Origin of the sequence: Rhizobium bangladeshense (assembly GCF_001662075.1) — a bacterium.
Classification (GTDB): Bacteria; Pseudomonadota; Alphaproteobacteria; order Rhizobiales; family Rhizobiaceae; genus Rhizobium; species Rhizobium bangladeshense_B.
Window position 1 is genome coordinate 169,166 of the sequence record NZ_LYPL01000001.1, and the last position, 223,147, is coordinate 392,312.

211 protein-coding genes, 6 tRNA genes, 6 pseudogenes and 1 riboswitch (2 of these 224 cut by a window edge) are annotated in these 223,147 nt (G+C 61.9%); of the genes and pseudogenes, 103 read left to right on the top strand and 120 right to left on the bottom strand.

All coding sequences use genetic code 11. The annotated features are described in order from the left end of the window. The 4 genes from A7X77_RS00815 to A7X77_RS00830 form a co-directional block, all read right to left on the bottom strand. Positions 1–800 carry the start of a chemotaxis protein CheA gene (locus A7X77_RS00815; protein ID WP_064681151.1) on the bottom strand. Its footprint begins 1,486 nt before the window's first position, so only the first 800 of its 2,286 coding nucleotides appear in the window; the start codon lies at positions 798–800; its stop codon lies off the left edge, out of view. Between the two features lie 17 nt (positions 801–817). Further along, positions 818–1,183: a chemotaxis response regulator CheY1 gene (gene cheY1, locus A7X77_RS00820; protein ID WP_003570362.1), complete on the bottom strand. Its 366-nt coding sequence runs from the start codon at positions 1,181–1,183 to the stop codon at positions 818–820. Then, positions 1,180–1,476, bottom strand: a complete 297-nt coding sequence (locus A7X77_RS00825) for an STAS domain-containing protein (protein ID WP_064681152.1) — start codon at positions 1,474–1,476, stop codon at positions 1,180–1,182. Before A7X77_RS00825 ends, cheY1 begins: the two co-directional genes overlap by 4 nt. Before the next feature lie 63 nt (positions 1,477–1,539). Then, entirely contained in the window at positions 1,540–3,174 is a 1,635-nt protein-coding gene (locus tag A7X77_RS00830) for a globin-coupled sensor protein (RefSeq protein ID WP_064681153.1), read from the bottom strand. Positions 3,175–3,797: 623 nt separating this feature from the next. On the opposite strand from A7X77_RS00830, the gene A7X77_RS00835 reads away from it, so the two are divergent. Continuing rightward, positions 3,798–5,219, top strand: coding sequence for an ArnT family glycosyltransferase (locus tag A7X77_RS00835; protein WP_064681154.1), 1,422 nt, complete (start codon positions 3,798–3,800; stop codon positions 5,217–5,219). A 7-nt stretch (positions 5,220–5,226) separates the two neighbouring features. On the opposite strand, the gene A7X77_RS00840 is transcribed toward A7X77_RS00835, so the two are convergent. Next, positions 5,227–5,487: a helix-turn-helix transcriptional regulator gene (locus tag A7X77_RS00840; protein WP_064681155.1), complete on the bottom strand. Its 261-nt coding sequence runs from the start codon at positions 5,485–5,487 to the stop codon at positions 5,227–5,229. A gap of 79 nt (positions 5,488–5,566) precedes the next feature. Between A7X77_RS00840 and ybaL the strand changes: the two genes are divergently transcribed. The 4 genes from ybaL (at position 5,567) to A7X77_RS00860 (ending at position 11,329) form a co-directional block, all read left to right on the top strand. Next, a complete protein-coding gene (gene ybaL / locus A7X77_RS00845; protein WP_064681156.1) occupies positions 5,567–7,375 on the top strand; it encodes a YbaL family putative K(+) efflux transporter in 1,809 nt (602 codons plus the stop codon). Between the two features lie 54 nt (positions 7,376–7,429). Next, positions 7,430–7,810 carry a hypothetical protein gene (locus A7X77_RS00850; RefSeq protein ID WP_064681157.1) on the top strand — a complete coding sequence of 127 codons (381 nt, stop codon included), beginning with the start codon at positions 7,430–7,432 and terminating at the stop codon, positions 7,808–7,810. Positions 7,811–7,894: 84 nt separating this feature from the next. After that, positions 7,895–10,441 (top strand): protein translocase subunit SecD, encoded by a 2,547-nt coding sequence (gene secD, locus A7X77_RS00855; protein WP_064681158.1) that lies wholly within the window; start codon positions 7,895–7,897, stop codon positions 10,439–10,441. A 171-nt stretch (positions 10,442–10,612) separates the two neighbouring features. Continuing rightward, positions 10,613–11,329 (top strand): sensor histidine kinase, encoded by a 717-nt coding sequence (locus A7X77_RS00860; protein WP_064681159.1) that lies wholly within the window; start codon positions 10,613–10,615, stop codon positions 11,327–11,329. 35 nt (positions 11,330–11,364) lie between these two features. On the opposite strand, the gene A7X77_RS00865 is transcribed toward A7X77_RS00860, so the two are convergent. The 3 genes from A7X77_RS00865 to A7X77_RS00875 form a co-directional block, all read right to left on the bottom strand. Further along, positions 11,365–11,802, bottom strand: a complete 438-nt coding sequence (locus A7X77_RS00865; RefSeq protein WP_064681160.1) for a response regulator — start codon at positions 11,800–11,802, stop codon at positions 11,365–11,367. A gap of 29 nt (positions 11,803–11,831) precedes the next feature. Then, positions 11,832–12,536 carry a helix-turn-helix transcriptional regulator gene (locus tag A7X77_RS00870; RefSeq protein ID WP_064681161.1) on the bottom strand — a complete coding sequence of 235 codons (705 nt, stop codon included), beginning with the start codon at positions 12,534–12,536 and terminating at the stop codon, positions 11,832–11,834. Positions 12,537–13,006: 470 nt separating this feature from the next. Beyond that, positions 13,007–13,384 carry a response regulator gene (locus tag A7X77_RS00875; RefSeq protein ID WP_064681162.1) on the bottom strand — a complete coding sequence of 126 codons (378 nt, stop codon included), beginning with the start codon at positions 13,382–13,384 and terminating at the stop codon, positions 13,007–13,009. Positions 13,385–13,574: 190 nt separating this feature from the next. On the opposite strand from A7X77_RS00875, the gene A7X77_RS00880 reads away from it, so the two are divergent. Genes A7X77_RS00880 through A7X77_RS00895 form a run of 4 tightly spaced genes read left to right on the top strand, consistent with a single transcriptional unit; the run spans position 13,575 to position 19,432 of the window. Beyond that, positions 13,575–15,716, top strand: coding sequence for a sensor histidine kinase (locus tag A7X77_RS00880; protein WP_064681163.1), 2,142 nt, complete (start codon positions 13,575–13,577; stop codon positions 15,714–15,716). Next, on the top strand, positions 15,703–16,128 hold the full coding sequence (locus A7X77_RS00885) for a response regulator (protein ID WP_064681164.1): 426 nt from the start codon (positions 15,703–15,705) through the stop codon (positions 16,126–16,128). Before A7X77_RS00880 ends, A7X77_RS00885 begins: the two co-directional genes overlap by 14 nt. Before the next feature lie 4 nt (positions 16,129–16,132). After that, positions 16,133–17,728 (top strand): response regulator, encoded by a 1,596-nt coding sequence (locus A7X77_RS00890; RefSeq protein ID WP_064681165.1) that lies wholly within the window; start codon positions 16,133–16,135, stop codon positions 17,726–17,728. Positions 17,729–17,749: 21 nt separating this feature from the next. Then, entirely contained in the window at positions 17,750–19,432 is a 1,683-nt protein-coding gene (locus A7X77_RS00895) for a VOC family protein (protein ID WP_245293694.1), read from the top strand. On the opposite strand, the gene A7X77_RS00900 is transcribed toward A7X77_RS00895, so the two are convergent. The 3 genes from A7X77_RS00900 to A7X77_RS00910 form a co-directional block, all read right to left on the bottom strand. Further along, the gene (locus A7X77_RS00900) at positions 19,398–20,303 is read right to left on the bottom strand and encodes a DMT family transporter (protein WP_064681664.1); all 906 of its coding nucleotides are present in this window, start codon (positions 20,301–20,303) and stop codon (positions 19,398–19,400) included. The two genes, A7X77_RS00895 and A7X77_RS00900, sit on opposite strands and share 35 nt — an antisense overlap. Before the next feature lie 231 nt (positions 20,304–20,534). Further along, positions 20,535–22,043 carry an FAD/NAD(P)-binding protein gene (locus A7X77_RS00905; protein WP_064681166.1) on the bottom strand — a complete coding sequence of 503 codons (1,509 nt, stop codon included), beginning with the start codon at positions 22,041–22,043 and terminating at the stop codon, positions 20,535–20,537. A 42-nt stretch (positions 22,044–22,085) separates the two neighbouring features. Continuing rightward, complete coding sequence (locus A7X77_RS00910; protein WP_064681666.1) at positions 22,086–22,514, bottom strand: OsmC family protein; 429 nt, start codon at positions 22,512–22,514, stop codon at positions 22,086–22,088. Between the two features lie 145 nt (positions 22,515–22,659). Between A7X77_RS00910 and A7X77_RS00915 the strand changes: the two genes are divergently transcribed. From A7X77_RS00915 to ligD, 4 genes are all read left to right on the top strand, one after another. Further along, positions 22,660–22,920, top strand: a complete 261-nt coding sequence (locus A7X77_RS00915; protein WP_064681167.1) for a hypothetical protein — start codon at positions 22,660–22,662, stop codon at positions 22,918–22,920. 74 nt (positions 22,921–22,994) lie between these two features. Then, positions 22,995–23,225, top strand: a complete 231-nt coding sequence (locus A7X77_RS00920; protein ID WP_010025636.1) for a DUF2188 domain-containing protein — start codon at positions 22,995–22,997, stop codon at positions 23,223–23,225. Positions 23,226–23,243: 18 nt separating this feature from the next. Beyond that, positions 23,244–24,098, top strand: coding sequence for a Ku protein (locus tag A7X77_RS00925; protein ID WP_064681168.1), 855 nt, complete (start codon positions 23,244–23,246; stop codon positions 24,096–24,098). Position 24,099: 1 nt separating this feature from the next. Beyond that, entirely contained in the window at positions 24,100–26,610 is a 2,511-nt protein-coding gene (gene ligD, locus A7X77_RS00930; protein WP_064681169.1) for a DNA ligase D, read from the top strand. Between the two features lie 3 nt (positions 26,611–26,613). On the opposite strand, the gene A7X77_RS00935 is transcribed toward ligD, so the two are convergent. Both A7X77_RS00935 and A7X77_RS00940 read right to left on the bottom strand, forming a co-directional pair. After that, positions 26,614–27,414 carry a Ku protein gene (locus A7X77_RS00935; RefSeq protein WP_064681170.1) on the bottom strand — a complete coding sequence of 267 codons (801 nt, stop codon included), beginning with the start codon at positions 27,412–27,414 and terminating at the stop codon, positions 26,614–26,616. A 96-nt stretch (positions 27,415–27,510) separates the two neighbouring features. Next, positions 27,511–28,656, bottom strand: coding sequence for a right-handed parallel beta-helix repeat-containing protein (locus A7X77_RS00940; protein ID WP_064681171.1), 1,146 nt, complete (start codon positions 28,654–28,656; stop codon positions 27,511–27,513). Positions 28,657–29,170: 514 nt separating this feature from the next. Here A7X77_RS00940 and A7X77_RS00945 point away from each other — a divergent pair. From A7X77_RS00945 to A7X77_RS00980, 8 genes are all read left to right on the top strand, one after another. Then, entirely contained in the window at positions 29,171–29,902 is a 732-nt protein-coding gene (locus A7X77_RS00945; RefSeq protein ID WP_064681172.1) for a FadR/GntR family transcriptional regulator, read from the top strand. After that, positions 29,899–31,485, top strand: a complete 1,587-nt coding sequence (locus tag A7X77_RS00950) for an ABC transporter substrate-binding protein (protein WP_064681173.1) — start codon at positions 29,899–29,901, stop codon at positions 31,483–31,485. Before A7X77_RS00945 ends, A7X77_RS00950 begins: the two co-directional genes overlap by 4 nt. Positions 31,486–31,559: 74 nt before the next feature. After that, the gene (locus tag A7X77_RS00955; RefSeq protein ID WP_064681174.1) at positions 31,560–32,519 is read left to right on the top strand and encodes an ABC transporter permease; all 960 of its coding nucleotides are present in this window, start codon (positions 31,560–31,562) and stop codon (positions 32,517–32,519) included. Between the two features lie 3 nt (positions 32,520–32,522). Next, positions 32,523–33,398 carry an ABC transporter permease gene (locus A7X77_RS00960; RefSeq protein ID WP_064681175.1) on the top strand — a complete coding sequence of 292 codons (876 nt, stop codon included), beginning with the start codon at positions 32,523–32,525 and terminating at the stop codon, positions 33,396–33,398. Positions 33,399–33,417: 19 nt separating this feature from the next. Next, on the top strand, positions 33,418–34,335 hold the full coding sequence (locus A7X77_RS00965) for a dihydrodipicolinate synthase family protein (protein WP_064681176.1): 918 nt from the start codon (positions 33,418–33,420) through the stop codon (positions 34,333–34,335). After that, entirely contained in the window at positions 34,335–35,363 is a 1,029-nt protein-coding gene (locus tag A7X77_RS00970; RefSeq protein WP_432431331.1) for an ABC transporter ATP-binding protein, read from the top strand. The genes A7X77_RS00965 and A7X77_RS00970 overlap by 1 nt, the downstream gene beginning before the upstream one ends. Next, the gene (locus A7X77_RS00975; RefSeq protein ID WP_064681177.1) at positions 35,360–36,313 is read left to right on the top strand and encodes an ABC transporter ATP-binding protein; all 954 of its coding nucleotides are present in this window, start codon (positions 35,360–35,362) and stop codon (positions 36,311–36,313) included. The genes A7X77_RS00970 and A7X77_RS00975 overlap by 4 nt, the downstream gene beginning before the upstream one ends. A 10-nt stretch (positions 36,314–36,323) precedes the next feature. Further along, on the top strand, positions 36,324–37,262 hold the full coding sequence (locus tag A7X77_RS00980; protein ID WP_064681178.1) for a dihydrodipicolinate synthase family protein: 939 nt from the start codon (positions 36,324–36,326) through the stop codon (positions 37,260–37,262). A gap of 69 nt (positions 37,263–37,331) precedes the next feature. Here the strand turns inward: A7X77_RS00980 and A7X77_RS00985 are convergent, their stop codons facing one another. Then, positions 37,332–37,724: a RidA family protein gene (locus tag A7X77_RS00985; RefSeq protein WP_064681179.1), complete on the bottom strand. Its 393-nt coding sequence runs from the start codon at positions 37,722–37,724 to the stop codon at positions 37,332–37,334. A 161-nt stretch (positions 37,725–37,885) separates the two neighbouring features. Between A7X77_RS00985 and A7X77_RS00990 the strand changes: the two genes are divergently transcribed. Beyond that, on the top strand, positions 37,886–38,479 hold the full coding sequence (locus A7X77_RS00990) for a TetR/AcrR family transcriptional regulator (RefSeq protein WP_064681180.1): 594 nt from the start codon (positions 37,886–37,888) through the stop codon (positions 38,477–38,479). A 146-nt stretch (positions 38,480–38,625) separates the two neighbouring features. Here the strand turns inward: A7X77_RS00990 and A7X77_RS33755 are convergent, their stop codons facing one another. The 3 genes from A7X77_RS33755 to A7X77_RS01010 all read right to left on the bottom strand — a co-directional run bounded on the left by A7X77_RS33755 (position 38,626) and on the right by A7X77_RS01010 (position 41,385). Then, positions 38,626–38,853 carry a hypothetical protein gene (locus A7X77_RS33755; RefSeq protein WP_064681181.1) on the bottom strand — a complete coding sequence of 76 codons (228 nt, stop codon included), beginning with the start codon at positions 38,851–38,853 and terminating at the stop codon, positions 38,626–38,628. A gap of 559 nt (positions 38,854–39,412) precedes the next feature. Further along, complete coding sequence (locus A7X77_RS01005; RefSeq protein ID WP_064681183.1) at positions 39,413–39,787, bottom strand: hypothetical protein; 375 nt, start codon at positions 39,785–39,787, stop codon at positions 39,413–39,415. Positions 39,788–39,930: 143 nt separating this feature from the next. Then, positions 39,931–41,385 carry a S41 family peptidase gene (locus A7X77_RS01010; protein ID WP_197486770.1) on the bottom strand — a complete coding sequence of 485 codons (1,455 nt, stop codon included), beginning with the start codon at positions 41,383–41,385 and terminating at the stop codon, positions 39,931–39,933. 667 nt (positions 41,386–42,052) lie between these two features. On the opposite strand from A7X77_RS01010, the gene A7X77_RS01015 reads away from it, so the two are divergent. Further along, positions 42,053–43,078 (top strand): efflux RND transporter periplasmic adaptor subunit, encoded by a 1,026-nt coding sequence (locus A7X77_RS01015; protein ID WP_064681669.1) that lies wholly within the window; start codon positions 42,053–42,055, stop codon positions 43,076–43,078. After that, positions 43,075–46,206 carry an efflux RND transporter permease subunit gene (locus A7X77_RS01020; RefSeq protein WP_064681184.1) on the top strand — a complete coding sequence of 1,044 codons (3,132 nt, stop codon included), beginning with the start codon at positions 43,075–43,077 and terminating at the stop codon, positions 46,204–46,206. Before A7X77_RS01015 ends, A7X77_RS01020 begins: the two co-directional genes overlap by 4 nt. A 205-nt stretch (positions 46,207–46,411) precedes the next feature. Here A7X77_RS01020 and A7X77_RS01025 read toward each other — a convergent pair whose 3' ends face one another. The 4 genes from A7X77_RS01025 to A7X77_RS01040 form a co-directional block, all read right to left on the bottom strand. Continuing rightward, a complete protein-coding gene (locus A7X77_RS01025; protein WP_064681185.1) occupies positions 46,412–47,293 on the bottom strand; it encodes a DUF3313 domain-containing protein in 882 nt (293 codons plus the stop codon). A 39-nt stretch (positions 47,294–47,332) separates the two neighbouring features. Further along, the gene (locus A7X77_RS01030) at positions 47,333–48,490 is read right to left on the bottom strand and encodes a patatin-like phospholipase family protein (RefSeq protein ID WP_064681186.1); all 1,158 of its coding nucleotides are present in this window, start codon (positions 48,488–48,490) and stop codon (positions 47,333–47,335) included. A 311-nt stretch (positions 48,491–48,801) separates the two neighbouring features. Then, positions 48,802–49,548 (bottom strand): response regulator, encoded by a 747-nt coding sequence (locus A7X77_RS01035; RefSeq protein ID WP_064681670.1) that lies wholly within the window; start codon positions 49,546–49,548, stop codon positions 48,802–48,804. A 200-nt stretch (positions 49,549–49,748) separates the two neighbouring features. Further along, positions 49,749–50,585 (bottom strand): MipA/OmpV family protein, encoded by an 837-nt coding sequence (locus tag A7X77_RS01040; RefSeq protein WP_245293700.1) that lies wholly within the window; start codon positions 50,583–50,585, stop codon positions 49,749–49,751. Between the two features lie 322 nt (positions 50,586–50,907). Between A7X77_RS01040 and A7X77_RS01045 the strand changes: the two genes are divergently transcribed. The 3 genes from A7X77_RS01045 to A7X77_RS01055 all read left to right on the top strand — a co-directional run bounded on the left by A7X77_RS01045 (position 50,908) and on the right by A7X77_RS01055 (position 54,166). Beyond that, on the top strand, positions 50,908–51,243 hold the full coding sequence (locus A7X77_RS01045) for a hypothetical protein (protein ID WP_156668064.1): 336 nt from the start codon (positions 50,908–50,910) through the stop codon (positions 51,241–51,243). 169 nt (positions 51,244–51,412) lie between these two features. Then, the gene (locus A7X77_RS01050) at positions 51,413–52,747 is read left to right on the top strand and encodes an ATP-binding protein (protein WP_064681188.1); all 1,335 of its coding nucleotides are present in this window, start codon (positions 51,413–51,415) and stop codon (positions 52,745–52,747) included. Positions 52,748–52,909: 162 nt separating this feature from the next. Further along, entirely contained in the window at positions 52,910–54,166 is a 1,257-nt protein-coding gene (locus tag A7X77_RS01055; RefSeq protein WP_064681189.1) for an arsenic transporter, read from the top strand. 34 nt (positions 54,167–54,200) lie between these two features. On the opposite strand, the gene A7X77_RS01060 is transcribed toward A7X77_RS01055, so the two are convergent. From A7X77_RS01060 to A7X77_RS31850, 5 genes and pseudogenes are all read right to left on the bottom strand, one after another. After that, positions 54,201–54,692, bottom strand: coding sequence for a DoxX family protein (locus A7X77_RS01060; protein ID WP_156668065.1), 492 nt, complete (start codon positions 54,690–54,692; stop codon positions 54,201–54,203). Further along, on the bottom strand, positions 54,689–55,465 hold the full coding sequence (locus tag A7X77_RS01065; protein ID WP_064681190.1) for an HvfC/BufC N-terminal domain-containing protein: 777 nt from the start codon (positions 55,463–55,465) through the stop codon (positions 54,689–54,691). The genes A7X77_RS01060 and A7X77_RS01065 overlap by 4 nt, the downstream gene beginning before the upstream one ends. A gap of 2 nt (positions 55,466–55,467) precedes the next feature. Further along, complete coding sequence (gene bufB, locus A7X77_RS01070; RefSeq protein ID WP_064681191.1) at positions 55,468–56,355, bottom strand: MNIO family bufferin maturase; 888 nt, start codon at positions 56,353–56,355, stop codon at positions 55,468–55,470. Between the two features lie 61 nt (positions 56,356–56,416). Further along, a complete protein-coding gene (locus A7X77_RS01075; RefSeq protein ID WP_064681192.1) occupies positions 56,417–56,704 on the bottom strand; it encodes a BufA1 family periplasmic bufferin-type metallophore in 288 nt (95 codons plus the stop codon). A gap of 251 nt (positions 56,705–56,955) precedes the next feature. After that, a pseudogene (locus A7X77_RS31850) lies at positions 56,956–57,135 on the bottom strand (SAM-dependent methyltransferase); the annotation flags it as partial. Between the two features lie 768 nt (positions 57,136–57,903). Between A7X77_RS31850 and A7X77_RS01085 the strand changes: the two are divergent. Beyond that, positions 57,904–58,725, top strand: a complete 822-nt coding sequence (locus tag A7X77_RS01085; RefSeq protein WP_064681194.1) for a hypothetical protein — start codon at positions 57,904–57,906, stop codon at positions 58,723–58,725. Positions 58,726–58,927: 202 nt separating this feature from the next. On the opposite strand, the gene A7X77_RS01090 is transcribed toward A7X77_RS01085, so the two are convergent. The 10 genes from A7X77_RS01090 to A7X77_RS01135 all read right to left on the bottom strand — a co-directional run bounded on the left by A7X77_RS01090 (position 58,928) and on the right by A7X77_RS01135 (position 64,862). Further along, positions 58,928–59,003 (bottom strand) — tRNA-Phe (locus A7X77_RS01090). Between the two features lie 179 nt (positions 59,004–59,182). After that, the gene (gene yacG, locus A7X77_RS01095; protein ID WP_064681195.1) at positions 59,183–59,395 is read right to left on the bottom strand and encodes a DNA gyrase inhibitor YacG; all 213 of its coding nucleotides are present in this window, start codon (positions 59,393–59,395) and stop codon (positions 59,183–59,185) included. A gap of 32 nt (positions 59,396–59,427) precedes the next feature. Then, entirely contained in the window at positions 59,428–60,048 is a 621-nt protein-coding gene (locus A7X77_RS01100; protein ID WP_012482617.1) for a Maf-like protein, read from the bottom strand. A gap of 54 nt (positions 60,049–60,102) precedes the next feature. After that, positions 60,103–60,321, bottom strand: a complete 219-nt coding sequence (infA, locus tag A7X77_RS01105; RefSeq protein WP_003545338.1) for a translation initiation factor IF-1 — start codon at positions 60,319–60,321, stop codon at positions 60,103–60,105. A gap of 123 nt (positions 60,322–60,444) precedes the next feature. Then, a complete protein-coding gene (locus tag A7X77_RS01110; protein ID WP_170964841.1) occupies positions 60,445–60,930 on the bottom strand; it encodes a low molecular weight phosphatase family protein in 486 nt (161 codons plus the stop codon). Beyond that, positions 60,927–61,400 carry a UPF0262 family protein gene (locus tag A7X77_RS01115; protein ID WP_064681197.1) on the bottom strand — a complete coding sequence of 158 codons (474 nt, stop codon included), beginning with the start codon at positions 61,398–61,400 and terminating at the stop codon, positions 60,927–60,929. Before A7X77_RS01115 ends, A7X77_RS01110 begins: the two co-directional genes overlap by 4 nt. A gap of 4 nt (positions 61,401–61,404) precedes the next feature. After that, a complete protein-coding gene (gene hisD / locus A7X77_RS01120) occupies positions 61,405–62,703 on the bottom strand; it encodes a histidinol dehydrogenase (protein WP_064681198.1) in 1,299 nt (432 codons plus the stop codon). 52 nt (positions 62,704–62,755) lie between these two features. Further along, entirely contained in the window at positions 62,756–63,187 is a 432-nt protein-coding gene (locus A7X77_RS01125) for a DUF2948 family protein (protein WP_064681199.1), read from the bottom strand. Positions 63,188–63,282: 95 nt separating this feature from the next. Continuing rightward, on the bottom strand, positions 63,283–64,575 hold the full coding sequence (gene murA, locus A7X77_RS01130) for a UDP-N-acetylglucosamine 1-carboxyvinyltransferase (RefSeq protein WP_064681200.1): 1,293 nt from the start codon (positions 64,573–64,575) through the stop codon (positions 63,283–63,285). A gap of 92 nt (positions 64,576–64,667) precedes the next feature. Beyond that, positions 64,668–64,862 carry a hypothetical protein gene (locus A7X77_RS01135; RefSeq protein WP_009996058.1) on the bottom strand — a complete coding sequence of 65 codons (195 nt, stop codon included), beginning with the start codon at positions 64,860–64,862 and terminating at the stop codon, positions 64,668–64,670. 155 nt (positions 64,863–65,017) lie between these two features. Between A7X77_RS01135 and A7X77_RS01140 the strand changes: the two genes are divergently transcribed. Continuing rightward, positions 65,018–65,092 (top strand) — tRNA-Thr (locus A7X77_RS01140). A gap of 258 nt (positions 65,093–65,350) precedes the next feature. On the opposite strand, the gene A7X77_RS01145 is transcribed toward A7X77_RS01140, so the two are convergent. Further along, the gene (locus A7X77_RS01145; protein WP_064681201.1) at positions 65,351–66,127 is read right to left on the bottom strand and encodes a hypothetical protein; all 777 of its coding nucleotides are present in this window, start codon (positions 66,125–66,127) and stop codon (positions 65,351–65,353) included. 426 nt (positions 66,128–66,553) lie between these two features. On the opposite strand from A7X77_RS01145, the gene A7X77_RS01150 reads away from it, so the two are divergent. Beyond that, the gene (locus A7X77_RS01150; protein WP_064681202.1) at positions 66,554–66,796 is read left to right on the top strand and encodes a DUF982 domain-containing protein; all 243 of its coding nucleotides are present in this window, start codon (positions 66,554–66,556) and stop codon (positions 66,794–66,796) included. A gap of 225 nt (positions 66,797–67,021) precedes the next feature. Here A7X77_RS01150 and A7X77_RS01155 read toward each other — a convergent pair whose 3' ends face one another. Next, the gene (locus A7X77_RS01155) at positions 67,022–67,285 is read right to left on the bottom strand and encodes a hypothetical protein (RefSeq protein ID WP_064681673.1); all 264 of its coding nucleotides are present in this window, start codon (positions 67,283–67,285) and stop codon (positions 67,022–67,024) included. A 57-nt stretch (positions 67,286–67,342) separates the two neighbouring features. Beyond that, positions 67,343–67,603, bottom strand: a complete 261-nt coding sequence (locus A7X77_RS01160) for a BON domain-containing protein (RefSeq protein WP_064681203.1) — start codon at positions 67,601–67,603, stop codon at positions 67,343–67,345. A 177-nt stretch (positions 67,604–67,780) separates the two neighbouring features. Here A7X77_RS01160 and A7X77_RS01165 point away from each other — a divergent pair, with 177 nt between their 5' ends. Both A7X77_RS01165 and A7X77_RS01170 read left to right on the top strand, forming a co-directional pair. Beyond that, the gene (locus A7X77_RS01165) at positions 67,781–68,047 is read left to right on the top strand and encodes a hypothetical protein (RefSeq protein ID WP_064681674.1); all 267 of its coding nucleotides are present in this window, start codon (positions 67,781–67,783) and stop codon (positions 68,045–68,047) included. A gap of 103 nt (positions 68,048–68,150) precedes the next feature. Beyond that, positions 68,151–70,211, top strand: a complete 2,061-nt coding sequence (locus A7X77_RS01170; RefSeq protein WP_064681204.1) for an ATP-dependent helicase — start codon at positions 68,151–68,153, stop codon at positions 70,209–70,211. A 47-nt stretch (positions 70,212–70,258) separates the two neighbouring features. Here the strand turns inward: A7X77_RS01170 and A7X77_RS01175 are convergent, their stop codons facing one another. From A7X77_RS01175 to mscL, 5 genes are all read right to left on the bottom strand, one after another. Next, the gene (locus A7X77_RS01175; protein ID WP_064681205.1) at positions 70,259–71,215 is read right to left on the bottom strand and encodes an MBL fold metallo-hydrolase; all 957 of its coding nucleotides are present in this window, start codon (positions 71,213–71,215) and stop codon (positions 70,259–70,261) included. 242 nt (positions 71,216–71,457) lie between these two features. After that, entirely contained in the window at positions 71,458–72,510 is a 1,053-nt protein-coding gene (locus A7X77_RS01180) for an enoyl-CoA hydratase/isomerase family protein (RefSeq protein WP_064681206.1), read from the bottom strand. Between the two features lie 145 nt (positions 72,511–72,655). Beyond that, the gene (galE, locus tag A7X77_RS01185) at positions 72,656–73,690 is read right to left on the bottom strand and encodes a UDP-glucose 4-epimerase GalE (protein ID WP_064681207.1); all 1,035 of its coding nucleotides are present in this window, start codon (positions 73,688–73,690) and stop codon (positions 72,656–72,658) included. 207 nt (positions 73,691–73,897) lie between these two features. Further along, positions 73,898–75,064 (bottom strand): pyridoxal phosphate-dependent aminotransferase, encoded by a 1,167-nt coding sequence (locus tag A7X77_RS01190; protein ID WP_064681208.1) that lies wholly within the window; start codon positions 75,062–75,064, stop codon positions 73,898–73,900. Positions 75,065–75,364: 300 nt separating this feature from the next. After that, complete coding sequence (gene mscL / locus A7X77_RS01195) at positions 75,365–75,802, bottom strand: large conductance mechanosensitive channel protein MscL (protein ID WP_064681209.1); 438 nt, start codon at positions 75,800–75,802, stop codon at positions 75,365–75,367. A 225-nt stretch (positions 75,803–76,027) separates the two neighbouring features. Here mscL and A7X77_RS01200 point away from each other — a divergent pair, with 225 nt between their 5' ends. Continuing rightward, complete coding sequence (locus tag A7X77_RS01200; RefSeq protein ID WP_064681210.1) at positions 76,028–79,531, top strand: PAS domain-containing hybrid sensor histidine kinase/response regulator; 3,504 nt, start codon at positions 76,028–76,030, stop codon at positions 79,529–79,531. A gap of 2 nt (positions 79,532–79,533) precedes the next feature. Here A7X77_RS01200 and A7X77_RS01205 read toward each other — a convergent pair whose 3' ends face one another. Next, entirely contained in the window at positions 79,534–80,091 is a 558-nt protein-coding gene (locus tag A7X77_RS01205) for a TetR/AcrR family transcriptional regulator (RefSeq protein ID WP_064681211.1), read from the bottom strand. A gap of 132 nt (positions 80,092–80,223) precedes the next feature. On the opposite strand from A7X77_RS01205, the gene A7X77_RS01210 reads away from it, so the two are divergent. Next, positions 80,224–81,423, top strand: coding sequence for an MFS transporter (locus A7X77_RS01210; RefSeq protein ID WP_064681212.1), 1,200 nt, complete (start codon positions 80,224–80,226; stop codon positions 81,421–81,423). A gap of 14 nt (positions 81,424–81,437) precedes the next feature. On the opposite strand, the gene A7X77_RS01215 is transcribed toward A7X77_RS01210, so the two are convergent. Both A7X77_RS01215 and A7X77_RS01220 read right to left on the bottom strand, forming a co-directional pair. After that, a complete protein-coding gene (locus A7X77_RS01215; protein WP_064681213.1) occupies positions 81,438–81,881 on the bottom strand; it encodes a YybH family protein in 444 nt (147 codons plus the stop codon). A 104-nt stretch (positions 81,882–81,985) separates the two neighbouring features. Further along, positions 81,986–82,389, bottom strand: a pseudogene (locus A7X77_RS01220) (GFA family protein). Positions 82,390–82,447: 58 nt separating this feature from the next. Between A7X77_RS01220 and A7X77_RS01225 the strand changes: the two are divergent. Continuing rightward, positions 82,448–82,942, top strand: a complete 495-nt coding sequence (locus tag A7X77_RS01225; RefSeq protein ID WP_197486771.1) for a MarR family winged helix-turn-helix transcriptional regulator — start codon at positions 82,448–82,450, stop codon at positions 82,940–82,942. 240 nt (positions 82,943–83,182) lie between these two features. Here the strand turns inward: A7X77_RS01225 and A7X77_RS01230 are convergent, their stop codons facing one another. From A7X77_RS01230 to A7X77_RS01245, 4 genes are all read right to left on the bottom strand, one after another. Further along, positions 83,183–83,392 carry a cold-shock protein gene (locus A7X77_RS01230; protein ID WP_011423929.1) on the bottom strand — a complete coding sequence of 70 codons (210 nt, stop codon included), beginning with the start codon at positions 83,390–83,392 and terminating at the stop codon, positions 83,183–83,185. Between the two features lie 249 nt (positions 83,393–83,641). Then, entirely contained in the window at positions 83,642–85,858 is a 2,217-nt protein-coding gene (locus tag A7X77_RS01235) for a 3-hydroxyacyl-CoA dehydrogenase NAD-binding domain-containing protein (protein ID WP_064681215.1), read from the bottom strand. Positions 85,859–85,927: 69 nt separating this feature from the next. Then, the gene (locus A7X77_RS01240) at positions 85,928–87,136 is read right to left on the bottom strand and encodes an acetyl-CoA C-acetyltransferase (RefSeq protein WP_064681216.1); all 1,209 of its coding nucleotides are present in this window, start codon (positions 87,134–87,136) and stop codon (positions 85,928–85,930) included. 171 nt (positions 87,137–87,307) lie between these two features. Continuing rightward, positions 87,308–89,104: an acyl-CoA dehydrogenase C-terminal domain-containing protein gene (locus A7X77_RS01245; protein WP_064681217.1), complete on the bottom strand. Its 1,797-nt coding sequence runs from the start codon at positions 89,102–89,104 to the stop codon at positions 87,308–87,310. 271 nt (positions 89,105–89,375) lie between these two features. On the opposite strand from A7X77_RS01245, the gene A7X77_RS01250 reads away from it, so the two are divergent. The 6 genes from A7X77_RS01250 (at position 89,376) to A7X77_RS01275 (ending at position 97,982) form a co-directional block, all read left to right on the top strand. Next, positions 89,376–90,065 (top strand): DNA-3-methyladenine glycosylase I, encoded by a 690-nt coding sequence (locus A7X77_RS01250; protein WP_064681218.1) that lies wholly within the window; start codon positions 89,376–89,378, stop codon positions 90,063–90,065. A gap of 472 nt (positions 90,066–90,537) precedes the next feature. After that, a complete protein-coding gene (locus tag A7X77_RS01255; protein ID WP_064681219.1) occupies positions 90,538–94,314 on the top strand; it encodes a peptidoglycan-binding protein in 3,777 nt (1,258 codons plus the stop codon). A gap of 329 nt (positions 94,315–94,643) precedes the next feature. Next, complete coding sequence (locus tag A7X77_RS01260) at positions 94,644–95,564, top strand: sulfite exporter TauE/SafE family protein (RefSeq protein ID WP_064681220.1); 921 nt, start codon at positions 94,644–94,646, stop codon at positions 95,562–95,564. Next, entirely contained in the window at positions 95,564–96,364 is an 801-nt protein-coding gene (locus tag A7X77_RS01265; protein WP_010030825.1) for a TIGR02186 family protein, read from the top strand. The genes A7X77_RS01260 and A7X77_RS01265 overlap by 1 nt, the downstream gene beginning before the upstream one ends. Positions 96,365–96,552: 188 nt before the next feature. Beyond that, positions 96,553–97,110 (top strand): dihydrofolate reductase family protein, encoded by a 558-nt coding sequence (locus tag A7X77_RS01270; protein WP_064681221.1) that lies wholly within the window; start codon positions 96,553–96,555, stop codon positions 97,108–97,110. A gap of 290 nt (positions 97,111–97,400) precedes the next feature. Then, positions 97,401–97,982, top strand: coding sequence for a transglycosylase SLT domain-containing protein (locus A7X77_RS01275; protein WP_064681222.1), 582 nt, complete (start codon positions 97,401–97,403; stop codon positions 97,980–97,982). Positions 97,983–98,028: 46 nt separating this feature from the next. On the opposite strand, the gene pdeM is transcribed toward A7X77_RS01275, so the two are convergent. The 3 genes from pdeM to A7X77_RS01290 are packed head-to-tail and all read right to left on the bottom strand — an operon-like array spanning position 98,029 to position 101,971. After that, complete coding sequence (gene pdeM / locus A7X77_RS01280; protein WP_064681223.1) at positions 98,029–98,754, bottom strand: ligase-associated DNA damage response endonuclease PdeM; 726 nt, start codon at positions 98,752–98,754, stop codon at positions 98,029–98,031. A gap of 25 nt (positions 98,755–98,779) precedes the next feature. Beyond that, entirely contained in the window at positions 98,780–101,290 is a 2,511-nt protein-coding gene (locus A7X77_RS01285) for a ligase-associated DNA damage response DEXH box helicase (RefSeq protein WP_064681224.1), read from the bottom strand. A gap of 48 nt (positions 101,291–101,338) precedes the next feature. Next, entirely contained in the window at positions 101,339–101,971 is a 633-nt protein-coding gene (locus A7X77_RS01290; protein ID WP_064681225.1) for a YitT family protein, read from the bottom strand. 130 nt (positions 101,972–102,101) lie between these two features. On the opposite strand from A7X77_RS01290, the gene A7X77_RS01295 reads away from it, so the two are divergent. Together A7X77_RS01295 and A7X77_RS01300 are read left to right on the top strand one after the other, a co-directional pair. Next, positions 102,102–102,602 carry an RrF2 family transcriptional regulator gene (locus A7X77_RS01295; protein WP_064681226.1) on the top strand — a complete coding sequence of 167 codons (501 nt, stop codon included), beginning with the start codon at positions 102,102–102,104 and terminating at the stop codon, positions 102,600–102,602. A 21-nt stretch (positions 102,603–102,623) separates the two neighbouring features. Continuing rightward, positions 102,624–103,085: a carboxymuconolactone decarboxylase family protein gene (locus tag A7X77_RS01300; protein WP_010029709.1), complete on the top strand. Its 462-nt coding sequence runs from the start codon at positions 102,624–102,626 to the stop codon at positions 103,083–103,085. Positions 103,086–103,413: 328 nt separating this feature from the next. Here A7X77_RS01300 and A7X77_RS34175 read toward each other — a convergent pair whose 3' ends face one another. The 3 genes from A7X77_RS34175 to A7X77_RS01310 form a co-directional block, all read right to left on the bottom strand. Beyond that, complete coding sequence (locus tag A7X77_RS34175) at positions 103,414–103,548, bottom strand: hypothetical protein (RefSeq protein WP_280950309.1); 135 nt, start codon at positions 103,546–103,548, stop codon at positions 103,414–103,416. A gap of 130 nt (positions 103,549–103,678) precedes the next feature. After that, positions 103,679–104,314 carry a YitT family protein gene (locus A7X77_RS01305; RefSeq protein ID WP_064681227.1) on the bottom strand — a complete coding sequence of 212 codons (636 nt, stop codon included), beginning with the start codon at positions 104,312–104,314 and terminating at the stop codon, positions 103,679–103,681. Positions 104,315–104,523: 209 nt separating this feature from the next. After that, positions 104,524–105,456, bottom strand: coding sequence for a class I SAM-dependent DNA methyltransferase (locus A7X77_RS01310; protein WP_064681228.1), 933 nt, complete (start codon positions 105,454–105,456; stop codon positions 104,524–104,526). Positions 105,457–105,649: 193 nt separating this feature from the next. Between A7X77_RS01310 and A7X77_RS01315 the strand changes: the two genes are divergently transcribed. Genes A7X77_RS01315 through A7X77_RS01325 form a run of 3 tightly spaced genes read left to right on the top strand, consistent with a single transcriptional unit; the run spans position 105,650 to position 107,790 of the window. Next, on the top strand, positions 105,650–105,916 hold the full coding sequence (locus A7X77_RS01315; RefSeq protein WP_004675818.1) for a DUF6460 domain-containing protein: 267 nt from the start codon (positions 105,650–105,652) through the stop codon (positions 105,914–105,916). Position 105,917: 1 nt separating this feature from the next. Then, complete coding sequence (locus tag A7X77_RS01320; protein WP_064681229.1) at positions 105,918–106,415, top strand: CAP domain-containing protein; 498 nt, start codon at positions 105,918–105,920, stop codon at positions 106,413–106,415. 28 nt (positions 106,416–106,443) lie between these two features. Then, entirely contained in the window at positions 106,444–107,790 is a 1,347-nt protein-coding gene (locus A7X77_RS01325; protein WP_064681230.1) for an MATE family efflux transporter, read from the top strand. On the opposite strand, the gene A7X77_RS01330 is transcribed toward A7X77_RS01325, so the two are convergent. Next, complete coding sequence (locus tag A7X77_RS01330; RefSeq protein WP_064681231.1) at positions 107,766–108,854, bottom strand: quinone-dependent dihydroorotate dehydrogenase; 1,089 nt, start codon at positions 108,852–108,854, stop codon at positions 107,766–107,768. The genes A7X77_RS01325 and A7X77_RS01330 overlap by 25 nt on opposite strands. After that, a complete protein-coding gene (locus A7X77_RS01335) occupies positions 108,851–109,204 on the bottom strand; it encodes a DUF952 domain-containing protein (protein WP_039623006.1) in 354 nt (117 codons plus the stop codon). Before A7X77_RS01335 ends, A7X77_RS01330 begins: the two co-directional genes overlap by 4 nt. A gap of 116 nt (positions 109,205–109,320) precedes the next feature. Between A7X77_RS01335 and A7X77_RS01340 the strand changes: the two genes are divergently transcribed. The 5 genes from A7X77_RS01340 (at position 109,321) to A7X77_RS01360 (ending at position 112,478) form a co-directional block, all read left to right on the top strand. Continuing rightward, positions 109,321–109,719 carry a hypothetical protein gene (locus A7X77_RS01340; protein ID WP_064681232.1) on the top strand — a complete coding sequence of 133 codons (399 nt, stop codon included), beginning with the start codon at positions 109,321–109,323 and terminating at the stop codon, positions 109,717–109,719. An 89-nt stretch (positions 109,720–109,808) separates the two neighbouring features. Then, positions 109,809–110,456, top strand: a complete 648-nt coding sequence (locus A7X77_RS01345) for a response regulator (RefSeq protein WP_064681233.1) — start codon at positions 109,809–109,811, stop codon at positions 110,454–110,456. A gap of 124 nt (positions 110,457–110,580) precedes the next feature. Then, positions 110,581–111,252, top strand: a complete 672-nt coding sequence (locus A7X77_RS01350; RefSeq protein WP_064681234.1) for a S24 family peptidase — start codon at positions 110,581–110,583, stop codon at positions 111,250–111,252. 11 nt (positions 111,253–111,263) lie between these two features. Then, positions 111,264–111,977 (top strand): thermonuclease family protein, encoded by a 714-nt coding sequence (locus A7X77_RS01355; protein ID WP_064681235.1) that lies wholly within the window; start codon positions 111,264–111,266, stop codon positions 111,975–111,977. A gap of 87 nt (positions 111,978–112,064) precedes the next feature. Continuing rightward, entirely contained in the window at positions 112,065–112,478 is a 414-nt protein-coding gene (locus A7X77_RS01360; protein ID WP_064681236.1) for a tellurite resistance TerB family protein, read from the top strand. Between the two features lie 29 nt (positions 112,479–112,507). Here A7X77_RS01360 and A7X77_RS01365 read toward each other — a convergent pair whose 3' ends face one another. Beyond that, positions 112,508–113,383, bottom strand: coding sequence for a transporter substrate-binding domain-containing protein (locus A7X77_RS01365; protein WP_064681237.1), 876 nt, complete (start codon positions 113,381–113,383; stop codon positions 112,508–112,510). Between the two features lie 320 nt (positions 113,384–113,703). Here A7X77_RS01365 and A7X77_RS01370 point away from each other — a divergent pair, with 320 nt between their 5' ends. Together A7X77_RS01370 and A7X77_RS01375 are read left to right on the top strand one after the other, a co-directional pair. Continuing rightward, positions 113,704–115,710 carry a methyl-accepting chemotaxis protein gene (locus A7X77_RS01370; RefSeq protein WP_064681238.1) on the top strand — a complete coding sequence of 669 codons (2,007 nt, stop codon included), beginning with the start codon at positions 113,704–113,706 and terminating at the stop codon, positions 115,708–115,710. A gap of 333 nt (positions 115,711–116,043) precedes the next feature. Beyond that, positions 116,044–116,325, top strand: a complete 282-nt coding sequence (locus A7X77_RS01375) for a hypothetical protein (RefSeq protein ID WP_064681675.1) — start codon at positions 116,044–116,046, stop codon at positions 116,323–116,325. A gap of 139 nt (positions 116,326–116,464) precedes the next feature. On the opposite strand, the gene A7X77_RS01380 is transcribed toward A7X77_RS01375, so the two are convergent. From A7X77_RS01380 to A7X77_RS01395, 4 genes are all read right to left on the bottom strand, one after another. Continuing rightward, positions 116,465–117,286 carry an oxidoreductase gene (locus tag A7X77_RS01380; RefSeq protein ID WP_064681239.1) on the bottom strand — a complete coding sequence of 274 codons (822 nt, stop codon included), beginning with the start codon at positions 117,284–117,286 and terminating at the stop codon, positions 116,465–116,467. A gap of 297 nt (positions 117,287–117,583) precedes the next feature. After that, positions 117,584–118,228 carry a TetR/AcrR family transcriptional regulator gene (locus A7X77_RS01385; RefSeq protein WP_064681240.1) on the bottom strand — a complete coding sequence of 215 codons (645 nt, stop codon included), beginning with the start codon at positions 118,226–118,228 and terminating at the stop codon, positions 117,584–117,586. Positions 118,229–118,244: 16 nt separating this feature from the next. Further along, positions 118,245–121,355 carry an efflux RND transporter permease subunit gene (locus A7X77_RS01390; protein ID WP_064681241.1) on the bottom strand — a complete coding sequence of 1,037 codons (3,111 nt, stop codon included), beginning with the start codon at positions 121,353–121,355 and terminating at the stop codon, positions 118,245–118,247. Then, positions 121,352–122,470 carry an efflux RND transporter periplasmic adaptor subunit gene (locus A7X77_RS01395; RefSeq protein WP_064681242.1) on the bottom strand — a complete coding sequence of 373 codons (1,119 nt, stop codon included), beginning with the start codon at positions 122,468–122,470 and terminating at the stop codon, positions 121,352–121,354. Before A7X77_RS01395 ends, A7X77_RS01390 begins: the two co-directional genes overlap by 4 nt. A 98-nt stretch (positions 122,471–122,568) precedes the next feature. Between A7X77_RS01395 and A7X77_RS01400 the strand changes: the two genes are divergently transcribed. Further along, positions 122,569–123,156, top strand: coding sequence for a TetR/AcrR family transcriptional regulator (locus A7X77_RS01400; RefSeq protein ID WP_064681243.1), 588 nt, complete (start codon positions 122,569–122,571; stop codon positions 123,154–123,156). Positions 123,157–123,178: 22 nt separating this feature from the next. Here A7X77_RS01400 and A7X77_RS01405 read toward each other — a convergent pair. Beyond that, positions 123,179–123,252 (bottom strand) — tRNA-Gly (locus A7X77_RS01405). A gap of 58 nt (positions 123,253–123,310) precedes the next feature. Further along, complete coding sequence (locus tag A7X77_RS01410) at positions 123,311–124,405, bottom strand: 2'-deoxycytidine 5'-triphosphate deaminase (protein WP_064681244.1); 1,095 nt, start codon at positions 124,403–124,405, stop codon at positions 123,311–123,313. Positions 124,406–124,477: 72 nt separating this feature from the next. Beyond that, positions 124,478–124,556: riboswitch (SAM riboswitch) on the top strand. A 44-nt stretch (positions 124,557–124,600) separates the two neighbouring features. Between A7X77_RS01410 and A7X77_RS01415 the strand changes: the two genes are divergently transcribed. Beyond that, positions 124,601–125,785 carry an O-succinylhomoserine sulfhydrylase gene (locus A7X77_RS01415; RefSeq protein ID WP_064681245.1) on the top strand — a complete coding sequence of 395 codons (1,185 nt, stop codon included), beginning with the start codon at positions 124,601–124,603 and terminating at the stop codon, positions 125,783–125,785. Positions 125,786–125,990: 205 nt separating this feature from the next. After that, the gene (gene apaG, locus A7X77_RS01420) at positions 125,991–126,383 is read left to right on the top strand and encodes a Co2+/Mg2+ efflux protein ApaG (protein ID WP_064681246.1); all 393 of its coding nucleotides are present in this window, start codon (positions 125,991–125,993) and stop codon (positions 126,381–126,383) included. Between the two features lie 367 nt (positions 126,384–126,750). On the opposite strand, the gene A7X77_RS01425 is transcribed toward apaG, so the two are convergent. The 4 genes from A7X77_RS01425 to A7X77_RS01440 all read right to left on the bottom strand — a co-directional run bounded on the left by A7X77_RS01425 (position 126,751) and on the right by A7X77_RS01440 (position 130,692). Further along, complete coding sequence (locus tag A7X77_RS01425) at positions 126,751–127,338, bottom strand: hypothetical protein (RefSeq protein ID WP_064681247.1); 588 nt, start codon at positions 127,336–127,338, stop codon at positions 126,751–126,753. 120 nt (positions 127,339–127,458) lie between these two features. Continuing rightward, complete coding sequence (locus A7X77_RS01430) at positions 127,459–128,451, bottom strand: Hsp33 family molecular chaperone (RefSeq protein WP_064681248.1); 993 nt, start codon at positions 128,449–128,451, stop codon at positions 127,459–127,461. An 89-nt stretch (positions 128,452–128,540) separates the two neighbouring features. Continuing rightward, positions 128,541–129,455, bottom strand: coding sequence for an ornithine carbamoyltransferase (argF, locus tag A7X77_RS01435; protein ID WP_064681249.1), 915 nt, complete (start codon positions 129,453–129,455; stop codon positions 128,541–128,543). Between the two features lie 37 nt (positions 129,456–129,492). Next, positions 129,493–130,692: an aspartate aminotransferase family protein gene (locus A7X77_RS01440; RefSeq protein WP_064681250.1), complete on the bottom strand. Its 1,200-nt coding sequence runs from the start codon at positions 130,690–130,692 to the stop codon at positions 129,493–129,495. 423 nt (positions 130,693–131,115) lie between these two features. Here A7X77_RS01440 and A7X77_RS01445 point away from each other — a divergent pair, with 423 nt between their 5' ends. Beyond that, positions 131,116–131,649, top strand: coding sequence for a GcrA family cell cycle regulator (locus A7X77_RS01445; protein WP_064681251.1), 534 nt, complete (start codon positions 131,116–131,118; stop codon positions 131,647–131,649). A 394-nt stretch (positions 131,650–132,043) separates the two neighbouring features. On the opposite strand, the gene phoB is transcribed toward A7X77_RS01445, so the two are convergent. The 8 genes and pseudogenes from phoB to phoR all read right to left on the bottom strand — a co-directional run bounded on the left by phoB (position 132,044) and on the right by phoR (position 140,756). Next, positions 132,044–132,727 (bottom strand): phosphate regulon transcriptional regulator PhoB, encoded by a 684-nt coding sequence (gene phoB, locus A7X77_RS01450; protein ID WP_004672768.1) that lies wholly within the window; start codon positions 132,725–132,727, stop codon positions 132,044–132,046. A 135-nt stretch (positions 132,728–132,862) separates the two neighbouring features. After that, positions 132,863–133,576, bottom strand: a complete 714-nt coding sequence (gene phoU / locus A7X77_RS01455) for a phosphate signaling complex protein PhoU (RefSeq protein WP_004672769.1) — start codon at positions 133,574–133,576, stop codon at positions 132,863–132,865. Between the two features lie 43 nt (positions 133,577–133,619). Then, a complete protein-coding gene (gene pstB, locus A7X77_RS01460) occupies positions 133,620–134,435 on the bottom strand; it encodes a phosphate ABC transporter ATP-binding protein PstB (protein WP_064681252.1) in 816 nt (271 codons plus the stop codon). A 15-nt stretch (positions 134,436–134,450) separates the two neighbouring features. Further along, entirely contained in the window at positions 134,451–135,770 is a 1,320-nt protein-coding gene (pstA, locus tag A7X77_RS01465) for a phosphate ABC transporter permease PstA (RefSeq protein ID WP_064681253.1), read from the bottom strand. Beyond that, positions 135,767–137,248 (bottom strand): phosphate ABC transporter permease subunit PstC, encoded by a 1,482-nt coding sequence (gene pstC, locus A7X77_RS01470; protein WP_064681254.1) that lies wholly within the window; start codon positions 137,246–137,248, stop codon positions 135,767–135,769. The genes pstA and pstC overlap by 4 nt, the downstream gene beginning before the upstream one ends. 165 nt (positions 137,249–137,413) lie before the next feature. Beyond that, positions 137,414–138,448, bottom strand: a complete 1,035-nt coding sequence (locus A7X77_RS01475; protein ID WP_064681255.1) for a substrate-binding domain-containing protein — start codon at positions 138,446–138,448, stop codon at positions 137,414–137,416. 481 nt (positions 138,449–138,929) lie between these two features. Next, a pseudogene (locus tag A7X77_RS01480) lies at positions 138,930–139,331 on the bottom strand (endonuclease domain-containing protein). A 204-nt stretch (positions 139,332–139,535) separates the two neighbouring features. Further along, a complete protein-coding gene (phoR, locus tag A7X77_RS01485; protein WP_064681256.1) occupies positions 139,536–140,756 on the bottom strand; it encodes a phosphate regulon sensor histidine kinase PhoR in 1,221 nt (406 codons plus the stop codon). Positions 140,757–141,001: 245 nt separating this feature from the next. Between phoR and ppk2 the strand changes: the two genes are divergently transcribed. After that, positions 141,002–141,883, top strand: a complete 882-nt coding sequence (ppk2, locus tag A7X77_RS01490) for a polyphosphate kinase 2 (protein WP_064681257.1) — start codon at positions 141,002–141,004, stop codon at positions 141,881–141,883. A gap of 75 nt (positions 141,884–141,958) precedes the next feature. On the opposite strand, the gene A7X77_RS01495 is transcribed toward ppk2, so the two are convergent. After that, the gene (locus A7X77_RS01495; RefSeq protein ID WP_064681258.1) at positions 141,959–143,158 is read right to left on the bottom strand and encodes a hypothetical protein; all 1,200 of its coding nucleotides are present in this window, start codon (positions 143,156–143,158) and stop codon (positions 141,959–141,961) included. Between the two features lie 286 nt (positions 143,159–143,444). Here A7X77_RS01495 and A7X77_RS01500 point away from each other — a divergent pair, with 286 nt between their 5' ends. The 3 genes from A7X77_RS01500 (at position 143,445) to A7X77_RS01510 (ending at position 145,687) form a co-directional block, all read left to right on the top strand. Beyond that, positions 143,445–144,404, top strand: a complete 960-nt coding sequence (locus A7X77_RS01500) for an NAD(P)H-dependent flavin oxidoreductase (RefSeq protein WP_064681259.1) — start codon at positions 143,445–143,447, stop codon at positions 144,402–144,404. 117 nt (positions 144,405–144,521) lie between these two features. Continuing rightward, positions 144,522–144,597, top strand: a tRNA-Thr gene (locus A7X77_RS01505). A gap of 100 nt (positions 144,598–144,697) precedes the next feature. Beyond that, positions 144,698–145,687 (top strand): site-specific integrase, encoded by a 990-nt coding sequence (locus A7X77_RS01510; protein ID WP_064681260.1) that lies wholly within the window; start codon positions 144,698–144,700, stop codon positions 145,685–145,687. A 1-nt stretch (position 145,688) separates the two neighbouring features. Here the strand turns inward: A7X77_RS01510 and A7X77_RS01515 are convergent, their stop codons facing one another. Then, a complete protein-coding gene (locus tag A7X77_RS01515) occupies positions 145,689–146,513 on the bottom strand; it encodes a competence protein CoiA (protein ID WP_082928756.1) in 825 nt (274 codons plus the stop codon). Positions 146,514–147,157: 644 nt separating this feature from the next. Here A7X77_RS01515 and A7X77_RS01520 point away from each other — a divergent pair. Beyond that, entirely contained in the window at positions 147,158–147,745 is a 588-nt protein-coding gene (locus A7X77_RS01520) for a recombinase family protein (protein WP_064681262.1), read from the top strand. A 71-nt stretch (positions 147,746–147,816) separates the two neighbouring features. Beyond that, positions 147,817–148,623 (top strand): hypothetical protein, encoded by an 807-nt coding sequence (locus A7X77_RS01525; RefSeq protein WP_064681263.1) that lies wholly within the window; start codon positions 147,817–147,819, stop codon positions 148,621–148,623. Here A7X77_RS01525 and A7X77_RS01530 read toward each other — a convergent pair. The 7 genes from A7X77_RS01530 to A7X77_RS01560 all read right to left on the bottom strand — a co-directional run bounded on the left by A7X77_RS01530 (position 148,613) and on the right by A7X77_RS01560 (position 151,939). Further along, on the bottom strand, positions 148,613–149,065 hold the full coding sequence (locus A7X77_RS01530; protein WP_064681264.1) for a hypothetical protein: 453 nt from the start codon (positions 149,063–149,065) through the stop codon (positions 148,613–148,615). The genes A7X77_RS01525 and A7X77_RS01530 overlap by 11 nt on opposite strands. A gap of 163 nt (positions 149,066–149,228) precedes the next feature. Further along, the gene (locus tag A7X77_RS01535) at positions 149,229–150,536 is read right to left on the bottom strand and encodes a virulence-associated E family protein (RefSeq protein ID WP_064681265.1); all 1,308 of its coding nucleotides are present in this window, start codon (positions 150,534–150,536) and stop codon (positions 149,229–149,231) included. Beyond that, positions 150,521–150,730: a hypothetical protein gene (locus A7X77_RS01540; protein WP_064681266.1), complete on the bottom strand. Its 210-nt coding sequence runs from the start codon at positions 150,728–150,730 to the stop codon at positions 150,521–150,523. Before A7X77_RS01540 ends, A7X77_RS01535 begins: the two co-directional genes overlap by 16 nt. Further along, entirely contained in the window at positions 150,723–151,070 is a 348-nt protein-coding gene (locus tag A7X77_RS01545) for a hypothetical protein (protein ID WP_156668067.1), read from the bottom strand. The genes A7X77_RS01540 and A7X77_RS01545 overlap by 8 nt, the downstream gene beginning before the upstream one ends. Positions 151,071–151,102: 32 nt before the next feature. Then, positions 151,103–151,435, bottom strand: a complete 333-nt coding sequence (locus A7X77_RS01550; RefSeq protein ID WP_064681268.1) for a hypothetical protein — start codon at positions 151,433–151,435, stop codon at positions 151,103–151,105. Continuing rightward, complete coding sequence (locus tag A7X77_RS01555) at positions 151,428–151,631, bottom strand: hypothetical protein (protein WP_064681269.1); 204 nt, start codon at positions 151,629–151,631, stop codon at positions 151,428–151,430. Before A7X77_RS01555 ends, A7X77_RS01550 begins: the two co-directional genes overlap by 8 nt. A 44-nt stretch (positions 151,632–151,675) precedes the next feature. Continuing rightward, the gene (locus A7X77_RS01560) at positions 151,676–151,939 is read right to left on the bottom strand and encodes a hypothetical protein (protein ID WP_064681270.1); all 264 of its coding nucleotides are present in this window, start codon (positions 151,937–151,939) and stop codon (positions 151,676–151,678) included. A gap of 441 nt (positions 151,940–152,380) precedes the next feature. Between A7X77_RS01560 and A7X77_RS01565 the strand changes: the two genes are divergently transcribed. The 5 genes and pseudogenes from A7X77_RS01565 to A7X77_RS01580 all read left to right on the top strand — a co-directional run bounded on the left by A7X77_RS01565 (position 152,381) and on the right by A7X77_RS01580 (position 155,200). After that, positions 152,381–152,456 (top strand) — tRNA-Thr (locus A7X77_RS01565). Between the two features lie 263 nt (positions 152,457–152,719). Further along, positions 152,720–153,445: a DUF3800 domain-containing protein gene (locus A7X77_RS01570; protein ID WP_064681271.1), complete on the top strand. Its 726-nt coding sequence runs from the start codon at positions 152,720–152,722 to the stop codon at positions 153,443–153,445. 153 nt (positions 153,446–153,598) lie between these two features. Next, positions 153,599–153,911 (top strand): annotated as a pseudogene (locus A7X77_RS01575) (CopG family transcriptional regulator). Positions 153,912–154,004: 93 nt separating this feature from the next. Beyond that, a complete protein-coding gene (locus A7X77_RS34350) occupies positions 154,005–154,316 on the top strand; it encodes a PadR family transcriptional regulator (RefSeq protein WP_082928742.1) in 312 nt (103 codons plus the stop codon). Beyond that, positions 154,301–155,200 carry a sugar transferase gene (locus A7X77_RS01580; protein ID WP_064681272.1) on the top strand — a complete coding sequence of 300 codons (900 nt, stop codon included), beginning with the start codon at positions 154,301–154,303 and terminating at the stop codon, positions 155,198–155,200. The genes A7X77_RS34350 and A7X77_RS01580 overlap by 16 nt, the downstream gene beginning before the upstream one ends. Positions 155,201–155,303: 103 nt before the next feature. On the opposite strand, the gene A7X77_RS01585 is transcribed toward A7X77_RS01580, so the two are convergent. After that, a complete protein-coding gene (locus tag A7X77_RS01585; protein WP_082928743.1) occupies positions 155,304–156,440 on the bottom strand; it encodes an acyltransferase family protein in 1,137 nt (378 codons plus the stop codon). 227 nt (positions 156,441–156,667) lie between these two features. Between A7X77_RS01585 and A7X77_RS01590 the strand changes: the two genes are divergently transcribed. Further along, a complete protein-coding gene (locus A7X77_RS01590) occupies positions 156,668–157,024 on the top strand; it encodes a hypothetical protein (RefSeq protein WP_064681273.1) in 357 nt (118 codons plus the stop codon). A 234-nt stretch (positions 157,025–157,258) separates the two neighbouring features. Continuing rightward, entirely contained in the window at positions 157,259–158,749 is a 1,491-nt protein-coding gene (locus A7X77_RS01595; protein WP_064681274.1) for an MDR family MFS transporter, read from the top strand. Between the two features lie 218 nt (positions 158,750–158,967). Here the strand turns inward: A7X77_RS01595 and A7X77_RS01600 are convergent, their stop codons facing one another. The 3 genes from A7X77_RS01600 to A7X77_RS01610 form a co-directional block, all read right to left on the bottom strand. Beyond that, positions 158,968–160,914 (bottom strand): ABC transporter ATP-binding protein/permease, encoded by a 1,947-nt coding sequence (locus A7X77_RS01600; RefSeq protein ID WP_064681275.1) that lies wholly within the window; start codon positions 160,912–160,914, stop codon positions 158,968–158,970. 102 nt (positions 160,915–161,016) lie between these two features. Next, positions 161,017–162,144: an MFS transporter gene (locus A7X77_RS01605; protein ID WP_064681677.1), complete on the bottom strand. Its 1,128-nt coding sequence runs from the start codon at positions 162,142–162,144 to the stop codon at positions 161,017–161,019. 211 nt (positions 162,145–162,355) lie between these two features. After that, positions 162,356–163,255, bottom strand: a complete 900-nt coding sequence (locus A7X77_RS01610; RefSeq protein ID WP_064681678.1) for a GntR family transcriptional regulator — start codon at positions 163,253–163,255, stop codon at positions 162,356–162,358. Positions 163,256–163,520: 265 nt separating this feature from the next. Here A7X77_RS01610 and A7X77_RS01615 point away from each other — a divergent pair, with 265 nt between their 5' ends. From A7X77_RS01615 to A7X77_RS01645, 7 genes are all read left to right on the top strand, one after another. After that, positions 163,521–165,023 carry a UxaA family hydrolase gene (locus A7X77_RS01615; protein ID WP_064681276.1) on the top strand — a complete coding sequence of 501 codons (1,503 nt, stop codon included), beginning with the start codon at positions 163,521–163,523 and terminating at the stop codon, positions 165,021–165,023. 40 nt (positions 165,024–165,063) lie between these two features. After that, the gene (locus A7X77_RS01620; RefSeq protein ID WP_064681277.1) at positions 165,064–166,083 is read left to right on the top strand and encodes an aldo/keto reductase; all 1,020 of its coding nucleotides are present in this window, start codon (positions 165,064–165,066) and stop codon (positions 166,081–166,083) included. A 10-nt stretch (positions 166,084–166,093) separates the two neighbouring features. Beyond that, on the top strand, positions 166,094–166,543 hold the full coding sequence (locus A7X77_RS01625; protein ID WP_064681278.1) for an RbsD/FucU family protein: 450 nt from the start codon (positions 166,094–166,096) through the stop codon (positions 166,541–166,543). 205 nt (positions 166,544–166,748) lie between these two features. After that, complete coding sequence (locus tag A7X77_RS01630) at positions 166,749–167,738, top strand: ABC transporter substrate-binding protein (protein WP_064681279.1); 990 nt, start codon at positions 166,749–166,751, stop codon at positions 167,736–167,738. A 107-nt stretch (positions 167,739–167,845) separates the two neighbouring features. After that, positions 167,846–169,399 (top strand): sugar ABC transporter ATP-binding protein, encoded by a 1,554-nt coding sequence (locus A7X77_RS01635; protein WP_064681280.1) that lies wholly within the window; start codon positions 167,846–167,848, stop codon positions 169,397–169,399. A 27-nt stretch (positions 169,400–169,426) separates the two neighbouring features. After that, a complete protein-coding gene (locus A7X77_RS01640; RefSeq protein ID WP_064681281.1) occupies positions 169,427–170,401 on the top strand; it encodes an ABC transporter permease in 975 nt (324 codons plus the stop codon). A gap of 63 nt (positions 170,402–170,464) precedes the next feature. Next, positions 170,465–171,484, top strand: coding sequence for a zinc-binding alcohol dehydrogenase family protein (locus tag A7X77_RS01645; protein ID WP_064681282.1), 1,020 nt, complete (start codon positions 170,465–170,467; stop codon positions 171,482–171,484). A gap of 320 nt (positions 171,485–171,804) precedes the next feature. Here A7X77_RS01645 and A7X77_RS01650 read toward each other — a convergent pair whose 3' ends face one another. Together A7X77_RS01650 and A7X77_RS01655 are read right to left on the bottom strand one after the other, a co-directional pair. Beyond that, positions 171,805–172,530 carry a copper homeostasis protein CutC gene (locus A7X77_RS01650; protein ID WP_064681283.1) on the bottom strand — a complete coding sequence of 242 codons (726 nt, stop codon included), beginning with the start codon at positions 172,528–172,530 and terminating at the stop codon, positions 171,805–171,807. After that, entirely contained in the window at positions 172,527–173,756 is a 1,230-nt protein-coding gene (locus A7X77_RS01655) for a LysR family transcriptional regulator (protein ID WP_064681284.1), read from the bottom strand. The genes A7X77_RS01650 and A7X77_RS01655 overlap by 4 nt, the downstream gene beginning before the upstream one ends. Here A7X77_RS01655 and A7X77_RS31865 point away from each other — a divergent pair. The 6 genes from A7X77_RS31865 to A7X77_RS01680 all read left to right on the top strand — a co-directional run bounded on the left by A7X77_RS31865 (position 173,724) and on the right by A7X77_RS01680 (position 178,437). Continuing rightward, positions 173,724–173,990, top strand: a complete 267-nt coding sequence (locus A7X77_RS31865; RefSeq protein ID WP_245293695.1) for an acetyltransferase — start codon at positions 173,724–173,726, stop codon at positions 173,988–173,990. The two genes, A7X77_RS01655 and A7X77_RS31865, sit on opposite strands and share 33 nt — an antisense overlap. A 186-nt stretch (positions 173,991–174,176) precedes the next feature. Beyond that, on the top strand, positions 174,177–175,085 hold the full coding sequence (gene osmF / locus A7X77_RS01660) for a glycine betaine ABC transporter substrate-binding protein OsmF (RefSeq protein ID WP_064681285.1): 909 nt from the start codon (positions 174,177–174,179) through the stop codon (positions 175,083–175,085). Positions 175,086–175,143: 58 nt separating this feature from the next. Further along, positions 175,144–176,310 (top strand): ABC transporter permease, encoded by a 1,167-nt coding sequence (locus tag A7X77_RS01665; RefSeq protein ID WP_064681286.1) that lies wholly within the window; start codon positions 175,144–175,146, stop codon positions 176,308–176,310. Next, on the top strand, positions 176,307–177,251 hold the full coding sequence (locus A7X77_RS01670; protein ID WP_064681287.1) for an ABC transporter ATP-binding protein: 945 nt from the start codon (positions 176,307–176,309) through the stop codon (positions 177,249–177,251). The genes A7X77_RS01665 and A7X77_RS01670 overlap by 4 nt, the downstream gene beginning before the upstream one ends. Continuing rightward, positions 177,248–177,997: an ABC transporter permease gene (locus tag A7X77_RS01675; protein WP_064681288.1), complete on the top strand. Its 750-nt coding sequence runs from the start codon at positions 177,248–177,250 to the stop codon at positions 177,995–177,997. Before A7X77_RS01670 ends, A7X77_RS01675 begins: the two co-directional genes overlap by 4 nt. Before the next feature lie 44 nt (positions 177,998–178,041). Then, positions 178,042–178,437 carry a VOC family protein gene (locus tag A7X77_RS01680; RefSeq protein WP_064681289.1) on the top strand — a complete coding sequence of 132 codons (396 nt, stop codon included), beginning with the start codon at positions 178,042–178,044 and terminating at the stop codon, positions 178,435–178,437. A 78-nt stretch (positions 178,438–178,515) separates the two neighbouring features. On the opposite strand, the gene A7X77_RS01685 is transcribed toward A7X77_RS01680, so the two are convergent. Further along, a complete protein-coding gene (locus tag A7X77_RS01685) occupies positions 178,516–178,908 on the bottom strand; it encodes a PRC-barrel domain-containing protein (RefSeq protein ID WP_064681290.1) in 393 nt (130 codons plus the stop codon). A 96-nt stretch (positions 178,909–179,004) separates the two neighbouring features. Further along, the gene (locus A7X77_RS32910) at positions 179,005–179,166 is read right to left on the bottom strand and encodes a hypothetical protein (RefSeq protein WP_156668068.1); all 162 of its coding nucleotides are present in this window, start codon (positions 179,164–179,166) and stop codon (positions 179,005–179,007) included. Between A7X77_RS32910 and A7X77_RS01690 the strand changes: the two genes are divergently transcribed. From A7X77_RS01690 to otsA, 3 genes are all read left to right on the top strand, one after another. Beyond that, positions 179,156–180,856, top strand: coding sequence for a long-chain fatty acid--CoA ligase (locus tag A7X77_RS01690; RefSeq protein WP_064681679.1), 1,701 nt, complete (start codon positions 179,156–179,158; stop codon positions 180,854–180,856). The genes A7X77_RS32910 and A7X77_RS01690 overlap by 11 nt on opposite strands. Positions 180,857–181,240: 384 nt before the next feature. Next, on the top strand, positions 181,241–182,866 hold the full coding sequence (gene pgi, locus A7X77_RS01695; RefSeq protein ID WP_064681291.1) for a glucose-6-phosphate isomerase: 1,626 nt from the start codon (positions 181,241–181,243) through the stop codon (positions 182,864–182,866). Between the two features lie 424 nt (positions 182,867–183,290). Continuing rightward, complete coding sequence (gene otsA, locus A7X77_RS01700) at positions 183,291–184,697, top strand: alpha,alpha-trehalose-phosphate synthase (UDP-forming) (RefSeq protein WP_064681292.1); 1,407 nt, start codon at positions 183,291–183,293, stop codon at positions 184,695–184,697. Positions 184,698–184,833: 136 nt separating this feature from the next. Here otsA and A7X77_RS01705 read toward each other — a convergent pair whose 3' ends face one another. The 3 genes from A7X77_RS01705 to A7X77_RS01715 form a co-directional block, all read right to left on the bottom strand. Beyond that, the gene (locus A7X77_RS01705; RefSeq protein ID WP_064681293.1) at positions 184,834–185,760 is read right to left on the bottom strand and encodes a carbohydrate kinase family protein; all 927 of its coding nucleotides are present in this window, start codon (positions 185,758–185,760) and stop codon (positions 184,834–184,836) included. A gap of 62 nt (positions 185,761–185,822) precedes the next feature. Continuing rightward, the gene (locus A7X77_RS01710) at positions 185,823–186,512 is read right to left on the bottom strand and encodes an orotate phosphoribosyltransferase (RefSeq protein ID WP_064681294.1); all 690 of its coding nucleotides are present in this window, start codon (positions 186,510–186,512) and stop codon (positions 185,823–185,825) included. Between the two features lie 71 nt (positions 186,513–186,583). Beyond that, on the bottom strand, positions 186,584–187,240 hold the full coding sequence (locus A7X77_RS01715) for a TetR/AcrR family transcriptional regulator (RefSeq protein WP_064681295.1): 657 nt from the start codon (positions 187,238–187,240) through the stop codon (positions 186,584–186,586). Between the two features lie 101 nt (positions 187,241–187,341). Between A7X77_RS01715 and A7X77_RS01720 the strand changes: the two genes are divergently transcribed. From A7X77_RS01720 to A7X77_RS01735, 3 genes are all read left to right on the top strand, one after another. Beyond that, positions 187,342–188,166 (top strand): NmrA family NAD(P)-binding protein, encoded by an 825-nt coding sequence (locus tag A7X77_RS01720; RefSeq protein WP_064681296.1) that lies wholly within the window; start codon positions 187,342–187,344, stop codon positions 188,164–188,166. A gap of 2 nt (positions 188,167–188,168) precedes the next feature. Further along, positions 188,169–188,651, top strand: coding sequence for a DUF1772 domain-containing protein (locus A7X77_RS01725; RefSeq protein ID WP_064681680.1), 483 nt, complete (start codon positions 188,169–188,171; stop codon positions 188,649–188,651). Between the two features lie 601 nt (positions 188,652–189,252). After that, the gene (locus A7X77_RS01735) at positions 189,253–189,813 is read left to right on the top strand and encodes a hypothetical protein (protein WP_064681681.1); all 561 of its coding nucleotides are present in this window, start codon (positions 189,253–189,255) and stop codon (positions 189,811–189,813) included. A 48-nt stretch (positions 189,814–189,861) separates the two neighbouring features. Here A7X77_RS01735 and A7X77_RS01740 read toward each other — a convergent pair whose 3' ends face one another. The 6 genes from A7X77_RS01740 to A7X77_RS01765 all read right to left on the bottom strand — a co-directional run bounded on the left by A7X77_RS01740 (position 189,862) and on the right by A7X77_RS01765 (position 195,987). Next, positions 189,862–191,040 carry a GGDEF domain-containing protein gene (locus A7X77_RS01740; RefSeq protein WP_064681298.1) on the bottom strand — a complete coding sequence of 393 codons (1,179 nt, stop codon included), beginning with the start codon at positions 191,038–191,040 and terminating at the stop codon, positions 189,862–189,864. Between the two features lie 183 nt (positions 191,041–191,223). After that, on the bottom strand, positions 191,224–192,264 hold the full coding sequence (gene pyrC / locus A7X77_RS01745) for a dihydroorotase (protein ID WP_064681299.1): 1,041 nt from the start codon (positions 192,262–192,264) through the stop codon (positions 191,224–191,226). A 72-nt stretch (positions 192,265–192,336) separates the two neighbouring features. Continuing rightward, a complete protein-coding gene (locus tag A7X77_RS01750) occupies positions 192,337–192,969 on the bottom strand; it encodes a nucleoside triphosphate hydrolase (protein ID WP_064681300.1) in 633 nt (210 codons plus the stop codon). Continuing rightward, the gene (locus A7X77_RS01755) at positions 192,966–193,748 is read right to left on the bottom strand and encodes an ATP-binding cassette domain-containing protein (RefSeq protein ID WP_010030521.1); all 783 of its coding nucleotides are present in this window, start codon (positions 193,746–193,748) and stop codon (positions 192,966–192,968) included. Before A7X77_RS01755 ends, A7X77_RS01750 begins: the two co-directional genes overlap by 4 nt. Positions 193,749–193,750: 2 nt before the next feature. Then, positions 193,751–194,815 (bottom strand): ABC transporter permease, encoded by a 1,065-nt coding sequence (locus tag A7X77_RS01760; protein ID WP_064681301.1) that lies wholly within the window; start codon positions 194,813–194,815, stop codon positions 193,751–193,753. 152 nt (positions 194,816–194,967) lie between these two features. Further along, positions 194,968–195,987, bottom strand: a complete 1,020-nt coding sequence (locus A7X77_RS01765) for a sugar ABC transporter substrate-binding protein (protein ID WP_064681302.1) — start codon at positions 195,985–195,987, stop codon at positions 194,968–194,970. 324 nt (positions 195,988–196,311) lie between these two features. Between A7X77_RS01765 and A7X77_RS01770 the strand changes: the two genes are divergently transcribed. The 3 genes from A7X77_RS01770 to A7X77_RS01780 all read left to right on the top strand — a co-directional run bounded on the left by A7X77_RS01770 (position 196,312) and on the right by A7X77_RS01780 (position 200,019). Further along, entirely contained in the window at positions 196,312–197,559 is a 1,248-nt protein-coding gene (locus tag A7X77_RS01770; RefSeq protein ID WP_064681303.1) for an ROK family transcriptional regulator, read from the top strand. Beyond that, the gene (locus A7X77_RS01775) at positions 197,543–198,016 is read left to right on the top strand and encodes an RbsD/FucU family protein (protein ID WP_064681304.1); all 474 of its coding nucleotides are present in this window, start codon (positions 197,543–197,545) and stop codon (positions 198,014–198,016) included. The genes A7X77_RS01770 and A7X77_RS01775 overlap by 17 nt, the downstream gene beginning before the upstream one ends. Positions 198,017–198,471: 455 nt before the next feature. Further along, positions 198,472–200,019, top strand: a complete 1,548-nt coding sequence (locus A7X77_RS01780; protein WP_064681305.1) for a putative bifunctional diguanylate cyclase/phosphodiesterase — start codon at positions 198,472–198,474, stop codon at positions 200,017–200,019. Between the two features lie 64 nt (positions 200,020–200,083). On the opposite strand, the gene A7X77_RS01785 is transcribed toward A7X77_RS01780, so the two are convergent. Together A7X77_RS01785 and A7X77_RS01790 are read right to left on the bottom strand one after the other, a co-directional pair. Beyond that, the gene (locus tag A7X77_RS01785) at positions 200,084–200,566 is read right to left on the bottom strand and encodes a RidA family protein (protein ID WP_064681306.1); all 483 of its coding nucleotides are present in this window, start codon (positions 200,564–200,566) and stop codon (positions 200,084–200,086) included. Positions 200,567–200,642: 76 nt separating this feature from the next. Then, complete coding sequence (locus A7X77_RS01790; RefSeq protein WP_064681307.1) at positions 200,643–201,077, bottom strand: cupin domain-containing protein; 435 nt, start codon at positions 201,075–201,077, stop codon at positions 200,643–200,645. 118 nt (positions 201,078–201,195) lie between these two features. On the opposite strand from A7X77_RS01790, the gene A7X77_RS01795 reads away from it, so the two are divergent. Next, entirely contained in the window at positions 201,196–202,728 is a 1,533-nt protein-coding gene (locus A7X77_RS01795; RefSeq protein ID WP_064681682.1) for a winged helix-turn-helix domain-containing tetratricopeptide repeat protein, read from the top strand. 95 nt (positions 202,729–202,823) lie between these two features. Beyond that, complete coding sequence (locus tag A7X77_RS01800; RefSeq protein ID WP_064681683.1) at positions 202,824–203,198, top strand: nuclear transport factor 2 family protein; 375 nt, start codon at positions 202,824–202,826, stop codon at positions 203,196–203,198. A gap of 34 nt (positions 203,199–203,232) precedes the next feature. Here the strand turns inward: A7X77_RS01800 and A7X77_RS01805 are convergent, their stop codons facing one another. The 10 genes and pseudogenes from A7X77_RS01805 to A7X77_RS34180 form a co-directional block, all read right to left on the bottom strand. Beyond that, the gene (locus tag A7X77_RS01805) at positions 203,233–204,270 is read right to left on the bottom strand and encodes a 4-hydroxyproline epimerase (protein WP_064681308.1); all 1,038 of its coding nucleotides are present in this window, start codon (positions 204,268–204,270) and stop codon (positions 203,233–203,235) included. A gap of 35 nt (positions 204,271–204,305) precedes the next feature. Further along, complete coding sequence (locus A7X77_RS01810) at positions 204,306–205,556, bottom strand: NAD(P)/FAD-dependent oxidoreductase (protein WP_064681309.1); 1,251 nt, start codon at positions 205,554–205,556, stop codon at positions 204,306–204,308. Between the two features lie 84 nt (positions 205,557–205,640). Then, positions 205,641–206,915 (bottom strand): alpha/beta hydrolase, encoded by a 1,275-nt coding sequence (locus A7X77_RS01815; protein ID WP_064681310.1) that lies wholly within the window; start codon positions 206,913–206,915, stop codon positions 205,641–205,643. Between the two features lie 592 nt (positions 206,916–207,507). Further along, positions 207,508–208,389 (bottom strand): aldo/keto reductase, encoded by an 882-nt coding sequence (locus A7X77_RS01820; protein ID WP_064681311.1) that lies wholly within the window; start codon positions 208,387–208,389, stop codon positions 207,508–207,510. 257 nt (positions 208,390–208,646) lie between these two features. Then, the gene (locus A7X77_RS01825; protein ID WP_064681312.1) at positions 208,647–209,315 is read right to left on the bottom strand and encodes a class I SAM-dependent methyltransferase; all 669 of its coding nucleotides are present in this window, start codon (positions 209,313–209,315) and stop codon (positions 208,647–208,649) included. A gap of 263 nt (positions 209,316–209,578) precedes the next feature. Further along, the gene (locus A7X77_RS01830) at positions 209,579–209,878 is read right to left on the bottom strand and encodes a hypothetical protein (RefSeq protein ID WP_064681313.1); all 300 of its coding nucleotides are present in this window, start codon (positions 209,876–209,878) and stop codon (positions 209,579–209,581) included. A 154-nt stretch (positions 209,879–210,032) separates the two neighbouring features. After that, positions 210,033–210,405, bottom strand: a pseudogene (locus A7X77_RS01835) (cell surface protein). A gap of 191 nt (positions 210,406–210,596) precedes the next feature. Beyond that, entirely contained in the window at positions 210,597–210,917 is a 321-nt protein-coding gene (locus tag A7X77_RS01840) for a hypothetical protein (protein WP_064681314.1), read from the bottom strand. A gap of 222 nt (positions 210,918–211,139) precedes the next feature. Beyond that, on the bottom strand, positions 211,140–211,727 hold the full coding sequence (locus A7X77_RS01845; RefSeq protein WP_064681315.1) for a hypothetical protein: 588 nt from the start codon (positions 211,725–211,727) through the stop codon (positions 211,140–211,142). Then, a complete protein-coding gene (locus A7X77_RS34180; RefSeq protein ID WP_280950303.1) occupies positions 211,727–211,855 on the bottom strand; it encodes a hypothetical protein in 129 nt (42 codons plus the stop codon). The genes A7X77_RS01845 and A7X77_RS34180 overlap by 1 nt, the downstream gene beginning before the upstream one ends. A gap of 136 nt (positions 211,856–211,991) precedes the next feature. Between A7X77_RS34180 and A7X77_RS01850 the strand changes: the two genes are divergently transcribed. Next, the gene (locus A7X77_RS01850; RefSeq protein WP_064681316.1) at positions 211,992–212,417 is read left to right on the top strand and encodes a hypothetical protein; all 426 of its coding nucleotides are present in this window, start codon (positions 211,992–211,994) and stop codon (positions 212,415–212,417) included. A gap of 53 nt (positions 212,418–212,470) precedes the next feature. Here the strand turns inward: A7X77_RS01850 and A7X77_RS01855 are convergent, their stop codons facing one another. From A7X77_RS01855 to A7X77_RS01870, 4 genes are all read right to left on the bottom strand, one after another. Further along, a complete protein-coding gene (locus A7X77_RS01855) occupies positions 212,471–213,022 on the bottom strand; it encodes a DNA methyltransferase (RefSeq protein ID WP_245293696.1) in 552 nt (183 codons plus the stop codon). 258 nt (positions 213,023–213,280) lie between these two features. Beyond that, positions 213,281–213,357: transfer RNA gene (locus A7X77_RS01860), tRNA-Arg, on the bottom strand. 123 nt (positions 213,358–213,480) lie between these two features. Then, complete coding sequence (locus A7X77_RS01865) at positions 213,481–215,001, bottom strand: ATP-binding protein (RefSeq protein ID WP_064681317.1); 1,521 nt, start codon at positions 214,999–215,001, stop codon at positions 213,481–213,483. A gap of 369 nt (positions 215,002–215,370) precedes the next feature. Beyond that, on the bottom strand, positions 215,371–217,368 hold the full coding sequence (locus A7X77_RS01870) for a methyl-accepting chemotaxis protein (RefSeq protein WP_064681318.1): 1,998 nt from the start codon (positions 217,366–217,368) through the stop codon (positions 215,371–215,373). Positions 217,369–217,789: 421 nt separating this feature from the next. On the opposite strand from A7X77_RS01870, the gene rpmH reads away from it, so the two are divergent. The 8 genes and pseudogenes from rpmH to A7X77_RS01910 form a co-directional block, all read left to right on the top strand. Then, positions 217,790–217,924, top strand: a complete 135-nt coding sequence (gene rpmH, locus A7X77_RS01875; protein WP_008524438.1) for a 50S ribosomal protein L34 — start codon at positions 217,790–217,792, stop codon at positions 217,922–217,924. Positions 217,925–217,945: 21 nt separating this feature from the next. Further along, positions 217,946–218,347, top strand: a complete 402-nt coding sequence (gene rnpA / locus A7X77_RS01880; protein ID WP_064681319.1) for a ribonuclease P protein component — start codon at positions 217,946–217,948, stop codon at positions 218,345–218,347. Then, a complete protein-coding gene (gene yidC / locus A7X77_RS01885) occupies positions 218,347–220,137 on the top strand; it encodes a membrane protein insertase YidC (RefSeq protein ID WP_064681320.1) in 1,791 nt (596 codons plus the stop codon). Before rnpA ends, yidC begins: the two co-directional genes overlap by 1 nt. Before the next feature lie 140 nt (positions 220,138–220,277). Continuing rightward, complete coding sequence (gene yihA / locus A7X77_RS01890; RefSeq protein ID WP_064681321.1) at positions 220,278–220,931, top strand: ribosome biogenesis GTP-binding protein YihA/YsxC; 654 nt, start codon at positions 220,278–220,280, stop codon at positions 220,929–220,931. A gap of 242 nt (positions 220,932–221,173) precedes the next feature. Beyond that, positions 221,174–221,383 carry a cold-shock protein gene (locus tag A7X77_RS01895; RefSeq protein ID WP_064681322.1) on the top strand — a complete coding sequence of 70 codons (210 nt, stop codon included), beginning with the start codon at positions 221,174–221,176 and terminating at the stop codon, positions 221,381–221,383. Between the two features lie 130 nt (positions 221,384–221,513). Next, positions 221,514–221,737: pseudogene (locus tag A7X77_RS01900) on the top strand (hypothetical protein). 212 nt (positions 221,738–221,949) lie between these two features. Beyond that, a complete protein-coding gene (locus A7X77_RS01905; RefSeq protein WP_064681323.1) occupies positions 221,950–222,225 on the top strand; it encodes a hypothetical protein in 276 nt (91 codons plus the stop codon). A 221-nt stretch (positions 222,226–222,446) separates the two neighbouring features. Beyond that, positions 222,447–223,147 carry the 5' portion of a sensor histidine kinase gene (locus tag A7X77_RS01910; protein WP_064681324.1) on the top strand. Its footprint extends 376 nt past the window's final position, so the window shows 701 of its 1,077 coding nt (coding positions 1–701); it begins with the start codon at positions 222,447–222,449; its stop codon lies beyond the right edge, outside the window.

A 223,147-nucleotide genomic window follows, 5' to 3' on the forward strand; every position in this document is an offset into this window, starting at 1 on the left:
GTCAGGTCGCAATCCCATTCGGCGAATTCGAAGACTGTGCGGATGGCGTCTTCGCCCTTGTCCGTCTTGATCGTGACGTTCCAGAAGAAATAGGCGCCTTCCGGATCGAGCTCTTCGAGACCCGGCAGCTCATCCATATTGCAATAGATGGTCATCTCGCCGAGACGCGAGAGATCGCGCAGCAGCAGGGTGGCGTCATTGCCCTTGGAATAGAGCTCGTAACGCGGCTTGAAGGTGACTTCATAGGCCGGCAGGTCGGAGCCCGCCTCGTCGCCGCCGAAATCGTCGAAGGAAAAGGGGATCGGCTGGAAGCCGCTGTCATCGGTCGGTTTGGGGGTCGGCGCCGGAGCAGCCGGGGCAGCCTTTGCCGCGGCCTTGGGCGCAGGCGCCTCAGCGGCGACCGAGGGAGACGGCAATTCACCGTTGGCCAGTGCTTCCAACTCCTTGACGAGGCCGCGGCTGCGGCTCTCATCGACGCTGCCGCCGTCGCGCGCGGCATTGGTCAGGTCGGCGAGCACGTCTGCCGACTTCAGCATCACCTTCAGGACGTCCTGAGTCGGCTCGAGCTTGTTGGAACGAACGCAATCGAGAGTGGTCTCGAACACATGGGCGAAGGCAACCAGATCATCAAGGCCGAAGGCGCCGGCGCCCCCCTTGATCGAATGCACGGCACGGAACACCGCATTGACGGTTTCCGGATCGCGATCGCCATCGTTCATTTTCAGAAGACCGGATTCCAGCTCGGCGAGCTGTTCCTCGCACTCCTGGAAAAAGATCTCTTTGATTTCGTTCATATCCATAGGAGCAAATCCTGGGTTTAAGCGGTTACACGCTCAATTGCATCGATCAGCTTGGCCGGGTCGAAAGGCTTGACGATCCAGCCCGTGGCGCCGGCCTGGCGGGCGCGGTTCTTCTTTTCCGCGTCGCTCTCGGTCGTCAGGACCAGGATCGGGATCGCCCGATATTTCTCGTTGCGGCGGACACCTTCGATGAAGCCGAAACCGTCGAGGCGCGGCATGTTGATGTCGGTGACGATGACGTCAGGATTGGACTCTTCGAGAACCTCGAGACCCTCGACGCCGTCTTCCGCCTGGATGGTCTCGAAGCCGGCATTGTTCAGCGTCACGAGCAGCATGTTTCGGATGGTGCGGGAATCATCCACGGTCAGTACTTTTTTCTTCATTGCCGAATCTCCTTGGCAAGCAGGTGGTCAATATTGACGCCAACCAGCTGCATGGTTTTTTGAAATGCGTCGGACACCTGGGAGAAGGTGAACGGCTGCTGGTCCTGCGCCCAGGTCTTCTCCGCGGACATCAGGACCTGTGCGCAAAGAGCACCGATCCGCTCAACGCCGGATGCATCGATCGAAAGACCGCTGCCCCTGAACGAGAGGAGTTTTTCACGCAAGGCGGAAGCCTCGTTGAGGTCGAGCACCGCTGTCAAATTCAGCGTCTTGCCACTCTTCTTTGCTACCATCAGCTTGTCCTTGTCCCCTTGTCCCCGGCCCGAAAAGATGAGCTGAGGCGATAATCCGATAGGTTAGTAAACATTCCGCCCACCTCCGACGCCTGCGAGCGACTGGGGAAGGCCAAAATCGTCATTTTCATATTCGTCCTCGACCGCGGCGGCGCGGGCGACGGCGTCGATGACACGCGACGGCGCCACGCGGACCGGCGCCGGCCGGCCGGCATGGGCGTTTTCGCGGGCGATGCGGAATTCGCGCACCGTGCGGCCGAGCTCGAGAATGACGGTGTGGAGATGGTCGGCGCCTTGCGTCGAACGCTCGGCAAGGTCGGCGCTATCGGCCACCTCGACGCCCAGGCCCTTGACGTCCGCGACCACGCCGTCGAGGCTTGCGGCATGTTCGCCGGTCCTTGTGGCGATGCCTGAGATGGCGGCATTGATGTCGGTGACCTGGCGCACGATGCTGCCGATCGAATCCTGCGTACGGCCGACCATTTGCACGCCGGCGTCGACCTGCGCCTTGGTGGTCGTCACCAGCGTCTTGATCTCGCGGGCGGCTTCGGCCGAGCGCTGAGCCAGTGCCCGGACTTCCTGGGCGACGACGGCAAAACCGCGGCCGGAATCACCGGCCCGCGCCGCCTCGATGCCGGCATTCAGCGCCAGAAGATTGGTTTGGAAGGCGATCTCGTCGATCGCGCCGATGATCTGGCCAATTTTTTCGGCCGACTGCTCGATGTCGGCCATGGCGCTGATGGCGCGGCCGACGACCTCGCCGCTTTCCTCGACGGCGGCGCGCGTCGATGCGGCCGCCTGTTCGGCGGCGCGGCTGTCGGCGGCGCCGTCACGCACGCTGCCGGCAATGCCGGCAAGGGCGGTGGCGGAAAGCTGCAGCCGGTCGGCCTGGCCGGACGCCGTGCCGGCGAACTGCCGCGACAGGTCGGCAAGCGACGCCGTTGCCGCTTCAGCCTTGACGGTGCGTCCGGTGATGTCGGCGAATTCGGCCTGGAGACCGTCCAAGGCGCCGTTCAGCGTGGCGGCGATCCCGGCATAGGCGCCGTCGGCATCGACGGGAGCACGCCGCGTCAGATCGCGGGCGGCCAGGCCTTCAATGACATCGCCGAAGATCCTGACGATCTCGGCCTCATTATCGGCGCGCTGATCGGCAAGCGCGCGGTGCTGGGCGGCGCGCAGCGCATTGAAGCGGAGCGACACGGCGATTTCCACATCGACCATGACGATGCGGATGATCGCCGTCATCAGTTCGGAGATTTCGCGGGTGCGGCGCTTGGCCGACGGCAGCAGCGGCCGGCCGGCGATTTCCTCGGCGAGGCCGGAAAGGACGTGCTCAAGCATGACGCCGTGACCGGCGACGTGCCAGCGCGGGTCGAGACCCATCTTGTTTTCGGTATCGGAGAGAACCTTGACGCGCTCGGCATATAGGCTGTCGAAGCGGGCATCCGTCAGCACGTCCCAATGCGAGGACTGCAAATCATGCAGGCGTTCGACCTGGCGCTCGCTCTCGAAGTTGCGCGAGGCGTCGGGGAATGACTGGAACCGGTGGAAGAGGTCACGCAGCCCGGCCTTCAGATAGGCCTCGAGGGCCGGCCGGTTGCGACGCACCAGCTCGCACTGATCGGCATCGAGACGGGCAAAACGCAGGCGGTCGCGCAAGCTACCTGCCTGCGCTCCACGAGCCTGATCTGATGGCATGTCCTGCCTCAACGCCTGTCCCAACCCACTTTCCAGGCGGATGCCCGGCTAAAACTTTCGCTGCATCCGATGAACGCAAAGCGTGGAGACGGTCCCTGGCCTCCGGTACAACCGGCGGCTCAAAACCCCCTGATCAGCCATGTTTCGGAGCTGTCTGAAGAGATGGATACCGGATCGACCCGGTACGGCGGTACGGCGTCATGCCTGGTGGGAACGAGTGCATCTTCCCATTCCGACGTGTAACCCAATGTTTATGGTTAATTCCTTGCCTGAAGGTTAATAAGCCTGTCCAGGCGCCGGCTTTTGAAGCAATTCAAGGCAGTTCGCGAGAAATACTGCCAGAGAGTTGCACGCCTGCTACAAGGCACACGCAAGCTCCGTGTTATATGCCGGTCGACAACCAAGACATGACGTCGACAAGGACAGAGCAATGATTGTTCTCGGATTGGGTTCCTGCTTGATCGCAATGGGTGTACTTGCAGCCATCGCCCGGCTCGACTCCCTCGCCGCAAACCGCGACATCCGCATGCTTCGTGTGTTCTGACTTCCCTTCCCCGTTGGCAGTCCGGCGCCTTTGGTGTAATCGCACTCGCGCCTTTCATGTCAGCGGAACACTTAAGTTCATGTCCCTCAGATCTGGTCTTCTCATCGTTTTCGGCTTCACGCTCTGGCGCGTCGTCACGCTCAATTTCGATGCGACGGACCTTTTCGTCGATGAGGCGCAATACTGGTTCTGGGCGCAGAATCTCGATCTCGGCTATTACTCCAAACCGCCGATGATCGCCTGGGTGATCCGGGCGATGACCGAGCTTTCCGGCTCCAACGCCATCTACTTCATCAGGCTGCTCGGGCCATTGATCCACATGGCGGCGGCCCTGGTGCTGATGAAGGTGGCAAAGCGTTTCGTCGGACCGGAGATCGAAGGCTGGACGGGAGCCACCTATATCACGCTGCCTGGCGTGGCGCTTTCCTCGGTGTTCTTCTCGACCGACGTCATCCTGCTGTTCTTCATCGCCATCGCCCTCCTTGCCTATTTCGGCCTGACGCAGCGGCGCTCGGTCGGGCTGGCGCTCGTCATGGGCCTCGGCGTCGGCCTCGCCTTCCTGACGAAATATGCCGTGCTGTTCGTCGTTCCGGGCGGCGCACTCGCCCTGCTCCTCATTCCGGCGGCACGCATCGCCATCCGGGATTTCATTATCGCAGTCGCGGTCGCGGCGGTCGTTGCCTTGCCGAACCTCTGGTGGAACCTGCAGCACGACAATACGACGGTGCGCCATACGCAGGATATCGCCCATTGGAGCGACCTCAGCATCAATTTCCGCCGCGGGCTTGAATTCTTCGCCGCGCAGTTCGGCGTCGTCGGGCCGATCGTCTTCTTCGCTATCCTCTGGGCCGTCTACCGTATGATCAAGGGCCGGAGCGACGACCGCGAGAAGATGCTGGTCTGGCTGTCGATGCCGGTGGTGGCGCTCATCACCCTGCAGGCGACGGTCGCCAAGGCCTATGCCAACTGGGCCGTGACCGCCTATGTCGCGGGGACGATCCTCGCCGTCTGGCTGCTTTATCGGTTGTGGCCGAAGGGGCTCAGGCTGTCGCTCACCATCAACGGCGTCGCAAGCCTGCTCTTTCCGCTGGCGACGATCTTTCCGCAGCAGGTGCTGCTGCCGAACGGCGACGAATTGATGAAGCGTTATCTCGGCCGCGCCGAGGTCAGCCGCGAGGCTGCAGCGCTCGCCGATCAGGCCGGCATCGACATCATCGTCACCAACAACCGCGACATGGTCGCCGATCTTTTCTATACGCTGCGCGACGCATCCTACAGGATCTATGCGCGGGCGCCGGCAGGCCTTCCGGAGAGCTATTACGAGCAGGAATTCGCCCTGCCCGCCGGGACCGCCAGTCAGGTGCTTTTCCTGACGGACGGTCCCTTCGCCTGCGCGGCCGAAACGCCCGAGGTGCTGAAGAGCTGGCAGCCGGCTGCAGGCTACTACAAGGGCAAGACGCTCTACATCTACAAAGTCTCGGCCACCTGCCTGGCGCCGTGAGTCCGGTTTAACTAGGCCGATCGGGAAGGCAGAGGCCGGTGCCCGCGCCTTCGATTTCGACGAACCTGACGCCGCCCTCTTCGAAGGCGAGGCGCAGCTGCGCCTCCGTCGCACGGTGGATGTCGTGGTGGCGTCCCTCGTAGTCGCGGATGGTGCTGCGCGAGACGGCTGCCCTTTCGGCCAGGTCGGTCTGGGTCCAGTCGAGCAGGCCACGCGCCGCGCGGCAGAGAGCGGGCGTGAGAATTGTCGCCTTTGCGCCTTGACCCATGATTTCAAGTCACCCATATTGGTTGATATAGACCATATATGTCATATTTAGCGCGGGATTTCCAGATCGGGAGACAGTGATGCCACACGATACGCCCCTGATTTCGACGATCGTCGGCGGCCTCGTGCTGGCTTTCATCTTCGGCGCACTTGCGCATCGGCTGCGCATGCCGCCGCTCGTCGGCTATCTCATCGCCGGCGTGCTGGTCGGGCCGCATACGCCGGGTTATGTGGCCGACCAGAACCTTGCGCCGGAGCTTGCCGAAATCGGCGTCATCCTGCTGATGTTCGGCGTCGGACTGCATTTCTCGCTGAAAGACCTGATGTCGGTGCGCGGCATCGCGCTGCCCGGCGCGATCGCACAGATCGCCTTTGCTACATTGCTCGGCTGGGGGCTCGGCGCCCTCATGGGGTGGCCGACCGGCGGCAGCCTGGTATTCGGCCTGGCGCTTTCGGTTGCCTCCACCGTCGTGCTGTTGAAGGCGCTGCAGGAGCGGCGGCTGGTGGAGACCGAGCGCGGCCGGATCGCCGTCGGTTGGCTAATCGTCGAAGACCTCGCCATGGTACTGGCCCTGGTGCTGATCCCGGCGGCCGCCGGCATCGGCGGTGAAGGTCACGCTCCCGCCGAGCCGCTCTCGGCCGGACTGAACCTCGTGTTCGGCCTCGACCTCGGCATCGGCGGCATGATCGCCATGACGCTGGTGAAGGTGGCGCTGTTCGTGGCGCTGATGCTGGTCTTCGGCCGCAAGCTCATTCCCTGGATGATGCATCGCATCGCCCATACCGGCTCGCGCGAGCTCTTCCGGCTCGGCGTGCTGGCGATTGCGCTCGGCGTCGCCTTCGGCGCGGCCAAGCTCTTCGGCGTGTCGCTGGCGCTCGGCGCCTTCTTCGCCGGCATGGTGCTCGCCGAAAGCGAGCTCAGTCATCGCGCCGCCCAGGAAAGCCTGCCGCTGCGCGATGCCTTCGCCGTGCTGTTCTTCGTCTCGGTCGGCATGCTGTTTGACCCGAACATCCTGATCGACAGGCCGCTGCCGATCCTCGCCACCATCTTCATCATCGTCATCGGCAAATCCGTCGCCGCCTTGCTGATCGTGCTCGCCTTCAAGAAGCCGCTCGGCACAGCGCTGACGATTTCGGCGAGCCTCGGCCAGATCGGCGAATTCTCTTTCATTCTCGCCGCCCTCGGCGTCGACCTCGGGCTGTTGCCGGAGGAAGGCCGCGACCTGATCCTGGCCGGCGCCATCATCTCGATCATCCTCAATCCGCTGCTGTTCTTCCTCTGCGACCGCATGCGCCCGCTGCTCGAGGGCGCAAGACGCGAGGAGAGCCAGGCCGAGCCCGCGGTTGCGCCGGCCGAGGAGACAGCCCCGGCTGAAGATGACGAGGTGCATCCGAGCGGCCTCCACGGTCATGCCGTTGTCGTCGGTTACGGGCGGGTCGGCAGAATCGTCGGGCAGAACCTGAAATCGGCGGGCACGCCCTTCCTCGTCATCGAGGATTCCGACAAGCGCGTCGGCGAGCTGAAAGCGCAGGGCATCGAAGCTTTCATGGGCAATGCCGCGGCCACGGAGACGCTCGATCTCGCCAATCTGCCGGCGGCGCGCAGCATTGCCATCGCCATACCGAACGCCTTCGAAGCCTGCCGCATCGCCGAGCAGGCGCGCAGCGCCAATCCATCCATTCTCATCGTCGCCCGCGCCCATTCCGACGCCGAGGTCGATGAGCTGAAGCACTATGGCGCTGACACCGTCATCATGGGCGAACGTGAAATCGCACTGGGCATGGTTGACCGGCTCGCTCAAGTGCATCATGAGAGTGTGGCCTATGAAGACAGTGATGGGCCTGATACAATTGTCGCGACGGATGACCCTCCGCCGGAAAGAGAATGAAAGATTGGCGCGCTTTTGAGCCGATACGGGAGTGACATCGCCGGGACGGAGGAGATGGAGCTGGACCAGCGCCGTCTGACGAGCCGTATCGCTGCTTCCCTGCTCTTCGCCGCCCTTGCCTATCTCGGCCTGCTTTTCGGCGGCAATCTCATCATTGCGCCGGCCACCGCCGTCAATACGCTTTCCTCGTCCGGCCGCGATCCGCAGCCGCCGCAACTGAGCGCGCGCGATGCCATGCGCGGGGTGCTTGCCGCCGAGCGCAAGCTTGCGCCGAAACAGGCCGCCTACGACGCCGGGTCGCCAGCCCTTGCCGCTGCCCCGGCTCTCGATTTCGCCGGCTGGAACAGCGCCGTCCCTCTCCCGGCATTCGAAGCTCCGCTTCATGCTTCAAATTTCAGGACCCATCAGCCGCGCGCACCGCCGACCGCCGCCTGACATTGCGCCGAGCGGCGCTTCCGAGCATTGATGACATGCCGCCAGCGCCCGAGCGCCGGCCCTCGATTATCTAAGGAATACAACATGCGCAATTCACCCTGGCTGGTGTTCACCTATTCGGTGATCATCGTGATCGGCCTATTGATCGCCCTGCCGAACGCCCTGCCGCAGTCCGTCCTCCAGCGCATCCCCGCATGGCTGCCGCATGAGCAGGTGTCGCTCGGCCTCGACCTTCGCGGCGGTTCGCACCTCGTTCTGGAAGTCGACGAGGCGGACCTGACCAAGGAGCGGCTGCAATCGCTGCTTCAGGATGCCCGCCGCGTCCTGCGCGAAAAGGGAATCCAGCCGAAAGCCGTCGTGCGCAGCCAGAATCAGATCGTCGTGACGCTCGCCGATGCCTCGCAGAGCGATGCGGCCGTCACCGAACTCAAGACGCTCGCCAATCCGATCAGCACCGGCCTCAGCGCCGGCCAGGCGGATCTTGATGTCACGGCGAACGGCGCCACCATCATCGTCGGGTTCTCGCGGGCCGGCATCTCCGCCAACGTCGACAATGCCGTCCAGCAGAGCCTTGAAGTCATCCGCCAGCGCGTCGACCAGGTCGGCGTCTCCGAGCCGACCATCCAGCGCATCGGCGCCAATCGCGTGCTCGTGCAGTTGCCCGGCGCGCAGGACCCGACGCGGCTGCGCCAACTTCTGGGCTCCACGGCGAAGATGTCGTTCCACATGCTGTCGCCGAACAACCAGCCCGGCCCCGGCGTGACGATGATGCAGGACGACGAAGGCCGGACCCATGCTGTTCTCGACCGTGTCGAAATCTCCGGCGACCGCCTTTCGGATGCCCGCGTCAGCTTCGACCCCAACACGCGCGAACCGATCGTCAGCTTCCGCTTCGATAGCGCCGGCTCCACCCGCTTTGCCGAAATCACGCGGCAGAACGTCGGCAACCCCTTCGCCATCGTCCTCGACAACAAGGTGCTGAGCGCGCCCGTCATCCGCGAGCCGATCACCGGCGGTTCCGGCCAGATATCCGGCAACTTCTCGGCCGACAGCGCCACGACGCTTGCCGCCATGCTGCGCGCCGGCGCCCTGCCCGCCAAGCTGACTGTTATCGAGGAGCGCACCGTCGGCGCCGATCTCGGGGCCGACGCCATCAAAATGGGCCTCTACTCCGGCATTGTCGGCTTCGTCCTTGTCGCAGTCTTCATCTTCGTGCTCTACGGCACCTGGGGCATCCTGGCGAATGTGGCGCTGCTGATCCACACGATCCTGACCCTCTCGGCCCTGACGCTGGTCGGCGCAACACTGACGCTGCCGGGTATTGCCGGTGTCGTTCTCGGCATCGGCCTCGCGGTCGACGCGAACGTTCTCATCAATGAGCGTATCCGTGAAGAGACCCGCAAGGGCAGAGGCGCCTTTGCCGCCATCGATACGGGCTTCAACCGTGCCTATTCGACGATTATCGATGGCAATATGACGGCCCTGATCGCGGCGAGCATCCTGTTCTTTTTCGGTTCCGGGCCGGTTCGCGGCTTTGCGGTGACCATGGCACTCGGCCTCATCATCTCGATGTTCACCTCGGTCGCCTTCGTTCGCGTCGCCATGATCGAGATTACCCGCCGCCGCAAGTTCAAGGTGCTGAACATCCGGCCGTTGATTCCCTTCAGCCCTTACGACAAGCATATCCAGTTCATGAAGGCGCGCTTCTTCGGCGTTACCGTTTCGGCGCTGCTTTCGATCGCCTCCGTCGCACTCTTCATCTATCCCGGCCTCAACTACGGCGTCGACTTCCGCGGCGGCATCCAGATGTCCGTCAAGACCCAGGGAACGGCCGATCTCGCGAAGTTCCGCGAAGGTCTGGACAGTCTCGGCCTCGGCGAAATCACGCTGCAGTCCTTCGGCGGCAACAATAGCATTCTCGTTCGTGCGCAGCGGCAGGAGGGCGGCGAAGAGGCGCAGACAGCGGCGGTCACCAAGCTCAAGGCCGAAGTCGCCAAGATCGATCCGACCGCCACCGTCGAAGGCACCGACGTCATCGGTCCGAAGGTCAGCGGCGAGCTTGCCTGGGCCGGCATTCTGTCGGTGGTGATCGCCAGCTTGGCGATGCTGATCTATATCTGGGTCCGGTTCGAATGGCCGTTTGCCGTCGGCGCCATCGTGACGCTGGTGCTCGACGTCACCAAGGCGATCGGCTTCTTCGCGATCACCGGCCTCGACTTCAACCTGACGGCCATCGCCGCCATCCTGACGCTGGTCGGCTACTCGGTGAACGACAAGGTCGTCGTCTATGACCGCATGCGCGAAAATATGCGGCTCTACAAGTCGATGCCGCTGCGCGAGATCATCGACAAGTCGATCAACGAGACCCTGGCGCGAAGCCTTTACACCAATGCGACGGCCTTCCTCGCGCTGGTGCCGATGGCAATCTGGGGCGGCAGCGCCGTATCGAGCTTCGCGATCCCCATGGTGTTCGGCATTCTGGTGGCCGGCGCCTCGTCGATCTTCATCGCCGCACCCATCCTGCTCTTCCTCGGCGACTGGCGCCGCCGCCACGCCAAGGCACCGGCAACCGATGCGGGCGTCGACATCATCCCGCCGGAAGAAGGTCGCTCGCGCACATCGGCAGGCTGAAACGGCTTGTTAACGTATCCTTGAACAGGGCGCCGGTTGCAGAACCGGCGCCCTGTTTTTATTGTTGCCTATTGCCAGGATAAAATTATGCAGCAGTTCGAGCTATTACAGCGTCGGTCGCGCACTTGAAAAAGACGCGCGGCGCCGCAGCAGAGATCGGGAAACCGTCAGATGTCATCCAACCCGACGAGACCGCTTGAAACCACTAGTGCCGGCGACAACGAAGAGCGCATCAAGCGTTTTCTCGCCACTGCCTCGCACGACCTGCAATCGCCGCTTCGTCATATCGCCATGTATGCCGAGCTGCTGCTCGACGACCTCGGCGAGACGCTCGACGACGAACAGCTTCAGAGCCTCAGGATGATCATGGAAAAGGCGCAGGCCGCACAGCGCCTTACCAAGGCATTGATGAGCCTTGCCGGTGGCGCGCCTCAGGTGACGCCCGAAGAGGTCGACCTGCAGGCGCTGGCTGAAAAGGTCTGGGGCGAGCTCATCGATGAGACGGGGGCTCGCGACGCAACGCTTGCCTGTCGGGGCCTGCCCTCCGTCCGCACCGACCCTGCTTTGTTCGGTCTGGTGCTGCGGCAGCTCATTTCCAACGCCCTTTCCTATCGCCGTTCATCGCCGCCGCATGTGGCCATTACGGCGGAGCAAGGGGGGGAGAACTGGTTGATCCGGGTTTCCGACAACGGAACCGGCATTGATCCCGCCTATCGAGAGCGGATCTTCGAGCCGTTCTGGAAATTGCCGAAGGCGGGAGCGGTCGCCGGCGCCGGCCTCGGATTGACGACGGCGCAGGAGCTTCTGAAGGCGCTTGGCGGGGATCTCAGCCTCGAATATTCGGACGAAAGCGGCAGCCGCTTCACCATCCGCCTGCCGGTTTCTTGAGGCGGCAAACCGCCGACAGTCCTGCGCGACATGCGTTAAATGCTGTAATCGTCCTTCCAGAAATCCGGGACGTCATAGTGCACATATTCGCGGATGATGTGCTGCAGCGTCTGGGCGTCGATTTCGTCCTTGCCGATGCGGAAGTCGACGCCGTAATCGGGAAACTCCTGGAAATAGCCGCCCGATATATCGGTCGAGACGACGCCGATCGGGCCGGTATAGCCGATGCCGCGCAGCTCGGGCACCGTTTCGCGGAAATCGGCATTGGGCAGAAGGCGGTTGTCGAGCAGGATGAGATCGAAGCGCGCCGCGCGGATCTTTTCCAGCGCGTCGCCGATCGACGGCGAATATTCGACTTCGACCAGCGGCTCGGAGAGATCGGCGATCTTCTTCTTGAGCGCGCGGAATTCAATGAACTCGTCGTCGACAAAGAGAACCTTTACCGCATTCTTTCGGACCGTTTCGCTGGTCATCTCATTTTCCCCAGTCCCGAAGTCCATGTTCACGACACCAAACCGTTTCTCAGGGCGATCGCCACCATGTGGACGCGGTTTACCGCGTCGAGTTTGCGCGCGGCCGCGGTGATATGCGAATTGACCGTGTGCTCGGAAAGACCAAGAATGATGGCGATTTCCGCCGAGGTCTTGCCTTCGCTCGTCCATTTGACGATTTCCGATTCGCGCTGGGTCAGCCGTCCAGACATTTCCTGCGTCAGGATTTCCTCATAGAGCTTATCGAAAATCCGCATGGCGTCGAGAAGCAGGTCGGCGATCTCGCCCTGATCCGGCTCTTTACGCTCGCCGCTCAGCACCAGGCAATATCGCCGCCCTTCCGGCGTGAACAGCGGAATGAAAAGGAAGACGCCGTTGCGGAACTCGTTGAACAGGCGATCGGAGGGGTAGGTATCCGGCTCGGCACTTCTGCCATGGACCGGCGTTGCCAGGAACTGGGCGCTCTTTGCCCGGACAGTCCCGAGCGCCTCTTTCAACGTCGCGATGAACAGGCCGACGCGGCGCTCGTGGACATTGGTGATGACGACATCGCGTTCACCGAAGGGAGCAGAAGCTTCGGAAATGCGGGCAAGCGCGAAATTGTCGAAGTGATAATGCTGTGCCGCCGCTTTCAGCAGGCGGAAAAAATCGGTGCGGTTGATCGCCCGGCTCAGCTCCGGCCCGGCATGAAAAGGAGTCGCCGCGGCATTGCTCATTCCCAATCTTCCTCTCCTCCCCCGATCCCCAAATCTTGGGATATACGTCCTAAACGCGAAGAGCTACAAAAATTGCGAGACGGTTGATGAGAGATATCGAAACGGGGACTTTCGGTACGCAAGGCGGAAATCATCAGTTATCTCAACTACAGGTGATGCACGGGAAGGTTATACTGAGGGGCAGTAGTTCTTACCTGGGTATCGTAAATCTTCACGTGTTCAACATCCATGAATGCGTGAAGGCAGTGCCAGACGTAAGCGCGAGAGAGCCGATAGGCCCATTTAGCTAAGGGGTTGGCTGAAGTTCGTGGCGGCGAACGCGGGTCCATTCGGTTCTCTCAGCGCTTATTTTTAATTCCGTCCGCTTCGTTTCGGTTGCATCTTGGGATGCACACTCGGCCTTGTCAATTGCGGTTTCTCATATCGCCCGGACGAACGCCAGGAAACGCACCATCGGTTTTTGCCGTTTGCTACACTTCAAGATTGAGAACGATCGCGGCGAGGTCAAGCGGCTTCTCGAGGTAAAAATCGGCGCCGGCTTCGAGCGCGCGGGCGCGATCCTCATCGGCATCCGATCCGCTGCAGATCGCAAGCCGCATCGCGCTGAACCGATCGTCGCCGCGCAGCCTGCTCACCAGACCGATGCCGCTGTCGAGCGGCATGTAGAGATCGGCGATCAGCAGCTCCGGCGGTGCCCAGCCTTCGGCCACGCGCTGCTTCAGCGCCTCGAGCGCCGTCTCGGCCGTCGAAAAACAGAACAGATCGACGTCTATCTGCTGCTTCTTGCGGATATAGTCGAGATAGAAGAGATCATCCCTGCTGTCGTCGACATACACGATGGTAGGCATCCAGCACCATGATTTGGATATTGTTCGATGAACCTCGCCGTCCTTCGACCTCACGATATCGCGATTTCACGAAAATTCGATCTATCTTATCGAAAAATCATTTCGCATAAAGCGCGGCGGCTTCGCCTGGCTATTGAGTATTCCTCGATTTCGGAAAAAATGGCCGCGCGAACCGAAGGAGGATACACGGGTGCAGGATAGGGGCAACGTGGACCTGCAGGATCAGCGAAGGCGGCGCTACCGCGCCTTCGCGATTGCTGTCGGCTGCCTGATGTTGCTTCTCGGCGCCAGCGCGCTGGCCGGCTGGTTGTTGCAGATGAAAATTGTCATCTCGCTGATCCCCGGCTTCCCGTCGATGGCTTTCAATACCGCCCTTTGTTTCGTGCTTTCCGGCGTCGGGCTTGCCGTCTCGACGCTGGCCGGCCGCAGCTTTCGCATGGCGGCAACGGTCATGGCGGGGTTTGCAGCGGCAATCGCGGCGGCCCGGCTCGTGGAAATCGCCATGCTCGGACGGCGTTTCCACAATGTCGACATGCTGATCTCGCAGCTCTTGGTTCCGCCCGACTTCATCGCCGAGATCGGCGGCGGCATGGGCCCCAACACGGCATTGATCTTCCTGATCGCCAATTTTTCGCTGCTGCTCTCCCTCTACCTCGAGACGTCGAAAAGCCAGGTGGTCCAGGAGCTGACCAGCTACGTCGTCATCACGCTCGGCATGATCGCGCTCGCCGGCTATGTCACCTATGCCGAACAGGGCTACCGCTGGGGCCCCTATGCGGCGATGGCGCTGCATACGGCGATCGGCCTGGTGTTCTTCGGCTCGGGCCTTCTTGCCCGCTCCTGGTGGCTGCAGCCGGCAAACCGGGCGCAGATCCCGCTCTGGATCCCGGCAGCGGTCTGCTTCACCGGCCTTCTTGTCGATCTCTATACGCCGCTTGGCCTTGCCAACGGCATTCTCTACGTGCCGCTGGTGCTGACGGCCCTCTGGTTCGGCAACAGGAATGCGCCGCTCTTCTTTGCCTTTGCCTGCACCGTGCTGCTGATACTCGGCTTCCTCGCCGTCCGGCACGACGAAGCGGGCTTCTGGCAGGAGATCGCCAACCGCACGATCACCGCCGCCACGCTGTGGCTGATCGCGATCCTCGTCTTCTATTTCCTGCGCAACCACCACAATCTCGAGGCCGAGCGCATCCGCTTCGGCGCATTGGTGCGCAGCACGCCCGATGCCGTCATCGTCATCGACGAACGCGGAACGATCAAGAGTTTCAACCCGGCGGCCGAAAGCATGTTCGGCTATTCCCCGCAGGAGACGATCGGCCGGAACATCAAGATGCTGATGCCCGAGCCCTATCATTCCGAGCACGACGGCTATCTCGCCCATTACCGGCAGACCGGCGAGGAGCGCATCATCGGCACGACGCGCATGGTCTCCGGACGACGCAAGAACGGCATCGTCTTTCCGATCGACGTCTCCATCAGCGTCGTCGTCAGCGGCCAGACCAAGACCTTCGTCGGCATCGTGCGCGACATCAGCGAGCGCGCCCGGCAGGAAGAGCGGATGAAAACGACGCTTGCCCAGCTCGAGGCCTATACGGCCGAACTCGAGCGCAGCAACCACGACCTCGATGAATTCGCCTACATCGCCTCGCATGATCTGAAGGAGCCGCTGCGCGGCCTGCACAACCATTCCCGCTTTCTCCTCGAGGACTATGAGGACAAGCTCGACGATGACGGCGTGCGCCGGCTGAACCGTCTGGTGCGTCTCAGCCAACGCATGGAGAAGCTCGTCAACGACCTGCTTTACTTCTCTCGGCTCGGGCGACAGCAGCTAGCGGTCAAACGCGCCGATATCGGTCTGATCGTCAAGGATGTGGTCGCGACGATGGAGCTCCTGCTGGAGGAGCGGCATGCCAAGGTCGTCATCGACGGCCGGCTGCCGGACGTAGTCTGCGACGCGCCGCGGCTGACCGAAGTGTTCCGCAATCTCATCACCAACGCGATCAAATACAACGACAAGCCGGCGCCGCTGGTCTCGATCGGCTATCTCGAACGCTATGTCGGCGAGGACGGCACGGTTGCCCGCCACGTGTTTTTCGTTAGGGATAACGGCAAAGGCATACCCCAGGAATTCCATGAGGATATTTTCCGCATTTTCAAACGTCTCGAAAAGTCGCAGGATTCCGACGACGGGACCGGAGCAGGCCTCACCTTCGTCCGCAAGATCATCGCGCGGCACAACGGCGATATCTGGCTGGAATCCGAAGTTGGCGCAGGCACCACATTCTATTTCACCCTGGGAAAAAAGCGCGAGGGGCAGAATGCAGCAGCGTGACACGCAACCGATCCTCATCGTCGAAGACAGCGAAGACGATTTCGAAGCGACGATGCGCGCCTTCAAGCGCACCAACCTGCGCAACTCGATCCGCTGGGCAGCCTCCGGGCAGGAAGCGCTCGACATGCTCGCGACGATGGTGCCGAAACCAGGTCTGATCCTGCTCGATCTCAACATGCCTGGCCTTGACGGCCGCAAGACGCTGGAGGCGATCAAGTCGAATGACGGCTGGCGCAAGATTCCAGTGGTGATCCTGACGACCTCCGACGACGAGCGCGATATCGAAGGCTGCTATGCGCTCGGCGCCAATACCTATGTGCAGAAGCCCGTCGATCTCGACGGCCTCTTCGCCGCGATCCAGCGGCTGAAGGAATACTGGTTCGAAATCGCGATCCTGCCGCTCGAGGACTGACGGTTTGGCGGAAGACTGCTGCATTCTCATCATCGACGACAGTATCGACGACCGCGAGGTTTATCGTCGCATATTGGGCCGCGTCTCCAGCACCGCCTACACCGTCGTCGAGGCGGAGACAGGCCAAGAGGGCCTTGCGCTGAACGGGCGCAAGCGGCCGGACTGCATCCTGCTCGACTATTCGCTGCCGGGGCGCGACGGGCTCGGCGTGCTGGCCGATCTATTGGAGGACGATCCTGCCGCCAATGTCATCATGCTGACCGGGCAGGGCAGCGAGACCGTCGCCGTCGAAGTGATGAAAGCCGGCGCGCGCGACTATCTCACCAAAGATTCGCTTTCGCCGGAATCGCTGCATCGCTGCATCCAGAACGCCATCATGCACGGCATGCTGGAAGCGCAGCTGGAGCAGAAACGGCAATCGCTCGAAATCTTCACGCGCGCCATGGCCCATGATCTGAAGGAGCCGCTCCGGACGATCAAATCCTTCAGCCGCATCCTGCACGGTTCTGCGGCGCTGCCGGCCGAAGACCGGGAACTGCTCGATTACGTGCTGAGCGCCGCTGACCATATGGAAGACCTGATCGTCAAGGTCTCGGGCTTCACCAAGCTCGAGGCCTATGGCGGGCCGGAGCTGACGCCGGTCGCGCTGTCCGATGTGCTCAACCAGGTGGAGGACAATCTGCGCCAGCAGATGGAGAGCCGCGGCGCCGTCATCATCCGCGGGGCACTGCCGGAGGTCATGGGCGATGCGACGCTGCTGGCCCAGCTTCTGCAGAACCTGGTGTCGAATGCCATCCGCTATTGCGATCAAAAAGCTCCGGAGGTGACGATCTCGGGCGAAGCGCAGGGGGATACCTGCCGCCTGACGGTGCGTGACAACGGACCGGGCATCGATCCCCAGCACCGCGAGCTGATCTTCCAGCCGTTCAAGCGGCTGGTCGGCCGTGGCATCGAGGGCACCGGGCTCGGCCTTGCCATCTGCCGCCGCATCGCGCAGTTGCATGGCGGCGCGATCTGGTGCGAACCGGAGAAGGGGCCCGGCGCCACCTTCATCGTCGAAATACCGCTCGCCGCGGCGCGGCCCGCGCCGCCCGCCGCGGCGGCCGTTCCGCCCAGCGCAAAGCCTGCGGAGCAGCCGGGCGAAGGTTCCGGCAGGCTTGCCGAAGTGCTGCTCGTCGAAGACAGCCCGGCCGACATCCAGATTCTGAAGATCAAGCTGATGCGGCGGGAGAAGGTGACCTTCAACCTGCATGTCGCCACCAACGGACGCGAGGCGATGCGGCTGCTCGAAGAGCGCGCCGGCATCGCCGACGTGCCGCAGATCGACCTGATGCTGCTCGACATCAACATGCCGATCATGGACGGCTTCGAGGTGCTCAACGCACTGTCGGCCGACGCCCGTCTGAAACGGATTCCCGTCTGCATTCTCAGCACTTCGAGCGACGAGACCGACATGCAGCGGGCCAGAAATCTCGGTGCGCGCGCCTATATGGTCAAGCCGCCGACCCTGCAGCAACTGGAAGAGGCCCTCGAAGATGTCGATCATTTGGAACTGCTGCAGCGCGGCGATTTGCTTGCGCTTTGTGCGGAACAAAACTAAGCGGTGGTCATTGGCAACGGTATGATCTTCGCAACTTTCATACTCGCGCTCCTGACGACGCCGCTTCAATCAGGACTGCTCTCGATGGTATCAGGCATACATCACGTTACGGCCATCACCCGAAAAGTGCAGGCGAACGTGGACTTTTACGCCGGCTTTCTCGGCATGCGGCTCGTCAAGCAGACGGCCGGCTACGAGGATGCGACGCAGCTCCATCTCTTCTACGGCGATGCGGCGGGGACGCCGGGTTCGCTCGTCAGCTTCCTCGTCTGGGAAGACGGCGCCCCCGGCCGGGCAGGCTACGGCCAGGTCAGCGAGATTTCGCTGGCGATCGATCCGGCGAGCATCGGCTACTGGCTGACGCGCGCCATGAGCTTCGGTCTGCGCTCCGAGGGGCCGGCCGACGAATTCGGCGAGCCTGTCCTCAGGCTAAAAGACCCCGACAATATCATCCTCAAGCTCGCAGGCGCCAAGAACCTCACATCGCCGGCGGCCTGGGACGGCGCCTCGATCCCGATCGAACATGCCGTCCAGCGCGTGCGCGGCGCGACCATGCTGACGGAAAAGCCCGCCGAAAGCCGCGGCTTTCTCGAGCAGCATTTCGGTTACCGCTTCCAGGCCAGCCGCGGCACGATCGACAGGCTGGTTTCGCAATCCGGCGACGTCATCGACGTACGCGATGCGCGCGGATTCTGGTCGGGCGCGCCGGGCACCGGCACCGTTGATCATGTCGCCTTCCGCGCTGCCGACGAGGAGACGCTGCGTTCGGTATCCAAGGCGCTGGAGAAGACCGATGCATCGCCGACCAACATGCATGACCGCAAATATTTCCGCTCGCTCTATGCCCGCGAGCCCGGCGGCACGCTGGTGGAGCTGGCAACCGACAAGCCCGGCATGATTGTTGACGAAGAGCATGCGGCCCTCGGCAGCAAGCTGTTCGCGCCGCCGGAAGCGATCACCAATCTCGACGACCTGAAGGTGATTCTGCCGCAATTTTCGATGCCCGACCAACCGCGCATCAATTACCGCGAGCTGCCCTTCGTCCATCGCTTCTACACGCCGCCGAATCCCGACGGCAGTGTCTTCGTGCTGCTGCACGGCTCGGGCGGCAACGAGACGACCTTGATGCCGCTGCTGAACAAGGCGGCGCCGCGCGCAACCCTCATGGGCGTGCGGGGCCGGGCGACGGAAGAAGGTTTTCCGCGCTGGTACAAGCGCATCACACCCTTCTCCTTCGACCAGAACGACATCAAGACCGAGGCGGAGGCCTTCGCGGCCTTCATCGAAGGCGCCGTCAAATCTTATGGGCTCGATCCGAAGAAGGTCGTCTATGTCGGCTATTCGAATGGCGCGAACCTTCTGAACTCGCTGCTCTATCTGCATCCGAAGCTCATTCACAAGGCGGTGCTGCTGCGCTCCATGCCTGTACTCAGCGACTATCCGCATGCCGATCTCAAGGGCACGGACCTGCTCGTCATCAGCGGCAAGACGGATGCCTACGGCAAATATGCGAGCGAACTGGAAGAGAGGCTGAAGAGTTCGGGCGCCACTGTCGATTCCGACGTCATCCCCGGCGGTCACGACCTCGGTGATGCCGATGTGCCGATCATCCAGAAGTGGCTGCTGCAGAGAATGGGCGATGATTCCCCGCCGCTGGAGCAGCAAGCGGTCAAGCCGACGAGCGAGACGCTCGGGCGACCATGATGCCGGCCAGCACCACCGCGGCGCCCAGCGCCTGCATCGTCCCGATCGCCTCATTGAGCAGCGCCCAGGCGAGGATCGAGGCGACGACCGGCTGAAGCAGCAGCGTCAGCGATGAAAAGGCGGGCGGCAGATAGGCCAGCGCATAGGTGATCGCCACCTGGCCGCCGGCATGGCTGATAAAGGCGAGGCCGAAGAGGATCGACCAGCCGTAGAAGGTCGCCGGCAGCATCTGGCCTTCGAAGAAGAGAGCTATCGGAAAGATGCAGACGGCAGCCGAGGCCGTGCTCCACAGCATGATGCGGATCGTATCGAACCGGCTGCGCAGCCTGCCGATCGCCAGGATATAGCAGGCATAGAAGAAGGCGGCGATCATCGCGGCGCCGTCGCCGCTCAAATCGCCATTGCCGAGCCCTGCCGGACCGCTTTTCAGAATAACGACACCGGCAAGCGCCAGAAGCAGCCCCAGCAGGAAGACGCCGCTGGTTCTCGCCCTGAAAAACAGGACGGCGATCAGCGTGACGAAAACGGGCGCGAGATTGGCAAGCAGCGTCGCGTTGGCGACCGAGGTCATGGTGAGCGACAGGTGCCAGGCGGCAAGGTCGAGCGCCAGCATGACCCCCGGAAGAACCAGCATGCCGAAGTCGGCAAGGCGTTGCGGCCTGGGTCCAGCATTCTTCTTCAGCAGCGAGACGATGAAGATCGGGATCAGCGCCAACGCTACGCGCCAGAAGGCGGTGGCCATCGGCCCGACCTCGGAAAGCCGCACGAAGATCGGCGAGCCGCCGATCGCCGCCCCGCCGAGAACGAGCGCGGCAAGAGCGAGACGATTGGAAGGCGAGGCTTCGGAAAGGGTGGAAGCGGTCTGCGACATGATCTCGATATTTCTGGTCACCGGCCGAACCGGCAGCGGGGCTACTGATTGCCGAGTGCGTAGCAGAAGTCGATTGCCTGAGACAGTCGGGGAACGACATCCAAAAGGAAAATCAGGCGGGATGGAGTTAAAGCATGATGTCGTCCGAAAACCGCTCACACTTTCCGGCATCATGGTCTAAACCGCGTCGCATCAAATTTGATTCACGCAACGCGCTTTAGCTCTTTGTTTTTAGGCATGTCGTTGTCCCGGAACCGCTGCACACTGCCGGGCGACATGCATTAGCCGCAGCTTTGCGGCGATTTCGGTCGCGACGAAGAAGGCGTGCTCGGTCACCTGCGGCAGCCCCATCAGTTCGCCGAAGGTGCCGCGCGCCAGCGGACCGGAGATCAATAGCGAAGGATCCGCGGTCCCCGACGGGCCGATCGCCTCCGAGCGCTCGGTGCAGGCAAGGCCGAGGCCGGTGGGATCGAGCGACAGGTGGCCGCTTGCCGCGAGCGCCGAGAGCCAGGGCTGGGTTTCGAGAATGCCGCCATGGGCCGGACCGGTGGTGACGACGACGGCGTCATAGAGCCGCTCCAACGGCTGGCCGCGATGGCGCGGCTGCAGGGTGCACGCAATGCGTTCGCCTTCGATGCGCGCATCGGCGACGGAGCCGGCGAGGATTTCGAGACGACCGGCAGCGATTGCCGCGTCGAGGACGGCCTCCACCTGCGGCGCGATGCGGAAACGATGCACATCCCAATAGGGACGCAGATGGCGGACGACACGGCGCCGTTCGGCCATCGGCAGCGCCTGCCAGAGATCAAATCCCTGCGCCCGCACCTGATCGATCACCCCATGCCAGCTTATGCCCTGCGCCTTCGCCGCATCTATGGCGGCGCGGATTCCCGCCAGCAGCGAAACGGCGGAATGCGCCGCATCGGCAACGAAATCGCCATAGAGCGGCTGCGGCGCCGGCGCATGCCCGCGCGAGCGCAGGCCACGGCGCGAGATCGCCGTCACCGGAGCATCATGTCCGCGTTCGGCAAGCGAGGCGATGACATCGGCGGCGGTCAGGCCGTTGCCGATGACCAGCACCCGGTCGTGGGGACGGATGACGTCGAGCGCGCCCGGCTTCGTGGTGTCGGCGACGAAACGGGGATGGGCGGCCAGAAGGGTTGTAAGCCGGCCGGGAGCGACCGGCGGCGGATGGCTGGTGGCGATCGCGACGATATCGGCCTCCGTCACGCCGCCTTTGTCGTCGCGGATCGACCAGCGGCCGGCCCGGCGCTCGACATGGGTCACGGCCGCGCGGCAATGGCGCACGCTGCCATCGTCCAGGAACGGTTTCAGCAGGGAGGCGACATAGTCGCCGAAGAGCCGACGCCGGGGAAAGATCTGGTCGTCGGAGCGTCTTGCCTCGGGGTCGCAGGCGACGGCGTCGCGGGCGTCGATCCAGGCCTGGAATTCGCCCTGGTCGTCAGGCTGCAGGCTCATCTTGGCGGCCGGAACATTGATGCGGTGGGCCGGGTCGTCCGTGTCATAGGCTAGGCCGCGACCGAGCTCGGCGCGCGGCTCGAAGACGACGATGACGGCATGCGCGTCGCCCATCGCCCGGGCGAGATGATAGGCGACGCCCGCGCCGGAGACGCCACCGCCGATGATGGCGACGACGGGTTTTCCGCACGTCGGCAGAGGCTTGGGCTGCATGATGGCCGAGACCGTTGCTTCGATAGCTTGAGCATAGAAGCCGGGCATTGCCCGCGCAATCCTCCGCTTGCGATTGTCTATGTGTGCATATCAGCCCGATATCGTCGTCGAGAATTCGGGATTGCCGCGGATGGTGTTGCTGACCGTACAGATTTCGTCTTCGGCGGCATGAACGATCTTGCTGCGTGTTGCCTCGTCGATATCGCCCTTGATCGAGAAGACGATGTTGAACTTCGCAACGCGTGAAAGCCCTTCCGTCGCCTTTTCGCCGGTGACGTCAGCAGCGATCTCGCTGATCCTGTCGAGAACGCCCATCTGGCTGGCGGCGATACGGGCGCTGAGCACGAGGCAGGCAGAAAGCGAGGCATAGAGCAGATCGAGCGGGCTGAAGCCCGGCTGCGACGGCGCGGTGACGATATCGATCTCACCTCTCGTGGTGGACGTGACATGCGGAAAACCGGTGCGTCCGAGAGTGGCGGTGGCGCCGGTCGGACGGGGGCGAGCCTTGAGATCAGCCATGAAGGAATCCTCTGACAACAGCTTCGCAGAGATAGGACAATCCGCACCGGCCGGCAACGGCGCCGGCGGTCGCCGATAGCGGAACCTTTCCATCCGCCATCAGTTGATTACACCTGAGCGAAATCAGTGACAAAGGTGGATTGCGATGCCGCATGTCCGCAAGATGGATCGTCAGGACCGGCGGATGGATGCCCGCGACCGGCTGATCGTTGCGCTCTATGCGCAGCTGAAGGCCGAGCGGGAAACACGCGAGACGCTGGAATGGGCGATCCGCAACGGCGCTATCTCGCAGGAGGTGCTGGAGGCGATTGCGGCCGATCCAGTTCCCGTCGTCACCAGCGAGGATATCGCTTCGCTCGAGAAGATCATCGCCCTCGATGCAAGGCGCAAACCAAATCGGAACTAGGCAATTCCAACCAACCTGCGCAACGGTCATGAGGCCCGAATGCGCAAAAAAGGTCGAAGAAGAGGAGATCCGAAATGGCCGACATCACCTATCAGGTCGTCCCGCATGACAATGGCTGGGCCTACAAGCTCGGCGACACGCTGTCAGAGACCTATGCGACGGCCGACGAAGCGATCGTCCGCGCCAAGGACGCCGCGTCGCGCCAGAAAATCGGCGATGGCGACGCGCTGCTCGCCTACCCCTCACCCGACGGCGGCTGGGCATTCCAGGAACTCGAAACCGACAAGAGCAGCAGTCGGCTGTGATTTGTCACGGAGGATGGAATGGCCGCGCGGGCAAGCTGGAAAGGTCATCTGAAGGTAGGCGACCTTGCTTGCGCCGTCGGGCTCTATACCGCCATTTCCTCCTCCGATCGTGTCTCCTTCAACATCATCAACCGCAGAACCGGCCATCGCGTCGAACGGCAATTCGTCGACAGCGAGACCGGCAAGCCGGTGGAGCGCGACGACCAGGTCAAGGGCTATCAGATGGAGAATGGCGATTACATCGTCATCGAAGGCGACGAGATTGCCGGGATCATGCCGGAGAACGCCAAGGTGCTCGATGTCAAGGCTTTCATCGCCTATGACGATATCGACAAGCTCTATTTCGACCGTCCCTATTATCTCGCACCCGTCGACGAACATGATGAAGAAGCGCTGTCGCTGATCATCCGGGGCATGCGGGACGCCAAGGTGGCGGCGCTGGCCGAAGCTGTCCTTTTCCGGCGCAACCGAACGCTGCTGATCCGGCCGCATGACACTCACATCGTCGCGACCATGCTGAACTTCGACTACGAGGTGCGCTCGGCCGACACCGTCTTCAAGGACATTCCCGACATCAAGTTCGACAAGGAGATGCTCGACCTCGCCGGCCACATCATCGAAACCAAGCAGGGCAGCTTCGACCCGAGCGCCTACGAGGATCGCTACGAAGCCGCTCTCGTCGAGCTGGTGAAGGCGAAGATCGAGGGCCGGGCGCCGCCGAAGAAGAAACCGGCGCCGGAACGCAAGGTCGTCGATCTGATGGAGGCGCTGCGCCAGAGTGCGAAGATGAGCGGCAAGGGTGCGGCGAAGAAGACACCGGCAAGGAAGAAGGCGCCGGCGCGCAGCGACAGCCAGAGGAAGAAGGCAGGCTGAGATGGCTCTCGAGACCTATCAGGCGAAGCGCAATTTCAAACTCACGCCGGAGCCGCGCGGGCGCAAGGGCCGCAGCAGCGGCAACAGTTTCGTCATCCAGAAGCACGACGCCACCAGGCTGCATTATGATTTCCGGCTGGAAATGGATGGGGTGCTGAAGAGCTGGGCGGTGACGAAGGGGCCGAGCCTTAACCCGGAGGACAAGCGGCTGGCCGTGCATGTTGAAGACCACCCGCTGTCCTATGGCGATTTCGAAGGCATCATCCCGAAAGGTCAATATGGCGGCGGCACCGTCATCGTCTGGGATCGCGGCACCTGGACACCGCTCGGGGATGCGCACAAGGCCTACCGCAAGGGCCATATGGAATTCGAACTTGACGGCGAGAAGCTGAAAGGCCGCTGGCACCTCGTGCGCATGCGCGGCCGGCCGGGCGAAAAACGCGAGAACTGGCTGCTGATCAAGGGGGATGACGCCGAGGCGCGCCATGACGGCGATATTCTCGAGGAACGGCCGGAATCAGCCAAAACAGGCCGCCAGCTCGAAGAGGTGGCGGAAAATCCCGATGCGACCTGGAACTCCAAATCCGGAAACGGCAAGGCGGTTGCCGCCAAAAAGCCGGCGCAAGAGGCGAAGCCGTCAGTATCCCGAGAAGGCAAATGGCCCAAGGGTGCGCGTAAAAGCCCCATGCCCGATTTCATCGAACCGGCGCTTGCCAAGCTGAAACCGAAGCCACCGGCGGGCGATCGCTGGATCCACGAGATCAAGTTCGACGGCTACCGGCTGCAGGTCAGGATCGAGGACGGCAAGGTCCTTATGTTGACACGCAGCGGTCTGGACTGGACGGCAAAGTTCGGCAAGGATGTGCTCGACGCCTTTGCCGCCCTGCCGGTGCAGTCGGCAGTGATCGATGGCGAAATCGTCGTCGAGGGCGATAGCGGCGCCTCGGATTTCTCAGCGCTCCAGCGCGATCTGAGCGAGGGCCGCAACGATCGCTTCGTCTTCTATGCTTTCGATCTCCTTCATCTCGATGGCCACAAGCTGATCGATGCCACGCTCATCGATCGCAAGCATCTGCTCGAAAGCCTGCTGCCTGCCGATAGTGACAAGCTGCGTTACAGCCCACATTTCAACGAACGCGGCGGACTGGTGCTCGATCATGCCTGCCGGCTCAGCCTCGAAGGCGTGATCTCCAAGCTGCGCGACAGCAAATACAGCTCGGGACGCAAGGGCGATTGGATCAAATCGAAGTGCTCGCACCGGCAGGAATTCGTCATCGGCGGCTATGTGCCGTCGACCTCGATGGAGAATGCGATCGGCTCACTGGCGATGGGCTATTACCGCGATGGCGAGCTCAAGCATGTCGGTCGCGTCGGCACCGGCTATACGGTGGCAACCGCGCAGATGCTCTATGAGAAGCTGTCGCGGATGATGCAGAACGAGAACTCCTTCGACGACAAGCTCACCGCCGAGGAGCGGCGTGGGCTGATCTATGTCAAGCCGCAGCTGGTCGGCGAAGTCGAGTTCCGCTCCTGGTCGGCCGACGGCAATCTGCGCCATGCAGCCTTCCGCGGACTGCGCGATGACAAGCTTGCCAAAGAGGTGACGCGTGAGACGGAACAGACCGCAGCCCGCCCCCTGCCGAAAGCCGCTGTAACGCTCACCCACCCCGACCGCATCTACTGGCCGGACGAGGGTGTTACCAAGGTGGGACTGGCGGATTATTATGCCCAAGTCTGGCGCTTCATGGCGCCCTATATCGTCAACCGCCCCTTGGCGCTCTTGCGCCTGCCGGGCGGGATCAATGGTCGGCAGCGGTTTTTCCAGAAACACGCCTGGAAGGGCATGAACGCGCATATCGAGCAGATCATCGATCCGAATGACAAGCAGGGAGACAAGCTGCTGCGGATAACCGATTTCGACGGTGTCGTAGCGCTGGTGCAATCGGCCGTGCTTGAAATCCACCCCTGGGGCACGACGGCCGACAACTGGGAAAGGCCCGACATGATCACCATGGACCTCGATCCGGGCGAGGAGGTGGCGTGGCAGGATGTGATAGCCGCGGCTTACGAATTGAAGGCGCGGCTGGAAGCAGAAGGTCTCGCCGCCTTCGTCAAGACCTCAGGCGGCAAGGGGCTGCATGTGGTGACGCCGCTCACGCCGAAAGCCGGCTGGATGGAGGTGAAGGCCTTTGCCAAATGGCTGGCCGACAGTATGTCGGCCGATGATCCCGCCCGTTATCTGGCGACGGCGACGAAGGCCAAGCGGAAGGGGAGGATCTTCATCGATTATCTGCGCAACGGCCGCGGCAACACGGCGGTTGCGGCCTATTCGACGCGGGCAAGACCGGGTGCTGCCGTTTCGATGCCGCTGGAATGGAGCGAGCTGACAGTCGACATCGGGCCGGCCTATTTTACCGTCGACAATGCGCCGACGCGGCTCGACGCCTTGCCCAGGGATCCCTGGGATGGATTTTTCGCTGCGGCGAAACCGCTGGAAAAGAGGAAACGATAGGAATTACCGCGGCTTCCCGCCGCCTTCCGCCAGGCTCTTCTTCAGCGCGTCCATGATGTTGATGACGTTGCCGGTCGATTCCACCGGCGGTGGTTTTTTGGCCGGGGCGACCTGCTTCAAGCTCTTCTGCTTGCCGCGGATCATCGACTTCAGGCGTTTCTGGATCGGGTCCTGCACCATGGTCGGGCTCCAATCCTTGGTCTCTTCCTTGACCAGCTGCTTCATCAGCGTCAAAAGCTTGCTGTCGATCTTTGCCTTGTAGTCGATCTCGGCCAGAGGTTCGCGCACCTCGTCGCCATAACGCAGGGTCCAGAGAATGATGCCTTTGCCTTGCGGCTCCAGCAGCACGGCGCGCTCGCGGCGATAGAGCACCAGACGGGCAATGCCGACGACATCGTTCGCCTTCATCGCCTCGCGGATGACGCAGAAGGCTTCGACGCCGACCTTGTCCTCGGGCGCCAGGAAATGCGGCTTGTCGTACCAGATCCAGTCGATCGAGCCGCGCGGCACGAAACTGTCGATATCGATGGTGCGGGTGCTTTCCTGCCCGACCTCCTCGATCTCCTCGTCTTCGAGAAGAACATAGTCGTCCTCGCCGCGCGGATAGGCCTTTACCTGGTCTCTGTCATCCACCGGCTTGTGGGTGACGCTGTCGACATAGCGGCTTTCGACACGATTCTTAGTCTGGCGATTAAGGACGTGGAAACGCACCTTGTTGCTTTCGGTCGTCGCCGGCGTCAGCGAGACGGAAGCGGTGACGAGCGAGAGCTTGAGATAACCTTTCCAGAATGTCTGGCGTGCCATGACTGTCCTTCCCTCCCGGACACGGTTGACATGGCAATCAACGGCAAAACCAGCCCTGTGGTTCCGGGCCGGGCATGATCGGCGGCGGTGCTCCGCTCAGATCGTGAGATACCGCTTCTGCCACGGGAGCATTTTCTCCTGCCATGCGCGTGGCGTGAATTCGTCATAGGCGGCCTCGGCGATCGCCAGCATCCAGTTGCGGCCCTTGCGGGCGAGCAGCACGCAGGACAATTCCACGCCGGGCTCGACGGCAATGGAAGGCCGGTTGGCGCCTGGGATGTCTACTCCCTTGTCACGCCACTGGATCACGATTTCATCGGGTTCGGATGTCCATTCCCCTGAGGCGACGGATGCCTTGCCGTCGGAGTTGAAACGAAGCGGCGGCGGCCTAACGTTCAGGAAGCTGCCGTCATTGTGATAATTGCCATCGATCTGACCGGCGGTGGCTTCGCCCGTTCCTTTCAAAAGGACGTCCTGCCGGCACCGCATGAATATGTTGCGCCGGAGGCTGCCCGACCACGGACGATTGGCGAAGAAGGCGACGTCGCATGCGCTGATGACGTTGTCGTGGATATCGATATCCTTGCGGAATGCCCGCTCCTGGTCGGAAAAGCCACTCAGGCTGATGCCGCGATTGTTGTTCTCGATCCAGTTGTCGTAGAGGTGATGGCCGGCATGATCGACCTTGTCGCCGATGCCGTAGCCGAAGGAATAGTCGTTCATCCTGCCGTCGCGCATGATGTTGCTGCGCACCACGGCATCGTCGCCGATCGACGAAAAGGAGAAATTCTTGCCGCCGATAAAGTTGTATTCGACGCGGTATCTCCTGGTTTTGTCGCAGACCAGCGCACCCTTGTTCGACGCGCTTGTCGGCGACTGCAGGAAGAGGTTGCCGCGGATCACGATATCGGAGCTGATATTGTCGTCGCTGTTTTGATAGGCGAACTGGCAGCAATCGGCGCCCTCGCCCGGCGCGGCGCCCATGCGGTTGTTTTCCAGAAGCACGTTCGACGTCTTCGTCAGATAGATGCCGTCGCCCCTGACATTTTCCGTTTCGCAGCGCCTGACGACGAGGTTCTTACCGTTGTGAAACTTGAAGCCGCGCGGCGAGTTCTTGACGACGACGTCCTCGACCATCGTATCGGAAAACACCTGATAGGAGACGCCGATATCCTCGGCACCGTCGATGACTTGCGCCCGCGTGGAGACGCCATGAGATTTCTTTCGCAGGATTGCGGGCATCGGATCTCCATCGGCGCGATTACCTGGGCACCCACGCATCTTCCCGGAGGCGCAAGGGATGCAGTAACGCATTGAGCTGCTGCATGGCTTACCCTTAAATCAATTCCGATTTAAGAAATACGCAGTCGCGCCGAATTAATGCAGGGCATGTGGCAGGAGTTTGACGGCCTGCTTCACTTCGCAGGCCGTCTTGCGATCTTTAGAGCGCGTCGCATCAAATTTAATTCATGCGCGCGCGCTTTACCTCTTTGATTTTATGCATGTCGTTGTCCCGGAACCGCTGCACACTTCCGGGCGACATGCATCAAATCCTCGCAGTGCCAGTCTTCGCATAGATAAACCGGACCGAGACGCGCCTTTCGTGCTCATTGACACGGATGCCACCGGCCGCGAACGGAACGCCAGCAAAGTAATCCAAGGCAATCACGGCGATGAATCAAACGAATCCATTTGACGGATATCCTACAAGTGGATATGTCTAGCCAAGCCCATCGCAGACCGAAATGAGAACGGCATGTCGCTGAAATCCATGAAGCCCCTCACCCGTGCGCCTCTGCTCCACGTTTCCGTGCAGGACAGCCTGCGGGCCTATATCAGCGACAATGGATTGAAGCCCGGCACGCTGCTTCCGGCCGAATCCGAGCTGGCGAACCAGCTCGGCGTCAGCCGCAATTCTCTGCGCGAAGGCATCAAGGCGCTGGAATCGCTCGGCGTACTGGAATCGCGTCGCGGCATCGGCATCTTCGTCAAAGCCTTCTCGTTCGAACCGCTGCTCGACAATCTCGCCTATGGCCTCGGCGGCGCGCTGCGCCAGATCGAGGAAGTGATCGAGATCCGCCGGACGCTGGAAGTCGGCCTGATCGGCAAGACAGTCGAGATGATCGGCGACGACGATATCGCCGAGCTGCGCGCCACGGTGGACCGCATGCGGATCCATGCCGAGCGCGGTCAATCCTTCGCCGACGAAGACCAGCTTTTTCATACCCTGCTGTTCCGCTGCCAGAACAACGAGACCCTTGCCCGGCTGATCGATGTTTTCTGGCTCGCCTTCTACAAGGCCTCCGATTTCGTAAATCTCGACAATGTCGATCCCGTCGCGACCTGGAGGGATCACGCGGCGATCGTCGATGCCATCGAGGCGAAGGACGTCGCGCAAGCGCAGAAACGCCTGGACCGTCACTACGACGGCATTTCCCGGGTGATCGCCGCCAACAAGAAAAGTGTCAATGTGGGAGGAACACAATGAGACGACTATTCAGACTATCATCGACCATCGCGCTTGCTGGGATGATGGCGACGACCGCCATTCCGGCCTTCACCGCCCCGGCACAGGCAGCCACGCTCTCGGGCGGCTTCGATGTCGGACCCGGCGGCTTCCAGGGCAATTTCAACCCGCTCGCCGCGACGGGCGGCTTCACCTGGCTCAGCGTCTATTTCGAGCCGTTGGTGACCTATGACGAGAAGCTCGAGAAAGTCGTCGGCCAGCTCGCCTCGTCCTATGAGGTCAGTCCCGATCAGATGACCTACACGTTCAAGCTCGCCGACGCGAAATGGCATGACGGCAAGCCCTTCACCGCAAAGGATGCCAAGTTCACCATCGAGCTTGCCAAAAACGCCAAGACCGGCTCGGTTCTCGCGGCTCGCCTGAACGCCGTTTCCTCGGCCGAGGCCAAGGACGACAAGACGCTGGTCATCAAACTGTCGGCTCCGTCGGCAAGCCTGATGGACACGCTGACGAAGGTGATGATGCTGCCGGAGCACGCGCTGTCGCAGATCCCGGCGGACCAACTCGCCAAGAACACATGGTGGTCCACCGCGCCGATCGGCACCGGGCCGTTCAAGTTCACCAAATACGTCACCGATCAATATGTCGAACTTGCCGCCAACACCGACTACCGGGGCGGCAAGCCGGCGCTGGAAAAGATCATCAACCGCTATTTCGCCAATCCGGCTGCGGCGATCGCCGCACTGCGCGCCGGTGAGATCCAGTTCACCTATGTCGATTCGAACGATCTGACCGCCTTCAACAACAACAAGGATTTCCGCGTCATCGAAGGCAACTCCTTCGTCGTCAACTATCTCGGCTTCAATCACGACTCGCCGATCTGGAAGGATGTCCGGATCCGTCAGGCGGTGATGTATGCGATCAATCGCGATGCAATCATCCAGAGCCTTTACGGCGGCGCCGCCAAACCGGCAAACTGCGCCTATATCGCCGACCAGGTGGTGCCGAAGGGCATCGAAACCTATGCCTACGATCCGGAAAAGGCCAAGCAGTTGCTGAAGGAAGCCGGCTGGGAGCAAATCAACGGCGACAAGCCGATAACGCTTCTGACCTATTACACGACGCCGCTTGCCGCCAATGTCATGGCTGCGGTCCAGGCAATGCTCGCCCAGGTCGGCATCAACGTCACGCCGCGCGCCGTCGACACCCCGACCTATAACAGCATCGTGCTCAACCCGACGCCCGACGTCGCGCAATTCCAGATGGTTTATGCCGGCCTGCAGAACGGCCCTGACCCGGGCAGCATCAATGTCGGCCTCAACGAGAAGCAGATCCCGCCGGCCGGCCCGAACGTCGCCCGCGTGCGCATGCCGGTGCTGACCGCCGCTCTCGATGCGGCGCTCGGCGAGACGGATGCCGCAAAGCGCGAGGCCCGCTACCAGGAGGTCTGCAAGGTGATGAACAAGGAACTGCCCTGGGGTCCGCTCTGGGTGGCGAAACGTTATGGCGTCGCCTCCTCCAAACTGAAGGACTTCGTCTGGACGCCGGCCCCCGGCGGCGGCCCTTACCAGGCGCATCCGGAAAAATGGGCGATCGCCGAATAGGGCGTAGCACATCCTGAGACGCAAAGGGCGGCCAGGTCGGCGAACCTGTCCGCCCGCACAGGAACGGGTTTTTCATGCTGAGATACAGTCTCCGGCGCCTGCTGATCGGCGTGGGCATGCTGCTTGCCCTGAGCGTGCTGATCTTCGTCATGCTGCGCCTTACCCCTGGCGATCCGATTGACGCCTATATCGACCCCAATGTGCCGATGTCATCGTCGGATCTTGCCGAACTGCGCGTCACACTCGGCCTCGATCAGCCGCTGCCGCTGCAGTATGTCGCCTGGCTGGGGCAAGCGCTGACGGGAAATCTCGGTTATTCGATCAAACGGCCCGACCAGCCGGTGCTCGGTCTCGTGCTCTCGCGCGTCGGGCCGACGGTCCTCTTGATGGGATCGGCGATCGCGATCGCAATCATCGCCGGTATTGCGACCGGCATCGTCAGCGCTGTTCGCCGCAACTCGATCGCCGACCTGTCCTTGTCGGTCTTTGCCGTCACCGGCATTTCCAGTCCGCCCTTTCTGAGCGCCCTGGTCGGCCTTTATCTGTTTTCGGTCTATTTCCGCTGGATGCCCTCCGGCGGCATGCTGACGCCCGGCCGGGAATTTTCCGTCGCCGACCTCCTCCATCACCTCATCCTGCCCGCGACATTGCTGGCCGTGGCGCAGACAGCACTGATCATGCGTTACATGCGCGCTTCCATGCTCGAGGTCCTGAACCAGGACTATGTGCGCACGGCGCGCGCCAAGGGCGTCTTCGAATTCTGGGTCATTACCAAGCATGCGCTGCGCAATGCGCTGCTTCCCGTCATCACCCTGATCGGCTCGACCATCGGCCTTGCCATCGGCGGCGCGATCTTCATCGAAAGCGTCTTCAACTGGCCCGGCATGGGCCTGCTGATGGTCGATGCGGTGGAAGGCCGCGACTATCCTGTTATCATGGGTTCGACGCTCGTGATCGGCGCCTGCGTCATCGCCGTCAACCTTCTGACCGATCTCGCCTATGCGCTGGTCGATCCGCGGATCAAGATGGGCTGAGCGATGCCGGCACGAAACCCTGCCCGCAGTCCGGGCCCGATCGCACGCTCCCTGCATCGCTTCCTGCTCAATCGGGCCGCCTTCGCCGGCGTGTGCATGATCGCGCTGGTGGTCGTGGCGATCCTTTCCTATCCGCTGTGGTGGAGCTTCAAACCCAACGACATCGATCTGCTGGCGATGAATGCGCAGCCGGGACCGAGACACTGGTTCGGCACCGATGGCGTCGGCCGCGACATCTTTGCCCGGGTCATGGACGGCGGCCGGATCTCGCTTTTGGTGGCCCTCACCTCGACCGTCATTTCCGCCGTCATCGGTTTCATGGTCGGCGCGGTCTCGGCGCTTGCCGGCCGCTTTGCGGATGCCGTCACCATGCGTTTCGTCGATCTCGTCATGACGCTGCCGCCGGTCATCTTCCTGCTGGTGCTCGCCTCGATCGCCGGCACCGGCATCTGGCCGACGGTCTTCGTCATCTCGCTGCTCTCCTGGCCGCTGCTGGCGCGCATGGTGCGCGCGCGGCTGCTGGAACTTCGCGAGCGTGACTTCGTGACGGCGGCAAGGGGCATGGGAGCGGGTCTGCCGCACCTGCTTTTCCGTCACGGCCTGCCGAACTCGATCGACATCCTGGTCGTCTTCGCGACGCTGCAGATCGCCAACGCCATTCTGCTCGAGGCCGGCCTTTCCTTCCTCGGGCTCGGCATTGCGCCGCCGGCGGCAAGCTGGGGCAACATGCTGAATGCCGCCCGCTCCACCGCCGTGCTCGAGCAGTATCCCTGGCAGTGGCTGTTTCCCGGCGGCTTTCTGGTGCTTGCCGTCCTTGCAATCAACTTCATTGGCGATGGTCTTCGCGATGCCTTCGACCCTCGCGCCGAATTAAACTGACGATCGAAAGAAAGCGAAAATGAGCAAATTCAAGGGTGTCGTACCTCCAGTCATAACCCCGCTTAACAAGGATTACACCGTCGATTACCGGTCCTACACGCGGGTGCTGGAAAACCTGATCGAGGCGGGATGCCATGGCCTGTTCGTGCTCGGCTCGACCAGCGAGGTGATCTTCCACGACGAACAAACCCGGCAGGAGATTATCGAGCATTCGGCCAAGGTCATCAACGGCCGCGTACCGCTGATCGTCGGCGTCATCGATCCGACGACCGACCGGGTCATCAACCATGCCAGGATCGCCAGATCGGCCGGCGCCGACGCGGTGGTCGTCACGGCGCCGTTCTATACGGTGACCAGCCAGGCCGAAACCATCGATCACTTCCGCTACATCCGCGATGCCGTCGACGTGCCGCTGATCGCCTATGACATTCCCGTCTGCGTGCATGTGAAACTGCAGCGCCAGACCAGCGTGACGCTGGCAAAGGAGGGAACCATCATCGGCATCAAGGACTCAAGCGGCGATGACGGCAATTTCCGCTACGTGCTGCTCGATCTCGTCGACAACAAGGACGTCTTCCTGATGACCGGCTCCGAAATCGTCGTCGACACGGCGCTGCAGATGGGCGCCCATGGCGTGGTGCCCGGCATCGCCAATGTCGATCCGCACGGTTACGTCAGGCTCTGGAATGCCGCTCAGCGCGGCGACTGGGTCGCGGCCCGCAAGGAACAGGAGCGGCTCTGCCGGCTCTTCGAAATCGTCTGGGTCGGAGCGGGCCGGGTCAGCGGCGGCGCTGCCGGTATCGGCGCCTTCAAGGCGGCGATGAAAAGCCTCGGCATCATCGATACAGCGCTGATGCCGCGACCGCGTGCGGCTCTCGACGAGGCCGAAACTGCAAGGATCGACCAAATCCTGCGCGCCACCGGCCTGCTTGCCTGATGGATGCCATGCCACAGAGCGCCGACACCATTCTCGACATCAAGGGGCTGCGGACCGTCTTCCGCATCCGCTCGGGCGAGGTGACGGCGATCAACGGCGTCGATCTGAGCGTGGCTGCCAGCGAGACGCTGGCGCTCGTCGGCGAGTCCGGCTCGGGCAAATCGGTGACCAGCCTTTCGGTCATGCGGCTGCTGACCCGCAATATCGGTGCCCTCGCCGCCGGCAGCATCGATCTGAAGCGCAAGGATGGTACCGTCAGCAATCTTGTCTCGCTTCCCGAGCAGGAAATGCGCGCCATTCGCGGCAATGATATCGGCATGGTCTTCCAGGAGCCGATGTCGAGTCTCAACCCGGTCTACACCATCGGCGACCAGATCTCGGAGCCGATCCGCATTCATCGCGGGGCGAACCGGAAAGCCGCCATGGATGCGGCCGTCTCGCTTCTCGACAGCGTCGGCATTCCCGATGCCAGGCGCCGTGCCGGTCAATATCCGCACGAATTATCCGGCGGCATGCGCCAGCGCGCCACGATCGCCATGGCTCTCGCCTGCGACCCGACGCTGCTGATCGCCGACGAGCCGACGACGGCGCTCGACGTCACCATCCAGGCGCAGGTTCTGGCCCTGCTGCAGAGACTGCAGCGTGAACGCGGCATGGCCATGCTCTTCGTCACCCATAATCTCGGCGTCGTCGCCGAAATCGCGCATCGGGTGGCGGTCATGTATGCCGGCCGGATCGTCGAGACGGGGCCGGTGGCCGAGGTTTTCCGCAATCCGCGACATCCCTATACGATCGGCCTGCTGGCATCGATGCCGAAACCCGGTGATGCAAGCCGGATGAAGCAGGCGGGCGAAAGGCTGGCGGCCATTCCGGGCGTCGTGCCGAGTCTGATGCACATCCCGGCCGGCTGCGCTTTCCAGCCGCGCTGCCAATTTGCCGTCGACGCCTGTCGCGCGGCGGTGCCGCCGTTGGCCGATGTCAATCCGCGCCACAAGAGCCGCTGCATTCGCTGGCAGGAGATCAGATGAGCGAGCCCCTTCTCTCGGTCCGCGACCTCGGAAAAGACTATACGTCCCGCGGCGCCAGGCTGACCATCCTGCAGGCCATTTCCTTCGATATCGGCAAAGGCGAGGTGGTCGGGCTGGTCGGCGAATCCGGCAGCGGCAAGACCACGATCGGGCGATCGGTGCTGCGCCTTATCGAACCCTCCGCCGGCAGCGTCCGCTTCGACGGCACCGAACTCACCAGCCTGTCTTCATCGGCAATGCGGCGCCTGCGACCGCGGATGCAATATATTTTTCAGGACCCGTTCGCGAGCCTTTCGCCGCGCATGACGATCGGCGAAATCCTCACCGAGGGACTGGAGATCCAAGGCCTTGGCACGGCAAAAGAGAGATTGGAACGCGCCCGCGCCGCGCTCGAACAGGTCGATCTGCCGCCGGACGCCGTCAATCGTTACGCCCACGAGTTCTCGGGCGGCCAGCGGCAGCGGATCGGCATCGCCCGGGCGCTGACGCTCGCGCCGGAATTCATCGTCGCCGACGAGCCGGTCTCCGCACTCGATGTCTCGATCCAGGCGCAGGTGATCAATCTTCTGCGTGACCTGCAGCAGCGACTTGGCCTGACCATGCTGTTCATCAGTCACGATCTCGCAGTGGTCGAATATATCTGCGACCGGGTGATCGTCCTCTATCTCGGCCGGATCATGGAAATCGCGCCAAGTGCTGCGCTTTATGCCAGGCCGCTGCATCCCTACACGCGAGCGCTGCTCTCGGCGATCCCCTCGCCCGATCTCGATGCGCCGCGCGACCGCCAGATCTTGAAGGGCGATATTCCGAGCCCGGCCGATCCGCCGAGCGGTTGCGTCTTTCGCACGCGCTGTCCGAAGGCGCTATCGGCCTGCGGCGAGGCCGTGCCGGCGCTGCGCGAAATGACGCCGGGGCATTTCAAGGCCTGCATCCGCGATGACCTCGACTGAAGGAAGTGAGATGAGCATAAAAACCCGCCGCCATCCTATCGCGGGCAACTGGGCAAGCCTGCTCCTGCCGATCGCGGAGGACGACAGCATCGATTTCGAAAAGCTCGGCGAGGAAATCGACATACTGATCGCCGCCAAGGTCGACGGCATCTATTCGAATGGCACTGCGGGTGAATTTCACAATCAGACGGAAGCGGAGTACGAGCGAATCCAGGAGGTGCTGGCGTCGCGTTGCCGGGCCGCCGCAATGCCCTTCGTCATCGGCGCCTGCCAGCCCAATCCGATCATCACGCTCGATCGCCTGCGCCGCGCCGCTGCACATAAGCCATTGGCAATCCAGGTGATCCTGCCCGACTGGTGGCCGCTCACCAATCTCGAAGCCGTCGACTTCCTGCACCGGGCGTCAGAGGCCGCCGACGGGACCCCGCTCGTCCTTTACAATCCGCCGCATGCGAAACGTGTCCTGTCGCCAGCCGAGCTCAGCGAGGTTTGCGGCCCCTGCCCGTCAGTGGTCGGGATGAAGATCGCCGATGGCGACGATGCCTGGTATGCACAGGCGCGCGCATATCTCAGCGAATTTTCCCTATTCATTCCCGGCCATCACCTCGCCACCGGAATCAAACACGGCGTCGCTGCCGGCGCGTTTTCCAACGTCGCCTGTCTCAGTCCCCATGGTGCCCAAGCCTGGACAGAGCTGATGCAGGCCGACATCGACGCGGCGCTGGAGATCGAAGGCCGGATCTGCGCCTTTATGGACAGCCACGTCGTCCCGTTTCGACGTGACCACGGCTATTCCAATGCAGCGCTCGACAAACTGCTCGCGGCGATCGGCAACTGGGGTCCTGTCAGCACCAGGCTGCGTTGGCCTTACCGCTTTATCGGCGAGCAGGAAGCGAAAGATCTGCGCGATCGGGCCCGCGCGATGATCCCGGAACTTTTCGCCCAGTAGAGAGAGCGACCTTGCCCGATCAAGGTGAGTGCTTCCGGAAGACCGAGCTTTGCGTCGACCTGTCAGGCATCATGAAGGGATGCGGGCGATCACCTTGATCTCGAAATCGAAGCCTGCCAGCCAATTCACGCCGATCGCGGTCCAGTTCGGATAGGGCGGCTTGCTGAAAATCTTCTGCTTGGCGGCCATGATCGTTTCGAACTGGTTTTCGGGCTCGGTGTGGAACGTCGTCACATCAACCAGATCCTCAAACGTGCAACCCGCGGCGTCCAGCGTCGCCTTCAGGTTTTCGAACGCCAGGTCGACCTGGCGTTCGAAGTCGGGCTCCGGCGTTCCATCGGGACGGCTGCCGACCTGGCCGGACACGAACAGAAGATCACCGGATCGGATGGCGGCCGAATAGCCGTGTTCCTCGTACAGAGCATGCCTGCTGGCGGGAAAGATTGCTTCGCGACGGGTCATTGATGTTCCTCATCATTGATTGGGACACTGAAAGCCGCTGGTCATTACGAGCCTTCACAGAATGCCGCACCATCTGGTATACGGTGCGTATGTGAAATAGCTCGAATACGAGCCGTATGTCAAGTTAATATACGTCGCGTATATGAAATTTTGGAGAAGAGATGGCAAAACGACGCGTCGAGACAATGGAGGAAAATCGGCTCAAGCTGATCGCGGCCGCGCGCAAGGCCTTTGCCGAGAAGGGATATGCGGCCGCGTCGATGGACGAACTGACCGCCCAGGCCGGCCTGACGCGCGGCGCGCTCTACCACAACTTCGGTGACAAGCGCGGGCTACTTGCGGCAGTTGTCGATCAGATCGACACCGAAATGGCTTCGCGCGCCCAGGAGATCGGCGCGCAGGCGGGCGACGATTGGCAAGGTCTTCTGGCCGAGGGCGCGGCCTATATCGAAATGGCGCTTGATCCGGAGGTCCAGCGCATCGTGCTGCTCGATGGACCTGCCGTGTTGGGTGATCCGACGCAATGGCCGAGCCAGAGCAGTTGCCTTCAGGTAACCCGACAGACGGTGGAGCGCCTGACCGCACTGGGGGTGCTCAAGCCGGTCGACGCCGAGGCAGCCGCCCGCCTGCTCAATGGCGCGGCGCTCAATGCCGCACTCTGGATTGCAGCCAGTGACGACCCGCAGGATGTGCTGCCGAAGGCGGTCGAGGCCTTCGGCGCTTTGGCTGGAGGCCTTCTCAAGAGGTCCGCGTGAACTTCTTATCATGGGCAGCAGCAACCGAGCCGCTCACCTTCCGGGCTCGTGCTTCCCGACGAGAAACGACGGCAGCCTGCGTGCGGCATGATACCAATTCCCGATCGGAGAGGGGGCCGCGAGCGGAGCTACAAGGATCGCCTCTGTCACCAGAAGCTCCCAAAGGCCATGAGAAACGCGCCGACGGCGATGATAACAAGCGCCGGCCAATTCCGCGATAATCCAAGGAACCTCAGGCCCTGTTGCCGCGGTTCCAGCGTAGCCCCGCCTTGCGGCATCCGGTGTGGATCACTCGGCTTTCGACGAAGCGTCGGCCGCAAGAGAAAAAGAAGGCCGCCAATGATAAGAGCGGCACCGATCAGAACTGCCCACATCGTCGCCTCCGCCGGCGGACACGGATCAAGTTAAACCAGTCGCGTTTTGGATTGTTCCCTTGTGTGCATGATATCTCTTAACATTACTTGATCCACCTTTACGACGACCTGTGTCTAAGTCGCTTCCGCTCAACAGGAAACCTGATGATGACCCCGAGATTACCTCGCGGCATTCCGGCTACAGGGATGATCAATTTCGGCCTTTGCGCCCTTGTGTTGGTTCTCATCGGCGGGACCTCGACACAGTACGCCGTTCTTTCCGCACTCTCTCTGCCGGCGTGTCTTGCCTCCATAGCAGCGCACCGGCGAAGGGCCCGCCGGAGGCACAGCACCACCGCCGGCTATCTGCTGTCGTACACAGCCGACGCACTTACAATGCTGCAGTGGTGCTATATCGCCATCGTCACCTTAGGCAGCTTTTCCAGCTCGCAGCCGGTCATCCTGCGAAGCATCGGATAGCGGCAATCAAGCGGTCCCGGGGCGACACGAGCCCATGCCCGGGCGAGTGACCGCTGCTCGACACGCCCGGCGTCGCGCCCGCATGAACGTGACGCCAGCATCATCGCTTCAGCACCCAAATGGTCCTGCCGTTCTGCGAAGCGGCAATACCGTCCTTCGTCCGCACCAGATCAAGGCACCTCTCGGCATCACCAGGTTTGGGCGTAATACAAATCCCATCAGCGACAGCTCTCCATGTGGGATGGATGCTCGCCAGGCTATCGCTGATCGTGCCGCCGCCGTCCGGCCGGAATACGAGTATATTGGAAGCACGCCGTTTCACGACGATCATTTCCCATGGCTTGCCGTCAGCGATGACGTTGGCCAGAGGTTCGTCGGCTGCGGCAGGTTCGACAGAAAGAGCGGCCAGGATGGCGACCGATGGGATAAGAGCGGCTCCAATAAAACGGGTTCGTAGCAAGCGGGCGGCGGACATGGAGATTCCCTTTCCCTTGATGGCTTTGTTCGAGGCATGCGGATGGGTTGTTTTCCTGACGATTCTCCCGGCCCCCGATGCGCCGTCAGTTCGTCGTACTGGCGACTATTCGGCCGAGTCTATCAGCTGAGAAGCCCGGCATTTCAGCGACGCCGCTGTTCCAGGTGTCGAGCCTGATCGGGATCGGCCGGGTAGGCCTGGTGATGGACCTGCCCCAATACAAGCTTTACCGCGTATTGAAGCTGTTCATCATCAGCACGATCGGCAGGGACATAGATTGAGGAGGTGAAAGTCGCCTCACCCTGCTCACCACGCAGATGCCGTGCAAGGCCAGCTTCACCGGCAATAGTGGCGACGCCGGCGAAGGCCTGGGGAACTCTCTGCACTATCTCGATACCGGGCACGATCCCCAATGCCTGGATGGACCGGTTGGATGGCCTGTAGACGTGTGCCGTGGTGAGGCTCATTCCGGCGTGCCCGCCGAGCGCGACGATCGTCTGAACGACCCCCTTGCCGAATGTCCGGGTGCCTACGAGAGTTGCTCGACGGTGATCCTGAAGGGCGCCGGCAACGATCTCTGCGGCAGAGGCCGTGCCGCCATTGACGAGGACGATCACCGGTACCGCAGCAATGAGCGCGTCTACCCCGTCGGGATGGGCCGGATAGCGGCTGATCCGCTGATCTCGTCCGCGGGAATAAAAGATCGCTCCTCGCGCCAGAAATGCGTCGGCAACCCGCCAAGCCTGATCGAGGGGACCGCCGCCATTGTTGCGCAAGTCGAGGATGATGCCGGCGGGCGGCCGCCGGGTATCGGAAACGGCGGCGCGGATCACTCGCTCCATCCCGTCATAGGTTTGTTCGGAAAAAGACGCCAGCCGGATGACCGGAACGGACTGCTCGTAAGTCAAGCGTGGCGTCCCCAAAGTTATGATTGCGCGCGTGAGCTTCAGCCTGATCAGGCCGGCGATCCCTTCGCGAAGGATCGCCAGCTCGGCGATGCTGCCCACCTCGCCGACAAATAACGCCGCCATCTGTTCCAGCCTCATTCCTGATGTGGGCTGGCCGTCAACCTCAACGATCCGGTCGTTCGCCCTGATGCCGGCTCGCTCGGCCGGCGTGTCTTCCAGCAGAGCCGTCACCTTGACCATGCCATCTTCCACGGTCGCTTCAATCCCCAATCCGCCAAACCTGCCGGCATCCTGCCGGCGCATCTCGTCGAAACGTTCCGGTGGGAGATAAGATGAATGCGCGTCAAGCCCCGTGAACATGCCCTCGATGGCGGCACCGATGAGCTTCCGATCTTCGGGCGCGCCAACATGACGGTTGCGGACCTGCTCGAAAACCTCTCCGAAGAGCGCGAGCTGGCGGTAGGTCGCGCCCTCTCCGGCCGATCCTGCGCGGTGCCGTTCGTCTGGCGCGTCGCTCTCGAGAGGGAGCAATGCGAGAGCGGCAACCGCAGAACTTGCGAGAACGGCGATGGCAACTGCTGATCGCGCGCAGGCAGTGTGACACCGTCTCGACAATTGGCTGCGTTGAGCCCATTTGTCCCGCAGCGAATTTGCCGCAGCGATCTGGCCGGCGGCAAGGTTGGTTTTCATCGATCCAAGCGGTCGTCGGGCAAGCCAAGCAACCATGTGCATATCCTTCAATCGACGCGGCCGGCGCGCCGGCGGCTAATGTTGCATGCTGGGAGGAGTGCTTGGCGCAAGCAACGGCGTGCCATTTCCCGTGAGCGGCAGCCCACGAGCCAATAACATCGAAGATGCATCTGATCGCTAACTGGCCTCTTTGTTACAAAGCGGACTGTCCTGAACGGCTGTCACGAAGCCGATGCCCGTCTGTGTCGAATATTGCACTGCGATTGCCATCTGACGTCATTCACCTCGAACCGGAACTGGATCGCAAAGCAAGGCGATGTGGCTGGATCATCTTCAATAGAGCCGCCCTTGTCATCACCAGTTATGTTTTGATTTGTTAAGCCGGGCGACAACGGGAAAGCTTCGCTGTACGGCATGTCGGAGCCGGCGTGGGCGGCCAGCTTAACCTAACTTAATCGAACTTTGCCGATCTTTGACCGCACCGAGCGAGCGATCCGCTACATCCGGACGGACAAAGACGGCCCCACGGCCGCACCGGGCGACGACAACTCGTCGCGCCTGCCTCGGCCATGCGGGCGCAGTCCGTGTATCCGCTACAAGCGTATCATGAAAGGACTCCGCTTTGACGCAACGTCTCCCTTTAGCCATCGGCCTTGTTCTCTTTGCATTGCTTGCCGGCCGGGGAGCGACGTTCGCGCAAGCGGGCGGGGCGGCATTGACCGTTACCGCCGAGGCGCCCGTGGAACGAGAATGGCCGGAGACGGTTCTCGCCGGCGGTTGGCTGAAGCCTTGGCACGAAGCCATCAGTGCAGCTGAGATCAGCGGCCTGCGCATCACCGATGTATTCGTCGATATTGGGTCTGTCGTAACGAAGGGTCAGGTGCTCGCTCGGCTCACCGACGATATCGTGCGCGCCGATCTGCGAAAGGAGGAAGCCCTCTTGGCGACTGCCAAAGTCGATCTTGCCAAGGCCAGGGGCAATGCCGAGCGCGCACGGAAGATGAAGGGCAGCGGCGTTCTCTCCGATGAGAAGATCATCGAATATCTGAGCACCGAGCAAACAGCGATGGCGGGTATCGAATCCGCCGAGGCTTTGGTTGAGAGTCAGAAGATCAGGCTTTCCCAAACGACCATCGTGGCAGTGGACGATGGCCTCATCACCTCTCGTTCCGCCCAACTCGGCGCCGTCGTCACATCGGGCACGGAGCTATTCCGCCTCGTACGCCAACAGCGTATCGAGTGGCAGGCCGAGGTGTCGACACGATACAGCCCCCTTATCAAAGAAGGCATGCCAGCAACCATCGATGGGCCCCGCGGCCAGCGGCTGACCGGAACGGTTCGCCTCGTAGCGCCGACCGTCAGCACTGATACAGGCAGAACGCTAGTCTACGTCTCGCTGGCGGCGGGCTCTCGGCCGCCGATCGGCTTCTATGCGACCGGGCAAATAAAGCTCAGGGTCGCACCCGCCCTCACCGTGCCGGAAACAGCGCTGGTTTCGCGCGATGGCATCGATTATCTGTTTACGATCGATGCCGAAGAGCGCGTCAGGCGCATCCGCGTGGAAACCGGGCGCCGCAACGAGGGCGAAGTAGAGATAATCTCCGGCCTCACGCGTTCTGCGATGGTCGTGAAGATGGGAGGCGCCTTCCTTTCGGACGGCGCCATCGTGCGCGTGGAAGGAAAAGCACGATGAATTTCTCCGCATGGTCCATCCGCAACCCTGTTCCCTCCATCCTGCTTTTCATGCTGCTGACCGCCACTGGGCTTATCGCTTTCGAGCGGCTCTCGGTTCAGAGCTTTCCGGACATGGATCTTCCGACGGTTCAGATCCACGCCACGCTCGAGGGCGCTGCACCGGCCCAACTGGAAACCGAAGTCGCCCGCAAGATCGAGGACAAACTCGCCTCCCTCAGCCTCCTGGAGCACATCACGACAAAGATCACCGGGGGCACCGTCGTCATCAGCGTGTCCTTCCAGATCGGCAAGGACGGCGAGGAAGCACTGAATGAGGTGCGTAATGCCGTCGACAGCACCGGCGGCGACCTGCCGTCCGCGATGCAGCCACCGAGCGTCACGAGAACTGTCATCCAAGGCTCGGCGCTGATCGCCTTTGCCGTGCGCTCCACCCGGCTCGACCCGACCGAGCTTTCCTGGTTCGTCGACAACGACATGACGAAAGCCTTGCTTGCCGTTGCAGGCGTCGGCAAGGTCAACCGCATCGGCGGCGTCGATCGCGAGATCCATATCGATCTCGAGCCGCAACTGTTGAGCTCGCTTAATGTCAGCGCGACGACCATATCCTCAAGTTTGCGGTCGGTGCAAACCGACACATCGGGTGGACGAGGCGAGATCGGAGGGACCAAGCAGACGATCCGAACGAACGGGGCGGTTTCCTCGATTGCGGAGCTTAAGGCGCTTGCAATTCCGCTCCCGAGTGGAAAAATGGTACGGCTTGACGAGATCGGGACGGTAACGGACAGCTTTGCTGACCGCTCGTCTATCGCCTATCTCGACGGAAAGCCGGCGATCGCCGTCGAGATCAAACGCTCGAACGGCTTTTCCGACACGGCTGTCGCTGCAGCGATCGAAGCCGCGGCAAAGGATTTGGCCAAGGCCAATCCCGATGTCGAGATCGTCAAAGCCTATAGCACAGTTGGCCCGACCATCGAGAATTATGACGGGTCGATGCAGATGCTTTATGAAGGGGCTATTCTGGCGATCGTCGTGGTCTGGCTCTTCCTCCGGGACTGGCGCGCAACATTCCTGTCAGCAATTGCGCTTCCGCTGTCCGTCATTCCGACGTTCGCCGTCATGTATGTCGCCGATTTCAGCCTCAACACAGTGACGCTGCTGGCGCTTTCGCTGGTGGTTGGCATCCTCGTCGATGACGCGATCGTCGAAATCGAAAACATTGCGCGCCACATGCAGACGGGAAAATCGGCAAGGAGCTCGGCCCTCGAGGCTGCGGACGAAATCGGCCTTGCGGTTGTCGCCACGACTTTGACGCTCGTCGCCGTCTTCCTGCCGACCGCATTCATGAGCGGCATTCCGGGGCTCATCTTCCGGCAGTTTGGGGTGACGGCGTCGGTTGCTGTTCTTGCCTCCCTCCTGGTTGCGCGGCTTTTGACGCCGATGATGGCCGCATACGTCATGAAGATACCTGCTGTGGAGGCGAAGGATGGGCGGATCATGCGGGGCTACATTGCGCTCGTGAAAACCTGCCTGACGCATCGCCTGCTGACGACGATCTGCGTGCTTGTATTCCTCGGTCTCTCGCTGGCGACGATCCCCCTCCTTAACTCGGGTTTCCTGCCGGCTTCGGACGATGCGCAGACGCAGGTTACAATTACACTACAACCCGGAACACCGATCGAAGAAACGGATGCGGTGGCCCGCAGGGCCGCCCAACTCATCTCCCATCTGCCCGAGGTCACACATGTGTTCTCGACCGTCGGGACGGTTTCATCGGGCGATCTCCTAGATTCCACGACGACAGCCGATACCGCAAGCGCATCTCTCATAGTGGACCTGAAAAAAGTCAGCCAACGAAAACGTTCCCAGCTCGACATAGAGAGCGACATCCGGCGGGCGCTTGCCGTTCTTCCCGGGGCCCGCATTCAGGTGGGATTGGGCGGCAATGGCACCAGACTGGACATTACCATGGCGAGCGACGACGCCGGCGCACTCGACGAGGCGGCCGGTGCGCTGGAAGAACAGCTTCGAACGCTGCGAGGCATTGGGGCGGTGACATCAAGCGCTTCGCTTCAGGCCCCCGAAATTCAGATCGTCCCGGATCCCGATCGGGCCGCCGCCCTCGGCGTAACGACGGACGCGATATCCGAAGCTGTCCGCGTCTCAACCGGCGGCGATTACTCCTCCGCCCTCGCTCAGCTCAACCTGCCACAGCGCCAGCTCGACATCCGCGTGCGTTTTGACCCGAGCAACCGCAAGACGCTCGAAGACTTTGCCAATCTGCGCGTTGCCGGCAGCAGAGGCAGCGTCGACTTGGGTTCGGTTGCCGACATCACTGTCGGAAGCAGCCCGTCAGAGATCAGTCGGATCGACCGGTCGCGCAACATCATGATTTCGGTCGAGCTCAACGGCCGCGTCCTCGGCGAGGTCTACCGCGAGGCCCAAGCCCTTCCTGCACTCCGTGGCCTTCCCCCCGGGGTAATGCTTATCGAACAGGGCGAACTCGAGCGCCGATCCGATCTCTTCGACAGCTTCGGCATCGCCATGGCGGTCGGCATCTTCTGCATCTACGCCGTGTTGGTCTTGCTCTTTCACGACTTCCTCCAGCCGGTAACGATTCTCATGGCGCTTCCCCTGTCGCTGGGCGGCGCCCTTCTGCCCCTCGTGCTGACGGGAACGAGCTTCTCCATGCCCGTCGTGATTGGTTTGCTGATGCTGATGGGCGTGGTGACGAAGAACTCCATTCTGCTGGTCGAATATGCGATCATGTCCCGACGTACAGGCGCCTCTCGCTTGGATGCCCTGGTGGAAGCCTGCAAGAAGCGGTCGCGCCCTATCGTCATGACGACGATGGCCATGGGAGGCGGCATGCTGCCTGTGGCCCTCAGTCTCAGCGGTGGCGATGCGAACTTCCGGCAGCCGATGGCAATCGTCGTCATTGGCGGCCTGATGACCTCAACTGTTCTTAGCCTCCTTGTTATTCCGGTCATTTTCACCTTTGTCGACGATTTCCTCCTCTTCCTCAGGCGAATTGCCGCGGCGACGCATCCCGAGGCTCCGACTACGGACGATCAAGAGAGTATTTCGAACGACCGGAGGCACGGCGGAAGAATCAGCCTCGCAAGGTGAAGCTCTCGGACTCTTCAGCGACAGGCCGCCAAGAGAACGCCGTGCAAAAGACCGACGGCGTTTTGAGCCGGGCCGAGCGGCCATGACAAAACCGCCGACACTTCGGGTGCCGGCGGTGATGGATTGAAAGAGATTCAGATCGCCCCTGCCTTATATGTCGAGCAGCGCAAGACACCCGCTTACCGGGTTTGATCGTCGATCCCGGTCATGGTGACCATTGGCCGACGACCGCCGGCTGCTTGTCCGTCCAGGACGGCGGCAGGCCGATTTGAGAGGCGGCGAAATCCTTGACGCCAGGCGACCGGCCGAAGCGCTCGCAGGCGGGGTATTTCGGCCTTCCCCCGAGGCTCGACCTGATCTTCTGAGCAGACGGGAACTTGAGCAGTCCCTTATAAGGTGTCTTGCCGCTGACAAGCATCTTGGAGAAATCGCTGCCGAAGCTCGAGGCGAGTGAATAGGCATCCCCGACCTGCGACATGCGTGCGCTGGTGGTGATGGAATTGGCGCCTTTGGCCCAGACCATCGCGCCCACTTGCTTGCCGCCTCTGGTCGTCGCTTCGGCCTCGACGGCCAGGCCTCCGAGGCCAACCGGCAGCCGCGGCAAGGGAACCGGAACAACCAGGGACGCGCCGAGTGACGTCGCGGTCGATACGCCAGCCAGGGCAGCATTTGTCGGCACAATGCGGGTGACGGTGGCGTGAATGATGACGTCCGCGTTTTCCCTGCGGTCTACGACCTGAAAACGGTCGCTGACGCCCACACAAATAGCACGGCTGATGACGTTGGCTACGAGAGCCGCCTCCGAAGGCTTCCTGATGGAAGCCCCGGCGTTTGGGGAAACCGTGGCCGGCTCTATGTAGATTGTCTTGGCCGCGGCGAGATCGTCCGGTTCGATCTTGAGTTTCGCCTTGGTGATCTTGCCATTGTTCGACGACAGGCCTTCATAGGAAACCAACGTGTTCGCCTCTTCCAGCGGTACTGCGGCGCAGCCTGCGGCAACCGACAGCGCCAGCCAGGACACAAGGATCGAGGCGGCCGGACGGGAATGGCGGCGAATGACGGCCCGGCCTGCACGGGAATGTAACATTTCGTTCTCCTATCGTTGGAAGCTATGAGAATTGGCCCGCTATCGCGAGGATTGAGCGGATTCCGCGGCGGCGAGATCGGCAAAGACCGGTCGGTCTTTCCATAGCCTGCCGCTTGCCATCTCGGCGTAGCCGAGGTGGTAGACGGCGCGCATATAGTTGGTGTTGAAAGGATCGGTCATTCTGTAGGGGATTTGTCTATCGATCGCGGCGACCCGAAAGCGGATGCCGTTCTTCTGGGCATAGACGTAGGTTGCGACCAATGCGCTGCGCGTCTGTGACTTGATCAGAGCGGCACTCGCTCTGGCCATGACAGCTAGCGTGTTGTTTGTCGTCGTCGAAAACTCCGGCATGAGGGCGTTGTTGACGATGACATACATGTTCAGCTTGAGGCCCTTCGGCCACGCCGCCTGGCGCGGGCTCACCATCCAACCCTCGGGGATTGTCAGGATCTGGGATGATGAACCGCCATCCGAGTGCATCTCCTCAAATTCCTCGCCGCCTGCCTTGACCTTGATAAGCACGGCCGGAAAAATTCCGGGGATGCTCGCCGAGGCGATGATGACGTCCTGAAAGAGCTTCAGCGCACCGGGCCGGGCGCTGTCGGCGATGGCGCCCATGTTCCAGACAACCGGTCTCTGCGAATCGAGATTGGAGGTCAGAACGAGGAGGCGCCTGCCCTTACGGTGCTCGGCGGCGATTTTGTCCAGGATCTCCTGCGTAAGATGGCGTTCGACCATCCGACGCAGCGGCTCCTGCCTCAGCAGACTCGGACCAAGCAGCGCCTTTGGCAGAAAATCTGCGTCCACCAACTCCTTTGCGACCCCGCTTGTATAGAGATCGACAAGCGTGTCGTCATAGGCCTCGCCGAGGAACGCCAGAGGTGCGATCAGGGCGCCGGTGCTGACGCCGCTGACCATGTCGAATTTTGGGCGCTCTTTGCTGTCCGACCAAGCTTTGAGCACTCCGACGCTGAAGGCGCCTCCGGCTCCGCCGCCGGACAGGACCAGATAATTGACATCCTTGTGCCTCGGAATGGCAAACCAGGCGCGCGCATCAGGCGCCTGCCGGCCAGTGTCCGCATAGCTACGGATGTCGCCAAATCCTTCGATGCTGGCGTTGGCCGCCGCCTTCGGGCTGTAGCTGACCCGGTCAGGCGCCATGCAGCCTGCCAGAGGGGCGAGGATCAGGATGGCCATCAGTCGAATCAAGTTGTCGCCCTGTCTTCGGCCACGGTTCAAAGGAGCAGACCACCGCCAGCCGTAAGCGTCGCTCCGCGACCCCTTTCGGATCGCGTTTCTGATCGCATTAACAGGGATTCGCGATTGCCTTGGATTTTGACTTGTTAAGAGTTGTTATCGCCGCAGCTACGGTCGGCAGGCTCGCGCGGGACGCCAGCCAACGTGAAAACATTCTTTATCGGTTGCCATGGTTTCAAAGATGGTTGCGACATCGCCCGGCTGGATGCGTTGGGGCCTCCCAGCAACGTCGCCCGCAAGCTGGGGTTCTGCTAGCCCCGCGCCAGCGAAACTTCAGGCGTGAAGATATAACCGCCCAGACGTACCGTCTTGATAAAAGTCGGCTCCTTGTAGTCGGGCTCGATCTTTTGCCGGACACGGCTGACATGAACGTCGATACTGCGTTCGACCGGGCCGGCTGAACCTGCATGCGTGCGGGCAAGGATTTCCTGACGGTTCATGACCTGCCGCGGATTTTGGCAGAACACCAGCAAGACATCGAATTCTGCCGTCGTCAGCGACACATGAACGCCATCGCTGTCGGTCAGTTCGCGCGTGACGGGGTCGATGCGCCAACCGGCGAAGGTCATGGCTTCCTGAACGGGCTTGACTTGCATTGAATAGGAAGAGCGTCGCAAGAGCGCCCTGATCCTTGCCAAGAGTTCCCTCGAGTTGAAGGGTTTCGTGACGTAGTCGTCTGCACCGAGTTCAAGCCCGATCACCCGGTCGACTTCCTTCGTCAGTGCCGTCAGCATGAGGATCGGAACCGTGTTGGTCGATCTGATGCGCCGGCAAACGCTGAAGCCGTCCTCGCCCGGAAGCATGCCGTCGAGGACAATGAGCTGAAACTCCTTCTTCTTCAGAAGGCGGTCCATTTCCATCGCGGAGCCAACCGCTTCGGCGGCATAGCCCGCTTCCTTCATGAGGTCGATCAACATGCCGGCAATATCGCGGTCATCCTCGACGATCAGGATGCGGACCGAAGCCTGCATGGGTGAATTGACTGCGATATGACTCATATCCGGCGCCTGACTCTGGGAAAGCATCCGCTTCAGTTCCTATCTAACAGAAAAATGTTTTGCGCATCGTTTTATTGCATAGCTCGACCAGCGATTATAACTCCGTCGAGGAAGCGCCTGCCGCCACGCCCCGCAAGCAGCAGCCGGCCGGGAACTGACGTGACATATCGGCCCCCGCCGGCGCTTGGGCGCGCCTGAGGTCAGAATTTGTAGCCGACAAACATCATCACTGAAGGCTGAGTGTCCTTCTGAACCACCGGGCTATTTCGCGCGTCGCCGGTGAGGATTCCCAGTTCGGCCTGGCCGCGGATGAACCAGTGCTCGGATGCCAGATAGGTGACTGATGCGGTAAGGTCGATGCGCTTGAAGCCTGCGCCTGCATCGTAAACTTCAAGACCGGACCTTGCCGACTGGAAGGGGGTGACGCCGAAATAGGACTTCATGTAGCTCTTGTCCGCCCAGGTGGCCGATGCGCCGGCGGAGAGGATGAACTTGCCTACCATGTGGGAATATTCCGCACCGAATGTCCCCGTGACGCCATCGCTGCCGCCGATGATCTTGTCGATCCCGGCACTGAGCTCGATCGGTCCGAGTTCGTAGGATATCACACCACCGATTTTTGCACCGGAATCGATATCGCCCAGTCCCTTTAGATGATCGCTATCGTCTTCGTCCCGACCGAACTCCATGCCGCCCGTGGCGCTGATTTTGAAATTCTCGACCTTGTAGATATCGATCTCCAGGCCGGTAGGATCGACATGGACGTAATCGTTGAAAAAGCTTGCGGAAATGAAGGGGACAGGCATGGCCTCGAAATCTTTCGAGCCCTCGAATTTCGGGCCGTACACAGCTCCGGCTCCAATAACGACATTCCAGTCGTGAAGCTTGCCGCGAATACCACCGGGACGTTCGCTGGTTGGTGCAACCGGTTCGCCAGCGCCAAGTTCGCCCCGATCCGCCGCCCACGCCTCATTGCCTGCTGCTGAAAGGGGCATGAGCAGCGTCGGTAAAATCATCAAACCTATTTTCTTTTTCATAAAAGACAAAGTTCGCTCCTGGGTGTTTTTCCGAGGATTGCTGTCCTCGACGGGCAGCACCCTGCAGGCAAACCGTTTTGGGATGGATTTTGTCTTGTTAAGAGATGTTTCCGAGGCCGATAGCAGAACCGTAAGCTGGCGCTCCCAGAAGGGCGCACATCGCATGAGCTAGACCGAATTCGGCCCGATCAGTCTGGCGACGTGAAAAGAGGTGCCGGGATGACGCATCGGCCCCGGAAGAAACAACTCTTAATATAATGAAACGCACTTTCAGAATGAGATTCCTACTGTGCATGCGCGGCCTACGAAGAGGAATTAACTGATGACCGGGAAAAACCCCGCCCCTCACGTGCTTGTCTACATCCCGGACCAGCGCGGATCACATCTTGCCGGCGAAGTGCTGCGGAGCAGGGGCTTCGGCGTGAGGAGCGCAGGCACGCTACCGGAACTCAAGCACGCGCTGGAAGGTTTCCTTTGCAAAGTGATTGTCACCATTACTTCGAAGATCGGCGAGGTGCGGATCCTCTCCAATCTCCCTGTGGTCAACATTCAAGCCTTTGTGCTGCCCAACATCGACGCGGCGTCATCCGAACGGCCTGCGCTATTCGACAGGGCCGCTTTTCTCGAGCGGGTTCAGACGCTGGCGGAGTCGCATTAGGGGTCCGCGCGCATAACGTTAACAAAAAAACATCATTCCGGCTGACATTTGCTACCATCGCGACAGGGATCGCACCGCTTCGGGCTGTCTGCTGGTTGGCGAAGCGAGGCGAGCGGCGAATGAGGCCGGCAGCTATCGGCTGTTGCCGCGCCGATCAGAAAGGCTGACGATGCTGGCGCGTTTTTTTGCAGGTTCCATCCACCGGCAGATTGCCCTGCTTGCCGTTGCGCCCGTTGTTGTTTTCGCCATCCTCGGCATCATCAGCGAAAACCTGACGATCAAGGAGCCTGAAAGCGTCTCACAGGCGCGCGCCGTTGCCATGCGCATCGAGTTCGTCACCGACATGATCCGCTCCGCCGAAACCGCCGATCAAGAGGCCGCCGTTCTGGACGCTGCGAAAAGGACCGGACTTCAGGTCGAAGAGGTCTCCACAGCGGACCTGCAAGGCCCCGAACTCGAGGCGGAGGAAGGCGACTTTCGCTCCGAAATCCAAAAAAATCTTGCGCCGGGCATCGAAGCCCGGCTGCGTGCCCGGGGCGGCGACCGACAGCCGGTGCTGGTTGTTGGAATCGATCAGCGTCGCGCTCTGGCCTTCCTGCCACCGCCCGCCGTGCCCGACTCCCGCATAACCGATCGCGAGATCAGCGATTTGCTCGCAACCATGGCTATGTTCGTGCCGGTCGTTCTGTTGTCCCTCTACGGCAGCCGCATGATCGCCTCGCCGCTTCAACGATTTTCCGAGGCGGCGCGTGATCTCGATCCTGACAGAGGCCCGGAACGCCCCTTCGATGAAATCGGGCCGCCGGAAGTTCGCACACTCGCGAAGTCGTTAAATGACATGCGTAGCCGCGTTCGCGGGATGATCGAAGCGCGCACGCGCATGTTGCGCGCCATCAGCCATGATCTGAGAACACCGCTGACGCGTCTGCGCCTCCGGGCTGAACGTTCGACGGAACCGCCCCTGCGCGCCGCATTGCTGGCTGACATCGACGCCTTGGCGCTGATGGTCGATGAGACCTTAGTCTACCTCAGGAAGGACGCTTCGAAGGAAAACCAGCTGAGAGCCGACCTGCCGAGCCTTATAAACACCGTCTGCAACGATTTTGCCGATATGGGCTATTCAGTTTCCTACCAGGGACCTGATCGCTTCGCCTATCCATGCAGACCTCACGCGCTGAAACGCGCTATTGCCAATCTCATAGACAACGGCACCAAATTTGCTCGGCACGTGAATGTCGAACTGCATGTCAAACCAGATCGGGCCGTCAGCATCAGCGTCACAGACGACGGACCCGGCATCCCTGCGCCCTTCCAAACCGAGGTCCTGGAGCCGTTCTACAAACTGGATTCTGCGCGTAACGATCGTGGCGGATTCGGTTTGGGGCTCTCCATCGTGAAGGATATCGTCGAAAGCCATCTTGGAACACTGAAGTTGGAAAACGCCGCGCCGCGCGGATTGATCGCCGAAATCAACCTGCCCTCATCGGATTCGATATCAGGCTGACGGCGCGACGCTGTATGCATCCGGGGCGATCTTCGCATCAGGACTGAAGCGACATGCAACGGATTTGTCACTGGCGGGACAAACATGTATTCGAATTCCAATAGATCCTGTCATCACCCGCGCGCCGGCTGATCTGCCGCGCACCAACCGAACAAGATGTAAATGACCGAACATGCCATGACCTGGGGAATCGCCGGCCTCACTGCGATGGGGGTCGTTGTCCGCCCCTTTCGATGGCCGGAAGCGATCTGGGCCGTTTTCGGCGCCCTTCTCCTGCTCGCGTTCCGCCTCGTCGGCCCCCATGACGCACTCGCCGGCGTCGCCAAGGGTGGCGATGTCTACCTCTTTCTGATCGGCATGATGCTGCTGTCCGAACTGGCCCGGCGCGAGGGCCTGTTCGACTGGGTCGCAGCCATCGCGACAGCCTACGCCGAAGGATCGCCCCGGCGGCTTTTCGTGCTGGTCTATTTGGTCGGCGTGGTGGTTACGGTCTTTCTTTCCAATGATGCGACGGCCGTGGTGCTGACGCCGGCCGTCTATGCCGCCTGCCGGACGGCGCGGGTGAAGGACCCGATGCCCTATCTTCTGATCTGCGCCTTCATTGCCAACGCCGCAAGCTTCGTTCTGCCGATCTCCAATCCCGCCAATCTGGTGATTTTTGCCGGCGGCGACATGCCGCCCTTATCGCGCTGGCTGTCGACATTCATGCTGCCGTCGATCGTTTCGATCGCCGCCACTTTCGTCTGCCTCTATTGGACGCAGCGGCGCGCTCTGGCGGAAGACACGCTTGCGGCAAGCCCACAGCGCCCGCCACTCTCCCGCAGCGCCTGCCTGGCTGGATTGGGCATCCTTTTGACGGCGATCGTTCTTGTCGCAGCGTCGGCCATGCATGTCGACCTCGGCGTACCGACCTTTGTTGCCGGCATCATCACCACCGCAATCGTGCTCCTGCTGACGCGCGAAAGCCCGGCGGAGACCTTCAAGGGCATCAGCTGGAGCGTTCTGCCGCTGGTGGCGGGCCTCTTCGTCATCGTCGAGTCCCTCGGTCGCACCGGCCTGACGGGCCTTCTCTCCGCCGAGCTCGCTTCGCTTGCCGCAGCCTCGCAGTCTCAGGCGATCGGCATTACGGGCCTGCTCGTCGGCGTGATCTGCAACCTCGTCAACAATCTTCCGGCAGGCCTGCTGGCCGGAAGCGTGGTGCAGGCGGCCGGCGTCTCCGACAAAATCGCCGGCGCGGTGCTCATCGGGGTCGATCTTGGCCCCAACCTGTCGGTGACGGGGTCGCTGGCGACGATCTTGTGGTTGTCTGCACTCCGCCGCGAGGGCCTGCACATCGGCGCCTGGACGTTTCTGAAGATCGGAACCGTCGTCATGTTCCCCGCGCTCATTCTGTCTCTGGCGTCGCTCTTTCTGTTTTGAGGCGGTTGCAGGCGCTCGTTATTGCCAATGTGGGTCATTTGCGACGCGACATGACAAACGGATCGACCGCGATCTTGCCTCCACCGAACACGACCAGTGCCAGCGCCATTGCTGCCCAGGGCAAGTGAAAGTTGGCCCAGCCGTCCGGGATGGTGAGCTGGATAATCGCCGTCATCAACAGCAGACCGAGAGCTGCGAAGCGTGTGGTAAGGCCGAGGATCAACAGAATTGGCAGAATCAGTTCTGCGATTCCGGCTGCAGTCGCCATCGTCAGAGGAAAGGGGTAGGGAATTTCCCTGCCGAAGACATGGAGCTTGAACTCCTGCTCGAAGAGATATTTTGCACCCGATGAAAGCGTCAGGAAGCCGTCCCATTTTGTCAGCCCTGACTTAAAGAAGGGAATAGCAAGCGCAAACCGCAGTCCCAGTAGCGGCAGCGATTGGGGAACGGATGCGAGCAGGCCGTCGGCGCGAGTGATAAGGGAGGCAGCAGCAAAGCCGTCGGAAGGGGCCAATTCGTTTTTCATATGTCGTTTCCTTTATCCTGTTGAATGGCGCTAAACGCGCCGAGACCGGCAAGACCGACGAGCGCCGTTCCGAAATCGAAACCGGGGGCAGCAGCAAATGCCGCCTCTGCCGCCTCGCCAAGGGTGGCGGCGTTGAACAAGGAGGCTGCAAAGACGGCATCCTGCGGCGGTAGGACATGAACGTTGACGGACAGATCTGGCCGGGCGACCAAGACCGATTGCCCGCGCCAATCGGAAACCGGCGAAACCACCTCCTGCTGATGCGCGCTCCAGATCGAACCAACCGGAAATCTCGATTGGATCAGGTGCGCTGAAGGGTGTCGGACGAGCCGCAAGTCCGAAAGTATCTCGGGCGCGACGGCTCTGAGTGCCGCAATATCGAGAGGCACGCATTCGGCGGCATGGTAAGCGGCCGTCCAGGCAGCTTCGAGCCGGGCCACATCGGGCAGATAAGCAAGCGCCCTTGCGGGCTCGAAAAATGCAACGAAGTCCGGAAAGTCGTCGCCATATTCCATGATCAGCGGCGAGGCCGGCTTGTGATCCTGGGCGTAGGCCCGCGCCATGGCCACGAAGAATCCCGGGCCAACGAGACTCTCCGTTACGGGAAAGCGTTGCGCCAGCGCCTTTGTCAGCCCGACGAACACATTGTTGCGGTATACGGCAAATCGCGCCGCGTCGGGCTTGCCGCGGGTGCCGATGATGCCGTCCGGCACTGGCCGGTCGGCCCGCAGCAACGCATCGGCGAAGGCGGTTTGGCTGGTGGCGAAATCCATCGTCACGCCGCCCGAGGCCGGCGCCCGCTACGACGAAACGTTTCGGCGGCGAGCACAGCATCCGCGCGTTTCGCCTCTGAATACAGCGTGGCGAAATCCGGAACATTGTTGTCCCATTCAATCAGCGTCGGGAGTGCCCCGGTGCGGGCGAGAGTATGCTTGTAGAGCGTCATCACGTCGCTCTTCACCTCCGTCGCGTGCGCATCAATCAGCAGCCGCTCGCCGGCGGCGTCGACTGTTTCGTCGTAACCGGCAAGGTGAATCTCGCCTACTAGCTCGGCCGGAAAGCGATCAATGTAGGTGGCAGCATCGAGCCGGTGGTTCACAGCCGATACCATCACATTGTTGACGTCGAGCAAAAGGCCGCAGCCCGTTCGCTGCGCGATCGTCGCCAGAAAATCCACTTCGTCGATCGTACTGTCGGCGAACAGTACATAGGTGGCAGGGTTTTCTAGCAGCATTTGTCGCCCTAACGCCTGTTGTGTTTCATCGACATGGTCAACGACGCACAGCAGCGTTTCTTCCGTGTAGGGTAACGGCAACAAATCGTTGAGAAATCCCGTTTCATGCGTCGACCAGGCCAGATGTTCGGAAAAACTCTGCGGCCGGTAGCGGTCAATCAAGCTACGAAGCCGCTTCAGATGCGCCTTGTCGAGCCCACGCGCCGCGCCGATCGATAGGCCGACGCCATGCAGCGAAAGCGGGTAGTGTTCGGTAATGGCTTCAAGATAGCGATGCGGCGGCCCGCCTGCGCCCATGTAATTCTCGGCGTGCACCTCAAAGAAACCGACATCGGGCAGATCCGCCAGAATAACGTCGTAATGCTCGGGTTTGAGGCCGAGGCCGGCTCTCGCAGGCAAGAGGACGGATCCGGTTGTTGAAGCGGTCATTGCAGTTCTCCCGGTTTTAGCAGAAAGAGCGGAGGCCCGGGCGTCGGGCCTCCGCTCATGATCAGCCTTTGGTCGGCTCGAGCTTACCCATGTGCCCCTCGACATTCATGCTGGTGCAAGTGCCGGCTGGGACGGCCTTCCACGCGTTACCCTGATAATCCATCGTGGATGTACCTGCGCAGGTCGTCCCGGCACCGGCGGCGCAATCATTCTGCCCCTTGAGGGCGATGCCATAGCATTTCTCTTGGCCTACCATTTTCTCCGCCGACAGCGGCGCTGCGAAGGCAGCGGATGAAATCGCAGTGGCGAGCGAGCCTGCCAGGGCGAGGGTGAGAGTGGAACGGTTCATAGACGGTCTCCTCTTGCAAACGTCCGCGGACCGGTCATCGGCCGCGTAATGCTTCTTTCGATCTGACAACCCCGGTTGTTACAGGCTTTGCGAACACGAATTAGTGATCAGCGTTCTGGGCACCTGCGGTACCGCTGCACTCACGCCATTTGCCTGCAAGGTCGGAAGATGATTGCTGAGGTCTTCATCTGGGCAGCTCGATTTCGCCTGGAAATGACGACGAGACCCTGTCGTGTAATGGATGGCGTGCGAGCGGCCCAGTCGACGGCGACGATCTCCGCCGACGGAAGGGCCTTCGCAGTTTCGATTCCGAACAGGCCCGGACCTGCGGCAATGTCCAAAACCTTTTAGAAAGACTTCCCCCAGCAGGAGATTTCTCCAGCCAGCATTTTGGCGCTGAGTCCCGTAAAAGAGCCCATGCCGCGCGCAAACATTCAACCACTTCGGGCGCAATCGTCCGGACTAGATTCCGCGCCGACTGCCGCGGCTTTAGCCTTTTCAGGCGAGTGATCTATCACAAGAGGCAAGCTGACACCTCGGTCAATGCGGTGCATCTTGGTCGATGTTGCAACTTTACCAGGGAGAAACGTGGTGACATCTAGCAAACTAGCTCTCGCTCTCGGCATCGCGATGGCACTTGCCGTTGGAGGCGCCGCTTATGCGGGTGATTATTGCCCACCAGAAGAGACCGCCAAGGGCAATAATGGCTATGGCCAGGAGAAACGGGGTCTCAGCGACGGCACCAACGCCGGAAGCGATAACGGTGCTACAGCCGCGGAGAAATCAGCAAGCATAGTGCGATAATCGCCGGTCAAATCCAATCTATGCGGCGGCACTCGCACTGCCGCCGTTTTGCTGTTCGGAACGGGTACACGCAAAGCCTCTAATCAGATCGCAATCCCGCCAGTCATCACAACATCAATGACAACGGCGGCTTCTACCGCGCTTTCTTTTACACCGTGTTCACCTGGAAAAATCGGGCCATGCAGCGTGGCTGAAGCGACCAATTAAAGGCTTGTCGAATTGTCCGCTGATTTTGGATAAAAGCGGCCAGTCACTGGCTCTTGCCGTGACTTTTGTCTATTCGCTGGTTTTATTATCCTCAGTCAGCGTCGCCTACACTTCGGTTTTAAATGTCGACCTCTTTGCGTTCAGAGTCATTGCAGAATAGATGCCGTAGCTACAGTGTGGAAGATCTCATGGCGGACGTCTCCTTTGCCGCAGCTCTCCGCGAATCCGCCTTTGAATTACTGGCAATCCATCGCAGAGCGCCGAGAATAGTGCGTTATGTGGCCGATCTGCAGAAGTGGCTGCTCAGCCAAGCGGCGTTGGCATTGCATTTTGAGCGGAAACTCGACCTGTCCAGCCCGCCATTGACCGCGTCCAACCTTGCAAAGTTTCTGGTTGAGAACCGCATCGCCAGCCATAACACCGCAGTCTCACATCTGAAAGAGATGGCGTATTACAAATTGTTCGAGCCAGTGGAGACGGCAGATCGGCGCGCCAACCCGTTGCAGGCAACCGCCTATGCCGAAACCTTAATTCGGCAATGGTTCGAAGGGCATCTTCGCTCCCTGGACGGCATGGACGCGGGAGATCGCTATCGGCGGTCCGAGGCGGATGAGACAATTCTGTATCGCGCTCAGCCCCGTATCGCACGCCGGCTGTTTCACCATCCTGATTGGTATCGTCCTCCCGAAAGCATTGCGCTGTTCGTGAGATCCGAATCTGGAAGCAATGTGTTGCATGACCTTATGGCGCGTGTGCCACTGGCACCGTTCTTGGAACAGCGCACCTGGGTGGGCGACGTTTCCGCACGACTGACCGCGGCCGAATTTGTAATTTCCCGCAGCCACGCCGGCAGATTGCTTGCGGCCGCGCAAAAGCAAGGATTGCTAGGGTGGGAGACCTCCCAAAAAAGCGGAGATTGTTGGATTTCGGCCAAATTCGTGCTCGACTACAGACGGTGGCAGGCCGCGAAATTCTCCGTCATCTCCGAGGTTATGGCGAACATTGAGTAGAGGCTCGGGTGGCGCTTCCGCGGGAAATACGGAATCGATGCAGAGAGCGCGGCCGCGCCTGTTTCCGCTCTTTCGTTGGACAGGCCGCTTAGAGCGGTCGGCCTCGAGGTGATTTGAGCCGACGGACACGCCCATAAGTGAAGCCCTCGAAACAATGGATCTTTTCGAGATGGTGCATTTGAGGCTGGTTTAGGAGGCAGTGTGGTGCCCAGGACCGGAATCGAACCAGTGACACGCGGATTTTCAATCCGCTGCTCTACCAACTGAGCTACCTGGGCTAACCTGCTTCCGATGGTGCTTTTTTGAAAAAGAACCGTGGAGCCTTGGTTCGCCCCGGAAGCGAGCGGGGTTATAGCATCTTGTTCGCTCATGGCAAGCGTCAAATGACTCTTTTTTGACGGTCTTGCCGGATTTGCCGATTCATGAGGAAAAATAAGAGCTTCGCCGATGGATTTCCCTAGTTTTCCTCGTCGGGATAATCAGCCTTCGTCTCGTCATCGGCCACCGGAATGGCATAGGAGCCGGTCAGCCACCGGGAGAGATCGACCTCGCGGCAGCGGTTGGAGCAGAAGGGATAATGTTCGCGATTCGACGGCTTGCCGCATTCTGGGCAAGGGCGAGTCTTGCGCAGCGGTTCGATCTTGGCGGCGGCTTTGCTGTCTTCGGGCATGATCGGTTCGTCCTATGGCGTCGGCCGCGAGCTCAGGCCTCGGGCCACCGGCTGTGCACATCGAAGCCTTCGCCGGTCAGAAGCACAATGGTTTCATAAAGCGGCAGGCCGACGACATTGGTGTAGGAGCCCACCATCTTCTGCACGAAGGTGCCGGCGAGGCCCTGGATGCCGTAGGCGCCCGCCTTGCCGCGCCACTGGCCCGACGCCAGGTAGTTTTCGATCTCGAAACCGGAGAGGCGCTTGAAGCGGACCTTGGTCTCGACGATCTTCTGGCGGATCTTGCGATCCGGCGTCACCAGGCAAACGCCGGTATAAACGAGATGGTTGCGCCCCGACAAAAGATGCAGCGAACTCAACGCCTCGTCGGCAAACTCGGCCTTGCCGAGAATGCGCCGGCCAACGGCGACCACCGTGTCGGCGGAGAGGATATAGCTGCCCTTCCAGGTGATATCGCCCTTGATGGCGGCAAGGGCGGCTTCCGCCTTCTCGGCCGAAAGCCTGCGGGCGAGCGAGCGCGGGTGCTCCGACTTCTTCGGCGTCTCGTCGATATCCATCGGCATCAGGCGCGAAGGCTCGATGCCTGCCTGGTTGAGCAAGTCAACGCGACGTGGCGAGCCCGAAGCGAGAATGAGCTTATATTTCAGCGCCATGGAACCTCGACCATCGGCAGACGGGAGAAAACCCTTGCAGAACCTTGGGCAAGCTTACTTGAAACGGTAGGTGATGCGGCCCTTGGTCAGATCGTAGGGCGTCATTTCCACAAGCACCTTGTCGCCGGCGAGAACGCGGATGCGGTTCTTGCGCATGCGGCCGGCGGTATGGGCGATGATCTCGTGTTCGTTTTCAAGCTTCACGCGAAACGTCGCATTCGGCAGAAGTTCGGTGACGATTCCCGGGAATTCGAGGACTTCTTCTTTCGGCATATAGTGGTTTTCTTCCTGTGGGTTGAAGAGGCAGCGCAGCGCGCGCCTTGAAAATTTGCGCGGAAACTACACAATCAAGGCGGGTTTGTGAACCTTGTTGATCGGGCTTTCCGTCATTTGTTTTCACGCCGATTGCGCGGCAATGCCTTTTCTTTTCAGCAGCCGGCTTTCGATGAGGCCGGCCAGGTGATTGCGGACCTCGCGATAGCTCTCGAGAATCTGCTCGCGCGTTCCGCTGACAACCGTCGGATCCATGGTCGGCCAGTAGACGACGTCGATTGCATTCGAGCGCGTCAGCTCCAGCGCGGCGTGATGGGCCTGCGGCGACAGCGTGATGATCAGATCGAAATAATCGTCCTCGAGCTCTTCCAGCGTCTGCGGCTGGCGGCGCCCAAGGGAAAGCCCGATCTCCTCGAGCACGACATCGACGAAAGGATCGCGCTCGCCGGCGCGAACGCCGGCCGACCTTATATAGGTATTGGACGGCAGAATGCTACGGGCAATGATTTCCGCCATCGGCGAGCGGATGGCGTTCAGCCCGCACATGAAGAGGATGGCGCCCGGCCTCTTTCCCTCCTCGACGTCGGCGGCGAGCTCCATTGCCGTCATCCCCGCCAGTAGAGCACGCAGACCAGCGTGAACAGCCGCCGGGCGGTGTCGAAATCGATCTCGATCTTGCCCGTCAGCCTGTCCTTCAGCGTCTGCGACCCCTCGTTGTGGATGCCGCGCCGGCCCATATCGATTGCCTCGATGCGACTTGGTGTGGCCGAACGGATCGCTTCATAATAGCTCTCGCAGATCATGAAATAATCCTTGACGATCCGCCGGAAGGGCGTGAGCGACAGGATATGGGTGGCGACATTGCCGCCATCTTCCGTGGTGATGGCGAAGACCAGCTTCGAATCGACCAGCGAGATGTTCAGCCGGTAAGGCCCGCCGGCATGGCCGATCGGCGCAAATCTGTTCTCCTCGATCAGGTCGAAGATGGCGACGGCGCGTTCATGCTCGACATCAGGCGTCGAACGGCCGATCGTATCGTCCAGGACGACGTCGCAAAGCCGGAAATCGCCCGCCGCCATGCCCTCACCTTTCGAGGTTGAGGCGGATCGCAACCGATCGCGCATGGGCGTCGAGACCTTCGCAGACCGCCAGCGCGATCGCCGCCGGGCCGAGGGTGCGCAGTTCACCCGGCCCGAGGCGCAGGATCGAGGTGCGCTTGACGAAATCGAGCACCGAAAGACCGGAGGAGAAGCGCGCCGAACGCGCCGTCGGCAGCACATGGTTCGAACCGCCGACATAATCGCCGATCACTTCGGGCGTATGGGCACCGATGAAGATCGCGCCGGCATTGCGGATGCCGTCGAGCAGGCGGTCCGGATCGGCGACGGCAAGCTCGAGATGCTCGGCGGCGATGCGGTTTGCGAGCGGAATGGCCTGCTTCAGATCGGCAACCAGGATGACGGCGCCGAAATCGCGCCAGCTGGCCGCCGCCGTCTCCGCACGGTTCAGCGTCTTCAGCTGCCGTTCGACCGCCTTCTCCACCGCCTTGCCGAATTCGACATCATCGGTGATCAGGATCGCCTGGGCGCTGGCATCGTGCTCTGCCTGGGCCAAAAGATCGGCGGCGATCCAATCGGGATTGTTGTCCTTGTCGGCAATGACCAGCACCTCGGAAGGGCCGGCGATCATATCGATGCCGACTGTGCCGAAGACGTGGCGCTTGGCGGCGGCGACATAGGCGTTGCCGGGACCGGTGATCTTGGCGACCGGAGCGATCGTCTCGGTGCCATAGGCGAGAGCGGCGATCGCCTGGGCGCCGCCGATGCGGTAGATCTCGGTCACGCCGGCAAGCCTGGCGGCGGCGAGCACCGCCCGATTGACCGCGCCGCCGGTGGCCGGAACGGCGATGACGATACGGTCGACGCCGGCCACCTTGGCCGGCACGGCATTCATCAGCACCGAGCTCGGATAGCTCGCGGTGCCGCCCGGGACGTAGAGCCCGACCGCCTCGATCGCCGTCCAGCGCGAGCCGAGACGGACGCCGAGATCGTCCTCGTAGATATCGTCCTTCGGCAGCTGCCGGCGATGATGGGATTCGATGCGCAACGCCGCGAGCTTCAGCGCGCCCAGCACTTCCGACGGCACCGCCTCGACGGCGGCGTCGATCTCTTCGGGTGTGACGCGCATCGGCACGGCGGCGAAATCGATGCCGTCGAATTTCAGCGAATATTCGGCAAGCGCCACATCGCCGCGGGCCCTGACGTCATCGATAATGGCGCGCGCAACGGCGTTCACATCCTCGGAGACTTCGCGCTTCGTCGTCAGGAAAGCGGCGAAATGCTGCTCGAACCCTTGCGATGCCTGATCCAGCCAGATTGCCAAAGCCGATATTCCTTCTCAACTCGAAACCGCAAATTCAAACGTCTGGCGCCGTTCAGGGGTGGCGCGGCTTGGAAGCCGCCTGCCATGCGCCGCCGATATCGGCCATCTGGGCCTCGATGCATTCGACATCGAGCGCAATCGAGGCGTTGCCCGACAGCGCCAGCTCGACCGTGCCATCCGGCCCCTCGCCCTTCTTCTCGAAGCGCAACGCCAGGAGCGACAGCACTTCATCTCGCTCGCCACGGTCGATGCCGAGCGAACGGACGGCCAGCACCCGCTTGAAGACCAAGGCAGCGCGGCGGCGCTCGAAACCTCTGCGCTTGCGCACGGCACTTTCCCAGACGAAGCGATTGGCGGCAAGCGCGAACTGGGCACCGCGCGGCGACCAGTCGATGTCGCCGACCTTGAAGACGCTATCCTGCATATGCGCGGAAATGATCGCGAGGTCCTCGTCATCGAGCGCAACAAGCTTCAGGTCGGTCATTCAGTCTGATCCCAGCAGGCACCGCCGGAATGGCGATGCGTCAGACAAGGGAAATAGGATGCTGCGACGGATTACGCAACCGGGATGAACCAGGCTCACTCGCTGATGCGCTGAACGACGGCGCCGCAGCGGGTCAGCTTCTCCTCGAGCCGCTCGAAACCGCGGTCGAGGTGATAGACGCGGGAGACCGTGGTTTCGCCCTCGGCGGCAAGGCCGGCGATGACGAGCGAAACGGAAGCGCGCAGATCGGTTGCCATAACAGGCGCGCCGCGCAGGCGCTGGACACCCTCGATCTTCGCCGTCTGGCCGGAGAGCGTGATCCGGGCGCCGAGCCGGGCAAGCTCCTGCACGTGCATGAAGCGGTTTTCGAAGATGGTCTCGGTGACGTGCGAGATGCCGGAGGAACGCGTCATCAGCGCCATGAACTGCGCCTGCAGGTCGGTCGGGAAACCCGGGAAGGGGTCGGTGACGATATCGACCGGCTTGATGCCGCCGCCGTTGCGCTTGACGCGCATGCCGTTGTTGGTCGCGGAGATATCGGCGCCGGCGCGGCGCAGCGTTTCCAGCGCGGTTTCGAGCAGCGACACATCGGTATTTTCCAGCACGACGTCGCCGCCGGCCATGGCGACGGCCATGGCATAGGTGCCGGTTTCGATGCGATCCGGCAGGACGCGGTGGCGGGCGCCGGAGAGCGAAGTGACGCCTTCGATGGTGATGGTCGCGGTACCGGCGCCGGAGATCTTGGCGCCCATGGCGTTCAGGCAGTTGGCGAGGTCGACGACTTCGGGCTCACGGGCGGCATTGCCGATAACGGTCGTGCCGCGGGCAAGCGTTGCCGCCATCATCATCACATGGGTGGCGCCGACCGAAACCTTCGGGAAGGTGTAGCGCGCGCCGATCAGGCCGCCGTCCGGGGCCCTGGCGTTGATGTAACCGGCGTCGATCTCCATGGTCGCACCGAGCGCCGTCAGGCCTTCGATGAAGAGATCGACCGGGCGCGTGCCGATGGCGCAGCCGCCCGGCAGCGACACGCGGCAATGGCCTTCGCGCGCCAAGAGCGGCCCGATGACCCAGAAGGAGGCGCGCATCTTCGAGACCAGTTCATAGGAAGCGGTGGTATCCACGATGGTGCGGCAGGTGAAATGGATCGTGCGGGCGTAGGAATCCTCCTGGCGCTCGCGGCGGCCGTTGACAGCGACATCGACGCCATGATTGCCGAGGATGCGCATCAGAAGTTCGACATCGGCCAGATGCGGCACGTTTTCCAGCGTCAGCGTGTCGCTGGTCAGAAGCGAGGCGATCATCAGCGGCAGTGCGGCATTCTTGGCGCCGGAAATCTGAATGATGCCATTCAGCTCATTACCGCCGACGATTCTGATACGATCCATGTGCGCTTACTTCCTGAAAGTTCTGGCTTGAAAGAGGAGTGAGGGTGTTTAGGGGATTTCTTAAGAGGCTTCAATTCGTGCCGGACGGAACATTACGATTCGTCCATTTTTGCGGCGGGCAGCCCATTTGTTTCGTCGGCCTGGCCGGAACGGCGGGCGCGCACCTGCTGTTTGCGCCGTGAAAGATTTTCCCTGAGCTTTTCGGCAGCGCGCTCGCGGCGCAGCTTCGCCTGTGCCTCGATTGCCTCTTTGCGGCTCTGGTGGCCGGTTTCGGTCTTGTCGTTCATGTCACAGAATTAACCGAATTCGCGCCGATCCAAAAGTCCCCCGCATCGCAATCCACGCGAAGTTGGAATTTGCGGCTTGCGCTTGTCGTCAAGCTGTGGCAATAGCCGCCCCGTTCCCGCGATTGAGCCGCCCGGCTCGCACGGGTCCTGGTCCTGCTGCCGTAGCTCAGTGGTAGAGCACACCCTTGGTAAGGGTGAGGTCGGTGGTTCAATCCCACTCGGCAGCACCAGTTTTCCTTTAAGAAAGAACCGTAACGATACCGCCGGGTACTAGCCCTCCCCTGCGCAGCTCGACGCTCAGCCGCATTTAAATTGTAAAGTGACCTCGCCCGCCCGTGTAATTGCATTCGTTCGGCACGGCATGAAATCATTCAGGAACGCGCGAATGGTCGCCAAATGATTTGAATAAGTAGTGGGTGCTGCAATGGCTACGGTCATGTGCGGGATGCCCGGCGCCGTCACGAGATGCGTTCCACGCAGCTAATTGGCTAATTTCCAACGAGATCATCTGAGTGCGGCCGGTAATCTTCGCCACCAGTCATGTCCTCAGGACGACATGACACCCCGATAAATATAAACGACAGCGAGAACTGAGCTAGAAAGACAAACATTTTTGTGCTCGGGTCGCCATACCAGTTATAGAAAAACTGATCTCCAATATCCGTGTTCTGGCGTTTTGTCTTAATGTCATTTGGGAGCATTGGCGCGGCTGTGCGGATGAGGTCGTCTGCGCTTTTCTGGATGGCCTGCAGTCGATATGTCCTGATCATGTGCGTCATTGGCATCACTTCTCCCATGTGCATGTAATACAGCGCACATGTAAGCCGACGTTCAAAAGCTTCGAAAGCGACACGGTTCTCATTGGGCAGCTCAACGATTGGCGCGTTGGCTACTGGTTCGTCAGCCGGATGCTCGAAATTATACAATGTAAGCGCCGGCTTCTTTGCGTTTGCTGACATATCGATTTTAGGAAGGTACCGCGGCGCATTATTGCGGACGCCAGCTATGAGCTTCTGAAATTGTATAGTTTGTTGTTCTCCATCGTGGTTTCCCATTAGGAGATAAAGCGCGACAACCTGCTCGAGCGGGCCGGCGCCATTGTTGCAAGCCTCGCAAGCTGGGAATTCGTAACCTTCCGGCCAGACGCGGTTCCTGAAACACTGCCGAGACGGGACATGGTCGATTGTTTTTGATTCGTTGCCACAGAAGAAGCAAAGCGGGTTTTCACTCAGGAAGTGTCGCTTTCGTGTTTTGCTGGCCCCCATTTACGGATGTCCTTTAGACGCAGTTATCGATTTCCTGCAGAGTCGCCTTATGCAACGGAGGCTGCATTCCCCGGTCAGCGGATATCTCTGCGCCGTGAGTGAGAGCCGGCACCACCAGCGCCCCGCAGAAAAAGCAGCCCGGATCAATTTGCGATCTTAACCCATGTCGGAGCCCCTCAGCTTTCCCGAGAATGGTAGCGGTAGCAGGGCGCAAGCGCCTTACAACTTATCTGCTGCTCAAAACTCCTCCTGGCGTGCACGCCCCGGCAATCCGCCTCCTCAAGCTGAGATTCCACCTCATCGGCAATGAACGATTCACCATTGTTGACCGCAAAAATCGCGCTAGAATGGCTATCATGGCGGCGTCCCTCCTGAGAATAGAGAGGCGCAGCACCTGTTTCTGTCGACAATCGTGGAGGAGTATCGATGGCAACTGAACGATGGAACAGCCCGGTCACGGTCGGTTTCGAAGGAGCCGATGCGCGAACGGTCACTGGGCCGTTCGATGCCTTGAAATGCCTGGCGGATTTCTGGCCGACTTCGCGCGGACTTCATTATATAAAGGCTCGCAGCACCTGCCGGGCCGCGCTCGACGGTCGCAAGAGCGTGGAGGAGGCAAGAGCCGAATTCCTGGCCGCGGCTGAAGAGGCGCAGCTGAAGCTGCACTAGCACGGCAAGGACCTCCGGACGTTATTGGTTTGTTCGCCTATGCGTGCCGGAACGATACATTGTTTAATTTTCACTTAACCCTGCATCGAGCAGGTGCCGGGTTTTGGCGCAAAAGGCGTTGCGCCTCAGACTGCTGTTTCGATAGAAAACACCCAGCCATCATGATGATGGTCAGAGGCTCGTCACCCGAAACGCCGGCGAGCCTCGTTCAGGCGAACCCGATTTTCAGCAGGCTGTGCCGCTCTCACTCTCCACCTCAACATAACCGACACCGATGATCGTGCCGTCGCCCGTGCGGATGAAGGACGGCAGATAGTGCGGCTCTGCCGGCTGGCAGGCGGCCGTTTCGGTATATTCGTTGAGCGCGACCTGGTCCTTCGGAAGCGCGGAATAGTTCGTGCCGGTTTCGAGCGAGGCATAGGCAGAGCCGGCAAAGACACCGCAACCGATAATCAAGGTCGTTGCCCAGAGGCGAGGAAGCGTCTGCATGATGGTCTCCAGCGTTTCGATCCGGCATTTCAACACGCGGGGGCTCACTTGGTTCCCTCAGCGCCGCAACAGGCGGCTATGCACATAGCCTCGGCCGACGACGCTTTCGGCGATCTCGACCGCCCGTTCGACATCGCCGTGCCGGTGCACGAAACCTTCGAGGATGACATGGGAACCAAGCATGCTGACGGTGATTTCCTCAGCGTCGAGATCATCGGCGGCATGGAGGGCGCTCTCGACCGAAGCGCGTGTCGCCGCCTCGCCATGGCCCTGCCGGCCGGGCTCGTCATGGTCTGGGAATACAGGAAACCCGATCACTTAAGCGTCTCCTGAGGTTGGTATATCCAGGTTAACGTGGCAACGGGGCTTTCGTTGCGGTCCGCCGGTCTCGACGGGGTATTCGCGCGTGATTTCTGCGGACCAGATTTGACCCACCCTTGGCGAAAACTGCTGCGGCTTCCATATCTGGCTGCAGTCGAAAGAGGAATGACGACGATGAAAGTGCTGATGCCCGCCTTGTTTGCCGCAGCATTGCTGGCCGGCTGCTCCTCGGCCGACAGCCCGGCGCTGGAACCCATTCCCGGTAGCATCACCTATGGCGGCCAGCCGCGGACGAAGCTCACCAAATCGCCGGTCGGCAGCGCCGTCTACAATCAGTTCTATAACGAGAGCGGCCAGCGCGTGGAGGAAACCTATATTCTTCAGCCGGACCGCAGCCTGAAGCTGGTCCGGCGCGTGGTGGGGCCCGATTTCCCCGAATGAGACTTGCGCCGTTACAGGCTTGACAGCGGCTGAAATCGCGAACATTCAAGGAACATCTAATCTTTCTCGCAGTGATTCTGCGGGAGCCCGACCGGACGGCTGGATGTATCTCGAAAAGCTCAATCCCCAGCAGCGCATGGCCGTCGAGCACGGCACGCTCACCGACGGCAGCCACATTGCCGGGCCGCTGCTGGTCATCGCCGGCGCCGGTTCCGGCAAGACGAATACCTTGGCGCATCGGGTCGCCCATCTGATCGTCAAGGGCGCCGATCCCCGCCGCATCCTGCTGATGACCTTTTCACGCCGGGCCGCCGCCGAGATGGCGCGGCGCGTCGAGCGCATCTGCCGCGACGTGCTCGGTTCGAAGGCCGGCGTCATGACCGATGCGCTTCATTGGTCCGGCACCTTCCACGGTATCGGCGCCAGGCTGCTACGCGAATATGCCCAGCAGATCGGCCTCGACGCCGATTTCACCATTCACGACCGCGAAGACAGCGCCGACTTGATGAACCTCATCCGGCACGATCTCGGCTTCTCCAAGACGGAAAGCCGCTTTCCGGCCAAGGGCACCTGCCTTGCCATTTATAGCAGGGCGGTGAATTCGGAGACGGCGCTCGACCAGGTGCTGCGCGACGCCTTTCCCTGGTGCGCGGCGTGGGAAAAACAGCTGCGCGAGCTGTTCGCCTGTTATGTTGAGGCCAAGCAGAGCCAGAACGTGCTCGATTACGACGACCTCTTGCTCTACTGGGCGCAGATGGTCGGCGAGAGCGTGATTGCCGAGGATATCGGCAGCCGCTTCGACCATGTGCTGGTCGACGAATATCAGGACACCAATCGGCTGCAGGCCTCGATCCTGATGGCGCTGAAGCCCGCAGGCCGGGGGCTCACCGTCGTCGGCGACGATGCGCAGTCGATCTATTCCTTCCGTGCGGCGACGGTGCGCAATATCCTCGATTTTCCCGCCGCCTTCAGCCCGCCCGCCAATATCGTCACGCTCGACCGCAACTATCGCTCGACGCAGCCGATCCTGACAGCCGCCAATGCGGTCATCGATCTCGCCTCGGAGCGCTTCACCAAGAACCTCTGGACCGAGCGGCAATCGGCCGAGCGGCCGCGCCTCGTCACGGTGCGCGACGAGGCCGATCAGGCGCGTTACGTTGCCGACAAGGTGCTCGACAATCGCGAAGAGGGCCTCAAGCTCAAGCAGCAGGCGGTGCTCTTCCGTGCTTCGCATCACAGCGGGCCGCTGGAGGTCGAGCTGACCCGGCGCAACATACCCTTCGTCAAGTTCGGCGGGCTGAAATTTCTCGACAGCGCCCATGTCAAGGACATGCTGGCAGCCCTTCGCTTCGCGCAGAACCCGCGCGACCGGGTGGCGGGTTTCCGGCTGATGCAGATCCTGCCGGGCGTCGGGCCGTCGACGGCGCAGAAGGCGCTCGACCTGATGGCCGAGGATGCGAGCCCGCTGTCGGCGCTCGCCGCCATGCCGGCGCCGCCGCGCTCCGGCGAGGACTGGGCGGGTTTCGTTTCCATGCTGCAGGAGATGAAATCCGGCAAGGCCGGCTGGCCGGCGGAAATCGAGCTGGCGCGGCAATGGTACGCGCCGCATCTGGAACGGCTGCATGAGGACGCGACGACGCGGCAGGCCGATCTCCTGCAGCTCGAGCAGATTGCCGGCGGTTATGCCTCGCGCGAGCGTTTCCTCACCGAACTCACCCTTGATCCGCCAGATGCGACCAGCGACCAAGCCGGCGTGCCGCTGCTCGACGAGGACTATCTCATCCTGTCGACCATCCACTCGGCCAAGGGCCAGGAATGGACGAGGGTTTTCATGCTCAACGTGGTCGACGGCTGTATTCCGAGCGATCTTGCCGTCGGCGCCACCGCCGAGATCGAGGAAGAACGCCGGCTGCTCTATGTGGCGATGACGCGCGCCCGCGACGGCCTCGACCTCCTCGTGCCGCAGCGCTTCTTCACCTATGGGCAGAATGCGCAGGGCGACCGGCACGTCTATGCCTCGCGCAGCCGCTTCATTCCCGCCACCCTGCTGCAGTTCTTCGAGGCCTGCAGCTGGCCGCAGGTGAAATCGGAAGCCGCCGCCCAAGCGCAGGCGCGCCAGGTGCGCATCGATGTCGGCGCCCGCATGCGCGGGATGTGGCGATAGAATGCGTCGCATAGATCGGCTCTATGCGACGCCGTTTGGTTCGACGCTCAATAGTCCCAGAAGACTGGCACCCAACGGAAGGCTTCGCCGTCCACCGCCACTCGGCCGACGGAGGGGAACGGCAGGTGCGTGGCCACCAACTGTTCACCCGTTGCCGCCAGCTCCCGCAAGAGATCGCGGCGAACACGAGCCGCTTCTTCGGGATAGTGCTCGAAACCATTGTACCAGTCGGGGTGCTCAAACCCGACCGCAAAGATGGCGTCGCCGGCGAATGTCAACCTGTCGCTCCCCGATGCCAGGCGAACCACGCTGTGTCCGGGAGTGTGGCCGCCGGTGCGCTGGGCCACCACACCCGGCGCCACCTCGGACTGCTCGTCGAACAGCCTGAGGTGGTTGCCGTACTGGCTGAGGAACCGCTTTGCGGTCGCCCGAAGCGCGTCGGGGAAGCCCGGCGGCATCGACACCTGGCTGAAATCGGGCGCTTCCCAGAACTTCGCCTCGGCAGCCGCCACGTGAATCCTGAGGTCTGGACGCAGCCGGTCCTTCACCCCATCGACCAGCAGGCCGCCAATGTGGTCCATGTGCAGGTGGGTCAGCACCACGTCAGTCACCGAACCAAGATCGATGCCGGCAGCCTCCAGCCGCCTGATCAGCTGCCCGGCCCGCGGCAAGTTCAAGTCCGGGTCCAACCCCAGTCCGGCATCGATGAGGATGGTCTGCCCACCGCTGCGGACGAGAACGACGTTCAGTGCCCAGTCCAAAGCGTCCTGCGGCAGGAACATGTCGCCCAGCCACACCGCCCGGTCGGCCGCATCGACGTTGTGTCCCAGCATCGCGGTCGGGAGCGGCAGCACTCCGTCGCTGATGATCAGAACCTCGATATCGCCGATCCGCACCGCGTAGCGCGACGGAACCAATTCGTCGGGCTGCGGTCTGCCGGGCTGTCGGATGCTGTTTGTCTCCTGCTGACCAGTCGTATGAGGTCTTGCTTCTGCCTGTGACATGATGCGCTCCTGTTTTGCGTTATCGAGAGGTGTCGGTACGGGTCACCTTGCCGACACTAAGTCGGAGCGTGTTTGGCGGTCGATCGGATCAAGGAAGAGAAAAGGCTACTCCTTAGTACAGGGCAGCCTGTGGTTTCGGCTGGGCGCAGCGACGATTTGGTGGTGAAGCGGCTGGCATGAGGACGCATAGCTTCTGGCCCGAGGGACCTGCCTGCATCATCCCTGCAGAAGGAGATACCGCATCAGAGCGAAAGCGGTGGCTCGGCCGGTTTCAGGAAGCGCTCGACCTTTTCCGCCGTCACCGCCTCGACCGAGGCCGGCGACCACTTCGGATCGCGATCCTTGTCGATGACGGCGGCGCGGATGCCTTCGAAGAAATCCGGATTATCCAGCATCTGCAGGCAGGCGCCGAGTTCGCGGCCGAGGCATTCGGCAAGCGAGGTGCTGCGGCGGCCTGATCTCAGCAGCCGGAGAGCGAGTTTCAGGCTGGTCGGCGAACGGGTCAGCAGCACCCGGCGGGTCTCGGCGGCGAACTCACCCTCTTCCTCGGCGAGAGCCGTGAGGATTTGCTCGACGCTATCGAAGGAAAATGTACGATCGATGATCGCGGCGTTCTGCTGTAGCCGGCTTTCTCCCCGAGGCTCGGAAAGACCCTGGAGCACGGCGTCGACATCGGTCGATGAACTCCCGCGCGGCACTCCCGAAAGAGCATCGATCACCGCGTCGAGCCGCGACGAAGCGACCTGAAGATCGGCCAGACCGGCATAGATCGCGTCCGCAGCGCCAATATCGAGCCCTGTCAGGCCGAGCCATGTTCCGGCCTCGCCGGGTGCCTTCGGCAACAGCCATGTGGCGCCGACATCGGGGACATAGCCGATGCCGGTTTCGGGCATCGCCAGCCGGGTGCGCTCGGTAACGATGCGGTGGCGGCCATGCGCGGACAGGCCGACGCCGCCGCCCATGGTGATGCCGTCCATCAGCGCCACGTAGGGTTTGGGGTAGACGGAAATCATATGGTTGAGACGGAATTCCTCCCGCCAGAAGGTTCCGGCGAGGCCGTCGCCGGCCCGGGCGCTCTCATGCAGCGCGCGGATATCGCCGCCGGCGCAGAAGCCGCGTTCGCCTTCTCCCGTCGCCACGACAATCGCCACTTCGGCATCGCGGGCAAAGCCGTCAAGCGCCTCGGCGATCGACCGGATCATCGCCAGCGTCAGGCTGTTCAGCGCCCGCGGCCGGTTGAGCCGGATGATGCCGGCAGCACCTCGCCGCTCGATGATGACTTCGCTGTCCTGCATGGTTCACCCTCCGCTGTTCAAGCCTTTCCTGGTCAGATTGAACCATTCTACCCGGGAAAGGCTTGAAACCATGCATAGACGACGATGCGGCATCGCTCCAGAGCATTTCCGGCAAGCCTGTAAACAGGCTGCTGCCGCGCGTCGTTCAGAACGATGCGGCGGCAAGCGCCCGGTGGATGCTGTGCAGGTCGTCGACATTTCTGTTCGACAGGAAGAGCTCCCAATCGAGCGAGCTCTGGACGATGGTCTCAAGCGAATCGTGGCGGGGCTCCCAGTCGAGCACCTGCCTGGCGAGCGAAGCATCGGCGACGACGCTTGCCGAATCGCCGGGGCGGCGCGGCGCCATATGGATTTTGAAGGAATGTCCGTGCAGGCGGGTGACCATGTTCAAGACGTCGAGCACCGAATAGCCGCTGCCATAACCGCAATTGGCAACGAGCGAGCCTTTGTCCCTGCGCAGATGCTGCAGTGCTTTCAGATGGGCATCGGCAAGATCGGTGACATGGATGTAGTCGCGCACGCCGGTGCCGTCATGGGTGGGATAGTCGATGCCATAGACATGGACGCTGTCGCGTTTGCCGAGTGCTGCCTCGCAGGCGACCTTGATCAGATGCGTGGCGCCTGCGGTCGACTGGCCGGTACGGTGATCGGGGTCGGCGCCGGCGACGTTGAAATAGCGGAGCGCGACATAATTGAAGTCATAGGCGGCGGCGGCATCGCGCAGCATGAATTCGGTCATCAGCTTCGACTGGCCGTAGGGATTTTCCGGATTGAGGGAGGCATTCTCCTTCACCGGCAGGTCGTTCTGCTGCTGACCGTAGACGGCGGCGGTCGACGAAAACACGAAATTGCGGATGCCGGCCTTGATCGAGGCGGAGAGAAGCGCCCGGGTCTTGCCGGAGTTGTTGTCGTAATAGGAAAGCGGATCGGCGACCGAGACCGGGACGACGGCGGAGCCGGCGAAATGGATGATCGCCTCGATGTCGTTTTCGATGAAGATCTTCTTCAAGATGTCGGGATCGGCAATGTCGCCGAGGTAGAAGCGCGCTGCCGGCGCCACGGCCCAGCGAAAGCCGGTGGAGAGGCGATCGAGCACGACCACGTCCTCGCCCGCATCGATGAGCGCCCAAACCATGTGACTGCCGATATAACCGGCCCCGCCCGTCACCAAAACCGCCATGTCCCACACCCCTGCTTTCGCTTTTAGAAGCAGGGGCATCAGGCGCCGGTTTTTCTTTCCAATTTTCTTATCGCAGGTCCGTTCGGGACCCTTTCAACGCTTATGTTTGGAGTCGTGGTTAGAGGCCGATTTCGGGCTTTGCTCAAGTTTTAGCGATGCGGCCATTCCGGTGCAAAATCGGTCCGGCGCGCGCTCTCGCCGGCCCGTTCAGAGCTTGACGATATAATCGCAGAGCCGCTCGGCAGCGACCGCTATCTGGCCGGGGTCGCGCAGGAAACAGGCGCGCAGGAACAGCTCGCCGCCGGCGCCGAAAGCGGTTCCGGGGGCGAGACCGACGCCCGTCTTGTCGACGATGTCGATCGCGGCCCTGCGGCTGTCGGTAACCCCGTCGATCTTCAGGAAGGCATAGAGTGCGCCGTCCGGCTTCAGCGTCTCGACGCGGTTGGTGGCAATCAGCGCATCGCAGAGGATGTCGCGGGAACGGGCGGCCTTGGCGATGTTGGCGCGCACGAAATCGTCGCCTTGATCGAGCGCCGCGACGGCGCCCTTCTGCATGAACTGCGCCACACCCGATGTCGAATACTGGATGAGGTTTTCGAGCACCTGCCCCATCTCGGGCGGAGCGACGATCCAGCCGACGCGCCAGCCGGTCATCGACCAGTTCTTCGAGAAGGAATTGACGAAGATGATCTTGTCGCCTTCATCCATCACGTCGAGGAAAGAGGGCGCGCGGCCGCCGGCAAAGTGATAGAGCGCGTAGATTTCGTCCGCCATGATCCAGAGATCATGTTTGCGGGCAAGGGCGAGGATTGCGCCGAGATCCTTTTGGGTTGCGGTCCAGCCGGTCGGGTTCGAGGGTGTATTGATGAAAAGACCCCGAGTCTTCGGCGTGATCGCGGCTGCGAGGCGGTCGAGATCGAGCCCCCATCTGCCGCCCTCGAACTGCAGTTCGACGCCGACGGCGCGCGCGCCGGCGATTTCGAGCGCGGCGGCGATATTCGGCCAGGCCGGGGTGAGATAGACGAATTCGTCGCCGGGCGAGGTCAGCGCCTGCACGGAGATCTGGATCGCCTGCATGCCGGAGCCGGTGACATAGAAATGCTCGACCGGCAGGCGGACGGAAAAATGCCTGAAGTAATAATCCGACAGCGCCCGGCGAAGCTCGGGAATGCCGCGCTGCCAGGTATAGAAGGTTTCGCCTGATGCAAGCGCCTCCATCGCCGCCCGGCTGATGAAATCGGGCGTCGGCAGATCACCTTCACCCACCCAGAGCGGCAGCAGGCCTTGCCGGCCGCGGGCATAATTGACGACTTCGACGATCCCGCTTTCGGGCGCCGCTACGGCGCGCGGACTGAGGCTGTTCATGATCGACATGCATATCTCCGGTTTCCGCCTTCATAAAATATTTATGCCGGCAAATCCCATGATATCGAGTGATGGCATATCGATTTTCGTGATGAATGGCCGGGCTGGGCCGGTGGTAGAAAATCCCTCTGGGAAATTGACACTTGCCCCTCATCCGCCTGCCGGCACCTTCTCCCCCGTTCTGACGGGAGAAGGGGATCTGCCGCGACCTGTCCAGTCCCCCTACCTCTCGCAAGGCACGTCCCCTCTCCCCGTTTTTACGGGGAGAGGGCCGGGCATGGAGGGCGGAACCGCCGACTTCAGCCCCGATCAGGCCGTCGGGCGCGTGGCGAGGAGATCGCGGATCTCCGTCAGCAGCTGAACATCCGCAGGCGGTGGGGGCAGCTCCTCCGGTGCGGCCTTTTCCTGGCGCTCGACCTGCAGGCGCAGATAGTTGACGCCCTTGACCATCAGAAAAATGATCCAGGCCAGAATCAGAAAGTTGATGAGAACGGTGAGGAAGCTGCCATAGGCGAAGACCGCACCCTGGGCGCGGGCGGCGGCAAGTGTGGGCGCGTTAACGGCCGAGGAAAGCGGGAGAAAGTAATTGGAAAAATCGAAGCCGCCGAAGACGGCGCCGACAACCGGCATGATGATGTCGTCGACCAGCGATTTGACGATGCCGCCGAAGGCGCCGCCGATGATGACGCCGACTGCAAGATCCATGACATTGCCGCGGGCGATAAAGGCCTTGAACTCATTGAGCATCCGATCCGTCTCCCTTCGATCCATTTCAGAGATATGCAGTTGTTTTCAGTAGCTACATCTTCATTGCAATTAATCAATTGCAAATCGCAATAATCGGGCCGAAGCTCCCCGCGTGCAACCTTTGACTTAAGGCTTAGACGGGCGGGAATTTTCAAGGCTCCTGAAATGACTTAAGCTCATCTGCATTGCGGGAGGTGCCGGCGGCTTCTCGCCGGCGGAGAGTCAATGCTTCCAGGCTGGGTCATATTCGCGTCTGCCTTCGGCTATCTGCTGCTGCTTTTCGCCGTGGCCAGCTATGGCGACCGCAAGAACCGCGGCCCGGGTGCGCTGGAAGGCGGATGGCCCGTGGTCTATGCCTTGAGCCTGGCGATCTACTGCACCTCCTGGACCTATTTCGGCAGCGTCGGGCTTGCCGCGCAACGCGGCCTGGAATTTGCCGGCATCTATATCGGTCCCATTCTGGTCTTCACGCTCGGCATGCCGCTGCTTCGCCGCATCATCGAGCTTGCCAAGGCGGAGAAGCTCACCTCGGTCGCCGATTTCGTCGCCGCGCGCTACGGCAAGAACCCGACGGTCGCCACCATCGTCGCGCTGATCTCGCTGATCGGCACCATTCCCTATATCGCGCTGCAGCTGAAGGCGATCTCCAGCACCGTCAGCGCCATGGTCAATCCGTCCGATTACGGCATCGGCAGCGGCAATCTCTACTTCCTCGACCTGCCGCTCGCCGCGACGCTGGTGCTTGCCTGCTTCGCCGTCATGTTCGGCACGCGGCATACGGATGCGACGGAACACCAGGACGGTCTCATCCTTGCCGTCTCGATGGAATCGGTGGTCAAGCTGGTCGCCTTCCTTACGGCCGGCGTCTGCGTCATCTGGTTTCTGTTCGACGGTCCCGTCGATCTCTGGCAGAAGACCGTCGAAAACAGCCTGGTCATGTCGGCGCTGAATTACCATACGCCGATCAGCCGCTGGATCACCCTGATCATGCTGTCGGCTTTCGCCATCATCCTGCTGCCGCGGCAATTCCACGTAACGGTCGTGGAAAACCGGACGGCGAAACAGCTGAAACTCGCGGGCTTTCTGTTTCCCACCTATCTCGTCGCGATCAATCTCTTCGTACTGCCGGTGGCGATCGGCGGGTTGTTGACCTTCGGCGGCGCCGGCAATGCCGATTTCTACATGCTGTCGCTGCCGCTTGCCGGCGAGATGCCTGTCATCACGCTGATCACCTTCATCGGCGGCTTTTCTGCCGCAACGGCGATGGTCATCGTCGATTCCGTGGCGCTGTCGATCATGGTGTCGAACGACATCATCATGCCGATCTTCCTCAGGCGCAAACTTGCCGGCCGCACCGGCCAGCGCGACGATTTCGCCAAGACGCTGCTCAACATCCGCCGCAGCGCCATCTTCGCCGTGCTGCTGTTCGGCTATGCCTATTACCGCTCGACCGACAGCACGGCCGGCCTTGCCTCGATCGGCCTTCTTTCCTTCGCGGCGATCGCGCAGATCGCCCCTGCCCTGTTCGGCGGGCTGATCTGGCGGCGGGCGAATGCGCGCGGCGCCATCCTCGGGCTGACGTCCGGCTTCGTCATCTGGGTCTATCTGCTGTTCCTGCCTTCGCTCGGCGGCCCCGATTATTCCTACGTGGCAAGCGCCGTGCTCGGCTTCATCTTCCCCGGCGCGACGCTGTTTACCGCGCCCGACGCCGATCCGCTGGTCAATGCGACCGTGATGAGCCTGCTCGTCAATACCGCCTTCGTCATCGTCGGCTCGCTCACCCGCAATGCCAGGCCGCTGGAACGCATCCAGGCCGGCATCTTCGTCAAGCGGCATTCGCGCTCGCAATTTGCCACGCGCGGCTGGAAGACCCGCATCAGTGTCGGTGACCTCAAGGCGGCGATCTCGCGCTATCTCGGCGAGGAGCGCATGCAGCGCTCGTTGACGACCTATGAGCAAAGCTCCGGCCGCAAGCTGGAGGACGAGCAGCCGGCCGACATGGCGCTGATCCATTTCAGCGAACAGCTGCTCGGCAGCGCCATCGGCTCATCCTCGGCGCGCCTGGTGCTGTCACTGATCCTGCAGAAGATCGAGGATGCCTCTTCCGACACCGCCTGGCTGCTCGACCAGGCGAGCGAAGCGCTGCAATATAACCAGGACATGCTGCAGACCGCGCTGTCGCAGATGGACCAGGGCATTGCCGTCTTCGACAGTTCCAACCGGCTAACCATCTGGAACCGGCGCTTCCGGCAATTGCTCGATCTGCCTGAGAACGCCGGTCAGGTCGGCTTTCCCCTCTCCGAGATCGTCACCATTCTCAGCCAGCGCGGCGACATCGCGCCCGGCGATCAGCAGCAGACGGTGCGGCACTTCCTGACGCTCGACAAACCCTTCTCGCTGGTGCTCGGCGGCGGCGAGCGGATCATCGAGGTGCGCTCCAACGCCATGCCCGACAAGGGCATCGTCGCCACCTTCACCGACATCACCCAGCGCGTCAACGCCGACCAGGCGCTGAAGCAGGCGAACGAGACGCTGGAGCAGCGGGTCGCCGAACGCACGGCCGAGCTTACTCGCGTCAACCGCCAACTCGCCGAGGCGCGGGCCGCTGCCGACGAGGCGAACATCGGCAAGACCCGCTTTTTTGCCGCCGCCGGCCACGACATCCTGCAGCCGCTCAACGCCGCCAGGCTCTATTCCTCCGCCCTGGTGGAGCGCATGGCGCAATCGGACAACAGCCCGATCGTGCGCAACATCGATTCGGCGCTGGAATCGGTCGAGACCATTCTCGGCGCGGTGCTCGATATCTCCAGGCTCGATACCGGCGCCATGCGGCCGCGGCTCGCCTCCGTGGCGCTTTCCGACCTGTTGGAGCGGATCGAGACCGATTTCGCGCCGATCGCCCGGGAAAAACAGCTGAAGCTTGTGGTCATGCCGACGTCGCTGCGCGTGCGCTCCGACCCCAACCTTCTGCGCCGCCTGGTGCAGAACCTTGTTTCCAACGCCATCAAATACACGATCACCGGCAAGGTGCTGGTCGGGGCGCGGCGGCGCGGCAATCAGGTGATCATCCAGGTGATCGATTCCGGCATCGGCATTCCGCCGTCGAAATTCCGCACCGTGTTCAAGGAATTCGCGCGGCTGGACGAAGGCGCGAAAACCGCTTCCGGCCTCGGCCTCGGCCTTTCGATCGTCGACCGCATCGCCCGCGTGCTCAACCACCCGGTCGAGCTGCAGTCGACGCATGGAAGGGGCACGGAATTCCGCATCGCCATACCGCTCGACATCTCGCGCCCGGCCGAGGCCGTCGCGGCCATCGCACCTGCCGAGCGGCCGTCACAGCCGCTCAAGGGACTGAAGGTGCTGTGCATCGACAACGAGCCGAAAATCCTCGAAGGCATGCGGTTGCTGCTCAGCGGCTGGGGCTGCGAGGTGACGGCGGTGCATTGTCTGGCCGATGTGATCGCAGGCGACGGCCGTGGCGGACCGCCGGATCTCGCCATTGCCGATTATCATCTCGACGACGGAACCGGCATTGCCGCGATCCTGCATCTGCGCCGGCAGTTCGGCGCCGATATCCCCGCCTTGCTTGTGACCGCCGACCGCACGCCGGAGGTGCGCGGCGAGGCCGAGCGGCACGACATCGCCGTTCAGCACAAGCCTGTGCGGCCGGCGGCGCTACGCGCCTATATCACCCAGATTTCCGGGTTGAAACGCGCGGCTGCGGAGTAGGCTCAGTTCGCAGATTGCATGGCGCGTGCCACCAGGGCACGCACCCGCGCGGCATCCGGCACGTCGCCGAACAGGATGCGATACATGATCGGCGCTACGAGCTCATCCATGGCGCGGTCGACATCGGGAAAAGCCTCACCGCGCGCCTTTGCCCTCTCGGCGATGACGACGATCTGCTGGCGGGTATATTCGCAGCATTTGCAGGCATTTGCGCCTGCCTGCGCCGCCAGCACGTCGCGGATCATCTCGCGGCCCGGCCCAGAGGACATTTCCTCGGCATATTGCTCGGCCCAGGCTTCGAGATCGACCTTGCCGCTGCCGGCATCGACCGGCGGCATATCCGGCCGCAGCCGCTCGACGGCAACATCGGCGAGAAGCTCCTGCAGGTCGCCCCACCGGCGATAGATGGTCGACGGCGTCACACCCGCCCTGGCGGCGATCAACGGGATCGTCACCTCGGCGCGGTTCATCTCGGCCAGCAGCTCGCGGACCGCACTGTGCACCGAGGCCTGAACCCGGGCGCTTCTACCGCCCGGCCGGAGATTCTCTTTCACTGCCATTCCTACGCCCGCTCCCCCGACTCTTGTAGTTCAAAATCTTTGACAGACCCATAAACGCAAATAATTTGCCTTTACGATGGATCCATCCTACATGGAGCTAACGCAACGGCTTAGCTTTAAGGAGCTTTATATATGGTCGCCGCCGCCAAATCCACAGAGAATGCGCCGCGCCCCTCGATCGGTTTTCATGCGCTGACGCTCGCCACCTTCTTCGGCGCCTCCGCCGCGCCGACGCCGCTCTACCGGATTTATCAGCAGAACTTCTCGCTTTCGCCGGTGCTGATCACCGTGGTCTTCGCCGTCTACGCATTCGCGCTGCTGGCAGCACTTTTGACCGCCGGTTCGATCTCCGATCATCTCGGCCGCAAACCGGTGATCTTTTTCGCCCTCGTGCTCGAAATCGCCGCCATGGGCCTCTTCATTGTCGCCAGCGGCCCCGGCTGGCTGATCGCGGCGCGGATCGTGCAGGGTGTTGCGACCGGGGTTGCCGGCGCCTCGCTCGGCGCCGCTCTCGTGGATGTCAACCGGGCCAAGGGGCAGATCGTCAATTCGATCGCGCCGCTTTGCGGCATGGCGGTCGGCGCAGTCGGCACCAGCGCTCTGATCCAATATGGCCCTTTTCCGATGCACCTCATTTATGCGCTGCTGCTTTTTGCCTTCACACTGCTGGCAGCCGCCATCTGGCTGACCCGCGAGACCGGCGGCAGGCGGCCGGGCGCCCTCGGTTCGCTGATCCCCAGGATCGCCATTCCGCCGCAGGTCAAACGGCCGCTCTCGCTGGTGACGCCGATCAACATCGCCAACTGGACGCTCGCCGGCTTTTACCTTTCGCTGGTGCCGTCGCTGGTCGCCAGCACGACCGGCAGCCGCGCGCCGCTGACCGGCGGGGCTGTCGTGACCGCGCTGATGGTCAGCGGCGCGATCGCCGTCTATCTCAGGCGCGGCAAGACGGCATCGGCCAATCTCGGTTTCGGCGTGTCGTCCAAGACGCTCGGCATCCTGACGGTCGTCGCCGGCGTGCATCTTGCCAATGTGCCGCTGCTGCTCATCGGCACTGTCTTTACCGGCGCCGGTTTCGGCACCAATTTCCTCGGCGCGATCGGCACCATCATGCCGCTCGCCAAAGCGGACGAGCGCGCCGGCCTGCTCGCCGCCTTCTACGTCCAGAGTTATCTCGCCTTCAGCCTGCCGGCGATCCTTGCCGGCTTCCTGGCGAAATCGGCCGGCTATGGCCTGACGACCGATATCTATGCGACGGCGATCCTCCTTCTGATGGGCGTCGGGATCATGGGAGTACGCGCCGGCCGAAAGACGGTGGAGAATGCGGCCTGACATCCTAGGCCACGTCACGGCTTAAGATCGAGCAATGCGCGGCCGCTGCCATCCATGGCGAAGGGCACGGAGGCGTGCTGGTGAGTGACGATCCAATGCCCGTCTTGCTTGACGAGGCCGAGGGTCTGGCGGAACCAGAGGTCGACCTCGGTGCCGTCGGTCTTGGTCCCGGTCATGCGCAGGAGACCGCTCCAGAAGGCGACATCGCCGCCGACCGTCAATTTGGCATCGCGCACTTCGCCGCCGATCGGGCCTTCCCACGTGTCGAACCACGCCTGCAGACCCGCCTCGTCCTTGCCAGTGGAGACGAGCGGTGGCGCCAGCGAAAATTCGACGGAATCCTCGGCCTCATAGGAAAGCGCCTCCGCGGCGTTCTTTTCGCCGAGCGCCTTGGCCCGCATCATCAGCATGGCGATGATTGCCTCTTCTTCGTGCCTGGCATTGGCTTCATCGTTCACGGTCGTTCTCCTTTCGCTATGGACAGAGGACGAACGGGAGGACGACGATCCGACAAGCGCGCATTCCGCTAGCGCAATTGCGGACGCAAGACCGTCGGAATTGCTCAGAGATAATTCGTCACCGCCGGCTCGTTCCACCAGGCATCGTGCCTGCCTCGGAATAACGGACGGGCAAGGCCGCCAGTTCCTCAGGGGTGATATCGTCGAGGCAAGCGATGTTGATCGAGACATAGGCTCCACCGATCGCCTCGACATAACCGTCGCCGAAGGCGGGCACGCCGCAGGTGCGGCAAAAGCGGTGATGGCCGCTCATCGTGTTGAACTGGTAGTCTGACATCACCGCCTCGTCGCACATCAGCCGGAAATCCTCCGGCTTGACGTTGGCGCCCCAATAGCGCCGTTTGGCGCAGATCGAGCAATTGCAGCGGCCGGTCCCCTCCGCGAGATCCATGTCCACTTCGTAGTGCACTTTGCCGCAATGGCAGCTTCCCTTGTAGGTCTTCTTCACGGTGCGTTCCTCCCTCGGCGTTGCATCAGTCATCGGAATATGACAATATGTTGTCACTATGGATGAGATACAGAATCGACAACATATTGTCAAACAAAATCGACCGGAGCGAACGATGGAAGGGGATGCCTTTTCCGCTTTCGCGATCACGGCCCTTCGTCTCGCCGCCCATCTGACGGCAGCGGGCGACCGGCTGGCAAAGCCCGCAGGGCAGACGAGCGCGCGCTGGCAGGTGCTGGCGGCAGCAAGGCGCGGCGACATGTCGGTGGCGCAGATCGCCCGGGCGCTCGGCCTCGCCCGCCAGGGTGTGCAACGGCTTGCCGACGTGCTGGAGAGCGAAGAGCTGATCGCCTATGCCGACAATCCGCAGCACCAGCGGGCGAAGCTGGTGCGGCTGACCACGGAAGGGGCGGCGCGGCTGGGGGTGATCGAGGCTGCGCAGGCCGGATGGGCGGATGGGCTCGGCGCCGCGTTTACAGCGGCTGAGCTCGATGCGGCGCGGGCGGTAATGGCGCGGGTGATGGCGATGCTGGATGAGGCGTCGGGCGGCTGAACAATTCGCTTTGGGTGGATGCGACCGAAGCCAAAACAAAAAAAGGCCGGGCTAACCCGACCTTCCCTGCCATCTCGACGAACCGTGCCAGTACATCCGTGGTCACGGTCCGGAGATGATATTCAAAGCCTTCCCGCATAATTCCTTAAATCGGAATCGATTTAAGGACAAAATTATGCAGCAAGTCAAAGTGTTACAGCGTCCTTTGCGCGTCTAAAAGACGCGCGGCGCTGTAATGGCTCAGGCCGCCTGAAGGCGGTCTGCCGACATCTTGCCGGACTTGTTGTCGCGGACGAGATCATAGGACAGCTTCTGGCCGTCCTTGAGGTCACGCATGCCGGCGCGCTCAACGGCCGAGATGTGGACGAAAACGTCGGCGGCGCCGTCATCCGGCTGAATGAAGCCGAAGCCCTTGGTTGCGTTGAACCACTTAACGGTACCTGTGTTCATGACGATATCCTTTTCGAATCGCTCATAGAAGATTGCAGCCCAGGCAAAGCCCAAGCGGCGATGAAAACCGATTTTGGAGGAAAGTCGCCAGGAACGACGCGAACGCCGTTTCAAAGTTCATCTAGCAAGATCGATGCGAGAATGTTTAATCGGGAATTGTGTCCGTGGCAAGGCGGCCGCAAGGGAAAGTCGAATTCGGCCTGCGGGGCGCGCTTGAACGCCCCGCAAAACCCACACCGCGAAAACGACTTACGCCGCCGCCCCCATCTTCGCATAGGGATCGAATCTCCCATAAAACGTGTCGCCCTTGGCTGCCATGTCCTTCAGCAGCGGTGTCGGCTTGAAGTGATCTCCGTAAGCCAATGCCAACGTCTCAGCCAACTCGACGAAGGCCTTCACCCCCATGCCGTCGATATAGCTCAGCGCCCCGCCGGTATAAGGCGCGAAGCCGAAGCCGAGGATCGAGCCGACGTCGGCTTCGCGCGGATCGGTGACGATGCCTTCCTCGACGGTGCGGGCGGCTTCGAGCGCGATGGTGACAAGGAAGCGCTGCTTCAGCACCGCGACATCGACCTCATCCGCCTTCTTCTGCGGATAGAAGTCCTTGAGCTCGGGCCAAAGCAACTTCTTCGCCGGTTTCGGCGGATAGTCGTAGAAGCCCTTGGAGTTCTTGCGGCCGAAGCGACCCTCCTTTTCCACCATGCGGGAGATGAGCTCCATATGCCTGGGGTCGATGGCCTTCTCGCCGAGATCTGCGACGGTGGCCTTGAGGATCTTCAGCGAGAGGTCGATGGCAACCTCGTCGTTGAGCGCCAGGGGACCGACCGGCATGCCGGCCATTTTGGCGGCATTCTCGATCATTGCGGGCGGCACGCCCTCGATCAGCATGTCGTAGCTTTCCGACATGTAGCGCAGCACGCAGCGATTGACGAAGAAGCCGCGGGTGTCGTTGACGACGATCGGCGTCTTCTTGATCGCCGCGACATAATCGAGCGCGACGGCGAGCGCCTTGTCGCCCGTCTCCTTGCCGAGGATCACCTCGGTCAGCATCATCTTTTCGACGGGCGAGAAGAAGTGGATGCCGATGAAATCGGCGGGACGCCTGGAATTTTTCGCCAGTCCGGTGATCGGCAGGGTCGAGGTATTGGAGGCGAAAATGGCGCCTTCCGGCAGTACGGCTTCGACCGCCTCGATGACCGATTTCTTCACTTCACGGTCTTCGAACACCGCCTCGATGACGAGATCGGCGGTGGCGAGACCGGCATAATCGGCGGCAGGCGTGATGCGGGCTAGAAGGGCCGTGGCCTCGTCCTGCGTAAACCGCCCCTTACCGACAGAATCCTTGGCAAGGCCTTCGCAGACGGCCTTGCCCTTGGCGGCAGCCTCCATGTCGCGGTCGATCAGCGTCACCGGGAGACCGGCGGCAGCGGTGACATAGGCGATCGAAGCGCCCATGAAGCCGGCGCCGACGACGCCGACATGTTTCAGTTCCGTCTTGGGAATGCCGGCCGGGCGGCGGGCGCCCTTGCCGAGCTCCTGCATCGAGATGAACAGCGAACGGATCATCGAGAAAGCTTCGCGGGTCTGCAGTACCTCGGTGAAATAACGCTGCTCGATCTTCAGACCCGTGTCGAAGGGCACCTGGAGGCCTTCATAGACGCATTTCAGGATGGCGAGCGCGGCGGGATAGTTGCCGGAGGTTTCACGGCGCAGGATTGCCGGTGCTGCCGGCCAGAGCTGGGCGGAGGCCGGCGTCCAGATGCCGCCGCCGGGCGCCTTGAAGCCCTTCTCGTCCCAGGGGGCGACCGGCTTCAGGCCGTCCTTGATCATCTGCTTGGCGGCAGCGATCAGCTGATCCGGCTCGACCACCTGGTGCACGAGGTTCATCGCCTTGGCGCGGGAGCCGCTGAGCGACTGGCCGGTTGTCATCATCTGCAGCGCATCCTGGGCATTGGCGAGCCGCGGCACACGCTGGGTGCCGCCGGCGCCGGGGAAGATGCCGACCTTGACCTCGGGCAGCGCGATCTTGACGTTCTTGGCATTGGAGGCGACGCGGCCGTGGCAGGCGAGCGACAGTTCGAAAGCGCCGCCCATGCAGGTGCCGTTGATGGCGGATACCCAGGGCTTGCCCGAGGTTTCGAGCTTGCGAAACAGGCCGGACATGCGGCCGACGAGACCGAAGAGCGTCTGAACGGCGGTTTGCGGGCTCTTTTCCTTCTCGTCCTGATAGGAGCTAAACAGTGACTTGATCATCGACAGATCGGCGCCGCCCGAGAAGGAGGATTTGCCTGAGGTAAAGACGACGCCCTTGACGGCGGCGTCAGCAGTCGTGGCGTCGATGATGCCGTTGAGCTCTTCCATCACCTCGGCGGTGAAGACGTTCATCGATTTGCCGGGCATGTCCCAGGTGACGAGAGCGATGCCATCGGCGTCGGTTTCGAGCGTGAAATTGGTGTAGGTGCTCATCTTGGGAATTCCTCTCCCTGAATTCTCTTGCGGTGAAGCCCTCCCCGAGAAGGGAGGGTTCAGATCCGATCAAACGCGTTCGATAACCGTCGCCGTGCCCATGCCGGCGCCGATGCAGAGCGTCACCAGCGCGGTATTGAGGTCGCGACGTTCGAGTTCGTCTAACACCGTGCCGAGGATCATCGCGCCGGTGGCGCCGAGCGGGTGGCCCATGGCGATGGCGCCGCCGTTGACGTTGATCTTGGCGTGGTCGATGTCAAAGGCCTGCATGTAGCGCAGCACCACGGCGGCGAAGGCCTCGTTCAGTTCGAAGAGGTCGATATCGGCAAGGCGCATGCCGGTCCGTTTCAACAGCTTCTCGGTGACATCGACCGGGCCGGTCAGCATCAGGGCCGGATCGGAGCCGATATTGGCGAAGGCCTTGATGCGGGCGCGGGGCTTCAGTCCCATGCTCTCGCCGCCCGCCTTCGAGCCGAGCAGGACAACGCCCGCGCCATCGACGATGCCGGAAGAATTGCCGGCATGATGGACATAGTTGATGCGCTCGATCTCAGGATGCGCCTGGATGCCGACGGCCTCGAAGCCGCCCATCTCGCCGGGCATCTGGAAGGACGGGTTGAGGGATGCGAGCGCCTGCATATCGGTGCCGGGGCGTATATGCTCGTCCTTATCGAGGATCGTCAGGCCATTCTGATCCTTGACCGGGACGACCGACTTGTCGAACCAGCCCTGTTCCCAGGCATGTCCAGCCCGCCTCTGGCTCTCGACGGCGTAGGCGTCGACATCGGTCCTGGTGAAACCGTATTTGGTGGCGATCAGATCGGCCGATACGCCCTGCGGCATGAAATAGGCCGGGAAATTCACCGAAGGGTCCATGAACCAGGCGCCGCCCGACATGCCGAGGCCGACGCGCGACATGCTTTCGACGCCGCCCGCGATGACGATGTCATCGGCGCCTTGGGCAATCTTGCCGGCGCCGAAATTGACGGCATCGAGGCCGGAGGCGCAGAAGCGGGAAATCTGCGTGCCGGGCGCGCGGGTGGAATAACCGGCTTCGAAGGCGGCGGCCTTGGGGATGACGGCGCCGGCGTCCATCACAGGATCGACGCAGCCCATGATGATGTCGTCGACCGTCTGCGTATCGAGCCCGTTGCGATCGCGGATCGCTTCCAGTGTCTTGGCCGCCAGGCGGACGGACGGCACCTCATGCAGGGCGCCGTCCTTCTTGCCGCGGCCACGCGGCGTGCGGACGTGGTCGTAAATGAAAACCTCGGTCATTGTCTCGTCTCCCTGACGGCGCCGACGCGCCTTTGAAATCTACGAAGGCCAAATAGCCCTTCGTCTAAACTCAGGGCGTTCGGCGCTCGAAACGATTCACCGGATCGTTTCGTCGGCTGCGCCGACCGCTTCTCACCCCCAGCCTCCCCACAAGGGGGAGGGAGAAATGGCTCAAAACGCCTCCGCGGCCAGTTCCATCATCGTATCGGCGCCGGCTTCGATGCGGGCCTTGCGCAGCGCGGTTTCCGGCATGATGCGCTCCATGAAGAAGCGGGCGGTCACAAGCTTGTTCTTCAGGAAATCCTCGCGGCTCGCATCGCCAGACGCAAGTCCGTCCTCGGCGGCTTTCGCCATCTTCGCCCACATATAGCCGAGGACGACGAGGCCGAAGAGATGCATGTAGTCGGTCGAGCCCGCGCCGGCATTGTCGGGCTTGGCCATGGCGTTCTGCATGAACCACATGGTCGCGCCCTGGACATCGTTCAAGCCCTTCTTTAGATGCTTGGTGAAGAAGGAGAGCTTTTCGTTGCCGCGGTTCTCCTCGCAGAAATCGCCGATCTCCTTGAAGAGGGCCATGGCGGCGCGGCCGCCGTTCAAGGCGAGCTTGCGGCCGACGAGGTCGAGCGCCTGAATGCCGTTGGCGCCTTCATAGATCATGGCGATGCGGGCATCGCGCACATACTGGCTCATGCCGTGTTCTTCGATATAGCCGTGGCCGCCGAAAACCTGTTGGGCCATGACGGCATGGTCGAAGCCCTTGTCGGTCATCACGCCCTTGAGGATGGGGGTGACGAGGCCGAGAATGTCGTCGGCCGTCTGGCGCTCCTTCTCGTCGGTGGCGCGGTGGGCAATATCGGACTTCAGCGCCGTCCACAGCAGGAAGGCGCGGCCGGCTTCGTTGAAGGCGCGGATCGTCATCAGCGTGCGGCGGATATCGGGATGGACGATGATCGGATCGGCTTTCTTATCGGGCGCCTTGACGCCGGACAGCGAGCGGCCCTGGATGCGGTCGCGGGCATAGGCGGCGGCGTTTTGATAGGCGATCTCGGAAATGGCGATGCCCTGCAGACCGACCATCAGGCGGGCCTCGTTCATCATCACGAACATGGCGTTGAGGCCGCGGTTTTCGGCGCCGATCAGGAAGCCGGTCGCCTCATCGTAATTCATGACGCAGGTGGCGTTGCCGTGAATGCCCATCTTGTGCTCGATCGCGCCGCAGGAAACGGCATTGCGGGCGCCGGGCGCACCGTCCTTGCCGACCAGGAATTTCGGGACGATGAAGAGCGAGATGCCCTTGGTGCCCTCGGGCGCGCCTTCGATGCGGGCAAGCACCAGGTGGACGATATTGTCGGTCAGGTCGTGTTCGCCGGCGGAGATGAAGATCTTTTGGCCGGAGATCTTGTAGCTGCCGTCAGACTGCGGCACCGCCTTGGTGCGCAGCATGCCGAGATCGGTGCCGCAATGCGGCTCGGTCAGGTTCATGGTGCCCGACCAGGAACCGTCCACCATCTTCGGCAGGTAGATGTCTTTCTGCTCCTGCGTGCCATGGACGAGGATCGCGGCGATCGCGCCCTGCGTCAGGCCGGGATACATCATCAGCGACATGTTGGCGGCAGAAGTATATTCGCCGACGGCGCAATGCAGCGTATAGGGAAGCCCCTGCCCGCCGAATTCCTCCGGCACCGCAAGGCCGATCCAGCCGCCTTCGCGATAGGCCTTGTAAGCTTCTCGGAAGCCCTTCGGCGTCGAGACGCTGGCATCGTCGTTGCGATGGCAGCCTTCCTGATCGCCGGAATAATTCACCGGGAAGAGCGCCTCCTCGGCAACCTTCCCGGCCTCGCCGAGGATCGCCTCGATCATGTCAGGCGTCGCATCGGCAAAACCCGGCAGATTGTTGTAGCGTTCGAGGCCCAGCACGTCGTTCAGGACAAAGAGCGTATCGTTCACCGGGGCCTTGTAGACTGGCATTTCGCGAATTCCTCCATTCGACTGACCGGGTCGCACCGGCCTCGGGCACTGTCTTACAAAATATTGACGTTTGCGTAAACGTCAAATTCTGCAGCTTCGCCATCTTTCTCGAAATAAATTCGCGGGAGGCGAACCTGCGGACGCTCAAATGCCCGAAGGCGCGAGACGTCACCTTCCCTTCCTTGTCCATCATGGAACGGGGTATAAGTGCCAGCGTCTTTCGATCCGTAAAATTCGGGCCAGTTCGGAAATGCCAGGGAGGGGCGCGGGGATGATCAGTTTCGAGGCGATAAGGCAGCGTGCGGAACAGCGGAAAGGCGGCGCGGCGGCGCTGCAGGCCTTGCTCGAAAAGCATCGGCCGGATCACGAGAGGCTGCGCGCCATGCCCGACGACCGCGTTCTTGCCGACATGACCCGGCGCATCTTCTACAGCGGCTTCGTCCAGAAGGTGATCGATGCGAAGTGGCCGGGTTTCGAAGCGGCGTTTGCCGGTTTCGATCCGGCAATGCTGAATATCGCGCCCGACGATTATTGGCATGAGCTGACCTCGGACGAGCGGATCATCCGCAACGGCGCGAAGATCATGTCGGTTCGCGCCAATGCCGCTTTCGTCAGGGAGCTGGCGAGGGAATATGGCAGCGCCGGCGTCTTCTTCGCCGACTGGCCGCGGGAAGACCAGATCGGCCTCCTCGACCTGTTGAGCAACCGCGGCAGCCGGCTCGGCGGCATGACCGGGCAATATTTCCTGCGGGGCATCGGCCGCGACAGCTTCGTTGCGACGATGGATGTGCTTGCATGCCTCAGATCGGCCGGCGTGCCGCTGTCTGCCTCCGGGACGGCGAAGAAGGACCAGCCGCTGATTCAGAAGGCTTTCAACGACTGGGCCGAGGAGACCGGCCTTTCCTTCATCCATCTGTCGCGCATCAGCGCCTATTCGATCGATGCGGGAGCGCCGCACTGAAATTGCGGCTCCGCTTCTTTCCGGTCCGGCCGCTTTCCGGGGCGGTAGGGTAGCGCCTGCGGCGAAACAACTTCCGCGGCGGAATTTCAGCCGGGTTTTCGTTTACGGTCCCGAGGGCGTGAATTCGAACTGCAACATCCGCGGCCGGCCTGACGCGCCATCGGGCGGAATGAACCGCAAATTGCCGCCAAAAACGGGGTTTGAGACACAAGCGTTAAAAAATTCTCATCAATATTAACGGCTTGTTTACCACGTTGCGTGAAAGGTGCGGGTTGAGCAGTAGCGACCCGCATTCCTTTTCCCCGTCTCGCGTTTCTAAAGGATGCCGCTACATCGTTCAGCCTGAGGAAAGTCTAATTGACGATCCTCTTATGGATGATGCGCTCCGGTCCGCGTGAAGACGCTGGCCACAGACGGAAAAGCCACGGATCGAGCTCTGACGAGAGGTCGAGCAGTCGAAGCGAGCAAGAAGATGAACGGATCGCGATCAAATCCTTCCCGGCAGTCCGACAGGACCTCGCTCGATGCGCTGAACCGCACGATCGAAGGGCTGGAGGCGCGCATCGAAGGGCTGATGGGCAGCGGGCGCGAACAGCGGCCGCGCACGGCAACGGCCGAGCGCGACGTTTACGCCGGCTCCAATTCGCCGCGCCCGGCCAAAGCGCCGATCGAGCCGCGGCCGGATCCGCTTGCTGAAATCCGCCAGCGCCAGCGCGCGCTGGAAGCCGGCCGCGAGCGGCCTTACGGGCGCGAGCCGGCCCCGCAGCTGCGCGAACCCGCGCCGCGCGCCGCAGCGTCTCAGCCGGCACCCGCCTTCCGCGCCGGCGAGGATACGATGACGGAGATCGCCCAGGCGCTCGTCAACCTGCGCCAGGACCTGAAGCGCGACATTTCCGAAGGCGTCACCCGCGAAATGAACGCGCTGCGCACGGAACTGCGCGAGATCAAAACAAGTGCCGGAGACGTCCGCTTCGCCGACGACATCCGCGCCGACATGAACCGCCTCGCCCAGAGCATCACCCAGCTGACCGGACGCTCGGGCGGCGCGGAAGCGGCCGGCCTGCGTGAAGATTTCGAGGATCTGCGATCGCTGATGGACGGGCTGGCGCGCGAGGAATCGCTGCGTCACATGGAAACCCGCTGGGACGGCTTCGAAAACCGGCTTGCCGCACTCGATACCGAGGGGCTGCAGGAAGAGCTGGTTTCGCTCGCCTACCGGCTCGACGACATCAAGCGCCATATCGGCGGCATGGGCGAAAGCCCGGCGGTCCGCGCGCTCGAAGACAAGCTCATCGCCATCGCCACGGCGATGGAGCAGTTCGGCAATATGATCCAGCCGCATGACCGGGTCATGGCCGAACAGTTCGCCGCCATGGACATGCGGCTCGACGAGATCAGCCGGGCGATCGCGGCCAGCGGACGTGCGGCCGCCAACAGCGATCCGACGCTGATGCAGCGGCTGGAAAGCCGGCTTTCGGCGCTCGCCGACCAAATCGACGTGATGAGCCATGATGCCGCCAGCCGGGCGACCCCGGCCGATGAGCTGGCAATGCGGCTGGAAGCGCTGACGGAACGTGTCGGGGAGCTGACCAAGGCGGAGGCGACGTCGCGGCTCGACGAGCGGCTGGAACATCTTTCCTATCTGTTGGAGCGCACGCAGCAGACGGCCGCGCAGCCCGACCTCACCGGACCGCTGTCCGACATCTCCCGCAAGATCGACGCGCTCGAGAAAGGCGCCGTCAACGACGTGCTGGCGCAGCGGCTCGATTATCTCGCGCGGCGCATCGACGAGATGGCTCATCCGCAGCCGGCGACGGCCGCGGCGATCGACGACGGCGCCTTCCGGCGTCTCGAAGGACGGTTGAGCGACATCGCCGCCCGGCTGGAAGAGAGCACAGCAGCACCGCCGACCGATCCGCGGGCGCTGAAAAACCTCGAAGACCAGATCGCCAATCTTTCGGCGCTGATGAGCGAGCCGCGCGAAAGCGCGGCGATCCCCGCCGATCTCGACCGGCGCATCGGTGCGATCGAAGATTATATGGCGACGAGCGACGAATATATCATCGAAGCGGCGCGTCAGGCGGCGCAAGCCGTCGTCGAGGCCTATTCGCGCAATGGCGCCCTGCAGGGCGCCGTGCCGGCCGCCGACATGTCGGCGCTGGCGGCGCTGGCCGAGGATCTGCGCCATCTCGAGGATATCAGCCGCGACAGCGAGGAGCGCACGCACAAGACTTTCAAGGCGCTGCACGAGACGCTGGTGCATATAGCCGACCGTCTCGACGGCATGGAAGAACGCGGGCGGCCGGTCGCCCCGATGCCGATCGCCGACGTCGATTTCGATGTCGACCCTTACGCGCTGATGGTGGCCGAGGCCGCCCGGACGCCGGAAGCCGCACCGGCAGCGATGGCCTCTCCGGTCATCCGCCCGGCTGAGGTCGCGGCCGAAACTGCCGCCCCGGCGCAGGCCGCGGGCATGAGCGGAGCGAGCGCGATCGCCATCGAAGCGGCGACCAGAACGCCGGAGGCGGCGACGCCGGCGCCGGCAAAATCCAGTCTGCTCGCCAGCCTCGGCGAGCGGTTGCGCCCCGGCAAGAAAGCCGCGACGAAGGCCGCCGAACGGGCGGTGATCGACCCCGCGCCGTCGATCGATCCTGCCGACGTGGTGCCGACGGATGCGTCGAACGAACTGCTCGAGCCAGGTTCGGGCGCGCCCGACGTCAAGAAGATCCTTGAACGGGTGCGCGCCAGCCAGAGTGCCGCACGCGGCAAACCTCCCGTCGAGACCGATCGGGCCGATTACATCGCCGCTGCGCGCCGGGCGGCGCAGGCAGCCGCGATGGAAGTGGACGCCAATCCGAAGCAGGCAGCCGCCAAGGCCGAGAAGAAGGGCGCGACTGCCAAGGCTGACAGATTGGGCAAGAACGACCAGACGGGCAAAACCGGCAAGGTCAGCGCCTTTTCACGCTACCGCCGGCCGATCCTGCTGGCGATCGGCGCCGTGCTGCTCGCCATCATGGCCTTTCCGCTGGCCCGGACGCTGACGAGCGGCGAACCCGCGCCGCAGCCGCCGGCGGAGGTCTCGGCGCTGACCGGAGCAACGGAAAACCCGCAGCCGGCCTTGCCCGAAGCAACGTCCGCCCAGCCCGACACGGGCGCTGCGGAGGTGAACGCTCCCGCAGTCGAGACGGCTCCCCCGGCCGCCGACGGGGCGCAGCCGGAAACAACCGCACCCGCCGCCGGCGATCATCTGACCGATGCTGCCCCGCTCGACGGCGAAGGAGCTGCAAGTTTTGCGCCCGCCGCTTCGTCGAGCCCAACGCAGGCAACATCGGGCTTCGTACCGAATACGCCGGCCGCAGCGCCGCAGGCCGCCATCACCATTCCCGACACCGTGCAGCCGAAATCGCTTGCCGATGCGGCGCAGGGCGGCGATGCGCTGGCGCTGTTCGAGATCGGCGCGCGCTATTCGGACGGCCGCAACGGCATGGCCGTCGATCAGAAGCAGGCCGCAGGCTGGTACCAGCTTTCGGCCGACAAGGGTTTTGCGCCGGCGCAGTACCGGCTCGGCAGCATGTATGAGAAGGGCAACGGCGTCGAACGCGACATCGCCAAGGCAAAGACCTTCTACGAGCAGGCCGCAAACCAGGGCAATGCCAGCGCCATGCATAATCTCGCCGTGCTCTACGCCTCCGGCGCGCTCGGCCAGCAGGATTATACGACGGCCGCCTCCTGGTTCATCAAGGCCGCCAATCTCGGCATCACCGACAGCCAGTTCAACCTGGCGATCCTCTGCGCGAGAGGCAACGGCGTTCCGGCCGACCTCGAAGAATCCTACAAGTGGTTTGCAGTCGCCGCCAAGGCCGGTGACAAGGATGCGGCCCAGAAGCGCGACGAGGTCGCCAACGCGATGAAGCCCGATCAGCTCGAGCGCGCCCGCGCCCAGGCCGATCTCTGGAAGCCTGAGCCGCTCGACCACCGCGCCAACGGCATCGACATCCCCGACGAATGGGCGGGCACCGGCGCGAAGACGGCCTCCGTCGACATGAAGAAGGCAATCCGCAACATCCAGGCCATCCTCAACAATAACGGCTTCGACGCCGGCGTGCCGGACGGCGAAATGGGCGCAAAAACGGTGACCGCGATCAAGAACTTCCAGAAGTCGATCGGGCAGCAGCCGGACGGCAAGGTGACCGACGCGACGGTCAGGGCGCTGCTCGAGCGCAACAAGCAGGTGGCGAAGGCGATCTAGAACGGTTCCCGCCGGCGACGGACACGGCGATGTCCTGTTTGCGCCAACCCGGGCGCAAAACGCGCCTCTCTTTTGCTGGAATTGCGCTACAGAAGGCTTGCGGCACAAAGACATCTCGATTTTTTCCGCCGCCTGTCACGCAATCTGAAAAAAGCCGGATTATGCGGGACAGATCGCTCGGCGCACCCATCGAATCGTCCACTCTCGATCTCCATCGCTACCGGGGGCTGATCGAAAGCCTCTGGCAATGATTTCGCAGTACGGTGCGCATTCGAACGGGGACGTGACGGAAACCGCCCGGCAGGGGCGGTCATCATTCGGGGTCGGTTGTGACAATCTATCTGCCCATCGCAGAATTGTCGGTGAACATTTTCATCATTCTCGGCATGGGGGCGGCCGTCGGATTCCTGTCAGGAATGTTCGGCGTCGGCGGCGGTTTTCTCATCACGCCGCTGCTGATCTTCTACAATATCCCCCCTGTCGTCGCGGTGGCCACCGGCGCCAACCAGGTGGTGGCGTCGTCGATTTCGGGCGCAATCACCCATTTCCGGCGCGGCAGCCTCGACGTCAAGCTCGGTACTGTGCTTCTGATCGGCGGTCTTTCAGGCGCCACGGTCGGTATCTGGATCTTTTCGCTCTTGCGCCGCGTGGGCCAGCTCGACCTCATAATCTCGCTGATGTACGTCATCTTCCTCGGGACTGTCGGTGGGCTGATGCTGCTCGAAAGCATCAATGCCATGCGGCGCGCCGCCCGCAACGAACCGCCGGCGCCGCGCAAGCCGGGCCACCAGCACTGGGTGCACAAGCTGCCGCTCAAGGTGCGCTTCAAGAAATCGAAGATCTTTCTGAGCGTCATTCCGATCGTGGCACTCGGCTTTGCGATCGGCATCCTCACCTCGATCATGGGCGTCGGCGGCGGCTTCATCATGGTGCCGGCGATGATTTACCTCCTGCGCATTCCGACCAATGTCGTGGTCGGCACCTCGCTCTACCAGATCATCTTCGTGACCGCCTATACGACGATCGTGCAGGCGGCGACGAACTTCTCGGTCGACATCGTGCTTGCCTTTATCCTGATGGTCGCGGGTGTGATCGGGGCGCAATATGGCGTGCGCGTCGGGCAGAAGCTGCGTGGCGAACAGCTGCGCGCCCTTCTCGGCCTGCTGGTGCTGGCCGTCGGCCTGCGTCTGGCGATCGCGCTGGTGGTAACGCCGGCCGACGTCTATTCGGTGGTGATGGGGGGTAACTGATGCGTCTGCTCGCCGCCTTCCTCGCGCTTCTTTGCCTGCTGCCGGCGGTGGCCGGCGCGCAATGGCTGCCGGGACAATCAACAGAAGCGGTGCGCGAAGGGCTTGAGATCGGCACCTCGACCAGCGAAATCGCCATCACCTCTGATTTCCACGGCGCGGATCTGACGATCTTCGGGGCGCTCTCCAACACCGATCAACTGCTGCTCGCCATCGGCCAATATGACGTGGTCGTGGTGCTGGAAGGCCCGCGAGAGGATGCGACGGTGCGCAAGAAGGAACGCGTCTTCGGTATCTGGGTGAATACGCGCTCGATGACCTTCGAGGCGGTGCCGCATTCCTATTCGATGTCGAGCTCGCGGATGATCGACGATCTGACGACGCCGCTTGAACTGACCGATCAGGGGATCGGCATCGATCACATTCCTCTGACGCCGGTCGGCTTCGTCGGCGACGGCAGCAATCTCGGCGAATTCCGCCAGGCTTTCCTGCGGCTGCAGCAGGGAGGCGCGCTTTACGACCGCAATCCGAGCGGCGTGCGGTTCGTTTCCTCGAACCTGTTCAAGGCGAGCCTGCGCCTGCCGGCAAATATTCCGAACGGCGTGCATACGGTGCGCGCCTATCTCTTCAAGAGCGGCAATCTCGTCACCGAGAAATCGCTGCCGCTGCGCGTCATCAAGACGGGCATCGAGCAGACGATCACCGATGCGGCGCATGACCAGCCGATCCTCTACGGCTGTGCGGCGGTGCTGCTCGCCGTCGTCACCGGCTGGGGCGCCAGCCTGATCTTCCGCAAGGACTGATCCGCGCAGAGCGCCACCCCGCAATTTTTCCGAACAAGCGTGAGGCTTTGGGTCGCTGGCCGCAATCCATCGGCCAACGCCCCTCATTCCCCCCAAAAAAACCGCTTGCAATTCGCTATCGGTCGATTTAGCTTTCAACCAGTTGCTATGAGCAACCGGTTCTGATGGTGGTTGGAAGGAGGATGGAAATGAGAAAGCTTGTTGTCTGGAACCTGATGACGCTCGACGGGTATTTCGAGGGTACGAAACCGTGGGATATCGACTTCCACAATCTCGCCTGGGGGCCGGAGCTGCAGCGCTTGGCCGAGCAGTTCGGCGAAGAAGGGGATCTCCTGGTCTTCGGCCGCAAGACCTACGAGGGCATGGCTTCCTATTGGCCGACCGCCGAAGGCGAAGGCAAGATCAAGGCCTATATGAACGGCATCGCCAAGATCGCCGTATCCAGGACGATGACCGAGCCCGGCTGGAACAATGCCCGCATCGTCAGCGATCCGATCCCCGAACTGACGAAGCTGAAGCAGAAGGACGGCAAGACGATCTTCATCTTCGGCAGCGCCGAGCTTGCCGACAGCCTGCTGAAAGCGGGTCTTATCGATGAAATCAGGGTCTGCGTGGTGCCCGTCATCCTCGGCGGCGGCAATCCGCTTTTCAAGCCGGCCGACGCCCAGCTGCCGCTGAAACTCATTGAATCCTCGACGACGCAAGGCGGCGCGGTGATCCTGCGCTATGAGCCGGTGAAGGTGTAGCAGGCTGCGGGCCATGGCTGTGCGATGCCTGGGCGAAACCCCTCCCCACAAGGGGGAGGGGCTATGCGCGGCACCGTCCCGCGACAAACATCAACGCTTCTGCGGATGAGACGGTGAAGGAAATAACGTCGGCGCGGCATTCAAGCCCCTCCCCTTGTGGGGAGGGGTCTTAGATCGTGGCTCGGCCCCGGTCGACGGCGGCAGCCCTTTCCAAAAAACTTCGTATTCGAGTAAAAACCGGTCTTTAACATTTACGAGTTAGTAATCTCTCGGAAACGAGAGGTTTTGTCATGCGTACTCGTATCGTTCTGACCGCCGTGGGTCTCGCGCTGCTTGCCGGCTGCGCGACGGCGCCGAAGCAGACGAGAAACATCTGCGCCGTCTTCGACCAGCGCGAGGGGCTTTTTTCCAGCTGGCAGAGGGCTGCCGAACGGACGGAAAAGAAATACGGCGTGCCCGTGCCGATCCTGATGGCGACGATGTACACCGAATCCGGCTTCCAGCCCTATGCGCGGCCACCGCGCACCAAGCTCTTCGGCTTCATTCCCTGGACCCGGTCATCGACCGCCTACGGCTATTCCCAGGCGCTCGACGGAACGTGGGATCACTATCAGTCGCAGACCGGGAACTGGGCGGCGCGGCGCACGAACTTCACCGACGCGATCGATTTCATCGGCTGGTATCATTACCAGAACAGCGTGGAGACCGGCATTCCGCTGAACGACGCCTATAATCTCTATCTCGCCTATTATTCCGGTCCGACGGGATATAAGCGCGGCGACTGGCGCTCGAACGGGCAGTTGCAGCAGACGGCGCAGAAGTTCGCGCGGATGGCGGGGACGTATCAGCAGCAGTTGCAGGGGTGTGATTGATATAATTTGACGGCCTGCCGTGGCCGCCCTATCCGAATGGCAATCGCTACCCCCGCAAATTCCCATACCTGACGGAATATATCCGGTCCCGCCCCAACAGATGCGCCACCAGCGCCGCCCTGTCGAACAGGCCCTTCATCGCCTGATGGCCGAGATCCAAGCCGCCGCTCATGACGCCGAAGGCGGGCATCAGCAGGCGGGCGCCGTCGGTGGCAAAACACGGGCGGCGGACGGATCTGTCGCGGCGGCGCACGGTCGCCGAGGGGTGCAGGTGGCCGGCGATTTCGCCGCTCTGCAGGCCATCTTTCGGCTCATGACGGAAGGTCAGGCCGGCATAATGCATCTCGTCGGTGCAAGCGCCGGGCAGATCGACGACGCCATCGGGGTCGTGATTGCCGTTGATCCAGATCCATTCGCGACCGCGCGCCATCGCGACGATCAGCGTCCGAAAGTTCTCCGGCAGATGCGCAGAGCCGACTCGGTCGTGGAAATTGTCGCCGAGCGAGACGACGAGCTTCGGATCATAACGTGAGATGACGGCGGCCAGCACGGTCAGGGTCGCCAGCGTATCGTAAGGCGGCAGCATCATGCCGCGGCGGGCGAAGGCCGCACCCTTTTCCAGATGCAGGTCGGAGACGACGAGCAGGCCGGCATCCGGCAGATAGAGGGCGCCGAGCGGATCGCAGACGGCGGCTATGCCATGGACCGAGGTCTCGATGCCCGGCACCGCGGCCAATCCGGATATGTCGCGCGCGAGCGCCAGGCGGTTCATCACGGTCGTTATTCCCAAACAGGTCTCAGGCCATCGCTTCGGCGATCAGATCGTCCGCCGCTTCGGCGAGCAATGCGTCATGGGCCTCGCCCGGCACCGCTTCGCGTCCGATTTCCAGCATCACCGGCACGGCGAGCGGGGAAATATGGTCGAGCGGGCGATGGGTGATATGGCCCCTGATTCGCATCAGCATATCGCCAAGTCGGCTTATATCCAAAAGTCCGGTCGCCGCGTCCTGCCGCGTCGCCTGCAAGAGGATATGATCCGGCTCGTGGCTGCGCAGCACGTCATAGATCAGATCGGCGGAGACGGTGATCTGGCGGCCGCTCTTTTCCTTGCCGGGATGGCGGCGCTCGATCAAGCCTGCAATCACGGCGCAATTGCGGAAGGTGCGCTTCAGCAGGAAGGATTCGTTGAGCCAGGCTTCGAGATCGTCGCCCAGCATGTCCGCGTCGAAGAGGTCGGAAAGGCTGAGCCGGCCGTTGCCGATCATCAGGCCCATATCCTCCAGCCCCCAGATGGCGAGAGAATAATCGGTGGCGACGAAGCCGAGCGGCTTGGCACCCGCCCGGTCCAGCCGGCGCGTCAGCAGCATGCCGAGCGTCTGATGGGCGAGACGGCCCTCGAAGGGATAGGCGACCATGTAGCCGCGGCTGCCGCGCGGGAAGGTTTCGATCAGGAACTCGTCGCGCTTCGGCAGCATTGACTTGTCCGTCTGCAACGACAGCCAATCGCGCACCTGATCCGGCAGCTGGCGCCAGCGGTCGGGGTCGGCGAGCATCGCCCGCACCTGTTCGGCGAGATAGGTCGACAGCGGAAACTTGCCGCCGGCATAGGAGGGGATCTTCGCATCGAGCGAGAAGGCCTGCGAGGCCAGGCATTCGTTTTCGCGGATGCCTTCGAAGCGCAGCACCTTGCCGGAAAAGATGAAGGTATCGCCGGGCGACAATTGCTCGAGGAAATATTCCTCGACCTTTCCCAGCGTGGCGCCGCCGCGGCCGATTCGGCCGCCCTCGCCGCGCTTGACCATGCGGATGTTCAGCATCGGGCTTTCGACGATGGTGCCGAGGTTGAGGCGATATTGCTGGGCGACGGCAGGATTGGAGACGCGCCAGCGGCCTTCCTTGGTCTTGCGGATGCGGGCGTAACGCTCATAGGTCCTGAGCGCATAACCGCCGGTCGCGACGAAATCGACGACGCGTTCGAAGTTTTCCCAGCTGAGATCGGCATAGGGCGAGGCGCTGGTGATCTCGTCATAGAGTTCCAGCATGTCGAAGGGTTCGGCGCAGGCCATGCCAAGCACGTGCTGGGCAAGCACGTCGAGCGCGCCGCGGCCGACCGGCGGCGTGTCCTGAGCGCCGAGATAATTGGCGTCGAGCGCCGCCTGGCATTCCATGACCTCGAAACGGTTGGCGGGCACGAGGATCGCCTTCGAGGGCTCGTCCATGCGGTGATTGGCGCGGCCGATGCGCTGGGCAAGACGCGAGGCGCCCTTCGGCGCGCCCACATGGATGACGAGATCGACATCGCCCCAGTCGATGCCGAGATCGAGCGTCGAAGTGGCGACGACGGCGCGCAGCCGGTTTTCGGCCATTGCCGCCTCGACCTTGCGGCGCTGGGCGACATCGAGCGAACCGTGGTGGAGGGCGATCGGCAGGTTGTCGTCATTGATCGTCCAGAGTTCCTGGAAGAGCATTTCGGCCTGGCTGCGGGTATTGACGAAGAGCAGGGTCGTCTGGTGGTCGAGGAGCTGCCTGTAGACATCGGGAATGGCATATTTGGCGGAATGGCCGGCCCAAGGAATGCGCTCTTCGGTCGACAAGATCGAAATATCCGGCTTGGCGCCGCCTTCGACGACGACGAGGCCGGCATGATGCTCCCTGCCCTCTTCCTGGGCGACCAGCCATTTCTGCAGATCCATCGGCTCGGCGACGGTCGCCGACAGGCCGATGGTCTTGAGGCCTGGGGCAAGGCGGCGCAGGCGGGCAAGGCCGAGCGACAGCATATGGCCGCGCTTGGAGGTGACGAGCGAATGCAATTCGTCGAGCACCACATATTTCAGGTCCTTGAAGAAACGCTCGGCCTCGCGGTTGGCGAGAAGCAGGGCGACTTGTTCGGGCGTCGTCAGCAGAATATCCGGCGGATTGAGCTTCTGGCGCTGGCGCTTGGCGTTCGGCGTATCGCCGGTGCGGTTTTCGACGGTGACCGGCAGGCCCATCTCCGCGACCGGCTTCATCAGATTACGCTCGATGTCGATCGCCAGCGCCTTCAGCGGCGAGACATAGAGCGTATGGATGCCGGTGAAGGCGGAGCCCGGCGGAATCTTGCCGCGACGGGTGAGATCGGTAAGCGACGGCAGAAAACCGGCGAGTGTCTTGCCGGCGCCGGTGGGGGCGATCAGCAGCGTGCTTTCGCCGGCCTCGGCGCGCGCAAGCAGTTCCAGCTGATGGGCGCGCGGGCGCCAGCCCTTTTCCGCAAACCAGCGGGTAAAGGCGGCAGGAAGCAGGGCGCGGGCTTCGGAATCGATCTGGTCCACATCCCGAAGGTAGTGAAAAACGGGCGAAAAAGAAGGGCGGCCGATCGCTCACATCGCGATATAGCGGTCCTTGCGATGATTGACGGCGAGGGTGAGATTGAGCACGACCGCGCCGAGCACCGAACAGGCGATGATGAAGGGGCTGGCGACCAGGAAGGAGAGCGCCAGCACGATGCCGTCGAAGCCGAGCTGGACGAGGCCGGCGCGCCAGCCGAAGCGATCCTGGATATAGAGGGCGAGGATGCCGATGCCGCCGAGACTGGCGCGATGGCGGAAGAGCGCCAGCATGCCGGCAGCGATGACAAGGCCTCCGAAGAGCGCCCCGGCGACCGGATGGACGTGTGTCACGCCGATGAAGGCGGGCACGAATTCCGACAGGATCGAGGTCAGGCCGATCGCAACGAAGGTCTTGATGGTGAAGGCGGGGCCCATGCGGCGGAAGGCAAGGTAATAGAAGGGCAGGTTCACCGCAAAGAAGCAGAGGCCGAAGCTTATTCCGGTCGCATAATGGGCAAGGAAGGCGAGGCCCGCGGTGCCACCGGCGAGCAGCCCGGCGCCGGAGAGCAGTGTGACGCCGAGCACGGCGAGCATGCTGCCGGCGACGATGCCCTGCGCGTCATCGAACCGCGAGTGGCGGTCGGCGCTGGAATTCAGAAGGCCTGCGAAGGCGTTGGATGCCATAATGTTCCCCTGTCGGATTTTTCCGTTCTATCCGCCGGCACAATAAAGGCAAGCGGCAAGCGGCAAGGGCGGTTCTTGACAGCGGCGACAATCGTGGATATATTTTATCTATGATTAAGGAGTTGTCGGCATGAAAATGAGCGATGGCGTCGAACAGGCCATTCACAGCGTTGCGATGCTTTCCGGCCTCTCCGAAGGCGGCGTGCTGTCGGCCGCGGCACTGGCGGAATTCCACGGTGTATCGACGAGCTATCTGTTGAAACATCTGCAGGCTCTCTCGGGTGCCGGCATCCTCGACACCGTGCCGGGCCCGCGCGGCGGATATAAACTGGCGAAGCCGCCGGAAGAGATTTCGCTGCTCGACATCCTGCTCGCCGTCGAGGGGCCGGCGCCGGCTTTCCGCTGCGCCGAAATCCGCCAGCGCGGCCCGAACCCGGTTTCCGACCGCTTCTTCGCCAAGCCCTGCACCATCAGCGCGGCGATGCTCCGGGCCGAACGGGTCTACCGGGCCGAACTCGCCAAGACCAGCATTGCCGATCTCGGCATCGAATTGAATGCCCTCGACGACGGATCGATCGCAGCCCGCGGCTGCGCCTTCCTCGAAATCCACGAACGCAAGACGGCTCGCTGAGCCCTATCAAAGGAGAAAGACATGCAACCGCGTTTCAACTTCGCCAAAGCCGCTCCCGATGCGTACAAGGCGGTCGCCGCACTCGAACAATATGTCCAGACCTCTGGCCTGGAGCGCCGCTTCATCCACCTGATCAAGCTGCGCGCCTCGCAGATCAACGGCTGCGCCTATTGCGTCGACATGCATGTGAAGGAAGCCCGCCACGACGGGCTCAGCGAGCAATGGATCAACCTGATGTGCGTCTGGCGGGAATCGCCGGTCTATGACGCGCGCGAACGCGCCCTGCTCGGCTGGGTCGACGCCGTCACCAACATCGCCAAAACAGGCGCGCCGGATGCCGACTACGAGACGTTGAAGGCGCATTTCTCCGAAGAGGAGATGACGAAAATCACCGTGACGATCGGCGCGATCAATGTCTGGAACCGGCTCGCCGTCGGCTTCCGCTCGCAGCATCCGCTCGATGCGGTGACAAAGGCGGCTTGAGGCCGATACCACGGGGTTGAGACCGATGCCTCAACCCGGGTAAACCTGGGGGCCACACGGCACCGCATTAGACCAGGAAGTGCGACGTCTCATTCGCTGCATCAACGGCGAGTGTGGCAAAACAGCCCCCGATGTGGGGCGGCGTGGATCCTCGGATCAAGCCCGAGGATGACGGAGTGTGGGGTGATTTCTGGAGCAAGAACAGCGAGGAATCGGGGCGCGGCTGCGATTTTGACGTGAGCTTCTCAACTCAATCATCTGCCCTACGGGCGCCCTTATGATCGCATCCAGCAACCGACCCGAAAATCTCGGGTCGGTTGTTTATCCGTTACGCGCGACCAGTCGTGGCCGGTGCGGCAACGGCGTCAAACCTATCGCCCGAGAGGTCGATGCTGTTGAGCAGATCGCGGACGACTTTCGCTATTTCCTCTGCGGAAGCGCCCTTGGCGTATTCTTCCTGCATGCGGCGTCTCACAAGTTTTTCCAAATCTGACATAGTTCACCTCATCAAATCCGGCGCGGGAGAAGTGTCGCGCTGGGGCCGATGACAGGCAAGTTACGTTTTGTTTAGAATGGCTTACCGATTTGTAATGTCAGAGGGCGATATAGCGGTCGGCGCGGTGATTGATGGCGACGAAGAGGTTGAGGACGAGGGCGCCGAGGACGGAATAGAAGACCACCGGCGGCGTGGTGACGAAGAAGGCTGCGGCCAGCACGCAGAGGTCGATGCCAAGCTGGACGAGGCCGGCGCGGATGCCGAAACGCTCCTGGAGATAGACCCCGAGTATGCCGACGCCGCCGAGGCTGGCGCGGTGGCGATAAAGCGCCAGCGCACCGAAGCCGAGCAGCAGGCCGCCGAGAAGGGCCGCCCAGGCCGGATGGATGCTCGAAATGGAAAAGAGGCGCGATTGCAGATCTGACATCACCGAGGTCAGGCCGATGGCGATGAAGGTCTTGAGCGTGAAGGTCATGCCGAGACGCTTCCACGAGAGATAGAAGAACGGCAGGTTGAGCAGGAAGAAGGCGAGGCCGAAATTGGCGCCGAAAGCGTAATGCAGAAGGAAGGCGACGCCGGCCGTGCTGCCGGTGAGAAGGCCGGCGCTGGCAAGCATGTAAAGGCCGAGCGCGGCGACGAGACTGCCGGAGAAGACGCCCTGCACGTCTTCGATCGGAGAGTGACGCGCAGCACTCGTATTCCAGACGCCGAGGGCATTGATGAGCTGTGTCATGTCGCCAGTCTCCAACAGCAGACGTGTTCGTGAGCACATCCGGAGAAATCCGGACGCGGTGGATTTTTGATTGTGAAATGAGCCGAGCGCTCGGCGTCTGATCGCCGCGCGCTCTTCGGATACCCTTGCAATATCAGGCTTCCCGGCGTCCGATCAAGCGAAATAGGTAAGCAATGCTGTCCTATTAAAAAATCGCAAGAAACATTCGCTCAGGCCGGCTTGCGCGTAAGGAACAGAATGCCGGCAACCGGTTTGCCGCCATCTTTGCGAATGACGGTCTTGACGATTTCGAGGATTTCGAAGCCGTGACGGGCAAGCAGCATGCTCACATAGGCTTGCGAATGGGCATAACGCAGCGACGGCGCGAGATGGAAGCCGTCGCTATCCCCCGCATCCTCGACGGAAAAGGCAAGATCGGCGCCGGCGGCGACGAGATCGTCGATGATGGCAAAGACGCTTTCGAGATTGCCGAGATACATCAGCACGTCGGCTGCCGTCACCAGGTCGGCGCGGCCGCGTGGCCCATCGGCAAAGAGGCCGGAAAGATCGGGCGCAAGCGACAGGTCGGCCTGGGCGAGGTGATCGTAGACCTCCTTCTCGGCCGCCTTGGCCAGCATGTTCTGCGAGAGGTCGAAACCTTCGAGGCGGCCGACGCGGCCATGGATTTCGGGGCCGAGCAGGCCGGTGCCGCAGCCGAGATCGACGGCGCATGCGTAATGCCTGCCGGTGGCAGAAACGAGGGCTGCGAGCTTCTGCGGGACAGTATAATCGAGTTTTTCGACGAGCGAGGTTTCGAAACGCTCGGCATAATCGTCGAACAGGCGCTCGATATAGCGGCTCGGCGGCCGGTCGGGTGTGGCGCCGTCGCCGAGAAGGGCGAGCTTCAGGGCCGAACCGAAAACATCCTCGGGATCGAGGGCAAGCGTGCTGCGATAGGCTTCGATCGCGGCTTCCGCCCTGCCCGCCTTTTCCCGATAGGTAGCGAGGCGATACCAGCCGGCCGCCCAGGCCGGTGCGAGTTCAAGCGCCTGCTCCATCAGCTCGGCCGCCGCCTCCGGCTCGCCGCCCTCTTCGAGCATCCGGGCATAGTCGGCGCGGCGGTCGGCGATGACATCGCCTGAGGAAAGCTGGTGGGGCTGCATGAATAGACCTGTTGGCTCTTAAGCATGTCGTTACCGCAATCCGCTGCACAGTTTGCGCGACATGCGTTTGCCCGCATCTGGCGGTGGCCACAAAAAAACTCAAGTCCTATTTCACAGGCGAAGCGGCCAATTCCGGAAAGGGCTTGCGGGCGGCGCACCGCGACCTTATTCCAGGGCAAACAGGAGATGGTGCATGTCCGATCAGGTGAACAGGTTCCTCGGCGATTCGCTCGGCCGCACATTGATAAAACTCATCGTCGTGTCGCTGATCGTCGGTTTTGTCATGACCGTCTTCGGCCTGACGCCGTGGAACATCATTTATGGGTTCCGCGACTTCATCCTGGAAATCTGGCATCGGGGTTTTTCGGCGCTCGGGCGCGTCGGCGACTATCTCCTGCTCGGGGCGACGATCGTCATCCCGCTTTTCCTCATCCTTCGGCTTTTCAGCTATCACCGGTAACATGACCTCCATCGATCTTTCGCGCCGCGGCCTGCTGCGTCTTTCCGGACTCGCGTTCGCCGCCGGCATCGCCGGCTGCTCCACCACGCCGCGCCTCGCCGGCACGCCGTCCACCGGCGAGGACGAGACGGCAAGCGTATTGCCGCTCGTCAACCAGCTGCGGGCCAAAAACGGGCTGCCGGCGCTTAGCCCCGACCCGGCGGCACAGACGGCCGCCCTCTTCCAGGCCAAACGCATGGCAAGCGCAGGCAAGATGGCGCATCTGATCGGGATGACCGACAGTTTCGGGGCCCGCGTCAAGGCGAGCGGCGTGCAGCTGCCGGCGGCGGAGAATATCGCTTCCGGCCAGCAGAGCGTCGATGCCGTGGTGACCGCCTGGATCAACTCGCCGCATCATCTGGAAAACATGCTGGGACGCTATGGCGGCCTCGGCGTCGCCGTCGCCCACAATTCATCTTCCAGGAACCTGCCCTATTGGGCGATGGTGCTGTCAAGCTGAGGCGATTCGGCCTCGACATGGGGCAAGCATGGATACGCGCAGCAACGGTCATTCCCTTGCCTTCGAGGTCACGCACCGGCTGGTGCTCTCGATCGCAATTCCGATGACGCTCGGCTTCCTGACGACGCCGATTCTCGGGCTGACGAGCACGGCCGTCGTCGGCCATATGGGCGATCCGGAAGCGCTGGCGGGACTGGCGATCGGTGCAATGCTCTTCGATCTCATCCTGGGCAGTTTCAATTTCCTGCGGGCATCGACGACGGGCCTGGCGGCGCAGGCCTATGGCCGGCGAGACCGGCACGAGGAGCAGGCGGTCTTCTCAAGGGCGCTGATCTCGGCGCTCGGCTGCGGGCTGGCGCTGCTCTGTCTTTCGCCGCTGCTGAAGGCGGCGGGATTGCGGTTGATGGGCGCGGAAGGCGCGATCGCCGAGGCGACCGCCACCTATTTCTCGATCCGCATCCTGGCAGCGCCGGCCGCACTCGCCAATTACGCCATCCTCGGCTTCGTGCTCGGGCGCGGACAGGGCGGTGTCGGGCTGCTGCTGCAGGCGCTGATCAACGGCATCAATATCCTGCTGTCGATCTATCTCGGCCTGTCGCTCGGCTGGGGCGTGGCAGGCGTCGCCTGGGGAACGTTGGCCGGCGAGGTGGCCGGCGCGCTCGCCGGGCTGCTCATCGTGCTCGGCGGCTTTGCCAAATCTGAGCGGCCGGCATGGGCCGAGGTCTTTTCCCGGCACCGGCTGGCCGAGCTTTTCGCGCTCAACCGCGACATCCTGATCCGTACCTTCGTGCTGATCGGCGCCTTCACGATCATGACGCGGATCGGCACCGGTTTCGGCGCGGTGACACTTGCCGCCAATGCCGTGCTGATGAATTTCTTCCTGCTGTCCGGCTATTATCTCGACGGGCTTGCCAATGCCGCCGAGCAGATCACCGGCCGGGCGATCGGCGCGCGTTACCGGCCGGCCTTCGACCGCGGGCTGAAGCTCACCACCTTCTGGTCCTTCGGTCTGGCGGCGATCGTCTCCGCCTTCTTCCTGCTCGCCGGGCCCTGGCTGATCTCGGTGCTGACGACCTCGCCCGAGGTGCGGCAGGCGGCGGCGACCTATCTGCCCTGGGCGGCGGTGACCGGGCTCACCGGCGCGCTCGCCTTCCTGATGGACGGGGTCTTCATCGGCGCGACGTGGTCGGCCGACATGCGCAACCGGATGCTGCTGTCCTTTGCCGGCTACCTCGCCATGCTCGCCGTCTTCGTGCCGCTCTTCGGCAATCACGGCCTGTGGCTGGCGATGAACGCCTTCCTGCTGTTCCGCGGCTTTTTCCTGGCGATGCTCGTCAGGCCGCGGGCCGATCAGACCTTCCGCGCCGCCCAGTAATCGAGCCTGCTGTCGCGCAGCTCGCGGATCGAGCCGGCCTTTTCCCGGTCGAGCAGCTCGGAGAGACCGCGAACGATATTGCCGGGCAGACCGGGGCCTTCATAGACCATGCAGGAATAGAGCTGGACGAGATCGGCGCCCGCCCTGATCTTCTCCAGCGCGGTCTCGGCCGAGGAGACGCCGCCGACGCCGATGATCGGCAGTGCGGTGCCGACGCGCTTGCGCATCCTGGCAAGCACGGCGGTCGACTTTTCGAACAGCGGCACGCCGGAGAGGCCGCCCGTCTCCTTGGCCTGGCGCCGATCCTTCAGGCCCTCGCGCGACAGCGTGGTGTTGGAGACGATCAGCCCATCCAGCGGATGCGCAAGCGCCTCGGCGGCGATATCGTCCATGCCCTCCTCGGTCAGATCGGGGGCGATCTTCAGAAAGACCGGGATCTTGCGGTCGGATCTCTCAGCCATCTCATCGCGCGCCGCCAGCACGGCCGACAGCAGCGCCGCAAGGCTTTCGCGCGCCTGCAGATCGCGCAGGCCGGGCGTATTCGGTGAGGAGATATTGGCGGTGAAATAGCGCGCGACCGAATAGAAACAGCGGATGCCGGCGACATAATCGGCGATGCGGTCCTCGCTGTCCTTGTTGGCGCCGATATTGACGCCGACAATGCCTTTGCCCGTCAGCGCCGAGAGCCGCTCGAACGCAGCCTCATGGCCTTCATTGTTGAAACCGAGGCGATTGATGACGGCTTCATCCTCGACCAGGCGGAAGATGCGCGGACGCGGATTGCCGGATTGTGGCTTCGGCGTCACCGTGCCGATCTCGGTAAAGCCGAAGCCGAGCTTCAGCAGCGCCTCCGGCACCTCGGCGTTCTTGTCATAGCCGGCCGCCATGCCGAGCGGGTTTTCGAAGGTAAGGCCGGCGACGGTCTGGCGAAGGCGCGGATCCGGGGTGATCTGGCAGGCGGGCACGAGGCCGGATTTCAACGCCGCGATCGACATGCCGTGGGCTGTTTCCGGATCGAACAGGAAGAGACCCTTGCGGGCGAGACGCTGGAAGGGATCGATCATGGCTGCAGCTCCGGGAAAATATGCGCGCCGGTCTCGTCGAGCGGCAGCCGCACCTCCCAGAGCACGGCCGCAAGCGGCAGCTCGGCATAGAGATGCGGGAACAGATCGCCGCCACGCGAAGGTTCGAAGATCAGCTTGTCACCGAGGCCGCCGCCATCGACGGCAACCAGCATCAGGTCGGACTGGCCGGCGAAATGCAGGGCAGCGGTCTGCTTGACCTGGTCAGCCGTCGAGAAATGGATGAAGCCGTCCTTCAGATCGATGCCGGCGCCATGAAAAACACCGCTTTGTCTGGCTTGCTGCCAGAGCGGTTCCGTCACGATCTTGTAAAGGGTCGGTGTCAGGGTCATCATGGCCTCGCGATTGCTGGTCCTCGATCACCAGCGCTTTGCCGGAAAGAGGCGGCAATGTCCACGCCCCGGCGCTTAAAAACAGGACCGCACAGGCAAATCCGGAGGATGAGACGATGAAGATTTTGGTTCTCACACTTGGCGCTGTACTCCTGCCGCTGGCAGCTGTCGCGGCCGAGGCCGATGCGGGCCGGTTCCAGCTGGAAAAAAGCGGCGATCATTTCGTCCGGCTCGACCGCCAGTCCGGTGCCATGTCGATCTGCCAGGACAAGGACGGCGCTCTCGTCTGCCGCATGGCGGCCGACGAGCGGGCGGCCTACGAGGACGAACTCGACCGGCTTGCGGAGCGGGTGACCAAGCTGGAACAGGAAGGTCTCGTCCAGCGGGCGCTGCCGAGCGACGCCGAGATCGACCGCTCGATCAGCATCATGGAGAAGATGATGAAGAGTTTCATGGGGATGGTGAAGGAGTTCCAGGCCGAGGAAAAGGCCAATCCCCTTCCGCAGAAGACCTGATCTGATATAGTCATATCAGCAGGCATGCATGGAGCGCAGTGGGGACGGCGTGCATGCAGCATGATCGGGCTCTTGGGAGGGAGTTTTCGATGCAGGAACAGACCATCATCATTGCCGACGACCATCCGCTTTTCCGCGATGCGTTGCGTCAGGCCGTCATCGGCATGGAAGGCCGCCAGTCGATCGTCGAAGCCGGCGATTTCGCTGCCGCGCGAACCGCAGCCGGCGCCCATCCGGACGCCGATCTGATGCTGCTCGACCTCGCCATGCCCGGCGTCAGCGGCTTTTCCGGCCTGATGGCCTTGCGCGCCGAATTCGCCAGCCTGCCGATCATCATCGTCTCGGCAAGCGACGACGCAACGACGATCCGCCGGGCGCTGGAACTCGGCGCCTCCGGCTTCATTTCGAAATCCTCCGGTATCGAAGACATTCGCCGCAGCATCCAGACGGTGCTTGCCGGCGATATCGCCACACCCGAAAGCTATCGCGACGGGCAGGAGCAGGACCCCGACGTTGCCGACCTGATCCACCGCCTGCATACGCTGACGCCGCAGCAGAGCCGGGTACTGACCATGCTCGCCGAAGGCCTGCTGAACAAGCAGATCGCCTATGAACTCGGCGTCTCGGAGGCGACGATCAAGGCGCATGTCTCGGCGATCCTCTTGAAACTCGATGTCGACAGCCGCACGCAGGCCGTCATCCAGCTCGGCAAGATCAACATGGCGATGGTCGCCTGAGGGCGGTCGAAACCGCCGATAAAAGGATTTTATTCCTCCCTTACCTTTACGCGCGCTGCACGGTCGGTTACACTCCGGCCGGCTGAAGCGCGGCCTCGGATAGGCTGCACGGAATCGGGCGCATATGCTGTCACACGAGCAGATCTGGGAGGCGATCGACAGGCTTGCCGAGCGGCACGACCTGACGCCATCCGGTCTTGCGCGCCGCGCCGGGCTCGACCCAACCTCCTTCAACAAATCGAAACGGCTTTCGGCCGACGGGCGGCTGCGCTGGCCCTCGACCGAATCGATCGCCAAGGTGCTCGATGCGACAGGGGCGAGCATGGAGCAGTTTCTCGCCTTCATGCGGCCGGGCGCCAATTCCTCCGCAGAACTGGCGAGCGAGCGCGCCAAGCCGCCGCACGGCGGCGCCATTCCGCTGCTCGGCTTCGCGCAGGCCGGCGCCGGCGGCTTCTTCGACGATGGCGGCTTTCCGGCCGGGCAAGGCTGGGACGTGGTCGAATTTCCGGCTGCGCCGTCGCAGAAATCGGGCGTCTACGCACTGGAAGTGCAGGGCGAGAGCATGATGCCGCTCTATCGCGACGGCGACGTGCTGATCGTCGAACCCGGCGCGCAAGTGCGCCGCAACGACCGGATCGTCGTGCGCACGCGCGAGGGCGAGGTGATGGCCAAGGTGCTGTTGCGCCAGAGCCCGCGGTCGATCGAGCTGATGTCGCTCAATCCCGAACATCCGAACCGCACGCTCGATCTGTCCGACGTCGATTGGATCGCCCGCATCATCTGGGCCAGCCAATAGGAAGATATTCCATGCGCCCCGCCGCCGTCTTCACTGGTCTTGCAGGAATGGCGGTCGTGACCGGCCTGCTGATGGCCGCAGAAGCAAGGCTCAGCGGCGGCACGGGCGGCGAGGATACGACTGCCGCAGAGGCGCCAGCAACCGATACGGCGGCGGAAATCACCCCCGAGGCGGCAGGCCGGTCGGCTCCGATCTCGGACGCGGATGCCGAAATGATCGCGCGCGCGGCGCAACCGGCCCCTCCCTCACCCGCCCCGGCCGAACCCATGGCGGCGAAGCCTGCCGATCCGCCGCGCCCATCTGAACTGCCCGGCGGGCAAGCGGTGGGGCCGGCCGCCAAGAAGCCGATCGAGCTGGCGCGGCCGGTGGCCGAAAATGCCGGCGTGCTTTCCTTTGGCGAGCGCAGGCTTCAGCTTGCCGGCATCGTCCCGACACCGACCGACCGGATATGCGGGCCGGCAGGCCGGCAATGGCCCTGCGGCATGATGGCGAAGACGGCCCTGCGCCAGCTCTTGCGCAACCGCAGCCTCACCTGCGACCTCGAGATGGCGGAATGGAAGGGGATGGCGACCGCCGCCTGCCGGCTCGGCACGCAGGATCTCGGCACATGGCTCGCCGAAAACGGCTGGGCCGAAGCCGAGGCGAGCTCGCCGTTCGACGCCGTCGCCGAGAAGGCGAAGCAGGCGCAGAAAGGCATTTACGGCGGCGACCCGCGCCGCAAATGACGGATGTCCGCGGCTGCGCGATGCGGCCGATCCCTTGTAAAGCCGGCCGCCAATTCCTAATCTCGGCTGATTTGAAAGGAATCACCGATGAACAAGCCGCTTTCCGCCCATGACGCACTGATCTACGTGATGGTGATGGCCTCCGCCGTCGACAGCACGATGAACGACCGTGAGATGACGAGGATGGGCCAACTGATCGGATTCCTGCCGGTTTTCAAGGATTTCGATGACGACAGGCTGATTCCGATAGCGCGCGACTGCGCCTCGCTGCTTGCCGGGCCCGAGGGCCTCGACGTCGTTCTCGAAACCGTGCGCGACACGCTGCCAGCAAAACTCTACGACACGGCCTATGCGCTCGCCGTCGAAGTGGCTTCCGCCGACCTTTCGGTCAAGGCCGAGGAATTGCGGCTGCTCAGCCTGCTGCGCGACCGTCTCGGCCTCGACAAGCTGACCTGCGCGGCGATCGAACGCAGCGCCATTGCCCGCTTCCGCAACGGATAAGCCTGAAACTCTCCAGGCGACCCGCCCCGTCAGTAGAGCCCGTAGGGAAAATAACGCAGATAGATTTCCTGCAGACGGCCGTTGCGCGACAGCGTGGCAAGGGCGTGATCGATGGCTGACGTCAGCACGCTGTCCTTCTGCCGCAGCATGATCGTCATGCCCTCGCCGAGGAAATGTTCGGACAGATAGGGACCGTCGAACAGCGCGCAGCATTTCTCCGAGGCCGGCGAAGAGACCCAGAAGGAAAGCTGCAGCGCATCGGCAAAGGCGGCGTCGACCTTGCGCTCCTTCAGCGCGGCAAGCAGAGCGTCCTTGGTGTCGAAGGGCTGGGCCATCAGCGCCGGGAAAAACGCGGCCAGCATCGCCTCGTGGACCGTGCCCTTGACGACACCGACCGGCCGGCCGGCAAGGGCGGCGGCCGTCTTGCCGTCGACCGGTGCTGCGAGATTGCGCACGAAGCGCGCCGGCAGCATCAGATAGGGCCGGGAGAAGACGAACTGCCGGCGCAGCTCGGGGGTCACCGCAAGGCCGGCGATGACGGCATCGCCCTGCGAGGCGGCAAGCGCATCCTTGAGGTCGGCGAAAGGAATCGCCTGGATCTGGCACTTGTCGGATATTTCCAGCTCGCTGCAGATTTCGCGGGCGAGATCGACGTTGAAGCCGGAAAGCTTGCCGTTCTGATCGGTGAAATTGAAGGGCGGGAAATCGACCGACGTCAGGAAGCGCAAACGCACCAACGAGGTGAGGTCGGGTCTCGCCAAACGCTCTCGTGCGTCGAAGAGCAGCGGCAGCGAGGGCGCTGCCTTCTGGGCGGAGGCGGCAAGGCTTGAAAGGAGCGCCGCCAGAAATAGTCCGAACGCGAGAAAAGCCTTCAGGGTTACGGAGGCCAGTTTGGATTGCATCATTGTCATCCGGTCTCGGTGCAGCGCGAAACGTTGATCTATCAGAGTCATGGCTGGCGGGGAATATGCGTGATCCGACGCCGGAACTGCGGGCGCACCTCCGGATCAGGCTCTCTTGGTTTCCGGCGCTACGCTCGTCCCTCAAAATTATGGGCATTCTCCACAACCGCGTTAGGGCGGAATTAAAGAATAGCGCCTTTATTTATGGCGACGTCATCGGACCCCGCCGGCCGATCGCGTGATGCACGCGTCAGCGCTCTGTTTGTAGCAATTGATTTCGAAGCGCCGGTGCGGCACGCCCGGCCAATCGGGTGACATTTCCCATGTTGAAGCATCTGAAAATCCGCACGAAAATCCTATCGGTCGTGACGCTCCTGGGGCTGATCACGATGGCCGGGCTCACCTATGTCATCGCCGAGTTTCGCCGTGCGGACGCCGCCTACAGCGCCTTCATCGATCATGAGGCGCTGGCCTCGACGCAGAGCGCACGCGCCAGCGCCTCGGTGGTGGCCTCGGTGATGCAAGTCACCCTGCTGGCCGCGATGAAGCCCGACACGCCGGCTTTCGAGACGGCGCTCGCCACGCCGAGCAAGCTGCCGCAGGCGCGCGACCGGCTGAAACAGGCGCTGGCGCTGGTGCCGAGCCGCAAGGCGGCGATCGACGAGATCCAGGCCGGCATCGATGACATCGAAGCCCTGGCGAACAAGATCATCGAACAGAGCAAAGCCAAGGACAGCGCCGGCGCGCAGGCAAATGTCGCCCTGATCAACGCCAAGCTCGATGCGCTGGCACGGAAGATGATCGCCAACGATGATGCGATGATGGCGCTGCTCAACGACGGCGGCGACGCGCTCTCGGCTTCTGTCAACGGTCGGATCACCTTCTGTCTTCTCCTGATCGGCATTGCCGTTCTCGCCGCGATCGGCATCAGCGTCGCTGTCGCACAATCGGGCATTGCTGGCCCGATGACGCAGCTGCGGCTGCGCATGACGCGGCTTGCCGAGGGCGATACCGACAGCGAGGTCGGCGGTCTCGATCGCAGCGACGAAGTTGGCCAGATGGCGCAAGCCGTATCGATCTTCCGCGACAACGCCATCGAGCGCCGTCAGATCGAGGCTCGCGCCGAGGCAGAGCGCAGCGTCAGCGACCGCGAGCGCCGCGAACGCGAGGCGCAGAAGGCACGCGAAACGTCCGAACTCGAACGCGCCGTCGCAGCTCTCGGCGACGGCCTGCGCCGCCTTGCCGCCGGCGATCTCGCCTCGCAGATCGACGAGCCTTTTGTCGCCCATCTCGACGCGCTGCGCCAGGATTTCAACCACTCGGTCGAGAAGCTCAACGAGACCTTGCAGGCGGTCGGCGCCAATGCGAGGGCAATCGGCGCCGGCGCCAACGAGATCCGGTCTTCCGCGGACGAGCTTTCGCGGCGGACAGAACAGCAGTCGGCCTCGGTCGAACAAACCGCAGCGGCACTGGAAGAAATCACCACGACGGTGCGCGACGCCGCCAAGCGCGCCGAGGAGGCGAGCCAGCTCGTCGCCCGCACGCGTCTCGGCGCCGAAAAATCCGGCGAGATCGTCCGCAAGGCCGTCTCGGCCATGCAGGAGATCGAAAAGTCCTCAGGCGAAATCTCCAACATCATCGGCGTCATCGACGATATCGCCTTCCAGACCAATCTTCTGGCGCTGAACGCCGGTGTCGAGGCGGCCCGCGCCGGGGAAGCCGGCAAGGGCTTTGCGGTGGTCGCCCAGGAAGTGCGCGAGCTTGCCCAGCGCTCCGCCAAGGCGGCCAAGGAGATCAAGGACCTGATCACCAATTCCGGCACCCATGTGCAGACCGGCGTGTCGCTGGTCGGCGAGACCGGCAAGGCGCTCGATGCGATCGTCACCGAAGTGCAGGAAATCAACCAGCACGTCCACGCGATTGCCGAAGCCTCGCGCGAACAGTCGATCGGGCTGCAGGAGATCAACACCGCCGTCAACACCATGGACCAGGGCACGCAGCAGAATGCGGCAATGGTCGAGCAATCGACCGCCGCCAGCCACAGCCTCGCCACGGAGGCGACGGCGCTCAACACTCTGCTCGGCCAGTTCCGGCTGACCGGCACCGGCAGCTTCGCCGCCGCCGCCCCGATCACCTCGGCCCGGCCGTCTGCCCCAGCACCGCGCGCGCCCGCGCGCCCGCTGGCCAAGGCCCCGGCGATCCGTGTTGCCCGGGAAGGCACAGCCCGCCCGACCGCCTCACCGGCCCGCGCCCTCGGCCAGACCCTCGCCACCGTCTTCGGCGGCAACAGCTCGCCGAAAAGCCAGGAGGGGGACTGGACGGAGTTCTGAAACACAGCTTTGCGGTTCGCGCCCTGTGATTTGCCCTCACCCTCGAGAAAGATTTGCTTGCGAGCGGTGGGCGAGGAACTGAGAGGCAGCCACACGTCTCTTCCCCCCTCGGGAGAAGAGGAATCGCTAGGTTGCGGCTATTCGCGGTGCCCTGCTTACCGGGCTCCCTCCCCCTCTAATACGGCCGCCAACCGACCTCGACGAGGATTTTTCCCGGCGCCGGGTTCCAGGCGTTGCTTCGCGAAGGCGTGAAGGCGGAGATTGCGTTTCATCTGGCAAGCACGATGCAATCAGGAGTAAGATCGCCGCTTCGGCGCATCGGAAGGGATGGACATGAAACCCGCACTCCTCGGCCTCATCTGCACCCTCGTTCTTGCCGGGTGCAACAGCGTTTCCTACTATGGCGGCCCCGGCCTCGAGCCGATCCCGGGCAGCATCACCTATAACGGCCAGCCGCGCAGCAAGCTCACCAAATCACCACCCGGCTCCAGCTTCCCGCATGATTTCACGGATCAGTATGGCCGGCAGGTGGAGGAAACCTACATCATCCAGCCGGACCGAAGCCTGATCATCGCTCATCGGCAATACAAGCCGATCCGGTTCTTTGGGGATTAGGTCTTGTTGGCATAGTTTTGCCTGAGGTCGAGCGAGTGCTCCAATGCAGTTTTCGTTCAAGAGATAGATGACTCGGCGACCGCGTGAGCACCCTAATGATACCGTTGAGGCCGACGACGTCCCGAAGTTCGGGCGAAATTTAAGAGGCGCTTCGTTTACCGAAGCCGAATGTCTTTCGCAGACTGCTGTCGACTGCGTTTGCCGGCATAAACCTGCGTAGCCGGCTGAGCAGGGTCGCCTGGCCTCCAGCGGGTTGGCGCATTCGGTATGGACCGTTGATTGCGGCCAGAATCTTTTCTGCGACAGAAAGCGCCGATGGCGCGGTTCTGATCTGGGCCTGTACCGCCTTGATGGTAGCCTCGGCCTGCGTTGCATAGGCCCCCAAGGGCGCCCCAGTTTGTGCTGCGTTTACATCGAGCTTGGTGTTCGTGAAGGTCGGTTCAAGCAGCACCACGCGCACGTTGAACTCGCGAATCTCATGGTCCAGCGACTCCGACAGTCCTTCAAGGGCATGCTTGCTGCTGGCATATATTCCCATGAACGGTGCGGGCAGGAAGCCCAGCACCGAACTGATATTGATGATGAGTCCGCTGCGGGCGGCGCGCATGGAGGGCAAAGCGGCGCGGATCATACGCAAGGGGCCGAAAACGTTGGTTTCGAATACCGCCAAAGCTTCGGAAGGCGACGTGTTTTCGACAGGGCCGACGAGCGAAACGCCGGCATTGTTGATCAGGATGTCGATCTTGCCCGCTTCGGACAAAACCCATTCAACAAAATTGGCGACCGAGGCGTCATCGGTCACATCGACAGTCCCATAGCGCACGCCGGGAATGGCATTGGCGCGCTGCGGGTTACGGACGCCTCCAAAGACCTGGAAGCCGTTTTGCGCAAGAACGCGCGCCGAAGCCTCGCCTATTCCGGAAGATGCTCCGGTGATAACGACAACTCTGTTTTTGGACATGCATGCTCCTCGGTTCGGCGCGAGTGGTTGATTACGTGCTTCATTAGAAGGGTCGGAACCTTTCAGCCTTGTTGCCAAGGACAGCTTCTCAAAACCTGGCATTTAAGTGCGTAAGATTTCGTTCGACATCTATTCTTACTTTAGATGTCATTCGAAATCTAAAGTCAAGTACTTTTTGCTTCACGGCGTTTTTCGATGATCGCGCCTTCAACCGCGTGGGGGGCATGGCGATGCGTCCATCCGTGCCGTCAGACCGCCCCTGGCTTTGTCGGAGAGAACAAGGTCGGCAGCGCTGAATTAGGCGCTTATCGCTTTCGGGGATGTGTCGTGGTCCGACGTGCCGAGCGCCTTCATGATGAAGCGGATTTGCGCATGGAGGCAGACTGCGGTGGACTCACCCTCCTGAACGCGCTGCTCGACCAGAACCGGATGGAAGAACGGCAGGAAGGCGGTGATGATGCCGCGCGCGGCTTCGTCGGCGTCTTCGACCTTGAACTCGCCTGTCTGCAGCCCCTCGCGGACAAGGACTTTGAGGATTGCCAGGATCTGTTCATTGTGAGCGTTGAGGGTTGCCCAACTTCCAGCCATGGCGGCGACAAGCAGATCGTGTATGGGTCTGTCCTCCACCAAGGTTCTCGTGCTGTGCCGGTGAATGGCGGTCAAAAGATCGATCAGCTTTTTGCTCGCCGGCGCATCCGTTCGTGCGATCGCCAGAGCGATTTCCGCAAGCTCCTTGAAAACAAGTCCGCAGACGGAGCTGTTGATCGCCGTCCTCGACGGAAAGAAGCGATAGATATTCGCCCGGCTCATGCCGAGTTCGGAGGCGATGTCGGCGACGGACGTCTTATGATGGCCGATCCGCCGAAAATACTTTTCCGCCACCTCAAGAATCCGCGTCCGTGACTGCTCAAGGTCACCTCCTACCGGGTCCGCAAAAATCATTGCCGCCTCCGGAAATTCACTCGGCAGCCATGGTTGTCGGTAGTTCCACCTCCTTCGGCGTATTTTGATGGCTTTCATTTTTCGTCGGCTTGATGCGGAACCAGGTCGCGTAGAGAGCGGGAAGGAAAAGCAGGATCATCACGGTGCCGACCGCCGTTCCACCGATCAGCGTGTAGGCCATCGACCCCCAGAACACAGAGTGGGTGAGAGGAATGAAGGCAAGGACGGCCGCAAGGGCTGTCAGGATAACGGGACGCGTCCGCTGCACCGTCGCCTCGATGACAGCGTGATAATCGTCGTGACCGGCTGCCTTGTTCTCCTTGATCTGTTCCGTCAGGATCAAGGTATTGCGCATCAGGATTCCAGCCAGTCCGATCAATCCGAGAATGGCGTTGAAGCCGAAGGGCTGATTGAAGAGAAGCAGGACCGGAACCGCCCCGGCAAGACCGAGCGGCCCCGTCAGCATGACCATGGTCATCGTCGACAGGCTGCGGACCTGCAGCACGATAACGATCAACATTGCGGCAATCATCGCCGGGAAGATTTTGACGAGGGCGGCGTTGGCCTTCAGCGACTCCTCGATGTTCCCGCCCATCTCGATACGATAGCCCACAGGAAGCGTGGCGATCAGCGGCTGAAGCGCCTTCATGACCTGCTGGGACACTTCCGGCGGCTGCGTCGCCTCGTCGATATCGGAACGGATCGTGACAACGGGCGTACGATCGCGACGTTTCAGGATCGGCTCCTCGAACCGTATTTCGGAATGACCGATCTGATCGAGCGGAACCTGGCGACCATCCCGGCTCATCAGCGAGAAGTCCGCCAATCGCGAGGGATCGAGCCGGTTGTCGCCGGCACTGCGCGCGATGACCGGCACGTTGCGGATATTCTCGCGTACCTCGGTAATCGGGATCCCGCTCAGCAGCAGTTGCATCTGCTGGGCGGCCTCCGCCGGCGAAAGGCCGATCAGGCCCAACCGTTCCTGGTCGGGAACGAAGCGCAGCACCGGCGCGCGGTTGCCCCAATCGCGGTTCGCCTGGCGCACATCCGGCACGCTCTTCATGATATCCAGGGCTTTGTCGGAGATCCGGTACAATTGGCCGGCATCAGGACCCATGATGCGGAACTCGACGGGAAACGGCGTATAGGGACCGAAGACGAGTTGCGTCACGCGGACATAGGCTTCGGGAGCGAGCCCATCCGAGATGGCCGCACGAAGGCGAAGCTTCAAAGCCTCGCGTGTGTGAGCGTCAGGGGTCAGCACGACGATCTTGGCGAAGGACGGGTCCGGCAGCTCAGGCGCCATGGCAAAAAAGAAACGGGGAGCGCCCTGACCGATATAGCTCGTGACTGTCTTTGCCTCCGGCTGCTGCTGCAGCCAGTCTTCGAGCTTCCCGACCGTGGCGGCCGTCGTCTCGATACTGGTCCCTTCAGGCATGCGGACTTCAACCAAAACCTCCGGACGATCCGACGTCGGGAAGAACTGCTGTTTCACCGCGCCCATTCCCACGACCGACACTGCCATGGCGATGGCGACCACCGCACAGGTGACGAACTTGTGGCGCACGGTAAACTCAATCAGCCGCCGCAGGCGCCGGTAGTTCGGGGTGTTGTAGATGGCGTGATGGCCACCCTCGACCGGCTTGATCGCCGGCAGCATCTTGACGCCGAGATACGGCGTGAAGATTACCGCGACGACCCAGGATACGATGAGCGCAAAGCCGACCACCCAGAAGATATTTCCGGCATATTCGCCGGCGGTCGACCGGGCAAAGCCGACCGGCATCAGGCCGATGATCGTCACGAGCGTGCCCGACAGCATCGGGGCCGCCGTATGGCTCCAGGCATAGGCGGCCGCCTTGATGCGATCCATCCCCTCTTCCATCTTCACCACCATCACTTCGATTGCGATGATGGCGTCGTCGACCAGAAGGCCGAGCGCCAGGATCAGCGCGCCAAGGGTGATGCGATCGAAGAACCGGCCGGTCTCCAGCATGATGAGGAAGACGACGGCAAGGGTGAGCGGAACGGCCAGAGCCACGACGATCCCAACGCGCCAACCAAGGCTGACGAGGCTGACGAACAAGACGACGCCGAGCGCCATGGCGAATTTCAGCATGAACTCGCCGACGGCCTCCTGGATGTTGACGGCCTGGTCGCTGACCTTGGCGAGCGTCATGCCGAGCGGCAAGGTCTTGGCGATCGCGGCGGATCTTTCCTCCAGCGCCTTGCCGAGTTCAAGACCGTTCCAGCCCTGCTGCATCACCGCGCCGAGCATGATGGCGGGCTCGCCGTTATGGCGGATGAGATAGGTGGCCGGATCTTCATAGCCGCGCCGCACTTCGGCAAAATCGGAGAGTTTCAACGTGCGTCCGGCCGCAACGATCGGCGTGTCTGATATCGCCTGAATGCTGTCATAGGCGCCGTCAAAGCGAATGAAGACCTGCGGGCCGCGGGTGTCGATCGACCCCGCCGGCGTCACGGTGTTTCGCCGCTGCAGAGCGGCCGCGACGTCCTGCGCAGAAATGCCGAGCGTCGCCAGCTTGGCATAGGAAAATTCGACAAAGATCTGTTCGGGCCGCTCACCGAGAATGTTGATCTTCTTGACTCCTGGCACATGCAGAAGATCCTGGCGGATCACCTCGGCCTGGCGCACAAGCTCGCGCATCGGCATGCCCTTGGCCTTCAGCGCATACAGACCGAAGCTGACATCGGAATACTCGTCGTTGACGAAAGGACCGAAGACGCCCTGGGGCAGATTGCGGGCCTCGTCCCCAAGCTTCTTTCGGGCCTGATAGAATTCCTCTTCGACCGCCGTTGACGGCGTACTGTCCTTCAGCGTCACAGTCAGAAAGGCGTATCCTGGCCGGGTTGTCGTCTCGACACGATCGTACCAGGTGAGTTCCTGGAGGCGCTTCTCCAGCGGCTCGGCGACCAGATCCTGCATCTCGCGCGCCGTGGCACCCGGCCACACGGTCGTCACGGTCAAGGTCTTGATGGTGAATGAGGGGTCCTCCGCGCGCCCAAGCTTGACGAAGGCATAGGCGCCGGCGGCGGCCAGCAGAATGATGAAGAACAGCGTAACGGCCCGTTCGCGGACGGCGAGTGCGGATAGATTGAAGTTCATTGTTTTGCCGCCTCTGCCTGTTCTACCTTGGTGCGCACGCTGGCGCCGTCCTGCAGCAGATGGGCGCCGAGAGCGACGACCGGCTCGCCTGCTTTGACGCTGGAAACCACCGCGACCTCCTCGCCTAGTTGTTCAATTTTCACCTGCCTGAAGTGGACGGTCGAAGATTTCTCATCGAAGACCCACACGCCGGTTCGGCTGCCGTCGTCCAAAACCGCCCCAACAGGCACCGCGGCATGCGATTGGCCCCTGCTGTTGGAGATCCTGATCGTCACCGTCGCGCCCAGCGGGGCCGATGCTGCCGCGCCATCCAGAACCCAGCGGGCTTCATAGGTGCGGGTTTGAGGGTCGGCGGCGTCGGAGATCTGCCGCAGCCGCGCCTTGTCCCGCCGCCCTTCGTTTCCGTAGATGCTGGCATCGGCGGTCTGACCGATCTCAGGCCGCAGGAATTCCGGAAGCCAGACCAGCGCTTCACGCGGACCGGCCTGTGCGAGCCGGACGACGGTTTGTCCTGCCGTCACCACCTGCCCCGGTTCGCCGAGCGTTTCGACAACCGTCCCATCGGTATCGGCAACGAGGATGGAATAGGCGGTCTCATTCTCTGCGACCTTCGCGTCCGCTTCCGCCGCGGCAAGCTGCGCCGTCGCGGTGTCGAGGGCTGCCTTTGCCTGTTCGTAGCGCTGCGGCGTCGCGGCCAATCCGTTTTTCACCAAGGCGGCATAGCGCCGCTCGTCGGCTTGCGCCTGGATCAGCACTGCTTGCGCTGCGGCGACGGCGTTTCGTTTTGCCGTCAAAGCCAGACGCAGATCGGTCTCGTCGATACGCATCAGCGGCTGACCGGCCTTGACCTGCTCGCCAACGTCCACATAGCGCTGCATGATCTTGCCGGGTACACGAAAACCGAGATTGCTCTGCACCCGGGCGGCGATGGTGCCCGTGAAGGTGCGTTCGGCCGCCTCCGGGTTTTTTGCCTCCACCAGCTTGACGAAGGGGGGTGCCGTGCGCGGATCGGTGGCTTTTGCACTGGCTTTGGACGACTCTTCGAAAAGCACGAAAGTGGTGGCGCCGGCAGCAGCCACAAGAGCGAAAGTGGCGAGTGATATTTTGCGATTCATCTCATTAACCCTTATTGACCGGCACGGCGGATCATTTAGATTGCGATCTAACTCTAAAACTGGTATAGATGTCAAATGAAATCTAATTGGAGGTCGCTATGAGAGTCAGTCGTGCCCAGGCCGAGGCCAACCGCGAAACCGTGATCAACGTCGCAAGCCGGCTCTTTCGGGAACATGGTTTCGACGGCATCGGGCTGAAAGATCTGATGAAAGGTGCCGGCCTCACGCAAGGCGGATTCTACAAACAATTCCGATCGAAAGACGATCTTGCGGCGCTGGCGTCCGGGCGAGCGATGGAGAGTGCAATTCGCCGGTGGTCGAGGGTTGCTGCCGGAAGCAGCGATCCCTTCGGCGCGGTGGTCGGCATGTATCTCTCTACCGGGCACCAGGAAGAGAAAGGCGATGGTTGCCCCCTGGCCGCGCTCGGGTCCGACGCCGCGCGTCAGAGCGAGGAGGTGCGCGCTCCATTCCAGAATGGCATCGAAGCGCATCTTCGGATCCTCGACGAATTGATCCCGGCATCGGACGGCACGAAACAATACGAGAAAGCCATGATCGTGCTGTCCCTCATGGTCGGCGCCGTAACCATCTCTCGCATCATGACCGATCAGGCCATGTCGGAACGACTGCTGGAAACCGCCGCCGATGCGGTCAAGCGCATCGCAGGCGACACGGACGAAGAATGAGTTTTCGGTTGTGACGAGGAGCTGGAGCGGGTGAAGGGAATCGAACCCTCGTATTCAGCTTGGGAAGCTGCTGCTCTACCATTGAGCTACACCCGCGATGCGCTGAGATTTCCAACAGATGGGGGCCGCTGTCAAGTCGGCTGAGCGCGGCGCCTCAGATGCGGAAGTGCTTCGAGAGTTTGAGGCCCTGGGCCTGGTAGTTGGAGCCGAGGCCGGAGCCGTAGAGGCTGGCGGGCTTTTCCTGCATGTGTTCGTAGACGAGGCGGCCGACGATCTGGCCGTCTTCGAGGATGAACGGCACTTCGTGGCTGCGCACTTCGAGCACGGCGCGGCTGCCGCGCCCGCCGGCAGGCGCATGGCCGAAGCCCGGATCGAAGAAGCCGGCGTAGTGGACGCGGAACTCGCCGACCAGCGGATCGAACGGGGTCATCTCGGCGGCATAATCCGGCGGCACGTGCACGGCCTCGCGCGAGACGAGGATATAGAACTCGTCAGGATCGAGGATCAGCTCGTTGCGGCCGCGGCTATAGAGCGGCTCCCAGAAATCGAAGATGTCGTGCTGGTCCTTCTCGTCGACATCGACGACGGCGGTGTGATGCTTGCCGCGGTAGCCGATCAGGCCGTCCTTGTCGCCGCTGAGATCGATCGACAGCGCGATGCCGCCGCCCGATACGTTCGGCTGCTTGCTGGCGACAAGCGTCTCGCTTTCATGCAGTTTCAACAGTTCCGGCTCGCCGAGCACGGACTGGCCGACGCGGAAGCGGATCTGCGACAGGCGCGAGCCACGGCGCACGACGATCGGGAAGGTGCGCGGGCTGATTTCGAGATAGAGCGGGCCGGAATAGCCTGGTGGAATCTTGTCGAATTCCTGGGCGTAATCGGTGATGACTCGGGTGAAGATATCGAGACGGCCGGTCGAGCTCTTCGGATTGGCCGAGGCCGACATGTCGGCCGGCAAGGCTAAGCTCTCCATCAGCGGCACGATGTAAACGCAGCCGGTTTCGAGCACCGCGCCCTGGGACAGATCGATCACGTGCAGGCTGAGGCGATCGAGCTTGTCCGACACCAGATGCGAGGGACCGGGCATGAAGGAGGCGCGCACGCGAAAGGCCTTGGACCCCAAGCGCAGGTCCAGACTTGCCGGCTGGATCTGATCGCGGTCCAGCTCCCGCTCGGAGTTAAGACGCCCCGTTTCAAACAGCGCTGCGATCGCGCGGTCCGCCAGAATTCCAGTTTCGCGAGCCATCATGCCCCATCCATCTTTTGCGCCGACAAAACCAAATACGGGGAATTGACGCAAGCAGCTAACAGCAGTATTGCAGATTTATCCCGTGGTGATTTGGCCGGTCGGCTTGCAGCCACGTTAAACAAGTGGCTAAAAAGACCGGGTTATGAAACCGGTCTGCTTCTGCGGCCGGTTTTTTTGTTATGTGAAGGTGATGGCATGAGCAAGACTTGGCGCCCGGCAACCCAACTCGTCCATGGCGGCACGCTGCGTTCGCAATATGGCGAAACGTCCGAGGCAATCTATCTCACGCAGGGCTTCGTCTATGACACGTCGGAAGCGGCCGAAGCCCGCTTCAAGGGCGAGACCGACGGCTACATCTACGCCCGCTACGGCAGCCCGACCAACGACATGTTCGAAAAGCGCATGTGCATGCTCGAAGGTGCCGAAGACGCCCGCGCCACCGCCTCCGGCATGGCCGCCGTCAGCGCCGCGATCCTCTGCCAGGTCAAGGCGGGCGACCATATCGTTGCCGCGCGCGCCCTCTTCGGCTCCTGCCGCTGGGTCGTGGAAACGCTGGCGCCGAAATACGGCATCGAATGCACGCTGGTCGACGGCCGGGACCTCAAGAATTGGGAAGAGGCAATCCGGCCGAACACCAAGGTGTTCTTCCTGGAAAGCCCGACCAACCCGACGCTCGAGGTCGTCGATATCGCCGGTGTGGCCAGGCTCGCCAACCAGGTCGGCGCCAAGGTCGTGGTCGACAACGTCTTTGCCACGCCGCTCTTCCAGAAACCGCTCGAACTCGGCGCCCATATCGTCGTCTATTCCGCCACCAAGCATATCGACGGCCAGGGCCGCTGCCTCGGCGGCGTCGTGCTCGCCGACAAGGCCTGGATCGACGAGAACCTGCACGACTATTTCCGCCATACCGGCCCGGCCATGTCGCCGTTCAACGCCTGGACGCTGCTGAAGGGCATCGAGACGCTGCCGCTGCGCGTGCGTCAGCAGACGCAGAATGCCGCAAAGATCGCCGATTTCCTGGCCGAGCAGAACAAGGTCGCCAAGGTGATCTATCCCGGCCGCGAGGACCATCCGCAGGCCGACATCATCGCCAGGCAGATGACCGGCGGCTCGACTCTCGTCGCCTTCGAGTTGAAGGGCGGCAAGGAGGCGGCATTCGCGCTGCAGAACGCGCTGGATATCATCAAGATCTCCAACAATCTCGGCGACAGCAAGAGCCTGATCACCCATCCGGCGACGACGACCCACAAAAACCTGACGGAAGAGGCGCGCGCCGAACTCGGCATCTCGCCGGGCACCGTACGTCTTTCGGCCGGCATCGAGGATACGGACGACCTGATCGAGGATTTCGCCAAGGCGCTTGCCAGGGTCTCGGCCTGATCGACGGCATTGGCGGCCGAGCCCCCGGGGTTCGGCCGCGGCGACGGCGCCCCGGCGCTGCCAAGTAAAATAATACCGACAATTAGGCTTAACGATCGAAAACCATGCGATCACGGCTGTTTCATCGCCGATCAACGTTCCGTTTCTTGACGGATAGGGCCTTCTTATAAGATACGGGTAACATATCTTGACTAAGGTGCAAGGCATGTATCGCGCCCTCACTAGAGATATCGAAGTCGTCGTCGAACCATTCTATCTGGAGGAGCAATCCGATCCGGAAGACGACCGCTATGTCTGGGGTTACCGGATTGTCATCAGCAACAATTCCGGCATCGCCGTTCGTCTGGTCAACCGCTACTGGAACATCACCGACCAGAACGGCCAGGTAGACGAGGTGACCGGCCCCGGCGTCGTCGGCGAACAGCCGCGGCTCAGCCCCGGCGACACCTACGAATATTCCTCCGGCTGCCCGCTCGACACGCCCTCCGGGCTGATGTTCGGCCATTACCAGATGGAAACGGACGAAGGCGAGCTGTTCGAGGTCGACATCCCTGCCTTCTCGCTGGATTCACCTGGGCTGCTGCGCGTGCTCAATTGAGCGCGCAGGTTCGCGGTCGCTTCGTCGGTGCGAACACGAACGCCGTGCTTGTCGCATGGGTCCTCGGGTCAAGACCGAGGACGACGGAGGGTGGGGGGCAAGAGGCGAGAGGCCGGGAGCAAATTCATCAAAAGTGTGCAGCGATTTTGATTGGAAGTGTTTGCTTACGTGCTTCTCACGCAAGACCGCGCGCATTTGCTGGAATTCCCAGCGATCCCGCCTCTTGCCGCTCGTTTCCCTTACTCGGGCTTGACCCGAGGACCCATACGGCAAGCACTGCTCGTGGATACGGCCGGTGCAGCGCTCCAGTCAGTACCAATGGATGCCCGCGGTCGTGGATCCTCAGGCTTGCCCAGTCATCAATCTACTAAAGGTCAAAAGGATCCGAGGCCTGGCTACCTGGCTTTGCTTCGAACGGATCCTTAGGTTGCGACGGCGCCGGCTGTTTTGCGACCGCATCGTTGACCGCCTGTTGGCAGGCGAGCAACTCATCCGCTGCCCTCTCGGAATCTTTCAGACCGAGGGCAGCAATCTGCTTTCCTCTAACGCTGGCGCGGAAACTCAGTTTACCAGAAAACTCCTCAATCAAGTCGGGATCGTTGAAATCGATCCATAATGATTTGAGGCCAGCAAGATCCAGACCTCTCGCATCAGCCGTCCGTTTAGACTGGTCGAACGAGAGTTCGATGGGATAATGCTTACCTTTCTCCAGGGATTTCCAGTTTGGATTTCCGAGCAGAATGTACAAAGGTTTGTCCTTTTTTCGGAAATTGAAGCCGAGACGAAAAATGGTGTCGTCATCAAAGGAAGTCAGAACAAAACAGCCATTGTCTAAAGTCGGGTCGACAGCCACGCTCCAGCCCCCGACCTCTTTCCATTGGATTGTCTCGTCATCAGCCAAGCCAATTCGTGGCATCGCAGCCATGAATGCGAGTACAAAATACAAAAAGCGCATGAAGGCCCCATCCCCAACGAACCAGTTGGATAATAGGTGCACAGTGACTACCGAAAGTCGAGTCACTGTGCTGGATCATCGCTAATCTTTTGTATTTGTTCGACGTGTGCTCAACCGAGCCTATTCGGCCGGCTGAAGCTCGATCGGTTCGAAGCGGTAGGTGGTCGAGCAGAATTCGCAGGTGACGGCGATTTCGCCGTTTTCCTGGCTTTCCTCGATCTCCTCGGCCGAAAAGCCCTTCAGCACGCCCTTGATCTTGTCGCGCGAACAGCTGCAGCGGTCGAAGATGGCGCGCGGTTCGTAGACGCGCACGCCGCGTTCGTGGAACAGCCGGAACAAGAGCCGCTCGGTGCCGACAAGCGGGTCGGTCAACTCGTCGGCGTCGATGGTCTCGACCAGCGAGCGGGCTTCGACCCAGGCATCGTCCTCACCATGCGGGCGGTCGCCATTATCGCCGTCGCCGCCGTGGAGATCCGGGTGGCGCATGCGCTCGGGCGCCTCCGGCAGGAACTGGGCGACGAGGCCGCCGGCCCGCCAGCGATGACGCGGCTTGCCGGCATCGTCACGGTCGAAGAGTTCAGCCGCAGCCAGGCGCACGCGCGTCGGGATCTGTTCCGACTGGCGGAAATAGACACCGGCAATCTCCTCGAGCGAGGTGCCGTCGAGCGCGACAATGCCCTGATAGGGCTGCGCGAACTTGCCCTGGTCGATGGTGAAGGCGAGCACCCCCTTGCCGAGCAGCTGTTCCGGCTCGGTTTCGCCCGCTTCAACCGCCTTGTTGAGCAGCGCCTGATCGAAACGGGCATAGGCGCGGACATTTTCCGGCGTCGAGAAATCGGCGACGAGAAGATCGACCGGGCCATCGCCCTTGGTCTGCACCGTGAACTTGCCGTCGAATTTCAGCGAGGTGCCGAGCAGCACCGTCAGCACGACGACTTCGGCAAGCAGCCGGGCGACGGGCGCGGGATAATGATGGCGCTCGAGGATCGCATCGAGCATCGGTCCGAGCTGGACGGCGCGGCCGCGCACATCCAGACCCTCCACCTGGAAAGGGACGACATGGTCATCGCCGGCGAAATCGAACTGGCCGAGGGCGGCTGCAGCTTCTGCCATGGCTTTCACTCCTAGTTTTCAAGCGATGAGCAAGGGTGCCCTTCGCTCGCGCGGCCGCGCGTTGTTCGCGCGCGGCGTCCGATTATGGTTCAGATCGCGCCCAGGCACCAAGCAAGAATCGACTTCTGCGCATGAAGACGGTTTTCCGCTTCATCGAAGACCACGGATTGCGGGCCGTCGATCACCTCGTCCGTTACTTCCTCACCACGATGAGCGGGCAGGCAATGCATGAACAATGCATCGTTGCCGGCCTTGGCCATCAAGGCCGCATTGACCTGATAAGGCTGGAAGACGTTGTGACCCCGCGCCCGATGTTCCTGATTCATGGAGACCCAGGTATCGGTCACCACACAATCGGCGCCTTCGACCGCACGGTCGGCATCATGGCAGAGCATGATTTCGGCGCCCTGATTGCGGGCCCAGTTCAGATAGTGATCCTTGGGTTCCGAGCCAAGGGGTACGGCCATGTTCATGCGGTAGCCGAAACGCGCAGCCCCTTCGACCAGCGAATGCAGCACATTGTTGCCGTCGCCGGTCCAGGCGATGGTCTTGCCCTTGATCGGGCCGCGATGCTCTTCGAAGGTCATGATGTCGGCCATGATCTGGCAGGGATGGGTATCATCCGTCAGCGCATTGATGACAGGCACGGTCGCATGCTCGGCAAGCTCCAGCAGGCGCGAGTGCTCGGTGGTGCGGATCATGATCGCATCGACATAACGCGACAGCACCTTGGCGGTGTCGCCGATCGTCTCAGCGCGGCCGAGCTGCATTTCGGTACCGGACAAAAACAGCGTTTCGCCGCCGAGCTGGCGCATGCCGACGTCGAAGGAGACGCGGGTGCGCGTCGACGGCTTCTCGAAGATCATCGCCAGCATCTTGCCGGCGAGCGGCTTGTCGCCCTGGCCGGCCTTGAAGGCCTGCTTGCGGGAAAGCGCATCGTTCATGATGGTTCTGAGGTCGGCCGATGTGACGGCCGAAAGATCGAGGAAATGTTTAGGAGCCATGTTCTTACCTGTCGTGCGCCCGAGGGCGGCGATCCCTTCAAGCCGTCTTCTTGACCTTGGAGGCGCGGATGCTCTCGGCGGCGCGCTCGAGGCGGACGAGACCCTCGCGGGCTTCCTCGGCGGTGACGACGAGCGGCGGAAGAAGGCGGATGACGTTGTCGCCGGCCGGCACGCCGAGCAGATGCGCGGCGCGGATCGCCTGCAGCAGTTCGGCCGAGGGGACGGCCGCCTTGACGCCGAGCAGCAGGCCTTCGCCCCTGATATCCTCGATCACATCGGGATAACGGTCCTTCAACGAGGCCAGCCCCTGACGGAAGACAAGCGCCACGTCTCGCACATGCTGGAGGAAGCCGTCGGCGAGAATGACATCGAGCACGGCGCCGCCGACGGCCATGGCCAGCGGATTGCCGCCATAGGTCGAACCATGGGTGCCGGCCTTCATGCCGGAGGCGGCCTCAGCGGTCGCAAGGCAGGCGCCAAGCGGGAAACCGCCGCCGATGCCCTTGGCGACGGCCATGATGTCTGGTGTGATGCCAGACCACTCATGGGCGAAGAGCTTGCCTGTGCGGCCAACGCCGGTCTGGACCTCGTCGAGGATCAGCAGCAGGCCTTTCTCGTCGCAGATCTGGCGCAGCGCCTTCATGAACTCGGCCGTGGCGGGACGCACGCCGCCCTCGCCCTGCACCGGTTCGATGAGGATCGCCGCCGTCGCATCGGTGATGGCGGCGCGCACCGCTTCGATGTCGCCGAACGGCACCTGATCGAAACCCGGCGTCTTGGGGCCGAAGCCTTCGAGATATTTCTCCTGGCCGCCGGCGGCGATCGTCGCAAGCGTGCGCCCATGGAAGGCGCCTTCGAAGGTGATGATATGGAAGCGCTCGGGATGGCCCTTGGAAAACTGATAGCGGCGCGCCGTCTTGATGGCGCATTCGAGCGCCTCGGCGCCGGAATTGGTGAAGAACACCTTGTCGGCGAAGGTGGCGTCCGTCAGCCGTTTGGCCAGGCGCTCCTGGCCGGGGATCTCATAGATGTTGGAGAGGTGCCAGACCTTGTCGGCCTGCTCCTTCAAGGCGGCGACCACATGCGGATTGCTATGGCCGACCGAGGTGACGGCGACGCCGGCGCCGAAATCGAGATAACGCTCGCCGCCTTCGGTGATCAGCCATACGCCCTCGCCTCGCTCGAACCGCAGCGGGGCACGAGAATAGGTGTCATAAAGCGGCGCGGCTTCGGCCATGGCGCGGGTCTCCCGATCAGTTTGTCAAGCAGGGACTCCGGCTAAGAAAACCGGGTCCGAAAAATCAAAAATGCCGCCTTTCGGCGGCGATCGGTACTATTTCCTTTTCGCGCTGCAATGTCAACAAAACTGCGGCGTTAGCGGATGCAGCAAGCTTGTACAGCGGCATTTTCGGCCTTCAACAGGCATTATTGCAGAAATGACACGCTGAGGCAGCAAGTTGGGGAAAACTACGAATTCGATTCATCCGGATTCCCGCGACTCTTGTCACGGAGTCAGCCTCACACTAGGTTAAAGTTCAATTACTAGACTGCATGCGGCGGAACTAGTCACCAAAATTGATCAAGCGTTTCTTGTTTCGGAGGCTTCCGGGACAACGGTGAGGGATTCTGCCATCACCAACGCAAACGGTGGAGACAGGGCATGAACTGGACAGACGAGCGGGTCGAGAAACTCAAGAAGCTGTGGTCCGAAGGGCTGAGCGCCAGCCAGATCGCGGCACAACTTGGTGGCGTAAGCCGCAACGCCGTTATCGGCAAGGTGCACCGGCTGAGCCTGCCGGGCCGCGCCAAGGCCGGCGGAACAGCCACCGCGGCGCGCACGCCGAAGCGCCAGACATCGGCGCCGCGCGCGCCGAACTACGCCTCCCGGATCACCACCCGCACCGTGACCCGCCAGCAGGGCGCAACGATGCTGAAGGAAGAGATCGAGGTCGATGCGGTCGAGGAAATGGAATATGTCCCGGCCCGCAACGTGGTCGTGCCGATTTCCCGCCGCCTCGGCCTGACAGAGCTGACCGAACGCACCTGCAAATGGCCGGTCGGCGATCCGCTCAAGGACGACTTTCACTTCTGCGGCTGCGAATCCCCAGATAATTCGCCCTATTGCAGCTATCACCAGAAGCTTGCCTATCAGCCGGTCAATGAGCGCCGCCGGGCGGCCGCGCGGGTCAGCTGAGCGGGCTGCATCGCTGGACATGAAAAACGGGCCGAGCGGCCCGTTTTTTATTCGAGTGGGGAATTGACCTTTGCGTTTAGCAACAAAGCCAACCCCACACTCCGTCATCCCAGGGCTTGACCCTGGGATCCACAGCCAAGCAATCGGCTTCAACTGTTTCCCCGCAGTTGGATGCCATCAGCTCTTCACGCCATGCCAGCCGCATGGATCCCAGGGTCAACCCCTGGGATGACGGAGGAGAGGTGGTGCCGAGACGCACAAGCCTCGCCGGTGCAATGACGCTGGCTCGCAACGGCGAACGAAGCGGCGGCGATGGACGACGGTAAGGCGGGGCCTCACAGGCCGTACTGCCGCGTGTTTGGCGGGAACGCCCACCACACACACCCCTTCAACCTCAGGCTTCCATCGAATAGCCGGCGCCGCGGACGGTGCGGATGACGTCCTGCATGTTGGAGAAATTCAGCGCCTTGCGCAAGCGGCCGACATGGACGTCGACGGTGCGTTCGTCGACATAGATATCGTGGCCCCAGACGCCGTCGAGCAGCTGCGAGCGGGAAAAGACCCGGCCCGGCGACGACATCAGAAATTCCAGCAGGCGGAATTCGGTCGGGCCGAGGCGCACTTCGCGGCTCTTGCGATGGACGCGGTGGGTTTCGCGGTCGAGCTCGATATCGCCGCATTTCAGCACCGAGGACAGCACCTCCGGGCGGGCGCGGCGCAGCATTGCCTTGACGCGGGCGACGAGCTCGGGGGTCGAGAACGGCTTGACGACGTAATCGTCGGCGCCGGTCGACAGCCCGCGGACGCGTTCGCTCTCCTCGCCGCGCGCCGTCAGCATGATGATTGGCAGCCGCTCGGTTTCCGGCCGCATGCGCAGGCGCCGGCAGAGTTCGATGCCGGAGACGCCGGGCAGCATCCAGTCGAGGATGAGAAGATCGGGCGTGCGTTCCTGAAGCCTGATTTCGGCCTCGTCGCCGCGCAGGATGGTATCGACTTCGAAGCCTTCCGCTTCGAGATTATAGCGGAGAAGCACGCTGAGGGCTTCTTCGTCTTCAACAACTGCAACTCTCGGGATCATGCGTGTCCGTCTCCTCGCGCACGATCCTTAAACCGGGGGTGATTTAAGCAAGGGATCCCGCGCAAAATCAGAAATTGGCTGCGACCTCTTTGCGCGCCCGGACGGGCGCGCACGCAATAGGCTGGTCCGGCACGGTTATTCCGTGGCGGCACCGACGGTGTTGGCGCTGTCGTCTTTCGGACGGTCGCCTTCCGGCTGGGCGCCGGTTGCCATGTAGTAGATCGTCTCGGCGATATTGGTGGCGTGATCGCCGATGCGCTCGATGTTCTTGGCGCAGAAGAGAAGATGCGTGCAGCTCGTGATGTTGCGCGGATCTTCCATCATATAGGTCAAAAGTTCGCGGAACAGCGACGTGTACATCGCGTCGATCTCGTTGTCGCGCTCGCGGATGGCGGTCGCCTTGTCGGCGGCGCGCGTCGTATAGACGTCGAGCACTTCCTTGAGCTGGACGAGGGCCAGCTCGGAGAGGTGCTCGAGACCGCGGGCGAGCTTGCGCGGAACGCCGGTGCTCTGCACGGCGATGACGCGCTTGGCGGTGTTCTTGCCGAGGTCGCCGACGCGTTCGAGGTCGGCGGCGATGCGGATCGAACCCATGATTTCGCGGAGGTCCGCGGCCATCGGCTGGCGGCGGGCGATGGTGACGATCGCCTTGTCGCCGATTTCGCGCTCGGTGTGATCGAGGATCACATCGTCGGAAATGACCTTCTGCGCCAACGCCGTATCGCCGTTGACCAGCGCCCGGACGGATTCCGCGACCATCTGTTCGGCGAGGCCGCCCATTTCGGAAATCCGCCTGGAGAGGAACTTCAGATCATCATCATAGGCGGAATAGATATGTGTCGATGCCATGGGGCTTTATCCTCGAATAACGGAAAGCTTCGTGTCGCCAGGATCAGCCGAAACGGCCCATGATGTAGTCCTGGGTGCGCGGATCGTCCGGATTGGTGAACATCTTGTCGGTGTCGTTCTCCTCGACGAGATTGCCGAGGTGGAACATGGCGGTGCGCTGCGAGACGCGCGCGGCCTGCTGCATCGAGTGGGTGACGATGACGATCGTGTAGTTCTCGCGCAGCTCGTGGATCAGTTCCTCGACCTTGGCGGTGGCGATCGGGTCAAGGGCCGAGCAGGGCTCGTCCATCAGGATGACTTCCGGGCTGACGGCGACGGCGCGGGCAATGCACAAACGCTGCTGCTGACCGCCGGAGAGGCCGGTGCCGGATTCATGCACGCGGTCCTTGACCTCGTTCCAGAGGCCGGCGCGCTGCAGGCTGCTCTCGACGATCTGGTCGAGATCGGCCTTCGACTTGGCGAGACCGTGGATGCGCGGGCCGTAGGAGACGTTTTCATAGATCGTCTTCGGGAACGGGTTCGGCTTCTGGAAAACCATGCCGACGCGGGCGCGAAGTTCGACGACGTCGATATCGGGATCATAGATATCGTCGCTGTCGAGCGTGATCTTGCCGGTGACCCGGCAGCCCTCGATCGTGTCGTTCATGCGGTTGAGGCTTCGCAGGAAGGTCGACTTGCCGCAGCCTGAAGGGCCGATCAGCGCGGTTACGGTGTTTTCGCGGATGTTCAGGTTCACATCGAAAAGCGCGCGCTTCTCGCCGTAGTATACGGAGACATCCTGTCCGATCATTTTATACGGGACGTTGCTCATCTTCTGATCCAGCGCCTTTTCAACTGCTGCTTCCGTCAACATGTTCATGATGTTTAACTCCGTTTACCAGCGGCGCTCGAAGCGACGACGCAAGAGGATGGCGCCCATGTTCATGACGATCAGGAACAGGAGCAGGACGATGATGGCACCCGAAGTACGCTCCACGAAGGCGCGTTCCGCCTCGTTTGCCCACATATAAACCTGCACGGGCAGCGCCGTCGAGGGATCGAGCGGCGTCGTCGGTGCATTGGCGACGAAGGCGACCATGCCGATCAACAGCAGCGGCGCGGTTTCGCCGAGCGCATGCGCCAGGCCGATGATCGTGCCGGTGAGGATGCCGGGCATGGCAAGCGGCAGGACATGGTGGAACACCGTCTGCATCTTCGAGGCACCGAGGCCCAAGGCTGCGGCGCGGATCGAGGGCGGCACGGCGCGCAGGGCAGCGCGCGTCGCGATGATAATGGTCGGCAGGGTCATCAGCGTCAGCACCAGGCCGCCGACCAGCGAAGCCGAGCGCGGCAGACCGATAAAGTTGATGAAGACGGAAAGACCGAGCAGACCGTAGACGATCGACGGGACGGCGGCGAGGTTGTTGATGTTGACCTCGATCAGGTCCGTCAGCTTGTTCTTCGGCGCAAACTCCTCGAGGTAGATCGAGGCTGCCACACCGATCGGCAGAGACAGAACCAGCACGATCAGCATCAGATAGAGCGAGCCGATCAGGGCGACGCCGAGGCCGGCAGCCTCGGGACGGCTGGAATTGCCGTTGACGAAGAGGCCAGTGTTGAACTCTTTGGTCAGCGCGCCGTTCGCCTTCAGCTCGTTCATCCAGGCGACCTGCTTGTCGTTGACCTTGCGGTTCTTCTCGTCGACGGAAAGATCGATCTGACCCTTGTTGGCACTATCGACATTGGCATCGGCGAGCAGGGTGACGTTGACGGTCTTGCCGATCACCGAGGGATCGGCGACCACCAGGTCGCGCAGCTGGATCGGCGCACTCTTGGAGAGCATGGCCGTGGCGTCACGCACATCGGGACGGCTGGATGCATTGATGTTCAGCTGCTTGACGATCGCATCGCGCAGCAGAACCGGATAATTGGCGGCGATCAGCACCGAAGGGTCGGTCGCACGCTTGTTGTCAGGGTCGATCGTCTTCTCTGCGAATTCGATCGGCAGGGTGATCGACGTCTGCTGGAAGGCAGTGTAGCCCTTGCCGATCACCGTCCACAGCAGGATGAAAAGGAAGATGAGGCCGAAAGCGATGGCAGCGATGCCATAGGCCTGGAACCGGCGCTCGGCGGCATAGCGGCGTTTGATGCCGATATCGCGGCGCGGCGGCGCCTTGGAAATGGTTCCGGCGACGGGAGAAACAATATTCGTCATTCGTACTGCTCCCGGTATTTGCGCACGATGTAGAGCGCATAGATGTTGAGGCAAAGCGTGATGCAGAACAGCGTGATGCCAAGGGCGAAGGCAACCAGTGTCTGAGGCGAGGTGAACTCAAGGTCGCCGGTCAGCTGATTGACGATCTTCACGGTGACCGTCGTCATCGGCTCGAAGGGATTGATCTGGATGCGGGCGGCGACACCGGCGGCCAGCACGACGATCATGGTTTCGCCGATGGCGCGCGAGGCGGTCATCAGCAACGCCCCGACGATACCGGGGAGAGCCGCCGGCAGGACAACCTTCTTGATGGTTTCGGAGCGCGTGGCGCCGAGACCGAGCGAACCGTCACGCAGGGCCCGCGGCACGGCGGTGATGATGTCGTCCGACAGCGAGGAAACGTAGGGGATCAGCATGATGCCCATGACGATACCGGCTGTCAGCACGCTCTGCGCCTGGATGAAGTTCGAATAGTTGCCGGAGAGCAGGCCGCTGATCTGAGCGGAGAAATCGCGCAGGAACGGGCCGACGGTGACGAGGGCGAAGAAGCCGTAGACGATCGTCGGAATGCCGGCGAGCACTTCGAGAAGCGGCTTGGCGATGCCCCGCAGCTTCGGCGAGGCATATTCGGCCATGTAGATGGCGGCGAAAAGGCCGACCGGCACGGCAACGAGCATGGCGACCAAGCCGATATAAAGCGTGCCCAGCAAAAGCGGGATCAGGCCGAACTGGCCGAAGGACGAGCTGCCGGCGCCCGCAAAGCGCGGATCCCAGACGGTGCCGAAGAAGAACTCGTTGGCGGGAACGACCGCAAAGAAGCGCGCGGCTTCGGACAGCATGGACAGCACGATGCCCACCGTCGTCAGGATGGCGATCGAAGAGGCGAGCAGCAGCCCCCAGAGCATGACACGCTCGACGCGGTTGCGGGCGCGGAAACGCGGCGCGATTGCGCGCAGCGCATAGAAAGCGCCGGCAACTGCGAGAGCAAAGACCACCGCCGTCATGGCCAGCCGGCTCGTCATGCTCAGCGAATTGAGCGTCTTTGCGGCTTCGACCATGTAAGGCTGCGGCTGGCCGGCGAGCGGCACGCCCTTTTCACTGAGCTTGGCCTGCAGCGCCGCCGGGTCGGTGGAGACTGCCGCTACCTCGTCGGGAGTGAGCATCGTCAGGCCGCGCGCAACCGTCGCTACCATCGAGTAGCTCAGATCCTGCTCGACCGAAGCTTGCGCCTTGACGTCGGCAGGGAAGGCATCGCGAACCGAGGACTGGACAATGCCTGGGCTGACGGAGAGCCAGACGCAGAGGACGATGAGGGCAGGAAGAACAGCCCAGATCGCCGCATAGGCGCCGTAATAGGCCGGCCGTGAATGCAATGCGGAGGACCTGCCTCCGGCAAGTGCTGCGGCACGGCTGCGCGCGACCAGATAGGCGGCGGCGCCGATCACCACAAGGCACAAAAGTATGACGGATGTGCTCATTCGTTACGTCCCCAGGCCCGAAGCCCCCAAAAAGCCCGGCGGCTGCATCAGCCTGCCTTCAGCTTCCAATCATTGGAGAAGGAAAACCCTGCAGCGAAAAAGCCGGCACGCAGGGGCATAAAGCAATGCCGGCGCGGGCTTAGAAGCACCGCGCCGGCAAAGTCATTACATGGCCTTACCAGCTTCGACGTCCTTGCGGATCGCTTCGCGCTCGGCATCCGGAGCGGCAACGAGGCCGTATTCAGCCAGCGGGCCGTCAGGGCCGATCATCTGGTCGGATACGAAGAAGTTGACGTATTCCTTCAGGCCCGGAACAGCGCCGAGATGTGCCTTCTTGACGTAGAAGAACAGCGGGCGGGAAACCGGATAGGTGCCGTTGGCGATCGTTTCGGTGGACGGAACGACACCGTTCACAGTGGCGACCTTCAGCTTGTCGGCATTGTTTTCGTAGAAGGAAAGGCCAAATACGCCGACCGCGGTCTTGTTGGCAGCGATGCGAGACAGCGTTTCGGTGTAGTCACCGTCGATGTCGACTGCAGCGCCGTCCTTACGGACTGCGACACAGGCCTTGCCCTGAGCGGCCTTGTCCGAAACGGCGGCTTTGATGACTTCTGCAGCGCCCGATGCTTCGCAGCCAGCTGCCAAGACCTTTTCCTCGAAGACTTCGCGGGTCCCGTGCTTTTCGCCCGGGATATAGGCGGCGATATCAACAGCCGGGAGCTTCGGGTTGACTTCCGACCACTTCTTGTAGGGGTTGGCGACGAGCTTCCCGTCGACGACGACCTGGGCGGCGAGGGCCTTGTAGATGTCGGCCGGAACGTAAGCGACATCGGGGTTGCCGGCATCGGTCGCGAAAACGATGCCGTCATAACCGATCTTGACTTCCTGGACATCCGTCACGCCGGCAGCCTTGCAGGCTTCGACCTCGCTTTTCTTAATGGCGCGAGATGAGTTAGCGATGTCGATGGTGTTTTCGCCGACGCCCTTGCAGAATTCCTTGAGGCCGGCGCTGGAGCCGCCGGATTCGACGATTGGCGTCTTGAAATTGGTGAAGGTCTCGCCGAAGGACTCGGCAACGATCTTGGCGTAAGGCAGGACGGTGGACGAACCAGCAACCTGAATCTGATCGCGGGCGACGGCAGCGCCAGCGAAAGCAGCAGTTGCAGCGAGCGCGGCAACGGTGAGCTTGAAGGTGTTCATTTGAATCTCCCGGGCATTGGGCTTGTGTGATGCGGCCTGTAGAGAGGCCCTCGCATTGCCGTTTTTCATCGGCGGGACTCTCTTAGCGCTGTAAGCACCGTCCTTTTATGTCAAATCGGTGAAACATTTATGACAGTTTAAGATGCTGATTTATAATGATAAATTTTATGGATCCCGCCTGAACGTGTCGACGGTTGGCAAAGTTTGGATAGCCGCTCGACCCTGCATTGCAAGTTTATCGCACGTGGCCCGGCGGTTGCGGAAAAGTATCCTGGCCCTTCCTGCTTGCATTCTTTCATTCAGGTCCGCCCGTGGGATCTGCCCCTCATCCGCCTGCCGGCACCTTCTCCCCGTTTTGACGGGAGAAGGGATATACCGCAACTTCTCCGTCCCACCCAAAACTCTCGACAGGGCACGTCCCCTCTCCCCGTCATTACGGGGAGAGGGTTAGGGTGAGGGGCAATCGCACGGCACGCCATCGTTATTCACGCACGGCTGGAAAGAACCGCAAATCCATTACCTCGACGCGTTCGACCAGCCGCCCGTCGCAGATCGCAACGATCGTCTCCAGCACGGATGGCAGCTCGCTCAGCACATCTACATTCCAGAAACGAACCACCGACCAGCCATTGCCAGTCATGTAGGCACCCGGATTCCATCCCGTCGGTTGTCAGCATGCTGGCTGCCGTCGATCTCGACGACAAGCCGCAATTCACGACAGGCGAAGTCTGCAAAATAAGGACCGATCGGCAATTGCCGGACGAACTTGTTTCCGTTGAGGCGCCGGTCGCGCAGTTCCTTCCATAATTTGTCCTCTGCGTCGTTGTCCGATTGGCGCAGGGTTCGCGCTCGGGGCGGTGGTTTTGGGCTTGGGGCCTCTCATTGACGTTTTTCCTTGTGACTTGCCCCTCATCTGGCTGCCGCCACCTTCTCCCCGTAAACGGGGCGAAGGGGATATGCCGCAACCTCTCGGCTCCCCGCGAGCCTCTCGCATGGCACGTCCCCTCGCCCCGTTTACGGGGAGAGGGTTAGGGTGAGGGGCAGTATACACGGTACGCATCGCTAATCGCTCGCGTCGCGTACCACGCTAGAACCGCACGGTAAAATCGGTGCCCTTGCCGACTTCGGACTTGACGATCAGCCGGGCGCGGTGGCGGGTGAGGATGTGTTTGACGATGGCCAGGCCGAGGCCGGTGCCTTTTTTCGAGCGGCTGTCCTCGATGCTGACGCGGTAGAAGCGTTCCGTCAGACGCGGCACGTGCTCGGCCGGGATGCCCGGCCCCTTGTCGATGATGCTGACCTCGACAGGCCCGCCGGCGCCATTCTTCAGCCGGACGTCGACGACCTTGCCTTCCTGGCCGTATTTGCAGGCATTTTCCATCAGGTTTTCGAAGACCTGGACGAGCTCGTCGCGGTCTCCCAGCACCTCGACCTTGCCGTCGGGCAGATGCAGGTTGATGTCGACGCCGACGTCTCTCGCCAGCGGCACCAGTGAGTCGCGGACATGGCCGAGCAGCGGCACCAGATCGACCTTCTCATCCGGGGCGATATGCGATTTCAGTTCAAGCCGCGAGAGCGACAAGAGGTCGTCGACCAGCCGGCTCATGCGTGTCGTCTGATCGAACATGATGCCCAGGAACTGCGCCTGCGCCTTCTGATCGTTCTTCGCCGGCCCCTGAATGGTCTCGATGAAGCCGCGCAGCGAGGCGAGCGGCGTGCGCAGTTCGTGGCTGGCATTGGCGACGAAATCCGAGCGCATGCGGTCGATACGGCGAACCTCCGATATATCGCGGAAGGAGAGGATGAAAAACCGCTCACGCTGGCCGCCGGCCTGGAATTCGACAGGCGCGCTGCGGACGATATAGACGCGCTCGGACGGCAGCCGCTCGGCATGCTCGATCTGGTTCGGCGCATTGGTGGCGATGGTTTCGCGCACCATGTCGAGCACGCCGGGGGAGCGCAGCCGGGCCGATATATGGGCGCCGAGCGTCACCTCGCCGAAGGCCTTTTCGGCGGCGCGGTTCTGGAAGAGCACCGAGGCATCGTCCGATAGCACCATGACGGGAATATCGAGGCCGGCAAGCGTGGCGGAAATGTCGGGCAGACGGCTCGGCGGCGCTTCCGGCTCCGGCTCCACCGGCTCGGCCGGCTCCGCCTTGAGGACCGGCGCCTCGTTGAACAGCGCGGTCAAGATCATGACGAGCAGGAGCACGAGCACGACCCACTTGTTCATGCCGGCGGCAAGAGCAACCAAGGCGCTGAGGATGGCCGCAAGCAGCACCGGCCGTTCGCGGCGGATGCGCGCCAACAGGCTTTTCTTCCACGGGATTTCGTCTGGCAAGTGGGCCTCGCGGCATCGATTCGTTTTTCTTTATATTGGAACTCTGCCTGATAGCGGCAATTCATGACAGAAGTTTTCGGGTGGCGCCGCTGAAACGAAAGGCCTCAGCGCAAGCTTGAGAAAAAATCACGGGCCGCCAGCGAAAGATTTGATTTTCAATGGCAAATATGTTCGCCTGCGGGGAGCACAAACCATCAGCGCAGGAGGAGCACATGGGCGGGGATGTCGAAAGCAGGGCCGTGGAGCTCACTATCCGCGGCAAGAAACGCATCTTCGACGTCGACGACCCGGTCCTGCCGGACTGGGTGGAGGAACAGGCGCTGGAATCCGGCGAATTTCCCTACAAGAAGAAGCTCAACGAGGAGGATTATCTGGAGCAGCTCGAAAAGCTGCAGGTGGAACTCGTCAAGATGCAGTTCTGGCTGCAGGCATCAGGCAAGCGGGTGATGGCGCTGTTCGAGGGGCGGGACGCGGCCGGCAAGGGCGGCGCGATCTCGGCCTCCTCGGCGCATATGAACCCCCGCCTTGCCCGCGTGGTCGCCCTCGCCAAGCCGACCGAACGCGAGCAGGGACAATGGTACTTCCAGCGTTATGTCGCGCAGTTCCCGACATCAGGCGAATTCGTGCTGTTCGACCGCTCCTGGTACAACCGCGCCGGCGTCGAGCCGGTCATGGGTTTCTGCACGCCGCAGCAATATGAAGGCTTCCTCAAACAGGCGCCGCAGCTTGAAAAGATCATCGCCCATGAGGGCATCTTCCTGTTCAAATTCTACCTCGATATCGGCCGGGAGATGCAGCTCAAGCGCTTCCACGATCGCAGGCACGATCCTCTGAAGGTTTGGAAGCTGTCGTCGATGGACATCGCGGCGCTGACGAAATGGGGCGAATACAGCGAAAAGCGCGACCGGATGCTGGAGGAAACCCATACGGATTTCGCGCCATGGACCGTCATCCGCGCCAATGACAAGCGGCGTGCGCGTCTGCAGCTCATCCGTCACATGCTGAACAGGATGGACTATGAGGGCAAGGACAAGGCGGCGATCGGCGAGGTCGACGAAGAGATCATCGGCTCCGGCCCCGGCTTCCTGAAATAGACCGTCTGCCACCCGGCTGCATAATTGGCGGACAGCGCCGCGTGTCTTTTCAAGCGCGGCGCTGTAGGAAGCCGGTCACTGCCCCGGCAGGATGCGGATGGCGAAGAGGTTGATGCCGCGCGCCTTGCCGTCGAGATCGCTGTTGATCGTCAGCGCGCCCGGCGAATTCGGGGCGAGCGAGCGGTCGAACTTCACCTGCAGCAGCGCATCCGACTTTTCGCGGGTGACGGTGAAGCGATGGCGGGCGCAATTGCCGAGCGACTGGAAATTGCATTCGACCGTCACCTGCGTCGGCTCGTCTGTGGTCGATTGCAGCGTCAGCGCGATGGTCGAGGATTTGCCGGCAAGCTGCTGCAGCACCGAGGCCGGAACGCTGAAGGAGATGTTGCCGTCAGCCGCGCCGCTTTCGGAAATCAGGCGGACGGCGGGGCCGTCATTCTCGGTGATGTTTTCGGTGCGGGCTCGCGGGCCGCTTTTGATCTTGTCGGCCTCCTCAGGCTTGAACACCGGGATCCAGTCGGCGGAAAAACTGTTCTGCGGATCGATGGTCACCGGCTGATCGGTGTGGGTGGCGCCATCGCCGGCGCTGTCGTCATTGCCGGTGAAATCCTCGGGCTGGGTGCTCGCCGGCGGATTGGCGACGCTGGTGTCGCGTTCGGCCGCCGTCAACAGCAGGCCCGACGTATAGGCCCACCAGGCGCCGATGCCGATGAAGGCGAGCAGGACGCACCAGACGAGAAGCCGGGAAAAGAACTTGCGCGGCTTGCGGCGGCCCGCCGCCCGCTCCGGGCGGAAATCCATGCTGGTCGCACGTTCGCCGCGCGTCAGCCGCTCCTCGCCGGCCGGGGCGGCCGCGAGATGATCGGCATTGCCGGCGTGGACGTTGTCGAGGCTCGACTCGTCGCTGCGGTGCATCATCACTTCGGGAGCGCGGGTCTCGCCTGCCGCCACCGGGCTATCGATCAGGCTGTCGATATCGGCCACATCGCCGCGTCGAACCGGCGGCGCCGGCATTTCGACGACGGGCGGCACCGGCACTTCAGGCGGCCTCTGGCGCGGGTGAAGACGGTCGCGCTCTTCGCTTTCGATGGCGTGGATGGTGGTTTCCAGGCGATGGCGGTGATGGGCGACGGCATCGGCATCGGTGATATCCTGCTTGCGCAGACCGGCTTCCAGCGCCTGGCGCGCCGACTGGTAGATCCTCGCTCGAACTTCCGGATTGTCGCGATCGGCATTTTCGAGCGCTGTTCTGATGGCCGTTTCTAATCCGCTCACGTCTAGTCCTTCACCTTGAATCCGGCATCGGACTGCAATCCCCGCCGTTCTCCATCAAAATTCGGTAGCGGCAAGCGCGGCAAACCGCAAGCCTTGCAGCCCCGCCCGCCGCCGATCGGCGGCGATAATCGCCAGCTTTCGCGGCCCGAGGGACTTACCTTGTCCGTCGTCTCAGCCGTATATATCGGCGCGAAATCGACGAAGGCGTGGCGGCTGCTCTTTTATCGGCTTTTCTTCTCTGTTATGAGATTGACGTTTTCGTAAACGTCAATGCGAGCGGTGAACCATGGCCCTGCCCCCGATCCTCAAGAACAAACTCAGACTGCCGGTGATCGGCTCGCCGCTCTTCATCATCTCGCATCCGGCGCTGACCTTGGCCCAATGCAAGGCGGGCGTCGTCGGCGCCTTTCCGGCGCTGAACGCCCGGCCGGAAAGCCAGCTCGACGAATGGCTGGCCGAGATCACCGAGGAGCTCGCCCGCCACGACGAAGCCCATCCGCAACGGCCGGCCGCACCCTTTGCCGTCAACCAGATCGTCCACATGTCGAACAAGCGGCTGGAGCACGACCTCTCGCTCTGCGTCAAATACAAGGTGCCGATCGTCATCTCCTCGCTCGGCGCGGTGCCCGAGGTCAATGCCGCCGTGCATTCCTATGGCGGCATCGTGCTGCACGACATTATCAACAACCGCCACGCCCATTCGGCGATCCGCAAGGGGGCGGACGGGCTGATCGCGGTGGCATCAGGCGCCGGCGGCCATGCCGGCACGCTATCGCCCTTCGCGCTCGTCCAGGAAATCCGCGAATGGTTCGACGGCCCGCTGCTGCTTGCCGGCGCGATCGCGACCGGCGGCGCCATTCTGGCCGCCGAGGCGATGGGCGCCGACATGGCCTATATCGGCTCGCCCTTCATCGCGACAGAAGAGGCGCGCGCCAGCGAGGCTTACAAGCAGGCGATCGTCGAAGGCGCAGCCAACGACATTGTCTATTCCAACTATTTCACCGGCGTGCACGGCAACTATCTCAAGCCCTCGATCATCGCCGCCGGCATGGACCCCGACAACCTGCCCCTCGCCGATCCCACCAAGATGGATTTCGAGCAGGCGACCGGCGGCGCCAAAGCCTGGAAGGACATATGGGGCAGCGGCCAGGGCATCGGCGCCGTGAAGGCGGTGGAGCCGGTGGCAAATCTCGTCGACCGGCTGGAGGCCGAATATAAGGCCGCCCGCACCCGGCTGGCGCTCTGAGGGTCTTCCACAGCCTCCCTCTTTTTTGCCAAAGGCATGACAGGGTGCTTGAAATCTTCGGACAATGCCTGTATCAGCGCCATGCAAATCGCAGGCCGCACGCTTCGGCCGCCAAATGCCGCTTTAGCTCAGTCGGTAGAGCACATCATTCGTAATGATGGGGTCACGTGTTCGAGTCACGTAAGCGGCACCATTTAACTCCCTGATAGACAACGGTTATCCAGGGAGGGTGAGCTTCCAAAAACCATTGCAATTCGTGCTGTCACACCACCGTCACAGCAAGAGGTTCTGCAATGGCAACCATCCGCAAACGCAACGGCAAATATCAGGTCCAGGTCCGGCTTCAGGGCTCCGCCCCGATGTCCAAAACGTTTACCCGCCTCGAAGACGCGAAGGCTTGGGCGCGGCTTACCGAACTTGAAGCCGAGCAAATTGGCCTACCCGCAGATCCTCGACTCCTCGCCAAGATCACTGTGGGCGAGATGCTCCAACGTTACCGAGATGAAGTCGTCCCAAAGAAGCGCGGCGCGGAATATGAAACGATAATGGTCAACGCGATGCTCCGCCATCCTTGGGCCAAGCGCTCCCTCGCTCATATCGAGGGGGCGACATTCGCGGAGCACCGAGATGCGCGACTGCGAACCGTCCTGCCCTGCACCGTGAAGCGCGAGCTTGCCATGTTGCAGCACGCTTTTGACGTCGCGATCAAAGACTGGTCGATCCCGCTGCGGGCAAATCCCATCAAGGCCATCTCGAAACCGGGCGGAGCGAAGAAGCGAGATCGTCGCCTCGTCAAAGGCGAACTCGCTCGGCTTTTTCGAACCGCAAAGCAGTGCAAAGGCGATCACATGCGCGCGCTCATTCTCCTGGCCATCGAAACCGGGATGCGTCAGGGCGAACTGCTTGCCGCGAAGTGGAGCCACATCAATCTCGCCGCGCGACATTGGTTTATCCCCCTCACAAAGAACGGAGAGAGTCGCACGATCCCTCTTACGCGGCGCTGCGTCAGGACCCTCCGCATTCTCAAGAAGGTCGCGGGAGATGCGAAGGGCGTGTTCGACCTCACGAGGGAGGCGGTGAAATGCTCATGGCGGCGGATCATAAAGCGGAGCGGGATCGAAGACTTGAACTTCCATGACCTGCGTCATGAGGCAATCAGTCGGTTCTTCGAACGGGGTTTGTCGGTGCCGGAGGTCAGCCTGATCAGTGGCCACAAGGATGCACGGATGCTATTCCGCTACACCCACATGACGGCGGCGCACGTGCTGGCGAAGTTGGGATGACCTAAAATCGTGCTCTTCGTGGCCGTCTTTGCCAGTAAGCAGGGAAGCCGTTGGAGCTCATGTATGGACTCCTGGATGGTGCAGGGAGCGTCTGCGGACGCAGAGGTGGATGGCTCGGAAGTCCGGGTATCGCTGCCCCGCGAACGTAGTGTTCAATGAGTTTCGACCTTAAAACCATTGTTGCGGTGACGGTCCACGCACCGGTGCGCTGCAGCAACCAAATTGCTCCGTTATCGGCTCGGTCTGTTACTGACAAAGCGTCTTCATCATAATATTTGTCGTGGTTAAAGTGAGCATCACCAAAATCGAAGTACACTCTGCATCCGCTTTCGACCCAATTCTGAATATTCGCGGAAAGGTCTATAAGTTCTAGCGACCACGTTGGCAGATCGCTGTTTCTCTTTTTCTCGACGAGCGTTTTCCGAAATGAGGCAAGGTCGCGCGACAGTCGCCTTCCGTTCACAAACCAAACCATTTCCGGACCATAGAACGCTTCCCGTGCCGCCCGCTCTTCAGGCCGGATCGCCGAGAACTGAAACTCGAGCACATTTCCGGATGGGGTCTTCACGTCCGCGATGTGAACCTCGCCATCTTGGGCGATGTGGCGCACCTCCTGCCACTCGGCGGGAAAGTGGTTTTTCCAGTCCCGATGCCATTGGGTTTCTGACTCCCACCAGTGATCGCACTCAAGGCGTCCTTTGTGCGCCCAGTGATGCAGCTTTTTGGTCCCACATTTGGGGATCATTGGAGATCCGCATCCGGGGCAGTCGCCGCGGAGTTCCGGACTCGCTTCTTGCCGTATTCCATCCACGAGCGCGTATTTCATCATCAGCTCCATAGCTACGCACCGCGCCAGTACGACGCGCGTGCTCATCTCCTAGTGGGGACTTTGGCGGGCGGCTTCGTTACCGCTTGGAGCTTCTTCGGGCAGTTGCGACTACCTCATGTTATTAATCGTCTGGTCCGCCTGACGACTTGAGTTGAGACTAGCATCGATTGCAAAGAATGCAATCAGCCTCGGAGGCCAAAAATCCCACAAAATTTGCGAGGGACGTGGGGTCTGGGGTGCCGCCCCGGCATCAGCCAAAGGCCCTTCCGAGGTTCCTGAAAACTGGCCGGGGGTGGGTCCGCCTCGCGAGCCCAGAGCCATACCGATTTCTCGCCCCGACGTTGGCCGTGCGGCGCGGCCCGGTTTGCGCCCCGACCGATGGCCATCCGATCCCGCCACCGCATCACCCGCCCCGGATACGTGGCGCATTGCCCCCATCCGCCGCCCCACATTTCACCATCGCACGACGCATAAAGCCCCAGGCCTCGGCCATATCGTAACGCTCCGTTAGGAACCATACCGCCCTCCCCGTACCGAGTATCACAGGAGCTTGCCCTAGTGATTCCCTCCGCGAGCCGTGCAATCGAGTATCATATAAATGGTATTTGACATTTTGAGACTACAGTATCACAGTATCTTTAATGTCATTGAGCCTTGGAGCCATCGCCATGTCACAGCTTGTCGGCTACGCCCGAACCTCCACCACGGATCAGAAAGCAGGGCTTGAGGCCCAACTCCGCGACCTCAAAGCCGCAGGGTGTGAGAAGATATTCCATGAGGAGCTTTCAGCTCTGGCGACCAAGCGGCCCGAACTCGAGCGGGTGCTGGATTGGGTGCGCGAGGGCGACACGCTCATTGTGACGAAGCCCGACCGGCTCGCGCGTTCAACCGCCGACCTCCTCGCCATCGCCAAGCAGCTTGAGACCGAGGGCGTGACGCTTCGCATCCTCTCGATGAACGTTGACACGGCCACGCCGACCGGCAAGCTCATGCTCACGATCCTTGGGGGGATTGCCGCGTTTGAGCGGGACTTGATGCTGGAACGGCAGCGGGAGGGGATCGCAAAGGCCAAGGCCGAGGGGAAGTATAAGGGACGCGCGCCGACTGCGAGGGCGAAGGGCGACGAGGTGAAGCGGCTCAAGGCCGAGGGCCTGACGGCGGATGCGATTGCAGAAAAGCTGAGGATTGGGCGGGCGAGCGTGTTTCGGATTTTACGCGAGACTGCGTAGTCTTTTTCATTCTCCCAAAGTAGCCTGCATCGCCACAATCGATTCGACTACAGGTGGAACGGGCGCGGGGAATGAAGATCAAGAACATTTGGCTTGGAGTCGGCTTTCTTTTGACCCTAGCGTATTTCGTCACCGTAGGGATATTCGGCGAAACGCAGGGCATTTTAGCGAAGTTCGGCAAGCTGGAACTCAACACCCAAGGCGACACTCTCGCGGGATTTTTCGCCCCGCTCGCCTTCCTCTGGCTCTTCATCGCCACCATGATCCAATCTCAAGAACTCGCTGCACAACGAAAGGAGATCGAGGACAACCGCGCTGTGATGAAAGAGCAGTCAAGCGCTGCGCAAGATCAAGCGACGTTCCTCAAGGCCCAAACCGACGCGATGGAACGCCAAACCCAGCTGTTGATCGAGCAGGTCAACATTGCGCAGCAGACCGCGGAACGCACACACAAGATGGCGCTCTTTGAGAAGCGGATCGAGATCTATAACGAGGTGGTGGCGTTCGCCCAACTGGATTTGGCACGCCATCAATTCAAGGACCACCACGTAGTAGACCTCAATGTATTGGCGACAAAAGCCGAGTTTGTTTTCGGTGAGGATGTGGTCCAATGGCTAGACGAACTTTATCAACAGGTTGACTATATCCTGACCGAAAGAGTTCGGTGGGAAAATCTTGTAGGCCAGGATCGTTTTGGTAATCTCAATGAGAAGGCCGAACCCGAGCTAAGTCAACAAATCGATCACGCGATTGTCAGACTCTCTGAGATGCTTTGGGGAGGCGAGCTTAAAGAGGTGATGGGCAAATATCTCGATCTTAACGAGAATCGCCCCGTCCAAATGGCCGTTACCGAGGGACCGGATAAAGTTACGCCTTAAGCCGCGCCGCTTCCAGCCTTTCCGCGATCCCCTCCTCCTCAACCACGATCCCCCGCACCTCCCCGAGGTTGTCCGCCCAGCCCTTCTGCGCAGGCCACGCCTCTTTCCGCACCAGTTCAATCCGCCGCTTTGCGATCGCTACCCGGTTCCCGAGCGCCATCGCTTGTGCCGTATCAATCGCCTTCGAGGTCCCCGGCACCACCCGCCTCGCCTCGACCTTGCGAATCAGTTCGAGGGCCTTGAGCTTTAACTCAACCGGCTGGCCTGCGTCTTGCGCCACCCCCATGAGGTAAGCGTGGACGATGGCGAACACCTCCGGAGGGCTTTCGTATTCGATGATGGCTTTGGCCGCGTCGATGCACCGGGCCTCCGGGATATCATCTGAGGTCATGATGTCGAGCAGTGCATCGAGCACAGGGGATGGGATTTCGGCCTCAGCCATGGCATTCTCCGTGTATTGCGCCCTACCGTAGGGACGGGCACATCGGTAATGGGGATTTGTCAATGATTTCAATCGTCCCTACCGTCCCTACTCTTCTTACTCTTCTTTTTGACAAACGGTGGGGACGGTGAAATGGTTATTTCGCATGCATTCTTACCGTAAGTCACAGTAGGGTCGGCGGAGCCATACCGGCCTGCTTGGCATAGCCCCGAACCGCCACGCCATCCGCCCAGAGCACCTTCGGCCCGTACCAGCCCAAGGCCCGCATACACTCGGCGAGCCGCAAAGTGTCCCGGCGCGCCGCCATCCTGACATCCATCTTGAGCACCCGTTCGAACACGGCCTGTGTTGTCACGCGTAACTCTCCCTCCACTTCCTTCGCCACGTCCGGCAGTTCGGCAGCGAGTAAGTCCTCCCATGGATCACTCGCCACGCGCTCGGCGGCTCGTTTTGCGGCCTCGCCCCAAAGGGACTCGGGCAGCGTGATGGGGTCGGGAGCGGAAAGCTCTGCGGCGGCGGCCTCGGCCCAAAGCTGGTCGCGAACCTCTGTCAGTCCCGCGAGGTCAATCTTGCCCGTGACCACGATCCAGAACCGGCGATTTCCAGTGGTGTCTTTCAGATATTGCGCATCATTCGTCGTCGCCACCATTAGACAGCGCCTCGGCAATTCCTCGACCGACCGCTGAAACGCACCGCGCGCCCGATCCACCGTTTTGGAGATGAACTGTTTCACTCGACGAACTTCGGAATTGTTGAGCCCTGCCAATTCGGGCAGTTCCACAATCCACCTTCCACGAAGCAATTCCTGTTGCTCCTTGTAGGACTCGCCAATCACGATCTCGTCGGAGAAGAAGGTTTCCCCGCCAGCCAGTATCTTCAGCGCAGTGGACTTCCCGCTGCCTTGGCGGCCTTCGAGCACAAGCACGCCGTCGAACTTGCAGCCCGGCTTCCGCACGCGTCTCACCCCCGCCGTCAGGACTGCTCGACCAATCGCACTGGTCAGTTCGTCGTCTTCCGCCCCGAGGTAATCCCGCAGCCAAGTATCCAGCCTCGGAACGCCGTCCCACTTGAGCCCGTCGAGATAATCCCTCACCGGATCGAAGCTGTTCCCAATCGCCAGGAGCCGGATCGCCTCCCGGGTGAATTTGCTTTCCGGATCGAAGCCCAACGTTTCGAGCACAACGTCCCGAACCTTCAGCTCGATGTCGTCCAGCGTTTCCCCGAGCGGTTGATCGTAGCCCTCAATGACGATCTTCTGCCGGAACACATCGAAGCGGAATGTGAGGCCCAACTTGAGAATGGCCCGCTTCGCGTTGCCCAAGTCCGGCACAATGCCGCTGGGATTTTTGATGCGGGTCAACTCATCCGCATCAATCGCTTTGATTGGTACGGCCCGATCCTTCGCCTGCTTCAGCCGCAGCTTTTCCCAATGGTCGAGCGACACCACGTTCTTTCCTACTTCGTCGGCCATGTCATCCTCCTTTCTTCCCTCGCGAGGAGCATCTCGATGCCATCACAAACCGCCTTGTGCGCCGCCTCCGTCCCGCGCACCGGCTCCATGAGGTCAAGTGCTTCGAAGAGCCTGCCCATGATCTTGTCGAAGCTTGGAACCGGCTCAGGCCGCTTGAGTCTCCTCCTCGCTTTCAGTTCGATCACCTCACCCATGCCCCGCACCCTCCGGAATGAACATCCCGCGCCGCGCCAATTCCCGCCGCGCAAGCTCCGCGAGCCGGTTCGCCTTCTCTTCGGGAATGGCAAGGCCCATCGCGCAAAATGTTGCCAGCGCCAGGTCAAGCCGCTCATCGAATGGCAGGCCCTCCAACTCAGCCGCCCAAAGATCGCCAAAGATTCCAATCATCAGACGCAGGTGACGCGCCGAACCCCGCACCCCCGCTACGCTGAGCGTCGCGAAGGCGTGAAGCACATCAAGCACCGTCTCTGTCGACTCGTCCCGCTTCATGTGAGCGGCGACCTGCCGGTTCCAGCTTGCTTCGTCCGTTCCCATGAGACCGAGGATGATTTTCTGAGCGCCGGGCCTCATCGGTTTTTTCCGATCTTGGTGTCGCCGACGAAGCTAATTCCCGTCTTCGGAGGAACGGACTCATCGATGCCGAACGGACCCGCCGAGGTGGTCTCTTTAAACAGATCGATGCGGGCCAGTTCGAAGGGCGTGATCGGCTGCTTAAACTTCAAATAGTGGGCTGTGACCTCGCGGTGGCCTCCGAGCCCTTTGGCTGCGATTAGTTCGACCGCCTTTGCGTGTTCTTCGGGCATCCGCTGCGCGCCCCAATCGAAATTGGCTTTCGCCTTGACCAGCTCTTCGGGGGTGAAATTGGCCCGCGTCGAGGCCTCGAATTTCGGATTAGCCATGTTCTTTCTCCAGCGTCAGTGTGTGCCATGTCAGCTCATCTTGAGCCTCCAGACCGCTAGGGCCGTGTCGGACCGATTGAAAACCAAGGCTGAGAATTTCAGCCTCCGCCACGACTAGGGGGGTCGCCCCTCGCCGAAAGCGATCAGCTGCCTGGGCGGCTCGATGAATGCGTTGCTGTAACTCGTGTTTCTGCATTTCGCTTTCTCCTATCGGCGCACGGAGTGTGCGCGGCTTGGTGGTTAGGCTGCAGCTTCGCGAGCCGCTTCGCATTCGGTGACGGAGTGGCCGAAGGGGGTTGAGCGCTGCTCCGCCCACTCCATGAGGTCGCCGTGCCGATAAAGCGGGATGCGGCCAAACCGCTTGAACAGCGGCCCGTCGCCCCGGCTCGCCATCGTCGCCAAGGTCGTGGCGGAGATCGGATAACCAGCGGTCTGAAGTATTGCTGCGGCCTCTGCACGCCTTAGCAATGCGTTATTTTCGGATGTAGTTATGGTATGGCTCATTATATTGCTCCAATTAAAGCAAATCGGACTAAATATATTCCCGATAAACAAACAATCCCTCCGACAAAGCCGGTAGTCAACCGACATTTATCATTTGATATCAATTATTTAGAGCCATATCAGGCTCGCGATGTTCGTTGGTGCTTCGAGGCTACCTGATTTGGAGCCGGTGTAAATATACTTTGGTGAGTCAACTTGCTTGTTATCGAGTCGAAGGGCGGCAAGCCTCGGCTGGGAGTCGTGACAGCTTAAGCCGCACCGGGAATCTTTTTCGTGGATCACCCGAGCCATACTTCGGATGGTCTTAAGCCTCGGCTCCGACTCCGGTCACACCACAGTCACAGTGACAGCCCGAAAAGCTTGCTTGCTCCGCCTGATGCGGTTAAGGTATGCTCCATTAACAGCATGAAATGTAAAGGGATTTGCCTCGGGCCGCCAAATGCCGCTTTAGCTCAGTCGGTAGAGCACATCATTCGTAATGATGGGGTCACGTGTTCGAGTCACGTAAGCGGCACCATTCCATTCTAAAAGCGGGATTTTCAGAAGGCTAGCTGGAAGGCCCAGTTCTGGATCCCCACCGATATCCACCTTTCGTTTCTTGCTGCTGTCTTGAGGGATTGAGCTGAGACAGCATTGTTCTGGCGATTAAGGTGATCGTACTGGCGCAAAATGTGGATAAAGTGCAGGCCGTTCAGTGTCTGGCCAGCGCCACGCTGGAGCGTTACAATTGTTTCTGGGATCGAATCGGCCCCGGTCAGTTTTGCAAGTGTGAGATGGCGGGTGGATCGGCAACCTGTTTACTGCCTTTTTGTCGATGAAAGCAGTCAAACCGCACATAGATATCTCTCACTGGGCTGCCTGGCCATTGAAGAAGCGTGGCTCAAAGGATTTGAGTTCTCGATCTCACACGCTAAACACCTTGAGTTGCGAACTGGTGAGCTCAAATGGTCCAAAATTTCAGCCGCCAAACTTCACGCCTACAAACTTGTCATCGACAGATTTTTTGATCACGGCGACGTCTCGACCCCGATCCATTTCCATTCGCTGGTCATAGATACGTCGAAGATCCGTGACGATACGTACAACAAGGGCGATCGAGAAATCGGCTTCAACAAGGAAGTTTACCAGCTCCTAATGAAGTGTGCCCGACTTTATCCGACGGCACATTTCAAGGTTTACGCCGACCATCGCGACACCTCGTTTTCGATGGATGAATTGCGGTCGATCTTGAATGCTGGGGCAAGGAAGAAAGGCGATGCCCGCGTAACCCCTTTTCGACTAGTCCAATTTTGCGACTCGAAGAAGTTTCTCCCGCTGCAAATGACCGACCTTCTTTTGGGAGCTATCACCTTCCAGATAAACGGACATCACAAGCGCCGTGACGCCTCACGCCATAAGTGCCATCTCAGCGATTACGTACTCGCACGGTCTGCCATCACCGATCCAATGAGAGACACATCGCTCGGAGGGAAGGTTACGATCTGGCACCGAAAATTAAGGGATTAGGGTCCCGCGGGGCCAAGGCCATCGCCACCTGAAAAGGTCCCACTACTCTGGGCAGTGAGGTCGCACCCACGGGATACTGTGAGGATAGTCCTTTAACGTTCGCGGTCAATCGGCGCCGTTGATTTTGACCGTCTGCAGGGGGTGATAGATAAAATGACGTCGACACCAAACATAGCCACCCTCCTTGAGGACACCGCGAACCGGATCGCAGATATCTCAACGCGGATCTGCAAATCACGCTTCGCCGCGCCGCGCTGCTGTTGCGCAATTCGGGCTCAATCGTCTTTGACCACGACATCGAAGAAGCGCTCCGGGATCTGTCAGGCGAGCTCGGCAAGACCCGCAACAATACCGTCAGATTCATCGTCCGGGAGTGGATGGAGAAGAACACCTATCTGCCGTGCATGAGCTGGACGAACACGGCGACGTTGATGGGGAAGCCTGCCCGGGCCGCCGAAATGATTGATGCCCACGACTGAGCTTACACTCACAACACCTAAATCGACGCCGTTGGTAGGTTAATTGACAACAAGCCTGACCCTATGTAGACTTCTCTACTATGGTCAACACAGTGAGACTAACCACGCAGACGGTGAACGTCATCAAAGCGATCGTGAACCGCCCCGGGGGCGTTTCAGGAGCAGAAATCTCGAGGGATACGGAGCTCGCATCGGGTAGCCTTTACCCGATCCTTATGCGCCTCGAGAAAGCCGGTTGGCTTTCCAGTGAATGGGAGGCGGGAGACCCGGCGAAACTCGGTCGCCCCCGTCGCCGCTACTATCGCGTGACAGCGTTGGGCCAGCGGGAAGTTAATGCGGTCCGCGATGCGTTGGCGCCGACCTTTGGGGAGGCGGCATGGACAGCTTCTTGATCGCGGTGATTGCCATTGTCGCCGGCATTATTGGCTCGGCATTCGCAAAGATTCTTGCTGACGAGTTCAAGGCTTGGCGCCCAAACATGGTCCACAGGCTAATCGGCATCGCCGCCTCACTCCTGTCAGATGTTGATCGTGATCGGTACCACGAGGAGTGGAATGCACACGTCGAAGAGATCCCTGGCGATCTTGGGAAGTTGCTCTCGGGCGTCGGGTTCATATGGGCCGCGTTCCGTATGAGCGATCGAAGGTTCCTGACGCTCGGCACAAAACGGGCGATGGACATGACTATGGCTCTGGCCGGTTTGGTGTTTCTCTCACCCCCGATTTTAATCGTTGCTCTGGCCATCAAAATTGAGAGCCCGGGGCCGATATTTTTCGCTCATCGGCGCATTGGTAAAGACGGCAAAGAGTTTGGGCTCCTCAAATTTCGGGCAGTCAATCTGCCTTCGGAGGGCCAGCCCGCTCGATTGACGAAAGTCGGCAGATTCATGCGGTTGACGAACGTCGATGAACTTCCGCAGCTAATTAACATACTGCGGGGAGAGATGTCTGTCGTGGGACCTCGGGCGCTACCCCATGATCCCCAAGCGAACAAAGAAAATATACAAATGCTAGAGTTCCGCCAGCGGATGCGACCGGGCCTGACAGGCATGGGTCAGTTATTGCGTCCTACCGGCGATAGCCGGAGCCAAGCCGTTGTAGTTTCGGACCTGCTCTACGTGATGAAGCATTCTATTTCATTGGACGTCGGTATCTTGATGAAGACGGCTATGCGCGTTTTCAGCGATCGAGAGACCAGTCTGGCAGCAGGCGTTCTTGCGTTCATCGCCTTCTCGGTCCCGCTAGCCATCATGATTGCGTTCCTCATAGCCGCCTAATGCGTGACCCTGCAGAACGCCTACACGCCTTCATAGATCGCTTCTGCGAGGTCGCAGTTGGCAGACGTGATGGAGCAGCCCATCATTTTTAGTGCCGGCGGCTCTAGACCGCCACCCGCCTCTGTTGTGTCAGGCGCCGGCCAACCGACTGGCCGGGCAGCTCAATGAACTTGTAGCCTATGAAAGACAGGACATAGACGACCGGGATGGTGACGATCAGCGTCACCAGCCAGCGAGCGGGATTGCTGAGGTCGGTATTGCCGATCAGCCAGGCGATGACTGGCTGCATGATGAGCAGGTGAATCAGATAGGCGCCGAAGGAAAGTTCCCCGAGATTTCGAAAGAAGGTGTTGCCGAGCAGCGAATTGACCGCGCGGGAATAATGGCCGGCGGAACCCGGAAAACGATCGGCGTGCACCAGGACGAAGAACAGAGCCACGATCCCCACGCGCACACTTTCGTGCAGCACGGTCACGTCGCCGCCGAGAGGAATGAGGACCAGCAGAGCCGAAATCGCAAAAGCCAGGTAGGCCCTGCCCGGTGGCATCCACAATGCACCCGCAAGCAGCATGCCGACGGCGAAGATGTGCATCTTCATCGGGAGGAACGACGGCATCGGGAAGCGGAAGCCGAGGCGATGGACCACCAAGGCGGCAGCGACGGCCAAGCCGACGGTGACGAGCATGCCCTTCAGCCAACCCAGCCGCCCGAGAACGATCATGATGAATGGCAAGGCCACATAGAATTGCATTTCAAGGCCGATGCTCCAGTCCGGCAGCGCCGTGCGGAAGGCATGGGCCGGGGACAAGCCGAACAGGAAGGAAAGATGCATCAGGTAGTTGGTCAGACTGTCGTCCAGATAGCGAGACGCCGCTTGCGGCGGGTTGCCATTGAAAGCATCGATGACCATCCTTGCCTGATAGATCTCGGATCCGGCGATGAGAGCAACGACCAGCATGACGTAATAGAGCGGCGCGATGCGGAAGAACCGACGCGCCCAGAACACCGCCCATGTTTGCGGGCTCTCCCACGGCTCCCTGCCTTTCCGGCGCTGATAGTGAAACACCATCAGGAAGCCAGAGAGCATGATGAACAGGTCGACCCCCAGCTCCGGATCTCCGATAATCGGCACCTTGAACCCCGTCAGGATATGCGCATGGCCGATCAGCACCCATAGCGCTGCCAAACCACGCAAACCATCCAGACATTCAATGCGTCTGCCGCCTTTCATCGCGTCCATGAGATACCCCTATCCATTCGTATCCGCGGGCAGGGTTAACATCTTCGACGGCAACCGAATAGTGTTGAGCGGATTTTTAGTGGCCTGCGGCACAACTCGTGCGGGCAACCGTCGATGAAAGGCGGGGGGCCAGGCAGGCACAGCGTCCTTTCGACAGCGCAATATCGGGAAGGAACATGCCGCTTCCGGACAGGTTTCCCCTTGAGACAACAAGGATGGAGAAGACCATGTCCTACAAACTCATCGCGATATCCCTCCTTTCGATCGGCCTTGCCGGCTCGGCCCTGGCCCAGACGGCCGGCGGTGCGAATTCCAGCGGGCGGCTTTCGGTGGCGCCCGTCATCGGCGGCTCGGGCAATACAGGCGCGGGTTCGACTGGTGCCGGCTCCGCCGGTACGGGCTCAGCCGGTTCGGGGTCCATCGGCACCGATCCCGGCACCACCGGCAGCACGAGCGGCGGTGGTGGCGTCGACCTCAACAGCGGCCGCAGCACGATCAATCCCGGAGGCGTCAATCCGGATCTCCAGCAGACGCCTGGCTGCACCGACGGTAGCGGTTCGATGAGCGAGGCATGCCAGCAGTAGGAAGCGGCGAGCGCCCGGCTCCCGACGAGATGAAGGCCTGGCCGATAATGCGCCGGGCCTTCATTTCAACTGCCGCCGCTGACGTCGTCGCAAAAACGATAGCGGCCACCAGAATTGCTTTACCGGCCGGCATCGAGGTCGTACAAGAACAGCATCCCTCCGCACATGGCGATCGCCACACCTAGCCAGCCTGCCGTTATTCCGGCGTCCGCGGAGCACCCGAAGAGGATCGTCATGTCGAATGCAGCGCATCGCTCGAACCGCGTGCTTGTCGTCGCGACCATCATGGTGGCGACATTCATGGTTGCCATCGAGGCGACGATCGTGGCGACGGCCATGCCGCGCATCGTCGGAGAGCTCGGCGGCTTCTCCTATTACAGCTGGGTGTTTTCCGCCTTCCTGCTGGCGCAGTCGACGACGACGGTCATCTACGGCAAGCTTTCCGATATTTTCGGGCGCAAACCGGTGCTGATCGGCGGCATCCTCATCTTCCTCGCCGGCTCGGCCCTTTGCGGCTTTGCCTGGTCGATGATGTCGCTGGTGCTGTTCCGCCTGCTGCAGGGGCTCGGCGCCGGCGCGATTCAGCCGGTGACGATGACGATCATCGGCGACCTCTTCAAGCTCGAGGAACGCGGCCGCGTGCAGGGGGCGATGGCGACCGTCTGGGCGACGTCGGCCGTCGTCGGGCCACTTGCCGGCGGCATCATCGTCGACACCTTTTCCTGGGCCTGGATCTTCTGGATCAACCTGCCGATCGGCATCGTCTCGATCATCGCCTTCATGATCTTCCTGAAGGAGGACATCGCGCACAAGCAGGCGCGGATCGATTATCTCGGATCGGTGCTGTTTTCGATTTCGATCGTCGCGCTGCTCATCATGCTGACGGAAACCAGTGCGAGCGCCTGGATCCTGCTGTCGCTTTTCGCCCTCTTCGTCGTCTCGGGCATTTGCTTCCTCGCCCAGGAGAGGCGGGCGCCGGAGCCGATCATTTCGATCGCGCTCTGGAGCCGCCGGCTGATCGCCACCAGCAACGGGGCGACGCTGCTGGCCGGCATGGCGCTGATCGGGCTTTCCACGATCCTGCCGATCTACGTGCAGGGCGTGCTCGGCCGCACCCCGATCGTCGCCGGCTTCACGCTCACCATGCTCATCGTCGGCTGGCCCCTGGCGGTGATGCTGTCGAGCCGCTTCTACCGGGCCTTCGGCATTCGCCGGACGCTGCGCGTCGGCAGCCTGATGTTTCCGTTCGGCGCCTGTTTCCTTTTGTTCCTGACGCCGGAAAGCTCTCCGGTTCTCGCCGGCGCCGGCTCCTTCTTCATGGGCTTCGGCATGGGCCTGATCAGCCTGACCAGCATCGTGCTGGTGCAGGACAGCGTCGAATGGTCGATGCGCGGCAGCGCCACCGCCTCGATCATCTTCGCCCGCAGCCTCGGCAATACGCTCGGCGCCACCGTGCTCGGCGCCATCCTCAACGCCGGCATCAACCACCATGCGAGCGGCGAGACGGCGGCGGCCCTGCACAATGCGCTGAACCAGCCGACCGGGCTCGCCGCACTCGCCGCCGATCCTGATATCCGCAGCGTCTTCGATGCGGCCCTGCACTGGAGCTTCTGGGGCGTGGTCGTCGTCGCCGTCCTGACCTTCTTCACCACCTGGCTGATCCCGGTCGATCACCGCCAGACGCACGAAGAGCCGGGGCCGGCAAGCGAGGCGGCCTCGCATTGATAAGGTTGCTCCTCAGAGGAAACGCCTCGCAGTTTGTTGACAACCTCCCCTCCGTCATGCTCGGCCTTGTGCCGAGCATCTGAGCACCGTGATTTCGGGAAACCGTTTTTCCTCGGGCACTTATTCGACGTGTTCAGATCCTCGGCACAAGGCCGAGGATGACGTCGCGGGTATTCACGTTACCACGGAACACCGCTTCGTCCTTTTCCTGGAATGCCTTAGCGGCGGCTGTCCAAAACGCGCAGGATCAGGTTGCGCCTTCCCTTGCGCGGGCCGAGATCGATATCGCTGACGAGCTTGGCGCCGCCCTCGCGCCGTTCCAGGGTGATCTTGCGGCTGTGGAAGGCTTCTAGCTCGGCGCGATGGGCGACGCTGATGATGGTCACCGTCGGCATTTCGTCGATCACCATCTCCATCATGCTGTCCTGGCTCTTCTCATCGAGCGCCGAAGTGGCTTCGTCGAGCACGATGATATCGGGATTGTGCAGCAGCAGCCGGGCAAAGGCGAGCCGCTGCTTTTCGCCGCCCGACAGGATCTGATCCCATGGCGCCTCTTCCTCGAGCTTTTCGTTGAGATAATCCAGTCCTACCTTGGTCAGCGCCGCGGTGATCTCCTCCGGCGTCCAACTGTCGGCGGCGCGGGGGTAGGCGACGGCGCGGCGAAGCGTGCCGGACGGAATGTAGGGCCGCTGCGGCAACATGAACAAGCGCCGGTCGGCGTGGAAATCGACGCTGCCGTGGCCCCACGGCCAGAGACCGGCGATGGCGCGCACCAGCGTGCTCTTGCCCGAGCCGGATTCTCCGGCCACCAGCACCCGCTCGCCCGGCGCGATCTCGACATGGGTCTCCTTGACCACGGCGGTGCCGTCGTCGAGCGACACGGAGAGATCGTTCAGATTGAGGATCGCATTGCCTTTAGTTTCGCTGTGCTTGATGCGTCTCAGCGCATCGTTCTGTTCGGCGCGCTCGAGGCCGTCGAGCGACGTCATCAGCGAGGCGATGCGCCGCGCACAGGCGTTCCAGTCGGCAAGACGCGGGTAGTTGTCGACCAGCCAGCCGAAGGCGTGCTGAACGATGGCGAAGGCCGAGGCAGCCTGCATGACCTCGCCGAGCGTCATGCCGCCTGCGAGAAATTTTGGCGCGCACAGCAGCAGCGGCACGACGGGCGCAATCAGCATCGACCCGTGCGACACGAAGGTCGTGCGCATGTGCTGGCGCGCCAGCAGCGCCCATTGCCTGAGCACATTGGAAAATGTCTTGTCGAGATCGCTGCGCTCCTCCTCCTCGCCGCCGAGCAAGGCGATGCTCTCGCCATTTTCGCGCACACGGGTCAGCGTGTAGCGGAGCTCGGCCTCCACCTGGTTCTTGACCTCCGAAACCTGGACGAAGTGACGGCCGATGATCGCGATCACGGTTGAGGTGATCACGGCATAGAGAACCGCGGTGACGACGAGAAAGCCCGGAATGGTGATGGTCGAGCCCGCGACCGGCAGGGTGAGCGCTCCGCCGATCGTCCACAGCACCACGATAAAGGTCGAGGCCGACAGAAATGCGGAAATGACGCCGGAGATGAAATCGACCGGCGCTTCGGTGGCAATGCGCAAATCCTCCGAGATGCGCGCCTCGGGATTCTTGTGATCGCCGCCGATCAGGTTCAGCTGATAGTAACGGCCATTGGCGAGCCAGCGCGCGATCACCGCCGAGGTCAGCCAGGAGCGCCAGCGGCGCTGGATCATCATGCGGACATAGACTTGCGCGGTGACAAGGGCGACGCTTCCGAGCACGAGCGGCACGAAAACGGCGCTGAGGTAATAGACGGTGCCGGCGTCGTGCCGCTCGATCGCGTCGAAGATCCCGCGGTTCCAGCGATTGATCCCATATTGGAAACCGACATTCATGCAGATCATCACCAGCAGACCGATCGAGCACGGCCAGGCGAGCCTGTCGCCACTGCTGCCCCAGAAATGGCGGGCGCTGATCCAGAATCGTTTCAGCAAATATCGCTTGCGCGCCTGCTCGGCCTCCTCGGGCGTGAGCTCCGGACTGGGTTCGATGGCTGGCGGCGGCGCGGCCTCGACAGTCGATGCCTTCTCCTGGCGCGACTTCTCGGCACCGTGCTCCTCGGTGCCGTCGACCGATTTCGGGTTGAGTTTAGCGTCGGTCATAAGCCAGACAACGGCTTACAATTCGAAAGGTTTCATGAGGCCGATGCCGGACGCGGCATCGCAGGTCTCAAGGGGATGAGGCGCAGCACCGCACGGGTGCTGTTACGACGCCCTGTCTGCGCCGACGACATAGCTGTCATTCGCCGCGTTCTGAACCATCGCGATGGCGACCGGCGGAACGAAGAAGCTCCAGATGCCGAGCCAGGCAATCGAAACAGCCTTTCCCCGGCCTCTGTCGCGGGCCCGCTCGTTCAGCAGATCGCCAAGGGTCATGACGAGCACCGGCAGTCCGATCGGTACAATGATCGCGATCAGCATGGCGGCAAGCGGCGTCAGCAGGCGCTGGGATGGTGCTGCGCCCGCCAGCTCGCCGTGGATGCGGTAGACCCAATAGGCCAGATAGACAAAGGCGGCCAGCGCGATGGCGAAGACCAGAACTGCCAAGAGCAGCGCGATTGAAGAATCGCTGACGCCGACATCGTCTGCCTGAAACAGACGAATGCCGACTGTCGCCAGTAGAATCAGGATCGGCGGCGTGATCAGGATGACGGCAACGAGAAGAGGCGATCGCTGCCGCGGCGCAAGCGGTTTGTGCCGCCGGCGCGGAGCATCGTCGAAGGCGAGATTGCCGGCCGGAACCAGCAAGATGACAGCGAGGAGCAGGCAGGCCAGAAAGGCTGAAACGACCGGCACGGCGCCGAGATCGAGCCCGTATAGCCACGACGCGCCGACCGGAGCAAAGGCCGAGATCAATATCGTCGTCGACATTAGCGTCAAAGCGCAGCCGAATTCGATTTTGCCCGGTCGCCCGCCCACCAGGAATATCGCGATTGCGAGCGGGAAGGCCGCCCGAAGGGCGCCGAGCGCCAGGCCAAACAGAAACAGAAAGCCCGGCGATCCCCACAAGACGGGCGCCGGCAGAAAAGCGAAGGCGACGACGGCGCAGACGAGGATGGGCGAGATCAAGGCCGACCGGCCATGGCGGCCGGCGACGATAAAGGCCAGGAAGGCGCCGGCAACCCAGCCGAGGGTGGAGCCGAAATAGAATATCCCGATCGTCTGGGCGCTGCTGCCCGCCATTTGCGAAATCACGGGAAAGACCGTGCTCAGACCTTGGCTGCCGACGGCGATGAGAAGCGAGGAAAGGAAGACGGCCCAATAGCGATAGGTGCTGAGGAAATCAGCCAGCGTCCATTCACTATCGTTGGCAGGGGCAGAGGTGTTTTCCATCGGAACCTGCTTTCCATGATGACCATCGCTGATTGCGGGCGTGGATGCGTCGACCAAGCGCATTGAGGAGTTATTCCAATAGCGCTGACGCAGCACTAGGATCAACCCAGAGTTTTGTCGACATGGCGTGATGGATTTATAAATGGTGAGATAGACTAATCGTCGTTGATCCTGCGTGTGGGGGCGGCAGGGCACCGCTTTCTGTTGCCCTTCACGCGCTTTCCGTCGCGATCTGCGGCAGGGATTGCAGAAGGGTCTGGCGGGCGGAACGCAGGTGAACGCGGCAGGCTTTTTCGATCGCCGCCTGGCTTCCGGATTCGAGTGCCGCGATATAATCCAGATGTTCGTGGATAGCGCGCTCATTGCGCGCGCGGGCGGCCGTCTTGTTCCACTGGTAGTGATAGTGAAAGACGATGGCGATCGCATCGTAGAAATCGGCGATGAAGCGATTCTTCGAGGCGCGGTGGATCAAGAGGTGGAAACGCTCGTCGAGGACGGAGAAATCCTTGAAGCGCTGGTTGATGTCGGCGAGCATGGCGTGGTGTTCGTCGCGGATGGCGGCAAGATCGGTCCAGGCCTGGTTGTCGCGGGGAAGCCGGCCGAATTCGGCGGCCGAATGCAGCTCGAACATCTCGCGCACATCGGCGAGTTCGAGCGCGAATTCGCGGGTGAAGCCTTTCAGCGTCCAATGGCTGTTCGGCCGCTTCTCGATGAGGCCGAAGCGGGAGAAGCGGATCAGGAATTCGCGCACGCTTGTCGTGCCGGTGCCGATCTCGCGGGCAAGCTCCAGCTCGTTGATCTGCATGCCGGGCGCGGCATCATCGGCCAGGATGCGCTGCATGAAGCTGCGCTCTATGATGTCGTGCAGGGAGTCGGTCTCTTCGGAGGGAAAGAGATCACGGTCGGTCGGCTGGCGCAGCACGATCTTCTGGCGCTTGTTCCAGCGGATGATGCCTTCCTCGCTCAGACGCGTCAGGATGGCACGCGCCGTGGAGCGGCTGACGCCGAGCTGGGCGGCGATCTCCGGCTCGGACGGGAGTGCGGTATCCGTGCGCAGGGCCGCGGCATACCTATTATAGGCTTCCTTGAAGACCGTGTTCTGCCTTGCCATCAGACCCCCGCTTTCCGCCCGCGTGTCGCAACCGCCATCCCTGCCCTCAAGCAGGACGGGATCGAGCCGGGGCTTGTCCAAACGACCTTTAGCTTATTTCCGGCCGCCTGCGGCGCATCGCCTCCCTCGTCCACAGGATCAATATTCCCGTTGACTTGTAAATGTTTATTGTAGATAAAAAACAAAATCAATGCGCATTTGCCGTGCGGCGGGCGCTCCCGAAAACAGCTCACACTTTTCGGCATCGTGCTCTAGGGAGAAGAGTTTGGACAAACAGCCTTGGATCATCCTGTCGGCCGGCGACAATGTCGCGGTCGCGACGGCCGCCATCGCGCCGGGTTCGACGGTTGCCGGCATTCAGGCCCGCCAGAAGATCGATCCCGGCCACAAGGTGGCAATCGCGGATATCCCGCTTGGGTCTCCTGTCGTGAAATACGGCCAGGCGATCGGCCGAACCACGGCCGAGGTCCAGGCCGGCGACCATGTGCACAGCCACAATCTGCATTTCGAAAACGACCGGCTTGCCGCGACCGCCAATTCGGCGCCGGAAGCAGCGACCAACGAAGACAAGGCGCGCACCTTCATGGGCTATCGCCGGGCCGACGGGCGGGCAGCGACGCGCAACTATATCGGCATCATCGCCAGCGTGAACTGTTCCACCACGGTCTGCCGGGCGATCGCCGACGAGGCGAACCGGACGATCCTGCCGCATTATGACGGCATCGACGGCTTCGTGCCGATCGTGCACGACCAGGGCTGCGGCATGAGCTCGACCGGCGACGGCATGAACGTGCTGCACCGGACGCTGGCCGGCTATACCAGGCATGTGAATTTCGGCGGCGTGCTGATGATCGGCCTTGGCTGCGAGGTCAACCAGCTGACGCTGTACGGCCAGAGCGGTGCAGGCGCCTCCAAACGGCACTTCAACATCCAGGACGCCGGCGGCTCGCGCCGGGCGGTCGAGCGCGCCATGGGCGTTCTGCGCGAAATCGCCGCCGATGTCGGCAGGGAAAAACGCGTGCCGATCTTGATCGGCGAGATCATCATCGGCCTGCAATGCGGCGGCTCGGACGGGTTTTCCGGCATCACCGCCAATCCGGCGCTCGGTGTGGCGGCCGATCTCCTGGCCGCGGCCGGCGGCACGGCGATCCTGTCGGAAACCTCGGAAATCTATGGTGCGGAACATCTGCTGCGCAGCCGCGCCGTCAGCGACGAAGTAGCGAAGAAGCTCGATGAGAAAATCGCCTGGTGGGAGGAGTATGTGGCGCTGCACGGCGCCTCGCTGGATAACAACCCCTCGCCCGGCAACAAGCGCGGCGGCCTGACCACAATCCTGGAAAAATCGCTAGGCGCCGTCGCCAAGGGCGGGCGCTCGCCGCTGACGGCGGTCTATGGTTATGCCGAGAGGGTCACCGCCCCCGGCCTCGTCTTCATGGACACACCCGGCTACGACCCGGTCTCGGCGACCGGCCAGGTTGCCGGCGGGGCGAATATGATCGCCTTCACCACCGGCCGCGGCAGCTGCTTCGGCTGCCGGCCGGCGCCGTCGCTGAAGCTCTCCAGCAATTCGGCGCTCTATGCGGCGATGGAAGAAGACATGGACATCGATTGCGGCACGATCGCCACCGGCGATGCGACGATCAGCGGCAAGGGCCGCGAGATCTTCGACCTGATCATCGATACCGCCTCCGGCAAAAGGACGAAGAGCGAACTCTTCGGCTACGGCGACAATGAATTCGTGCCCTGGCATCTCGGCGCAACGCTCTGATCTGAAATAGAAAATCCCGAAAGCTTGGCGAGGAGGCGTGATGAAGACGAGACGGATCGGCAGGACCAAGCTCGAAGTGACCGAAATCAGCTATGGGGCGGCGCCCTTGGGCGGTCTCTACCGGGCCTGCCCGCGCGAGCAGGCGATGGAAACCCTGCAGGCAGCCTGGGACAGCGGCATCCGCTATTTCGATGTCGCCCCCTGGTACGGGCTCGGCCTTGCGGAACGGCGCGTCGGCGATTTCCTGCGCGATCAGCCGGATGGCTCCTACGTGCTCTCCACCAAGGTCGGCCGGCTGCTGCGGCCGGTGCCGACGGGGACGGTGCCTGACTACAGCTATGTCGACCCGCTCTCCTTCGATGCCGATTACGGCTATTCCTATGACGGCATCATGCGCTCGGTCGAGTTCAGCTATGCACGCCTCGGCCTCAACCGCATCGACATTCTCTATGTGCACGATATCGGCGTCTATACGCATGGTGCGGCAAAGAACGCAGTCCACCAGAAGCAATTGCTCGATTCCGGCGTGAAGGCGCTGGAAGAGCTGAAATCTTCCGGCGCGATCTCCGCCTTCGGCCTCGGCGTCAACGAAGTGCCCGTCTGCCTCGACGTCATGCGTCACGCCGATCTCGACTGCATCCTGCTTGCCGGCCGCTACACGCTGCTCGACCGTTCGGCGGTCGCCGAACTGCTGCCGCTCTGCCGTCGGAAGGGGACCTCGCTCGTGATCGGCGGCGTCTTCAACTCCGGCATTCTCGCCACCGGCCCTGTGCCCGGCTCGCATTTCGACTATATGCCTGCAAGCGAGGATGTGCTTGCCAAGGTCGGCGCGATGGAGGCGATCGCGAAGCGTCATGGGGCGCCGCTGGCGGCTGCCGCCATGCAGTTTCCGCTGCGCGATCCGATCGTCGCCTCGGTGCTGATCGGCACGGCGAAGCCTTCGAGCCTGACGCGCAACATGGAGACCGTGGAGCCGCCGCTACCCGATAGCATCTACGCCGAATTCGAACCCTATACGCTGATCGCGCCGCCGCTTGGCGCCGAAGCGGTCCGGGTCTGAGGGAGAAGATATGCTTAAAGGAATTCATCCGCTGCTCGGTCCCGATCTGCTCCATGCGCTGAAGACCATGGGGCACGGCGACGACATCGTCATATCGGACGCCAATTTTCCCTCGGGCTCGATGGGTCCGCCGGTGATCCGCGCCGACGGCGTCAGCGCCACCGACATGGCCGAGGCTATCCTGACCCATATGCCGCTCGATACCTTCGTGCCGGAAACGGCATGGCGGATGGAGGTGGTCGGCGATCCCCAGGCCGTGCCCGAGGTCTGCGCCGAGTTCCAGCAGATCATCTCGCGGCGCGCCGGCGATTTCTCCATCGTCCCGGTGGAGCGTTTTGCCTTCTACGCGATGGCGCGCAAGGCCGCCTATATCGTCGCAACAACGGAATTCCGGCTGTACGGCAACCTGATTTTGAAAAAGGGCGTCGTGCATCCCCATGAGGTTGAGTTCGGCCGATAGCTATTTTAGGTTATCGTGGTATTGAAATAAAATCAGTAGCTTGGGAGGAGTTTTCCGCAGTAAAAAAGCGCAACTGATGCCCTTGCAATTTGATTGCGCCTCGGCTAGCTTCTGCCTGCAAATGTTTTTTATCGATAAAAACCTTCCGCCAGCGTTCAGCGGTCCGGTTTATTGGAGGAGAACGCATCCTGAGAGGAGAACCCTTATGAGCATCGTGAAATCCCTTTTGTCCCGCCGCGCCTTCACCGCGCTGGCAGGCGCCGCCGTCATCGCCACGGCGATGCCGGTCACGTCCTTCGCCGCCGATGTGACGATCCCGATCATCGTCAAGGACACGACGTCCTTCTACTGGCAGATTGTTCTGGCCGGCGCCCGCAAGGCCGGCAAGGATCTCGGCGTCAACGTGCCGGAACTCGGCGCCCAGGCCGAATCCGACATCAACGGTCAGATCAGCATTCTTGAGAACGCCGTTGCCGGCAAGCCGGCCGCCATCGTCATCTCGCCGACGGAATTCAAGGCCCTCGGCAAGCCGATCGACGAGGCGGCCAAGTCGGTTCCGATCATCGGCATCGATTCGGGCGCCGACTCCAAGGCGTTCAAGTCGTTCCTGACGACCGACAACGTCCAGGGCGGCCGCATCGCCGCCGACGGTCTTGCCGCCGCCATCAAGGAGATGACGGGCAAGGAAGAAGGCGACATCGTCATCCTCACCAACCTTCCCGGCGTCGGCTCGCTGGAGCAGCGCCGCGAAGGCTTCCTGGATCAGGTGAAGACCAAATATCCCGGTCTCAAGGTCATCGCCGACAAGTATGGCGACGGCCAGGCGACCACCGGCCTCAACATGATGACCGACCTGATCACAGCCAACCCGAACCTCGTTGGCGTCTTCGCCTCGAACCTCATCCTGGCGCAGGGTGTCGGCCAGGCGATCGCCGAAAACAAGCTCGGCGACAAGATCAAGGTCATCGGCTTCGACAGCGACGACAAGACGGTGGGCTTCCTCAAGGACGGTGCGATCGCCGGCCTCGTCGTCCAGGACCCCTATCGCATGGGCTATGACGGCATCAAGACCGCGCTTGCCGTCTCCAAGGGCGAAAAGGTTCCTGAGAATGTCGATACCGGCGCCAACCTCGTCACCAAGGCGAACATGGCGGATCCGAAGATCGACGCACTGCTGAACCCGAAGATCAAGTAAGCAAGACAGACAAGCCGCGCCGGCTTCAAAAACCGGCGCGGCTTTTTCCATCCGTGGTATGGTTACCAGGGGATGGAGAGCAGACGTGACAAGAGGAGGAGAGGTCCATGATCGGACTGGAAGAGGTCAGTCATCGCCATGATGACAGCGCCACGCTGAAAGAAGCCAACCGCATTCCCGCCGGAACGCCTATCCTCGAACTCAAGGGCCTGCAGAAAAACTACGGTCATGTGCAGGCGCTGAAACCGGCGACGCTGACCTTCCTGGCCGGAGAGATCCACGCCATCGTCGGCGAAAACGGCGCGGGCAAATCCACTCTCATCAAATTGCTGACCGGCGTCATCACCCGCACGGCCGGCGAGGTGCTGTGGTGCGGCCATCCCGTCGGGCTGTCGACGCCGAACGAGGCGATCGCCCGCGGCATCAACGCCGTGCACCAGGAAGTCGTGCTCTGCCCGCACTTGACGGTCGCCGCCAACCTTTTCCTCGGCGACGAGGTCAACCGTTACGGCCTGATGCGCAAGAAACAGATGGAGAAGATGGCGCAAGCCGTTCTCGACGATCTCGGCTTCGGCCTGCCGGCGGGCGCGCTGTTAAGCTCGCTGACGATCGGCCAGCAGCAGCTGGTGGCGACGGCGCGGGCGGCGATGCGCGGCACGCAGTTCCTGATCTTCGACGAACCGACGGCCTATCTGACGCGCCAGGAATCGGCGCAGCTCTTCAAGCTGATCCGCCGGCTGCAGGGCGAAGGCGTCACCATCGTCTATATCAGCCACCGCATGGAGGAAGTGTTCGAACTCGCCGACCGTGTCTCGGTGCTGCGCGACGGCACGCATGTCGGCACGCGGCTGATCGGCGAGACCAACGATGCCGAGCTGATCGCTTTGATGATCAACCGCTCGATCGAGCAGATCTACCACAAGGAAGAGATTGCGATCGGCGAGACGATCGTCGCGGTCAAGGGTCTTTCGGGTCCGGGCTTCGAGGACGTGTCGCTCAGCGTCAAAGCCGGACAGATCGTTGGACTCTACGGGCTGATCGGCGCCGGCCGCAGCGAATTCGCGCTCGGGCTCTACGGACGCCAGCCAATCAGCTCCGGTGAGATCGAGTGGATGGGCAAACGTGTCGATATCCGCAACGAACGCACCGCGATGGAACTCGGCATTGCGCTGGCGCCGGAAAGCCGGCGCGACCAGGGGCTCTGCCTCAACTTGCCGATCGGCCTCAACATCAACCTGCCGGTCTTCGGGCGCCTCAGCCAAGGGCCGGTGATCAGTCATGCGCGCGAATCGGCCAATGCCGACAGGCAAATCCGCGATCTCAGCATTAAGACGCCGAGCCGGCGCGTGCCGGCCTCCAGCATGTCCGGCGGCAACCAGCAGAAGATCGTCATCGGCAAGTGGCTGAGCCACGGCGCAAGGCTGTTCATCTTCGACGAGCCGACCGTCGGCGTCGATGTCGGCACCAAGGCGGAAATCTACCGGCTGTTTGCCAAGCTTCTCAAGGAGGGGGCCGGCATCATCCTGATCTCCTCCTACCTGCCCGAGGTTTACGAACTGGCCGACCGGCTGCACGTCTTCCGCGGCGGCAGGCTCGTCGCCAGCCATGATTTCCACGCGGCGACGCATGAACAAGTGCTCAGCGAAGCGATCGGCGTCTGAGCCGGAAGAATACGAGGGAGAAAATTCATGACTGCCACCCCCACCGAAATCGTCGCGCCGCCGCCCCGCCGGAAAATGAACATCCTGTTCGGCCTGACCCTGATCGGGCTCTTGATCTTCCTCTGGATCGTGCTCGGCTTCGTCACCCCCAGCTTCTGGACGCCGCTCAACATTTCCAACCTGCTGCGTCAAGGCGCGATGACGGCGATCCTGGCGCTCGGCCAGACCTTCGTCATCATTACCGCCGGCATCGACCTGTCGGTCGGCGCGATCGTCGGCTTCTGCACCGTCATCATCGCCTGGCTGTTGCAGGCGGGCGTGCCGCTCTGGGCGGCGATCGTGTTGACGCTCGCCATGGGAGTCGCGATCGGCGCCTTCCACGGCTTCGGCATCGTCCATATGGGCCTGCCGCCATTCATCATCACGCTGGCGACCCTGACGTCGCTGCGCGGCATCGGCCTGCTGATCACCAACGGTTCGACGATCAGCATCACCGACGAAAGCTTCAGCAATTTCGCCCGCGCCGATTTCCTCGGCATTCCGAGCCTGTTCTGGATGGTCATCCTGGTGGCGGTGCCGTCCTTCGTCTTCCTGCATTTGAGCCGCTGGGGCCGTTATCTCTTCGCCGTCGGCTCCAACGCCGAAGCGGCGCGCCTTTCCGGCGTCAACGTCAAGGGCATGATCTATCTTGCCTATATCCTCTCGGCCGGCTTCGCCGCCTTCGTCGGCGTGCTGCTCGCCTCGCGCATCGCCATCGGCAATGCGACGCAGGCCGACGGCTGGGAACTGCAGGCGATCGCCTCCTCGGTCATCGGCGGCACCAGCCTGTTCGGCGCGGTCGGCTCGGTGCACGGCCCGCTGATCGGCGCCTTCATCCTCGCCACCATCAACAACGGCGCCAACCTTCTGAACGTCAACTCCTTCTGGCAGCGCATCATCACCGGTCTGCTGATCATCGTGATCGTCTTCTTCGACCAGCTGCGCCGCCGCAAGAGCAATTGAGAAACACAGAGAAGCCGGTCGGACAGGCCGGCTTCTTCAATTTCCAGGAATGCGAGACCTGTCATGAAAGCAGTTGTTTGCCGCGAGCCCGGCGTGCTCGAGATCGTCGAACGGCCATCCCCCGCCGCGCCGGCGCCCGGCTGGGTGCGGCTTGCCGTCAGCCATGTCGGCATCTGCGGCACGGATTATCATATCTTCGAGGGCAAACATCCCTTCCTCGAATATCCGCGGGTGATGGGACACGAAATCTCGGCGACCGTGCTGGAAGCCGGTGACGCCGTGGATTTGACGGCCGGCACGCCGGTCATCGTCAATCCCTACCTCTCCTGCGGCCAATGCATCGCCTGCCGCCAGGGCAAGCCGAATTGCTGCACGAACATCAAGGTGCTCGGCGTTCATACGGACGGGGCATTCTGCGAGGAGATCTCGGTTCCCGCAGGCAATCTCTATCCCGCCGAGGGGCTGAGCCTGGAGGCGGTGGCGACGGTCGAGTTCCTGGCGATCGGCGCCCATGCGGTGCGGCGATCGCTGGCCAACGCCGGCGCGCGGTCGCTCGTCATCGGCGCCGGGCCGATCGGGCTCGGGACAGCGATCTTCTCCCGTATCGCGGGGCATGAGGTGACGCTGCTCGACACCAGCACCGAGCGGCTGCAGATGGCGGCCGAACGTTTCGGCTTCACCTCCGGCATCGTCGCCAATGAAGGGACAGCCGAGGCCGTGCGGGAAAAGACCGATGGGGACGGTTTCGACGTGGTCTTCGACGCGACGGGTTACGGCCCATCAATGGAAAAAGCCTTCTCTTTCGTCGCCCATGGCGGCGCGCTGGTACTGGTCAGCGTCGTCAAGGACGATATCCGCTTCTCCGACCCGGAATTCCACAAGCGCGAAATGATGCTGATCGGCAGCCGCAACGCCACCCGCGCCGATTTCGAACATGTGGCGGCTTCGATCGCCAAGGGGCTGGTGCCGGTGGATAAACTGATCACCCATCGCACGACGCTTGCCGATGCGCCGCGCGATCTCGCCCGCTGGGCGCATGAGAAGAGCGGGCTGATCAAGGCAGTGATCCGGGTTGGGGGCTAGGATACAGCGCCCAAGATGCGCGCGGAGTGCTCGGCGTGGATACTCGAGTCAAGCCCGAGTATGACGGAGAGTGGGGAAACCCATGCGGCAAGAGGCGGGACGTTCGGAGGAATCCCAGCAAAATGCGGGGCGGTTTTGTGTGCGGATCGCTTAAACAAAGACGGTAATTCCAATAAAACCACAGGCGTTTGCGGTCCTTGCCGCACGCGCTCCCCCACACTCCGTCGTCCTCGGGCTTGACCCGAGGACCCATGCGGCAAGCACTGCATTCGCGTTTCAAAAGCGCAAAACGGTTACCCTCCGCAAATCGCGGCGCTCCGCTAACCCGCAGCCGCAATTACCCTGCACATCTCCCTAACCACCGCGACATCCGTCCTATTGCTGCTCTTCGCCTCGAAACCAAAGGCGACCGCACGTGGATCGACGCTGTCGACCGGCGAGCTGCAGGACCCATGCACCTCGCGGGCGCCGGTTGCCTGCAAGATGGCCCCGACATTGGCGGGGCGGATGCCGCTGCCGGGCATGATGGAAATGCGGCCGGCGGCCTTTGCCGACAGGCGTTTCAGGGTTTCGATTCCGTCGGCGGCCTTCAGCGCGCAGCCGGAGGTCAGAACGCGTTCGCAGCCGAGCTCGACCGCCTGTTCCAGCGCCTGATCGGCATCCGGCACCAGATCGAAGGCCCGATGCAGCGTCGAGCCGAGGCCGGAAGCATGCGCCTTCAGGCGGTGAATCAGCGGTATGTCGAGCCTGCCGTCCGGCCGGTTGGCGCCGATGACGACGCCGGCAAGGCCGGCGGCGCGCACGGCGTCGATATCGAGCAGCATCGCTTCCTCGTCAGCGCTGCCGAAGATGAAGGGGCCAGCATGCGGGCGGATCATCGCATAGACCGGGATCGGCGCCCTGGCGGCGATCCGCATCAGGCTCGGCAGCGGCGTCAGGCCGCCGAGCTCCAGCGCCGAGCAGAGCTCGATGCGGCCGGCGCCGCCTTCGATCGCGGCGGCAAGGCCCTCGGCGCTGTCGACGCAGACTTCCAGCAGGATCGTCATGCTGCGCTCTCCCTGACTGCGTCGGTTTTCGCGACGGCTTCCGACGTTATTCTTGCCGCCGCCGCGATGATGACGGCGCAGGCATCGGCGGCCGCTTTGCGGTGGTTGAAGGCGACGTGATAGGACATCGGCAGGTGCTCGTCGAGATCGACGATGCGCACCTTGCCGGCAATCGGCATGGCGCTGACCCGGCCGAGGAAGGAAACGTAACCGTGATTGGCGACGAGGTCGACGATCACGGGCAGCGAATCCGCCGCGGTGATATCGCGGCTGCGCAGGCGTCGGTCGGGTGCACGCTCGGCGCTGAAGGCCATGGCCGCATGGCCGAGGCCGGTGCGCGGGCTCGGCATGCAGATCGCATGGGCGGCGACGAGATCGGCGACCGTCGTTTCTGTACTGTGCGCCGGAGCGATCACCACCATGTCGGTCTGCAGCAGTTCGCGATGGCGGAAGCCTTCCAGGCCGAAGACCGAATCCAGGATCGCCACATCGATGCGGCCGCTCTTCAGCGCCTCGCGCAGATCGTCGGCGGTCATCGAGACCAGCGAGATCGCATTGTTGCTGCGGCGCGCATTCCACTCGGAGACCAGCAGGCCGAGGCAGCGCGCCACCCAGCTTTCCGATCCGGTCGGGATGATCGAGCCGATGCGCAGCGACCGGGCGGTGCGGCGATAGCGCTCGTCGGCCGCCGATTTCAGATCATCCCAGGACTGGCTGATCGCCATGAAGATCTGGTAGGCGCGCCTGCCCTCCTCCGTCAGCACCGAACCCTGCGCCTGCCGCTCGAACAGCCGGCGGCCGAGGAATTTCTCAAGATTGGCAAGCTGGAGCGAAAGCTGCGGCTGACCGAGATGAAGGCGGCGGGCAGCGCGGTTGATGCTGCCCTGATCGGCGACCTCAAGAAACCGTTCGATCGCGACGATCTTGACGGGAATGCGGGCGGCCCAGGCCTCATCGATCCCGCCGGCGCCGACTCGGCCGGCGAATTGGCAGAGTTCGCCGAGCGCGACCGTGATCGGCTCCAGGCCCTCGAGCACGCCGCCGCCTGCGATCAACGTGACCAGCTCGCCGGAAGCGCGTTCCGTCAGCTTCATCGCCAGCTCGGTCTCGGCATTGCGGATGGCCGCAGACACTGTGGAGGGCGACAGCTGGAAGCGGCGCGCGGTCTCGCGGACCGAAGCCGAGGTCAGGACGTGGCTGATTATGAACAGGGCGCCGAGATGCAAAGGCTAGCTCCGGAAAGCGCTTTAAAAACCGGACGATATGATGTGTTCGCGAAAAAAGATATCCCTGCCTCGACAGAGCCGGGCTATCGTCGCCATCATAAAAATCCGGGCGGCGGTTATCCGCAGAAGAGCACCGGAAGCATCGCGGAAACACGCAAGGGAACAAAAACAAGTCGCGCCGACCCTGGAAAAGGGAATGGCTTTCCGCGCGCCGCACCGCGTTCGCCGCCATAATCACGGGCGCGAACGCAAATACTGGAGGGGGCTTGCATCGATTTTTCGAGCGTGCACGCTATTTCCATGACGCACGCAATTCCGGCATGATGGCGGCCTTGGCGCCTTCGCCGGCGGATTTCCTGCGCATACGCCTCCTACCGGGGGGTTGCGCCACGTCAACGGTGTTAAAATAGGGGATATTCCATGCTGAAGAAACTCGCACTTGCCGTCTCGCTCTCCGCCTTTGCGGCGGGTGCGGTTCAGGCCGCAGACGTCGTCGTCTCGTCGAAAATTGACACGGAAGGCACGCTGCTCGGCAATGTCATCGCACTGGCGCTCGAAGCGAACGGCATCAAGACGCAGGACCGCATCGCGCTCGGCGCCACACCGGTCGTGCGCAAGGCGATCACCGCAGGCGAAATCGACATCTACCCGGAATATACCGGCAATGCCGGCTTCTTCTTCAACAAGGCCGACGACGCCGCCTGGAAGAACAACGATCAGGGTTATGAACTGGCAAAGAAGCTCGATTACGACGCCAACAAGATCGTCTGGCTGACGCCGTCGCCCGCCAATAACACCTGGGCGCTTGCCGTGCGCAACGATGTCGCCGAGCCGAACAAGCTGAAGACCATGTCCGATTTCGGCAAGTGGGTTGCCGGCGGCGGCTCCGCCAAGCTTGCGGCGTCTTCCGAATTCGTCAACTCGGCCGGCGCGCTTCCCGCCTTCCAGACGACCTACGGCTTCCAGCTGAAGCCCGACCAGATGGTCGTTCTCTCCGGCGGTGACACGGCGGCGACGATCAAGGCGGCCGCCGACCAGACGAACGGCGTCAACACCGCCATGGTCTACGGCACCGATGGCGCGATCGAAGCGGCCGAACTGACCGTTCTCGAAGACGACAAGGGCGTGCAGCAGGTCTATGCGCCGACCGCGATCATCCGCGAAGCGGTGTTGAAGGCCAATCCGAAGATCGAGGAAATCCTCTCGCCGATCTTCAAGAGCCTCAGCGCCGACGAGCTGCGCAAGCTCAACGCCAAGATCCAGGTCGACGGCGAGCCGGCAAAGTCCGTCGCCGAGGCCTATCTCAAGGAAAAAGGCTTCCTGAAGTAATCATCGCCCGCTCCGCCCGGCAGCGGGCGGAGCGTCCTTTCCCCATAAGGTTGGATCGATGGACGAAACCTCAGCGGTCCGCAGGCTGGACCGGCTCGGCGTGGTTCTGGTGGCCGGCGGCATTGCGGCCACGGCACTGATGCCCTTCATCTACGTCAAGGCGAACCGCATCGCCGCCGGCAAGCCGATGCTGCTGACGCAGCTGCTTCCCCAGCCTTCCGTCGTCATCCTGACCGCCCTCCTCATTCTCACGGCCTTGGCGACGCTGTTTCTCCGCAACGCCTTGGCGCGGCTTGTCATCGCGACACTCTCCCTTGGGGCGCTGGTCGTTGCGATCGGTCTCGTCTCGAGCGCGGCGACGCCGCCCGGCAGTACCGTGGCGCGCATGACGCCCGGTGGCGGCTTCTGGGTGCTGTTCGCCGTGATCGGGCTCGTCATCTCCGATGCGCTGGTCAAGATAAGGCTGGCGCCATGGATGCGGGTGGCGGCGCTTGCGGCCTATACGGCGCTGCTCTTCATCTCGCTCGCCTCCGGCCTGCTCGACAGCCTGTCGATCATGAAGGAATTTTCGACGCGGGCGCCGCAATTCGAGACGGAAGCGATTTCGCATCTGCTGCTGGCCCTCGGCTCGCTCGCCATCTCCATCGTTCTCGGCCTGCCACTCGGCATCCTCTGCTTCTGGGTGCCCAGGCTGCGGGCCGTGGTGCTGCAGGGCCTGAGCCTCATCCAGACGATCCCGAGCCTGGCGCTCTTCGGCCTCTTGATGCTGCCGCTCGGCTATCTCGCCACCCATGTGCCGCTGGCGGCCGCTGCCGGTATCCGCGGCATCGGCACGGCGCCGGCGCTGATCGCACTGGTGCTCTATTCACTGCTGCCGATCGTCGCCAATACCGTCGTCGGCCTGCAGGGCGTCGACCCCTCGGTGCGCGACGCCGCAGCCGGCATGGGGCTGACACGCCGGCAGATCCTTGTTGGTATCGACATGCCGCTCGCCTTTCCGGTTATTCTCACCGGCATTCGCATCGTACTGGTGCAGGCAATCGGCATGGTGACGATCGCCGCACTGATCGGAGGCGGCGGCTTCGGCATCTTCATCTTCCAGGGGCTCGGCCAGACCGCCATGGATCTCGTCCTGCTCGGCGCCGTGCCGACCGTCTTCCTCGCCTTCTCATCGGCCGTCATCCTCGATGCGGTCATCGACAGCATCCGGGGGCCTGCCGCATGAGCATGATCGAAATCAGGAACGTCACCAAGCGCTATGGTGCGGCCACCGTCGTCGACAATGTCTCGATGCAGGTCGAGAAGGGCGAAATCACCGTCATCGTCGGCACGTCGGGGTCCGGCAAGTCGACGCTGATGCGGATGATCAACCGGCTGGTGCCGATCACCGAGGGCGAGATCTTCGTCGGCGGCCAGAATGTCATGGACGTCGAGGTGACCGAGCTTCGCCGCCGGATCGGCTATGCCATCCAGGGGCACGGCCTCTTCCCGCACAGAACCGTCGCGCAGAATATCGCCACCGTGCCGCAGCTTCTCGAATGGGATTCGGCGCGTATCGCAGCCCGCGTCGAGGAGCTGCTCGGACTGTTCAATCTCAATCCGGCTGATTTCGCCGACAAATATCCGCACCAGCTTTCCGGTGGCCAGCAGCAGCGCGTCGGCGTTGCCCGGGCGCTGGCGGCCGAACCGGAACTGCTGCTGATGGACGAGCCCTTCGGCGCCCTCGATCCCGTCATCCGCGGCAAGGCGCAGGACGACCTTCTGGCGATCCAGAAGCAGTTCGGCACCACCATCATCCTCGTCACCCACGACATGGACGAGGCCTTCCACCTCGGCAATCAGATCGCGGTGATGAGCCAGGGCAGATTGCTGCAATGCTCGACGCCGGAAAAGATCCTCACCGAACCCGCCGATCCCTTCGTCCAGCAACTGACCGGCACTTCCGACCGGGCGCTGAAGCTGATGTCGCTGCTGCCGCTGAAGGAGAGCATGGAGCCGGCCAAGAGCGGGCTTGCCTATGCTCTGCCGCAGTCGCTCAGTCTCCGCGATGCGCTCGCCGAAATGATCTGGCAGGGCGTTGACGAGGCAGCCGTGCAGGATGGCGAGAAGGCTGCTGTCGGATCGATCTCGATGAGCCGGCTGCTCGAACTGGGCCGCAAGGCATGAAGCTCCTCGTCGCCAATCTCTTCCGCCTGGCGGCGCTCGCCCTGCTCTTGATCCTGTTGTTCAGGACCGAAGGGCTTTCCTTCCTGCTGACACCGCTGACCAGCAACAATGCGCCCGCCGTCTATACGCAGAACAGTCTTGCCTCGCTTGCGCTCGGGCATCTGCAGCTCGTCATCGGCTCGATCGCCTGCAGCGCCGTGCTCGCCGTTCTCGGCGGCATCTTCGTCACCCGCGACAGCGGCGCCGATTTCCTGCCGCTGTCGCGGGCGATTGCCAATGCCGGGCAGACCTTTCCGCCGGTCGCGGTGCTGGCACTTGCCGTTCCCGCCACCGGCTTCGGCGCCATGCCGACGCTGATCGCACTCTTTCTTTATGGCCTCTTGCCGATCTTCGAAAACACCGTCGCCGGTCTCAAGCAGGTGTCGCCGCAGGTGCTTGATGCCGCCGACGGCATGGGCATGAGCGCCACGCAGCGGCTGTTGCGGGTCGAGCTGCCGCTTGCCTTGCCGCTGATCCTCGAAGGGCTGAAGGTTGCGACGGTCATCAATATCGGCACGGCGACGATCGGCTCGACGGTAGCGGCAAAGGGTCTCGGCGAGGTGATCATCGCAGGGCTGATATCGGACAATACCGCCTTCATCCTGCAGGGCGGGCTGATCGTCGGCCTGATGGCGGTGCTGATCTATGACGCCATGGGCCTCGTCGAAGCGGCGATCACCCAAAGAATCGGCTTGCGCGCGGCGTAAGGGGACCGCTACCACAGGCGTGACCGAAAGAATGGGAGGCAGAATTGGCGAAGATGATCCACTCCATGATCCGAGTCCTCGACGAGGCGCGTTCGGTCGAATTCTACAGCAAAGCCTTCGGCCTCTCGGTCGCCGATCGTATCGAATTCGCAACCTTCACGCTGATCTATCTCAGCAATGCCGAAACCGGCTTCGAACTGGAGCTGACGGTCAACAAGGGCCGGACCGAGCCCTATGATCTCGGCAATGCCTATGGCCATCTCGCCGTCTCGGTCCATGAGGTGGCGGTCGAGCGTGAGCGCATGCTGAAACTGGGGCTGAAACCGGGTGAGCTGGTCGAGCTCAATCGCGACGGCAGGCTCTTCGGCCTGTTCTTTTTCGTCAGCGATCCCGACGGCTACAAGATCGAAGTGCTGCAGCGCCACGGGCGGTTTCTTTAGAAACCCGCCATCACCCATACCACACCAAAAAGGCCCCGTTTCCAACGGGGCCCTTCCAGTTCGGCCTATCGGACGAGATTACATCCAGTAAGGCGGCACGCCATAGTAGTCATAGACCCGGCGGCCATTATCGTTGTACCAGGTGTCGTCATCGTCCGAATAGCTCGGGGCGCCTTCGATCTGCTCCTTGGTCAGGTCGATGCGATAGCCGTCCAGCTGGGTGTCGTAGTTCAGCTTTTCCCAGGGGAGCGGATAGTGATCGTCGCCCATACCCAGGAAGCCGCCGAAGCTCAGCACCGCATAGGCGACGCGGCCATCAAGCTTGCCGATGATCAGGCGTTCGATCGAGCCGATATGCCTGCCATCCGGGCCGTAGACGCGGGTGCCTTCAACGCGGTCGCTGGCGATCAGCGAAGGCGTATCCTTCACATTCGGGTCGCGGCGGGTGGCATCGGTTTCCTCGTTCAGCATTATGCACCTCCTTTGGTGTTCCTCATGGTGAGTATGCAGAATCAACGTCAGGACGGACTCAAAGTTCCCGGTCAAGCCATCCGCAAATGTTGACGTTTACGTCAAGGTTAGTATAGCGTCATTCAGCTTGAACCGTTCAGGCAATGGCATAAGCTGCCGGACAGGAAGATGGAGGATGCTTCCGGTCAATTGCAGGCCAGCCGACAGCGGCTCGGCCGGCGCGGCGGCCGCAAGGGAGAGAGATACGATGACCAGCATTTCCGTCCATCCGAACGGAACAAAAGCCGACAAGCCCTGGCTTGCCACCTACCCCGATATGGTTCCGGCCGAACTGCCGCCGCTGGAATATGCCTCGCTTGCCGAACTCTTGGAAAAATCCTGCGCCCGTTATGCCGATCGCACGGTTTTTTCCAGCATGGGCAAGGCGATGAGCTACCGCGAGTTGGACGACCAGACGCGCAAGGTCGCCGCCTGGCTGCAGAGCATCGGGCTCGACAAGGGCGACCGCGTCGCGGTGATGATGCCGAACGTCTTGCAGAACCCGGTCGCGACCTATGCCATTCTTAGAGCCGGCTTCGTCGTCGTCAACGTCAACCCGCTCTATACGCCGCGTGAACTCGAACACCAACTGCGCGATTCCGGCGCCAAGGCGATCTTCGTCCTGGAGAATTTCGCCCGTACGGTCGAGCAGGTCCTGAACAAGACCGATCTGCGCCACGTCGTCGTCACCTCGCTTGGGGAGATGCTTGGCCCCAAGGGACTGATCGTCAATTTCGTCGTGCGCAAGGTGAAGAAGCTCGTCCCCTCCTGGTCGATCCCGCAGCACAAGAGCTTCAGCCAGGTGCTGCGCGAAGGTGCGAAAAAGAGCCTTCAGCCGGTGGCGCTTACCGGCGGCGACGTCGCCTTCCTGCAATATACCGGCGGCACAACAGGCGTTGCCAAGGGCGCGGTGCTCACCCATCAAAACCTGCTTGCCAACAAGCTGCAGCTATCGCTCTGGCTGCGATCGGCCTTCGAGCGCAAGAAACAGCCCGAAGTGCTGAATTTCCTCTGCGCCCTGCCGCTCTACCACATCTTCGCGCTGACGGTGAATTCGCTGATGGGCATATCGCTCGGCGCCCACAATATCCTGATCGCCAATCCGCGCGACATTCCCGGCCTCGTCAAGGAATTCGAAAAGTATGATGTGCATATCTTTCCCGGCCTCAACACGCTTTTCAACGCGCTGATGAACAATGCCGATTTCGCCAAGCTCGATTTCGCCCCGCTGATCATGTCGCTCGGCGGCGGCATGGCCGTGCAGCGCCCGGTCGCCGAACGCTGGCTGAAGATGACCGGCACGGCAATTACTGAGGGTTACGGGCTTTCCGAGACCTCGCCCGTCGCCACCGCCAACCGCTTCGATTCGATCGAGTTTACCGGCTCGATCGGTCTGCCGCTGCCTTCCACCGACCTCGATATCCGCGACGAGGAGGGCAATTCGCTGCCGCTCGGCGAAATCGGCGAGATCTGCATCCGCGGGCCGCAAGTGATGGCCGGTTATTGGCAGAAGCCGGAGGAAACGGCGCGGGTGATGACGGCCGACGGCTATTTCCGCTCGGGCGACATGGGCTTCATGGACGAGCGCGGCTATACCAAAATCGTCGACCGCAAGAAGGACATGATCCTGGTTTCCGGCTTCAACGTCTATCCGAACGAGATCGAGGAGGTCGCCGCCATGCATGCCGGCATTCTCGAAGCCGCGGCGGTCGGCGTGCCGGACGGGCATTCGGGCGAGGCGGTCAAACTCTTCGTGGTCAGGAAGGACCCGAACCTGACGGAAGCCGAGGTGAAGGCTCATTGCATCGCCAATCTCACCAACTACAAGCGCCCGCGCTTCATCGAATTCCGCACCGAGCTGCCGAAGTCGCCGGTCGGCAAGATTTTGCGTAAGGACCTGCGCGGCTGAATTTGACGAATTCAAAGTGTTACAGCGTCTTTGCGCGTCTTTCAGACGCGTGGCGCTGTAATGAGATTAACAGCCATCCGCTTCCTGCAGATGGCTCAGGCTGCAGACAAACCACTGCAAAACCCGCGACGTCATCCTCGGCCTTGTGCCGAGGATCCACGCCGATCACATTAAGCCTCTGAAAATAAGTGTTTTCCTGTCAAGCAATGATTGTGGTCAGATGCTCGGCACAAGGCCGAGCATGACGGAGAAGACTTTGTCAACAAACCGAGCCACCTGCTTCCTGCAGGTGGCTTTTTTCATGTTGGAGCAATGGCTGAACTTGATTTGCGGGCGATAAAGCGAATAGTTTCCGCAACCTTTCCGCCTCCAAAGGAGCCTCCCATGAACGCCATCGTCGAACAGCTGAAAAGCACGGCCGCCGCCACCAAGGCGACCGATCTCCGGGCCGCCTTCGCCGCCGATGCGCAGCGCTTTTCGCGCTTCTCCGTCGCGCTCGACGATCTCCTGATGGATTTTTCCAAAACGGCGGTGAATGACGACATCCTGAAGCTGTTGGTCAAGCTCGCCGAAGAAGGCGGTGTCGAGAAGAAGCGCGACGAGATGTTCTCCGGCAAGGCGATCAATTTCACCGAGGAGCGCGCCGTTCTGCACACGGCCTTGCGCAACCGCTCCAACACGCCTGTTATGGTCGACGGCAAGGACGTCATGCCCGATGTCAACGCGGTGCTTGCCGCCATGGGCAAGTTTGCCGACGAGATCCGCTCCGGCGCTCTGAAGGGTGCGACCGGCAAGGCGATCACCGACGTCGTCAATATCGGCATCGGCGGCTCGGACCTCGGCCCCGTCATGGCGACGCTGGCGCTTGCCCCCTTCCATGACGGCCCGCGCGCCCATTTCGTCTCCAACATCGACGGCGCCCATATCGCCGATATTCTGAAGCTGGTTCAGCCGGAAACGACGCTGTTCATCGTCGCCTCGAAGACCTTCACCACCGTCGAGACGATGACCAATGCGCAGACGGCGCGCAATTTCATCGCCAAGGCGCTCGGCGAAGCCGCCGTGCAGCATCATTTCGCCGCCGTCTCGACGGCGCTCGACAAGGTCGCCGCCTTCGGCATCGACAGCGCCCGCGTCTTCGGCTTCTGGGACTGGGTCGGCGGCCGCTATTCGATCTGGTCGGCCATCGGCCTGCCGTTGATGATCGCGATCGGGCCGGAGAATTTCGGCAAGTTCCTCGACGGCGCCCATGCCATCGACAATCACTTCCGTAAGGCACCGATTACCGAAAGCCTGCCGATGCTGCTCGGCCTGATCGGCTTCTACCACCGCAATGTGCTCGGTTATCCGACCCGCGCCATCCTGCCTTACGACCAGCGCCTGTCGCGCTTTCCTGCCTATCTGCAGCAGCTCGACATGGAATCGAATGGTAAGGGCGTCACCGTCGACGGCACGCCGGTCGAGGGCAATTCCGGCCCGGTCGTGTGGGGCGAACCCGGCACCAACGGCCAGCACGCCTTCTATCAGCTCATCCATCAGGGTACGAGCATCATCCCGGCCGAATTCATGATCGCCGCCAATGCCTTCGAGCCGGAGCTGCGCCATCAGCACCAGCTCTTGATCTCCAACGTTCTCGCCCAGTCGGAAGCGCTGATGAAGGGGCGCACCTTCACGGAAGCCAAGAAGCAGCTGACCGACAAGGGCATGGACGACAAGAAGGCCGATTTCATCGCCCCGCACCGCGTCTTTACCGGCAATCGTCCGTCGATCACCTTCGTCTACGACAAACTCACCCCTTATGCGCTCGGCCGGCTGATCGCGCTTTACGAACATCGCGTCTTCGTCGAAGGCGTGCTCTTCCGTATCAACTCCTTCGACCAGTGGGGCGTCGAGCTCGGCAAGGAACTGGCGACGGGCCTGCTGCCCGTCGTCGAGGGCAAGGAGAGCGCGGCAGGCCATGATTCCTCGACGCAAGGGCTGGTCGCGGCGCTGGCGAAACTGGCGAAGTAGGCGCTCGAGGGCGCTCCCTCTATGTGGATAGAAGGCGCCCGGCAGGCTGCGATTGGCGCCAACATCATCATTGCCAAAACTGACATCGGCGGGGCCTGGCGCGCCCCTGCCGCGACGGGCTCGTCGTGCGAAACCGGATGAAACGTTCTTCTAATGGAAAATTGTAGAAAGAATTCTTCCATTGCGCCGCAATCGCCCTAGATTCAAGCAAATTCTGTGCAATGGGTATTTCCGACGACATGGCCTATCCAGTCCGGGACGACGCTCCGTTCCATTGTTTCCGCCGGCCTCTGCGGCGGCCCCTCGTCCGGATGGCTCGTTCGATATCGATGCCTGCCCGGTATCCCTCCCGTAACATTCAGGCGCTTCTCCAAGACGCTCGTCAGATCGCGTTTTCATGTCCTAACTCAACTGAAGGAAGCTCATGAGCCGTCTTATCGTCGTTTCCAATCGTGTTCCCGTGCCGAGCAAGGACGGCGGTGCTGCTGCCGGCGGCCTCGCCGTCGCGCTGCAGGCAGCTCTGCAAGAGCGCGGCGGTATCTGGATGGGATGGTCGGGAGAGTCGAGCGGCGACAGAGAACCGGGCGCGCTGTCGCTGCAGCAGAAGGGCAACATCACCTATGCCCTGACCGACCTCACCGACACCGACGTCGAGGAATATTATCGCGGCTTTGCAAACCGGGTTCTCTGGCCGATCTGCCACTACCGGCTGGATCTCGCCGAATATGGCCGGAAGGAAATGGCCGGTTATTTCCGCGTCAACCGCTTCTTTGCCCACCGACTGGCACCGTTGATCGAGCCGGACGACATTATCTGGGTTCACGATTATCACCTCATTCCGCTGGCGGCGGAACTGCGCCAGATGGGACTGAAGAACCGGATCGGCTTCTTTCTGCACATTCCCTGGCCGCCGGCCGACATTCTCGTCACCATGCCGGTCCACGAGGAAATCATGCGCGGGCTGTCGCACTACGATCTCGTCGGCTTCCAGACCGACTACGACCTCCAGAATTTCGCCGGCTATCTGCGCCGGGAGGGCATTGGCGACGACCTCGGCAACGGCTTGTTCGATTCGCATGGACGGATATTCAAGGCCGGCGCCTATCCGATCGGCATCGAGACCGCACCCTTCGCCGAATTCGCCGAAAAGGCGGCCAACAACGTCATGGTTCAGAAGACCCGGCGCAGCATCGAAGGCCGCGATATGATTATCGGCGTCGACCGGCTCGATTATTCGAAGGGCATCATTCAGCGGCTGGAAGCGTTCGAGCGCTTCATCACCTGCAATCCCGCCTACCAGAACAAGGTGACCTTTCTGCAGATCACGCCGAAATCGCGATCGGAAGTTCCCGAATACGAGCAGATGCAGAAAATGGTCGCCGAGCAGGCCGGCCGCGTCAACGGCGCCATCGGAACGGTCGACTGGGTGCCGATCCGCTATGTCAACCGGTCGATCAGCCGCAATGTGCTCGCCGGCCTTTTCCGGCTGGCGACGATCGGCTTGGTCACGCCGTTGCGCGACGGCATGAACCTCGTCGCCAAGGAATATGTCGCCGCCCAGGACCCGGATCGGCCTGGTGTCTTGGTGCTGTCACGCTTCGCCGGCGCCGCACGCGAGTTGAAGGGCGCGCTGCTGGTCAATCCTTACGACGTCGAAGGCACCGCCAATGCCATCGCCAGGGGCCTCGCCATGTCGCTCGAGGAGCGTCGCGACCGCTGGAGCATGATGATGGAGCATCTGCTCTCGCACGACGTCTCGCACTGGTGCGAGAACTTCCTCCGGGACCTGGTGGCTGTTCCGAGCTCCGACCGGAGCGGGCCTCAGGGATAGTCTCTTCAGCGCGCGCGAAGAATGAAACCTCCGGCAAAACACTGCTGGTTGGCGCGAGAAACGGGGCGTCGAGACGTTGCGGCATATCCCCTTCTCCCCGCTGGGGAGAAGGGGAATCGAGAGGCTGGGCCCTGCCCTAAAGCCCGATCTCATGCGCCCAGGGCGGGTTGGCGCCGGCGCGGGAGACGGTGACGGCGGCGGCTTTGGCGCCTAGCGTCAGGGCGTTGCGTACCGCCTGTTCGTCGAGCGAGGCGACCTGCGCCTTGGTCAGCAGGCCATCCCTCTTCAGCGAGGCCAGCACGCCGGCATCGAAAGTGTCGCCGGCGCCGACCGTGTCGACGACCGTGACGCGCTCGCTCGGCACCGTCACCTTGCGCTCCCGGGTATACCCGGAAGCGCCTTCGGCGCCCTTGGTGATGACGACGAGCTTGGCGCCCTGGGCGAGCCAGTGGGCGGCGAGCGTATCGTGGTCGCCCGAAAGACCGAACCAGTCGAGATCCTCGTCGGAGAATTTCACGATGTCGGATTTGGCGGCCATGCGCTTGATGCGGGCCATATGCGCCGGCTTGTCCTTGATGAAGCCCGGGCGGATGTTGGGATCGAGCGAGATGACGCGCTTTTCGGCTTCGCGGTCGAGCAGCGCCTCGTAAGTTTCGCCGCAGGGGCTCGGGATCAGGCTGATCGCGCCGAAATGCAGTGCTTCGCAATCATCGCCGAGGAGGGGCAGGTCGGCCTCGGTGATCATCCGGCCGGCCGTACCCTCGTCGTAGAAGGCGTAGGTCGCCTGACCGTTGACGAGTTTGACGAAGGCGATCGTCGAGGGGCGCTGCGTGATGGCGCAAGGGCTGTAATCGACATTGGCGGCCTTCAGCGTCGCAAGCAGGATTTCGCCCATCATGTCGTCGGCGATGCCGGTGAAGAAGGCGGTGGGGATGCCGAGGCGCCCGAGCGCGATTGCAGTGTTGAAGATCGCGCCCCCGGCGTAGGGCGCAAAGCCCTTTTCGCCAAGGGTCGTGTCCCTCGGCAGCATGTCGATCAGGGCTTCGCCGCAGCACAAAATCATCGGATTCCTCCCAACAGGACTTACGCGTTCTTCAATCGATTAAGCGAGCTTTTGTCAAAAGGCTAGAGCGAAAGCTCACTCACGCCACCATTCCTTCCCGACCAGGCAAGCGGCGCATCGAGGAAGGCCTCGACCTCCGACAGTGTTTTGTCGTCGAAGAGCTGCTGCTCCTTGGCGACGGCCAGAACATTGCGCCAGGTGGCGATGTGATGCAGCCGGACCTTGCCGTCGGTGAAGCGCTGTTGGCCGAAGATGTCGTAGAAGAACAGCGCGATGCCGTGATCGACGATGCCGCCGGCGGCGCGGACCGCATCGATGAACTTGAACATGCTGCCGCCGGCCGTCGTCAGGTCCTCGATGACGAGCACGCGCGAGCCTTCCGGCATATTGCCTTCGATCTGGGCATTGCGGCCATGACCCTTCGGCTGCTTGCGGACATAGATCATCGGCAGGCCAAGGCGGTCGGCGAGCAGGGCGGCGAAGGGAATGCCGGCCGTCTCGCCGCCGGCGATGCAATCGAACTGCTCGAAACCGGCATCCCGCATCAGCGTGCTGGCGGCGAAATCCATCACCGTCGAACGGATGCGCGGGTAGGAGAGCAGCTTGCGGCAATCGATATAGACCGGGCTCGCCATGCCGGAGGAGAGCTTGTAAGGCTGAGCGGCATTGAAATGCACCGCCCTGATCTCCCAGAGCATCTTGGCCACCAGTTCGGCCATCAGGGCGCGGTCGGGAAATGTGGTCTGGATCATGCGGCTCTCCTTCGGCTTTGCGTCTCCGGCAATAGCAGCAAGAGCCCTCGGTTTCCAGACGCAAGGCGGGGCTATTGCTGCAGCAGGCGGCCGATATCAACGATCTGCATCTTCTTGAACAGAACAATTGCCTGAGCGCCCTCCTCCGCATCCAGCGACACGGCATAACGCACGGCGGCGGCAAGCAGCTGCATCGTCAGCCGGGCAATCGCGAGCAGCTCCTTCCGGTCGCCTTCCGGCCATAGGCGGATAAGCACCGCGAGAAATGCCCGGGCATGGAATTCCATGTCCTCGGCATCGACCTGTTGCAGCAGCTTGTCGGTATGGGTCGCATGCCAGATGTCGCGCATGACGGGCTCGCGGCGGAAAAAGGCGTAATACTCGTCGACGATATTGGCGAGTGCGCCCTGCAGGGCCGCAGCGTCGGTCACCTTCGCCAGTTCTTCTTCGACGCACCGCCTGCCCTCTTCGTTGAAGCGCTCAGCCAATGTCCGGATGATTGAGGTCTTGTCCGGAAAATACTGGTAGAGGGCGCCGAAGGAGAGACCGGCCTTTTCGACGATCTCGCTCATCTTCAAGCCGTCGCTGCCATGGCTTTCGATCAGCTCAGCGGCCACAGTCAGGATCTTTTCGAAGCGCTCGCGGCCGCGCTGCTGGCTGGGAATGCGGCGCAGCTGGCCGGTAGCCTCCTGCTGGCGTTTGCGCGTGGCGACCGGCTGTTCCGACATGCTCTCTCCTTTTCCACATTGACAAACAAAATAAGAGAGATTATCTCATTTTGCAAATAAGAGAGTTTCTCTTGTTTGCAAAGTTTGGGAGGAGTTTTGACATGCAGACTTCCGAAATCGTCCTCGTCGGTGGATCGGGAAAGACCGGCGGCCGCATCATCAAGCGCCTGGAAGAGCGCGGCCTCACCATTCGTGCGGCATCACGCTCAAGCGCACGGCCCTTCGACTGGGAGGACAGGTCGACTTGGCGCGGCGCGCTTGACGGCGCATCGAGCGCCTATGTCGCATTCCAGCCGGACCTTGCCGTCGCCTGGGCGGCGGAAGCGATCGAAGCGCTCGCCAAGGTCGCTGTGGAATGCAGCCTCGAGCATATCGTGCTGCTTTCTGGCCGTGGAGAAGAAGGCGCGCAGCGCAGCGAGGCGGCGCTGAAAGCTTCCGGCATTAACACCACCATCCTGCGTGCCTCCTGGTTCGGCCAGAATTTCAGCGAGGGCGCCTTTGTTGAGCAGATCATTGGCGGCCGGCTGCAATTGCCGGCGGGCGAGATCGGGGAACCTTTCATCGATGCCGACGACATTGCCGATGCGGCGGTCGCCGCTTTGAGCGATCCCGGCCACCGCAACAAGATTTACGAACTGACCGGCCCGCGAGCGCTGACATTCCGCCAGGCGGTCGCCGAAATCGCCGCAGCCACTGGGCGGCCGATCGAATATGAGCAGGTGTCGATGGCGGATTTCACCGGCGGGCTTGCGGCTGCCGGCCTGCCGCAGGGCCTGATCGATCTTCTGGAGGAGCTCTTCGGCCAGGTGCTCGATGGGCGCAACTCCGGCACCGCGGGCGGTGTCGCCGAAATTCTTGACCGCCCCGCTACCGATTTCAGCGAATATGCCCGCCGGACCGCGGCAACCGGAATATGGAGCGTCTGACCATGCAGATCATTCTCATCATCTCCCTCGTCGCCGCGGCGATCGGCAGCGGTCTCGTCGCCGGCATCTTCTTCGCCTTCTCGACCTTCATCATGACTGCCTTCTCGCGGATCCCGGCGGAACAGGGCATTGCCGCAATGAACTCCATCAATGTGACGATCGTCCGCTCGCCGTTCATGGGCCTCTTCGTGCCGACGGCGATCCTCTGCCTTGTCATTGCCGTGCTCGCCCTGATCGACTGGCGCGGCGGGGCATCTTTTCTAATGCTGGCAGGTGCAGCCCTCTACATCTTCGCTTCCTTCCTCTCGACCATCATCTTCAACGTGCCGATGAACGATGCGCTGGCGAAGGTCGGCGGCAACGTGACGGAAGCGGTTCAGCTCTGGACCACCTATGTCAGAGACTGGACGTGGTGGAACCATGTGCGGACCATCGCCTCGCTGCTTGCCTCCGTCGCCTTCGTGCGGACGTTGATGATCGTTTGAGGAAAGGCAGAGGCATTCAAGGAGCAGCGTGGCGGCGTGTCCTTCGAGGCGATCCTGCGGATCGCACGTCTGGATGAGGCAGATCGGAGGGGCGCAGCTTCGCTCTCGCTTCGGTCACCGGCTCCGGAAAGCGCGCCAGGCGGAGATCACGGCGAGCAGCAAGAACAAGCCTGCCAAACCAGCCCACAGAGAACCGCCCTGCGTCAGGTTGTCACCATCGCGAGTGAGGCAGCTGGATAAGGCTTCCGATATGCAATCTCGGAACTTCCAGTACCTTTCATAGAATAGCCATCCAAAGACAATCGACAGAAGCGCTAATATCAGCACCGAAACATATTTCATCTGGTTCCCCATCCTACCGACCAGGACTCATTCCGTTGAAACAACATCGATGGTGTGACTGTAGGTTCCAAGGACGGAGATGCAAGCGCCGACATCCAAGGGAGCGTCATCCTTGGTTTGTCGTAAAAAGAACTCCGCGAACAATTAGACGCAGCCAAAATGGTTGTTGCTGCCCTGATCGTACCCCGCTTGAAGGTGCCAGCCGAAATGTGTCACAGAGTGATTGATAGGTTGCCATGCAAAGAGCGGTATGTTGTCTATGGTGTCGAAGGAAGAGGGTGTCGAATGGCCGCTCGGCAAACCGGGCGGGATCCTTCTGGCAATGTTGTTTTTGCCGACTGTAGTTGCCATTTTCGTGCAGAGATCCGGCTTTAACTTTTTGCCGTCAAACGAGTGGATTTCCAAGACGGCCCTTCCTGCTCTCGCAGTCGGCGTGGTCTCTGCGGCATTGCCGTTCTGGATCATTTTGAAGAGCAGGCACCAGACTGACGGCGTGAAGAGAGGTTTCGGCCTGCTATTCGCTCCGGTCGCTGGTTTTCTCCTCGGAAAGCATCTCGTCGTCATCGCTGTGCCGATGCTATTCGCCGTGATCGCTGGCCATCAGGTGGAGCTTTCCTTCACCGTCGTCGACGCACATGAATGGGGCGACTCAAAATGTCGGACGCCGGTTCAGGTCGAAGGGGTTCCGATGTTATTCGACGAAATTTGCCGTGTCCCTGATGACATCAGGCGAGAACTTGGACCGCTACACCGAATTGCCGTTTCGGGCCGCGGCACCAGTCGAGGTGTCTTTGTGGAAAGTCTGCGCAGGATAGATTGAAGAAACGCCACTGCCGTAACACCGCAATAACGAGACGACAGTCCAGGATCAAGACGCCGTGCGCGCCACCTCGGCCGGAACTGCTCTGAGGTAAGCAGCAAGCTCGACGCGATTGCGGCCGCCCCGCTTGGCAGCGTAGAGCGCCTTGTCGGCAGCACTCAGCATGGTGTCGAAATCCAGCATCTGCGCGCGGCCGGGCGCGACGCCGATGCTGACCGTGCATTTCAGCATCTGGCCGTCGATATCGATCTCGCGCGCCTCGAAGGCCCTGCGGATGCGCTCTGCGGTCAGTTCGGCCCGTCCGGGCATGATCTCTTTCAGCACCAGCGCGAACTCTTCGCCGCCGAGCCGGGCGGCGGTGTCGCCGGCGAGGCAACTGGCCTGGAGTTGCTCGGCGAAGACCGTGAGCACGCGGTCGCCGGCGGCATGGCCGAAGCGGTCGTTGACGGATTTGAAATGGTCGATATCGAAGACGATGACGGCGGTGGTCGAACCCATGGGGCGCGTGCCGTACTGGTCGAAGATGGCGCGGCGGTTGAGCAGGCCCGTCAGCGGATCGGTGATCGCCTCGAGACGATGGCGCGCGGCAAGCCGCCACTGATGCAGCGCCAGCGACAGGGCGCCGATCCCGGTCATGCCGGCAATGCAGACGGCGAGGCTCAGATCTTCGGCCCAGTTGTTGGGCGCTGCGCCGAGCACCAGCTTGCCGTCGGATATCAGCACGCCGGCACAGAGCACGAAAGAGATCGCCGTCAGCGTATAGAGCGCGGCGATGCCGAGGATCGGCGCCGGCGCCTCGGCGCGGGCGAGCCAATATTGCCGGGCGGTGGCAAAGAGCAGGAGGGCAATCGCAAGATTATCGGCGATGAAGGCCAGGCCATCATAACCCGCCAGCATCGGCACGACGGAAAAGATCGTCGCGGCCAGCGCGCGGATAGCAATGGCCGAGATCGACAGCCGACTGGTGAGGAACTGCTTGCCGGCGCCCCAGATGGTGGCGAAACCGGCGTGGAAAAGGCCAAAGCTGGCGATGCCAAGCCATTTCTCCGGCGTGTTCACATAGACGCTGTAGACGAAGATGCCGCTGACGACGAGGACAAGGCCGATGGTGGCGGTCAGCAGCACAGTTTCGGCCCGACGGACCAGCCAGCTGCCCATCAAAGTCACGGCAAGGCAGGTCGCGGAGACGCCGAGCGCCAGCAAGAGGGAGTTGTAGTCAAGCATCATGCTTCTTCAGTCTCCGCAGCGGCATCGCGCCGGATGATCGGCGGCTATGGAGGTCCGCGAGGAGAATGTCTTATGCATCCGTTAACAAATGATGCATTGCACAATGAAAATGTTATGCGCCTAACGTCGCTGTGACACTTAAAATGAATATTCTATTTAAAATAGAAAACTAAGGTGTGGCGGCTACGCCACCACCTGCCAATGCAGGGGAAACATCGGGTCGAACACCGTCACCGGTCCGGTGCCGGTTTCAATCCTCGCGGGAAAGACGACCGGCTCGGCCTGCCTTGAGAGCGTGATGCGCTCCTCGTTTGGCTGAAGCCCGTACCAGGCCGGGCCGTTCAGCGACGCGAAGGCTTCGAGCCTGTCCAGTGCGCCCTCCTCTTCGAAGACATGGGCGAGGCAGCTCATCGTATTGATCGAGGTATAGATGCCGGCGCAGCCGCAGGCGCATTCCTTCAGGGGATCGACATGCGGCGCGGAATCGGTGCCGAGGAAGAAGCGCTGATCGCCGCTGGTGGCGGCAGCCCGCAAGGCCAGCCGGTGGTTCTCGCGCTTGGCGACCGGCAGGCAGTAATAGTGCGGGCGGATGCCGCCGACCAGGATGGCGTTGCGGTTGATGATCAGATGGTGGGTGGTGATCGAGCCGGCGAGATTGCCCTTGGCGGCCTTGATGTATTCGATGCCGTCTGCGGTCGTCACATGCTCCATCGTCACCTTCAGTTCCGGCAGGCGCCGGCGCAGCGGATCGAGCACGGTGTCGATGAAGACGTCCTCGCGATCGAAAATATCGACGTCAGGCGTCGTCACCTCGCCGTGAACGCAAAGCGGCAGGCCGATCCTGGCCATGCGTTCCAGCACCGGCATCGCCTTTTCCATGTCGCGCACGCCTCCATGCGAATTGGTGGTGGCGCCGGCCGGATAAAGCTTGACGGCGGTGATGAGGCCGCTTTCCGCACCCGCCTCGACATCGTCGGGGCTGGTGTGCTCGGTGAGATAAAGCGTCATCAGCGGCTGGAAGCGATGGCCGTCCGGCAGGGCCTTGAGGATGCGCTCGCGATAGGCCGCCGCATCTGATGTGGTGACAACAGGCGGCACCAGATTGGGCATGATGATGGCGCGGGCGAAGGTGCGGCTCGTATCGGCAATCACGCCTTCCAGCATGGCGCCGTCGCGCAGATGCAGGTGCCAGTCGTCGGGACGGCGGATGGTGATCGATTGCATGGCAGGCCTCCGAAGCGATGCGTCTGCGGCCTCGATAGCATTATAACCCAGCTGAAAACAATCGTCGCGGAATCACGCCAGCGCGATCTCCAGCGTCACGTCGGCCGGACGGCGGTTTTCGAGGATGAGCCGGCCGTTTGGCAGGTCGTTGCCGTAGACCTTGGCTTTGGCGGCCTCTTCGGTGAGGTTATAACCGCGCCAGCGCGCCCAGAGCCGCTCCTCGAGCACCTCGATCGGCGGTGCCAGCATGATGGTGAAGTCGAAGACGCCATCGAGTTCGGCCCATTTGCCCTGCGTAAACAGCAGATAATTGCCCTCGACGATGATGAAGCGATCCTTCGGATCGATCGGCCGGGCCGATGCGATGGAGAGCTCGCGCGAACGATCGAAGACCGGCGCCAGCACCTCCTGGTCGGCCCGTTTCACGGCTGCGATGATATCGAGAAAACCGCGGACGTCGAAGGTCTCGGGAATGCCCTTGCGCGCCAGCAGGCCGCGTTCGATCAGGATGGCATTGTCCATGTGGAAGCCGTCCATCGGCAGGACCGCAGCACTTTCGCCCTTGGCCTTCAGCGCCGCAGCCAGATTGTCGGCCATGGTCGATTTGCCCGAACCCGGCGGCCCGGCAATGCCGATCAGGAAACGTCTGGCATCGCCGGCGCGGCCAAGAACCTCGCCGGCGATTTCGTCGATGCGTGCACTCATGCAGCAACGGGCTCCGTCGGCACCGCCTTGGCGCCGGTCATGAAGGCGACCGCGTCCGACATGGTGTATTCCTTCGGATTGATCACCGTCAGGCGCCGGCCGAGGCGGTGAATATGGATCCGGTCGGCCACTTCGAAGACATGCGGCATGTTGTGCGAAATCAGCACGATCGGCAGGCCGCGGGCGCGCACATCGAGGATCAGCTCCAGCACCTTGCGGCTCTCCTTGACGCCGAGAGCCGCGGTCGGTTCATCCATGATGATGACCTTCGAGCCGAAGGCGGCGGCGCGAGCGACGGCGACACCCTGGCGCTGGCCGCCCGAGAGCGTCTCCACCGCCTGGTTGATGTTCTGGATGGTCATCAGGCCGAGTTCGGAAAGCTTGTTGCGCGCGAGTTTTTCCATCGCCGGCCGGTCGAGCATGCGGAACAGCGAGCCGAGCGGGCCTTTTTTGCGGATCTCGCGGCCGAGGAACATGTTGTCGGCGATGGAGAGCGCCGGCGACAGAGCGAGGTTCTGGTAGACAGTCTCGATGCCGGCCTCACGCGCTTCCATCGGCGAGCGGAAATGCACCTGCCGGCCTTCGAGCGTGATCACTCCCTCATCCGGCGTGACGGCGCCTGAAATCGCCTTGATCAGCGAGGACTTGCCGGCGCCGTTATCGCCGATGACGGCGAGGATTTCACCCGGGTAGAGGTCGAAATCGGCATTGTCGAGCGCGGTCACGCGTCCATAGCGCTTGACGAGACCGCGGGCGGTGAGAATGGGTTCGACAGTCATGATCACACCGAAACCTTTCTGATCCACTGATCGATGGCGACGGCGGCGATGATCAGCACGCCCGTCAACAGGACTTTCCATTGCGGATCGGCGCCGAGCATGTTGAGGCCCATTGACACGACGCCGACGATCATGGCGCCGAAGAGAGTGCCGAGAATGGAGCCGCGGCCGCCGAAGAGCGAGATGCCGCCGATCACGGTCGCGGTGATCGCCTGGAGGTTATAATCGGTAACCGCCGAAGACGGTGAGATCGAGCCATTGCGGCCGATCGAAACCCAGGCGGCGAAGGCGGCGATGACGCCCGATATGGTGTAGACGGTGAGCAGCACCTTCTTGGTCTGGATGCCGGAGAGCTTGGCCGCCTCGGGATCGTCGCCCACCGCATAGACATGCCGGCCCCAGGCGGTGTGATTGAGCACATACCAGAGCAGCAGGACGAGCAGCACCATGGCGATGACGCCGAGGGTGAGCACGGCGGTGCCGAGCCTGAAGCTTGTGGCGAAAAGATGCAGCAGCGGCGCCTGTGCGTCGACATCGGCGTCGCGGATCGTCTCATTGGCGGAATAGATGAAATTCGTCGCCATGACGATGTTCCAGGTGCCGAGCGTGACTATGAACGGCGGCAGCTTCATGAAGGCGACGAGGAAGCCGTTCAGCAAGCCGCAGAGACCGCCGACAAGCATGCCGGCTGCGACCGCGATCGGCGTCGGGATGCCGTAGGTGATGGCGACATTGCCCATGATCACGGCCGAGATCACCATGATGACGCCGATCGAAAGATCGATGCCGGCCGTCAGGATGACCAGCGTCTGGGCGGCACCCAGAATGCCGACGATGGCGATCTGCTGCAGGATCAGTGTCAGGGTGTAGGACGAGAAGAAGCGTCCGCCGATCGTTGCCCCGAAGATGATGATCGCCAGCACCAGCACGATCAGCGGCACGGCGGCCGGCGTCGAGTGTAGAAAATGCTGGGCGCGCTTGATCAGCGGGACGCTCTGGTGCTCGAAGGAGGCGACGTTCTTGTCGCTGCCATCGAGAACGCGTTCGAATTCCTGTGCTCCGGTCATGATTCCTCCTCCGCATCCGCGCGCCGAACCCGCGCGGAGGCCGTCACTCCTGTTCATCCGTTCGTTGCTTAGCCGGTGGAGTAACGGCACATCGTCCGTCCAAAACGGCCGGGGATCAAGCCCCGGCCGTTTTCCGATTCAAAAGCGCGGGCTTAGCCCCAGCACTTGTCCGTGCCTTCCTTGGTGTCGATCGACTTGACGCCGGAAACCGGCTTGTCGGTGACGAGCGAGACGCCGGTGTCGAAGAAGGACTTGCCTTCCGTCGGCTTCGGCTTCTCACCGGAGTCGGCGAACTTCTTGATCGCCTCGATGCCGAGCGACGCCATCAGCAGCGGGTATTGCTGCGAGGTGGCGCCGATGACGCCTTCCTGGACCGACTTGACGCCAGGGCAGCCGCCGTCAACCGAGACGATCAGCACGTTCTTTTCCATGCCGACAGCCTTCAGCGCCTGATAGGCGCCGACAGCGGCCGGCTCGTTGATCGTATGGATGACGTTGATGCCGGGATCCTTTTGCAGAAGGTTTTCCATGGCCTTGCGGCCGCCTTCCTCGTTGCCGTTGGTCACGTCATGGCCGACGATGCGGCTGTCGTCTTCGTCGCCGATCTTGTCCGGGTTCTTCGGGTCGATCCCGAAGCCCATCATGAAGCCCTGGTCGCGCAGGACGTCGACCGTCGGCTGCGACGGCGTCAGGTCGAGGAAGCCGACCTTGGCGTCCTTGGCCTTGTCGCCGAGCGTTTCCTTGGCCCACTGGCCGATCAGCTTGCCGGCGAGCAGGTTGTCGGTGGCGAAGGTGGCGTCGGCGGCATCGGCCGGCTCGAGCGGCGTGTCGAGCGCGATGACCAGCACGCCGGCATCACGCGCCTTCTTGACCGAAGAGACGATGCCCTTGGTGTCCGAGGCGGTCAGCAGAATGCCCTTGGCGCCGTCGGCGATGCAGCTTTCGATCGCCGCAACCTGGCTCTCGCTGTCACCATCGACCTTGCCGGCATAGGACTTCAGCGAAACGCCGAGTTCCTTGGCCTTGGCCGTCGCACCTTCCTTCATCTTGACGAAGAAGGGATTGGTGTCGGTCTTGGTGATGAGGCAGGCGGAAACGTCGGCTGCCATGGCCGGCGCGGAAAAGGCGACGCCGAGTGCGAGCGCGCCGAAAGCGAGAACTGATTTCTTCATGAACTCCTCCCAGAGTTTGCCGGCGCCGCCCGTGCGGGCCGGAATTTTCGAGATGTGACACTTCGCTTCGGTCGCTGCTGCTGCCGAAGCCGCCTCGTGCCCTTGACGAGGGCAATTAAGAGCGAAAGAAATCGGCTTGTCAATAAATAAATCCAATTGAATTATTAATTCGATGTGGCATGCTCAATCGCATTAAGATGTACGGTACCGCGCCTTTTCAAACGCAGAGAAGGCCGCCGTACCGCTTTCAGCTGCTGCGTAATCGCCATGGATCGCTTCCGATCCGGGGAACATGCAAGAGGCCAACGCTCGGGAGGAGCGGCCATGTCGTCTTTGGATGGACCGGAACACACACCGGTCCCGCCGCCCATTCTCAATCCGGCCGGGGGCGCGAACCAGGTCAGGGTGCGCGCCTATAACGAACGGCTCGTGCTGTCGCTGGTGCGCCTCTACGGCGCGCTGTCGAAGGCCGATATCGCGCGCCGCAGCGGGCTGTCGGCGCAGACCGTCTCCGTCATCATGCGGGTGCTGGAAAAAGAAGGGCTGCTGTCGCGCGGGGCGCCGGTGCGCGGCCGGGTCGGCCAACCGTCGATCCCGATGCGTCTCAACCCCGACGCCGTCTATTCCTTCGGCCTGAAGATAGGCCGGCGCAGCGCCGATCTGGTGCTGATGGATTTCGTCGGCCGCATCCGCATGCAGCTGCACCAGACCTATGCCTATCCGCTGCCGCACGAAATCCTCGCCTTCGTCACGGCAGGCATCGAGGAGATCGAAAGCCGGCTCGATGACAAGCAGCGCGGCCGCATTGCCGGCCTCGGCATCGCCGCCCCGTTCGAGCTGTGGAACTGGGCCGAAGAAGTCGGCGCGCCGCCGGGCGCCATGGAGGTCTGGCGGGATGTCGACCTGCAGGCCGATATCGCCGCCCGTGTCTCCCATCCTGTTTTCCTGCAGAACGATGCGACCAGCGCCTGCGGCGCCGAGCTCGTCTTCGGCGTCGGCCCCTCCTATCCCGACTTTGTCTATTTTTTCATCGGTTCCTTCATCGGTGGCGGCATCGTGTTGAATTCGGCGATCTTTTCCGGCCGTACCGGCACGGCGGGCGCCATCGGGCCGCTGCCCGTGCGCGACAGGAACGGCAAAACCAAGCAGTTGCTCGAAATCGCCTCCATCTTCGTATTGGAAAACATGCTGCGCGAACGCGGCATCGATCCCGAGCCGCTCTGGTATTCCGCCGACGACTGGGTGGATTTCGGCGAGCCGATGGAAATCTGGATCCAGGATAGCGCCAAGGCGCTGGCCCAGGCGATCGTCGCGGCCGCCTCGATCGTCGATTTCAGCGCTGCCGTCATCGACGGCGGCTTTCCCCATTGGGTGCGCAGCCGCGTCGTGCAGGCGACGATTGACGAAGCCGCCAAGCTCGACCTGCAGGGCGTCGTCATGCCCGAAATCATCGAGGGCGCCGTCGGCGCACAGGCCCGCGCCATCGGCGGCGCCAGCCTGCCGATCTTTTCGCGTTACCTCACCGACCAGAACGTACTCTTCAAGGAGGTAGACCATGCTGAAGGGACTTGATCCGCTCTTGAGCCCGGAATTGCTTTTCACGCTTCGGGCGATGGGCCACGGCGACGAGATTGCCATCGTCGACGGCAATTATCCCGGTGTCGAACATGCCCGCCGGCTGATCCGGCTCGACGGCCACCGCCTCATTCCGGTGCTCAACGCCGTGCTCAGCGTGTTGCCGATCGACGACTTCGTGCCGGAAGCAATCTTCCGCTCGACCGTCAAGGCCGAGCGCGACAAGCTCGATCCCGTGCACGAGGAGATGATCGACTGCTGCGCCCAACACGAACCGCACCGGCAGGTGGTGCCGCTCGTCGGCCAGGATTTCTACGGCCGGGTGCGCGCCGCCCATGCGCTGGTCCAGACCAGCGAACCCAGGCTCTATGCCAACATCATCCTGCGCAAGGGTGTGATCTATCCGAAAGAACCGGGCACGCAGGCGGCCGAGGTGGATCCGTTCGTCTACTAAAGCATGTTGCGCAAAAGTGTGCAGCGGTTTTGCGGCAACGACATGCGCAAAAACAAGGAGCTAAAGCGCGAGAAGCGAATCTGAAAGATCGCGACGCGCTATAGCCGACCGATTCCATGAAAGCGGCCTTTGCCGGAACCTGAAGGCCGTTCTCCTGATCGGCTTGAGGCAACAGCGTGTCGCAGCCTTTCAAATTCGAAGCCCATCCGAATTGCGGGAAAGCTATCCGTTATGCGCAGCGAAATGCCCGCACCTTCGTCCAGGCAACCCACCGTTAACCTTCAACGTTCAAAGAAATCTTGGGACGGTGTCGGTGTGCGCGCTTGATCAATGACGGCAAGCCGGCTCTCTTAATTCCGTCCGAATGAGTTGTGGCGGTCTTCGATTACCGCCAAGGACGATGCGGTCCTGCGAACTGGCCATGATGGCTCGTCACACCACGGGAGCCTGTTCATATGCCTCGCATCCAACCGACCAGACCCCAGATGGAGATATTGGGCTGGCTCGCGATCTTCCTGCTTCTCTTCAGCCTCTCCTGGCGCTTCGATTGGCATGGGGTGCTGGATGACTTCGTCGACCAGCATCACGACTATCCGCTGGACCACGCGCTGCTTGCCCTGAATATCTCCGGGTTTCTCGGGCTCATTTATTCCGCACTGAGAATCCGGGACCTTTCTCGGGAGGTTCATCGCAGGCTGCAGGCCGAGAAGCATGTCGACTGGATTGCCTGTCACGACACGTTGACCGAGCTGCCGAACCGCAGATTCCTGGACTCCATATGCGCGCAGGCGATGACCGATCAAACGGCACAAAATGCTTTTGCCGTGTTCAGCATCGATCTCGACGGCTTCAAGAAGGTCAACGATCTCTTGGGGCACGATCACGGTGACGCGGTGCTGAAGACTGTCGCTCAGCGGCTCTCGTCGCTCTTCGCCCGCGAGCACGTTTTTCGCCTTGGCGGAGACGAGTTTGTGGTCCTGGCGCGGCTGGTCGGAAATCCCGATCTTGTTGCCTTGGGGAACCGCATCGTCAGCGCGATCGGAAAGCCGTTCACATTCAATGGTGTCGCCGTCGATCTCGGCGCCAGTGTCGGCTTCGCACTTTATCCCGAGAACGGCGATGAGCTCGGTCAAGTCATCCGGCATTCGGATTGTGCAATGTATGTCGCGAAAAAACAGGGCCGCAATCTGGTGAAGCCCTTCGTGCCTTCGATGCAGGAGGAGCTCGCGAAACGGATCAGGATAGAAGGGGATCTGCGGGCGGCCATCCGGAAGGGCGAGATCGTTCCCTATTATCAGCCGCTCGTGGACCTCAAGATGAACAAGATCATCGGCTTTGAGGCGCTGGCGCGCTGGAAAACGGCGTCCGGCGAATTCATCCCGCCGAGCGAATTTATTCCAGTGGCGGAGGAAGCCGGCCTGATCGTCGAATTGACTGATCAGCTGCTTCGCAGCGCCTGCACCGATGCGCTTTCCTGGCCAAGCGAGCTTGTCCTGTCCTTCAATCTTTCGCCGATCCAACTGAGCGACCGGTTACTGGGCCTCAGAATTCTCAAGATATTGGGCGATGTCGGCCTGCCCGCGCACAGGGTCGAACTTGAGGTGACGGAGAGCGCCATCATCCAGGACGCCGTCACGGCACGCATTGTCCTCGACGATCTGGTGAATGCGGGGGTCAGGATTGCTCTCGACGATTTCGGAACGGGCTTTTCCAGCCTCTCGCAGCTGTCCAGCTACCCGTTCGACAAGATCAAGATCGACAAGAGTTTCGTTGCTTCGTTCGAGACCAATGACAAGCAAGACAAGGTGATCAAGGCCATCGTCGCTCTCGGCGCCGGGCTGGGCGTGAGGATAACGGCCGAAGGCATCGAAGAAGAGAGCCAACTTCAGCGGCTTCAGGATCTCGGCTGTGACTTCGGCCAAGGATATCTGCTGGGCAGGCCCGCGCCGATTGAGGAGATCACCGCACATCAAGTCGACAGCAGGATTCTCCAGCGTCGTTAACGAAGCCATGCGTTCGCCTGACGAGGCAGAAGTGACAATCGATTCCCCCTCGCCTGGTAGGGACTCAACCGTCGATTTCGACTTCCGCTTCGCAGTTTACCGGCGCATTCAACGGGATGGCCATGCCGATCGACGAGCGGGCGTGCGCACCGATATCGGGACCATACAGTTCCATGATCAGATCGGAATAGCCGTTTGTGACCAGGGGCGTCTCATTGAAACCCGGAGCAATATTCACCATGGCGAAGACGCGCAACCAGGCCGTGACCCGATCGAGGTCTCCGAGAGCCCGCTTGAGGCTTGCGAGATGGGCCAGGGCAACCAGCCGCGCCGACGCGTAACCCTGCTCCGGCGAAACCTCGGCGCCGACCTTGCCAAGAGGGTTGGCCAATGTGCCATCGCGGTTGCACGCGACGTGCCCTGAGATATAAGCGCGGGCGCCGCGCACCCGAACCCAGACAAAGGGCAGCAGCAGGCCATCGCGAACCTTTAAAGGCTCGGGCAATTCCAGGCCCATTTCGGCGAGACGTTGTTCGATGATGGCCATGATGCACCTCCCGAGGTGTTTGGAGCGCGGATAAAAGCAAAGACTTCGTACGCCGCAAGCGAACAAGGATCGCGCCTTACGGCACGATGTGGTCAAGCTCCGGCATCAGAATGACGCTCTCGTTCGCCGCGGGATCGTTGCGGGCAGCGAGAAATTCGGCGTCTTCCGGGCTGCGATTGACGGCCACGTGCGGAACGCCGGCCGGAATGAACAGGTAGTCACCGGGGCGGACCATTTCGCAGCGTTCGAGCTTCGGCCCTGACCAGATCTCGATCTCCTGGCCTGCGGTCATTAGAAGGGCGGTTTCGTGTCCCTCATGGCGGTGAGCGCCGGTTCGTCTGCCTGCGGGCAGCGAAATCGCCCCGAGCCACAGCATATTTGATCCGACGCTCTGTGCGGAGACGCCCGACCGATACACAGATCCCTGCTTGGCAAGCTGGCTGCCGCTCCCGCTTACGACTTTCGCGGTTAATGCAGGAGGATTTTTCGGCTGCGCTGCTTCGTTCTTCATGGCTCTCACCATTTCCATCTCTGCGATGAAACAGACTCTGCGCGCACGGCCGGCGCAAGTCCTGAAGAGAGACCGAAAAGTTCCGAAAAACTGCGAAATCGGCGTATCATGGCCGGCCATGAACACTCCGCACCTTGCATTCGGCCACTTCGAGTTCATTGCCGAGAACGGATGCCTGCTTCGTGACGACCGGCCTGTCGCCATTGGCGCCCGCGGCGCTTCGCTGCTTGCCGCTCTGCTTGCGGCACAAGGGGGCGTCGTTTCCAAATCGGCGCTGATGGATGCCGTTTGGCCGGGGTTGGCCGTCGAGGAAAGTAATCTTTCGGTTCAGATTGCGGCCCTTCGCAAGCTGCTCGGCCCCGCATCCGACGGCGGCGAATGGATCGTCACCGTCCCACGGGTCGGCTACAGGTTTTCCGGCCGGGTGGAGAGCTTGACCGACGGAGCCGACAGCGGGTGGCATGCGCGAGCCGAAGCCAGCCCCGGTATTGCAGTCCTGCCGTTTGAAAATCTGGGCGGCGATGCCGAGCGACAATATCTGGCCGACGGTATCGCCGACGACCTAATCATCGCACTCACCCGGTTCAGATGGCTGCGCGTCGCGTCACGCGGAGCGAGTTTCGCAAGATGGAATGGCTCCAGGGACCCGCGCGCCGTCGGGCTCGAACTCGGTGTCAATTTTCTGGTGGATGGGGCTATCCGGTATACCGGCGACCGGATCCGGATATCGGTGCATCTCGCCGACGCCGCGAAGGGCGCGACCGTCTGGTCCGAACACTACGATCTTCAGCTGGCCGAGATATTTGCGGTGCAAGACGCCATCGCCGAGCGGATCGCCGCGGCGGTCGAACCCGAGCTGTTGTTGCGCCATGGGCTCGCAGTCGCTCCCCACACCGGCAACATCACGGCCTGGGACCTTGTCCGGCAAGGCACATTCAATTTCCACAAGGTCTCACAGCCAACCCACCTTCTGGCAAGACGATTTTTCCGCGAGGCCGCCGAGCTCGACCCCATGCTGCCGGAGGCGCAGATTTGGCGGGCGCGGGTCAACGCCGGCCTCCTCGCCTATGGCTGGACGGACGATCCTGCCGCGGATGGCAGCGAGGGATTGAATGCGGCGCTGCGGGCGATCTATCTCGACGCGCGAAACCCGTATTCGCATTATGCGCTGGCGATCGTGTCGGCCTACACGGGCAGAGCCGATCAGGCGATCCTCGCGGCGGAACGGGCGATCGAGCTCGGTTCGAGCTTCGCCTTGGGGCATCTCGTGCTCGGCATGGCTCGGCTCTTTTCGGGTGATGCGGCCGGTGCCCGAAAGCCCTTGTCTCGCGGCCTCGAACTCAATCCCCATGATCCGCAGAATGGGGTCTGGTTCAGTCTCTTGATGCTTGCGCTGTTCTTTTCAGACGATGTCGAAGGGGCGCTCGCGGTGGGACGCACGGCGTTAAAGGCGCGGCCCGACCGGCCGGCGCTCATGCGCATTCAGGCGTGCTGCCATATGGCGCTCGGAAATATCGAGCAGGCCCGCCGATTTGCCGCTGCTGCCAACGTTCTGCCCGACGCTGCCGGCGATGCGCTTGGGCCGTTCAGGGAGGGCAACAAGGAATGGGCGGCCCGCCTTGAGCGGCTGCTCCGAGAAGCGGACATTTAAAACTAGCCGAGATGGTCCGTCGTAAACCGGAGTTCGAAGACAGTCCGATGGAACGGCTCAAACTCAACTACTGCACCTCTGCAAAGGAGAGAACGATGGACGATGATATCAAAATGCTGCAGCGCATGTACGAGCGCTTCAATGATCGCGATATAGACGCCGTTCTGGCAGCGCTTACAGAGGACGTCATCTGGGCCAACGGCATGGACGGCGGCCACGTTCACGGGCGCGAGGCGGTTCGGGCATATTGGACACGTCAGTGGACGATGATCGACCCGCATGTCGATCCGGTCGGCTTCAATCGAACAGCGGACGGCGCGGTCATTGTCGAGGTCCGGCAGTCAATCCGTGACCTTCAAGGCCAACCACTCCAAGGTCAGACGCAGGGGCTTGAGGATAAGACCATCGGGCACATGTTTCGATTTCGGAACGGCAGGGTGGCCCGCTTCGATATCCGCGACACCAGCTAAATCCGGCGACCCGCCTCCATCCTGCCCCGAACGCTCAAATCTCCCCCGCCGATGGCCCCCAGACGTCGGTGAGCGCGAAACCGCCGGGATGCGGGTCGAAGGGGTCGAGCGCCACCTGGGTCAGGCCGAAGGTGAAGCCGCGGCCGGTGATGGTGGGAATGACTGCCGGACGGCCGGCGACCTCGGTCACCGCCTGCAGCCCGACCTCGAACTGCGAGCCGATGATCGATTTCGAGGTGAAGCTGTCGCCGACCTTCGCCTTTCCCCTGGCATGCAGCGCGGCGAGGTTGGCGGAATTGCCGGTTCCGCAGGGCGAGCGGTCGGCCCGGCCCGGCCACATGGTGGTGCAGGTGCGCACCGTGCCGTCGGCCTCGGTATCGCGGAACATCACATAGGCGACGCCTGAAATTGCCGGGATTTGGGGATGGACGACCTTGATGTCGCGGTTGATCAGCTCCTTGAGAATCATGCCGGCCTGGACGAGGCCGGCGGCATTGGCCTTCTCGATCGTCAGATTGATCTGGCCGACATCGACGAGGGCATAGAAGATGCCGCCATAGCACAGATCGGCTTTGATCTTGCCCCAATGCGGCGTGTCGATCTCGACGTCGAGTTCATGCACGAAGGACGGCACCATGGTGAGCTTGACCTTCTCGCAGCGCCCATCGCGGCAGGTCGCCGTCGCCTTGACGAGGCCGGCTGCGGTTTCCAGCGTCACGATCGTCTCCGGCTCCTGCATCTCGACGATGCCGGCTTCGAGCAGCGCTGTCGTCACGCAGATCGAGTTCGAGCCGGAGCTCGCATGAGCCTGGTCGGGCTGCAGGATGATGAAGGCAGCGTCCGCTTCCGGATGACGCGCCGGCAGCAGCAGATTGACCGAGCCGATCGGGGCGCCGCGCGGCTCCAGGCACAGGAAGCGGCGCAGCTCGTCGCCCTTCGGATCGGTGTTCAGCCAATGCAGCTGGGCGGCGATGGTTTCGCCCGGGATCTTCGGCACGCCGCCGATCGCGACGCGGCCGATCTCGCCTTCGGCATGGACATCCAGCAGCTGGATCGTGCGCTTCCATCTCATATCGAAAACTCCGGGTCAGAAGTAACGGTTCTCTTTCAGTATCGGTCGATGCGGAACGGGGTCAGGTCGACCGGCGGCTCAATGCCGCTCACCATATCGCCGATCAGCCGCGCTGTCGTCGCGGCATAGGTCAGGCCGAGATGGCCGTGGCCGGTCGCATAGAAAACACCCGGCATTTTTGACGACGGCGAAACGATCGGGATCGTATCGGGCAGCGCCGGGCGATGGCCCATCCAGTCCGTCGCCTCCTCGAGTTTCAGCCCGGGAAGCGCGCGCTGGGCGTGGCGCACCAGCACGCGCGGGCGGCGGAAGTCCGGTACGGCATCGAGACCGGCGAGTTCGACATTGCCGCCGACGCGGATGCCGCCGGCCGTCGGCGTCACCATGAAGGCGCGCGCCGGCCAGATCACCGAATAGCGCATGGAGATGCCCGGCTTCATGATCTGCGTGTGATAGCCGCGCTCGGTTTCGAGCGGGATCGGCTCGCCGAGCTTTGCGGCCAGAAAACGGGTGTGGACGCCGGCGGCGAGCACGACGGAATCGGCCTCGAGACGGCGGCCATCGTCCAGGAGGACGACGACGGCGCCATCGCCCCTGCGCTCGATGTTCCTGACGGCGCTGGAGACAAGGGCCGCGCCCGCGGCCTTGGCCGCCTCGGCCAGTTTGACCACCAGTCTATAGGGATCGCGGATCGACTTGTTGTCGGGCAGCAGCACGGCCTTGGCGATGACAGGCGAAAGAGCCGGCTCATAATATTGGATGGCGCCGTTGCTCAACACCTCGAATTCGAACCCGTAACGCTGCATCATGGCGAGATGGCCGCGATCGGCGGCAAATTCAGCCTCGGTCTCATAGATCGCCAGGCACCCCTCCTCCGTCATCAGTTCGGGAGCGCCGATCGCCTGCAGCATCTCCCTGAAATCGCCGAGCGCGCGCTGCGACAGGCTCATGCCGGCATCTTCGATTTCTCTGAGGCGCGACGGGCGGCCGGCGGCGAGGAAGCGCAGGAACCAGGGCAGCATTTTTGCCGCATAGGAGGGCCGCAGCCAGACCGGGCCTTCGGGATCGAGTAGCCAGCCGGGCATTTTCCTCCAGGTCGAAGGGCCGGACCCAGCGGCAAAATCGAGCGCGATGCTCGCCATATTGCCGAAAGAGGTGCCGCGTCCCGGCTCGCCCTTGTCGACCAGCGTCACTTGAAATCCACGTCGCTGCAAGTCGAAAGCAATGGAGGCGCCGATCACCCCCGCGCCGACGACAACAACCCTCTTCTTCGTCTCTTCAGCCATGCCATCAACCCAACCGCACGGCAGACAGGACCGCCGCTTCGCCAGCCTGATATATCAGATAAGCGGCGATTGCCTACGAAATTTTCACTGGCTTGCGGGCAGGCCGGCGCCGACGCTGTCGCCGACCGAACCGACGGTATTGTCCATCGACTGGCCGAGACGTTTCAGCTGGGCATCGTAATTTCGGCGGGTGCGCGGATCGAAGATGGCGATCGGTGTGCTGACGGCGACGCTGACCGCACTTCCGGCGGTCTGGGCAGCGCCCATTGCCACGGCGCCGACCGCTTCGCCAAGACCGACATTGGAATCGGTGATCGTCTGACCGGCAATCAGCCGGTCGCCGATCAGCTTCACGACTTCGGGGCTTTCGGCGAATTTGCCATGGTTCAGCCGGTCGCCGCCCTTGAGCTTGGTGAGATCGAGAACGGTGATGCCGGCCGCTTCGAGCTTGCTGCGATAAGGCTCGGCCGAGGGGTCGATCTGGCCGAGCCGATCGATATTGCCGGAGATGCGCCGCGACAGCGCCAAAGCACGATCGTCCTGCGAGACGAAGATGGTGAAATGCGGCCTGTCCTTGCCGAGGCTTGCGAACTGGCGGCCGAAGACGTCGACATCGAGATCGGGTGAAGCAAGAATGACATTGTTGATCTTGGAGGCCACGTGACCGTTGCGGATCGCCATCTGCCTGAGCGCTTCGACGGTGAGCCAGGTGCCCATCGAATGCGCCATGATGGTGACATCGCTGACGGCGGGATTGGCGGCGGTTCGGGTGAGCAGCTCCTCCAGCGCGTCGCGGGAGTAGTTGGTGCTTTCCTTGTCGTAATTGTAATCGAAGATGCTGGCGCGTGAGGGCCAGGTGAAGACGACGGGGGCGACGTCGGCATGGGAATCATGGACGATCTGGGCGAAGCGGTAGACGGCGTCCTCGTAGCGATTGTTGAAGCCGTGCACGAAGACGAGCACGCGGCGGCTCTTCGGCATATGGGTTTTCAGCCAGGTCTCGCCCGCCCGCTCGCCCTCGAGCGGATCGACGGAAACGGTGACGAAATCGCGTAAGGGGTCGGCCGGCAGCCGCCTTGGCCATTGCACCTGGCCGATCTTGCGATTGGCATCCGGCGGGATGGAGACATCGACGGCATTGACGGCAAGCCCCGTGCCGCGCTCGCCGGAGAAAAGTACGGCGGGATTGTCATCGGCAGCCCGCGTCGTCGCCACGAGCAGATCGACCTTCGAGGTCCCAGGCGGCACGGTGCCGGCCGCCTGCATGACGCCGACCGGCCTGCCGCCGCAGCCGGCGAGCACCAGCGCTACCAGAAGACCTGTCAGGGCCGGATGCGGGGCTCGCCATCTGCCGATCATGATCAAACTCCAACCGGTGCGCGCACCGGACAGTGGGCGCCAGTTCAAATAGTCCGTCGACGCCTGCCGAGTCAAACCGCGGTGAAAACTTGGGGGAAAAAAGAAAAGAGCCTGGCGCGGGAGGAGGTGCGCCAGGCTCTTGATCCTGACTGACAACTGGGAGGAGGAGTGTTGTCAGTCCGATGTAAGAGCGCTGGGAGGAGGAGTGCGCTGCTTACGAAGATAGTGATAGCCCATTCATTTGATCGGGAATAGCGAAAATACCGCAATGCAGCAATGCGTCCAGTGCAACGCTTGCCCTGAAAATAACAAATCGACGCCTCATTTTGCGGCATGTTTGACCAAGTGGTCAAATTCTGCTGAAAAATGAGGCCTCGTTGATCGCCGATCGTTCGCCCAGCTCAAGACCCCTCCCCACAAGGGGGAGGGGCTAGCCGCAGCACCCGCCGCGACCAAAAGTAAAGTCTTACCGGCTGTTCCCGTTCTACAGATTGGCATGATGGACGTTATGTGAAGCGGTACGGCATCCTAGCCCCTTCCCCTTGTGGGGAGGGGTCTGGGCTGGGCACTCTCTTCGGCGGCAGTCGCCCCCTCAAGCCGCTTTGAACACTCTCCGGCCTTCAGCATCCAGCGCCGAAAACTCCTCGTCGGAGAGCGTGATGTCGACGGCCGCGACGTTTTCTTCCAGGTGCTTGACCTTCGAGGTGCCGGGGATCGGCAGCATCACCGGGCTGCGCTTCAGCACCCAGGCGAGCGCGATCTGGCTCGGCGCGGCATTGTGCTTCCTGGCGATCGTATCGAGCAGCGAGCCCGGCTTGGCGAGATCGCCGGCAGCCAGCGGGTACCAGGGGATGAAGCCGATATTGTGCTTGGCGCAATAATCGAGCACGTCCTCGCTGGTGCGATCGACGAGATTGTAGCGGTTCTGGACGGTGGCGACCTTGAAGTGCTTCGAGGCGGCCTCGATATCGGCGACGGAGACTTCGCTCAAACCTGCATGGCGGATAAGGCCGGCATCGAGCAGCGATCCGATCGCATCGAACTGTTCCCTGGCCGGGACTTTCGGATCAATGCGGTGAAGCTGCCAGAGATCGATCTGTTCGAGCCCGAGATTGCGCAGGCTCTTATGCGCCTGCTGGATCAGATATTCGGGACGGCCGACCGGCAACCAGATGTCAGGGCCGTGTCGGGTCAAGCCGCCCTTGGTGGCCACGACGGACTTGCCGCCATAGGGATGCAGCGCCTCCTTGATCAGCCATTCGGAGACATCGGGACCGTAGGAATCGGCCGTATCGATGAAATTGACGCCAAGCTCCGGCAGGCGCTCCAGCGTGCGGATGGATTCGGCGTGATCTTCGGGCTCACCCCAGATGCCCTTGCCGGTGACGCGCATGGCGCCGAAACCGAGACGATTGACCTCGATCTCCCCGCCGATCCTGAAAGTGCCTGACTTGGCTGCGTTGTAACTGGCCATGATCTTTCCTCTCTTGGTCAATGAAAATGGTTTGAAGTCTGCGGGACGGCGGAACCCTGCCGAGCCCCCGGTGGCATCGGCTGGAAGCGGCTTTCGAAGCGCGACTGTCCGCCCTGCCCCTGGCGCTGGCAAGATGGTGGTGAGCTGCCCGTCGCCGCGGACGCTTGAGATATAGGATGGTGGCACTGACATAACAGGGATGGCGCCGTAAACATGGCGTCAAAGCGATGCCGGCGCTCCCATGGTAACGACTGCCGTCAGGCGCCCGTTTCGCCGGAAAAGGCGGCGACGTCGATTTCGCCGTCGCTGTCGCGGTATCGCAGGCGCTCGCGGGAAAGCTCCAGCGGCTTGCGGCGGGAAATCCGGTACACGGAGGCCGGCGGCAGGTTACGCACCGTGCCGCCGATGCGCACGGCCTTGAGGCCGAGCCGGTCGAGGATCGGCCGCGGCACCGGACAGCGCGGGCCATAGGTGAACTGATAGACCGCCCCGCCCGGCCGCATATAGGTGAAGGCGCCGGCAAGGATCGAGGCGATCTTGCGCGGCGACATCGACAGAAGCGGCAGACCGCTGATGACGGCGCCGACCGGTTCGTCCTTGAAAATATCGGCGTGGGCAAGGTGGGCGGCATCCATCTGCAAGACGCGCGCCGCCGGGAAACGCGCCTGCAGCGCGTTGATAAATTCAGGCCCATACTCGATCAGGGTGAGATCCGCCTCGCTGACGCCGCGGGCGAGCAGCGCCCGGGTGAACACGCCGGTGCCCGGGCCGAGCTCGATGATCGGCCCATCAAGTGCGGCAATTTCGCTGGTCATGATCCTGGCCAGGGAGTCGCCAGACGGCGCGATGGCGGCCACCCGAAGCGGGTTGCTGACCCAGGAGCGGAAAAAATGCAGGAAGTCGGAGCATGCAGCCTTTGCGGTCATGACTGTTCCACCTGTCTGAAATTCAATTGAGTATCAATGCGACCATCGCGGCCAGCATGGCAATTCCAAGGCAGAGACGTCAATCGCCTGTGTGAGCCGGCGTTTGCGACGATTTTTTTTAATCGGCGTCCGGCCTGTTTGCGCCATGGCTTTTTGCCATCAATGACATGGCGGGTGCTCGCGCGAATGGCTGGCGCCGTTCCGGCCACCGTCCACATGGAAAGGGCGGCCCGGAAGCCGCCCCTCAGCCCGATCGCGAAGCCTCAATAGTTGCAGCTGGAGCTGCTTGTCGGGTTGAAGCCGAGCTTGCAACCCATGTTCAGCGGCTTCTTCGGGTTCATCATGTAGGGTGAAGCCATGGTATTAGGGCCGCGCTCGCCGATGGAACCAGTGGTGCGCCTGTCGCGCTGCACCTGGGTTTCTTCCTGGGCAACCGGCTGCTTGACCGCGCCCTGCTCCGTCGCACTCGACTGGAGGGGAGCCGCTTCGGCCGAGAACGAGGAAAGGCCGAACATTGCGCCGAGGGCCGCCGCCGCCAGGCCGCTCTTGAATGTCGTGATCATGATCGTCTCCTTGGGAGGATTTCAGGGAATTTACGCCGAGGAGTTAGGAAGCGGATCTGTCACATACTACCGCCCGCAACAGGGGTCACGAACATGTGAGCGGCGCCCCGAGCGAGAAAAGGGCGGCTCGTCGTCGCCTCTTTCCTTTGCCGGCTCAATAGCCGTTATCGCAGGGCATGCTGCCGGGATCGATCAATCCGGAAAACGTAGGGTTGCACATTGTTGGAGCCGCCAGCCTGTTGACGGGCTGGTGACTGATCGCGCCAGTCGTGCCGGCTTCAACGCCGAAGGCGGCCCAGCGGATACCAATAGCCATCGGAATGGCGTCGGGTGCCGGCACGTTCCGTGGCAAAGCCCCAATAGCCGTGCCAGGTGCCGGCATGTGCCTTATATTGCACGTCTTTCACCTCCGAGACGATGGCCGGCCGAAGCGTGGGAAGGGGTGCAGCCTCAGCCGGAACGATCGCCGCCATGGCGACACGAGTGCCAAGGGCGCTGGTCAAAGGGATAGGACTGAATATCTTCATGATAAACCCTCCTTCATGGATTTACCCTGCGAAGATGCCTTTGCGACCGGCGGGGTTCCGCGACCACGCGCGATTTCCAAAACTCGTGATTGCAGGCGATCTGGCGTGACCTTCCCGCGAAAAATTGTGAAAAGTCGCAATCCGGCGAAGGGCGCCGGCAGCGCTGGCCAGGAAACACGAATTCTCTGTTCTCAATTCGCGTATAATGTGCGGTAGCCTTGGCCGGAGAGGCAGGCGACATATTGCCGATGGGCGGCGGCGCGAGCAATCGTTTCCGCTTCCAACGCATCGGCCTGCGCATATCCGGTCAGCTGCGCGCGCAGCTCATATTGGCGCTTCGCCTCGTCATACATGGCATTGCCGTCGGTCATGCAGAGGCCGTGTGCAACGGCCGGCGGATTGACCGGCACGCCGACGGCCAGCAGCACCGGGTGGTTGGCGTGATCGACGCAGCCGGAAAGAACCGCTATCATCGCCGCCGCGCCCAGAGCCCGAAAAATTCCCATCGCCATGCATTCCTCCGGCCGAAAGCGCGTCAAACATCATCACGCTCGCGAATACACCAGCAAGGTTGCGCGAAACTAGGCATGCCAACGGCAGGCAACTGCTCGACGAGCCCATGGTTTGATATTGCGGGCCCCTGAGGATTTCCTCACCAGAATCTATATAGCACTGCGGAATCCCGAAATTGGTTGCGACATTGAAATCATTGCCTCTTCCCACGCCCCGAGCGCTCACGAGGCGCGGCGAATTTCGGGATCCCGAAGCGGGGGAATTTCGGGATCCCGAAGTGGCGTTTTTTTCTTTCGGCCGACCCGCCCGCGTTTTTCGGCGGCAAGCTTGCGGTCGATCTCGGACCACTTCCGGCACCTTTCCGTCGTGCATCGCCTCCAATCATTCGTGGGCGGTGCGCCTTCATGGTCACCGACAAACGTCAGCGTGAAGAGGTTCGGATGCGCGACACCGCTGCCCGCCCGGCCGCGGCGAACTTTGACAAGGCCCTTATATTCCAGTTCGTCGAGGGCATCGGCCACATATTCGCCGGTGACGCCGTAGGAGACGAACTGCGGATGGGTCACGATAAGCCTGCCATTTGCCAGGGCGGCGTGCGCGGTGTGCTCGATGATGATCCGAAAGAAGGCGCGGCTGGCATTCGCGCTCAGTGACGTGAACGCCGGCGATTCCAGCAGCTGGATCGTCAACCACTGCCAGCGAAGGCTGCCGTCATCACTCCCGCTCGGCGGCGCTGTATGTTTGCGCACGAGGGACCGCGTCTTGCCTGCACTGGTGCGGCTCCTGTCACGAGGGCTGAATTCCGCCATCAGACCCTCGCCTCGGCGGCCAGCCCGTCCTTGCGGGAAACGCCGGAAGAACCCGTTTTTTCACGCCCGCGGAGGGAACGACCGGCCCAAGCGGCGACATCGCCAATCACAACAATATTCTTCGACATTCAACATTCCATGGTTGCAACGGCCGGCAATCTAGCGTTAGAACGTTTCATGAACTAGGAAAATAATCTTAGTCGTTTCGATGTCACCTGATCCCGTTAGACCGGCGATGGTAGTTGCACACGGTTGGAGGCCACGATGCGAAAGTTCGGCATGAGGGAGAAGGGCGCGATGATCTATGACCAGCGGCTGTTGGTACTGGTTTCAATCTTGCTGGGAAGCGCCGCCCAGACTTTTGCCTGCGATCAGCCGATCGTAATTTCCAACTGGTCGCTCTGTGCGACCGGCAATGTTAGTGCTGAGGGCGGCGACGCTGATTGGAAAGTCGTTCCTGCATGGACTCGCCAGAAAGCCATAAGCGCGTATTTCGGAAACGAGCCGCGGCTCTTGGCAAACCACGGCCTTTGCAACGAACAATTCCAGCGAGTCGTAACCTGCCTGCCGGGTTGGCAAATGGGCAATCCGGATAAGTGCTCTTATCTGATCTGCAGTGGCTATTACTCATCCGCGTTCGGGAAGAGAGAAAGGGAAGCCTTTGAGAGAGACTTCCCGACCGCTCAATAGTTTCGCTTCACTGCCTTGGGGCCGTCACTGGGGTTCCCGTGGCGGCAAGTTTGTTATCCGCACGTATTCCTGAACACGAGGCACTGGGTGAATCGGCTGCCGCCTTTCACTGCATCAGACCAATTCACCATGATTTCGCCTTCAAGCGTCATCACCTCTGACAAAGCTCTTCCCAGATCCCAGACAAGGGGGGAGAATTGTTCGCTGGTCAGATTGCCGGCCTGAACGACGAGGTAAGCCTTCGTCTTCATGCGTTTGCAGAATCGGCCGTATATTTCCTGCATTCTTTTCAGATAGACGTCATAGCCGTCATAATCCGGGTCCCCGTTATAGAGCGGGTTCCATTTGTGCCAATCGGGCATGTATGGCGGCGATGTGATGCAGAAATCCATCTCGGGAAAATCGAAAGCTGCCAGCTCTGCGCTATCACCGCAGACCAGATGATGCTTTGTCGCGATGCGTTGCTTGACCCATTCATATCTCTGCCGGTCGGCTTCTATCCCATAGGGGATCCTGCCGCTCTGCTCGCAGACAAAGAAAGTCGTTCCCAAGCCCACAAAGGGATCGAAGACGGCGTCTCCCGATTTTGTAAACCGATCAAGCAATGCCGACGCCAAAGCGCGGGGGGGAACCTGATTTCATCGCCGTTCTGAAAATCTGGCAAGGGAAATTGATGTCGGTTGGAGACCGTCAATAAGTCTGAGATTGTCACGACAAACTCCCTCCGCCCACATCGGTCACCGGGCACACCTCCTCCGCAGGGACCGGAAGAGCGCCAGCATCTGGTCGCGACCCGGCGGAGAGACGCCAGATGACGTTGCCGATTCAGGAGCCGTGCGGAATTTCAGATGATGAAAAGAAAATGGCGCACCCGAAGAGATTCGAACTCCTGACCCCCAGATTCGTAGTCTGGTGCTCTATCCAGCTGAGCTACGGGTGCGTGGCAGAAGCGGCGGTACCGCTTGCGTGGGCGATCCTCTAAAGGGTCCTTTCCGACAATGCAAGAGCATTTCTGAAAAAATCGCGCGTTTGCTTGTTTGCGGCCACGGCGGGTGAAATTCCCTCACTTCTCGCTGTGCGTCCGGTTGCGGTAATCGTCCAGCGAGACCGGGCGATCGGGGATTTCGATGCGGAACTGGGTGCCGACCGTTGGTTTTTCCACAAGCGCGATGGTGCCGCCATGGGCGAGCACCAGCTCGCGGGCAATGGTGAGGCCGAGACCGGTGCCGCCGGAACGGGCCGAACCGCGGAAGGCGGCAAAGAGGTTCTGGCGCGCCTTCAGCGGCATGCCGGGTCCGGTATCGTCCACGGTGATGCTGACGACGCTGCCGACGCGCTGGGCGGAGACGGTGATGCGCCTGACAGCGCCCGGGCCGCCCTCGCCCGGCGCAGTCAGCGCCTGCAGGGCGTTGCGGCAGAGGTTGTGAATGACCCGGAAGAGCTGTTCGCCATCGGCATCGACCTCGAGATCGGCAGCGAACTGCTCGATGAATTCGATGCCGCTTTGCGGGTCGATCGCCAGCATGTCCTTGACATCCTGGGTCAGCTCCAGCAGCCGGACATGGCGGCGGCGCGGGGCGGATTCGCTCGCCTTGCCGTAGGACAGCACCTCGGTGGTATAACCGACCGCCCGGTCGATGGTGCGCAACAGCTTCGGCGCGAAGCTCTTGACCATTGGATCATCGACATCGACCAGCCGGTCCGACATCAGCTGCGCGGAAGCCAGGATATTGCGCATGTCGTGATTGATCTTGGAAACGGCAAGCCCGAGCGCTGCCAGGTTCTTCTGCTGCTTCAGCGTCTTCTGCAGCTCCATCTGCATCGATGTGAGATTGCGGCCGGCCACCGCCAGCTCGTCGCGGCCGCCGTCGCCGATATAGATATGGGCGGGGTTTTCGGGATCGGAGGAGAACTGCTGCATGCTGCCGGTCAGCCGGCGGATCGGGCCGATAAGGAGGCGGTTGATCGCAAAGAAGATCAGCGTCGCCGTGAACAGCGAGATCAGCACCGACAGCAGCAGCACGTTGCGTGAATAGGCGAACATCGCCGTGCGTAACGGCCGGTCCTTCATCACCACCTCGACGCCGACCTTGGTTTCGCCGACAGGACCATAGACACGGATAATGCGGCTGCCGCCGAAGATCAGAGTGTCGAGCGCGTCGCGGATCGACGTCAGCGGCGGCACGTCGGTCAGATCATAGGATTCGTCGACCGACGCCGGCATGTCTGTTGTCGCCAGGAGCCGTGAGGTGCCTTCCTTCCGCAGCACGATCGCCTTGGTGCCGGTCGCCTCGAGCGTCTCCTTCTGAAGCGCCCGCGGCAGCTCGATCGGCTGCAGCCCATCGATGACGATGGCGGCGGCGGCGGCCGTGTTCAGCCTGTCCTGCAGCCAGCGCATGCGCATGCTGGCGACCGAGGGAAAGAAGATCAGGATTTCGGCGAGCATGATGAAGACGACGGTAAGCCAGAGCAGCTTGCCGGACAATCCGCCGAACATGCCGACAGACGGGCACCGTCCCTTGGCGGCCTCGCCGGCCGCCGGGATATCTGCCGAAGGATCATTGCCCTGGTTTCGAACCGGCATGTGAGTCTCGCCCGATCAGCGGCATGCAGCCGCCCTCATCGTTGGAGCCTTATATTAGACCAACAGCCTCCGCTTTCAAATCTTTGCGATCAGCGTCATGTCGCCACAAGAAACGTGCATCCGAGAGGAGGCAGGCGCCTCCCCGACCCCTCCCCACAGGGGGAGGGACTAACTTGCGGCGCCGCCCGCGCAGCAAATATCAGCCTTTCCGCGGATGAAACGACGAAGTGGGAAGCGCCGGTGCGGACGAGTTAAGCCCCTCCCCCTTGTGGGGAGGGGTTCGGGGCGGGGTCTTTGCTGGCACGGACCGGGCAGAAAAAACTAGCGCCGCCCGAAGGCGGCGCTCGAAGATGCGTGATCTGATAGAGATTAGAATTCTTCCCAGCTCTGTTCGGCAGGGGCGGCGCCGCCGCCGAAGGCGCGGGCGACCTTGGCGATCGCCCGGCGGGCGGGCGAGGCGACTGGCTGCCGGTGCGGCTCGTTGCGGACGAGCGCCACGGGTGCTGCCCCATCCGACAGCTTGAAGCGGGCGATGAGGTGCACCAGCCCGTTGGCTTCGGCCGAAAGCCTGTGGGTGGCGGCGGACGTTTCCTCCACCATCGCGGCATTCTGCTGCGTCACCTGATCCATCTGGTTGACGGCGGTGTTGACCTCCTTGAGGCCGGTCGACTGCTCGACAGCGGCGGTGGCGATCGAATGGATGTGATCGTTGATGGCGATGACGCGAGTGCCGATTTCAGAAAGCGCCTCGCCGGTCGCCTGGACGAGCTTGACGCCGACCTGCACCTCGTCGCCCGACTTGGTGATCAGCGCCTTGATGTCCTTGGCGGCCGTTGCCGAGCGCTGGGCAAGTTCCCGCACTTCCTGGGCGACCACGGCAAAACCCTTGCCGGCCTCACCGGCGCGCGCCGCTTCGACACCGGCATTCAGCGCCAGAAGATTGGTCTGGAAGGCGATCTCGTCGATGACGTTGATGATCTGGCTGATCTCGCGCGAGGCCTGCTCGATGCGGCCCATGGCCTCGACGGCATTGCGCACGACGACGCCGGAGCGGCCGGCATTTTCCTTGGCTTCGGACACCATGACGGTCGCTTCATGCGCCCGCTCGGTGGAATTCTGCACGACCGCGGTGATTTCGTCGAGCGCCGCGGAGGTCTGTTCGAGGGCGGCCGCCTGCTGTTCGGTGCGCTTCGACAGGTCATCGCTGGCATTGCGCAGCTCGGCGGTGTTGCCGTTCATCGCTTCCGTCGTCTCGCGCACTTCGCGCATCGTCGCCTGCAGGGTGACGAAGCTGTTGTTGACATTCTGCTGCAACTCGGCGAAGGCGCCCTGGAAGCTGCCGTTCATCGTCTGGGTGAGATCGCCTTCGGCAAGGCTTGCGATGACGCGGCGGGTCTCGCCGATGCCGGCATCGACGCTCGACAGCAGCGTGTTGATGTTGCCGGCGAACTGGTTGAGGTTCTCGTCCTGATAATCCTTGTCGATGCGGTGGCTGAAATCGCCTGCCGCAGCCGCGGCGACGACGACCGACATGCTGGACTGCAGATCGTCGCTCTTGGCGCGCATCGCGGCTTCCTGGGCGTTCAGGCGCTTGACGGCAAGGCCGTTCTCCTTGAAGACCGCGACCGCGGCGGCCATCTCTCCGATTTCGTCCTTGCGGCCGGCAAAGGGAACCTCGGCCTCGAAATTGCCGTCGGCGACCTCCTTGATCGCCTGGGTGACGCGCTTGATCGGACGGCTGAGATGGCTGGTGCCGATATAAAAGCCCATGCCGATGCCGACCGCGATGCCGATGCCGGTGATGCCGAGGACGAGCATCAAGACCCAGGAACGGAAGCTCTCGATCTCGTCAGTGACGGCCTGAAGCGCTGCCTTGTCGGTGGCGACCACTGCGTCGATCTCGGCCTGGAATGCCTTGCGGTTGGCGCGATTCGCCTCGTTGTTGCCCTGGGCGCTGGCGGCCTCGGGGCCGACCTCGGTGCCGAGGCGGGCCGTTTCCGTGCGGAAGGTGCGGAATTCGGCGGCGCGCGCGACCAGCTTGGCGAAACTCTCCTTTTCGGCCTCGGGTACGAGCGGCGCCCAGCCGGCGATGACCTTGTCGATTTCGTCGAGGCCGGCCATCAGGCCCTTGGCGAAGTTCGGCGTATCCTTGATCGACTTGGCCGCGTAAATACCGCGCGATTCCATGACGACGGCCGTGACGAAACGGTTGAGGCGTTCGCCGGCATAGGCGCGGGCGGCGGCGTGCTCGTACGCCGTGAGATTGCGGCTGTATTCATGCATGGCGGACAGTGCCGTTGCGCCGATCAGAAGCGCCACCGCGCCCATCACGCACACCAGCAGATTAATTTTCCCGCGGATCTTCAAATGCAATGCCTCCTAGCTACATCACAGCCTGGAAAGCAACTCCCCCAGCCGATGCGCTGAATATCGGCCAAATTGATTAAAGTTAGATTTCCAGTATTTACGATTATGCGCCGGAAATATTGCCGATCCAGCCATCCCATGCGGCTTCAAACTATTGAAAACTCAGGGAATCGAGCTGATCTGGGAGCGAAGTACAACTTCTCGGAGCGGCGCGTATTTATTAACACCACAATGCGAAAAGCGCAGTCGGCGCCGGCTGCGCAAGTGAAATTATCCGGTATAATTGACTTTGGCGGGCTTCATCCGTATAAGCCGCCGCACGTCCGGTCATTAAAGCCTTTCATGGCCCGCCCGTTCGAAAAACAACGCTCCTTGCATCATGCAAATTCAAGAAGGGCCGCACTCCGCGGTGTTTAAATAAATGAAGCGTACCTACCAACCATCCAAGCTTGTTCGCAAGCGTCGCCACGGCTTCCGTGCGCGCATGTCCACGAAGGGTGGCCGCAAGGTCATCGCTGCCCGCCGCGCGCAGGGCCGCAAGCGTCTTTCGGCTTAAGGCCGGGTTGCCCGAGAAGAGATGGCGGGCGAATTGACGACCAAAGAACAGAAATACACTGTCGGGCGGCTGAAAAGCCGCCCGCAGTTTCTTGCTGTCCGCGAAGGCGAAAAACGCCGCGGCGGCCTCTTCCTCCTCGAAGTTCTCGACCGGAGGGAACCCGACAGCCAAGCCCGCGTCGGTTTTACAGTCACCAAAAAACATGGCAACGCGGTCGAACGGAACCGCATGCGCCGCCGCCTGAAAGAGGCAGTGCGGCTTCATGCGGGGTTTGCAATGCAGCCCGGACACGACTATGTGGTTGTCGCGCGCAGGGACGTGCTTAAGGCGTCCTTCCAGGAATTGGCCGCGGAGCTGAGGCTTCGCGTGGAAACCAGGCCGAAACACCGGCGCTCCGGAGACGGGCGCCCCAGGAACGTATGATGGAAAACAACCGCAATTACTTCATTGCGATCGCCCTCTCGGTGCTGATCGTCCTCGGCTGGCAGTTTCTCTATATGAATCCGCGCATCGAGGCCCAGCGCAAGGCACAGGAAGCCCAGAAAGCGCAGCAGCAGACCGAGCAGGTGCAGCAGCCCGCAGGCGGCCAGGCTCCGGCCCAGACAAGCGGTTCGGCACCTTCCGGCCAGGCGGCCGCGACGGCGACGCTCGAGCAGGCGCTGGCTAAAACGCCGCGCGTTGCCATCGATACTCCTGCGCTTTCCGGCTCGATCAACCTTGCCGGCGCCCGCCTCGACGATCTGAAGCTCAAGGGCTATCACGAGACCGTCGACGACTCGAGCCCGATCATCACGTTGTTCAGCCCGGCGGAAACCAAGGACGGCTATTTCACCGAACTCGGCTATATCGGCAGCGACGCGACGGGCGCAGTTCCGGGTCCGACGACCCTCTGGACGGCACCTGAGGGCGCCAAGCTCACCGAAAAGACGCCGGTGACACTCTCCTACACCAATGATAAGGGCCTGACCTTTACCCGCACCATCTCCGTCGACGACCGCTATATGTTCAGCGTCACCGACAAGATCGAGAATGCCGGCCAGGCGCCCGCCTCGCTTTCCTCCTACGGCCGGGTCACGCGCTACAACAAGCCGACGACGCCGTCGGTCTACGTTCTCCATGAAGGCTTCATCGGCGTCATCGGCGATGACGGCCTTATCGAAACCAAATACAGCGCCGTCGAGGAGGAAGCCGTGCAGCCGGCCAAGTCCACCGGCGGCTGGCTCGGCATCACCGATAAATACTGGGCGGCGACGATCGTTCCGCCGCAGGCGTCGGCCTATGAAGCGCGCTTCTCGCATTTCGCCGACGGCCAGCCGCGCTATCAGGCCGACTACAAGGACGATGCCTTCACCGTCGCGCCGGGCCAATCGGTCGAGGTCAAGAACCTCGTCTTCGCTGGCGCCAAGGAAGTGCCCGTCATCGACGGCTACGAAGCGTCCTATTCGATCCCGAAGTTCGATCGCCTGATCGACTGGGGCTGGTTCTATTTCATCACCAAGCCGATGTTCAAGCTGATGGACTTCTTCTTCCGCTTCTTCGGCAATTTCGGCGTGGCGATCCTGTGCACGACCATCGTCGTCAAGCTGGTGTTCTTCCCGCTCGCCAGCAAGCAATATGCGTCGATGGCGAACATGAAGCGCGTCCAGCCGAAGATGGAAGAGCTGAAGACGAAATTCGGCGACGACCGCATGGGGCTGCAGCAGGCGATGATGCAGCTCTACAAGGAAGAGAAGATCAATCCGATCGCCGGCTGCTGGCCGGTGGCGCTGCAGATCCCGATCTTCTTCTCGCTTTACAAGGTGATCTACATCACCATCGAGATGCGGCATGCACCGTTCTTCGGCTGGATCCAGGACCTTTCGGCGCCGGATCCGACGACGATCTTCAATCTGTTCGGCCTGCTGCCCTTCGAAGCGCCGGCACTGCTGCATCTCGGCGTCTGGCCGCTGATCATGGGCATCACCATGTTCGTGCAGATGCGCATGAACCCGACGCCGCCCGATCCGACACAGGCGATGATCTTCAACTGGATGCCGCTGGTATTCACCTTCATGCTGGCGAGCTTCCCGGCCGGCCTCGTCATCTACTGGGCCTGGAACAACACGCTCTCGGTGCTGCAGCAGTCGGTGATCATGAGGCGCCATGGCGTCAGGATCGAACTCTTCGACAATCTCAAGGGCCTGTTCCGACGAAAACCGGCGCCATCGAAATGATGCTCTCAAGCCCCGCTCCGGCGGGGCTTTTCATTTCCGACCGGCCCGCGAAAGGCGACGCGGGCCGCCTGAAAGCTTGACATCCGTCCGTAAAACCACGAAGCCGACAGAAGACCGAACCCTAGGATTGCCGAGCCCGCATGCCCGAAACCGAAAAGCCGCTCTTCGGCCACCCCTGGATCTTCATCCGCGGTGTCCCGTCGCTCACCTTCTTGCCGCCGGAGGGGCCGTCGGAAGTGGCCTTTGCCGGCCGTTCGAATGTCGGCAAATCGTCGCTGATCAATGCGCTGGTCGGCCAGAAGGGCCTGGCGCGCACCTCGAACACGCCGGGGCGCACGCAGGAGCTCAACTATTTCGTCCCGGACGGCTATTCCGGCGAAGGCGGCGACCTGCCGCCGATGGCGATCGTCGACATGCCGGGTTATGGCTACGCGCAGGCGCCGAAGGAGCAGGTCGACAAGTGGACCAAACTTGTGTTCGATTACCTGCGCGGCCGCGCGACGCTGAAGCGCGTCTACGTGCTGATCGACAGCCGCCACGGCATCAAGAAGAATGACGAGGACGTGCTCACCCTGCTCGACAAGGCCGCCGTCTCCTATCAGCTGGTGCTGACCAAGACCGACAAGATCAAGGCGCCGGCCGTGCCGAAGCTGCTCTCCGAAACAGCCGAAAAGATCCGCAAGCGGCCGGCCGCCTATCCCTTCGTGCTGTCCACCTCGTCCGAGAAGGGCGACGGGCTCGACGATCTACGCCAGGCGATCGCCGAAACGGTCGGAATCGCAAACTGGAAATAATGGCCTGACCTCTGCTGGACTCACCAAAACAGCTAAAAGTTTATTTCGTGGTCAACCGGAAAACTAAAGGTTGACGATCCGGATTGGGTGACCTATTTAGCGCTTACCGAATTTTGCTTGCTGGCTTGGTTATCGCGCGATTAGCACCGCGGCCTGAACGAACTTCCTTTCAAAAATCGTTATCACCATCCGCATCGCCTTAACGCCTTGCGGTTTCTCAATATTGCATGAAAGGGTTCATCATGACCACTGGCACAGTTAAATGGTTCAACTCCACCAAGGGCTTCGGCTTCATTCAGCCGGACAACGGCGGCGTTGACGCCTTCGTTCATATCTCCGCCGTCGAGCGCGCCGGAATGCGCGAACTCGTCGAGGGCCAGAAGATCGGTTTCGATCTCGAGCGAGACCACAAGTCGGGCAAGATGTCCGCTTGCAATCTCCAGAATGTTTAAATCGGTATCTGCTTCCCGTTGACCACGGATGTACTGGCACTGCCGGAAGCACCGATTCATTCAAGGCCGGGCACTCTGCCTGGCCTTTATTGTTTTCGCTCGCAGTCGCGCCTTCAATATCGGAAAAGAAATGACAGAAACATACAGCAAATCCCGCCAGCGGGCAGAGATCGCCTTCGGCAACATCCAGTCCCAGTTTTCGCGAAGAATAAAGCGATGGTAGAGCTGGAATCCGACGCCCAGTCGCAACAGGCAAAGACGCTGCGGTTGCGGGAAGCACGGCTTGCGAAGCAACGCGACGATCGCGCCTCGGCGATGTCTGCTCTTCTTGCGAAACGCGCCAAAGCCTGCTGATCACGGGCAAAAGTTCGCGATCGAGCCCGATGCAGGTGGCCCGGAGACGTGGCATGCCGTTGCTGCGTCTAATATCTTCTCGTGCACGAACCGCGCCGCTTCGCCCTCTCCCGACGCCACTTTCAAAAGGAAGCATTCGCGGGTTCAACGGGGGCGTCGACAGGCACGGGCAGAGCCATGCTGACAGTTCACTCGTACCAAAGGACGCCGCAATGGCAGAGGATACGAAGGAACTTCAGTCGATCAATACGGCATGGCAGATAGCCATCCAGGAGATTTTGCGCATGGTTATCCGAGATATGTATCATGGCGGCGGCGAGGCGTCGTTCAAGTCCCATATCAAGCGCATAGAAGAGGCAGCCGTGAACAGTATTTACACGGATTTGCGGCTGCGCGGGACGGATGAATGGACCGAACTACTGGTCAAAGAAAGGGCCAGCAATTTTGTCACCACGCTGCTGACCTCATTCACCTATGACCGGGCGTAAGCCCGCGACTGACGCTGACGCATGACCTTGCGGCCAACAGAGGACCTGCCAACAGTCATGTCGACGTCGCGTTCACGACAGTTTCGAGATCCCCGACAGCCGCATTTGGAAACCGGTCGATTGGACCTGCGGCATCGATTGTGCTTGCGCCATCGCAGTTTTTGCAGCAACGCTTGATCTCATGCTGTTGGAAGAGCAGCGGCGTCCGCGAGAAATCATCCATGACTGACAGCAAAGACGAAGCCCTTTCGCCAGACGGCGTCGGCAACCTGCCCCATCTTGCCGAAGCCCTCGACGACGACCGGTTTCGACACTTTCTCGATCATGTTCCGTTTGCAGTGGCGGTCTCCGAGCTCGCCACCGTTGAGAAGCTAGTTTACGTCAACCTCGAATTCGAACGGCTGACAGGGCTGACCGCCACACAGGTGGAGGGAAAGCGCTGGTCGGACATCGAGGTGAATTGCACTGCAGTCTCCGGCGAGGCAACGCTTACAGCCGCTGTGACCACGGCGGAGGAATATATTGGCGCCTTCTCGCTGGTGGCAGAAGCCGAAAGCAATATGATTATCGACGTGTGGTCGAACACGATCGTCAACGATGATGACATCCCGCTTTTTCGTCTGGTCGCCTTTGCTGCCCGCAATGAGGTGACGGGGGACCAGAGCTTCGGCGAGCTGCTGGCCGAGAAGGATGTCCTTCTTCGAGAACTTCAGCATCGTGTGAAGAACAATCTGCAGATGATAACGGCGCTGATCCGAATGGAAGCGCGTAATGCTCAAAAGAACGAGGAGAGCGAGCGGTTTGCACGTCTTGCGGGTCGGATCGAAGCCTTGGCCCTGCTCTACCGTGCACTGTCGGACGAAGAGAAGGGCGCGACGATCGATCTCGGCAGCTATGTGAGCCAGATCGCCGCCTCGGTCAT

What these genes read in the sequence shown, in the direction of transcription:
- cheY1 (WP_003570362.1), bottom strand. Translation starts at nt 1,183, where the DNA reads ATGAAGAAAAAAGTACTGACCGTGGATGATTCCCGCACCATCCGAAAC.
- A7X77_RS00825 (WP_064681152.1), bottom strand. Translation starts at nt 1,476, where the DNA reads ATGGTAGCAAAGAAGAGTGGCAAGACGCTGAATTTGACAGCGGTGCTC.
- A7X77_RS00830 (WP_064681153.1), bottom strand. Translation starts at nt 3,174, where the DNA reads ATGCCATCAGATCAGGCTCGTGGAGCGCAGGCAGGTAGCTTGCGCGAC.
- A7X77_RS00835 (WP_064681154.1), top strand. Translation starts at nt 3,798, where the DNA reads ATGTCCCTCAGATCTGGTCTTCTCATCGTTTTCGGCTTCACGCTCTGG.
- A7X77_RS00840 (WP_064681155.1), bottom strand. Translation starts at nt 5,487, where the DNA reads ATGGGTCAAGGCGCAAAGGCGACAATTCTCACGCCCGCTCTCTGCCGC.
- ybaL (WP_064681156.1), top strand. Translation starts at nt 5,567, where the DNA reads ATGCCACACGATACGCCCCTGATTTCGACGATCGTCGGCGGCCTCGTG.
- A7X77_RS00850 (WP_064681157.1), top strand. Translation starts at nt 7,430, where the DNA reads ATGGAGCTGGACCAGCGCCGTCTGACGAGCCGTATCGCTGCTTCCCTG.
- secD (WP_064681158.1), top strand. Translation starts at nt 7,895, where the DNA reads ATGCGCAATTCACCCTGGCTGGTGTTCACCTATTCGGTGATCATCGTG.
- A7X77_RS00860 (WP_064681159.1), top strand. Translation starts at nt 10,613, where the DNA reads ATGTCATCCAACCCGACGAGACCGCTTGAAACCACTAGTGCCGGCGAC.
- A7X77_RS00865 (WP_064681160.1), bottom strand. Translation starts at nt 11,802, where the DNA reads ATGACCAGCGAAACGGTCCGAAAGAATGCGGTAAAGGTTCTCTTTGTC.
- A7X77_RS00870 (WP_064681161.1), bottom strand. Translation starts at nt 12,536, where the DNA reads ATGAGCAATGCCGCGGCGACTCCTTTTCATGCCGGGCCGGAGCTGAGC.
- A7X77_RS00875 (WP_064681162.1), bottom strand. Translation starts at nt 13,384, where the DNA reads ATGCCTACCATCGTGTATGTCGACGACAGCAGGGATGATCTCTTCTAT.
- A7X77_RS00885 (WP_064681164.1), top strand. Translation starts at nt 15,703, where the DNA reads ATGCAGCAGCGTGACACGCAACCGATCCTCATCGTCGAAGACAGCGAA.
- A7X77_RS00895 (WP_245293694.1), top strand. Translation starts at nt 17,750, where the DNA reads ATGATCTTCGCAACTTTCATACTCGCGCTCCTGACGACGCCGCTTCAA.
- A7X77_RS00900 (WP_064681664.1), bottom strand. Translation starts at nt 20,303, where the DNA reads ATGTCGCAGACCGCTTCCACCCTTTCCGAAGCCTCGCCTTCCAATCGT.
- A7X77_RS00905 (WP_064681166.1), bottom strand. Translation starts at nt 22,043, where the DNA reads ATGCCCGGCTTCTATGCTCAAGCTATCGAAGCAACGGTCTCGGCCATC.
- A7X77_RS00910 (WP_064681666.1), bottom strand. Translation starts at nt 22,514, where the DNA reads ATGGCTGATCTCAAGGCTCGCCCCCGTCCGACCGGCGCCACCGCCACT.
- A7X77_RS00915 (WP_064681167.1), top strand. Translation starts at nt 22,660, where the DNA reads ATGCCGCATGTCCGCAAGATGGATCGTCAGGACCGGCGGATGGATGCC.
- A7X77_RS00920 (WP_010025636.1), top strand. Translation starts at nt 22,995, where the DNA reads ATGGCCGACATCACCTATCAGGTCGTCCCGCATGACAATGGCTGGGCC.
- A7X77_RS00925 (WP_064681168.1), top strand. Translation starts at nt 23,244, where the DNA reads ATGGCCGCGCGGGCAAGCTGGAAAGGTCATCTGAAGGTAGGCGACCTT.
- ligD (WP_064681169.1), top strand. Translation starts at nt 24,100, where the DNA reads ATGGCTCTCGAGACCTATCAGGCGAAGCGCAATTTCAAACTCACGCCG.
- A7X77_RS00935 (WP_064681170.1), bottom strand. Translation starts at nt 27,414, where the DNA reads ATGGCACGCCAGACATTCTGGAAAGGTTATCTCAAGCTCTCGCTCGTC.
- A7X77_RS00940 (WP_064681171.1), bottom strand. Translation starts at nt 28,656, where the DNA reads ATGCCCGCAATCCTGCGAAAGAAATCTCATGGCGTCTCCACGCGGGCG.
- A7X77_RS00945 (WP_064681172.1), top strand. Translation starts at nt 29,171, where the DNA reads ATGTCGCTGAAATCCATGAAGCCCCTCACCCGTGCGCCTCTGCTCCAC.
- A7X77_RS00950 (WP_064681173.1), top strand. Translation starts at nt 29,899, where the DNA reads ATGAGACGACTATTCAGACTATCATCGACCATCGCGCTTGCTGGGATG.
- A7X77_RS00955 (WP_064681174.1), top strand. Translation starts at nt 31,560, where the DNA reads ATGCTGAGATACAGTCTCCGGCGCCTGCTGATCGGCGTGGGCATGCTG.
- A7X77_RS00960 (WP_064681175.1), top strand. Translation starts at nt 32,523, where the DNA reads ATGCCGGCACGAAACCCTGCCCGCAGTCCGGGCCCGATCGCACGCTCC.
- A7X77_RS00965 (WP_064681176.1), top strand. Translation starts at nt 33,418, where the DNA reads ATGAGCAAATTCAAGGGTGTCGTACCTCCAGTCATAACCCCGCTTAAC.
- A7X77_RS00970 (WP_432431331.1), top strand. Translation starts at nt 34,335, where the DNA reads ATGGATGCCATGCCACAGAGCGCCGACACCATTCTCGACATCAAGGGG.
- A7X77_RS00975 (WP_064681177.1), top strand. Translation starts at nt 35,360, where the DNA reads ATGAGCGAGCCCCTTCTCTCGGTCCGCGACCTCGGAAAAGACTATACG.
- A7X77_RS00980 (WP_064681178.1), top strand. Translation starts at nt 36,324, where the DNA reads ATGAGCATAAAAACCCGCCGCCATCCTATCGCGGGCAACTGGGCAAGC.
- A7X77_RS00985 (WP_064681179.1), bottom strand. Translation starts at nt 37,724, where the DNA reads ATGACCCGTCGCGAAGCAATCTTTCCCGCCAGCAGGCATGCTCTGTAC.
- A7X77_RS00990 (WP_064681180.1), top strand. Translation starts at nt 37,886, where the DNA reads ATGGCAAAACGACGCGTCGAGACAATGGAGGAAAATCGGCTCAAGCTG.
- A7X77_RS33755 (WP_064681181.1), bottom strand. Translation starts at nt 38,853, where the DNA reads ATGTGGGCAGTTCTGATCGGTGCCGCTCTTATCATTGGCGGCCTTCTT.
- A7X77_RS01005 (WP_064681183.1), bottom strand. Translation starts at nt 39,787, where the DNA reads ATGTCCGCCGCCCGCTTGCTACGAACCCGTTTTATTGGAGCCGCTCTT.
- A7X77_RS01010 (WP_197486770.1), bottom strand. Translation starts at nt 41,385, where the DNA reads ATGAAAACCAACCTTGCCGCCGGCCAGATCGCTGCGGCAAATTCGCTG.
- A7X77_RS01020 (WP_064681184.1), top strand. Translation starts at nt 43,075, where the DNA reads ATGAATTTCTCCGCATGGTCCATCCGCAACCCTGTTCCCTCCATCCTG.
- A7X77_RS01025 (WP_064681185.1), bottom strand. Translation starts at nt 47,293, where the DNA reads ATGTTACATTCCCGTGCAGGCCGGGCCGTCATTCGCCGCCATTCCCGT.
- A7X77_RS01030 (WP_064681186.1), bottom strand. Translation starts at nt 48,490, where the DNA reads ATGGCCATCCTGATCCTCGCCCCTCTGGCAGGCTGCATGGCGCCTGAC.
- A7X77_RS01035 (WP_064681670.1), bottom strand. Translation starts at nt 49,548, where the DNA reads ATGAGTCATATCGCAGTCAATTCACCCATGCAGGCTTCGGTCCGCATC.
- A7X77_RS01040 (WP_245293700.1), bottom strand. Translation starts at nt 50,585, where the DNA reads ATGAAAAAGAAAATAGGTTTGATGATTTTACCGACGCTGCTCATGCCC.
- A7X77_RS01045 (WP_156668064.1), top strand. Translation starts at nt 50,908, where the DNA reads ATGACCGGGAAAAACCCCGCCCCTCACGTGCTTGTCTACATCCCGGAC.
- A7X77_RS01050 (WP_064681188.1), top strand. Translation starts at nt 51,413, where the DNA reads ATGCTGGCGCGTTTTTTTGCAGGTTCCATCCACCGGCAGATTGCCCTG.
- A7X77_RS01055 (WP_064681189.1), top strand. Translation starts at nt 52,910, where the DNA reads ATGACCGAACATGCCATGACCTGGGGAATCGCCGGCCTCACTGCGATG.
- A7X77_RS01060 (WP_156668065.1), bottom strand. Translation starts at nt 54,692, where the DNA reads ATGAAAAACGAATTGGCCCCTTCCGACGGCTTTGCTGCTGCCTCCCTT.
- A7X77_RS01065 (WP_064681190.1), bottom strand. Translation starts at nt 55,465, where the DNA reads ATGGATTTCGCCACCAGCCAAACCGCCTTCGCCGATGCGTTGCTGCGG.
- bufB (WP_064681191.1), bottom strand. Translation starts at nt 56,355, where the DNA reads ATGACCGCTTCAACAACCGGATCCGTCCTCTTGCCTGCGAGAGCCGGC.
- A7X77_RS01075 (WP_064681192.1), bottom strand. Translation starts at nt 56,704, where the DNA reads ATGAACCGTTCCACTCTCACCCTCGCCCTGGCAGGCTCGCTCGCCACT.
- A7X77_RS01085 (WP_064681194.1), top strand. Translation starts at nt 57,904, where the DNA reads ATGGCGGACGTCTCCTTTGCCGCAGCTCTCCGCGAATCCGCCTTTGAA.
- yacG (WP_064681195.1), bottom strand. Translation starts at nt 59,395, where the DNA reads ATGCCCGAAGACAGCAAAGCCGCCGCCAAGATCGAACCGCTGCGCAAG.
- A7X77_RS01100 (WP_012482617.1), bottom strand. Translation starts at nt 60,048, where the DNA reads ATGGCGCTGAAATATAAGCTCATTCTCGCTTCGGGCTCGCCACGTCGC.
- infA (WP_003545338.1), bottom strand. Translation starts at nt 60,321, where the DNA reads ATGCCGAAAGAAGAAGTCCTCGAATTCCCGGGAATCGTCACCGAACTT.
- A7X77_RS01110 (WP_170964841.1), bottom strand. Translation starts at nt 60,930, where the DNA reads ATGACGGCAATGGAGCTCGCCGCCGACGTCGAGGAGGGAAAGAGGCCG.
- A7X77_RS01115 (WP_064681197.1), bottom strand. Translation starts at nt 61,400, where the DNA reads ATGGCGGCGGGCGATTTCCGGCTTTGCGACGTCGTCCTGGACGATACG.
- A7X77_RS01125 (WP_064681199.1), bottom strand. Translation starts at nt 63,187, where the DNA reads ATGACCGACCTGAAGCTTGTTGCGCTCGATGACGAGGACCTCGCGATC.
- murA (WP_064681200.1), bottom strand. Translation starts at nt 64,575, where the DNA reads ATGGATCGTATCAGAATCGTCGGCGGTAATGAGCTGAATGGCATCATT.
- A7X77_RS01135 (WP_009996058.1), bottom strand. Translation starts at nt 64,862, where the DNA reads ATGAACGACAAGACCGAAACCGGCCACCAGAGCCGCAAAGAGGCAATC.
- A7X77_RS01145 (WP_064681201.1), bottom strand. Translation starts at nt 66,127, where the DNA reads ATGGGGGCCAGCAAAACACGAAAGCGACACTTCCTGAGTGAAAACCCG.
- A7X77_RS01150 (WP_064681202.1), top strand. Translation starts at nt 66,554, where the DNA reads ATGGCAACTGAACGATGGAACAGCCCGGTCACGGTCGGTTTCGAAGGA.
- A7X77_RS01155 (WP_064681673.1), bottom strand. Translation starts at nt 67,285, where the DNA reads ATGCAGACGCTTCCTCGCCTCTGGGCAACGACCTTGATTATCGGTTGC.
- A7X77_RS01165 (WP_064681674.1), top strand. Translation starts at nt 67,781, where the DNA reads ATGAAAGTGCTGATGCCCGCCTTGTTTGCCGCAGCATTGCTGGCCGGC.
- A7X77_RS01170 (WP_064681204.1), top strand. Translation starts at nt 68,151, where the DNA reads ATGTATCTCGAAAAGCTCAATCCCCAGCAGCGCATGGCCGTCGAGCAC.
- A7X77_RS01175 (WP_064681205.1), bottom strand. Translation starts at nt 71,215, where the DNA reads ATGTCACAGGCAGAAGCAAGACCTCATACGACTGGTCAGCAGGAGACA.
- A7X77_RS01180 (WP_064681206.1), bottom strand. Translation starts at nt 72,510, where the DNA reads ATGCAGGACAGCGAAGTCATCATCGAGCGGCGAGGTGCTGCCGGCATC.
- galE (WP_064681207.1), bottom strand. Translation starts at nt 73,690, where the DNA reads ATGGCGGTTTTGGTGACGGGCGGGGCCGGTTATATCGGCAGTCACATG.
- A7X77_RS01190 (WP_064681208.1), bottom strand. Translation starts at nt 75,064, where the DNA reads ATGTCGATCATGAACAGCCTCAGTCCGCGCGCCGTAGCGGCGCCCGAA.
- mscL (WP_064681209.1), bottom strand. Translation starts at nt 75,802, where the DNA reads ATGCTCAATGAGTTCAAGGCCTTTATCGCCCGCGGCAATGTCATGGAT.
- A7X77_RS01200 (WP_064681210.1), top strand. Translation starts at nt 76,028, where the DNA reads ATGCTTCCAGGCTGGGTCATATTCGCGTCTGCCTTCGGCTATCTGCTG.
- A7X77_RS01205 (WP_064681211.1), bottom strand. Translation starts at nt 80,091, where the DNA reads ATGGCAGTGAAAGAGAATCTCCGGCCGGGCGGTAGAAGCGCCCGGGTT.
- A7X77_RS01210 (WP_064681212.1), top strand. Translation starts at nt 80,224, where the DNA reads ATGGTCGCCGCCGCCAAATCCACAGAGAATGCGCCGCGCCCCTCGATC.
- A7X77_RS01225 (WP_197486771.1), top strand. Translation starts at nt 82,448, where the DNA reads ATGGATGAGATACAGAATCGACAACATATTGTCAAACAAAATCGACCG.
- A7X77_RS01230 (WP_011423929.1), bottom strand. Translation starts at nt 83,392, where the DNA reads ATGAACACAGGTACCGTTAAGTGGTTCAACGCAACCAAGGGCTTCGGC.
- A7X77_RS01235 (WP_064681215.1), bottom strand. Translation starts at nt 85,858, where the DNA reads ATGAGCACCTACACCAATTTCACGCTCGAAACCGACGCCGATGGCATC.
- A7X77_RS01240 (WP_064681216.1), bottom strand. Translation starts at nt 87,136, where the DNA reads ATGACCGAGGTTTTCATTTACGACCACGTCCGCACGCCGCGTGGCCGC.
- A7X77_RS01245 (WP_064681217.1), bottom strand. Translation starts at nt 89,104, where the DNA reads ATGCCAGTCTACAAGGCCCCGGTGAACGATACGCTCTTTGTCCTGAAC.
- A7X77_RS01250 (WP_064681218.1), top strand. Translation starts at nt 89,376, where the DNA reads ATGATCAGTTTCGAGGCGATAAGGCAGCGTGCGGAACAGCGGAAAGGC.
- A7X77_RS01255 (WP_064681219.1), top strand. Translation starts at nt 90,538, where the DNA reads ATGAACGGATCGCGATCAAATCCTTCCCGGCAGTCCGACAGGACCTCG.
- A7X77_RS01265 (WP_010030825.1), top strand. Translation starts at nt 95,564, where the DNA reads ATGCGTCTGCTCGCCGCCTTCCTCGCGCTTCTTTGCCTGCTGCCGGCG.
- A7X77_RS01270 (WP_064681221.1), top strand. Translation starts at nt 96,553, where the DNA reads ATGAGAAAGCTTGTTGTCTGGAACCTGATGACGCTCGACGGGTATTTC.
- A7X77_RS01275 (WP_064681222.1), top strand. Translation starts at nt 97,401, where the DNA reads ATGCGTACTCGTATCGTTCTGACCGCCGTGGGTCTCGCGCTGCTTGCC.
- pdeM (WP_064681223.1), bottom strand. Translation starts at nt 98,754, where the DNA reads ATGAACCGCCTGGCGCTCGCGCGCGACATATCCGGATTGGCCGCGGTG.
- A7X77_RS01290 (WP_064681225.1), bottom strand. Translation starts at nt 101,971, where the DNA reads ATGGCATCCAACGCCTTCGCAGGCCTTCTGAATTCCAGCGCCGACCGC.
- A7X77_RS01295 (WP_064681226.1), top strand. Translation starts at nt 102,102, where the DNA reads ATGAAAATGAGCGATGGCGTCGAACAGGCCATTCACAGCGTTGCGATG.
- A7X77_RS01300 (WP_010029709.1), top strand. Translation starts at nt 102,624, where the DNA reads ATGCAACCGCGTTTCAACTTCGCCAAAGCCGCTCCCGATGCGTACAAG.
- A7X77_RS34175 (WP_280950309.1), bottom strand. Translation starts at nt 103,548, where the DNA reads ATGCAGGAAGAATACGCCAAGGGCGCTTCCGCAGAGGAAATAGCGAAA.
- A7X77_RS01305 (WP_064681227.1), bottom strand. Translation starts at nt 104,314, where the DNA reads ATGACACAGCTCATCAATGCCCTCGGCGTCTGGAATACGAGTGCTGCG.
- A7X77_RS01310 (WP_064681228.1), bottom strand. Translation starts at nt 105,456, where the DNA reads ATGCAGCCCCACCAGCTTTCCTCAGGCGATGTCATCGCCGACCGCCGC.
- A7X77_RS01315 (WP_004675818.1), top strand. Translation starts at nt 105,650, where the DNA reads ATGTCCGATCAGGTGAACAGGTTCCTCGGCGATTCGCTCGGCCGCACA.
- A7X77_RS01320 (WP_064681229.1), top strand. Translation starts at nt 105,918, where the DNA reads ATGACCTCCATCGATCTTTCGCGCCGCGGCCTGCTGCGTCTTTCCGGA.
- A7X77_RS01325 (WP_064681230.1), top strand. Translation starts at nt 106,444, where the DNA reads ATGGATACGCGCAGCAACGGTCATTCCCTTGCCTTCGAGGTCACGCAC.
- A7X77_RS01330 (WP_064681231.1), bottom strand. Translation starts at nt 108,854, where the DNA reads ATGATCGATCCCTTCCAGCGTCTCGCCCGCAAGGGTCTCTTCCTGTTC.
- A7X77_RS01335 (WP_039623006.1), bottom strand. Translation starts at nt 109,204, where the DNA reads ATGACCCTGACACCGACCCTTTACAAGATCGTGACGGAACCGCTCTGG.
- A7X77_RS01340 (WP_064681232.1), top strand. Translation starts at nt 109,321, where the DNA reads ATGAAGATTTTGGTTCTCACACTTGGCGCTGTACTCCTGCCGCTGGCA.
- A7X77_RS01345 (WP_064681233.1), top strand. Translation starts at nt 109,809, where the DNA reads ATGCAGGAACAGACCATCATCATTGCCGACGACCATCCGCTTTTCCGC.
- A7X77_RS01350 (WP_064681234.1), top strand. Translation starts at nt 110,581, where the DNA reads ATGCTGTCACACGAGCAGATCTGGGAGGCGATCGACAGGCTTGCCGAG.
- A7X77_RS01355 (WP_064681235.1), top strand. Translation starts at nt 111,264, where the DNA reads ATGCGCCCCGCCGCCGTCTTCACTGGTCTTGCAGGAATGGCGGTCGTG.
- A7X77_RS01360 (WP_064681236.1), top strand. Translation starts at nt 112,065, where the DNA reads ATGAACAAGCCGCTTTCCGCCCATGACGCACTGATCTACGTGATGGTG.
- A7X77_RS01365 (WP_064681237.1), bottom strand. Translation starts at nt 113,383, where the DNA reads ATGATGCAATCCAAACTGGCCTCCGTAACCCTGAAGGCTTTTCTCGCG.
- A7X77_RS01370 (WP_064681238.1), top strand. Translation starts at nt 113,704, where the DNA reads ATGTTGAAGCATCTGAAAATCCGCACGAAAATCCTATCGGTCGTGACG.
- A7X77_RS01375 (WP_064681675.1), top strand. Translation starts at nt 116,044, where the DNA reads ATGAAACCCGCACTCCTCGGCCTCATCTGCACCCTCGTTCTTGCCGGG.
- A7X77_RS01380 (WP_064681239.1), bottom strand. Translation starts at nt 117,286, where the DNA reads ATGTCCAAAAACAGAGTTGTCGTTATCACCGGAGCATCTTCCGGAATA.
- A7X77_RS01385 (WP_064681240.1), bottom strand. Translation starts at nt 118,228, where the DNA reads ATGATTTTTGCGGACCCGGTAGGAGGTGACCTTGAGCAGTCACGGACG.
- A7X77_RS01390 (WP_064681241.1), bottom strand. Translation starts at nt 121,355, where the DNA reads ATGAACTTCAATCTATCCGCACTCGCCGTCCGCGAACGGGCCGTTACG.
- A7X77_RS01395 (WP_064681242.1), bottom strand. Translation starts at nt 122,470, where the DNA reads ATGAATCGCAAAATATCACTCGCCACTTTCGCTCTTGTGGCTGCTGCC.
- A7X77_RS01400 (WP_064681243.1), top strand. Translation starts at nt 122,569, where the DNA reads ATGAGAGTCAGTCGTGCCCAGGCCGAGGCCAACCGCGAAACCGTGATC.
- A7X77_RS01410 (WP_064681244.1), bottom strand. Translation starts at nt 124,405, where the DNA reads ATGATGGCTCGCGAAACTGGAATTCTGGCGGACCGCGCGATCGCAGCG.
- A7X77_RS01415 (WP_064681245.1), top strand. Translation starts at nt 124,601, where the DNA reads ATGAGCAAGACTTGGCGCCCGGCAACCCAACTCGTCCATGGCGGCACG.
- apaG (WP_064681246.1), top strand. Translation starts at nt 125,991, where the DNA reads ATGTATCGCGCCCTCACTAGAGATATCGAAGTCGTCGTCGAACCATTC.
- A7X77_RS01425 (WP_064681247.1), bottom strand. Translation starts at nt 127,338, where the DNA reads ATGCGCTTTTTGTATTTTGTACTCGCATTCATGGCTGCGATGCCACGA.
- A7X77_RS01430 (WP_064681248.1), bottom strand. Translation starts at nt 128,451, where the DNA reads ATGGCAGAAGCTGCAGCCGCCCTCGGCCAGTTCGATTTCGCCGGCGAT.
- argF (WP_064681249.1), bottom strand. Translation starts at nt 129,455, where the DNA reads ATGGCTCCTAAACATTTCCTCGATCTTTCGGCCGTCACATCGGCCGAC.
- A7X77_RS01440 (WP_064681250.1), bottom strand. Translation starts at nt 130,692, where the DNA reads ATGGCCGAAGCCGCGCCGCTTTATGACACCTATTCTCGTGCCCCGCTG.
- A7X77_RS01445 (WP_064681251.1), top strand. Translation starts at nt 131,116, where the DNA reads ATGAACTGGACAGACGAGCGGGTCGAGAAACTCAAGAAGCTGTGGTCC.
- phoB (WP_004672768.1), bottom strand. Translation starts at nt 132,727, where the DNA reads ATGATCCCGAGAGTTGCAGTTGTTGAAGACGAAGAAGCCCTCAGCGTG.
- phoU (WP_004672769.1), bottom strand. Translation starts at nt 133,576, where the DNA reads ATGGCATCGACACATATCTATTCCGCCTATGATGATGATCTGAAGTTC.
- pstB (WP_064681252.1), bottom strand. Translation starts at nt 134,435, where the DNA reads ATGAACATGTTGACGGAAGCAGCAGTTGAAAAGGCGCTGGATCAGAAG.
- pstA (WP_064681253.1), bottom strand. Translation starts at nt 135,770, where the DNA reads ATGACGAATATTGTTTCTCCCGTCGCCGGAACCATTTCCAAGGCGCCG.
- pstC (WP_064681254.1), bottom strand. Translation starts at nt 137,248, where the DNA reads ATGAGCACATCCGTCATACTTTTGTGCCTTGTGGTGATCGGCGCCGCC.
- A7X77_RS01475 (WP_064681255.1), bottom strand. Translation starts at nt 138,448, where the DNA reads ATGAACACCTTCAAGCTCACCGTTGCCGCGCTCGCTGCAACTGCTGCT.
- ppk2 (WP_064681257.1), top strand. Translation starts at nt 141,002, where the DNA reads ATGGGCGGGGATGTCGAAAGCAGGGCCGTGGAGCTCACTATCCGCGGC.
- A7X77_RS01500 (WP_064681259.1), top strand. Translation starts at nt 143,445, where the DNA reads ATGGCCCTGCCCCCGATCCTCAAGAACAAACTCAGACTGCCGGTGATC.
- A7X77_RS01510 (WP_064681260.1), top strand. Translation starts at nt 144,698, where the DNA reads ATGGCAACCATCCGCAAACGCAACGGCAAATATCAGGTCCAGGTCCGG.
- A7X77_RS01515 (WP_082928756.1), bottom strand. Translation starts at nt 146,513, where the DNA reads ATGAAATACGCGCTCGTGGATGGAATACGGCAAGAAGCGAGTCCGGAA.
- A7X77_RS01520 (WP_064681262.1), top strand. Translation starts at nt 147,158, where the DNA reads ATGTCATTGAGCCTTGGAGCCATCGCCATGTCACAGCTTGTCGGCTAC.
- A7X77_RS01525 (WP_064681263.1), top strand. Translation starts at nt 147,817, where the DNA reads ATGAAGATCAAGAACATTTGGCTTGGAGTCGGCTTTCTTTTGACCCTA.
- A7X77_RS01530 (WP_064681264.1), bottom strand. Translation starts at nt 149,065, where the DNA reads ATGGCTGAGGCCGAAATCCCATCCCCTGTGCTCGATGCACTGCTCGAC.
- A7X77_RS01535 (WP_064681265.1), bottom strand. Translation starts at nt 150,536, where the DNA reads ATGGCCGACGAAGTAGGAAAGAACGTGGTGTCGCTCGACCATTGGGAA.
- A7X77_RS01540 (WP_064681266.1), bottom strand. Translation starts at nt 150,730, where the DNA reads ATGGGTGAGGTGATCGAACTGAAAGCGAGGAGGAGACTCAAGCGGCCT.
- A7X77_RS01545 (WP_156668067.1), bottom strand. Translation starts at nt 151,070, where the DNA reads ATGGGAACGGACGAAGCAAGCTGGAACCGGCAGGTCGCCGCTCACATG.
- A7X77_RS01550 (WP_064681268.1), bottom strand. Translation starts at nt 151,435, where the DNA reads ATGGCTAATCCGAAATTCGAGGCCTCGACGCGGGCCAATTTCACCCCC.
- A7X77_RS01555 (WP_064681269.1), bottom strand. Translation starts at nt 151,631, where the DNA reads ATGCAGAAACACGAGTTACAGCAACGCATTCATCGAGCCGCCCAGGCA.
- A7X77_RS01560 (WP_064681270.1), bottom strand. Translation starts at nt 151,939, where the DNA reads ATGAGCCATACCATAACTACATCCGAAAATAACGCATTGCTAAGGCGT.
- A7X77_RS34350 (WP_082928742.1), top strand. Translation starts at nt 154,005, where the DNA reads ATGGTCAACACAGTGAGACTAACCACGCAGACGGTGAACGTCATCAAA.
- A7X77_RS01580 (WP_064681272.1), top strand. Translation starts at nt 154,301, where the DNA reads ATGGACAGCTTCTTGATCGCGGTGATTGCCATTGTCGCCGGCATTATT.
- A7X77_RS01585 (WP_082928743.1), bottom strand. Translation starts at nt 156,440, where the DNA reads ATGGACGCGATGAAAGGCGGCAGACGCATTGAATGTCTGGATGGTTTG.
- A7X77_RS01590 (WP_064681273.1), top strand. Translation starts at nt 156,668, where the DNA reads ATGTCCTACAAACTCATCGCGATATCCCTCCTTTCGATCGGCCTTGCC.
- A7X77_RS01595 (WP_064681274.1), top strand. Translation starts at nt 157,259, where the DNA reads ATGTCGAATGCAGCGCATCGCTCGAACCGCGTGCTTGTCGTCGCGACC.
- A7X77_RS01600 (WP_064681275.1), bottom strand. Translation starts at nt 160,914, where the DNA reads ATGACCGACGCTAAACTCAACCCGAAATCGGTCGACGGCACCGAGGAG.
- A7X77_RS01605 (WP_064681677.1), bottom strand. Translation starts at nt 162,144, where the DNA reads ATGGAAAACACCTCTGCCCCTGCCAACGATAGTGAATGGACGCTGGCT.
- A7X77_RS01610 (WP_064681678.1), bottom strand. Translation starts at nt 163,255, where the DNA reads ATGGCAAGGCAGAACACGGTCTTCAAGGAAGCCTATAATAGGTATGCC.
- A7X77_RS01620 (WP_064681277.1), top strand. Translation starts at nt 165,064, where the DNA reads ATGAAGACGAGACGGATCGGCAGGACCAAGCTCGAAGTGACCGAAATC.
- A7X77_RS01625 (WP_064681278.1), top strand. Translation starts at nt 166,094, where the DNA reads ATGCTTAAAGGAATTCATCCGCTGCTCGGTCCCGATCTGCTCCATGCG.
- A7X77_RS01630 (WP_064681279.1), top strand. Translation starts at nt 166,749, where the DNA reads ATGAGCATCGTGAAATCCCTTTTGTCCCGCCGCGCCTTCACCGCGCTG.
- A7X77_RS01635 (WP_064681280.1), top strand. Translation starts at nt 167,846, where the DNA reads ATGATCGGACTGGAAGAGGTCAGTCATCGCCATGATGACAGCGCCACG.
- A7X77_RS01640 (WP_064681281.1), top strand. Translation starts at nt 169,427, where the DNA reads ATGACTGCCACCCCCACCGAAATCGTCGCGCCGCCGCCCCGCCGGAAA.
- A7X77_RS01645 (WP_064681282.1), top strand. Translation starts at nt 170,465, where the DNA reads ATGAAAGCAGTTGTTTGCCGCGAGCCCGGCGTGCTCGAGATCGTCGAA.
- A7X77_RS01650 (WP_064681283.1), bottom strand. Translation starts at nt 172,530, where the DNA reads ATGACGATCCTGCTGGAAGTCTGCGTCGACAGCGCCGAGGGCCTTGCC.
- osmF (WP_064681285.1), top strand. Translation starts at nt 174,177, where the DNA reads ATGCTGAAGAAACTCGCACTTGCCGTCTCGCTCTCCGCCTTTGCGGCG.
- A7X77_RS01665 (WP_064681286.1), top strand. Translation starts at nt 175,144, where the DNA reads ATGGACGAAACCTCAGCGGTCCGCAGGCTGGACCGGCTCGGCGTGGTT.
- A7X77_RS01670 (WP_064681287.1), top strand. Translation starts at nt 176,307, where the DNA reads ATGAGCATGATCGAAATCAGGAACGTCACCAAGCGCTATGGTGCGGCC.
- A7X77_RS01675 (WP_064681288.1), top strand. Translation starts at nt 177,248, where the DNA reads ATGAAGCTCCTCGTCGCCAATCTCTTCCGCCTGGCGGCGCTCGCCCTG.
- A7X77_RS01685 (WP_064681290.1), bottom strand. Translation starts at nt 178,908, where the DNA reads ATGCTGAACGAGGAAACCGATGCCACCCGCCGCGACCCGAATGTGAAG.
- A7X77_RS01690 (WP_064681679.1), top strand. Translation starts at nt 179,156, where the DNA reads ATGACCAGCATTTCCGTCCATCCGAACGGAACAAAAGCCGACAAGCCC.
- A7X77_RS32910 (WP_156668068.1), bottom strand. Translation starts at nt 179,166, where the DNA reads ATGCTGGTCATCGTATCTCTCTCCCTTGCGGCCGCCGCGCCGGCCGAG.
- pgi (WP_064681291.1), top strand. Translation starts at nt 181,241, where the DNA reads ATGAACGCCATCGTCGAACAGCTGAAAAGCACGGCCGCCGCCACCAAG.
- otsA (WP_064681292.1), top strand. Translation starts at nt 183,291, where the DNA reads ATGAGCCGTCTTATCGTCGTTTCCAATCGTGTTCCCGTGCCGAGCAAG.
- A7X77_RS01705 (WP_064681293.1), bottom strand. Translation starts at nt 185,760, where the DNA reads ATGATTTTGTGCTGCGGCGAAGCCCTGATCGACATGCTGCCGAGGGAC.
- A7X77_RS01710 (WP_064681294.1), bottom strand. Translation starts at nt 186,512, where the DNA reads ATGATCCAGACCACATTTCCCGACCGCGCCCTGATGGCCGAACTGGTG.
- A7X77_RS01715 (WP_064681295.1), bottom strand. Translation starts at nt 187,240, where the DNA reads ATGTCGGAACAGCCGGTCGCCACGCGCAAACGCCAGCAGGAGGCTACC.
- A7X77_RS01720 (WP_064681296.1), top strand. Translation starts at nt 187,342, where the DNA reads ATGCAGACTTCCGAAATCGTCCTCGTCGGTGGATCGGGAAAGACCGGC.
- A7X77_RS01725 (WP_064681680.1), top strand. Translation starts at nt 188,169, where the DNA reads ATGCAGATCATTCTCATCATCTCCCTCGTCGCCGCGGCGATCGGCAGC.
- A7X77_RS01735 (WP_064681681.1), top strand. Translation starts at nt 189,253, where the DNA reads ATGGTGTCGAAGGAAGAGGGTGTCGAATGGCCGCTCGGCAAACCGGGC.
- A7X77_RS01740 (WP_064681298.1), bottom strand. Translation starts at nt 191,040, where the DNA reads ATGATGCTTGACTACAACTCCCTCTTGCTGGCGCTCGGCGTCTCCGCG.
- pyrC (WP_064681299.1), bottom strand. Translation starts at nt 192,264, where the DNA reads ATGCAATCGATCACCATCCGCCGTCCCGACGACTGGCACCTGCATCTG.
- A7X77_RS01750 (WP_064681300.1), bottom strand. Translation starts at nt 192,969, where the DNA reads ATGAGTGCACGCATCGACGAAATCGCCGGCGAGGTTCTTGGCCGCGCC.
- A7X77_RS01755 (WP_010030521.1), bottom strand. Translation starts at nt 193,748, where the DNA reads ATGACTGTCGAACCCATTCTCACCGCCCGCGGTCTCGTCAAGCGCTAT.
- A7X77_RS01760 (WP_064681301.1), bottom strand. Translation starts at nt 194,815, where the DNA reads ATGACCGGAGCACAGGAATTCGAACGCGTTCTCGATGGCAGCGACAAG.
- A7X77_RS01765 (WP_064681302.1), bottom strand. Translation starts at nt 195,987, where the DNA reads ATGAAGAAATCAGTTCTCGCTTTCGGCGCGCTCGCACTCGGCGTCGCC.
- A7X77_RS01770 (WP_064681303.1), top strand. Translation starts at nt 196,312, where the DNA reads ATGTCGTCTTTGGATGGACCGGAACACACACCGGTCCCGCCGCCCATT.
- A7X77_RS01775 (WP_064681304.1), top strand. Translation starts at nt 197,543, where the DNA reads ATGCTGAAGGGACTTGATCCGCTCTTGAGCCCGGAATTGCTTTTCACG.
- A7X77_RS01780 (WP_064681305.1), top strand. Translation starts at nt 198,472, where the DNA reads ATGCCTCGCATCCAACCGACCAGACCCCAGATGGAGATATTGGGCTGG.
- A7X77_RS01785 (WP_064681306.1), bottom strand. Translation starts at nt 200,566, where the DNA reads ATGGCCATCATCGAACAACGTCTCGCCGAAATGGGCCTGGAATTGCCC.
- A7X77_RS01790 (WP_064681307.1), bottom strand. Translation starts at nt 201,077, where the DNA reads ATGAAGAACGAAGCAGCGCAGCCGAAAAATCCTCCTGCATTAACCGCG.
- A7X77_RS01795 (WP_064681682.1), top strand. Translation starts at nt 201,196, where the DNA reads ATGAACACTCCGCACCTTGCATTCGGCCACTTCGAGTTCATTGCCGAG.
- A7X77_RS01800 (WP_064681683.1), top strand. Translation starts at nt 202,824, where the DNA reads ATGGACGATGATATCAAAATGCTGCAGCGCATGTACGAGCGCTTCAAT.
- A7X77_RS01805 (WP_064681308.1), bottom strand. Translation starts at nt 204,270, where the DNA reads ATGAGATGGAAGCGCACGATCCAGCTGCTGGATGTCCATGCCGAAGGC.
- A7X77_RS01810 (WP_064681309.1), bottom strand. Translation starts at nt 205,556, where the DNA reads ATGGCTGAAGAGACGAAGAAGAGGGTTGTTGTCGTCGGCGCGGGGGTG.
- A7X77_RS01815 (WP_064681310.1), bottom strand. Translation starts at nt 206,915, where the DNA reads ATGATCGGCAGATGGCGAGCCCCGCATCCGGCCCTGACAGGTCTTCTG.
- A7X77_RS01820 (WP_064681311.1), bottom strand. Translation starts at nt 208,389, where the DNA reads ATGGCCAGTTACAACGCAGCCAAGTCAGGCACTTTCAGGATCGGCGGG.
- A7X77_RS01825 (WP_064681312.1), bottom strand. Translation starts at nt 209,315, where the DNA reads ATGACCGCAAAGGCTGCATGCTCCGACTTCCTGCATTTTTTCCGCTCC.
- A7X77_RS01830 (WP_064681313.1), bottom strand. Translation starts at nt 209,878, where the DNA reads ATGATCACGACATTCAAGAGCGGCCTGGCGGCGGCGGCCCTCGGCGCA.
- A7X77_RS01840 (WP_064681314.1), bottom strand. Translation starts at nt 210,917, where the DNA reads ATGGCGATGGGAATTTTTCGGGCTCTGGGCGCGGCGGCGATGATAGCG.
- A7X77_RS01845 (WP_064681315.1), bottom strand. Translation starts at nt 211,727, where the DNA reads ATGGCGGAATTCAGCCCTCGTGACAGGAGCCGCACCAGTGCAGGCAAG.
- A7X77_RS34180 (WP_280950303.1), bottom strand. Translation starts at nt 211,855, where the DNA reads ATGTCGAAGAATATTGTTGTGATTGGCGATGTCGCCGCTTGGGCCGGT.
- A7X77_RS01850 (WP_064681316.1), top strand. Translation starts at nt 211,992, where the DNA reads ATGCGAAAGTTCGGCATGAGGGAGAAGGGCGCGATGATCTATGACCAG.
- A7X77_RS01865 (WP_064681317.1), bottom strand. Translation starts at nt 215,001, where the DNA reads ATGCCGGTTCGAAACCAGGGCAATGATCCTTCGGCAGATATCCCGGCG.
- rpmH (WP_008524438.1), top strand. Translation starts at nt 217,790, where the DNA reads ATGAAGCGTACCTACCAACCATCCAAGCTTGTTCGCAAGCGTCGCCAC.
- rnpA (WP_064681319.1), top strand. Translation starts at nt 217,946, where the DNA reads ATGGCGGGCGAATTGACGACCAAAGAACAGAAATACACTGTCGGGCGG.
- yidC (WP_064681320.1), top strand. Translation starts at nt 218,347, where the DNA reads ATGGAAAACAACCGCAATTACTTCATTGCGATCGCCCTCTCGGTGCTG.
- yihA (WP_064681321.1), top strand. Translation starts at nt 220,278, where the DNA reads ATGCCCGAAACCGAAAAGCCGCTCTTCGGCCACCCCTGGATCTTCATC.
- A7X77_RS01895 (WP_064681322.1), top strand. Translation starts at nt 221,174, where the DNA reads ATGACCACTGGCACAGTTAAATGGTTCAACTCCACCAAGGGCTTCGGC.
- A7X77_RS01905 (WP_064681323.1), top strand. Translation starts at nt 221,950, where the DNA reads ATGGCAGAGGATACGAAGGAACTTCAGTCGATCAATACGGCATGGCAG.